Genomic DNA, 230,686 nt, shown 5'->3' with positions numbered 1-230,686 from the left:
ACGGCGAAGTAAGTTGTTGATCCGCGCAACTAACAGAGCAGGATCGACGGGCTTGACCACGTAGTCATCGGCACCGAGTTCTAGTCCTTTGATTTGATCTTCACTTGAGCCAAGTGCACTCATCAATAGGATTGGACCTGCGAAATAATCGGGCAGTTTCTCACACAGAGTGAGGCCATCCATGCCCGGTAGCATAATGTCTAACAGTATGATATCTGGCTTGTAATTGATTAATCGTGTTAGCACTGTATCGCCACGGCGTTCAACTTCAACATGCATACCATGGGATTTTAGGTAATCTACAATCAAGTTTGCTAGGCGAACGTCGTCTTCAACCAATAATACTCTGTGGTTCGATTGTGGGCTTGTCATTAAAATAAACTCCAAGGGTTGCGGTAACGTCTGCGAACCTGAGGTTGTGATGCAGAAGTGATTTTAAGTTTGGCACCAGCCAAAGTTTGGTTACTGTCTTTACTCACCATGACAAATTGAATATCCGTCATAGTGTGGATTTTCATGCTTAACGTATGGGTTGAAACTGAATCACTGCACCATTTGGGATAGGCGGCGTTGTCGGACAAGATACAGATAAGCTCATCTTTAGCGAGTTCCCACTGTAGTTCTATATAGACGTCACAGGCCTCAGTTTCTGAACTAGTGATGCAAATTTCGGGTGTGAGTTTGAGTGCCGAGTCGCGAGTTTTGGCTTGTGCTGAACTCTGGCCCATCAAGCCGAGGCTTAGACCTATAAAGCAAAGCAAGCTTAACTGAGGCAGTGTCACTAACGTTAGAACCTATAGGCTGCGCCGATAAAGTAGGTGCTGCTATAGTCTTGGTCTAACAAGGGACTGGCGGCAATCTCATCGGCAATTAGAGTGTAACGAACTGCCAACAGTAGATCCCAATTGTCAGTTAATATGTAACGGGCCGTCATTTCCGCACCTTTATCCCAACCTGATTTTGCTTGATATCTTTCGCTCCAATAGGCGTTTTCACTGGGTCTAACGCTGTAATAATAATCCACTACGTCTTGGCTTTTCCAATCAAATACCAACGCAAACTCAAAAATGAAACGGTCGTAATCCCAGCCATAGGTCCATTTTATTTGTGCTTCCGAACCTTGATGCACATTAAACATATCATGGGTGTACGCCAATCTAATAATACCGAGCCGCGTATAGATGAATGCTTCGGCACCGCCAAGTAAGGTGAAGTTCCGAGTCTCTAAGGAATTAAACTCAGGCTCGGGCTCAGTCGATAAAACCATACTATTTATGGCTTTGGCTTCAACTTGAGTGCCACGATTCAAAAAGATATTTGATGGGTCCCATTGATAGAAGTAGGCTCTATCTAAGCTATAACTTGTTACTAAGTTAATTGTAAAGCTTTCTTGCTCGGCTAAGGTATAACCTAAATTACCATTGTCGAAGAACCAGTGTTCGCCGTAATAGGCCACTGTTGGAATAAAGAACAATGAAATATCGTCAAAATCCCTGAGTGGATTGCTTTTTTGTCCCCAGCCTATGGCGATGCCTAGATCCCAGTTGTTCATCTCAATACATTGATTTTCTGGTGCACAGGCTTCTTTCGCCATTCCGATTGCAGGCAAAATACTTAAACTTGTAATTAGGACAAAAAGAATACGATACATGATTTAACGATTAAGGGCTGAGGTTAACAATACAGGAAAACAGATTAGCATTTTATGCTCAATTCAACAGTGGTTTCATTCACGCAGATGCAAAATGATACAGCTATCAATTAAATAGTAAATTTGTAGATCGCACAATACCTTGATAGTCATGCTAAAAGCTTATCTTGGCAGCTTTCGTACGGTTAATTGTGGATGTTAAATTTTGTCTTTTATAAGTTTCGAGTGTAACTGAAATGATGTCAATTATGGTGTAAAAGCTGTGTTGCTTGGAAATAATAATGCCATTCGCAAGTGTGAATGGCACTGACTGAAGCCGAATAACCTACTTTGTGGTAATAACACAGAGATTAGAATGAAGATTAATTGACCTCAGTAACTGACTTGTAGCCCATTTCTGTCAATTGATCGTTTACACAATCAAGCACATATTGTTTTAGCTCAGCATTTTCGACTTGATCTTCAGAGGCCATCTGCTGGCACACTTCTTTCAGCTGAGCGAGATCGGCTGCTGGTGCAGGCGGTAAAGAGGAGTCGTCAGCAAAGGAAGTGAAACTTACTAATGCCAATAGAGTAAAAACAGCTGATAACTTATTCATTTTATTTCCTTTAGTTATGTATTGCCAACCACAGATTAAGAAGTATTCTCTTAACACCACTGTGCCAACATCAGCAATTTATCACTGCTATTCTGTTTTAGATATAAATAATTTTCACCTTTCTTGATTAAGGTTTTTTACCTTGTTTTCCCTTGATTCGCTTCGAGTAAATGGGCTGGCTGAGTGTACTTTATTTGCTCTAGTTTGATTCATTCTCAGCATCTTTTGCTGCTTGAGTTAGGTTCACAACCCCCCCCTCTGAACTCATGCGTGCTAAGTTGGCTCTTCTGAACTTGTGCTTGAAATTAATTGATGAAACTCTGCACATAAACTTATGTGCTTAACTTATTGCGCTTAATTGTGTGTACAGTAGAACTTGGATTTCTTTCAAAAATGCTGCTTACATCACTTTAAGGGCTTATTTGCGATAAAGTGCATTATTATCACTGTTTATGGTCGATTTTTAATGAAGGTTTAATCGCCGCTGTTAACTGAATTATGCGGTAGTTATAAGAAGTCATATAAAATGAGATATGACGCATGTTGTAGGCCGTTTTTTTCTAGAATATTGAATTAAAAAGAATTAATTTTTATGTGTTTTTTAGTTTAAATTTTATTTTACAGTTTATTATTTTAACTTTATGTTTTTATTGTTTATTTTTATGTGTTCGTTTGTTTTTGATGATTACATTGCTAAGATTATAGCTATCCTCTAGAATGCGCCGCTCTCGCAGGTGCGCGTGCATAAGATTAATGGCAAATGCTATTGATTTTTATTGAATTGTTGATTTTTCTCTAGGGGAACTCTGTGTCTACAAAACTGGCTAATCCAGCGCCATTAGGTTTAATGGGCTTTGGTATGACAACAATTTTGTTAAACATTCATAATGCGGGATATTTCCCTATTGATTCTATGATCTTAGCCATGGGGATTTTTTACGGTGGCATTGGTCAAGTGATTGTGGGGATTATGTGTTTCATGCGCGGCGATACTTTTGGTACGACGGCATTTACCTCATACGGTTTGTTTTGGTTAACGCTAGTGGGCCTCATTTTAATGCCTAATGCTGGCATTGCGGCGAGTCCAACGTATTTTATGGGCTGGTATTTAACGCTTTGGGGCATATTCACGGCATTTATGTTTGTGGGTTCTTTGCGTTATCCAAGAGCCAAACAGTTTGTGTTTGCTTCTTTAACTATCTTATTTTTTCTGCTGGCGGCGCGTGATTTTACGGGTAGCGCCTTGATTGGCACTATTGCGGGCTTTGAAGGGATACTTTGCGGTGCGAGTGCGATTTATTTTGCGATGGCGCAGGTGCTTAATAATGAGTATGGCCGTACGATTTTACCGGTGGGTGAATTGAAAAAGTAACGATTCAGCAATGCAGAGTTGTAAAAAAGGCTGATGAAGATCAGCCTTTTTTATGGGTGTTAGCTGTACTAGATTTTAGTTTTAATATAGGCCACAGCTGCTTCATCTAAGCTACGGAGAGAAACATAACTCGTGCCTGCTTTGTGGGTGATCAAGAAGCCTTTTTCAGTTTCTTTAATCCGGTAAATGTCGGTCCATAAAATTTGGCTGGTCACAGACATGGATTGAGTATGAATCCCTTGCCCATCAATAGTGAGTGTGACCTCATTGCTGGCCGCTTTACTCATCATCTGACGCATCAACCACCATGCTTTGTGATACTTCACATTGAGCGCTTCGATAACACCTAACCCAACAAAAAAGTAAGCTAAATAAAGGCTAATATCGGTGAAAATAAGCGCGATACCTATCAGTGTTAATCCAATGGCTTTGTAGTAAGGTTTGAGCGTGGGATCTGGTACCACTGATTGTGTATAGCATTCATCGAAATGGGCTTTATCTAAAATATAAGTTGTTGAGTATGAATAGGGCGTTGGCATCATGTCATCTAATTGAGGTGGCACTTAATGCGGGCTAGTGTAGCGATTACAGTGATGAAAGTAACTAACCTTGCTATTGCAAGCATGAATGAGCACTTTGGTGTTTTCAAATTCGACGTTTAAACCCGCTCGTTAATACAGGTCAAGATATGAGTTGGACAGAAATACGGCAACGGCTATATTAGTCTTGCCGTAAGCATTGTTCGATTTTCGTGATTTGACGCAAGGAGTGCAAAACATCATGGCCCTAGTCCCCAAAGATTTTGTCAATTACAAATCAACGCCGGTTTTCAACCATGACAACGTCCCTAAAATGTTGCTGCACATGCACAATACTAAGGCTGGCGTATATGGGCAAATCCAAGTGTTAACGGGCAGCTTAAAGTTTTATGGCTATACGGGTAGCAGGGGCGAGTTAGATAAAGAAATTATTATTCGCGCAGGTGAAACCGCCATTTCACATCCTGAATATTGGCATAAAGTGGAGCTACTGACCGAAGATACTCAGTTTAGACTCCACTTTTATGCCCATAAGGATTCGGCCATAGTGGCGCAGCAACAATCCGAGCGAAGCGAATAGTACCTGGCTCCTGCACCCTATTCACTACATGCGGTTCTTGGCTACTTCTTTTTAATAACGATTTACGCTAATAGCGATTTCGTTCCGTTGGAATATCAGTTAAATACTCCACAAATTCCACTTCAAAGCCATGGGCATCGAAGAAGTAAATATTGCGTCGATAGGGATCTTCCATGCCATCTTTGGCAATAGGGAAACCTGCTTGGGTCAGTCTTGCTATCACAGCATCTAAGTTGTCGGTCACAAAGGCAAAATGCGCCAGTCCAATTTGATGACCAGCCAAATCGCGGTTTTCACCTTCACCATTGTCACTAAAAGCAATGTATTGATAATCATCGCCAAAATGAATCCAATTACGGGGTTTGCCGTACCAAGTGCCTTTATCACCACCGCGAACACGCCAATGGGGGAAAGCCGCTTGATAAAAGCGCAGTGCTGCGGGGATGTCGTCTACCACTAAATTGATATGCTCTAAATGAATCATAATGCGTTCCTTGTAATGATTTTAGTCTGTTGCTGGTGGTTAAAATCTCAAGCCGCTTACATACCGTAACAGTATTCCTGCTGTTTGGGGTACGCTTGATTGGCATGTTGTTCACGAATAGGGGCTAATGCTTGGGCGTATTGATGCAGCATATATAAGCTGTATTGCACTCTTTCCCTAAGCGCGATATCGCGGGCACTTTCAGGGATTGCATTGAGTACATGGCTGACATTGCGGATGATTAAGTGATCGGGTATGGGCACTAATTTATTGTTTTTAAGGGCATTCATCTTCACTTCAACAATAGGATAGGTACCGCTAATACCGTCCGATGTTGAGACTAATAAGGCGGGTTTATGGGCGGTTTCTTCGCGAGTACACATTAACAAAAAGTTCTTCAGTAATGGTGATGCCATGCCGCCCCATTCCGGGGTGATCAGCACTAGCGCATCGGCTTCATCGACTCTGTGCTCTATTTCGGGCCAGTGTTCACCTTTGTTGTCTTCTTCTCCGTCCCAAAAGGGCAGATTAAACAGGCATAGTTCTAAGTGATGTATCGTGTCGTAACCCATGGTGTGGGGAGATGAGAAACTGCTTTCCGCGATATAACGACCGACTTTAGCACTTTGTGAATTGGGTCTTTGGCTGGTGCTGATGATGAGTAATTTCATTAAGTAAACCTATTTGTTTATAAATTATTTGTAAGGTAATTGCTTTATTTAATATTGTAAAGGATAAAGTAAATAAAAAAGTTTATTTAATCTGTTAAAACTGCGGAGATTGGGAGATAATGCTTCGGCTGAAATCGGGGAGACTCAATGAAAACTACTGATAAGATTATTCAATTACTCAAGTTGCATGGCCCGCTTACCGCTAAAACCTTAGCGGAGGAATTGGCGTTAACGACTATGGGGGTGCGTCAACATCTTCAGGCTTTGGAAGATATGGGTGATGTGGATATTGAGGATCGAGTTGAAGGTCGCGGTCGCCCAACACGTTACTGGGGATTGACTGAACAAAGCCGTACTCACTTTGCCGATCGCCATGAGGAATTGACGGTACAGCTAATTGACTCGGTAAAAATGATCTTTGGCGACCAAGGCTTGGATAAGCTTATCGGTCACAGGGAGCAAAGTGCGTTAGTCCAATATCGTGCGGCAATGGAAGGGGCTACTGATATTCCGACACGTCTGGCCATACTTGCGAAATTACGCTCGAACGAAGGTTATATGGCGACCATGGAACACATCGATGGCGTGTATTTTTTACTCGAAAATCATTGTCCAATCTGCGCCGCAGCGACTAAGTGTTTGAACTTTTGCCGCTCTGAGTTGCAACTTTTCCAGCAGTTATTCGCTGATATTGGCGTGGTGAGCCGCGAAGAGCATATCATCGAAGGTGCTCGCCGCTGTGCATATAAAATTGCGGTAATTAAAGTTGCGGCGATAGCCTAGTAGTGCACTTAAGTTGTTTGCTTGAGGCGTTTTATCTGTGGGATAAAACGTCACTGAAAGCTAACGCTATATATTAAGCATTCGTTCTGGGCTTAAACCTCGGAGCTTAGGGCTTATCAGGTTCGTGATAGGCCAATAAGGTTTCGAAACGAGGATGCCCTTTAAGTTGTGAGAAATCAGCTTCATCCAACGCTAGCTCTTTGAAGGATGCGCTGTTATGGATGGCGCGTTCCAAATCAGAAATTGCCCTATCTTCAACACCTAAACACGCAAAGGCGCAGGCTCTTTGATAAAAAGCATGGGCGTTAGTTGGGTCAACTTCCAAAACACGATTACATAGGCTTTGTGCCCAATTAAATTCGCGCATTTCCATTGCGGCATCGGCCTTGTAGGTCAGCGCTTCCAAGTCTCCAGGTCGAATCGTGAGGATTTCATCGTAGACTTCAATTTTTTGTTCGGGTGTCTGGGCACTTTGGGCGCGTAGCCACAGATTATGAATTTCATTAATCACTTCTATTTCACGATTATTATCTGTGATAGTACGGCTCTTATGCTTGAGTTCTTGCTCGAGTAATTTGAACTTTTCTTCGTATTGTTCGGCAATACTCTGCAGCTGATTCGCGGCCAGTTTGGCGGTATGTGTCTTGATTTCCCGCAGGGATTGCCAGCCGATAAAGGCGACTAAAGAGGCGACGCCGGCGATCATATAAAAGAAGTAAGTGACAGTGACATTGGCGTAATTCATCGACTTGTCGGCAACGGCCAGTTCGCGATCTGTGATATCTATGGTGAGGCGCCGCTCAAGATCCTGTTGATCGTATCTGAGGGATTTGAGTTCATCGAAGACGTAGCGCTCTATCAGCGGTTTATCATGGATTGCGAAAGGTTGAGGCGCTTCAGGGGGATTTTCTGCATCGCTCGCTTGAGTGAAGAATGAGCTCGCGAGTATCACTAAAAACAAGACTAAAAATAGCAGGTTCGAACGTATCATAACGGGACTTGCAGATAAGTTTTTGATGCGGTAACCACTCACAATAAGATGAATTGAACGCCTAGCTTAACAAATTTTGCCTAGTTTGATCTAATTTTGCTCTAAATAAGCTCTGTGATGCTTACTGTATTGGCTCGCTATGACCTGAACTCGCATCCTGCTAGAATGGCTATCCCATTCATATTTCGTCATTTGTGGTGTTATGCAGTCTAAGCGCGGCCGACTCGATCGTTATCTCTGTACCCAGTTACACACTCACCGTAAAGCGGTACGTGAACTGTTACTCTTGGGCCGAGTACGCGTTGATGGATTGATAGTGAAGGACATGGATAGGCAAGTGGATGAGTTTTCTCACATCCAACTCGATGGGCAAATATTACAGGCCAACACGCCAGTTTATTTGATGTTGCATAAGCCGATTGGCGTGGTGAGCGCGACTAAAGATACTCAGCATAAAACCGTGATGGATTTGCTCGATTGCGAAGCCCGTGATGAGTTACATATCGCGGGTAGACTAGATTTAAATTCTTCGGGTTTGTTATTACTGACCAATGACAGCCGCTGGTCTGATGCACTAATGTCACCGACGTATAAGGTCGATAAAGTGTATCGCGTCACCTTAGCTAATCCATTAACTGAAGAATATATCGCCGCATTTGCCGAAGGTATGTATTTCAGCTTTGAAGATATAATGACTCAGCCTGCTAAATTGGTGATCCTTGCTGATCATGTTGCTGAAGTGACTTTAAAGGAAGGTAAGTACCATCAAATTAAGCGGATGTTTGGTCGCTTTCGAAACCCAGTTGTTGGTCTACATAGATTATCAATAGGTGATATTGTGTTGGATGAAGCTCTGGCGTCGGGCGAAAGTCGTATGCTGACTGCCGCAGAAGTGGCTTCTATCCGCTGTAAACCGGTAGCTTAGAGACATAGGGCACTTCAATTTATCAGCCATTATTCTGCGTATTCTAAATATAAAAATGGACTTGAGAGTCAGGTTCCCAAGCCCGTGACATGGGATTAGAGATCGGCGTGGGGGCCGAATACTTCATAGTGCATGTTTTCAGCTGAGACACCCAGAGCGAGTAATTGTTGCTTGATGGCTGACATGAATCCAATAGGTCCGCAGAAATAGTAATGTGCATGGGGAAGCAGTTGATCTGCGACTTTGCTTAATTCCATTTGTCCTTCGAAATCATAATCTGTACCTACCACATCGGTTGAACTCGGCTTGCGATACCAAACATGGCTCTTCAGATTATGATGTTGCTGGCGCTTGGTGTGAATAGCCTGTTTGAAACCATGTACATCACCTTGCTCACAGGCATGTAGCCAAGTAATAGCACTTGGATGTTGCAACTTGATCAATTGATTCAACATGCTTTTCATCGGTGTTTGACCCACTCCTGCCGAAATGAGCACTACGGGGATGTCCGCCCCAACTTCTAAGATAAAATCTCCCGCCGGCGGCATAACTGCAATTTTGTCACCGATATGCATGGTATCGTGTAGCAGATTAGACACTTGGCCACCTAATTCACGTTTCACACTGATGCGGTAGCTGTTGCCATTCGGTGCATCGGATAGGGAATATTGGCGGATTTCTTCATATGCTAAATTGGGATGTTTTAGCTTCAAACTTAAGTACTGACCGGGAATGAAATCTTTAACTGGTTTACCATCTTCGGGCGTCAATATGAAGGAGGTAATGACTGTGGACTCTGTCTTTTTCGCGCTAATGATAAACTGACGCTCACCCAACCAACCGCCATCTTGTTCTGCATTTGACTGATAAATTTGAGCTTCTCGTTGAATAAACATATCTGCTAAAAATCCATAGGCCTGCGCCCAAGCTTCTAATACTTCTTCTGTTACTGCATCACCGCCTAACTCTTTAAGGGTGGCCAATAAGTGGCTGCCGACGATCGCATATTGCTCAGGCTTGATCAGAAAGCCTGTATGTTTTTGGGCAATGCGCTCGACAGTCGAACTTAGCACCGCTAAGTTTTCAATATTTTTAGCATAAGCCGCGACGGCGTTGAATAGGGCAACAGGCTGGCCACCAGAATGCTGGTGTGCCAAGTTAAATACATCTTTTAGTTCAGGATTATGTTTGAACATACGTTCATAAAAATGGATCGTCAGCGCAGGGCCTGCGGATTCGAGTAAGGGGATAGTGCTCTTGATAACTTGGATTGTACGGCTGTCCAACATATAAAATCCTTAACGTGCAAATATTATGAATGTTAAATAAGTTTAAAGATCTATTTGATTTGGATCAATAGTGATTATCGCAATTCGTGCTACCGATAAGCGTGATTAAGGTCATTTGAAGTGCTTTATCAAAGCGGGTATGAGATCGGGGAATGATAAATAAATGTATTATTTCAATATATTATAGATGGTTTAAGGGAGGTTAACTGCAACAGCAAAGCTTATTGCAGTCATAGTGTGGTTTTTTGACTTAGAGTTTAAATGCACTCACTTGATTGCGCATGCTGTTGGCGAGTTTAGTTAAATTAACCACAGATTCACTTAATTCAGCCGCCGATGCGGTGGAATGTTCGGCAATATCGCTGATGGCAATAATACTGCGATTAATGCTTTCGGCAACGCTACTTTGTTCTTCGGCAGCGGTCGCAATATGAGTATTAAGTTCTGTGATGCTATCTACTGAGGAGACGATTTCTTTCAATGCTTGGCCTGCTTGATTAGCTTTATCATTAGCATCATCTACTTGATTTATACCTATTTCCATAGCGTTAACTGCTTCTTTAACGCCTTGTTGTAGTGTGGCAATCATGGCCTCAATTTCTTGGGTAGACTTTTGGGTGCGCTGCGCAAGGGTCCGCACTTCATCTGCAACGACTGCAAAGCCGCGGCCTTGTTCCCCCGCACGGGCCGCTTCAATGGCGGCATTTAATGCCAATAGATTGGTTTGCTCGGCAATGCTTTTTATCACATCGAGTACGCGGCCGATATTTTGGCTTTCATTAGACAGAAATCCAATGACTTGTGCCGTTTTTTGAATTTGATCAGATAATTGCGACATACTGCTAATCGATTGCATCACAATATTATTGCCATTGGCGGCATAGGTATCGGCATCTTTGGCTGAATCTGCCGCTGCAGATGCGCTTTGGGCGACTTCTGCGACCGTTGCCGTCATCTCATTCATGGCCGTTGCAGTTTGCTCCGTTTCAGCTTGCTGCTGTTGCATACGTTTATTGGTTGCCTGCGTGAAGCTGCTTAACTCATTTGCTGAACTATTAACGGTATTTGCCGCTTCGGCAATCGAATGAAGAATGCCCCGCAAGTGTTCAATAACTTGGGTGAGGCTAGTGGATATTTGTCCTAGCTCATCGTGATTAAAAGTAGTGAATTTGACGGTAAGATCTGAGTCTTGATGGATCAGCTTCAGTTTACTGAGAATGTCATTAATAGGATTCATCACGCTACGATTGACCCAGAGCCCAATCATAATACTGATAATCATGGCGGCACAGGCTAATGCTACAAAAATAGTGATTGAAGATTGGTAAATGGCATTCACACGATCTTTTTCTTCGCCTGCCACGCGAATTTGCAGTGCAATCAGTTCAGATATTTGGTTACTGATGGGGTCTATTACTTGGTAAAGCGGCAGGATATTGGCCGCTAATTGGCTTGATACATCACCATTTAATCCTCTTAAGCGTGAGACCAGAGTGTCAATCTGTTGATTCGCGGGTGAGAACAGTACTTCGGCTTGTTTTACGAGTCGGGATTCTTCTGAGGTAAGTTCAGTGGCTAGGTATTTTTGCCAATGCTGGGTAATGGTAGATTTGGCACTGTCTAGCGCTTCAGCTGCTTGAGAGGCGGTGAAACCACCCGCGTTCGCCTTATTGACCGCATCGATAACATCGACCGCGTATTTATCAGCAATCACTTTTAAATCGTCTAGTGGCACAACTCTATCGCCATAGATACGTTCAACACCCGATTCAATTTTACCCATCATATTAATGGCGAGAAAGCCAATCGTCATTAGCATTACAAGGGGAACCAGAATGCCGATAAACATTTTTTGTTTTATTTGTAGACCGTTCATATGGATAGCCTCAGTGAACTAAAGAGTCCTTTAGGCAGAACTCTATCTATCCCTATGATGAGTCTGTAACAATAGGTATAGCAAATCTGAGGAAAGAGGGGAGAGTTACAGAAAATTTATTTTGCTTCAGATACAAAAAAGCCTCGCTTGGCGAGGTTTAAATGTTGGTACAGATGAGAGGACTTGAACCTCCACGCCCTTGCGAGCACCAGCACCTGAAGCTGGCGTGTCTACCAATTCCACCACATCTGCATGGCTATTCGATATTTCATCGAATTGACAATCTTAACACTGTGAATCTTAACTTTTGAACTGCAATTTGGTACAGGTGAGAGGACTTGAACCTCCACGCCCTTGCGAGCACCAGCACCTGAAGCTGGCGTGTCTACCAATTCCACCACACCTGCACTGTACCTATCGCAGTTCTCTAACATAAGTCGCTATCGCAACCCATTTAAAGATGGTGCCCGAACCCGGAATCGAACCAGGGACACGAGGATTTTCAATCCTCTGCTCTACCGACTGAGCTATTCGGGCGACGGGCGCAATTTAAAGGCTTTTCGGGTTTTGAGTCAATAGATTTTTACTAAATAACGGAAAAAGTGACTCAGTTGGATAAGATTTACACGAAAGTGTCATTTGTGTTGGTATTGAGGATGTAAAAATAGCCAAACCACTATCCACACTGAGAACTTAGCGTTATCTATTTATGGCTTATCTAGGGTCACCAAGCAAAAAATGCCCCTATTAAAGGGGCATTCTCGGTTAGTTTGATAAGATTTCATTGTTTGGGAAGTTAGCTTGCATTACCATGAGCACGTTTTGCTTCAGCTTGCTCTGACCTAATTCGCCATAAGCTTCTATCATTATCTCTAATGCCCGTTCATTTGAAGGGGTGCCAGGGTATGTTTCCATTACAGATTGTGCTCGGATTGCTGCTGCGCTCCATGCATTCATCTTGAGATAATACTCGGCAACTTGAATTGAATATTTTGCTAAGCGATTCTTCAACGCTAACATGCGTTTTTGCGCATCGGCGGCATATTTGCTGTTAGGGTAGGTTTTGATAAGACGATCAAAATCTTTGAAAGCATCTTGAGCATTTTTAGGGTCACGATCGGTTCGGTCGATATTAAGCATGTCGTGGAACATGTAATTGTCGGCTTGCATGTTCACTAAACCGCGCATATAGAACACATAGTCTACATCTGGATGAGTTGGATTAAGACGGATAAATCTGTCTATGTTCGCAATACCAGAAGCGACATCGTCCATTTTATAGTAAGCATATATCAGGTCTAACTGGACTTGAGTTTTGTGAGGTCCGAAGGGGAAGCGTGAGTCTAGCGCTTCCAAAGAACGGACAGCTTTAGAGTAATTGCCAAGCTCCATAGAGGTTCTTGCCTGAGTATAAAGTACATCAGGTGACGTTTTGGCGGCAATATCGTTATCATCAGGGCTGCTGCTACAGGCTGATAACGCTAGTGAAAATAGGACTAAGGTAACGCCTTTGGAAAATTTATACATACTTGAATTCAATTCTTTTTAAGTTGTAGTTAAGAATTTTTCCATTTCACTATAAAATAGAAAACATCCGATTGTAACAGATAGCACACATTTTTTGACCCCTAAATGGGGATACGGTTCCTATGACACAAGAGATTAATCTAAAAAGCGAGATTTCGGCAACACAAACTGGACTGAGATTAGATCAGGCCCTAGCAGAGTTGTTCCCAGATTACTCGCGCACGCGCATCAAGGAATGGATCCTATCTGATGCAGTTTATGTTGACGGCGTTGTCGTTAATAAGCCCCGAGAGAAAGTTTATGAGCTGCAACAGATACTCATAGATGCCACTCTTGAAGAAGAAGTTCACGCAGCGGCACAGGCCATTGATCTGGATATCGTCTATGAAGATGACGACATTATTGTGATCAACAAGCAAGCGGGACTCGTGGTTCACCCTGGTGCTGGCAATGCCGATGGCACTTTGATGAATGCTCTGTTGCACCATTGTCCTGATATTGAGCATGTACCACGTGCTGGTATTGTGCACCGTCTGGACAAGGATACTACAGGTTTAATGGTTGTAGCCAAAACCGTTGAAGCGCAAACCCATTTAGTGGCCGCCTTGCAGGCCCGTGAAATCACTCGTGAATACGAAGCGATTGTGATGGGGACTATGACAGGTGGCGGGACTGTTGATGAGCCGATTGGTCGTCATCCAACGAAACGTACTCATATGGCGGTGCATCACTCAGGTAAACCTGCAGTGACGCATTATCGTGTGGCGGAAAAATTTCGTAACCACACTCGTCTAAGATTGCGCCTTGAATCTGGTCGTACTCACCAAATTCGTGTGCACATGGAATACATAGGCCACGTATTAGTGGGCGATCCTGTGTATGGTGGTCGTCCAAAACCGCCGAAATGGGCCAGCCCAGAGTTTTTTGATATTCTGAAAAACTTCAAGCGCCAAGCGCTGCACGCAGTGCGTCTTGAATTAGCGCATCCTGTGAGTTGTGAAATCATGAGCTGGCACGCGCCAATTCCTGAAGACATGGTGATTTTGACGAAAGCACTGCGTCAAGACACGGTCGAGCATCCGATCGAGTATTTGTAAGTGTTTAATCATGATTGGCCTGTTCCCGCTAATGTTGGCATCGCTATGACAAATCGTCATGGCGGTGTGAGCGTGCATCCCTATGACAGTTTGAATCTTGGACTGCACGTCGGTGATGCGCCTGAGCTGGTGATGGCTAATCGTGAATTACTCTGCAAACAATTAGCGTTAACCGCCGAGCCTGTCTGGCTCGAGCAAGTGCATGGTACTCATGTGCTTAATTTAGATGCGCTGAGCTTAGCTCCTGCTGTGGATACACCGATTGCCGATGCCTGTTACAGCCGAACCGCGAGCCTAGTTTGCGCTATAATGACTGCCGATTGTTTACCTGTGTTGTTGTGTAATCAAGCAGGAACCGAAGTGGCTGCAGCCCATGCCGGTTGGCGTGGTTTATGTGATGGCGTGATTGAGGCCACCGCGGCGCAGTTTAGTTCACCTATGGATGAGTTGATTGCCTACCTCGGCCCGGCTATTGGTCCACAAAAATTTGAAGTCGGTGTTGAAGTACAGCAAGCCTTTTGTACTTTACATCCGCAGTCGGCAGCGTGTTTTATTCCAAGTGGTAACAAGTATCTTGCCGATATTATTGGCTTGGCTAAATTACGCTTGAGTTTACTCGGTATAAACCATATTTATAGCGCAGATATCTGCACAGTCAGCGACACGGATTACTTCTCTTATCGTCGCGATAAGGTGACGGGACGCATGGCTTCATTGATCTGGCTTAAGTCTTAAGCCAATTCCCCTACAGTTTGTATTTATTTGCGCGTTATTCTCTTGAATTTGGCTAAATAGCCCCCATCTTTTAACTAACGAAATGTAATACCAATCCTATTTAGATCTCTCCATTAGCGGTACTGATTTTAAAGCCACTAAATTGGCAAGATGTCTTATGGATTGGCATATCTCTACTATATGAGTGTTAGGAGGCTGTATGCGACTCGATCGTATGACCAATAAATTTCAGCTTGCCATCTCTGATGCCCAGTCACTCGCACTTGGGCGTGATCATCAGTTTATTGAACCGCTGCATTTGATGATGGCATTGTTGAACCAAGATTCAGGTTCAATCCATCCCTTATTGACCCAAGCTGGCATTCGAGTGAGTGCGCTGCGATCGCTCTTGAGTCAAGAGCTGGAACGCTTACCTCAAGTTGAAGGGACTGGCGGCGATGTACAATTATCCCAAGGTTTAATCCGTTTATTAAATCTGTGCGATAAATTGGCGCAAAAGCGTAAAGATAAATATATCTCTAGCGAATTATTTGTATTAGCTGCGTTAGAAGGTGCCGATGCTCTTGCACAAGCGTTGAAAAAAGCCGGCGCGACCAAAGAGTTGATGGAACAAACCATTGAACAAATGCGCGGCGGCCAAAAAGTGGATGATCCGAACGCTGAAGATCAACGCCAAGCGTTGAAGAAGTTTACTATCGATCTCACCGAGCGAGCCGAACAAGGCAAGTTAGATCCTGTGATCGGCCGTGACGATGAAATTCGCCGCACGATCCAAGTATTACAACGTCGCAGTAAAAACAACCCCGTCCTTATCGGTGAACCGGGTGTGGGTAAAACAGCGATTGTTGAAGGACTCGCCCAGCGTATCGTTAATGGTGAAGTCCCCGAGGGCATTAAAAATAAGCGTGTCTTATCACTCGATATGGGCTCATTGATTGCGGGCGCTAAATATCGCGGTGAGTTCGAAGAACGTTTAAAAGCGGTATTGAATGAGTTAGCGCAGGAAGAAGGTCAAGTGATCCTCTTCATCGACGAGCTGCATACTATGGTCGGCGCCGGTAAAGGTGAAGGCGCAATGGATGCGGGTAACATGCTCAAACCTGCGTTAGCGCGTGGTGACTTGCACTGTGTGGGTGCGACAACGCTTGATGAGTATCGACAGTATATTGAAAAAGATGCGGCGCTTGAACGACGTTTCCAAAAAGTGTTGGTGGATGAGCCAAGCGTTGAAGACACCATTGCTATTTTGCGTGGACTGAAAGAACGTTACGAGCTGCATCACCATGTGGAAATTACCGATCCGGCGATTGTGGCGGCGGCGACCATGTCGCACCGTTATGTGTCGGACCGTAAGTTACCCGATAAAGCGATCGATTTGATCGATGAAGCGGCATCGAGCATCCGCATGCAAATGGACTCAAAACCTGAGTCACTCGACAGGCTCGAACGTCGTGCTATCCAGCTCAAACTGGAGGAGCAAGCGTTAGCCAAAGAAAATGATGAGGCGAGTCGTCGCAGGCTTGACCATCTGCAAGAGGAATTACGTGACGTTGAAGCGAAAGCTTCAGAGTTGAACGAAATCTGGCGTACTGAAAAAGCCGCATTAGCGGGCACTCAGCACATAAAAGCCGATCTCGAACAGGCTCGAATGGACTTAGAAGTGGCGCGTCGTGCGGGTGATTTAACTCGGATGTCTGAGCTGCAATACGGTCGTATTCCTGAGCTTGAAAAACAGCTCGATTTGGCATCGCAAGCCGAAATGCAGGACATGACGTTATTGCGTAACAAGGTTACTGAGTTCGAAATCGCCGAAGTACTGTCGAAAGCGACGGGAATACCCGTATCGAAAATGCTGGAAGGCGAGCGCGAAAAATTACTGCAAATGGAAGTGGCGCTGCACGAGCGTGTGATCGGCCAAAACGAAGCCGTCGATGCGGTCGCGAATGCGATTCGTCGTAGCCGCGCGGGTCTGGCGGATCCAAATCGCCCGATTGGCTCGTTCCTGTTCTTAGGCCCAACAGGTGTAGGTAAAACTGAGCTGTGTAAATCACTGGCGAGGTTCTTATTTGATACCGAATCGGCTTTAGTGCGCATTGATATGTCTGAGTTTATGGAAAAACACTCAGTATCGCGTTTAGTGGGTGCGCCTCCAGGATACGTAGGTTATGAAGAGGGCGGTTACTTAACGGAAGCCGTTCGTCGCAAACCTTATTCAGTGATATTGCTCGACGAAGTCGAGAAAGCGCATCCCGATGTGTTTAACATTTTACTGCAAGTGCTTGATGATGGACGCTTAACCGATGGTCAAGGTCGTACTGTCGATTTTAGAAATACAGTGATCATCATGACCTCGAACTTAGGCTCCGACATTATCCAAGAAGGATTTGGTCAAGTGACCTATGCAGAGATGAAAGCGGCGGTAATGAATGTGGTCACTCACAGTTTCAGACCCGAGTTCTTAAACCGTATCGATGAATCTGTGGTGTTCCATCCATTGGATGCTGCCAATATCAAACGTATTGCTTCGATACAAATTGCTTCCTTACGCCAACGTTTGGCTGAAAAGGACTATACATTGGAGATCACCGACGACGCATTATCACTGATTGCGGAAATTGGTTTCGATCCTGTGTATGGTGCAAGACCGTTGAAACGGGCATTGCAGCAAGAAGTCGAAAACCCGCTGGCGCAGAAATTACTGCGTGGTGACTTGTTGCCGGGTAAACCGATCAAGGTCAGCTGTGCGGGTGGCGAGTTAGTGTTCGAGCAATAACCTGTGACCAGTAGCTAGTCACTTAGTGTGTTGTTTGAATGCGATACGTTAACAGCAAGCTTGAAGTTGGATACGTTGACATAGGCGAACTGAAATAAGCGTTCTTGAATGAACGAGCTTGAAATAAACTATCTTGCAATAAGAGATAGCGCTGTTTTAGTCGTATCGCTCTCGCTTCAAGCACTAAAACGAAAGGAGCCGAGTTTTTAACTCGGCTCCTTTTTTATTGCATCAGCTTAATCGTTGTTCATTAATGTAGTGGCATAGTGAATTTTGCTACTTCTTATCACAGAAGAGTTTGATTCTTTCCTGCTGTTGGGCAATCGAGGCTTGGCGATCTTCTTCAGTCATAGCGACAGATTCACCCGATTCGGAAGTTTGGCGGATAAGCTTAGTATGCGTAGTGAGTATTTCTAAATTGTGTTTTGCACTCTCACAAATGGATTTAGCCTGCTTAGCATCTTTCTCTTTGATCAGCGCTGCTGACTTTTCTAATTCATTGGCTTCAGAAGTTGGCTCAGCTTTCTTTATCGGCGCGATAAAACCGACTTTCGCCTGCTCTAAATCTTCACTGTAGAGTTTTGATGTTTTGATGCTTTCTTGTTGTGGGGCTTGTTGACTGTAATGCGTCACCCCATTTTCATCGACCCAAGTATAAATAACACCCGCAGAAACGGGGCCAATGAAAAGGCCGAGCCAGAGCCATCGATACAGTATTGTTCTGAGCATGTTCACTTTTAACATCGAAATTATCCCTAACAGGCCTCTCATCGACATGATAATAAAATATGTTATCTTGAAAGCTAACTTCTTTTCACTGAACTAGCGTAATAAGTGTATGCAAAATTCTTCAAATCAAACAGTAAAGAATAAAGGTATCTATTTACTGCCTAATCTTTTTACGACAGCCGGATTGTTTTCTGGCTTTTATGCTGTGATTGCTTCCATGAATGCTAACTTTGAAGCTGCTGCAATAGCCATTTTTATAGCCATGATCTGTGATGGTCTCGATGGTCGAGTGGCAAGACTGACTAATACCCAAAGTGATTTTGGTGCCGAATACGACAGTATGGCGGATATGGTGTCCTTCGGAATGGCACCAGCACTACTCGCCTACAATTGGGCATTAGCCGACTTAGGTAAAATTGGTTGGTTGGCGGCATTTATTTATTGTGCAGGTGCGGCACTCAGGCTCGCTCGATTTAATACGCAAGTTGGCGTTGCCGATAAGCGTTATTTTCAAGGTCTCGCCAGCCCGGCTGCCGCCGCTGTTATTGCTGGCAGTATTTGGCTTGGTAATCAATATAGTCTCGATGGAAGAAACATCAGTTGGATTGCGGCCCTTGTTACTGCAGCAACCGGTTTACTGATGGTCAGCAATTTCCGCTATCACTCCTTTAAAGAAATTGACTGGCGTGGCAAGGTTAACTTTATCGTGATCTTACTGGTCGTCGGTGTATTTGTGGTGGTGTCAGTTCAACCTGCATTGATCTTATGTGTCGGCTTCTACTTATATGCGATTTCAGGCCCAATCATTACGATTCGAACCGTGAGAAAACTCAAAGTCGCACATGTTGTAGGAGATGATGTCGTGGCGAATGTCGAGATCAATCACTCAACCCAAGCTGCAGCACAAACACAAAGCGCTACAAATATCGAGAAAGAGAAATAAGAAGAGCATAAATCTTAGGGCTCGTGCTTTTGATCAGTGCTTATCATTAGCTAGGTGCAAACAAGAGTAAGACATCACACTGGGCATAACGCTTTTAGAGGTTTACTGATAGATATAGCGAAAAATCGCTATCAACTTCTGTTTATGCCCATTCAATCTATTAAAATCCCAGCAATAGGCGATTTCTTTTGCCAAACTTATCAACCCAAACAGCGATATTGCTCAGTATTGCAGTATATTTCTGCAGTTTGGTGGTTATTCATTCGCTTGGCGCTGATTGTTAAAAAAGCCCTTGCACAAAATCTCCTGCTGCCTATAATGCGCATCCACTGACACGGCAGACAGCGTTAAGCAGCCGGTGTGACAGTTCATCGATGAGTTTACTGATTGATGAGTGTTGAGAAAGTTTGCAAAAACTCCTTGACGCGAAACGGGAAATGCGTAAAATACGCAGCCCTAGCCAACTGGAAGCGTTCGGCGCTCAGTGTGGTACTCACATTCTCTTATGAGGTTGAGTTGCTCTTTAACAAGATAAAACAAGAAATCTGTGTGGACACTCACAGGTGTTGAGTTAATCGAAACTGCTTAGCCTTCGGGTTGGCAGTCAAAAATTTAAATCAATGTAACAATGAGTGTTCATAGCAATATGTACAGTTTGTTTCTTTAGCGAGAAACAAAAAATCAGAATTCATTGAGCCGCTAAAGTCGCAAGACGGAAGCAACAAAACTTTAATTGAAGAGTTTGATCATGGCTCAGATTGAACGCTGGCGGCAGGCCTAACACATGCAAGTCGAGCGGCAGCGCAAAGGAGTTTACTTCTGAGGCGGCGAGCGGCGGACGGGTGAGTAATGCCTAGGGATCTGCCCAGTCGAGGGGGATAACAGTTGGAAACGACTGCTAATACCGCATACGCCCTACGGGGGAAAGGAGGGGACCTTCGGGCCTTCCGCGATTGGATGAACCTAGGTGGGATTAGCTAGTTGGTGAGGTAATGGCTCACCAAGGCGACGATCCCTAGCTGTTCTGAGAGGATGATCAGCCACACTGGGACTGAGACACGGCCCAGACTCCTACGGGAGGCAGCAGTGGGGAATATTGCACAATGGGGGAAACCCTGATGCAGCCATGCCGCGTGTGTGAAGAAGGCCTTCGGGTTGTAAAGCACTTTCAGTAGGGAGGAAAGGGTGTAGTTTAATACGCTATATCTGTGACGTTACCTACAGAAGAAGGACCGGCTAACTCCGTGCCAGCAGCCGCGGTAATACGGAGGGTCCGAGCGTTAATCGGAATTACTGGGCGTAAAGCGTGCGCAGGCGGTTTGTTAAGCGAGATGTGAAAGCCCTGGGCTCAACCTAGGAATAGCATTTCGAACTGGCGAACTAGAGTCTTGTAGAGGGGGTAGAATTCCAGGTGTAGCGGTGAAATGCGTAGAGATCTGGAGGAATACCGGTGGCGAAGGCGGCCCCCTGGACAAAGACTGACGCTCATGCACGAAAGCGTGGGGAGCAAACAGGATTAGATACCCTGGTAGTCCACGCCGTAAACGATGTCTACTCGGAGTTTGGTGTCTTGAACACTGGGCTCTCAAGCTAACGCATTAAGTAGACCGCCTGGGGAGTACGGCCGCAAGGTTAAAACTCAAATGAATTGACGGGGGCCCGCACAAGCGGTGGAGCATGTGGTTTAATTCGATGCAACGCGAAGAACCTTACCTACTCTTGACATCCACGGAATTCGCTAGAGATAGCTTAGTGCCTTCGGGAACCGTGAGACAGGTGCTGCATGGCTGTCGTCAGCTCGTGTTGTGAAATGTTGGGTTAAGTCCCGCAACGAGCGCAACCCCTATCCTTATTTGCCAGCACGTAATGGTGGGAACTCTAGGGAGACTGCCGGTGATAAACCGGAGGAAGGTGGGGACGACGTCAAGTCATCATGGCCCTTACGAGTAGGGCTACACACGTGCTACAATGGCGAGTACAGAGGGTTGCAAAGCCGCGAGGTGGAGCTAATCTCACAAAGCTCGTCGTAGTCCGGATTGGAGTCTGCAACTCGACTCCATGAAGTCGGAATCGCTAGTAATCGTGGATCAGAATGCCACGGTGAATACGTTCCCGGGCCTTGTACACACCGCCCGTCACACCATGGGAGTGGGCTGCAAAAGAAGTGGGTAGCTTAACCTTCGGGGGGGCGCTCACCACTTTGTGGTTCATGACTGGGGTGAAGTCGTAACAAGGTAGCCCTAGGGGAACCTGGGGCTGGATCACCTCCTTACCTATACGACTAACTTAATGTTTGTTGAGTGTTCACACAGATTGCTTGTTTATCTTCTCTTAGGAGAAGTCAGAGCTAAATGCGCCGCTAGCCGGTACGCATTGTTCTTTAACAATTTGGAAAGCTGATAGTATTTAATTGCATGAGTCTGTCATGTGATTAATTACAAAACGTTTAATGCGCAAGCATTGAACATGAGTTCTCAAACACTTTATTAAGTGTCTTGAATATTCAAAAGTAAATTATTCTTTATTGAATAGTTTACGTCTAAGGCGCGTCCACTTCTTTGGTCAGAAGTGAGACAAGTAAAACCAAGCTGGTCGCAATGCGGCGCAGATGAGTGAAACTCATTTGGGTTGTATGGTTAAGCGACTAAGCGTATACGGTGGATGCCTTGGCAGTCAGAGGCGATGAAGGACGTAGTAACTTGCGAAAAGCGTTGGCGAGCTAGTAACAAGCATTTGAGCTAACGATGTCCGAATGGGGGAACCCAGCAGCATAAGCTGTTATCGCAACATGAATACATAGTGTTGCGAGGCGAACGAGGGGAACTGAAACATCTAAGTACCCTTAGGAAAAGAAATCAACCGAGATTCCCCTAGTAGCGGCGAGCGAACGGGGATTAGCCCTTAAGTCAGTGGGGTGTTAGTGGAATGCGTTGGAAAGCGCAGCGGCACAGGGTGATAGCCCCGTACATGAAAACTAACCATTGATGAAAACGAGTAAGGCGGGACACGTGACATCCTGTTTGAATATGGGGGGACCATCCTCCAAGGCTAAATACTCCTGACTGACCGATAGTGAACCAGTACCGTGAGGGAAAGGCGAAAAGAACCCCTGTGAGGGGAGTGAAATAGAACCTGAAACCGTATACGTACAAGCAGTGGGAGCGGTTCTTGAGACCGTGACTGCGTACCTTTTGTATAATGGGTCAGCGACTTACATTTTGTAGCGAGGTTAAGCGAATAGCGGAGCCGTAGGGAAACCGAGTGTTAACTGCGCGTTTAGTTGCAAGGTGTAGACCCGAAACCCGGTGATCTAGCCATGGGCAGGTTGAAGGTTGAGTAACATCAACTGGAGGACCGAACCGACTAATGTTGAAAAATTAGCGGATGACTTGTGGCTGGGGGTGAAAGGCCAATCAAACCGGGAGATATCTGGTTCTCCTCGAAAGCTATTTAGGTAGCGCCTCGAGCGAATACCATTGGGGGTAGAGCACTGTTAAGGCTAGGGGGTCATCCCGACTTACCAACCCTTTGCAAACTCCGAATACCAATGAGTACTACTCGGGAGACAGACGGCGGGTGCTAACGTCCGTCGTCAAAAGGGAAACAACCCAGACCGTCAGCTAAGGTCCCAAAGTACTAGCTAAGTGGGAAACGATGTGGGAAGGCTTAGACAGCTAGGATGTTGGCTTAGAAGCAGCCATCATTTAAAGAAAGCGTAATAGCTCACTAGTCGAGTCGGCCTGCGCGGAAGATGTAACGGGGCTAAGCTAGTCACCGAAGCTACGGGTGCACAGTTTACTGTGCGCGGTAGAGGAGCGTTCTGTAAGCCGTTGAAGGTGAAGGGGTAACCCACGCTGGAGGTATCAGAAGTGCGAATGCTGACATGAGTAACGATAAAGGGGGTGAAAAACCCCCTCGCCGAAAGACCAAGGGTTCCTGTCCAACGTTAATCGGGGCAGGGTGAGTCGACCCCTAAGGTGAGGCCGAAAGGCGTAATCGATGGGAAACAGATTAATATTTCTGTACTTCCGCTAACTGCGATGGAGAGACGGAGAAGGCTAGGCTAGCGCGGCGTTGGTAGTCCGCGTTTAAGGTGGTAGGTGGTGTTCTTAGGCAAATCCGGGGACACGTACTTTAATGTACACACTGAGAGCTGATGACGAGGTCCTAAGGGACTGAAGTAGTTGATGCCATGCTTCCAGGAAAATCTTCTAAGCTTCAGGTTAGCGGGAATCGTACCCCAAACCGACACAGGTGGTCGGGTAGAGAATACCAAGGCGCTTGAGAGAACTCGGCTGAAGGAACTAGGCAAAATGGTACCGTAACTTCGGGAGAAGGTACGCTCCTGTTGGTGATGAGACTTGCTCTCTAAGCTGACGGGAGTCGCAGATACCAGGTGGCTGCAACTGTTTATCAAAAACACAGCACTGTGCAAACTCGCAAGAGGAAGTATACGGTGTGACGCCTGCCCGGTGCCGGAAGGTTAATTGATTGGGTTATCGCAAGAGAAGCTCATGATCGAAGCCCCGGTAAACGGCGGCCGTAACTATAACGGTCCTAAGGTAGCGAAATTCCTTGTCGGGTAAGTTCCGACCTGCACGAATGGCGTAATGATGGCCACGCTGTCTCCAGCCGAGACTCAGTGAAGTTGAAATTGCGGTGAAGATGCCGTATACCCGCGGCTAGACGGAAAGACCCCGTGAACCTTTACTATAGCTTGGCACTGAACATTGAACCTACATGTGTAGGATAGGTGGGAGACTATGAAGTTGTGACGCTAGTCATGATGGAGTCGTCCTTGAAATACCACCCTTGTAGTTTTGATGTTCTAACCTAGGTCCCTTATCGGGATTAGGGACAGTGCCTGGTGGGTAGTTTGACTGGGGCGGTCTCCTCCCAAAGAGTAACGGAGGAGCACGAAGGTTGGCTAAGTACGGTCGGACATCGTACGGTTAGTGCAATGGCATAAGCCAGCTTAACTGCGAGACATACACGTCGAGCAGGTACGAAAGTAGGTCATAGTGATCCGGTGGTTCTGAATGGAAGGGCCATCGCTCAACGGATAAAAGGTACTCCGGGGATAACAGGCTGATACCGCCCAAGAGTTCATATCGACGGCGGTGTTTGGCACCTCGATGTCGGCTCATCACATCCTGGGGCTGAAGTCGGTCCCAAGGGTATGGCTGTTCGCCATTTAAAGTGGTACGCGAGCTGGGTTCAGAACGTCGTGAGACAGTTCGGTCCCTATCTGCCGTGGGCGTTGGATGATTGAAGGGAGCTGCTCCTAGTACGAGAGGACCGGAGTGGACGAACCGCTGGTGTTCGGGTTGTCATGCCAATGGCATTGCCCGGTAGCTACGTTCGGAATCGATAACCGCTGAAAGCATCTAAGCGGGAAGCGAGCCCTAAGATGAGTCATCCCTAGGAATTTAATTCCTCTAAAGAGCCGTTCGAGACTAGGACGTTGATAGGCATGGTGTGTAAGCGTTGTGAGGCGTTGAGCTAACATGTACTAATGACTCGAGAGGCTTAACCATACAACCCAGATGGGTTTTGCTAAGCGAACTTAGACAGAATATCGACACTTGATAAAGTTTGAACTCAAACAAAGCAAATCAGCTTTCCGAATTATTATTAACGTGAGCCAGAGATGGACACGGTAATAAACAGAATTTGCTTGGTGACAATAGCCTTGTGGAACCACCTGATCCCATCCCGAACTCAGAAGTGAAACGCAAACGCGCCGATGGTAGTGTGGGGTCTCCCCATGTGAGAGTAGGTCATCGCCAAGCGCCTAATTATCTCATTGAGATGTAAAGAAGCCAGCTGAATAAGCTGGCTTTTTTGCATCTGTAATTTGTAGAAATTAGTCCGTTTTTCTTTCAACTTGCATGTTTCTCCGCTATTTTTACTCACCAACTCACCAACTCACCAACTCACCAACTCACCAACTCACCAACTCACCAACTCACCAACTCACTAGCCATTTCAATTACTGAGCTCTAGCTCAGGTAGCACTGTTGCTTATCTTTTAAGATAGCCGTTCCACACCAACCGTATTGCTAGGTACTGCTCTGTGTTGGTATCTAGGGGGCATTTAAGTTGATTTAATTTGCTGAATTGAACCCATTCCTCTTCTTCAATCAATGCCTTCAGAACGACATTCTTTTTTATCTTCTCTCAGAATCAAATAGCAGTGACTTGGATTGTTAAATTTGCATATTTTTTCACTTGATTTATTCCTATGCTCGTTGTTTTCAATTTAGGAATCATTTTTTAGCCTAAGACATCACTTCAGCTTAAATCCAACATTATGCTTGTTTCATTATGGAATATTGAATTAATCGCTCGATTTATGAGGATTAATAACTTGCCGCCTGTGGATCTACTTAATATTGGTAAGACCAATTTACATTGATATGGTTTTTTTGTTATCAATTGGTTATGTTCGTAGCAGGTTGAGTTCAGCTGGTTTTCTTGTTGTGTGATTAGTTAGCTTTGAAATGTGATTTTTTATTCGATTTTTTCTGATTGGTGGTCGCTATGTGTCTGTTTACGGAAGAACCATAGTTTGGAGCTGTTCATTTGATGAATTTTGAACTTGTAATGCGATAGCGATGATTTTGGGGCAATCGCGCTGTTGATAGGGATCTAGAGAGTAAGGGGTAGGGGAGCTATGGAGGATGTAACGCAATCTTTATTGGATGCCGTTGGCATTATGTTTTTGGGGATGGGCTTAGTTTATTTATTTTTAAGTGTACTAATCCTTGGGATTCATTTGGTTGCGCGTTGGTGTGCAGTCGATGCTGCATCTGCACGTTTTGCTAAAAATCATGCTAAGAGTCAGCAGAGGGTAGCGCAATCTGATGCTAAACCGTTAGAGCCAAGTTTGGTCGCTGCGATTTCACTAGCGGTAAAGCAGTATCGTTCACAGATTAAGTAATGGGGAGCAGTATGACTTTTGTATCTAATTCTACGACAGCAGTGGCTAAGCCATTATTTTTAACTGATGTCGTATTGCGGGACGCACATCAATCCATTTTAGCGACGCGCTTACGCATTGATGACATGTTACCTATAGCGCCGTTACTCGATAAGATTGGTTTCTGGTCGTTGGAATCTTGGGGCGGGGCGACTTTTGATGCCTGTATTCGTTATCTTGGTGAAGATCCCTGGGACAGAATTCGTGAGTTGAAAAAGGCAATGCCTGATACGCCGCAGCAAATGCTGCTGCGTGGCCAAAACTTATTAGGTTATCGCCATTATGCCGATGATTTAGTCACGCGTTTTGTTGAGCGTGCCCATACTAATGGCGTCGATGTATTTCGTATTTTCGATGCAATGAATGATGTTCGTAATCTCGAAACTGCGGTGAAAGCGGTGCGCCAAGTTGGCGGCCATGCGCAGGGGACGATCTCATACACCACAAGTCCAGTGCATACCATAGAGACTTGGGTTGATATGGCAAAACGTCTCGAAGATATGGGATGTGATTCTTTGTGTATCAAAGATATGGCGGGATTACTTAAGCCTATGGAAGCGTTTGAGCTTATCAGTCGACTAAAATCCCAAACGCAACTCGTGTTATCTATGCATTGTCATGCGACGACAGGATTAAGTACCGCCACTTATCAGAAAGCCATTGAAGCGGGTATCGATGTGCTCGATACGGCAATTTCGTCAATGAGCCAAACCTATGGACATACTGCTACTGAAACCGTTATCGCTATGGTGGAAGATACTGAGCGTGCGACTGGTTACGATATGGTATTGCTTGAGGAGATTGCCGCTTATTTCCGTGAAGTACGCAAGAAGTACGCTAAGTTTGAAGGCGCGCTGAAAGGCATTGATTCGCGGATCTTACGTGCACAAGTGCCTGGTGGCATGCTGACCAATATGGAGAGCCAGCTTAAGGAACAAGGCGCGGCCGATAAGATGGACTTGGTCTTGGAAGAAATTCCCCGCGTGCGTGCTGACTTAGGTTTTTTGCCCTTAGTGACACCTACATCGCAGATTGTCGGCTCGCAGGCGGTCATTAATGTGTTGATGGGTGAGCGTTATAAGTCACTGACTAAAGAGACTGAAGGCGTGCTTAAGGGTGAATATGGCGCGACGCCTGCGCCAGTCAATGCCGCATTGCAAGCGAGAGTCTTACAAGGAGCCGAAGCCATTACATGTCGCCCTGCTGATTTATTAACGCCAGAGCTGGCTAAATTACGGCTTGAGTTAGCTGATAAAGCACAGGAACAAGGCATTCGCCTATCTTCAGAGCATGACGATGATGTGCTGACCTATGCACTCTTCCCACAAATAGGATTGCAGTTCTTAAAGAATCGTGACGATCCAAGCGCCTTTGAGCCTAAGCCTGAATTGACTTCGGTACTTGCTGCTTCTAATGCTACAGATCGCGGCCCTGAAACCTACACGGTAACTGTCGAAGGGCAAGAGTACGTAGTTGAAGTCGCCACAGGCGGGGAGATCTCGCAAATCCAGTCACAGGGCCAAAGTGTTCATGCCGTACAAGCTGCTATTGCGAGTTCAACGCCAACTGCGAGCCATGGAGAGATCAGGCTTGAAATGAGCGCGCCTCTGTCGGGCAACATCTTCAAAGTGCATGTTTCTCCAGGCGATAGAGTGTGTGAAGGCGATGTCGTGATCATCCTTGAGGCGATGAAGATGGAAACTGAAATTCGTGCTCAGGGCGATGGCATTATCGCTAAGCTCTGGGTGAAAGAAGGTGACTCAGTGTCTGTGGGTTCTCAATTACTGGCCTTGGCGTAGGAGGCATTATGGAAGGTTTAATGGCTTTTTGGGCCGAGACGGGAATCGCTCACTTTACTGGCGGGCAAGTGTTGATGATGGCAGTGGGCGCTTTGCTCTTGTATCTCGCCATCGTACGTGGTTTTGAGCCTTTGCTATTGTTGCCCATTGGTTTTGGTGCAGTGCTGGCGAACATTCCCCATGCGGGATTTACCGAAGAAGGTGGCATGTTGTATTACGCCTATTATGTGGGGATTGAGACTGGGGTGTTTCCACTGTTGATCTTTATGGGTGTTGGTGCGCTGACCGACTTTAGCGCCTTGATTGCGAATCCTAAAACTCTGTTATTAGGGGCTGCTGCGCAGTTTGGGATTTTTGCGACACTGATTGGCGCAATCGCGCTGAACTTAGTGCCGGGATTTGAGTTCACCATGAAGGATGCGGCGGCCATTGCGATTATTGGCGGTGCCGATGGACCAACGGCGATTTTCCTTGCCTCAAAACTGGCGCCTGAGTTATTAGGTGCGATTGCGGTCGCGGCCTATTCCTACATGGCGTTAGTCCCTATTATTCAACCGCCGATCATGCGTTTACTGACAACTCAAGCCGAGCGCGAAATTAAAATGGAGCAGCTGCGCGAAGTCAGTAAGAAGGAAAAGATCGTTTTTCCTTTGATGGTACTGGGATTAACGATTCTCTTTTTACCTGCGGCTACGCCGTTAGTGGGTATGTTTTGTCTTGGTAACTTGATGCGCGAATCTGGCGTAGTGGATAGATTATCGAAAACGGCGCAGAACGAGCTCATCAATATCGTTACGATTTTCTTAGGTCTAGCTGTCGGTTCTAAGTTATCTGCCGACCAATTCCTGCGGCTTGAAACCTTAGGAATTTTGGTATTGGGAGCTTTAGCATTTGGCATTGGTACTGCTGCAGGTGTATTGATGGCAAAACTGATGTGTAAGTTGTCGGGTGGTAAGATTAATCCGTTGATTGGTGCCGCAGGGGTGTCGGCTGTACCTATGGCAGCACGAGTCGTGAATAAAGTTGGATTAGAGGCCAATCAACATAACTTCTTGTTGATGCACGCCATGGGACCCAATGTGGCGGGAGTGCTAGGTTCTGCTGTGGCTGCGGGGATTTTGCTTGCCGTGCTGGGGTGATGACAGATTGGGTTAACTGATTGTGCTTGACTGAGTGGGTAAATTAAGCGGGTTTATCTTCGAATTTATTCTAGTTGTTAACGCTGTTTTATCACTAAGGCCAACTCAGTATTGAGTTGGCTTTTTTATTAAGTCACTCATTTATATTATAAATCCTTGGTATTAACCTAAGCTGTTAACCAGAGTAATGCCATAAGGATTAAAATCAGCCCGCCACCTATACCGATAATGTAGATAAAACCTCGCCGGCCTTGTTTTAGCGTGAGTTTGTTGGCTTTTAAAAATAACGCCCAAAACAAACATAGGATCAGCGGGATAAGGAAGAGTCTCGTCATTGTCTGTTCTGCTAAAGTGTGAGTTAGAGTAGTTTTAGAGTCTAACAGCTTGATCTTATTTGAGTAACCTATTTTGCAGTTAATAGAGACTGTCGAAGTCGATTGTGGTCTCTAAAGCCAATAGATTAAAGACTGTTTGCAGGATAATAAAAGAGACCGCCGAAGCGGTCTCTTACTGTGGTCAATGGTACTGATGATTTAGCTTAATACTGTTTATACAGTATTGTTATTGCTACGAACTCACAGGTGTAATGTCTTGATTGTCATTCGAATAGAACTGTACTTCATCGAGTTCATTTTCGGATTTACCAATCACAACAGCAGTCATCATATCGCCCGTTACGTTCGTTGCTGTGCGGATCATATCGATAATACGGTCAATCGCGGCGATAAAGGCAATGCCTTCAAGTGGCAGACCAATCACACCTAAGGTGACAGTTAACATCACCATCGCACTTCCTGGTACGCCAGCGGTACCAACAGAAGCTACTGTCGCAGTCACGGCGATCATCACATAGTCCAGTGTATCGAGCGGAATATTGTAAATCTGCGCGATGAAGATAGCGGCAATCGCAGGGTAAATACCTCCACAACCGTCCATGTTCATGGTCGCACCTAATGGCATCACAAAGGCACTATAACGCTTTGATACACCCATGGTTTCGACTGCGCGGGTGCTCGCAGGTAAAGTACCGAAACTTGAGGAAGTACTAAAGGCGACTAACTGCGCTGGCATAGCTTTGCGGAAAAATTGCAGTGGGCTTAAACCACCGACAAATTTCACTAAGCCACCGTAAACAAAGATGATGTGGATAAAAGCGGCAATGTAGATAGCCCCGATAAACTTACCTAAAGGCAATAAGGTTGATAAACCATATTCACCCACAACCCATGCCATTAAACCAAACACACCGATAGGAGTGAGTTTTAAGACCATGCGAGTCAGTTGGAACATGACTTCAGCACCTGCTTCAATGGTGCGTTTTAATGGCTCTGCTTTCTCGCCGACTTTATTGATAGCGATACCTACCAAAGCTGCAAACACGATAATTTGCAGTACATTGCCTTCAGCGAGTGAAGCAAAAGGATTGACAGGGATCATGTCGAGCAACACTTGTGCGAAACCGGGAATATTACGCTCGCGCACTTCAGTCGTTGTGAGTTGCATGGTGCCACCCATGTCGATCATTGAGCCCACAGCTAAGCCGATCAGAGAGGCGATTGTGCCTGTCAGCATGAACATACCCAAAGTTTTCAAGCTCAGGCGTTTCAGACTGGTTTGCGAGTTGAGCGATGTGATACTCACGACAATGGCACAAAATACCAAAGGTGCGACCAACATCTTAATGGCCCCAATGAACAGATCACCTAATGGTTTTAGCACTGTGGCGCTTTCACCTAAAATAACGCCAACGAGCGCACCTAAGATAAAGCCTGCTAAGACTTTTTGCCAAAACGGAATGCGGCTAATGGTTTGAAGGATCATGCATATTCCAGAAAAATAAATTAAGAGTGAGCCAATAGGCCTGCGATGATAGGATTCGTATTTAACGAGATGAGCGTGATGTAACGCGCTCTCAGTCATGCGCATGGTTATTGCCTGCCATAGTTAACCATTGTATCGACAGAGCTAGGGTTATAACAAACCGTTTTTCTTATAACTTATTGTGATAAGTGAGTTTGTTGTAAAAAGATTAAGTGAAACATTCAATTAACCCATGACAAACCTTATCGCATTGAATACAAAAAGAGAGATTTATCATTGAGTAAGCCATTATGACTGAGTTAGGCATTATGTTCTCCGGCGCTTTTTTAGCGGCCACTTTGTTACCGGGGGGATCTGAAGTCTTACTCGTGGCGCTATTAAACAAAACTCCAGAGGCTTGGGTTGCGCTGGTCGTGGTGGCTAGCATTGGCAACACCTTGGGCGCGATGACCAGTTTCTATTTAGGCCGCTTAGGCCGTCTAGCAAAATCACCAGAAGCGTTAGCGAAAGGTAAACACGCAAAGGGGCTCGCTTTGATCGAACGCTACGGCGTGTGGGCGTTGTTACACTCATGGGCACCGGTTGTCGGTGATATTCTCTGTTTATTGGCGGGTTGGTTGAGGCTACCGTTAATACCTTCTTTGGTGATGATTTTAATTGGTAAAACAATTCGTTACTTAATTATTGCCGCTGCCGTGCTGCAATGGATGGCATGATGGCGCTAGGATGCATTTAATGGTCAAGGGCGGGAGTGTTTTTCCGTTTAGACTGAATTTACTGTATAGATAGGAACTTAGTGTCAATTTTGCGAGTCATAAATCCCAATGCTTAATCATTTAAGCGCACTATGACTAAACGCAGCACTATGATTATGAAGCTGTATTTTTGGCCCATTGATGTATGAGGGGAATGTTTTGAAGAAATGGATATTAGCGGTCGCAATTTCTGCCGCACTTGCGGGTTGTGCATCTGAAACGACTACGGCGAACTTGCCCGCAGGCGTTAAACTTATCGAAAATGTGCAATTGGCCGATTCGCAAGTAGGGATCCCCTACAAAAAGTACCAATTAGCCAATGGGTTAACGGTTATTTTACATCAAGATGATTCCGATCCCTTAGTGCATGTTGACGTCACTTATCATGTGGGCTCTGCTCGCGAATTAGCTGGGCGTTCGGGATTTGCGCATTTATTTGAACACATGATGTTCCAAGGCTCGCAGCATGTTGCCGATGAACAGCATTTTGAAGTGGTTACCGAAGCCGGTGGTACCCTAAATGGCACGACTAATACCGACAGAACCAATTACTTTGAGACAGTACCCAACAATCAATTAGAAAAAATGTTGTGGCTTGAGTCGGACCGTATGGGCTTTTTGTTGCCCGCACTCACTAGTGAAAAATTCGAAGTGCAGCGCGAAACCGTCAAAAACGAGCGTGCACAACGTATCGATAATCAGCCCTATGGCCGCATGAGTGAGCGTTTTAGCCAAGCTATGTACCCTGTCGGTCATCCTTATTCTTGGCCTGTAATTGGCTGGCCGGACGATCTTAATCGCGCCACGGTTGACGATGTTAAACACTTTTTCCAACGTTGGTATGGCCCTAACAATGCGACCTTGACCATAGGTGGCGATTTCGATGAAATGCAAACCTTAGCCTGGGTAAATAAATATTTTGGTGAAATCCCCCGCGGCCCTGAAGTCTCGTTAGAGCAAAAGGCGCTGGTTAACTTAGATAAGACACGTTACATCTCCATGGAAGATCAAGTGCACTTGCCTTTGATCCGTATTGGTTTTCCAACTGTATACGCTAGACATTCAGATGAGGCCGCGCTCGATCTGTTGGCCAATATTTTAGGTGGTGGTAAAACATCCTTATTATATAAAAACTTGGTTAAGGACGGTTATGCCGTGCAGGCTAATGTGAGTCATCCTTGTCAAGAGCTTGCGTGTCAGATGTCGATTTATGCTTTAGCCAATCCTGAAAAGGGCGGCAAACTGGCGGATCTGGAGCAACGTATTCTCGACTCGATTAAGGAGTTTGAGCAACGTGGCGTTACCGATGACGATCTGCAAAAAGTCAAAGTGCAGTTTGAGGCTGATACCATTTATAGCCTGCAGAGTGTTTCTGGCAAAGTGTCGACTTTAGCGATGAACCAAACGCTGTCGGGCAATCCGAACATGATTGCCTCAGATCTGAATCGTTATGCCAATGTGACCAAAGACGATGTGATGCGCGTGTTTAAGCAATACATTAAAGATAAACCTATGGTGGTTATGAGTGTGGTGCCGCAGGGAATGACGTCACTTATTGCCCATGCGGATAACTTCACGCCTGCAACGTTGCCGATTGCACACTCTGCGGTAGAGGGGGATTTGCCCAAGCCTGAACTTGTTTCAAGTTTTGATCGGACTAAGATGCCTGCATCTGGCGTTGCACCTATGCTCAAAGTACCTAAAATTTGGACAAAAACCTTAGCCAATGGCATCGAAGTCATGGGCACTCAAAGTACTGAAACACCAACAGTTGAGTTAATTGTTTATCTCAATGGTGGCCACAGACTCATACCCGTCGAAAAAGCAGGCTTAGCAACGCTGACTGCGGAAATGCTTAATGAATCGAGTCAGAAGCGCAGCAGTGAAGGACTATCACAAGCCTTAGAAATGCTAGGTAGTAGTGTCGATTTTAGTGCGTCTGAATATCAAAGTTCGATCAAATTATCGGCTCTGACAGCACATTTAGATGAGACGCTGGCGATTATGGAAGAAAAGCTGTTTCAACCAGCGTTCAGCGAAGCTGACTTTGCGCGAGTGAAACAGCAGCAATTACAACAGATCCAGCATATGCAGTCCGATCCTAGCTATCTGGCTGATACGGCGTTGTCGTCTTTGTTATACGGTAAAGACAATGCGTTAGGTGTGAATGATCTCGGCACGCTCGATTCAGTCGCGGCGCTTACGTTAGCCGATGTAAAAGCGTTTTATGCCCAGCAGTATCAAGGCGGCAACGCTAAAATTGTCACTGTTGCTAATTTATCTGAATCTGCATTGCTGCCTAAATTAGCGGGATTAAACCAGTGGAAAGGAGAAGCAGCTGTGGTACCGCCACTTAAGCCACTCCCTGCATTAAAAGGCGGCACAATTTATGTGATTGATAAACCTGGTGCGGCGCAATCGGTAATCAATATTGCCAAGCGCGCATTACCCTACGATGCCACAGGCGATTATTTTAAATCTTATCTGATGAATTATCCGTTAGGCGGCGCATTCAATAGCCGTATCAACCTAAATTTACGTGAGGATAAAGGTTATACCTATGGTGCTCGCACTCGTTTTACAGGCGGTGCTGAAGTGGGCGATTTTGTCGCATCAAGTAACGTTCGCAGTGACGTGACGGCGAAAGCACTCATTGAGTTTGTAAAAGAAATCAGTGCTTATCAGCAGCAGGGCATGACGGATACTGAACTTGCCTTTATGCGTAATTCAGTCTCTCAAGGGCAAGCTCTTGATTATGAAACACCGTATCAAAAAGCGGGCTTTATGCGGATGATCCAACGTTACCAATTGAGTCAAGATTTTACGACTCAACAGGACAAGATCATTAATACTGTAACAAAAGATGAACTCAATGCCCTCGCGGCTTCCGAGCTAGATATCAATAAAATGGTGATTCTGGTGGTGGGAGATAAAGCGACAATTGAAGCGGATTTAGCGGTATTGGGCTATCCAATTGAAACTTTAGTATTGTAAATTAGTATTTCGCCCTTATATAGGTAGGATAGACGGGTGCATTAGTTAACGACTATTTGCCCCATATTTACCGGATTTACATCGAAAGACGGTGACAGCATTAGCTGTCACCGTCTGCTTTTAATCATACAAGGTGTGAATTTGGCTTGCCCCACAGACAGGTTTAGATTTATTTTGAGGCATATTTTGCAAGATAAGCCTCAAAATAAAGGTCTGACTGTTAACCTTGTCGCGATAGCGAATCACCAATTAGAGAAGCGCAAATTGAAGTCATTCAATGAATTAGTACAACATCTCTCGGACGCCAATGGGCGCACAGCACTCTTGGGTATGTTACGTGGCATAGAACGTGAGGCGTTGCGGATTGATGAGTTTGGTTATCTCGCGACAGACTCGCATCCCGAAGCATTAGGCTCGGCGTTAATGCATTCACGTATTACGACGGATTACAGTGAAGCCTTGCTCGAGTTTATTACGCCAGTAAATCACAATGTTGAGCAACTTCTCACTGGGTTAACTGAGACTCATGCCTTCAGCGTGCGCCACTTAAATGGTCAGCGTTTGTGGCCCGTGAGCATGCCTTGCTATGTGAAAGATGAGCAACAGATCCCCGTTGCCCGCTATGGCTCATCGAATACTGGCATGATGAAAACCTTGTATCGTAAGGGGTTAACCTATCGTTATGGCGCCCTGATGCAGATCATCTCTGGGGTGCATTTTAACTTTTCGGTATCGCAAGAATTATGGCAAAGCCTGTATGAGTTAAGTGATAAACAGTTAACTTACGATGATTTTATTTCAGAATCCTATTTCGGCTTGATCCGTAACTATCGCCGTTTAGTGTGGGTACTTCCTTATTTATTTGGTGCCTCGCCAGCGTTATGTAGCTCCTTTATTAAAGATCAAAAAACCGACCTCAAGTTTGAAAAAACGGGCCATGGAACTCTGTATCTGCCCTATGCTACTTCGTTGCGTATGAGTGATTTAGGCTACACCAACAAAGAGCAAGAAGATCTAAATATCAGCTATAACTCTTTGCCTGAGTATCTGGCTGGCGTGAATGCTGCCACTAAAATGCCTTCAGCAAACTTTGCTAATATCGGCGTTAAAGTCGATGGTGAGTATCGTCAACTTAATGCCAATGTATTGCAGATTGAAAACGAGTTCTACTCGCCAATCCGTGCGAAACGGGTCACACGTAGTGGCGAGAAACCGTCTGAAGCTTTGGCCCGTGCTGGGGTGGAATACATTGAAGTGAGAGCGTTGGATGTTAATCCATTTAGCCCGGTTGGCATTGAGGCGACACAAGTGCGTTTCCTCGATTTATTCCTACTCTATTGTTTATTAACGCAGTCGCCTAAGTCTGAGGCGAGCGAAGAGGCGAGATTAAGCGCAAATCTTAAAGCTGTGGTGCTTGAAGGCCGTAAACCTGGGCTTGAGTTATTAACCGCAGACGGTTCACGTTCGCTTAAATCTTGGTTAGAAGAGTTGTTTGATGCTTTGCAACCTTTGGCAGTATTGCTCGATGGTGAGGGGACGGATTATCAAGTGGCTTTGGCCCATTGGCGTAAAGCGGCTGAAGATCCGAATTTAACCCTGTCGGGACAAGTACTGCAAAACGTGATCAACAAGGGCCAAGATCATGGTCAGTGGGTAATGACGTTAGCGCAGCAATACTATCAATACTTTATCGATTATCCCTTGTCGAGTGAGACCATAGCGCAGTATCAAGCTGAAGCATCCAGTTCGCTTAACAAGCAAGCTGAACTAGAGGCGGCGCAGAGTGCAGTTTCATTCGATGATTATCTGGAAGATTACTTTGGAGTGAAGTTGTGAAAGAGGGGTTATTCTCTTTCACTGGCCTACGTGCCCGCGCAGCTTTGATTGGGTTCAGTGCCTTGTTATCTGGCTGCGCCGCGTCACCTGAAGACCCACTGGGCTGTGGTACTGTGTCGGGTTATTTGCAGCCCGATACCAGTACTCACTGGTATCGAGTGGTGGTGACCCATTTAAACGGGCAGGCAGTCGTTTCTAAGCCTAATTATCAGTTAGCGCCTGGCGAATATGAATTTACCGTTGCGGAGCTGATTGATGATCCAAGTTTGTCAGTCACGCTTGCCGCGCGGACACCCAAAGTATTCAAGCTCAATGTCGAAAGTCATCAGCGTTATCATATCGGTGCGTTATTTCACACCGATAAGCGTTATATGGGTAAAGACACTGCGTATTGGGAACCCGGCGTGTGGCAGCAAGAAGATCATGAGTGTCAGTTTGAGTTGAGTCCCGAAACGAAATAGCTAAAGTGTTAAGCTCAAGTGGTAAGCCAGCTACATTCGATTTAAGTCATATTGATTTAGCCCCTAGCGCTGAGATCTTCTAAGCGCAAAAAGGCTTTTTATGCTTGCCTCAGCCTGAGTCTATGACATCATGGCGCGAGCTAACTTTCCAAAGAACATGATATTAATGAATAAGTTCTCCGCTATCTTACTCTGCGCAAGTCTCGGCATCTTGTCAGGTTGTGCGACATCTCCGCCTAAGTCTCCCGAAAATTTGTGTGAGATATTTCAAGAACACCGAGATTGGTACGATGCCGCTAAAGATGTCCGTGATAAATGGGGTGTGCCAGTGCATGTGCCGTTAGCTATGATGTATCAAGAGAGCTCATTCAAGCACAATGCCGCGCCACCGATGGAATACTTTTTAGGTTTTATCCCTATTGGCCGTGCTAGTGATGCCTATGGATATGCGCAGGCTAAGACCATGACGTGGGATGATTATGTGCGTGAGACGGGAAACAGTTGGTCGAGCCGCAGTGATTTCGATGATGCCTTGGATTTTATGGGCTGGTTTATTAGCAAAACCCATAAGATAAATGGCGTATCTAAATGGGATGCGCGGGCGCAGTATCTTAATTATCACGAGGGCTGGGGCGGTTATCGCCGTGGTAGTTACAAATCTAAGGCGTGGTTAGTGAAAGTGGCGAACAAGGTGGATGCGAGGTCGAAACGCTACGCGGCTCAATATAAAACCTGCCAAGAAGATTTAGATTCATCTTGGCTGTGGCGTTTATTTTTTGGTTAAGATTACGTTTCTATATCATTGTCAGCCACTTAAGTGAGAATGGCTGACTGTCGGTGTTCAATTTAGATATTTAATCGAGATAGCTAATCGAGATAGTAAACTCAAATCTTAAACTCAAATCTTAAACTCCGACGCTTACTGATTGTTGATATTAGCCTTTTGACATCGGCTGTAGCACCTGACTTCAATTGATTTATTGCGCTTTCACTGCGAAGGTTTCTAATGCCTGAATGGCTTTTTTCTTCGCACGCTTTTGCTCATACATAGCATGATCTGCAGTCTTAAAGGATTGATACCAATCGGCTTCGAAGGGGGCGATACCAAAACTAAAACCTAGGCTAAGCTCTGAACCTTGATTCAAGGTTTTGCGCATATCATCTAAATCCTGCTCAATTTGAGCTAACGGCCCATGGCATAAAGCGACAAACTCATCGCCACCAAAACGGGAAATAATGCCTTTATTTTGCCAATAGGCGAGCATGGCGGTGGCTGTTCGCTTGATGGCAACATCACCCATCTGGTGCCCATAGGCATCATTAATGGACTTGAGATTGTCCATATCGATAATAATTAAAAAACTGCCTAAGTGAGGTTTGTGCTGCCAGTGGTGCAGTTCATCTTCAAAATTCTTTCGATTATAAAGTCCTGTTAATGGATCAAAATTGGCTAGTTTAGTGATCTGCAGTGACTTCTGATAGAGCGCAATGGCATTGCTAGCTTCGTGAGTTAGGATAGAGACAAGATTGCGGTCGTAATCGCTAAAGGCGCCAAGGCTACTGCTATCGAGATTTAGCATGGCATACAGTTTGCCATCAATACGAATAGGGCTAGACAGGGTTGAGCGTATCGGCTGCTTCGACACTGAGAGTAACACTTTCTGATCATCTTCCGTTAAGGTGCTAGCCGCATTGATATTCTTCATATCATTGATGACCACCACTTGATCGCATCTCCCTTCAGTGAGTCGATATTCAAAAGTTTGCTCTAAGGTAAAATCCAGTTGTCTGAGCTTTGCTAAATCGAGCCCCACGACAGATTCAAAATACAGTTTATTATTCACCTCGTTGATTTTAATGATGCTGCCCATTTCGGCACCATTAATCACGTACACGGCTTTATTGAGTAAGGCGTCCAGAAAGGCATGCTCATTTTTATAATGGCTCGAGAGATGGGCGAGTTCATAGATGGCATCGTTGATGGTGACGACTTGCTCTAAATGCTGCCATAGTCGAGTTAAACGACCCTGATGCAAATAGTAAATTAGGCTGTAGGCAAAAATATAAATGATGCAAACAAACAGTAAGGGCAGGATAGTCCAATTTTCTGTGGGTGCATTAAAGATAAACAGCAGGATGAATAGACATATCGGCACTATAAGCAGTAGCAGATGATAGCGATAATCTAAGCGATCTATGGTCTTACGTTTGAAATTATCCCTTAATTTCACTCGACTATTCCTTTATCTGTGTCATTGCTAGTAATCATTGAATGCTATACATCACTAACGTATTCACACTGAGTTCAGTTAAGTATATAACGAAAATTGAAATATAAACTGATATGAAACTGTGAACAATTTCATATCAGTGATTTTGGTACTAAATACTGAATTAACGCGAATTTTCTGCGTATTCTGCCAATATCCAAGCTAATGGTGCTTGGTATTGGATTGGCATCCAAGTTTGCAGTGCGGCTATGCTCTGGTTGAGCACAGTTTGATTTGGCACTGATAGGTTTAAATGTCCGACTTTACGACCCGGGCGAACTTCTTTGTTGTACCAGTACAACTCTGCATTGGGCAAACTTAACCAGCGAGGGTCATTATCGATACCGATAAGGTTGACCATAACACACTGAAAATTCACTTGTGGCTGTGGGATCGCAATTCCGCAAAGTGCTCTAAGATGCAGCTGGAATTGATCCATATGGGTTCCGGCTTGGGTCCAATGCCCAGAGTTGTGCACTCGCGGCGCCAGCTCATTCACCAGTAGCTCATCGCCAACACGGAAGCATTCCATCGCCATCACGCCGACGTATTCAAGCTCGTGCATAATGGCGCTGAGCATAGTTTCGGCTTGGGTTTGCAAGGGGGTTAAGCGTGCCAGTGGCGAAATCGACGCCATTAAAATGCCGTCCTGATGCAAGTTCAGCGTCAGCGGATAAAACACGCATTCGCCTTCGCGAGTACGCACGCCAACCAATGATACTTCTTCATCAAAATTAATCGCTTGCTCAGCAATCGCAAGGTTACGCCAATCGTTTGGAATATCGCCCACTTCGGCTTGTTTAAGCCAATGTTGACCTTTACCGTCATAACCACCGGTACGGCGTTTCATCAAGACTCTAGGACCATAATGTTGATACAGGGTATCGACTTGGGTGTTATCGTCGACTAAGGTCCAAGGCGCCGTGGGAACGCTGAGCTGGTCGAGTAGACTCTTTTGGCTAAAACGGTCGGCTAAACGGCTAAATACCGGACCATTAACAAAATGGGGGTGTGAGCTGAGTTGTAAACTCAGCGCGGACTCTGGCCACTGTTCGCGCTCGGCGGTAATAATGTCGTGGGGCGCGAGTGGCAGAATGTCATCCGTAGGTGTCATGATATCGACGGCGTTAACTTCAATCGCTAATGGCTCACCAGCGTGGGTCAACATGGCGCCCAGCTGACCATTACCTAATACCCAAACCTTAGGTTTAGTGTTTGTCTGGGTCATTAGACTTCCCTCGGGTCTGGATTGTCCAGTACCGCACGGGTCTGTTCTTCTCTGAAAGCGTCAACACGAGCCGCTAATTCTGCATCGTTATTCGCAAGGATTTGGCAGGCCAATAATCCCGCATTGAATGCGCCCGCTGTACCTATGGCTAAGGTGCCGACGGCGATGCCTTTTGGCATTTGAACGATAGACAATAAGCTATCCATACCTGACAGGGCTTTACTTTGGACTGGTACACCTAATACGGGTAAGCGAGTTTTAGAGGCGATCATACCGGGTAAGTGCGCTGCACCACCGGCGCCACCAATGATGATTTTAAAACCACGTTCGGCGGCAGAGGCTGCAAACTCCATGAGTTTATCTGGCGTTCTATGGGCGGAAACCACTTCAACATGATAAGGCACTTGCAGTTTATCCATTATCTCAGCGGCGGCTTCCATCGTGGGCCAATCACTTTTAGAACCCATAACAACAGCAACAAGGGCTTGCATGATAACTCCTTAACTCACTAATTTTAATTATATTTTGACCTTGTTTCAGGTCTAGGTACAGTTGATGCTTGTCTAGCCGTCATCGGTAGCTAGCATCATGGCGCTGAATAATACCATGATCCTAGCGATTTCTGCCCGTTTTTGCATGTGAAAAAACGTCTGTCGCGGCGATGAATAGGTGAGGTAATTGAGCAATAAAAAAGACCAACACTGAGGTTGGCCTTTGAGATAAGTCAGCAACATTAAGCCCTGAGATCGTGCTACTGGTTTACTCTGTCTGCTTATCCGCAGTGATTTCAGTTTGCTGAGTGATAACTGGCGCTTCTGTCATTGCCTCACGTAGGGTCGAGTAAAACTTCAATACACCTTCAATTGGCTGGATCTTCGCTCTCGCCAGTGTTCGGATGGGCTGGAACTGCAGATCGGCGATAATGAGCTTAGTCTTATTCGCTTTGCATTTTTCAATCAGCTTCGTCAGTGCGGCTAATCCTCCCGCATCCAGAATAGATACTCCATCGAGATAAAGCACTATCACTTGTTTATCTTCAGTGAGACTCGCGATTTCGGAGAAAATGCGGTCAGCAGCAGCGAAAAATAGCGGCCCGTTAATTTTGAGGACAGCCCAATCGGCAGGTAGCTCTTGATCCACATAACGCTTGTTGGTGCTGATATCGTAAAGCTTTGTCATCTCAGCAATTTCTTTCATAAACAGCAATGCAGCAAGGATAATTCCTACACTGATGGCGATCACCATGTCGAAAATAACCGTTAATGAAAAACAACTGACAAAAACCATGATATCGCTGGTGGGCGCAGTTTTAATTAAATGTAGTGCCTTGTGGGCTTCACTCATGTTCCAAGCTACAACAAGTAGCAGGGCAGCCATTGCTGACATGGGCAAATAAGCTAATACGCCCGCTAAGGCGACTAAACCAATTAAGACTACTATGGCGTGGATCATCGCCGCTATCGGGCTCTGAGCGCCCGCTTTGACGTTTGCCGCGCTACGGGCAATTGCTGCAGTGGCCGGAATACCACCAAAAAACGGTGTGATGATATTACCTATACCTTGGCCTAGTAATTCACTGTTGGCACTGTGACGTTTACCTGTCATGCCATCGAGTACCACTGCACAAAGTAGTGATTCAATTGCGCCTAACATGGCAATGGCAAAGGCGGCAGGTAATAAGGCTTGAAAGGTCGCGAGATTAAACTGAAAGGATTGACCATTCGCGCCAGCTTGCAGCCAAGGCCATTCGAAACTGGGTAATACGGCAGGAATTCCCATGCCTGTGGTGCCATCACTCAGTTGATAGTGAAAACGGGTTCCTATGGTTTCTATATCTGCACCCATGGCATTGAGAACCAAGGCGAACATAGTGCCGAGTATGATTGCCGGAAGGTGCGCTGGCACGGGTGTTTTGAGCTTTGGCCAAAGTAGCATAGTCGCTAAGGTCGCGGATGCTACCAGTAGGCTAGGTAAATGCACCGAGGGTAGCGCTTGAGCTAATGTCATCAACTTAGCCAGATATTGCTCTGGCATCTGGGCTATCTCGAGTCCGAAAAAATCTTTGAGCTGCAAGGTAGCGATGACGACACCTATCCCCGCGGTAAAGCCTAAGGTGACGGATTCAGGGATATACAAAATTAATCGGCCAAGTCGCAGCATTGCCATGCCGACGAGTATCATTCCGGACATCACAGTCGCGATTAATAATCCTGCTAAACCAAACTGTTGGGCTATCGGATAGAGCAATACTACGAATGCCGCTGTCGGGCCTGACACGCTATAACGTGAGCCGCCAGATATGGCGATAATAAAACCGCCGACAATCGCAGTGTATAAACCGTATTGAGGTGCTACTCCACTGGCAATGGCTAATGCCATTGCTAACGGAATGGCAATAATGCCGACAGTGAGACCTGCAAGAAGATCTTGCCCAAAACGTTTAAACGAATACTTATCCTTCACGCAAGCTTCTGTGAGTGCGTGGGCGATTCTTAGGGAAAACAAATGAGCTGAGTGTGACACGAGTGGGTCCCATAGCGAGGCGAGTAACAAGCTTCTATTTTAGTGACCTGATACAAGACGCAGTGTGAGCTTGATTGCAAAAACGATTGAAAATACTTTGTTTTGTATAAATAGTGTGCTTGGAGGCTGTTTGATTCTCATTTAAGAGTGGTTTGTAAAATATTTTGATACTTTAACCCTTTTAGTCATTTGCGCCGTTTACAGCCTTAGGTCAACATCAAAGGCATTCAATATGAAAACAATATACTCCCAGAAAACCATTGCACATTCCTTATTACCTTGGGGAAACGCCAGCATATCGGCGAGCAATAGCGCAGCTTTATTCTTAGTCATGCTGAGTTTAACGGCCTGTGGCGGTAAAGGCTCTGAGGCTCAACAACGACAAGCGGAGCTGCAAGCCGAGCAGAGTCATAAAGAAGTGTCACTACGCCGTGCTGAAATGCGTGATGCTACTCAGATTGAGATGGCCAGAGTCGCGGCGCCGATGCAAATGTCTACCCATGGTGCAGTGATGGGAATGAACATTACCCCAACGCCGTCAGACTATGCCGCTATTCCGTTAGCACAAAATAAATTCGAGCCGCTGGTGCAAAATGGCATCATGGTGGCAGGAGAAATCCCAGTATCGACTTTTTCCATCGATGTTGATACTGGCAGTTATGCCACCTTAAGGCGGATGCTGAGGGAAGGGCGCTTGCCCGAGAAAGGTACAGTCAGAGTCGAAGAAATGCTTAATTATTTTGCCTACGATTATCCCTTACCTGCTAAAAATACCGCGCCGTTTAGCGTTACGACAGAGCTTGCGCCATCCCCTTATAACGATGACATGATGCTGTTACGGATTGGTCTTAAAGGGTATGACTTACCTAAATCTCAGTTAGGCGCCAGTAACTTAGTCTTTTTGCTCGATGTGTCAGGTTCTATGGCATCTGCAGATAAATTGCCTTTACTGCAAACAGCACTCAAGTTGCTGACGGCGCAATTAAGCGCGCAGGATAAAGTCTCTATTGTGGTTTATGCAGGGGCTGCTGGTGTAGTGCTCGATGGCGCGTCGGGTAATGACACTCAAACTTTAACCTATGCGTTAGAGCAATTGAGCGCAGGTGGTTCAACCAATGGTGGGCAAGGAATCACACAAGCTTATCAATTGGCGAAAAAGCATTTCATCCCCCATGGTATTAATCGAGTCATCCTCGCGACGGATGGTGATTTCAACGTTGGTATGACAGATTTTGATGATTTGATTGCCTTGATTGAGAAGGAAAAAGATCATGGTATTGGCCTGACAACCTTAGGGTTCGGTTTGGGGAATTACAACGATCAACTCATGGAGCAATTAGCGGATAAGGGCAATGGTAACTATGCCTATATCGATACCCTGAATGAAGCTCGAAAAGTGCTGGTGGACGAGTTAAGTTCAAGCTTGTTCACTATTGCTAAAGACGTCAAAGTGCAAGTGGAATTTAATCCGGCCTTAGTGTCTGAGTATCGTCTAATCGGTTATGAGAATCGTGCTTTAGCACGGGAGGATTTCAACAACGATAAGGTGGATGCGGGCGAAATTGGCGCGGGTCATACAGTGACTGCCTTATATGAATTAAGATATGTTGAAGCAGGGCAGATGGCGAATGATAAACTCAGATATGGCGTTGATGCTCAAACGGGGCAAGAAAAATACAGCCGTGAAGAAATCGCTTTCCTTAAACTGAGATATAAGCTGCCAGAGCAAACACAGAGTCAGTTACTGAGTTATCCCATCAGGTTAGACCAAAATGTTAAGCTGTTAGAACAAGCGAGTGATGATTTTAGATTTGCAGCAGCGGTTGCAGGATTAGGGCTATTACTGAATGGCAGCCATTATCTACATCAATTTGATTATACTAAGTTAAGCCAGTTAGCACGTTCGGCATTAGGGGACGATCCCTTTGGATATCGCCATGAGTTTGTGCAATTAATGGAAACCGCCGCGGCCATAGAGCAATCTAATCATGTGCCGATTAAGAAGGTATTCGATGGTACGGATAAACCTTTTCCTCCCCAAGATAAGCTTCATGGCGAGCCAGTGAGAGACAAGAGCAATACGCGCAATGAGAGATTACAATAGTAAAAGTAAATTCGTGGGGCTAACCCCAATGATGAGGAATTTCCCGTGGCATTAGCAATAGCGCAATTATCAAACCATGAGCACTCAGATGAGCAATTGATGTTGTGCTATGCCAAGGGCGATTCAAAAGCATTTGAACAGTTATACCTGAAGCACAAAGGTGCACTCTATCGCTACTTTGTACGCCAGTTAGGTGATAAGCAGTTAGCTGAAGATTTGTATCAAGAAACCTGGGGGCGGGTGATCCGCGCTGCGGCTAACTACGAAGCCAGTGCTAAGTTTACTACCTGGTTGTATCGTATCGCTCATAACTTATTGATTGATCATGTGCGGGCGGTTAAGCCCGTGGATTTTGTCGCTACTGATGAAGATGATGTAGGGCTCGATACTTTTGTGGCGGGTGAGCAAGATAAACCCGATGTGCAGTGGCAAGAAGCGCAAAAGAGCTTATTGCTAAAGACCTGTATCGCACTGTTACCCCAAGTTCAGAAAGAGGCATTTATCCTGAATATTGAAATGGGTTTTACGGCTGCCATCATTAGCGACATTGCGGGCGTGACCTTAGAAGCGACTAAAAGCCGTATTCGTTATGCTTACCAAAGCCTAAAAGATTGTGTCAGCGCGAAATGGCAGGAGGCGGGTCATGAGTAATTCTTCTTCAAGTGCTGATGAGCGCGCATTACAACAGGAAGTGCTGGCTTGGTATCGCCAACAGGCCTTAGAGGTTCCACCGCAGCAACTTGATCAAGATATCTTACAGCTGGCGCAAACTCACTTAGCTGAAATGCATCAAAGCAAAATAACCGCCGTTGAAGCGCCAAGTTCTGTCTGGCGACGCCATCCTTTGGCGTTATCGAGCGCGGCATCGTTAGTGCTTGTTGTTGGTCTGCTGGTGCTGAATCGACCTCAAGTCGAAGATACACTTGTTCCAAGCCCTATGGTGATGAGTGCCCCCGCGCCACAAACGATGGCAAGAATGGCTGATACTGAAGCGATGCAATCTTTAAACATGCAAACAGAAGCTGTAGCTGAACATAAAAGACAGACGGAAATGCAGCAAGCTAAAGCCGCATTGGGAGCAACTGAGCAGCAGGATGCAATTAGCCCCGCTATCGCTGCAAGGTCTATGAATGCACCAAGATTATCTGAGCCTGCTGAAATCAACCAAGTGTCATTGACTGAGTATTTACATCGGTTACAAGTCCTTATCGAAGCGAAGGAGACTGAGCAAGCATTTGTGCTTGAACAAAAACTGCTCAAGGATTACCCGTATCTTGCAGTTAAGGATGTCGATGAAGCACAGTTCATCGAATCGCAGCAAGTATTAAGAGTTGAGTTTAAAAAGCTACAACAGCAATTACATCAGCTTGCCAAATAACTATGTGGTTGTGGTATTTACGAATAAAAAAGTGATTAGAAATCGCAAAGTGGTGAGATAAACAGCTAAATTTCCCTGAAATATGCCGAGACGTGCTAATGTTTGTGGTCTGTTTACTGTTTGGTATGTGATTTACTTGATCAACGTCATAAAGTGAACAGGTTTTAGCCTGTTATATTGGTGTTAGTTCACGACTTGGCTAGTATCAATAGTCAGACCCATATTCAGGAGGCATTATGCTTAAAAGACTCATGCATGATCATAAACATATAGCTGTATTGCTAAATGTTTTAAAAAACAAGCAGATGAAACTATCCGAAGGTGAGTCAATCAACTTCAGCGTCGTGCGCGATATTGTTGAATATATGCAAGGATATGCTGAACGTTGCCATCATCCCATTGAAGACATTATTTATGCCTACTACCTAGCCCATAAAACGAACGATACTATCGATAAATTGAGTGCCGAACATGAGTCGGTGATCCAATCCTCGGCCACCTTGATGGCGACTTTAAACTTGATCCTCAGTGATATTGTGGTTGCCCGCGAGAAACTGATTGTTGATTTTGCAGAGTATGTCGCATTGCAAGAGCGACATATGCAGATGGAGGAACGGGAAATATTTCCTTTGTTAGCCAAAAGTTTAACTGAGCAAGATTGGCAAGTTATTGAGTTAGAGTGTCAGAAATCGCTGATCGATGATCCTTTGTTTCTTGATCGAGAGCAGAAAGAATTCGAAGATTTACGGGTTTATCTCACAGCATCTGACTAATACTCTTTAGTTTATTGGGTCCATGTTGGTGGGCTTAAGCTGTTGTTTTTATACGGTTGAGGAGTAGATTTTTGATTCCGACTGCGATGTCTCGTGAGCCAAAGTTGGTTGGGATTTGTAAAGTATTATCGGTGTTGATGACGTTGGTTTTTATCGTAACTTACTGGTTTTTTTGATGTGTTTTTAAAGCTCCGGCTCGTAAGGCCATACCCCGCTTATATTCTGTTTTCTCCAATAGTTGTAAATAAAAAAAGCGCCGAAGGGCGCTTTTCTATTCATGTTTGAAATGATAACTAGCTCATATAAACATGTAATTACAACTGGATAGCATCAATGTCGTAGTTAAAGTTATTATCGATTTCTTGGAGTTCTTTGAGCAAACGATGCTTATCTTTTAACGCTTCGATTTCACGCCATTTACGCTTTTTATTGGAGCCTCGCGAACGATCGGGTCTTTCAACGACTTCATCTAGCGCACAACCATAATCTAAACGATCCATGGCAACCTCCTGTTGTTGTATGTTTTGTCAGCGATTAAATAACATATTTTTAAAACAGGGTGCAAGAATTATGTTTCATTTGTGTTAAGTTGAAATGAACTTTGAGTGATATGTCATTGATGTTATATGCAGAAGTAGAGCGGAGTTAAGCAGGAAAACTTAATAAAAAGAACGGGGTAGAATTAAAAAGCCAGCAATTGCTGGCTTTTTGTTCGATTAGATTTTGCCTTGTCGATAAAGGTTAATCAATGCGTTGCTTGAGGCATCTAAAGCATCGGAATCTTGCTCTGCGCCAATGCGTGCTAACACATCGTTACCGAGATTCTTACCGAGTTCTACACCCCATTGATCGAAGGAGTTGATATCCCAAATAGCACCTTGAACGAAGGTTCTATGTTCATACAAGGCAATTAAAGCGCCTAGGGTACTTGGAGTGAGCTTATCCATAAGTAAGGTGTTGCTCGGCTTGTTACCAGGCATGACTTTATGTTGAGCGATCAGCTGCTTCTCTGTGGCGGATAATGCGCTATTAGCAAGTTCGGCTAAAGCTTCATCAAAAGTACGACCTTGCATTAAGGCCTGGGTTTGACCGAAGCAGTTTGACGCTAATTGGTCATGGTGCTCACCGATAGGATTATGGCTTTGCAGCGGCATAATGAAATCGGCAGGGATCAGTGCGGTACCTTGATGTAATAGCTGGTGGTAGGCATGTTGGCCATTAGTGCCTTCGCCCCCCCAAATGACGGGACCTGTGCTGTAGTCAACATCAGTACCATTTAAGGTGACTGACTTACCGTTACTTTCCATATCGAGCTGCTGGAAGTAAGCGGGTAGGCCTCGCAGATAATGATCGTAGGTTAATACGACATGGGACTGAGCATTAAAGAAGTTTCCGTACCATAGGGAGAGTAATCCCATGATAACCGGCATATTCTCAGTCAGTGGGGCTGTGGCGAAGTGCTCATCCATCTGATGCGCACCCGTGAGTAGAGCCCTGAAGTTATCCATACCGATCAAAAGTGCAATCGGCAAGCCAATCGCTGACCAGAGAGAGTAACGGCCACCAACCCAATCCCACATAGGGAAAATATTGTTTGCATCGATACCAAAATCTGTCGCTTTTGCCACGTTTGAAGTGACTGCGACAAAGTGTTTTGCCACATCAGACTGCAAACCGCCTTTCGCTAGGAACCAGTCTCTTGCGGTGAGGGTATTAGTTAAGGTTTCCTGTGTCCCGAAAGATTTGGATGACATGATGAACAAGGTCGTTTCAGGATCCAGTAACTTCAGCTTCTCACTAATAGAAGTCCCGTCGACGTTTGCCACAAAGTGACAATTTAATTCGGGGTTCCAATAAGGGCGCAACGCTTGAGAGACGATTTTGGGGCCTAGGAAAGAGCCGCCAATACCAATACTTACAATATCGGTTATCGCTTTACCTGTGTAACCTTTCCATTGACCTGACGTCACTGAGTTCACAAACCCTTGCATCTTATCTAGAGTTTGTTGAACTTCAGGAACTATGTCTTGACCCTCAGCAATAATCGATTGTTCTGCAGTACTGCGAAGCGCTGTGTGCAGTACGGCGCGCTTCTCTGTGGTGTTAATGATTTCACCTGCAAACATCGCTTTGATTTTTGCTTCAAGTTGGCTATTGCTTGCCAACGCAAATAACAGATCCAGCGTTTCCGCTGTTGCTCTGTTTTTAGAGTAATCCAGTAATAAACCACAGGCTGATAGCGACATTTTATTGAAACGTGCCGCGTCAGTTGCAAACAATTCCCGCATATGCGGAATATTTTTACTGTGTGCTGATAAAGCTTGCCATGTTGAGCTTTGGGTCAAGAGTGTCATTTCACCGTCTCCAGAGTGCTTAGTTCGCGAGCTTAGCCGTGAGCATGACTTCGAGCTTACCTTGGTCTATCGCAAAGTTTCGAATGCCTTCGGCAAGCTTATCAACCGCCATTGGATCTTGGTTAAAGTCCCAACGGAATTGTGCTTCAGTCAATGGGGGTTCTGCAGCGACAGTGGTCGTTGCTGCAACCAGTTTAGGTGTGATGTCAACTTGCGAATTAGCCAGTTCTTCTAATAGAGAAGGGCCAATGGTCAGACGATCGCAACCTGCTAGCTCAATAATTTCACCGATATTACGGAAACTTGCACCCATAACAACAGTGTCAAAACCGTGTTGTTTGTAGTAGTTATAAATTTCAGTCACTGAAATGACACCAGGGTCATTTACGGCAGTGTAATCTTTACCTGTATCTTTTTTGTACCAATCAAGTATGCGGCCTACAAAAGGAGAAATGAGATAAGCACCCGCTTCGGCACACGCACGCGCTTGAGCAAAGCTAAATAGTAGGGTTAAGTTGCAGTTGATGCCTTCTTGCTCTAGTTCTTTAGCGGCACAAATGCCTTCCCAAGTTGAAGCAAGTTTGATCAGAATGCGTGATTTATCTACACCCGCTTCTTTATATAGGCGAACCAATTTATGGGCTTTAGCGATTGATTTTTCTTTATCGAATGATAAACGGGCATCAACTTCAGTTGAAATACGGCCAGGAACGAGTTTCAGTATTTCTACGCCGATATTGACCGCGAGTTTGTCGCTGGCATCATCAAGTTGCTGCACGAGATCGGTACTTTGTGATTTTGCCCAGTCGATAGCGTTATCTATAAGGGATTCATATTCAGGAATTTGAGCCGCTTTCAAGATGAGTGATGGATTAGTGGTCGCATCTTCAGGTTGGTAGCGTTTAATCGCTTCGATGTCGCCTGTGTCAGCGACGATAGTGGTATATAACTTGAGTTGCTCTAATGTATTGGCCATGAAAAACATCCTTCTCAGGTAGCAGTTTTAACTCGGAATTCACTGATGACTATTAGAAGCGATTTTGCCAACTTTTCCAACCTTGAATGTAAAAAAATTACAAAAATGACAATTTTATGTCTATTAAGGTATGGCTCGAGCTATGGGCTATCATCTTGGCTGCAGTAGAGGGCGTCGCTTGTCCTAGTGTATACCCCACAAAAACAAAAAGTCGCTGCAAGCAGCGACTTTTTTACTTCAGTAAGTACTATTACTTCAGAACAGGTTGTTTTGTTGTGGTCGTCACGATAGCTTCGATGCGACGGTTCGCAGCGTGAGCTTCTTTTGAATCACCAGCAACCAATGGCTGAGTAACACCGTAACCGTTAGAAGTTACGCGGCTTCCGCTGATACCATATTTCTCTACAAGAATCTTGGCAACGGCGTCAGCACGTTTGTCAGACAATTCCATGTTGTATTCTGGTTTACCTACATTTGAGGCGTGACCTGCGATTTCAACAGTGAAAGCTGGGTTTTTGTTCAAATAGTTAGCTAATCTTTCGATGTCTTTGTAGTAAACATTTTTAACTACAGCAGAATCGTTAGCAAACTGGATTGAACCTACGTCTTCTTTGTTCTTCACGTTTTCATAGATAGTACAGCCAACAGAGTCAACTTTGTGAGTTGCTGGTGTTGCTGGACATTGATCTTTGTCGTCGTAAACGCCATCGTTGTCAGAATCAACAGGTGCTGCTGCAACGACTGCCGCGGCAACTGGAGCTACAACAGCAGCAGAACCGAAGCGGTAGCTTAATTCTAAGCCCCAATAGTTGCTATCTGCATTGACTGGAACTAAGCCACTTGTATTGTCATCTAAGCCTTCATAACGGCGGTATTTAGCTTGTAACTTCAAGTTATCAGTGAAGTTATAGCCAACGCCTGCACCCAAGTATGGAGCAAAGTCGGAATCACTGTAAGAAGTGGATTGGTTATTGAAGTTTTGGCTGTTTTCAAGGCTATAGTACATCACACCGGCTTCAGCTGATAAGCTCCAACGGTTAGCCAAAGGCCAAATGCCCACTAAGCCTAATGTTGAACCTTTAACGCTGACATCATTACTGATACCTGCTTCAGTCCAATCTGCATTACCTAAATCACGGAAGCCGATTTCAGCACCGAAGTAATCGTTGAACATATAGCCTGCGAAAACATCCCAAGCGTATGGACTGTCTTCACCGTTCTGAGTGGCAACGTGCTCATAGTTATTAACACCCAAACCTGCACCAACATACCAAGGTGTAAGTTCCTGAGATGCGCTGGCTGCGAGTGGAAGCAGAGATGTCAGTAATACTACTTTTAATGTGTTCTTCATCATTTTATTTACGTCCATTGATTATGATTCTCCACCAATATGCTTTGCTGGTTTTGTGCAAAACATTGCTAGCACTTAGTGTGGGGATCCTTTGATATTTTAGCCAGCGGTTAATTATCACTTGGTTTGTTAACTTTTTCCAGTATTAAGATCAACCTTTTAAAGGTTGCCATTCCGTAACTGGTATTTTTAATGCAAAAAAGGCACTCCGAAGAATGCCTTTAAATTACAACCTAATGTTAATTAGATGTTTCTATTAACGTGTCCATACCCAATTTTCGATTTCTACTGGGTCTACACCATTCGCTTTAATATAGTTGCGGTGGTCAACTAATCTTTGCAGCATATCAGTGGTGATAGAAACGTGCATAGTTTCATCAATAACGCCCTGTTGGAACAGCTTGTAAGCCATATCAATTACAAGGTGATAGCGTGATGTACCGTTACGAACACCCATATCAAATGGCGTTGTTGTTGAACCTTCTTCTTCGTAGCCTTTAATTCTGAAGCGACGGCTGCCTTTGTAATCAAAAATTAACTTTTTGATTGTATTTGGGTAACCATGGTAGTTGAATACCACGCCTTTATCTTGAGTAAATATTTCGTCCATTAACCAAGGTTTTTCTTTAAATTTACGGCTACCTAAGCCATCACTGCTTAATTCAGTGACACTAACGAAGCGGATTTTCACTCTTGGAAGGAGTTCTCTGATTAATACTAGAGAAGCCATACATTCTTGAGTGACATAATCACCACAACCTGCCAGCACAATATCGGGATTCTCATCTGAGGCAAAATCCCACACCATTACGCCGTCTTTTGTTTGTTTACGCGCTTCTTCCAAGCTTAGCCATTGTGGTAACTCTTTTTTACCTGCAACCAGAATATTGAGTTTGTCACGGTCTGCGAAGGCTCGCTCTGTATAAACCAATGTGCTGTTGGCATCTGCGGGTAAGTAAGCCGAGATTATTTTTGGATGTTTCTCCAGCATAGCCCCAAGGAAAGATGGGTTTTGATGTGAATAGCCATTATGATCTTGGCGCTCAAGTAATGAAGATAATACGACATTACAGGCTGGCAGTGGCTTACGGAAATGTACGCCTTGGCTGGCGTAGACATATTTACAGTACTGATCGGCCATCGATGAGATAACTTGTGAGAATGCTTCGTAGGTGGGTAGCATGCCGTGGCGGCCTGTTACTGTGTAACCATGTAGCATGCCAAAAAGTAAGTTTTCAGAAAGCAGTTCAATGACTCGACCTTCACGGGACATATCTTCATCCCAACTCTCAATTGGCCACTGCCATGCACGATCGGTTTCTTCAAATACAGCTTGTAGTTGATTTGAATAGGTTTCGTCAGGACTAAAAATACGTAGATTACGTTGGTCGCGGTTTAACTTGAATGCATCGCGCATCCATTCGCCCATTTTTAACATTGAATAGCCACGTTGACCACGTGGTACTTCTGGACCATAGCTGAGTTTTTCAAGATCTGGATTGGTTAATGCTCTAACAACTTCCCCGCCATAGGTTAAATGTTGACGGCCACAGGCAAGTTGCTTGGGTGGGATTAATGAACAAATGTCGGCATCAAAAATCAGTTCGCCTTTTTCATTCATTTGATAGAGTTCTTGGAAGTCGTAACTGGCAAGCCAATTATCCAGTGCATCTAAATGGCCCTTATCAGTGGCACATTTATTGACGATTACTTGATGCGATTCGCAGTTACCTTCTAATTTCTTACCTTTATATTCACTGACACCAGTCCAACCTTTGGCTGTGCGCATTAAAATGACTGGCCATTTTGGTTTAACTACGTCTTCGCCACTGCGTGCTCGACGTTGAATGTCATTGATCATGGTATAAGCGGTATCCATGGCATTTGTCATCTGCACATAGATATCTTCTTCTAATTCGTTATCAACTATGATGGGGAAATAGCCAAGACCACGGAATTCAAGATCCAGTTCTTCATGGCTCATACGGCCCATGCGGGTAGGACCGGAAATCTTATAGCCGTTAATGTGCACAATTGGCAATACTGCACCGCTGGTCGCTGGTGAAACTAAGCGGTTTGCATACCAAGATGCGGCTAATGGTCCCGTTTCTGCTTCGCCGTCACCAATTAAGACGGTTGCGATCAGATCTGGATTATCTAATACTGCTCCCCAGCCTACTGAGAGTGAGTAGCCTAATTCGCCACCTTCAAGAATTTGTCCAGGTGCTTCAGGGTTTGCATGTGAAGGATAACCATAAGCGGCAGAAAACTTCTTACAAATATCTTCGATGCCAGTTTCATTGTAGGGAATAGTTTCTGGGTAGAAATGACTTAAAGAGCCTTCAATGAATAAGTTTGCTTGTACAGCGGGAAAACCATGGCCTGGACCGACTAAATAGATAAAAGAGCGGTTATGCTTCACTATCAAACGGTTAATGTTGGCATAGACAAAGTTAATACCTGGGCAGGTACCCCAATGGCCAAGTAAACGTGGCTTGATATCAGTATGGGCAAGTGGACGTTTATGTAAGACGTTTTGTTTGAGGTAAATTTGCGAGGTCGCAAGAAAGTTTGTCGCTCTGACATACTTTTTCAGAGCATTGATTTCATGTATTTGTGTCATGTTAAGCCTCACTAAAACAAACAAGAGATGATTGAAGTTTCTATGGGGTTACTATATTTGTAGTTTTATTACAAAAATGTGCCCTACATCCAAATTTTAAAAGTTGTTTTTGCTGTTAAAAATAATAGCTCAACTTAGACCTTTTGTTAATCTAGCTTTAACAGTAGCTTAGCTAGTGTTGTAAGACGTGATGTCAATGCCGTTTAACTGTGCAAACGCGAGCTTGATCACATGAGCAATTTCGAATACTGTGCTATTTTGCTGCGTTGAATTCGGTAGCCGTGATGTTGTAAATTCACGGAAGGATAATTTGAAAAAATAAATCTACCGAAATTCTTACCTTTAACTTGGAAGGATTCATTCACCACAGATGTTGTACCTTTAATTGCAATTAGAGGAGCATTTGCTACGGGAAGAAGTAAAATAATATGTTAGAAACCATAGTTAATTTTTTGAATGCGCTACTTTGGGGTAAGTTGTTAGTATATGGACTAGTAGGAGCTGGTCTCTATTTCACCATTAGACTTGCCTTTATTCAGTTAACCCACTTTAAACATTCCATCAAAGTTATGACCATGAGTCGGCAAGGTTGCGATAGCGGTCTTTCTTCATTTCAAGTCTTTTGTACGAGTATGGCAGCCCGTGTCGGTGCTGGTAATATGGCCGGTGTTGCTGTTGCTATTGGTGCAGCGGGTCCAGGTGCAGTATTTTGGATGTGGCTTATCGCTATTTTAGGTATGGCGACTGCTATGGTTGAATCAACCTTAGCGCAGGTTTATAAAGTCCGAGATCATAATGGCCAGTTCCGCGGTGGTCCTTCCTACTACATGGAAAAAGGATTGGGTCAGAAATGGATGGGCATTTTATTTGCTGTCTTTTTGATCATTGCTTTTGGTTTAGTATTCAATGCAGTACAAGCTAACACTATTACCGGTGCCATGGAGCGAGTATTTGGTTTTAATCCAACCTATGTAGGGATTGGGCTAGTGATTGCCAGTGGATTTGTGATTGTCGGTGGTCTACGTAAAGTCGCGCGAGTATCTGAATTTCTTGTCCCCATTATGGCCTTAGCCTACATTCTTGTAGCCTTCATTATCGTTATTTTCAACCTAGAACAATTACCTGCGATTATTAGCTTAATTGTGAAAAGTGCTTTTGGTTGGCAAGAGGCTGCCGCTGGCGGCGTGGCTTATACTGTCGCGCAGGCAATGCAAGCGGGTATTGCTCGCGGACTTTTCTCGAACGAAGCGGGTATGGGCAGTGCGGCGAATGTCGCGGCAAGTGCATCGCCTAACCCTAATCATCCAGCATCCCAAGGTTTTGTGCAGATGATGGGTGTGTTTGCGGATACTATCGTTATCTGTACTGCAACGGCTGCGATAATCCTGCTATCAGGGGATATTGGCTCGAGTGATGATGGGATTCGATTAACCATTAATGCCATGTCTGCACATGTTGGCGACTGGGGTGGCGCATTTATTGCGGTGGCTATTTTCTTATTCTGCTTTACATCCATCATAGCCAATTACTCATACGCTGAAACAAATGTGATGTACTTAATGGGAAATAGTACCAAAGCACTGCCTTTATTCCGTTTGTGCGTGCTTGGCATGGTCATGTTTGGTGCCGTCGCTAAGATAAGTTTAGTGTGGAACTTGGCTGACGTTTCGATGGGGTTGATGGCGACGGTAAACATTGTTGCTCTATTACTATTATCGGGCCTGGCAATTCGCGTTATTAATGATTATCGCGAACAGATCAACGCGGGTAAGACTCCAGAATTCGATCGTAGTAAATTTCCTGAGTTGATGGATCAGCTTGATGATGATATTTGGCAAGATACCAGTCTCGTGCCGGCTAAAAAGCTTTAGTTAGCCTAGCGCATCGAGAATAGGCATTACTGATTGTTGTAATCGAAAAGACCACGCTGTTAAAGCGTGGTTTTTTTATGTTCGTTCAGTATCATAGGCATGTATTTTTGTTTCTGTTGGGAGTTTTTGATGTTGATATTGGCTTCGCCGGCGAAGACCTTAGATTTTGAACAGCCGCCACTGACGCAGGTGTATTCACAACCTGATTTTTTAACTTATAGTCAGGAGTTGATCCAAGTGTGTCGGCAATTGACCCCTACAGACATCGCCACTTTAATGAAGGTGAGCGATAAAATTGCGGGTTTAAATGCGGCACGTTTTGGGGAGTGGCGGCCAGATTTTAGTTTAGATAATGCAAAACAGGCCATTTTTGCTTTTAGAGGCGATGTGTATACTGGCTTTGATGCTGATACATTGTCTGAAGATGAAATTGCTCGAACTCAGTCACAACTACGTATTTTATCTGGACTTTACGGTTTGCTCAGACCGCTGGATTTAATTATGCCTTATCGTTTAGAAATGGGCACGGCACTTTCTAATCCTAAAGGTAAAAACCTATATGAGTTTTGGGGAGAGACGTTAACTCAAGCGGTAAATGAAACGCTTGCTGAAACGAGTAGTGATATTATTGTCAATCTTGCATCTAATGAATATTTCAAAGCAATAAAGCCTAAAAAACTTCAAGGGCAATTAATTTCACCCATATTTAAAGATTGTAAAAATGGTCAATATAAAGTGATCAGTTTTTTTGCTAAGCGTGCTAGAGGCATGATGGCGAGATATCTCATTACTCATCAAATTAACACTTTAGATGAATTAAAAGCATTTAATGTTGCTGGTTATTATTATAGTGAAGAGCAGAGTTCCCCAACAAATCCAACGTTTTTACGTGAAGAGCAATAGCGAAATATCGGTAAGATGTTAATTGATAGAGAACAGCTAATGCTGTTCTCTATATCATTGATGGCCTATTTTTCAGATTGGGTGACTAAAGGCGTTAATGTCACCGTTGAATTTGCCATGATATAAGCAAATTGTGCGTAGGCGGCGACGTTTTGAGCCAATGCGGCAGGGTCGATTTTATCTAAGGTATCATTCGGTGTGTGATGGTAATCGAAATAATCGTGGCCATCTTGCCTCAAGGATGCAACTGGAACACCTAAGGCAGGGAGCATAGACACGTCTGGCCCGCCAGAAGCTTGGTTATTGCCCAGTGCAACGCCATTGAATGACATAGGGCTGAGCGCTTGCTGTACTTCGGTGAATATGTTCTCATTCACTTTAGTATCGATTTGATAAATTCTACCGGCCCCAAAATCAGACTCTGCAGCTATGTAGTGCAGCGGTAATTCAGCTTTATGAGCCTCTGCATACGCTTTACCGCCAACGAGCCCAACTTCTTCAGCGGCATATAGCACGACTCTAACAGTGCGAGCGGGTTTTATGGGGAGATCTTGAATATGCTTGGCTGCAGCCGTCACAATGGCGACACCAGCGCCATCATCAATCGCGCCAGTACCCTCATCCCAGGAATCTAAATGAGCACCAATGAGCACTATTTCATTGGGCTTACTACTGCCCTTTACTTCGGCAATGACATTGTAGGAAGTATTAAAACCTAAGTTTTTTGGCGACATATGCAATTCGAGCAGGGCATTAGGATCGCGTTTTAGTAATGCACCAACCAAATCAGCATCGGGATTTGACATGGCAGCCGCGGGGATTTTAGGCACGCCATCTTGGTAGCGCATGATGCCAGTATGGGCCATGCGGTCATGATCTGTGCCAATAGAGCGGATCACGATAGCAACTGCGCCTTTTTGCGCTGCAGCGACTGCCCCTTTCGAGCGGCCACCAACGCTTTTACCATAACCTTCACCAGTGATATGGCGCTCTGTTTTTTGGTCAATAAAAACAATCTTACCTTGCACCTCTTCAGGCTTGGCTTGTTGTAATGCCTCTAGGCTATCAAAGCGCGCGATTTTAGCTTGTATACCTCCAGCAGGAGTCGCAATACTGCCACCAAGCGCAGTAATGACCAACGGCTGTTCTACAGGGACGGTGATTTTGGCTTTGGCTTCACCGCGCTCCCAAATTGGCACTTGTACGGCTTCTTTATAAACACGGTCAAAACCAAGGCTGGTCAGTTTATTTATCGCCCAGTTAACGGCGAGGATATCCTTTGGACTACCTGCAAGTCTTGGACCCACTTCGACCGTGAGTGATTCGACTAAGTCATAGCTTAATTGCGAAGATAATGCTGCCTGTTGTAATTGAATGATTTTATTAGGGGCAGTTTCTACTTGAGTTTGGCACGCACTTAACCCCCCGATTAAAAGACTCGAGAGAAGTGTAGTTTGATAGGGCTTCATTAGATTTCCTTTATTTTTATTAAGCATGTCCCATTTTTAAAAACAATCTAGCAAAAAGTGTGCTTTATGTCCCGACTATATCCGTAAGGCGACGCTATATTAGCGCAGGGGTTAGTTTTAGGAGAGAAAGTGCGTAATGAATATTGAATTAATGCAGGAGCGAGCCGATCATGCCGTAGTGCTATTAAAGGCACTCGCGAACGAACGCCGTTTATTTATTCTTTGTTATTTATTGAATGAAGGAGAAATGTGCGTTGGCGAAATGAATAAAAAATTAGGCTTAAGTCAATCGGCACTATCACAACATCTTGCTTGGTTACGCAAAGATAATTTAGTAACCACACGCAAAGAAGCGCAAACGGTATTTTATTCACTCAAAAGTGATGAAGTACGGGAGATTATTCACTTATTGAACAACATTTATTGTCATTAATAGTGTTTTTCAGATATAAAAAAACCGGCAATTGCCGGTTTTTTTCATTTGCTATTTTATAGATTAAGCAGCGATTGCTTTGATCTTAGCGTTCAAACGTGCCTTTTGACGAGCGGCTTTATTCTTGTGAATAAGACCTTTAGTCGCCATACGGTCAACGATTGGTTGTGCAACAGCAAAAGCTTCTGTTGCTGTTTTGTGATCGCCTGCTTTAATTGCAGCGATTACTTTTTTAACGTATGTACGTAACATTGAGCGACGGCTGGCGTTATGCTGACGACGCTTTTCAGATTGAAGCGCGCGCTTCTTTGCAGACTTGCTATTAGCCAAGGTGCAACTCCTAAAAACTGGATTTGATACTTTTAAAGGCCGAGGAATATGCCTGCATTTAGTCACTTTGTCAATGACTATGATTGAATATTCATCATAAAGATAAATTAATCCAACCTGCCTTGGCTATCTTCGACCCAACTCGTGTAATATGTGGCGCAATTCTAGCAGCTATTACCGCAGTGTGACAGAGCCTGAATCGATTTTTTGAGATGTATCACCTAATCAATTCGATATGGGTCTGGGGGACGTTTGAGTAGAAAATTATTAAAATCTGGCCTGATTGTTAGTGCTATGACATTGATATCCCGCGTTTTAGGTCTAATTAGGGATGTGGTTGTTGCTAATTTGATGGGCGCAGGGACAAGTGCTGATGTGTTTTTCTTTGCAAATAAAATTCCTAATTTTTTACGCCGTTTGTTTGCTGAAGGGGCTTTTGCACAGGCGTTTGTACCTGTTTTAACTGAGTACCAAGAGAAACATACCGCAGAAGAGACTCGTGATTTATTGAGTAAAGTTGCGGGCACATTAGGTTTACTAGTGACAATAGTGACCCTTTTGGGGGTGGTTGCATCACCTGTGTTGTCAGCTTTATTCGGTGGTGGTTGGTTCATCGCTTGGCTTAACAACGAGCCAGATGGTGCTAAATTTGAACTCGCTACCGTTGTGCTTAAAATTACTTTTCCTTATCTGTGGTTTATCACATTTACGGCATTAGCGGGCTCAATTTTAAATACCCGAGGCCGTTTTGCGGTATCGGCTTTTACCCCCGTATTTCTCAATGTGGCAATTATTGCGGCGGCTATTTTCTATGCGCCTACATCGACCCAGCCTGAGATTACCTTGGCTTGGGGCGTTTTTTGTGGTGGTTTGATTCAGTTCCTATTTCAAATTCCCTTTTTATTGCGTGAAAATGCGCTCGTCAAGCCTTCTTGGGGCTGGCATCACCCAGGCGTGGTGAAAATCAGAACTTTGATGATCCCAGCATTGTTTGGCGTGTCTGTCTCACAGATTAACCTGCTATTTGATACATTTATCGCCAGTTTTTTGATGACGGGTTCAATCAGTTGGCTCTATTATGCCGACCGTTTACTCGAATTCCCCTTAGGATTGTTTGGGATCGCGATTGCTACTGTGATTTTACCTGCGTTGTCACGAAACCATGTGAATGACGAAGGTGCGGGCTTTGGCAAGACGATGGATTGGGGGATTAAAGCGATTCTACTGCTAGGTCTACCGGCTATGATGGGGTTGATCGTGCTCGCAAAGCCCATGCTGATGGTATTATTTATGCGCGGCGCTTTTTCATTGCATGATGTTGAAATGGCTTCCTATAGTTTGATGGCTTATGGCAGTGGTTTGCTTAGCTTTATGTTGATTAAGGTGCTTGCTCCTGGCTATTACTCTCGTCAAGATACCAAAACACCTGTGCGTTATGGCATTATTGCCATGATCACAAACATGGGCTTTAACTTGCTGTTTGCTATTCCTTTTGGGTATGTTGGACTGGCGATTGCGACTTCGATGTCAGCATTGCTTAACGCCACATTACTATACCGAGGCTTGCATTTAGCTGGCGTTTATCGTGTTTCTAGGCCGACTATGGTGTTTTTTGCTAAAGCCGTGGTCTCTACAGCCTTGATGGTGGTAGTCTTGTATTACTTTTTGCCTTCACAACAAATTTGGTTAGATTGGCATTTGTTCGATCGTGCGAAAGCCTTGATAGGCTTAATTTTAGTTGGGGCAGTCAGTTATTTATTGTGTCTGCTTTTGCTCGGAATTCGTCCTTGGTCAATTAAACGAGGAGCTTGATTGCTGATTCTCATCGCTAGCTGTTATATAATCAGCCGATTTGCGCTTGGCAGTTGTCTAACGTTATGGAATTAATCCGCGGTATACATAACATTTTGTCATCCCACCACGGGTGTGTATTGACTATAGGTAATTTTGACGGCGTCCATCGTGGTCATGCACAAGTGATTGCGAATTTAGTGCAGAAGGCGAAGCAGTTATCGCTGCCATCGACATTAATGACGTTTGAGCCTCAGCCGCAAGAATTGTTTAGCGGCGACAACGCGCCGGCTCGTTTAAGTTTATTACGTGATAAAGTCATTTTGCTCGATGAACTTGGGGTTGAGCGGTTAGTGTGTGTTAACTTTAATCGCACTTTTGCTAATCAACCTGCAGAGCATTTTATTGAAGAATTGTTGGTCCGCAAACTGGGTGTCAAATACCTCGTCGTCGGTGATGATTTTTGTTTTGGTCAAGGCCGTAAAGGCAATTTTGAAATGCTAGTGCAGGCGGGTATCCAATATGGCTTTACTGTGGTCAGCACTCAAAGTTTTATGCTGGGCTCGCAAAGAGTGAGCTCGACTGCTGTGCGTGAACAATTGGCGAAGGGCAATCTTGAACAGGCGAGACGCCTATTAGGACATCCTTTTACCTTGAGTGGCCGTGTAGCGCATGGGCAAAAAATTGGCCGCACAATTGGTTTTCCCACCGCGAATATCGCCTTAAAGCGCAATGTTGTGCCGGTACGCGGTGTGTTTGCGGTTAAATGTTATTGGGATAACAGCGATATTTATGAGGGCGTCGCCAATATTGGGTTTCGCCCGACAGTGAACGGTCAAGTGTGTCAGCTTGAGGTGCATCTTTTTGATTTTGAAGGTGACATTTACGGCAAACATGTTGAAGTCGAGTTGGTAGCTAAACTCCGAGATGAGCAACCTTTTGACTCATTGGATGCGCTAAAAAAACAGATTTTAAATGATGCAAATGAAGCCAGAGCTTTATTTGGTAATGATGCAGGCTGAAATTTATCAGTTTAATTAACGGTATAGGATCAATGAGCGACTATAAATTTACTTTGAATTTGCCGGAAACAGAGTTTCCGATGCGTGGTAATTTGGCAAATCGCGAGCCAGAGATGTTAGAGCGCTGGACAAAAGACGGTTTGTATCAACAGATCCGTGATAGCCGAATTGGCCGTACTCCCTTCATTTTGCATGACGGCCCACCGTATGCGAATGGCAGTATTCATATTGGTCACTCAGTTAATAAAATCCTCAAGGACATTATTGTTAAGTCAAAAACCATGTCTGGTTTTGACGCGCCTTATGTACCAGGTTGGGATTGCCATGGTTTGCCTATTGAGCTGAAAGTTGAGCAAAAAGTGGGTAAGCCAGGTCAAAAAATCACTGCAGCAGAATTCCGTGAAGAATGCCGTAAATACGCTGCAGAGCAAGTTAACGGTCAACGTGAAGACTTTATCCGTTTAGGTGTGCTGGGTGATTGGCAAAATCCGTACCTAACGATGGATTTTTCAACTGAAGCTAATATCGTTCGTTCTTTATCGAAAGTGATTGAGAGTGGTCACTTACATAAAGGCGTTAAGCCTGTGCATTGGTGTACTGATTGCGGTTCTGCCTTAGCTGAAGCTGAAGTGGAATACGAAGACAAAACATCACCCGCTATCGATGTGGCGTTTGTGGCTGCCGATAGCAAAGCTGTTGCGGCTAAGTTTGGGGTAAGCGATTACTCACATCCTGTCTCTATGGTAATTTGGACTACCACACCATGGACATTACCAGCGAACCGCGCCTTGTCTTTGAGTCCTGAACTGGATTACAGCTTAGTCGAATTCGAAAAAGACGGTGTGACGCAAGCGCTTATTTTAGCTGAAGTCTTGGTTGAATCTTGCCTGACTCGCTATAACATCGAAAGCCATACAGTGCTTGGTACAACCAAAGGTGCCGCGCTTGAGCTTGTCCGCTTTAATCACCCGTTCTTGGATTTTGATGTGCCTGCAATTTTAGGCGATCACGTCACTACTGATGCGGGTACCGGTATCGTTCATACTGCACCAGGTCATGGTCAAGACGACTTTGTTGTTGGTCAAAAGTACGGTTTAGAAGTCGCAAACCCTGTTGGCGACAACGGTGTATACAAGCCTGATACCGAGTATTTTGCTGGGCAACATGTTTTTAAAGCTAACGATAACGTCGTAGCTTTGCTGAGAGAAAAAGGCGCCTTGCTGAATCACGTGGCTTACCGTCACAGCTACCCACATTGCTGGCGCCACAAAACACCAATTATATTCCGCGCGACACCGCAGTGGTTCATCTCTATGGATAACCACGGTCTACGCACGCAAGCATTGAAAGAAATCGAACAAACCCAATGGATCCCTGATTGGGGTCAAAGTCGTATCGAAAAAATGGTTGAAAACCGTCCTGACTGGTGTATCTCACGCCAACGTACTTGGGGTGTGCCTATCACGCTGTTTGTGAACCGAGAAACCGAAGAGTTGCATCCTGATAGCGTGTCGTTAATGGAACGTGTAGCCAGCCGTATCGAACAGCAGGGTATTCAAGCTTGGTGGGACCTTGATGCCGCAGAATTGCTGGGTGATGAAGCGGAACAATACCGTAAAGTTACCGATACCTTAGACGTTTGGTATGACTCTGGCTCAACCTTCTCATCAGTGGTTGCCGCACGTCCTGAATTCCACGGACACGGTGTTGACTTGTATCTTGAAGGTAGCGATCAACATCGCGGTTGGTTTATGTCATCTTTGATGATTTCAACCGCAATGAATGGCAAAGCACCGTATAAGCAAGTGCTTACCCACGGTTTTACCGTCGATGGTAAAGGCCGTAAGATGTCAAAATCTATTGGTAACGTGATTGCACCACAAACGGTAACCAACAAATTAGGCGCCGATATTCTGCGTTTATGGGTTGCGGCAACAGATTACAGCGGTGAGATGACGGTTTCAGACGAAATCTTAAATCGCAGTGCCGATGCCTATCGTCGTATTCGCAACACTGCGCGTTTCTTATTAGCCAACTTAAACGGTTTCGAGCCCACTAAGGATTTAGTGGCCGTTGAAGATATGGTGGCGTTAGATCGTTGGGTTGTTCGCCGTGCCGCTGCGCTACAACAGGAAATCATCGAAGCCTATGATCAATATAACTTCCATATAGTGACTCAAAAACTGATGCAGTTCTGCTCGGTTGAGTTAGGCAGTTTCTATTTGGATATCATTAAAGACCGCCAATATACGGCTAAGCAAGAAGGCCATGCGCGCCGTAGTTGTCAATCGGCGCTGTATCTGATCTCTGAGGCCATGGTGCGTTGGATTGCGCCAATTCTAAGCTTCACTGCTGACGAAGTATGGCAATTACTGCCTGGCGAGCGTGATGCTTATGTCTTTACCCAAGAATGGTATCAAGGCTTGAAATCAGTCACCTTAGCGACTGATTTGAGCGATGACTATTGGCAGCAACTGCTGACTGTGCGTAACGAAGTCAATAAAGTGATTGAACAAGCTCGCCGTGATAAACGTATTGGTGGCTCATTAGAAGCTGAAGTGACCTTGTTTGCGGATGCTACCTTGACTGAGCAATTAACCCATATCGGCGATGAGCTGAGATTTGTGTTGTTGACCTCTGAAGCCAAAGTATTGCCTTTAGCCGATGCGACATTGGAAGCGGTTGAGACTGAGTTGGCATCACTGAAATTAGTGGTTGCTTCAAGCACTGCCGAGAAGTGTGAGCGTTGTTGGCACCACAGAGAAGAGGTTGGCACTATTGAGGCTCACCCAACACTTTGTACTCGCTGCGTAACCAATATTGAAGGTGACGGCGAAGTTCGTCAGTTTGCGTAAAGGATCAGTATGCCATTAACTTGGAAAGACAGTGGCTTACGTTGGTATTGGGTAGCTGTATTGGTGTTTTTAGCCGATCAGCTATCTAAGCAATGGGTCTTAGCCAATTTTGATTTGTATGAATCAGTGAAATTATTGCCCTTCTTTAATTTCACTTATGTACGTAACTATGGTGCAGCTTTTAGTTTTTTAAGTGAAGCTGGAGGTTGGCAGCGCTGGCTGTTTACGATTGTTGCGATTGGATTCAGTACGTTATTGACGGTGTGGTTGCGTAAGCAATCGTCTTCTTTGTGGAAACTGAATCTAGCTTACACCTTAGTGATTGGTGGTGCTTTAGGTAATTTAGTCGATCGATTGATGCATGGTTTCGTGGTTGATTTTATCGATTTCTTCTGGAATAAGAGCCATTATCCAGCATTCAATATTGCCGACGCTGCTATTTGTGTCGGTGCAGTGCTGATTATTTGGGATGCATTTGTAAGCGATAAGTCTGAAGCTGATAGCGCTGAAGGGGTTAAAAAGTGACTGTGACACGTTCATTATTATGCCACATGAACATTGTGCTTGCTGATGGCTCAACTGCCGATAGCACTAAAGCCTCGGGTAAACCGGCTCGATTAAATGTGGGTGATGGTACTTTAAGTCCTGCATTTGAGGCGCAGCTGGTGACGCTTGCTGAAGGTGATAAGCACAGTTTCACGCTTGAAGCGATTGATGCCTTTGGCGAATCCAATCCTGATGCTATCCATTATCTAGATCGAAGCCGTTTTCCGGCTGACATGAGTTTAGAGGCTGGAGTGATTGTGAGTTTTGCTGGCCCTGGTGGTAGTGAGATCCCAGGTATTGTCCGTGATGTTGCGGGTGATTCCATCACAGTCGATCTTAATCATCCTCTGGCAGGACACAAGATCACTTTTGAACTGGACGTAGTAAAGGTATTTTAAGATGAAACTCGATCCTACTAGCCCAAGTTTAAATATTATGCTCGCTAACCCGCGCGGTTTTTGTGCGGGTGTTGATCGTGCTATCAGTATTGTTGAACGGGCGTTGGAATTATTTTCGCCTCCTATCTATGTTCGCCATGAAGTCGTGCATAACCGCTATGTCGTGCAGAATCTGAAGGATCGCGGTGCGGTTTTTGTCGAAGAGTTAGATCAAGTGCCTGATAACAACATTGTTATTTTCAGTGCCCATGGTGTATCTCAAGCGGTGAGACAAGAAGCAAAGGCGAGAGGGCTGAGAGTCTTTGATGCAACGTGTCCTTTAGTGACTAAAGTACATCTTCAGGTGACACGTGCCAGCCGCAAAGGTATTGAGTGCATCCTGATTGGCCATGAAGGGCACCCTGAAGTCGAGGGTACTATGGGGCAATACGATAATCCTAATGGTGGCGTTTATCTGATTGAATCGCCTGCAGATGTTGAAGCCTTGGAAGTTCGCGATCCTAATAATCTCTGCTTCGTGACACAAACTACTTTGTCTGTAGATGATACTTTGGACATTATTGTTGCGTTACAAAAAAGGTTTCCCTCTATAGAAGGTCCGCGAAAAGACGATATTTGTTATGCAACGCAGAATCGTCAAGATGCGGTACGCAATTTATCTGCAGACGTTGATTTGTTGATTGTTGTTGGCTCAAAAAACAGCTCTAACTCTAATCGTTTACGCGAGCTAGCATTGAAAACAGGAACCCAGTCTTATCTGGTGGATACTGCAGATGATGTTGAGTCTAGTTGGTTTGATAATGTTACACGTGTAGCCGTCACCGCAGGAGCTTCAGCCCCCGAGGTCTTAGTCCAACAAGTGGTTCAAGCAATCGCTAAACTTGCCCCTAGTGTTGTGACTGAAGTTGAAGGGCGTAAAGAAGACACTGTTTTTGCTGTGCCAGCCGAATTACGTTAAATCTGTGTACTGTTTAATCGACAATAAAAAAGAGGCTATAAGCCTCTTTTTTATTGTCTCAAATTCATTCAAAGCATAATGATGTCAATGCTTATGTGCTAATGTTACTGGCTACTTACATTTTACTCATCTATTATTAACTGTTGGTGATTTTTATCGTAATACTAAGATTTTAAAAGGTAAATAGCTGAAAAGCTTGTCAAAAATATGGCTAAAATCGAAAGGTTGACACAAAGGGGATTTCAACGGGGCTTCTCATTAATTGAAGTGCTTGTTGCGTTAGTGATCTTAGTCATTGGCTTAATTGGTATTTTTAATCTGCATATTGTTGCAAAGCGTGGCAGCTTTGAATCCTTTCAGCAAACTCAAGCCTCCTATTATGCAAACGATATTATCAACCGGATGAAGCTTAATAGAACACAACTGGTCAATTACGATGGTGAGTATACAGGCTCTCTGGGTAAACCCGGTAATGTTTGTGACGTTGCTGTTGGCGCAGTGAGTATATGTACTCCAGAAGAGACTGAAGCTTGGGATCTTTACCAGTGGGAACAGAGTTTTATGGGGGCAGCCGAAGTTATGGATAGCCAGAATGTTGGTGGGTTAGACTCTCCAACAGCTTGCATTAATGTAGATGGTTCAACTGTAACGGTCGCAATTGCGTGGAGAGGGATCCGAGAGGGCGCGGGTACAAGTTATTCTGGGAGTGAATGTGGAGAAGATATTGGTACGCGTAGGCGGCTTTTTATTCTTTCGACAATGATTATTTAGGTTAACTATGTATGGATAATTTAAAAAACTGTGAGAAAGGGATGTCGCTGGTTGAGCTAATGGTCTCTATGGTCATTGGCTTATTTCTCACTCTTGGGCTTTTTGGCATGTTTAGTATGTCTTCTTCCAATGTGATCACAACGAGCCAGTTTAACCAATTGCAAGAAAATGGACGAATTGCTTTGTCACTAATGGAAAGAGATATCAGCCAATTGGGTTTTATGGGGGACATAACGGGAACTGATTTTGTACTTGGAACCAATATGACCTTGAGGGATGGTGTTGCAAATGATTGTATTGGTGCAGGCGTAAATAACGGTACTTTACCTAATGCTGAACCTGCACACTTTAGGCGTCTATGGGGATATGAAGAGGGCGAGAGTGGGGATACATTAAGTTGCTTATCAGGTGTGAATCAGAATACGGATGTCATTCAAATTAAAAGATTAGTTGGCCCACCAGTGACTAATCCCAATGGCGAGCGTTTTTATATGGCTGCAACTTCGAGTGAAGCTGTGATGTTTAAAGGCGGTAATCCTCCCAATCCAGTACTCGAAAATGCTCGTTTTTGGGAATATCAGCATCATATTTATTTTATTAAAAATGATGGTTCTATACCTGTTCTACGCCGAAAAACATTAACCAAGAATAATGGCATGAATAACGAAGAGCAGTTAGTTGAAGGCATTGAGAATATGCGTATTCTTTATGGTTTTGATAGTAATGGAGATGATACCGCCGATAGTTTTATGCCAGCAGAAAATGTAACCACATTAATGTGGGACAACGAATTATTTCAAAGACTTGTTGCCTTAAGGGTTTTCTTGTTGGTTCGCGCTATTGATGAAGATAAAAGTTACACCAATGAAACTACTTATACTCTGGGCGATAAGGAAATTAAAAATTTGAATGATCATTATCGACGCAAGATAGTTTCGACGACTATGGTGCTTGCTAATCCAGTGTTAATTAGAAATTAGAAGGTTGGTAAGATGAAAAAGCAAAAAGGAATTGTATTATTTTTTGCACTTATCATATTGTTGCTTATGACTATTATTGGTGTCGCTTTGGCTGTTAATTCGACCCAATCTATGCGTATGTCTGGAGCAGGATCAGAACGTATAGAGGCTAAGTCTGTTGCTGATGGTGGCTTAGAGGCGGCAATCGAAGCCAATAAAGGTGCTAGCTTAGCCAAACTATCTGAGATTTCATCTGTGGTTGAATTTGGTTCTAACCAAACGTTAACGCCAATTCCTTATGAAGTTGATGCTGTAGGTAATGTTGTCATTAGTGCAAAAGATGTTGGATGCCAGCGAAGTACAAGGCCAAATAGTGGTAATTTAATTAGCTGTCGGCGTGTTGAGATTAGTAGTACAGCAGAATTTGGTAGAGATAAACTGGGCCAACTAACTGTTGTCGCAGGTGTGGAGCAAGAAGTTTTAACTGGGAGTTAGATATGATTATTAAAAAGCTGGCTTGTTCTATACTACTTGCGCTGACTTTTGTGTCGGCTTTCTCCTTTGGTGACGATACTGAGTTATATGTAAAAGAATCAACAACTCGAACGGGCGCAAGACCTAAAGTGCTCGTTATATTTGATAACTCAGGAAGTATGTCAACTGAAGAAATTACTCAGGTTGTAGATTATGACCCTAACTATGACTACCCAGCCGTAAGTGGTTCTGGGTATAGTGATACTCTTATTTATTATGCTGTTGGCGGTGGGGGATTACCCACCCCTGATACTAGCTCTGATAAGCGTAATTTTAAAGCTAGTTTAAATGGATGTAGTCAAAGCAAAGCTGCATTAGCAGAGTTTGGTCGTTTTACTGGGTATATAAGAGAGTTCACATCAAGTGGTACTACTGGCGTTTGGAAAGAACTACCTGAAACAAATGGTACTGCAATAAAAGTAATTGATTGTTGGGAAGATATTTCTCAAATAAATCCGAGTAATTCATCATCATATCCTAATGGATTTCCTGCTAACGGGGTAACAACTGGGTCAGGTAGTAAAAAGAAAGCATATCCATATTTTACTTCCTCACTACCAGGAACAACTTGGACCAATGCTTTAGCCGCAGCCAATAATACTGACTTTGGTGTTGGACAACCTATTACCTTGTACACTGATAATTACCTAAGATGGTACGGATTATCTAAAGCGGGAAAATTACCAACGGTAAAAGTTTCAAGACTAGAAATTGCGAAGAAAGCGATTTCTAATATTATTAGTTCAACTCCAACAGTGGATTTTGGACTTGCTGTATTTAATTATAATTATCCAAATGAAGGTAATCGAGACGGTGGTCGAATTGTATCTGGCATTACTCAGATGACGGATAGTACGCGTGCGAGTTTATTAACTACTATTGATAATTTGCTGGCAAAAACAAATACACCACTATGTGAGACTATGTATGAAGCTTACCGTTATTTTGCCGGTAAGGGCGTTAAATATGGTCATAGTGATACAGATTATGGCTCTTATGTTGGAAATAAACCACCGTATGACAGCTTAGTGGAGAAGAGTGGTAACTACGCAAGTCCATTTAAAGTATGTACGGATATTGCTTATGTTATCTATGTCACTGATGGCTCTCCAACAGTTGATAAAAATGCGAATAATGACGTTATTAGTTTAACTGCCACAGGAAGTAAAGAAGGAGATTACTCTTCATTTTCTAAAAATCTAGATACAGCAAGCTATTTGCCCGCATTAGCTAGTTATATGTTTAATAACGACTTAATTAACAAGTTGGACAGTTCAAATACTGAACAAATGCAGAATGTTCGTACTTATACTATTGGTTTTAGTAAAGGTGCAGAAGATGCCGCACCTTTACTTGCTGAGACGGCTAAAAGAGGTGGTGGTTTATATTTTGCTGCTCAAAACAGTCTTGAACTACAGAATGCACTTAATGATGCGTTATCAAATATTTTGAATATTGATTCAAGTTTTACATCTCCAAGTATTGCTAGTAATAATTTTGATAGGACTCAGACATTTGATGCCGCTTATTATGCTATGTTTCTCCCAGGCAAAGGACCTCGTTGGAGCGGTAATTTAAAAAAATTAAAAGTAACCGCAGATGGAACATTGGTTGATAGTAAAGGGAATGCAGCTATAGCAGATAACGGCAATATTAAAGATGGTGCCTGTACTATATGGTCGGATTGTGTTGCGCAAAAGGATGGAAATAAAGTTGAAGTCGGCGGAGTCGCGGCACAAATCAGAAAGCAAGAAGTTAGGAATATTGTAAGTAACTTAAATGGGTCCTCCAGTTTAACGCCTTTAACACTTGCTAATGCACAAACTGCAGCAGGCGGTGATGCTGCGCTAGCTAGCTATATGAGAACTAGCGTAGATGAGCTTGCTAATACGTTAAATTGGCTTAATGGGATAGATGTCGACGACGATAATAAAGATGGTAGTACGACAGATAAACGTAATGATGTTATGGGTGATCCTCTTCATTCTAAGCCACTTGCACTCAATTTCGGCACAAAAAGCGCGACTGATATTCGTATCATGCTTGGCACTAATCAAGGTGTTGTGCATATGTTTAAAGATGCGGGCGAATCTGTATCAGAGACTTGGGGCTTTATTCCCTATGAGTTATTGCCTAATTTAACAGAACTGAGAAGTAATGATCCTTCAGGTGTACACACAGTATACGGAATGGATTCATCTCCAGTTGCTTACACAGAAACTGATGCTGAGGGTAAAGTGATTAAAGCATGGGTCTATATGGGGATGCGTCGAGGTGGCTCGTCTTATTATGCCCTCAATGTGACAAACCCTGATAGCCCTTCTCTAATGTGGACTATTAATCCATCAACGGATGGTTTTTCTGATCTTGGACAAACATGGTCTGAGCCTATAGTGACGAAAATCGTTGGTTATGAAAAGCCTGTACTCATTTTTGGTGGTGGCTACGATGTTAGTTTTGATGCAACTCCTTCATCTTCTCCGGTAGGTCGTGCGGTTTATATTGTCGATGCAGAGAAGGGAACTTTGATTCATTCATTTGGTGGCTCTGCATCGGGTGCAACAGCACTTTCGGGAATTCAGGATAGCATTCCAAACTCAGTCGCCGTACTTGATAGTAATAATGATGGGTATACAGATAGGATTTATGCCTCCGATGTCGGTGCAAATGTCTGGCGTATTGATCTTCCAAGTGCAAGTAAGTCGAGTTGGAGTGCATTTAAATTTGCTTCTTTAGGTGGTACTGATAGTAATAATCGCCGTTTTTATGCAGAACCTGTTGTAGCACAAACGATGTTTACTAATTTATCCGAAGTTAAGGTGACAACAGAGAGTGGTACTACTACGACTAAAACTTATCAAAATGTTCCCTATGATGCGGTGGTGATTGGAAGTGGAACGCGACCCCACCCATCATCTACTGATATCAATGATATGTTTTTTACATTGCAAGATCGTAATGTGGTGACTAAGAGTTTTACTGGCGGTGATGTTCCCGAGGCGATCACAATCAATGATCTCTATGATGTGACTTCTACTGCACCTGCGTCTGAAGCCGACAACATAAGTTTCGGTAAAAAACTCGGCTGGTTCTATGATTTTAGTGGTCTAGGTGAAAAGAGTTTAACTGCTGCCTTGATTGTCCAAGGCAAAGTTTATTTCACTTCTTATTCTCCCCCTGCAGACTCGGTTGCCGATAACGTGTGTTTGGTGTCTGGTTCTGGCAAATTATATCCGTTCGATTTGCACAAAGGAACGAGATCCTTTTCTCAATTATATTATGAACTGGGTGAACGTGTACCGGATACACCACAGATTGTTATTCCTGCACCTGAATCCGGTAAAGATCCCTATATCTATATTATTGGAGTTGGTAAAGGTGATAAAAATGAAAATGGGGATTATACAGGTACAATCAACGTTGCTTCTGGGTTAGGTGTTAATAAAATTTATTATCATATAAATGAATGAGTTATTAATTTATGAAGGTTCAACTTAAAGGTTTTACCCTGATAGAGGTGATGATTGCCGTCGTGATCATTGGTATTTTGGCATCGATTGCATACCCTTCTTATACGCAGTACATTGCTCAGAGTGCAAGATCAGAAGGGTTAGCTGCTTTGATGCGTATAGCAAACTTGCAGGAACAGTATTATCTCGATAATAAAAAATATGCTACAGATTTAACAAAACTTGTAGGGGCCAACCCTTATATCACTGAACACAAACATTACTCTGTATCATCAAGTGGTGCATCAAGCTTTACGATTAAGGCAGTTGCTCAAGGGGTTCAGGCTAGCCGTGATGCCTCGTGCTCTCCTTTAACAATATCAGATACTGGGGCAAAAGGTCCGAGTGCGGAGTGTTGGAAATGAAATTAATAAACCTCTTTATAACGGTGGCTTTCTTACCAAGCTTAGTTTGGGCTGACTCTGGAGCGACAGTCAGCGAACAAGACTTCAAATGCTACATTACATCAAAGAAAAGTGCTGAGATTGCCTTCTATCATTGGAAGAGTAGTGAAATGAATGTGAGAATGGCTAGCCTTGTTGGTACTACTCGCCAATCAAATGATGGATCGAAATATTACATCTATAGTGTTGAGGAGTGTGTCGCATTAAACGCTGAATTTACTAATACTAAGGCGCAAGTTTTGGATAAGTTAACACCTAGATAAACATCAGCATGTATTTTTAAATGTTAACAACGAACGATTTAAGGATAATATTATTTTAGGGTAGTGAACGGTAGATTTAGTCTCCCATAGTTTATGTGCAGCTTTTCCCATCTGCGCCCTCTTTTATTAAACCTGAAGTGCTAATGTTGATGCTTTTAGAATTGTCACTTTGCCCATTTGAACAATAGATAATTGATGTTTCAACTGAGACTAAACCATCGGGTGTAAAATCAATTTTTTTATCGGCGGGCCCTGATAGGGAAATTACATCGTGTGTATTGAAACTATCGATCACTTTCAATACATTCTTGGCACCTCCATTGTCAATATATACACTGAATCCTTTATTCCAGTCTGTGCCGCATGGTGATGCCGCGTATGGGCAGACTGTTACTGTTGCGCCATAGTTGACAGCTTGGTTTCTTGCAAAAGCAAACACATCACTAATTTTTCGTATTTCATTAGCGCTGCGTGTCCCTTCGTATAGCGACGTAAGTGATGGAACCCCTATGGCTAGTAGGATTGCTGCTACGGCAATTGTGACCATCAGTTCGACTAAGGTAAATCCTCTTGAAATAATTAACATGTAGCTATCCTCGTTAAAACTTAGCTAAGTATATGCGAGGAGACTCTAATGGTCAGTATCTATTCTATATTTTCAATATACCCAATAAATTGATTTTCTTGCTTTTATATAATTAAATTTAAATAGGGAGTATATATTTAAATTTAATCGCAATTGATATTCTTTGCGGTAGAAAGGCGAACTCTACCCGCCTGATTAACAACGATTGCACGGGAATTTTTGCTATCAATTGTTCGTGGGCAATACTTGAAAGTACCATTACTTCCAGAAGCTAACCCATCAGGTTGAAATTTTATCGAACTTTTATTGTATGTTAAAAAATCTTTCGAATCGAATTCATCAATGACCCTAATAATTTTATCGTTAGCATCGAAGCTTTCGACTACACCTGTATCAATGAAAATTGTTAATCCCTTTTGCCAATCTTGAGTACATTTCCCATTTACGAGTGGGCATACTGTGACCCTATAACCATAACTAACAGCTGTATTTCGCGCAAATTGAAGTGTCTGCTGGATAGTTTTAATATTGGTATCAGCTCTTATCTGATCGCTGAGCTCGGTCAAGGAAGGAGCTCCAACTGTTAACAAGATTGTTGAAATTGATATCGTAGTGATAAGTTCTATCAGGCTAAAGCCTTTTCGATGGGAGTTCATAACAGATCCTTGTTATTTTTCGCTTGCATCCCGCGAGCGAGTTAGTGCTGGCTAGAATGTAAGTATAAAATCTGAGGCAATATTCATAGTACTTTTTTTAGACTTTTATGTGCTAAAAGCGATTTTATAGAAACTGTGTTTTATGAGTAAAGCACTACATTCACTTCAATATTGACGTAACCCCGTGTAAGCTAGTGTTATTCTGTTTGTTTATGTTATTGCAAGGGATGAGGAATTTTTAATGAAAAAAGTTGAAGCCATTATTAAGCCATTTAAGTTAGATGATGTGCGCGAATCACTTGCAGAAATTGGTATCACTGGGATGACGGTACTGGAGGTTAAGGGTTTTGGTCGTCAGAAAGGGCATACAGAGCTGTATCGTGGTGCCGAATATATGGTGGATTTTTTGCCAAAAGTAAAAATTGAGTTAGTGATCCAAGACGATCTGCTCGACCAAGCAATTGATGTCATTGTTGAAACGGCCCGTACTGGCAAAATTGGTGATGGCAAAATTTTTGTCACAGATGTTGAACGTGTTATTCGTATTCGAACGGGTGAAGAAAACGAAGAAGCGGTATAAACTGCTTACGAACGATTCTAAAGGGCCTAGTGGCCCTTTTTTGTTGCCTAAGCATATGGAAAAACTAAATAGTACTGCTGGGTTTCTGAAATATCTTTAATGGAAAATCGCCTGTTTTACTCAACTAATGTAGTTATCTCTTATCTGTAACATGGTATAACTTAGCCTCGCAAATGAGTTTTATGAGGTTGTCATTTTGGCTACAAAAAGAATAGTGATCGTGGGTGGTGGTGCTGCTGGTTTAGCGCTTGCATCGAAGTTGGGCCGTAAATGGGGCGGTAGTGATGTCGTCGATGTGTGCTTAATTGATAAAAGTCCTATTCATATATGGAAGCCTAAATTACACGAAGTCGCTGTTGGTGTGATAGATCAATCTATTGAAGGTTTACTCTATCGCGATCATGGACTTAAAAACGGTTATCGCTATATTCGTGGGGAGATAGAGCAGTGTGAGCCAGATGCTAAATCGATTCAGTTAGCCGCAGTCTATAATGATGAAGGTGAGTTGCTCCTAGAGCAGCGACAAATCAATTATGATTTTTTAGTGCTTGCATTGGGTGGAGTTTCTAATAGTTTCAATACATTAGGTGCTGATGAGCATTGTATTTTCTTAGACAGCCTTGAAAATGCCAATTTATTTCATCATAAATTACTCGACGCTTTACTCCAATTAAATGAAACGCAAGAAAGAGTCAGCATTGGTATTGTCGGTGCGGGTGCGACAGGTGTTGAATTGGCAGCAGAGCTTCATCATGTCATTGAGTCTGTTAAAGAGTACGGCTATCTGAATATCGCTAAGCATCATCTTGATGTGCATTTGATTGAAGCGTCACCCAAAATCCTTCCTCAATTACCAGAGCGTGTAAGCGCTAGGGCTCAGGCTGTTCTTGATCAGATTGGTATACGTTTGCATATCGGTGTTCAAGTTAAAGAAGTGACTCGTGATGGTTTCATTACCCAAGATGGCGATGTGATTAAAGCAGGCTTAAAAGTATGGGCTGCCGGTGTCAAAGGGCCAAAAGCATTTCAGCATTTTGCAAAACTGCCCATTACTCCGCGAAATCAGGTAGAAGTTGATGATTGTATGCGAGTGAAAGGTCATCAAGATATCTACGCCCTTGGCGATTGCGCTCTATTGATCCAAAGTTCTGGCCAGCCTGTTCCACCAAGGGCGCAAGCAGCAGCTCAGATGGCTGATACCTTGTTTGATAATATCGTTAATCGATTACAAGGTAAGCCTGAAAAGGCCTTTATTTATAAAGATTACGGCTCATTAGTGTCTTTAAGCCGCTTCTCTGCGGTAGGCAATTTAATGGGGAACCTACGTTCTGGCACTTTCTTTGTTGAAGGTCATATAGCAAGATTGATGTATATCTCTTTGTATCAGAGGCATTTAGCCAGCCTTTATGGTTGGTTTTCGGCAATTGTGTATCGAGTGGCACAAAAGTTATTGAAGTGGCAGCGTCCGAAGCTCAAATTACATTGATTTCTATGTGATTTAGGAGATAGAAAGAGAGCATATATGCTCTCTTTTTTTATTGTCATCCCAAAACCACCGCCTCTGGCGGTGGTGATTGTTCCTTGAGGCTATAGCCTGAATTACGCCCATGCTAAAAGAGACTTCTTATTCACCACAAGTAAGAGGAAACGAAAAGCATGGGCGATTATAGAAGTTCATCACATGTTTATTGGCGTTGCAAATATCATATTGTTTGGACTCCGAAGTACCGTTTTAAAATATTAAAAGGAAACCTTGGTAAGGAGTTATACAGGTCAATTTATATCCTTTGCAATATGAAGGGTTGTGAGGTTTTAGAATTAAACGTTCAGATAGATCACGTTCACTTGGTAGTCATAATCCCGCCGAAGCTGTCAGTATCAACGCTGATGGGAGTATTGAAAGGAAGAAGTGCGATAAGGCTATTCAATAAATTCCCTCATGTACGTAAAAAGCTATGGGGCAATAGCTTTTGGGCCAGAGGTTATTTTGTAGATACAGTAGGTGTTAATGAAGAAATCATTAGACGATATGTGCGCCATCAAGATAAACAAGATCAGGAAGATGAGGCTCAATTGTCGTTGCAGATGATGTAGGTTCTTGGAATAGCCCCTTCCAGGGGCAAGTCAAAGCCGCCTTCTAAGAAGGCGGATTCTTTACTGTTTAGGAATTGCCGACGAGTCACGAATGATAGGTTCAGGAGTAAAGGTTCTAGAATATATGGCATCTTGCTCGCGACGTTTTGCTATTAATAATTCAGTAGCAACCTGAGCTATTTCAGCGTTTGGTTGATGTACAGTGGTGAGTTTAGGCCAGGTTTGACGTGAGAATGGGCTATCTTCGAAACCGACAATTGATAAATCAACGGGTATGTCTAAACCCGCTAAACGAGCCGCAAAAAGTGCACCAGCGGCAATTTCATCGTTACAAGCAACAATCGCCGTCGGGCGATTTTTTAGTTTGATGAGCTTGTTAGCACCATCAACACCGGACTCAAATGAGTACTTCCCTTCAATTATGTAGTTTTCATTCAGCTTTAGGTTATTTATTGTTAATGCCTGTTTAAAACCAAGTAATCGCTCTTTGGTGGATTCATGGTGTAAATCTCCGCTTAAAAAAGCGATATGCTTGTGGCCTAAATCAATCAGATGCTGGGTGATTTGAACTGCACCGAATTTATCGTTGACTAAAATAGTCAACCCATTCTGATCGTTGTCCTTTTCTCCCGCAATAATGCGCACATAGTTAGCATCAATTTCAGTGAGTGCTTTGAGTACTTTAGGATCTTCTGACAAGGGAGGTGTTAGTACTAATCCTGCGAGCCTAGAATATTTGACTAGTGCTGTAAGCTCATCACATATGGTCTCTGATTTGGCATTGCAAGGGTGGATGACAAGTTCATAGCCCTTGTCTTTACAGGCTGACAAGATCCCATTTTGCATATCAATAATATAGTAAGCGTTTGGGTTATCGTAAATAAAACCAATAGCATAGGATTTAGTTCCTGCAAGATTTCTTGCCGCTAAATTAGGTTGGTAGTTAAGTGCTTTTATCGCCTCGTTCACTTTGTCAACGGTGGCCTGCTTCACTGAAGGTTCGTTATTGGTTACACGGGATACTGTCTTGATAGACACTCCAGCATATTTAGCTACGTCGTTGATAGTGACTTTCATTGGTGTAAAAACTCTTTGTCTAAGGTCGCGAGGGGTTTAACTGTTCTATGAACGTAAATTCTTTACCAGCAATTTACAAGCTTACATTTTTTATCAGTTTTTTCTGACTTATACATCTTATAGTGCGAGCTTTTGATGTGCTTAGCAATCCTGAATTGTTACAAATTGGCGTTAATTTATCATTGTTACAATTATGCTGGGAGTTGTAAGTTTACGTCATAATATTAAAGCTCATGTTTTATAATGATTTTTAATAAAAATACTGATTTAACATTCTGCTTTATGACATTTTTTTGCTTCCATCGTTATTTTGTTGTGGCAAGTCTGTTAATTATTGTGTAATGTTTGCACTAGACATGACAGCGTTGTCATTCCGCGGGGAATGGTTATGAATACTAAAACGATAATAAAGTTATGGAAGGGAAACGAGATGCGACCATCAACCTTTAAGAAAACCGTACTAGCTACAAATATTGCTATCCTACTTGGTAGTGCTGTATCCATCAGCGCTGTTGCTGCAGACGCCGTGGCAACCACCGCAGCACCTGAAAATATTGAAAAAATTGAAGTTCGCGGTATGAGAGCATCAATGAAGGCATCAGTTAACGACAAACGTTTTTCTGATGCTGTAGTGGATGCGGTCACAGCAGAAGATATTGGTAAATTTCCAGATGGAGATGTGGGTGAGTCTTTAGGGCGCATTCCTGGTGTTGCGGTTAATCGTCAATTTGGTCAAGGCCAACAAGTATCAATTCGTGGTGCTTCAAGCCAGTTAACCAGTACTCTATTAAATGGTCATTCAGTGGCTTCAACGGGTTGGTTTGATCAACAAGCTATTGACCGTAGCTTCAATTACAGTCTATTACCACCAGAAATGGTGGGTGGTATTCAGGTTTTCAAATCATCTCAGGCAGATATTGCCGAAGGTGGTATTGGTGGTACTGTAATTGTTAAAACCCGTAAACCATTAGATTTAGATGCAAATTCTGTATTCTTAAGTACAAAGGGGGATTACGGCACTGTATCCGAAGAGATAGATCCACAAACCTCAGGACTTTATAGCTGGAAAACGGAAGATGAAAAATTCGGTTTCTTAGTTGCAGGTTCTTTAGATAAAACTCAATATCAACGCAATGGTATAGAATCTTTACTTGGTTGGGGGGAGATAGTTCCGACCACATTCCAGCAAGACCGAGAGCGTACCGCTGTTAATGCTGCATTCCAATACAGACCAACTGATAATCTTGAGTTTGGTTTGAATTTGATGAGCCTTCAACTTGATGCAAACAATGCTAATACTTCAATTTTCTTATTTCCTACTCAGCAGGGTGAAAATACTTGCCTTAAGAAAAATGCTGCAGGCGTGTGTACATTAGTTGAGCACACAGGTAAAGGTGGATTTGCTTGGGCTCAAACTTGGGCACGTAAAGCGAGTATGTCTTCTGACACAATTGATTTGGATTTTGCATATCAGGCAGATGCTTATAAGTTAGAAGGTCGTATTGGTAAGACCAAAGCTGAAGGTGGTACCGATTTAACTTCAAACTATGGTCAGTCTATTGGTAAACCTGAAGATTTCGCGGGTATCTATGATGCTACTGGCGATGTCATTGATATTAACATTGCAAACAACGCTTTTGATGCTTCTGATTTTAATGGAGAATTAGAAACAGCGGGTTGGGCTCTTAAAAAACAACCTAATACTGATGAAGAGTCCTTTGCGACATTTGACATTACTATTCCTGTTGAGCTAGGTGCTATTACATCATTTAAATCAGGCATTAGTTATGCCGATCATGATGTTACTCAAACTACCGAGGCTGCTCAATCCTCTAATATAGTAGCAAAAGATGCATCAGCTTATTATTCTGGTACTATGTCATCTGGCGCAGGCTTCACCTTACCTAAGCCCATTTTTGATAACATGATTAATGATGCCTATGCTGCTATCGATGGTTTTACTCTCGATAAATCAGGATATGGCACACTGCAAGAAAAGAATTTAGCGCTCTACACTATGGCTACATTCGCTGGTGAAGGCGTTCGTGGTAACTTCGGTTTAAGATATGTGTCTACTGATGTTGAATCTGATTATTATGCGTTCAGCAAAACAGGTACATATGCTGATGGTTTAAGTACTGATAAAGCCAGCTATAACGATGTTTTACCAAGTGTAAATATTGCATTCGACCTTGCAAGTGATTTAATTTTAAGAGCCTCAGCAGCTCAAGTTATTTCACGTCCAAATTATGCCGATTTATTCGCAACCTCTAAGTTACCTGGCTTCAACGATGGTACTCCTGGTAACGAGAAGAAAGTCACCGGTAGCGTAAATTTACAGCCTTTTAAAGCTTCACAAGCAGATGTAAGTTTAGAATGGTACTTCAGTGGAGAAGGTTTATTTGCAGCAACTTACTTTATCAAAGATGTAAGTTCATTTATCTCTACAAGAGAAAAACTGAATCAACAAATAGGAATTGAAGATCCCAACTTAATCACTGCTGGTGGTAGTACATGTGGTGCGGGTATTTACGATTGTTGGACTGTAAGTGAAAATTATAACGCTAATGGTGGCTCAATTGATGGTATCGAACTTCAGTTACAAGATTCATTCGATAGTGGTTTAGGTTACTCAGTTAACTACACCTTTGCAGACGCTTCATCACCAGCTGAAAACTATGCAGACCGTGTTGGAGTATTCTCTGACTCATCCAAACATACTGTAAACTTAGTTGGTTACTACGAAATGGATGATTTCTCAGCTCGGGTAGCTTATAACTGGCGTTCTGAATATATGATGCGTGAATTACCAGGGTTCTATGGTAACCGTGAACATCAAGCGTATGGCACCTTAGATTTAAGTGCTAGCTATAATCTAACAGATTATCTGTCGTTAACTTTTGAAGTGGTTAACTTGCTTGAAGAAGATAGCGTACAAAAAGGTGTATCTCCAGTGGATGCAGAGGGGGTTATTAGTGAATTTAAAGATAATTACCCTGTATGGAGTTTTGATGGTGAAGCCCGTTATAAACTCGGTGTTGCGTTGCGCTTCTAATTTAATTAGTTAGATTAATAAGAGCCTAGCAATTGCTAGGCTTTTTATTAAGCACTAAACTGCGTTAAATTAAAAGTGATAATATTAAAGGGCTAATGGTTATCCAATATATGACTCAATGTGTTCATGCTTAATTGTAGGATCATGCTATGACTATAAGAAAAGTAGCGATAGTTGGTGGTGGGACATCAGGTTGGTTAGCTGCTAATCATTTAGGACTGGTTTTAAAGAACAATCCAGAACTCTCCATTACGCTCATCGAATCTCTAGATATCCCCATTATTGGTGTTGGTGAGGGGACTGTTCCCTCAATACGTAAATCATTATCAAGCTTTGGTATAAGTGAGTCAGACTTTATTAAATCTTGTGACGTCACTTTTAAACAGTCAATAAAGTTTGTAAATTGGCTCGATCGAGCAAAGCACGGAAACAATAATTTTTATCATCACCTTTTTGATATGCCGAGTCCATTGGGTGAGGATTTGACACCATATTGGTTAACTCATCCAAGAGAGCACTTTGCCGATTTAGTCTCGCCACAGCATGCCGTTTGTGAGGAAAATAAAGGACCTAAGTTTATAACAACTCCGGAGTATGGTGGCGTTATGGGTTATGCTTACCATCTTAATGCCGCAAAGTTTGCTAAGTTATTAGCTAAAAATGCCATTGAACGATTTAATGTTGAACATATTTATGCAACGGTAAATGATATTTCTTTAGAGAAAGATGGTTCTATTTGTTCATTGTTGACAGATAAAGTGGAGTTATTTTTTGATTTCTATATTGATTGCAGTGGTTTTGAATCTATTTTGTTAGCAAAAAGATTTGATGTACCATTTATTGATAAATCACACCAACTCTTCATTAATACAGCATTAGTTGCTCAAGTGCCCACACAGGCTTTAGATCAAATTCCGCCATTTACGATTGCAACGGCTCATCAGGCAGGGTGGATTTGGGATATTGCCCTCACGCAAAGACGTGGAACTGGTTTTGTCTACTCGACTGATTATATGAGTAATGCTGAAGCTGAAGATACATTTGATCAGTACTTAGGTGGTCAACTTGCCGATCTTTCACATAGAAAAATTGCTATGAAAGTTGGTTATCGTCAGCAGTTTTGGGTAAAAAATTGTGTTGCATTAGGCTTAGCACAGGGATTTTTAGAACCGATTGAAGCGACATCTATTCTACTGACGGACTTTTCTGCACGCTTTCTTGCGGAGCGATTTCCTTCCGATAAAGATGATATTGATTATCTTGCTAAGCGCTTTAATGAAACAGTTTCTCAAGCGTGGGAGAGAGTCGTTGAATTTGCTAAGTTACATTATTGTTTATCCGACAGGTCAGACTCTGCTTTCTGGCGTGATAATCGCACCGATGAAACTATTCCTGAAGGCTTAAAACAACGTCTTAAAATGTGGCAAGATTTTATTCCAATCGCAGAGGATTTCCCTTCAAAGTTTGAAGTGTTCAACAGAGAAAATTATTTATATGTGCTTTACGGTATGAAGTATTCTACTCGACCAACTTATAGCAATGCAGAAGTTGATCAACGCGTTGTTCAACATCTGGCTAAGATGACGTTGTTAAAAAGTAAAATGATAAGTGAGTTGCCAGATCATAGAGAACTACTTGATAAAATCCGTCTCTACGGATTGCAATCTATATAGAATTGTACGAGTTATATAGAAAATAGTAACAAGGAAAATAAAGATGACAACACATTATGTCCCTTTGAATGATTCTATTCATAGACACTTAAAAGTGAAAAACATTGTTGACTATAAATTTTTTGAAAACATGCACATGTTGCCTCTTCAGGTTCAAGAGTTCATGTCAGCAGCGACGAGCTTTCCTATTATATTTACCAAAAATTCTCAAACAGGTGAATTCTTACCTGTAGCAGTTACATCTTTAAAAGAAAACTCGAACAAATTGATGATAAATGGTAGATGGATTGCTCGTTATTTACCTATTCAAGTTCAATTGTATCCTTTTGGTGCGAGTTATATTGATAATGAAATCATTATTGGAATTGATCTAAATAACTCGTCTGTGTGTGAAAGCGGTGAAAATTCTTTGTTTACAGCTGATGGCGATAATACTGCTTATCTCAATACGCAGCTAGAGTTGGCCAGTCTTCAGGCTGACTATCTGGAAATGACAAAACATTTTATTAATACTTTAATACAGCATGAGCTATTACAGCCTAGAACATTAACAGTAAATGCTCTGGACGGTACTAAGACCAACATTAATGGTATTTATACCGTTGATGAACAAAAAATTCATGAACTAGACGAAAGCGTTATGCTGGATTTTGCAAAACGTGGATTTTATTCTGTGATTTATGCACACCTTTGTTCTCTTAGTTTAATTGATTTAGTTATGGATAAATAACATTTAAAGAATGGTGTCATGCTGTATTGGTGGCATCAAATTATACGATTTATTTATGCTAGCTTTAAATTTAAGTAATGAATATGAATCACTTATAAATTTCTAACTCGCCAACATGACGCTACCCGTCAAAATGATCCAAATGGAGAAAAAGAGTTTTAATACTTTTACTGGGAGAAAGAGTGCTAATTTACGAGCAAGTAATCCTCCGATAATGGCGCCAGGACCTGCGAATAACACTAGCTCAAAGAGGGCATGGCTATTTGTTGAAAAAATATGGATAGGGCTTGCCGACCAGACTGTAATCGCAGAAACAACAACGCCAGTGGCGACCGCCATTTTGGCGCATAGTCCCCTTATCATGAGATAAATGACGACTAATTCACCGACGCCTACCGATAACCAAGCTGTGATAATACCGCCGAAATAGCCAATGAGAGCGAGCCAAAGAAAATCGACCAGCATTATAGAGCGAGTGATTTGTGTGCTACTTTTGCTACTGATAATGATGGCGATACCAAGCACTATCGAGAAAATGCTAAAGCTGGTGTGTAGCGAAGAGAGCGAATTGAGTTGTAGTAATTGGCTACTCCAGAAACCTAAGACAGAAAAGAAGGCTGCAAGTAATGATGCTTTTACAAAACCAGACCATGCATCATCTTCTCGGTGGTGCTTTTTATAATGAAGTGACCATGAAATCGCGCCTGCTGTCATGCCAAAGCATTGGATCATAAATGAAGTCGAGACACTTTGAGACTCACTAAAGTTGAGGCTCGAAAATACCGGAATAAAGATGACGCCACCGCCAGCTCCTGTCGAGTTTGCAAATATCGCTCCTGTGATTCCTAGAAAAACGAAGCGTCCATATTCTTGGATAAGATCAAATAGCGAATAAAAATGGTTCGCCCAAAATAACCAAGCTCCACAGAGTAGTAATACCAAACTGAGGTTTAGGTAATACCGATTTAAGCGCGGAGCAGGCTGGGTATTATTGGGCACAAGTGTGTTAATGGGATTCATCAATAGCTACCGTGATCTTTGTCATGTTATCGCTATGTTATCAATGAAAGACAGCGTTGTCACATAAGCTTGAATAAATAAAATAAACATTTTAAGCATTTGAATAATTTGCATTAATTATGTCTATTCATAAAAAATAACAATAATTGTCAAAAAAATGTAGAAATCCTGTTCTTTCTTGTGTACTTTAATAATGACAACGCTGTCATCTGCTTGTGTGACGCGTTGTTTGTAAGGTCTGCATGAGAGGATGAGGTCTCCTTATCATGTGTTTGGCAGGAGTATTGCTGTCGGGCGGCGATACGTTTGTCTTTGATATTTTGATAGTCTCTCCCCAGAAACTAGCGTGGGCTGGGTACTGTAAGCAGTGCCCAGCCATTTTTTTATGATGTTTTTACGGTATTACTCAACTGCCTACCTCAGCACTTGAACGTTAGCGGCATAGATAAATAAAACTCACTGGTATAAACCAGATAATAAAAGAGGTTGCAATTTATGGCGATTCATTTAACGGCTGCGATGCGTGTCATTGGCCATGTCGCACTCATCATGACAAGAAGAACGGCTTGCATACCCCTGTTTATAATGGCATTAGTGTTTTTTTCGGCATTTTCCTCTTTTGCTGTATTTGCTACCGACACAGCTATAAACCATTTAGCTTCAAATTCTGATGTGTCTAAATCGTCTGCACAGGTTTCAAAAAAAATCACCACCGCGATACAGCAGGAATGGTTACTAAAGTTACTTGATGAAGCACTGCGGCGCTCGGATTCGGGTTATCAAGCGCAAGAAATGTCGACTCAAATGAATCAAAAGCGCAAGGTCGAAGAAGCACTCGCTGGGACAGTCGACGTGTTTTGGAGCATGACCTCAAAAGAATTGGAAGAAACTGTGCTTCCCGTGCGCATTCCATTGTTTAAAGGGTTACTCGGTAATCGGCTGCTGATTATCCGGAAATCGGATGAGGCACGATTTGCTAATGTGAAAACCATGGCGGATTTTAGGCAGTTAAAGGCGGGGCAAAATCGTTATTGGCCCGATGCCACGATTTTAGAAGCCAATGGATTACCCGTCGTCACTAGCTATCAGTACACCAATTTATACTCCATGTTAGAAGGCGGGCGTTTCGATTATCTTGCCCTCGGCGCTCAGGAAATTGGCGAAGAACTCGCAAATCACCCCGATCCCGCACTTAAGGTCGATAGCCATATCCTGCTGCAATATCGCTCGCCAGCTTATTTCTTTGTTTCCCCTAAGCGCCCCGAACTTGCTGCTGCCATTTTAGCCGGGCTTGAAAGTATGGTAAGCGACGGCTCTTTTGATGAGATGTTTAATCGCGAGCTTAAAATTGAGCAACTGTACCGTGAGGCTAAGTTTGAACAACGGGTGATTATCCGTCTTGATACACCTGATTTAAGTCCATTAACACCAATAGAACGCACAGAATTATGGTTAGATCTTTTTAGTATGCAAGGTGCAAAATAATGAAAACATTAGCCTTAAAAGTACAGATTGGATTAGCGGCAGCAATTTTTATGATTGTTAGCGTTCTGTTCGGTGCATCTTACTGGTTGGCGAGCGATAAATTGGCTGCCAGTGAAACTGAGTTTGAAGAAAATACCGTCGCCAATTTACAAGTGACCATGGCGCAGCCCATCTTCACCTACGACTATGAACAAATCCAAGCCGTGCTATCTGTGATGCTTAAATCTGCGCAGATTTATCATATTGTCGTGAGTGACCATCGCGGTAAAGTGTTAGCCGAGAGTCAACAGGCTCAAACAGTGGCCGATGAGTATCTAGTGAAACGTGAAATTCAATTTGCTGATCAAGGTAACCCAACGGGCCAATTGGCTATTCAGTTTTCTATGTTGCCTATTCGCGCTCAGTTGTCAGATTTACTCTTAGGTTATTTCTTGCAGGCGTTGTTAATTCTCGGTGGCAGTTTATTTGTTATCTTCATTATTCTTAAACGTTTAGTGATTAATCCACTTGGGAATGTGGTCCGTGCTATGGAAGAAATTGCCAGCGGTGACGGCGATTTATGCCACAGATTACCCGTTGAGAGTCAGGATGAGATTGGTCAGCTTGCCAAGGCATTTAATGGTTTTGTTGAGCAAATTCACGGCACGATTTCCAGAGTGCACGAAACCTCAGGGCAATTACTGGGTGATGCCAAAGCGCTGGGGTCACTGTCGCAAACCAATAATGATCGCGTGCAAACCCAATTAAAAGAAACCGAGGCGGCAGTGACGGCTGTAACTCAGCTGAGCGCCAGTGCCAATGAAGTCGCCATTAATGCGAAACGCACCGCGGACGCGGCGAGTCAGGCCGATAAAGCGGTCGATGACAGTCAGCGTCAGTTCGATTCGGGATTAGACATTACTCGTAAACTGGCATCTGAATTAGCTCGCTCGGCATTGTTCGTTTCACAGTTACAGCAAGAAACGCAAAAGATTGATGAAGTCGTTGTAGTCATCAACAGTATTGCTGAACAGACCAACTTACTGGCGCTTAATGCTGCGATTGAAGCGGCGAGGGCGGGTGAACAAGGGCGCGGTTTTGCTGTGGTTGCCGACGAAGTGCGTACGCTGGCGAGCCGAACCCAACAGGCAACTGGTGAGATCCAGAAGATGATCCAGCAGGTCCAGAGCCGAGTGGCCGAAACGGTCACTGTGATGAAAGCGAGCCAAGCCCTCTCAACTCAGGGCGTTAACCGCTCAGAAGAAATTAAGTTAGTGCTTACTAAAGTGACTGATTTAGTCTCAAATATCAGTAATATGAACATCGAAGTTTCCCATGCGGCACAGGAGCAAACCTGCGTCACCGAAGCGATTTCTCGTACGTTAAATGATCTTGCCAATGTCTCAGGTTCAGCCTCACTCGATAGCGAGCACTTAGCGCACTCGAGCGAGCGACTGTTTCACCAAGGGGAAAGACTGCGGACGTTAGTAACTTCCTTCAGATTGTAGCCATTTCTGGAGCTAGATAAGGATAATCATGAAAAAAACACTTTCAGCAAGCGCCATTTTACTGGCTTTAGGATTAGCGGCCTGTTCCGAGGCGCCTGTGACGCCTTCCGCGGCGTCAGCCGATAAGGCTGTGGCTCAAACACAGCAAGCTCAGGACGCATTAACTCAAGCGCAGTTACAACAACTCGGGGATTCGTTAGTCGTAACTTACCGTGTTGTGACCAATGTGCCAGACGATAAGTGCCTAAAAGATAAAGCCGATGGTCGCTGTTTTGTCGCTCAAATTGATTTCGTGTCCGGTATGGATTTAGCCAGCCAAGATTGGGAAATCTATTTAAGCCAAATGCGCCCAGTGCAATCGGTTGAAAGCGGTGAGTTGACGATAACGCACGTTAAAGGCGATTTGCATCGTATTACGCCAACGGCTGCTTTTAAGGGATTTGTTAAGGGCGAGAAAAAGCAATTGACGTTCCGTGGTGAGCCGTGGCAATTGGCTGAAACCGACGCTATGCCAAACTATTACCTCGCAGCAAAAGGATTAGAACCCGTCATTATCGCCAGCACTCAAGTGGGTAAAGATGCCGAAACGGGTTTAGAGACGCGTCCGTATGTTGAAGGGTTTACGAATTTTAAAACCCAATATCAACGCACTGAAACGGATAAACTCGCGCCAGCCGATGCCGCGCAATTATTTAAAGACAATCAAAGCGTGAGTGAAGATGCCGCCTTGGCTGTGGATACCATTATCCCAACGCCACAAAAGGTGAAGATCCATTCAACAGATACACCAGTATCCCTTGCTGGTGGTATTAAGCTAGAATATCAGCAAGATAACCCAGAGCAAAAGAGTCAAGTTGCGGCAGCGGTGGCACGTTTAGCTCGCCTGGGTGTGGCTGAATCTGCGAGTGGCATTATCGTGAAATTTGCCAGCCAAAAAGGGGATGAGGGCAGTTATCGCTTAGATATTCAGCCAACTGAAATTGTGATCGCTGCCAATGATGCGACGGGCTTCTCTTACGGTTTGTCATCATTAGCAAGCCTTGTGGATGTGAATTCGCTGAAAGTGAATGCCATGACCATTGAAGACAGCCCACGTTATCCGTTTCGTGGTATGCACATTGATGTGGCACGTAATTTCCACAGCAAACAATTGTTGCTGGATTTGCTCGACCAAATGGCGGCTTATAAGCTCAATAAACTGCATTTACACATGGCTGACGATGAAGGTTGGCGACTCGAAATCGACGGGCTACCTGAGCTGACCGACATCGGTAGTAAACGTTGTCATGATCTTGCTGAAAATACCTGTCTGTTACCGCAACTGGGCAGTGGTCCTTTTGCGGAGTCGAGCGTTAATGGTTTCTATACTAAACAAGACTATATCGACATAGTGAAATATGCCGAGGCGCGTCAAATTCAAGTGATCCCATCAATGGATATGCCGGGTCATAGCCGCGCCGCGATTAAAGCGATGGATGCGCGTTTTCGTCGATTACAGGCTGAAGACGTAGAGCTTCAAAACACGGGCAAAGTGCAGGTTGTCCCTGTGCAGGAAACGGCAAATCAAGCTAACACAGCGGTAAAAGCGTTAGATGCGGGCGCTCGTCAATTGCAAGCTGAAGGAAAAACCACTGCAGCTGAGCAATATTTGTTATCCGATGCAAACGACAACACTGTTTATTCTTCAGTGCAATATTACGACGACAACACGCTTAACGTCTGCATGGAATCGACTTATCACTTTGTCGATAAAGTGATTGATGAAATTGCCAAGTTACACCAAGCCGCGGGTCAACCATTGACGCGTTACCACATTGGTGCCGATGAAACGGCGGGAGCTTGGAAACAATCTCCTCAGTGTTTAGCATTTGTCGCCAATAACGATAAAGGCGTTAAGTCGATAGATGACTTAGGCGCTTATTTTATTGAACGAATTTCGACTATGTTAGCGGCAAAAGGCATTGAAGCAGCAGGATGGAGCGATGGTATGAGCCATGTTCGCCCTGAGAATATGCCCGCTAAGGTGCAGTCTAATATTTGGGATGTGATTGCCCACAAAGGTCATTCGCGCGCCAATCAGCAGGCGAATCTCGGCTGGGAAACGGTGCTCTCTAATCCTGAGGTATTGTACTTTGACTTCCCCTATGAGGCCGATCCTAAAGAGCATGGCTATTACTGGGCTAGCCGCGCGACCAATAGCCATAAAGTTTTTAGCTTTATGCCTGATAATTTAGCCGCTAACGCCGAGCAATGGACCGATATTGAAAATCAGCCATTCGAAGCGGATGACAGAATAAAGCTTGTTGAGGCGGGTAAAAAAGTCTCGGGTCCAAGGGAGAAAGGCAAACCCTTTACTGGCTTGCAAGGGCAGGTTTGGAGTGAGTCGATTCGCAGTGACGATACGATTGAATACATGGTGTTTCCGCGTTTGTTGATGCTGGCCGAGCGTGCTTGGCATCAAGCTGCGTGGGAAGTGCCTTATCAGTATCAAGGCGCTGTGTATAACCAAAGCTCTGGGGCTTTTACCTTAGCCATGCGTGATGCACAGGCAAAGGAGTGGCAACAACTTGCGAATACCTTGGGCCACAAAGAGTTTATCAAGCTAGATAAAGCGGGGATTGATTATCGCGTACCGACGGTCGGCGCCGAGATCCGTGACGGTAAACTGTTTGCCAATATTGCCTATCCCGGCCTTAAACTCGAATACCGTAGCCTCAATGGCCAATGGCAAGCTTATCAAGCGGGATTGGCGGTCACTGCACCGATTGAGATCCGTGCCATTGCGGCCGATGGTATTCGTAAAGGCCGAAGTTTAATCGTTAACTAAATCGTTTTTATATCTGGCTGTATTTTAAAGATAAAATACAGCCTTTTTGTTTTTCTGTGTCAGTGATTGCCTAAATTTGATTTTAGATCATAAATCACTTAAAAAAGTAAATGACAACGCTGTCATTTTTGCTGTAACATTGAGTTAACTAAAGTTGAGCGCTGTATTAACGGCAAATAATAAGCAACGGTAGCGCTGCATTGATAGGTGAAGAGGGGTGTCATGGGGTTAGTCCAGACAAAAGATCAACCACTGTTTATAGGTGTAGATGGAGGCGGTAGTAAATGCCGAGCCACCATCTACTGCGCAGACGGTACCGTTTTAGGGACAGGTGTTGCAGGACGTGCAAATCCACTGCATGGTCTCACACAAACATTTGAATCCATTGAAGCATCGACTCGCCTGGCGTTGCTGGATGCGGGCATGAACGAGAGCGATAGTCACTTGCTGGTGGCGGGTCTTGGTCTTGCTGGCGTAAATGTCCCTAGGTTATATCAAGATGTTATCAACTGGCAGCATCCTTTTGCAGCCATGTATGTCACTACCGATTTGCATACGGCTTGTATTGGTGCCCACCGCGGTGCCGATGGCGCGGTGATCATCACGGGTACTGGCTCTTGCGGTTATGCCCATGTTGGTGATACCAGCTTGAGTATTGGTGGTTATGGTTTTGCATTGGGCGATAAGGGCAGCGGTGCTTGGCTTGGATTAAAAGCTGCGGAACACGTGCTGTTAGCACTCGATGGCTTTGCCGTACCAACTCGATTAACCGATATGCTGTTGAATGAGTTTGGTGTCACCGATGCGCTAGGCATTGTCGAAAATCTAGCGGGTAAATCATCAAGTTGCTACGCCGCATTAGCCAGAAGCGTACTCGATTGTGCCAATGAAGGTGACGCAGTCGCGACTGCCATAGTGCAAGAAGGTGCTGATTATATTAGCGAAATGGCGCGTAAGTTATTTAGCTTAAATCCGGTGCGTTTTTCTATGATCGGTGGTCTTGCTGAGCCTTTACAAGCTTGGCTCGGTGCCGATGTGGTCGCTAAGATTTCAGAAACCTTAGCACCACCCGAACTCGGTGCTATGTATTTCGCCCAGCAAGAATTTAATAAGTCGTTGTCAGTGCACATAGGCACTGAAGCCAAATCCTGTATTTGAACGTGAAGGTAAAAGACATGACAAACACTATTATGGAACAAGAAGCACGCACTGCACCGCAAAAAATTGCGGGTCAATTAGAAGCTAACGCTGACATCATGCAGCAGTTAGGTGAGAAACTGCGCGCCTTCGCCCCTCGTTTTGTGATGATAGTAGGTCGCGGCTCATCGGATCATGCGGGAGTGTTCGCTAAATACTTATTTGAAATTGAAGCGGGTGTACCGACCTTCGCCGCCGCACCTTCAGTGGCGAGTGTGTATGGTAAAACCTTGAAACTCGAAGGCGCGTTAGTGATTGTGATTTCACAATCTGGCCGTAGCCCTGACATTTTAGCGCAGGCGCGTATGGCAAAAAATGCTGGTGCTTTCTGTGTTGCCTTAGTGAATGATGAAAGTGCACCGATTAAAGATATCGTCGATGTCGTTGTGCCTTTACGTGCAGGTGAAGAAAAAGCCGTTGCTGCGACTAAGAGTTACCTCGCGACCTTGTCGGCGATTTTACAACTCGCCGCCGCTTGGACTCAAAGCGAATCGCTCGCTAGCGCCGTAGCGTCTTTACCCCAAGCGCTGCAAACGGCGGTGGATGCTGAGCCACAACTCACGCCAGAATCCGTTGCTGACGTGAAGAACTTAGTCGTACTCGGCCGTGGTTTAGGTTATGCGGTATCTAAGGAAATCGCGCTTAAGCTAAAAGAAGTGTGTTCAATTCATGCTGAAGCATTCAGTAGCGCCGAGTTCCTCCACGGTCCTGTGACCTTAGTTGAGAAAAAACTCACTATTGTTGATGTGTGCATTGGCGATGAATCCTACGCTAGCCATATTGAACAAATTGAAAACGTGAGCCAACGCGGCGCCGATTTAGTGCATCTGAATCAAACCTCGACCGACATTCACCCTCGTGTTGCTCCGTTAGCGTTATTACAACGATTCTATATCGATGTGGCAGTGGTTGCGATTGCCCGCGGTATCGATCCCGATCAACCGGCTGGCCTTAAAAAAGTGACCCAAACGCTTTAAGCTGCCTAGCTTTAAGTGGCAAAGTCTAAGAGGTCTAGGTAGGCTGCACGATTAAGCATCTGCAGCTAAACCCACGCGGTTAACCTAATTTTAGCCTTAAGCTAACCACGTTATTTATTGAAAGAGGTTTGCGATGAAAATCACCTTGATCGCCGAGCGTATTTTTGATGGTGAATATTTCCATCAAGATGTTCCTGTAACTGTTGAAGACGGGCACATTCTGGCGTTTGATACGGTTGTTGGCGCGAAGGAAATCCGCCAAGCTGGAACGCTGGTGCCTGGTTTTATCGATGTGCAAGTGAACGGCGGCGGCGGGGCGTTATTCAATGCCGATCCGAGTGTTGATTGCATTGAGACTATCGGCCGTGCCCATGCGCGTTTTGGTACGACGGGATTTTTACCCACGCTTATCACCGATGATGTCAGCGTGATGGCAAATGCGGCCGATGCTGTGGCCGAGGCTTTAGTCAAAGGTAGCGCTGGCGTTTTAGGGGTGCATTTTGAAGGACCACATTTATCTGTGCCTAAAAAAGGTGTACATCCGCAGGGTTTTATTCGCGAAATCACCGATGCTGAACTCGCGGTATTTTGTCGTCAAGATCTGGGGATTAAAGTGGTCACGCTTGCGCCTGAGAATGTGTCACCAGAGGTGATCCGCACGCTTGTCGCCTCGGGCGTTAAGGTGTGTTTGGGTCATTCTAATGCCGACTACGATACTGTGGTTGCGGCATTAGCGGCAGGCGCGACGGGCTTTACCCATCTTTATAATGCGATGTCACCACTGGGTTCCCGTGAGCCGGGCATGGTTGGCGCGGCGATTGAGAGTGAAACCGCTTGGTGTGGTTTGATTGTCGATGGTCACCATGTGCATCCCGCTGCGGCAAAGGTTGCACTAAGGGCAAAACCGAGAGGTAAAATGATGTTAGTCACTGATGCTATGCCGCCTGTCGGTATGGACGATGAGACTAGCTTCGAGCTTTTTGGTACTCGAGTGCTGAGAGTCGGCGACAGATTAAATGCCGTGACAGGTGAGCTGGCGGGTTGTGTGCTCGATATGGCGACTGCGGTCAATAATACGGTCAACTTGTTGGGTTTACCTTTGGCGGAAGCCTTGAGAATGGCGGCGTTATATCCCGCGCAGTTCCTCGGGATTGAGCATAAAGCTGGCCGTTTAGCACTGGGACATAGGGCTGATTTTGTTTTGCTCGATGCGCAGAACAAAGTGCAGGCAAACTACATTGCGGGACGGGCAGTCTATTCAGGGCCGATTTATGCGGGCCAGGCAATAGGGGCACACCCTTAAATCGCTTTCGCAGTTTAGGTGATGTGTAACAATTGGCCCTTGTCGTATTTTGGTGACAGGGGCTAAGTTTTTTTATTGTACAGCACTCATTTTAAACAGTATTAGTTTTGTACAGTATTAGTTTTGCTCAACTTTTATAAAAGCTTTTAATAACAATAATAAAGGATGATGGCATGGGGACGACACAGACAAACGCAATTGCGCCAGTAAAGGTGAATAAACCCAGGTTGATGTCGCTGGATGTACTGCGCGGCTTTGATATGTTTTGGATTTTGGGTGGTGAGGCCCTGTTTGGTGGCTTGCTTATTTTAACGGGCTGGGCAGGTTGGCAATGGGGCGATGAACAAATGCACCATAGCCAATGGCATGGGTTTCGGTTTTACGATTTAATCTTTCCGCTGTTTATTTTCCTCTCTGGTGTGGCCTTAGGTTTATCTCCCAAACGTTTAGATAAATTACCGATGAAGGAGCGATTACCTGTGTATCGTCATGGGATTAAACGACTCTTTTTATTGCTGTTACTGGGCATTTTATACAATCACGGTTGGGGAACGGGCGCGCCTGCCGATCCTGAAAAAATTCGCTATGCCAGTGTGTTAGGCCGAATCGCTTTTGCATGGTTCTTTGCCGCATTACTGGTGTGGCATACGAGTCTACGAACGCAAGTTATTGTCGCCTTGGGCATTTTGCTCGGTTATGGCGCAATGCAACTTTGGTTGCCTTTCCCCGGTGGACTGGCGGGCGTGCTCTTGCCAACGGAATCCATCAATGCCTATGTCGATTCGATGTTATTACCCGGCATAAGCTATCAGGGACGCACGCCCGATCCTGAAGGTTTACTGTCGACCATCCCTGCCATAGTCAATGCGTTAGCGGGTGTGTTTGTCGGCCACTTTATTGTTAAATCCCATCCTAAAGGTGAGTGGGTCAAAGTGGGATTACTCGCCGCAGCGGGTGGTGCTTGCTTAGCCTTAGGTTGGCTGTTGGATCTTATTATTCCGGTCAATAAAGATCTGTGGACCAGTTCATTTGTGCTGGTGACGTCGGGCTGGAGCATGATCCTGCTGGCGGCATTCTATGCATTAGTCGATGTGCTTAAGTGGCAAAAAACCGCATTTTTCTTTGTGGTGATTGGCACCAACGCCATCATTATTTACCTAGCGTCGAGTTTAGTGGATTGGAAATATATCGCCCAAAGCGTGTTTGGCGGCTTAGTGATGGCCTTGCCTGAAAGCGCTCAAGCGTTAGCTGCAGTTATCAGCTTACTTGCGGTGCAGTGGCTGGTGTTATATTGGATGTATCACCGCAATATTTTTGTCAGAATTTAGTCTGTTTGCTTAATAGCTTGAGCCGCACGCACTCAGTGTCTGCGGCTTTTTTTACATTATTTTCTGGATGTGAGTCATCACTTACTTATAACTTAGCTGTCGGCCTATTAATGATTACGAGGGAATATTCGCGAGAATTTATTAAATGACAGCGTTGTCTTTTTGTGTTATTTGTTTTAACATCACTGAAACAATGGTGCGTTTGGATGATAACATTAGCCATTGCGGACGAGTCGCGATACGGATATTCGGGAACTTAGGCATTAATTTAAACCCCGTTATCACCTAAATAAATAATTAATTACTATAAGAAGCAGGTTTATGGAAATGACACTCGATAAAAGCCAGCAGAAAAGCAGCTTTCTCCCCATGGCCATAGTGGCCGCTCTCTTTTTCATCCTCGGATTCGCCACTTGGTTGAATGGTTCTTTGATGCCTTATTTGAAACAAATATTGCAACTCAATCCCTTTCAAGCGTCGTTGATCCTGTTTTCTTTTTACATTGCAGTGACCTTTACTGCCTTGCCATCCGCTTGGCTTATTCGCAAAGTCGGCTATAAGAATGGTATGGCGATAGGCATGGGCGTGATGATGTTGGCGGGCTTACTGTTTATCCCTGCTGCGGAAACACAAATATTTGCCTTATTCCTTTTCGCCCAATTAGTGATGGGCGCAGGCCAAACCCTATTACAAACTGCGGTTAACCCTTATGTGGTGCGTTTGGGGCCTGAAGAATCTGCGGCCGCCCGTGTCAGTGTGATGGGTATTTTGAATAAAGGTGCGGGTGTGATTGCGCCTTTGGTGTTTTCGGCGTTGATTTTAGACAGCTTTAAAGACCGTATTGGTACTGAGCTAACTCAAGTGCAAATTGAAGAAATGGCTGACGGTTTAGTATTCCCCTATTTAGGCATGGCCATTTTTATCGGTATCTTAGCGCTCGCGGTAAAAAAATCACCTTTGCCAGAGTTGTTGAATGAAGATGAAGCTGCTGAAAATACTGATAAAGGGCAACTTAAAGCGGCATTATCTCACCCTAACTTAGCCTTTGGCGTGTTAGCGCTGTTTGTTTATGTTGCTGTAGAGGTTATTGCTGGCGATACCATTGGTACATTTGCTTTGTCTTTAGGCATAGAGTCATACGGTGTTATGACTTCCTATACTATGGTGTGTATGGTGTTGGGTTATTCTTTAGGTATCCTGTTAATTCCTCGTTTTATTTCACAGCCTAAGGCTTTGATGGTGTCGGCTATTCTGGGTTTGTTACTGACGTGCGGTATTTTGTTTGGCGACAATAATTCCTACGCTATTGCTAATGTTTTGTTAGTGCCTTTTGGCGGTGTGGCGCTGCCCGATACTTTGTTGATGATTGCTTTTCTTGGTTTAGCTAATGCGATTGTTTGGCCTGCTGTGTGGCCGCTAGCTTTGTCTGGTATGGGTAAATTGACTAGTACAGGTTCTGCGCTTCTCATCATGGGGATTGCAGGTGGCGCCTTTGGTCCAGTGTCTTGGGGGTTAATGAGTTCGGCGACAGATATGGGTATGCAGGGCGGTTATATTGTGATGTTGCCATGCTACCTGTTCATCCTGTTCTACGCGGTGAAAGGCCATAAAATGCGCAGTTGGTAGTCAAATCTGTTTGAACAGCTAAAAAGAAGCCCTCGATGATGAGGGCTTTTTTGTGTCTTAGTTCATCTAACCTAAGGCGAAATTAGAACGCGTAACTTACGCTCGCAAGCACGGTATCTGAGTTTTTGAATGCACCGTCAGAGACCTTTTGGTCACCGCTGAGATCTGTGCCCAACCAAGCTAATGAAAGTCCAAAGCCTGCCAATTCGGTCGATACGCCAACAGAGTAATCTGAGTAGCTATCAAAACCTTCACCATCATCTAAGGCATCACCCACGTTATAGCCGTAGTGCAGATCGAGACTCCAGTTTTCAACAAATTCGTAGGAGTAGTTTAGCTCTCCATAGTGATAATCTAAGTCAGTACCACCGTAATCATTGGTAAACCAATAGGCTAGGCGAAAGCCCTTAAATTCCATACCCGTAATCACTTCGAAATAACCTATATCACTCTCGCCTGAGTAGTTATAACGGTTAAGGGTGATGTCGTAGGTCAGATCTTCGTTGATCTCACCACCATAGGCGACATAGAAATCGTATTCGATCGCTGGGCCGTTATAACCTGGCTCATCAAAGTCCACGTTACTTGCCCAAGCCCCGACAGAGAAACCCGAATCAAAGCTCCAATCGATACCACCTTGCAGGGCAGGATCGCCAGCGGTTTGTGATACGCCGCGAAAACGATAGTCGTTAGTAAGACTAATTTCCCCAGTCACTTCGGCGGCGACCATGCCGGAGAATAGGGTCGTGGTTAGCGCGAGTCCGACAAGCTGTACCAGCCGTTTTTTTTTCAGATTATTATGCACGGTATTTCTCCCATTTTCTTTGTTGACTCGGACGTGTTACTGGCGACCATGGTTATTCAATCGCGCCAGTGCATCCGTTGGTTTGCCAAACAACAGCCTAGGAAAACCCGTTGCTGTGACCTCATGGCGAGTTATTGCTAAGATAACTTAGCTTTTTTGAGGCTAACATCAGCCTCGTTGATCTCACTTTTGTTCGAAAATGACGTAAACCTTGCGGCAGGGCTCCACGACTTCCCAAGTGCCTTGAAAACCCGCGGGTATGATAAACCTGTCACCCACAGTGAACGTCTGCGATTGACCTTGAAGATCTGTGATAACACTCATCCCTTCGAGGATTTCGCAGTACTCGTATTCAGTGTAGTTTATTTTCCAAGCGCCTGATTCACTTTGCCAAATTCCACTGTGAAATTGATCACAAGGGCTAGAATAATGATTCTCTAGCCCTTGAGTTGGATTGCCTGCTAACAACTTTTCCGCCGGTAACAGATAGGTTTCGACGGGTGTTTGCGCCGTAGCAAAGCGAATAATGGCGTTGATACTCACAGTCATTTGCGATTTCCTTGTTGAGCTGACATTCGGCTATTTCATCGTTGGCATCACAAACTCGGCTTGAGTCTGTTTACCCACGGGCCAGCGGGCAGTTATTGCCTTACGCTTGGTATAAAAACGCACGCCATCGGGGCCATGCATATGCAGCGGCCCAAACAGTGAGCGCTTCCAACCGCCAAAACTGTGGAACGCCATCGGCACCGGGATCGGCACGTTCACTCCAACCATACCGACTTGTACGTGGTGACAGAAATGTCGCGCCGCTTCACCACTTTGGGTGAAAATCGCCGTGCCATTGCCAAATTCGTGTTGGTTAATCAGCTCAAGCGCCGCCTGATAATCTTTCACGCGCACAATCGCCAGCACTGGCCCAAAGATTTCTTCGCGGTAGATGCTCATATCTGGCGTGACATGGTCGAACAAACAGGCGCCGAGGAAATAACCCTGCTGATGATCATCCACACTCAGTTTACGGCCATCGACCAGCAGCACTGCGCCTTCTTGCACACCGGCTTCAACATATTGGGTGACCTTAGCAAGGTGTTGTTTTGAGATCAGTGGCCCCATTTCCATCTCTGGCACCAGGCCGTTGCCGACTTTTAAGGTTTGGATTTGCGGTAGCAGTTTTTCCACTAACGCGTCGCCCACATCGCCTACCGCCAGCACGACTGAAATCGCCATACAACGCTCACCAGCACTGCCGTAAGCGGCACCCATTAAGGCGCTAACGGCTTGATCTAAATCCGCATCTGGCATGAGTAACATATGGTTTTTCGCGCCGCCTAAGGCTTGCACGCGTTTGCCATGTTTAGAGGCTGTGCTGTAGATGTATTCAGCAATCGGCGTTGAGCCTACAAAGCTCACCGCTTGCACATCTTTATGGGTGAGTAAGGTATCGACGGCTTCTTTGTCGCCGTTAATCACGTTAAACACGCCATCGGGAAGACCCGCTTCTTTAAGCAGCTCGGCAATCCGCATCACCGAGCTTGGGTCTTTTTCCGAGGGTTTCATAATAAAGGTGTTACCGCAGGCAATCGCGATTGGGAACATCCACATGGGAACCATCACGGGGAAGTTAAAGGGCGCTATGCCTGCGACAACACCTAAAGCTTGATTAACTGACCAAGAATCGACGCCGCCACCCACTTGCTGGGTGTGTTCACCTTTAAGCAAGTGCGGAATACCACAGGCAAATTCGACCACTTCGAGACCTCGGATCAACTCGCCCTTAGCATCGTCTATCACTTTTCCGTGCTCGCGGGTGATAAGTTGCGCCATTTCATCTAGGTGCTGCTCAACTAAGGCTTTGAATTTAAACAGTACTCGAGCACGGTTGAGCGGCGTGACTTGCGACCAGGTTTCAAAGGCGTTTTTTGCGATCGCGATGGCTTCACCCACTTCAGTTTCGCTTGCGAGTGAGACTTGGCCACGTAGTTCACCCGTGGCGGGTTCAAAAATATCTTGGGTTCTGGTACTGGCAGGGGTGTGCTGACCATTAACAAAGTGAGTGATCTTGAGCATAGTTAACCTTTGAAGTTCCCCGCCGCAGCGGGGTGTTAAATGTGAGAGTAGAACGAACCGCTGGTGCTATCATCCAACGGCGTTAATGGCATCGCTTAGGCTATTAACCATTTGGTCAATCTCGCGTTTATCGACAATCAGTGGTGGTGACATGGCAATAATGTCGCCCGTGGCTCGCACTAAAGTGCCGTGGCGGAAGCAGTGTTCAAACACGCCGTAACCCCGTTTACCCGCGCCTTGAGCGTTAGGGGAGAATTGAATCCCCGCCACTAATCCTGTGTTGCGGATATCAATCACATTCGGCAACCCTTTGAGGCTGTGCACTGCGTCTTCAAAGTAGCGTTCAAGCTCAAAACTGCGCTCGAATAATTGCTCATGCTCATAAATTGATAGTGTGGCAAGTGCGGCTGCTGCTGCGACTGGATGACCGGAATAGGTGTAACCGTGGAAAAACTCAATCAGCTCAGTAGGGCCTTGCATGCAAGTGTCGTGGATAAAATCTTGCACAAACACTGCACCCATAGGGATGGCGCCGTTATTGATGGCTTTAGCCGTGGTGATTATATCTGGGATAACGCCCCAACGCTGACTCGCAAAGGCGGCGCCAACGCGGCCAAAAGCGGTAATGACTTCGTCAAAAATCAGTAGGATGCCATGCTTTTTAGTGATTTCACGTAGACGTTTTAAGTAACCTTGTGGCGGTAATATTACCCCTGCCGAACCCGACATAGGTTCAACGATTACGGCGGCAATATTCTCGGCGCCATGCAGGGTCACTAGTTGTTCTAAAACCTCGGCTTTTTCAGCGCCAAAGTGTGAGAGTCCACGGGTAAATGCCGCATTTTGGATATCTAAGGTATGAGGTAAGTGATCGACGCCTTGCAGTAATTGGCCGCTAAATGCTTTGCGGTTATTGCTTAATCCACCTACAGAGATGCCACCAAAGCCGACACCGTGGTAACCCATTTCTCGGCCGATAAAGCGGGTGCGTGAGGCTTGACCGTTGGCTCTGTGATAGCAAAGTGCCATCTTAAGCGCAGTATCGACGGACTCAGAACCTGAGTTAGTAAAGAAGATTTTGTTCAATCCCTCAGGACTGAGCTCGACTAACCGCTCGGCAAGTTCAAAGGCAATAGGATGACCCATTTGGAAGGAGGGCGCGTAGTCCATCTCTTTAATTTGTTTGCTGACCGCTTCGCTGATTTCTTTGCGACCATGGCCTGCGTTACAACACCATAAACCTGCGGTAGCATCTAACACTTTATTACCATCAATATCCGTGTAATACATGCCTTCGGCCTTGGCGAGTAACCGCGGACTGGCTTTGAATTGGCGGTTAGCGGTAAAAGGCATCCAGAAATGTTCAAGTGAGGGTGCGCTTGAGGAATTGAGCGGCAAATCGGCCATAGTGTCTACCTTGTCCTGTATTTTCAGGTCTTGTTTTAGGGTGGCTAATATTTGCTATGCTATGTTAGAAATAATGAACATGGAAGAGCCGTGTGCAGTTATTTGTGGCAAAAAAGCTATTTTTGTAAAAAATATTGAATTTTATTGCTTAAACAGCGTAACCTGAAGCTCGGATTATGACTGTGATGATGTTTAGCATTTGCGTTAAAGTCGTCACAGACCACTATTTTCTTGTCGATGAACGATAAACCACACCTATACGAATTATTAAGAGGTCATCATGAGCACACCGAAGAAACGCAGCGAATGGGAAAGTCTGGCTGCCAGCCTGTCTATTAATGGTAAGGCGTTTATCAATGGCGAATACCAAGATGCCGTTTCGGGTAACACCTTTGATTGTATTAGTCCTATTGATGGTCGCTTGTTGGTAAAAGTGGCGAGTTGCGATCTTGCAGATGCTAATCTTGCGGTTGCTAATGGCCGCAGCGTATTCGAGTCTGGTGTTTGGTCGCAGCAGTCTCCGGTAAAGCGCAAACAAGTGATGATACGTTTCGCCGAGTTACTGGAGGAAAATGCCAATGAACTCGCGCTGTTAGAAACCCTCGACATGGGTAAACCAATTCGTTTCTCCAAAGCGGTGGATGTGGCGGGTGCTGCCCGTGCGATTCGCTGGTCTGGCGAAGCGATTGATAAAATTTACGATGAACTCGCGCCAACGGCTCACAATGAAATTGGCATGATCACCCGTGAGCCTGTGGGGGTTGTCGCCGCGATTGTTCCGTGGAACTTCCCAATGCTGATGGCGTGTTGGAAGCTCGGGCCCGCGCTGGCCACGGGTAATAGTGTAGTATTAAAACCCTCTGAAAAGTCACCCTTAACGGCTATCCGTATGGCGCAACTGGCTATTGAAGCTGGGATCCCAAAAGGCGTACTCAACGTGTTGCCAGGATTTGGTCATACTGTGGGTAAAGCCTTAGCGTTGCATATGGATGTGGATACGCTGGTTTTCACAGGTTCCACCAAAATTGCCAAGCAATTAATGATTTACGCTGGTGAGTCGAACATGAAACGCGTGTGGCTAGAGGCGGGAGGCAAGAGCCCTAATATCGTCTTTAATGACGCGCCAGATCTCAAAGCCGCTGCTGTTGCTGCTGCCGAAGCCATTGCTTTTAACCAAGGTGAAGTTTGCACCGCAGGTTCGCGTTTGCTGGTGGAGTCCGGGGTTAAAGATGAGCTTATCGCGCTTATCGCAGAGGAGCTAGCCTCATGGCATCCAGGGCATCCACTCGATCCCGCCACTGTGAGCGGCGCCGTTGTTGATAAACAACAGTTAGACACAGTACTCAGTTATATCAAAGCGGGTAAAGACGAAGGTGCAACCTTAGTCCACGGTGGCTGCCAAGTTATGGCCGACACGGGTGGTGTGTATGTGCAGCCAACGGTATTTTCTAACGTAAACAATCAGATGAAAATTGCCAGCGAAGAGATCTTCGGTCCTGTGTTATCTGTCATTGAATTTAATGGCATGGAAGAGGCGATATCGATAGCCAACGATACCATCTACGGCTTAGCTGCTGGCGTGTGGACTTCGGATATTAGCAAGGCCCATAAAACAGCCAAAGCCCTTCGCTCTGGCATGGTGTGGATCAACCATTACGATGGCGGCGACATGACAGCGCCATTTGGTGGCTATAAACAATCAGGTAATGGCCGAGATAAATCTCTGCACTCCTTCGACAAATACACAGAACTGAAAGCGACCTGGATCGTGTTATAAGCGGACTATTTTTATAACCGCTCTTTTTTGTCTATATTTGTCTATATAAGAGAAGGAGCCGCTTTCGCCCAATACTAAAACCTCTTTTCATATTACATGGAAAGAGGTTTTTTATTTTTTGTAGCTCAAGGCGTCCCCATTTTTCTAAGCCATATTTCACTTGTAAAATCTGCATCTGTTACCGTGAATAAAATGTTACCGTCTTGATTCGTAATGTTGTTGCTCATTTATACCCGATAGAATATTGACTTTAAACACTCCCATTAATATCTAAATTTACTTCCATTCTTATCTGCGTCATAAATATCGTAAGTTATCGCTTATAAATTTGTGGCTTTCAAACATTACCATTAATGAATTTAGTCATAGAGTGAAAAGTGTTGTAAGTTATTTGTGATATTATAGGGTGCTTAGAGCATTGAATAAGAAGGCAAGTATGCACAATGTAGAAGAGTTTGGGGCAATCGTCAGTAAAGCTCTAGATAGTTACAAATCCGATTTTATGGAACTTGTTAGGGAATATGCGACTTTTTGTAAAAATCAAGGTGAGGCATATTGCGATTTTTTTGTCGATATAGCCTCTATGATGAATGGCGCATGGCTTTTAACCGCAGTATGTGAGTTTGAGGATGTTTCAGAATTTAAAGCCTTTAATTGGTATCAATTATTGAATGTTGATATAGACAATATGCCAGAAGATGATTTGTTCTCCCTACAAAAAAAGCTATATGAAATCGGTTATATTTGGTTGGTGGAGCAATTGATTTCCTCTAAAAAAGAAATAAAAAGTATCGAAATTAGGTTGTTTCATAATGGCAGCAATGAATACCAATCTTTGGCATAATTAGCTTCTAACAGAGCTAAACGACATCAGTCACTGGGCTCATTGGATAGAATTTTTTGTGTGTGGTTATGTCATACCGTTGGTAGTATTTACCTCTAGGGCAAGTATGAAGAACTTTATTAGCAAAGATCTAGATATTGAAGAGTTTAAAAAAAGATTCGATAACACCAGAGAAAGTTTTATAAATTCTCTAAAAACAGCAAGTAAAGGTTATCGAAATGTAAGGTTCTTCGCTTGTGATGAAAGTGGAGTCCCCATTAAATGGGTATGAGATGATGAAACGTTCACACATAACTGGGAAGAGGGCACTCTTGAAGATGCTATTCAGTTTGCCCGTCACATGATAAATAGTGGAATGTATTTTGCGTTTATGGGTTGTTTGTCTGGTTCCAGTGATCTTGATATTTGGCTGACCACCTTTGAAAACCCCATAAAGAAACCTACATGGCCAAGTGGTAAAGAACCCAAATTTGAGATTATCCATGAAGTGTTAACTCGTTAGGGCTTTGTTTACCGATCTAAATTAGGAAACAAAGCCTCGTTATGACTGCATATTTTATCTCAACGTAAGAGCATTCACCTGTAAATACGTGATTTTAGCGTGCAACTGCTGTAGCCTCGTGGAAATTTATTGTTTCTTATTTTGATCTTTTAGAATGCAAGCTTAGAGCTTTGCCATCTAAGGTTGTTGGTTATTTTCCCCGAGACTTTTGTTGAGCCTTTCGCTCGTCAGCAAAGCGTTCACTCATTAGAGAGGGTGTCATGTGAATACACTTCAAAACCCAATTAGGCAGTTCAATGTCGTCAAACTATTTGTACTGGCATTGCTAAGCTTTTTGGCCGGCTGTTCTTCAATGCAGACGGGTGAGAATGGAAACTGGGTGGGATTCACGGAAGCTGGTCAGGCTTCATTTTATGGGGATAAACATCAGAATAAGCAGACGGCCAGCGGTGAACTTTACAAACATAAATTAAAGACAGCAGCGCATAAAAAGTTACCCTTTGGCTCGAGTGTTAAGGTCACCAATGTCGATAATGGCAAAAGTGTGATTGTAAAAATCAATGATAGAGGGCCTTTCGTGCGTGGCCGCATTATTGATCTGTCTAAATCGGCGTTCAGTAGCATAGGCAACACTTCTTCTGGCTTGATTGACGTGAAAATTGAAGTCATTAAATAGCGGCTATTTTGAAAACAGTTGTCTCGAAACGGACTTTTGCGAAAACGGCTATCTCGAACACGGCCATATCGACAGGATCGTTTTGAAAGCAGCATCATTAAAATGAGCAGTTTGAAAGCACTCTCTTCAAAACGCGGCTTCGCCGCAATCTAATGATTGAATGCACTAATAATTGAGCGCATAAAACCGAGTCCACGCTTTTAAAGAAATATCAAAACAGGCAATTTGTTAAGCCGATATTTGGGCTTTACGGTATTTGGTGAGAGACTAGCGGCAGACTTGGATAACAGTAAAAGGACCCGCTATGGAATACCCACTTGTTAGTACGCAGTGGCTCGAAGCACATCTCACCGATCCTCATTTAGTCTTGCTCGATGCCAGTATGGAAACCGTTATTGGTAAAGAACCCCTAGTTTACGATGAGCCTATTTGCATTCCGCGCTCACGTCGATTCGACTTGGAAAATGTGTTTTGCGATAAAACTTCAACTCAAATCCATGCCTTGCCGACGTTTGAGCAATTTAGCCAAGGGATAGCCCAACTTGGAATTGAAGCCGACAGTGTTATCGTTATCTATGATAACCAAGGCATTTATTCATCTCCACGGGCGTGGTGGACCTTTAAAGTTATGGGCTTTAGTCGAGTCTATGTGCTTGATGGTGGCTTGCCTCAATGGATAGAAGAAGACCGCATTACCTCATCGCGTTATCAAGCCGAAGGCGTCGATTATGGCCCGACGGATATCGATACTTTGGCGGATGTGCTGCAATACCACCCTGAGCTTGTGATGGATGCGCAAGCTGTCCTATCAAGAATTGAAGATGCCGAAACGGCGATTGTCGATGCCCGTGGTGCGCCACGCTTTTTAGGGCAAGTGAGTGAGCCGCGCCCCGGTGTGCGCTCAGGGCATATTCCTCGTTCTGTTAACTTACCCTTCGCTCAAGTGCTCGATGGCAATAAAATCAAAACGACCAGTGAGCTACAGGCTATTTATCAAGGGCTAGCAGCGGATAAATCCGCAAGGATATTCAGCTGTGGTTCTGGGATTACGGCGTGTATTTTGATCTTAGCTTCGGTCGCCGCGGGGCATAAAAATCCTATCCTCTATGACGGTTCATGGGCGGATTGGGGCAGCCGTAACGATCTGCCGATAGAGTGTTAATTGAGTATCACCATTGAAATTAGTGCTGTAGATTAATTAAGTTAGCGTGGTTTTTGTTGAACATCATGTGACTTTTACGTCGTTTGGCGAAATGCCAAGGAGAAACCTTTGATAGCGAGATTGATCGATAAGTTGGTATTTGGATTTATTTTAGTGATTGCCTTACAGTTACCACAACTGGCTGATCATTATCAGCAATTTTTATCAGGCCTTTATGAATCGACTCGATGGCAGGTGGAAGGTTACGAGGCAACGGCTAAGGAATATCATTACGCCGATGTTGATGCCATGATTGCCCGCCATCAGCAAAATGAGGAGCCAAGTGTGCGTGCCGACGCTGAGCAAAAGGTACAGACACTGGCGCTTTATAAAGCGTTAACACAGGGCGTGGCGATCTTTAATACGGGCAATTTGTTTGAGAAAACTGCCTATATGTTTAACCCTGTTCGCTTTGATTATCTTGAGAAAACCATCAGTAACTTTAAGCCAGGGATACCTTTAACTTCTAGTGGTATTGGCTTTGGCGTCTTGGTGGCTTTAGTCGTGCATTATCTTGGGTCTATCCCTTTTATCCTGTGGGCAAGGCGTAACAAGCGACTTAAAACAAGTCCTTAAATCTGTGATACAGCATGCCTGCAGCGAGTATAGGTGAGCGGAATGTTGGGCCGCCGGGGAAGGTGATGTGTTTGATTTTAGCGAACACATCGAAATGTCCCGCCTGTTGGCAAATAGCCTCGGCAAGCAGTTTTGCCGCCATGTGAGTGGCATTCACGCCGTGTCCCGCATAGGCTTGGGCGTAAAAAATATTATTTGCATCGGGAAGGCGACCAATTTGTGGCATACGGTTAGCACCGATACCTATCATACCGCCCCATTCATAATCGATACGCACGCCTTTTAACTGCGGGAACACCTTCTCAAGATTCGGTCTCAGTGCCGCTTCAATATCCTTGGGATCTTTACCCGAATAGGTACAAAGGCCACCAAACAGCAAACGACGATCTGCGGATAAGTGAAAGTAATCTAAGGCAATTCGCATATCCGCGAAGGCCATGTTTTGCGGGATAATACTCGCGCATTGGGCCTCAGTTAAGGGCTCTGTTGCCAATAAATAACTGCCTGCAGGTAATACTTTCCCCCCTACAAAGCTATTAAGTTTGTGGCCGATATAGGCATTGCCCGCCAGCACTAAGTATTGGCATGTGACTTCGCCCTTAGCGGTAATGACCTTAGGTTTGGCGCCTTGAATGATTTTTTCAGCAGCGCTGTACTCAAACAACCTAGCACCGAGATTGCGGGCGACGCGTGCCTCACCCAGGGCAAGATTAAGTGGGTGTAGATGACCGCTACCCATATCAACTAGCGCGCCTTGATAAAAATCTGAGCCTATGACTTCACCTAATTGTGGCTTAGTTAACAGCTTGATTTCTTGCTGATAACCCATGGCCTTGAGTGCGCTAAATTCTTCTTCAAGCTCATCCATGTGACGAGGTTTAACCGCTAAGTCGCAGTAACCCATTTGCAGATCACAGTCGATACTGTGTTCTTGTATGCGATTTCGCACAATTTCGACGGCTTCAAAGCCCATCTGTTGAATTGCTTGAACACCTTCAGTGCCGATTTCACTTTGAAATTGCGAAGGGTCATGGCCTATGCCGCGAATGAGTTCTCCGCCATTACGCCCCGATGCGCCCCAGCCAATTCGCCTCGCTTCTAACAGCACAACACTCATACCGCGCTGCGTGAGTTCTATGGCGGTATTGATACCGCTAAAACCGCCGCCCACTATGCAGACATCGACACTGATATTGCCTTCGAGTTGTGGGTGAGCGTAAATTTCTTTTGCAGTATCAACATAATAAGAGTGTGGATACTGTTCACTGTGCACTGGAGGTTTGCTTGCCATTATGGCTCCCAAAAATTGTTTTTATTGTAAATTGGACTTGTCTCAGTATACTCATCACACTTTTAACATGACGCAAAAAAGTGTTCGTTTTATTTAACACGCTTTTTATGTAGAATACAATGAAAGCAGTAAAACACGCGCTTTTTGGGCGAAAATGCGTTCTGGATGGTGTTTATCCTGAACAACCTGTTCGTCATCTATCGGGATTGACCCGAGCCTTTAGGGGGATGTGAAATTTGGATATTGGAGCCAGCCTCAAAACTGTTCGAAAAATGAAAGGCTTATCTCAACGAGAATTAGCCAAACGTGCTGGTGTGACTAACAGTACGATTTCAATGATCGAGAAAAACAGTGTTAGCCCGTCAGTCAGCTCTTTAAAAAAAGTGCTGTCGGGTATCCCGATGTCTTTAGTGGACTTTTTCTCCATTGAAGCCTCAACGGATAGTGAGCAAAAGGTCGTCTATCGATCCAATGAATTACTGAATATCGGTACTGGGCCACTTGAATTCAAACTGATTGGCCGTGATTACCCGAACCGCGCAATGTCAGTGATGAATGAGATTTATCCACCCGGTTCAGATACGGGTGAAGAGATGCTAAAGCACGAAGGTGAAGAGGCCGCTATGGTGATAGAAGGTAAATTCGAACTCACTGTTGGGGATGAAGTGTATATTTTGGAAGCGGGTGACAGTTATTATTTTAACAGTGAATTGCCCCATAGATTCCGCAATCCCTTCGATGAACCTTGTCGCCTAGTGAGTGCGACTACGCCTGCAAACTTCTAATTAAGTCATTAACTTACCATATTATTCAACATATTAGGCCACTTATTCGCTAAAAGTGAGTGGCGTAATACTGTTATTCAACATTCCTGCGGATTTATACCAATCACATTAAATATCTAATCAGTTCAGAGCCTCACAGGCATTTCAATCCAAGGCGCATTGACGCAGAAATGGTCATTCCCTTTTAAGTCAATGCAACACCGGAGTGGTATGCCTGTGAGGCTCCCGAAGGGCGGCTGATGTTCACTACATGGCAACGCGCTTTATACTACGTTCAAGGTTTTCGACAGAGCACCACTATGCCTTCAAGCCTTCGCCTTGTCTAAAGCGCGTTGAACTCCCGCTGAATGAACAGATATTTAATACGATTGGTATTACCTACTTTTTAACCCTGTCATATTGGTTATGTATCCTCTTCTTTGTGTAAATAATATTGGTTCAAATTTGCTTCGAATACGGTTTAATTTACTCGGTACAAGTGAGTTTTATGCTGGTGTAACTGCCGGTTTATATACATGAATTAGCGATAAATGGGGTAAATATACATTTAACTACATGTTATTTATGCTTATTAAGAATAAGTGGATTAAATAACCTTTAACAAGTGTTTAACCTCTTGCCTAGTGCTAAATTTCGGTGTACTGTGTGAAAAAATGAACATTTAAAGGCAAAGTGTTCGTTATGCTAGTAAAATCAATTCTAAAGGTGAGATATGTCAGCCGATTTACCCCTCATAGGTGTTATTGCATGCAATCAACAATTGGGATCACACTCCTTTAATATTGTTGGTGAAAAATACCTTTTAGGCGTAGTTAATGGCGCTAAAGGCTGGCCGTTAGTGATCCCATCTTTAGGTGGCGATTTACCGATAGACGCTATTTTAGAGCGTCTTGACGGTATTTTGTTTACTGGCTCTCCTTCTAATGTAGAACCCCATCTTTATGCAGGCCAGCCGAGTGAGCTTGGTACACACCATGATCCTAAACGTGACGCGACAACTTTGCCGCTGATCCACGCTGCTATTGCTGCTGGGGTACCTGTATTAGGTATTTGTCGCGGTTTTCAAGAAATGAATGTGGCTTTTGGTGGCAGTTTGCATCAGAAGCTCCATGAGGTGGGTGGCTTTATTGAACATCGAGAAGATAAAACCGCATCCTTAGATGTGCAGTATGGGGCTTCTCACAGTATTACTGTTGAGCCCGGGGGGCTTATTTACGAGGCCTGGGGCCGTAACTCTGCAGAGATTAACTCTGTACATACTCAAGGCGTGGAGCGCCTGGGTGTTGGGTTGCGGCCAGAAGCTTATGCTCCAGATGGGTTAGTGGAGGCTTTCTCCGTAATTGGTACTAAAGAATTTGCCCTCGGTGTGCAATGGCATCCAGAGTGGAAGGTGAGCGAGAATCCGTTTTACCTCTCCATTTTCAATGCCTTCGGTGATGCATGCCGACGTAGGGCTACAACTCGAGTGAAATAATAATGAATAAGCTAATCGCTTTTTTAAAAGAACGAAAAATCACAGAAGTCGAATGTGTTATCAGTGACATGACTGGCATCGCCCGCGGCAAGATTGCTCCAGTCGATAAGTTTCTCGATGAAAAAGGCATGCGTTTGCCCGAAAGTGTGTTGTTGCAAACTGTGACCGGTGATTTTGTCGACGAAGAGATTTACTACAGTTTGCTCGATGCAGCCGACATCGATTTTGTTTGTGTACCCGATGAAAATGCCGTTTTTATGTTGCCTTGGACCATCGAAGCCACGGCACAGGTTATCCACGATTGCTACGACAGAATGGGTAATCCTATTGAGCTGTCACCACGTAACGTATTGAAAAAAGTCTTGTCTCTCTATGACGAACAGGGCTGGGAACCTGTTATCGCTCCCGAAATGGAGTTCTATTTGACTCGTCGTAGTGACGACCACGATTTACCCCTAAAGCCTCCAATTGGTCGTTCAGGCCGCCCCGAAGCGGGTCGCCAGTCATTCTCTATTGATGCTGCCAACGAATACGATCCTATGTTTGAAGACATGTATGATTGGTGTGAGCTTCAAGGTTTAGATATCGATACTTTAATCCATGAAGATGGTCCCGCACAGATGGAGATTAACTTCAGCCATGGCAATGCATTATCTTTAGCTGATCAAGTGTTTATCTTTAAACGCACTTTACGGGAAGCCGCGCTGAAGCACGATGTGTGTGCCACTTTTATGGCAAAACCTGTGACGGATGAACCTGGCAGTGCGATGCATATTCATCAAAGCGTGATCAATAAAGAGACGGGCAAGAATATTTTCACCAATGAAGATGGGACTAAGAGCAAGCTATTCTTGGGATATATTGCAGGTCTACAAAAATTCATTCCTGAGTTGCTGCCACTGATGGCGCCAAATGCGAACTCATTTCGTCGTTTCCTCCCCGGCACTTCGGCACCTGTAAACTTAGAATGGGGCGATGAAAACCGTACCTGTGGTTTACGCATTCCAGAATCTTCACCACAAAACCGTCGCATTGAGAACCGCATTCCCGGCGCCGATGCTAACTGTTATTTGGCGATTGCCGCGAGCTTGTTGTGTGGCTATATCGGCATGGTTGAGTCGCTAAAACCTTCGACTCCTGTGCAAGGTAAAGCCAATGAAAGCCGTAGCAATAATACCCATTGTTTACCGCTTACATTAGAGGAAGCATTAGCGGCGATGGAAGAAAGTGATGCCTGTAAGCAATATTTAGGCGAATCCTTCACCACTGGATTTGTTGCGGTAAAACAGGCTGAACTTGAAAACTTCCGCCGTGTTGTCAGCTCATGGGAACGTGAATTCCTATTACTCACTGTGTAATGTTTTGGATTGATTGCACTGACCGTGTTGCCGCGTTAACCCAAGGAATAAGGGGTTAACGTTGGCCATAACGATACTGATGTGTGCACTGTTTTAGTGAGGTTGCACTTAACTGGTGCAACTCGCTTGTTAAATAATATGATGGTTTTTAATGGCTTGTCCGTTAAAGTGAATATTCAATTCCATCGCTTGTCTGCTAGGGAAGTAAAATAGGATTAACAATTTTAAGTTGTTCGCTTACTAGCGTTACTAACTAATTGTTAGTCATATTTAAAATGTGTTTATCTAAGTGTTTTTTGCGATTGCTTAGGGACTTGAGGCATTTGCCTTAATGTTGCAAAATGTACAAGCAGTGTCATATCTAGTCTATTTTTTTGAGTGTTAATGCAATACCGATGCCTCGAAAATTTGGCACGAAACCTGATACTTAACAAATTGCAGCAAGATATAAAGTAGGCATGGTTATCATGTCGTAGAGACTGCCGATGCGGTTTTTAAGGTGTAGCATTGGTCGAAAATAACAACAATATCCGGGCAGCCCGGTGACACAATGTCAGAATTTGCTTAAGCAGTTCTGCTACCCGAGAAAGGAGAAAGCATGAAGCTATTTAATAAGATGACCACATTAGCGCTGGTGACTGCGAGCGTATTTGCGAGCGCAGTGGCCCAAGCGGAAGAAGTGGTTCGCGTGTATAACTGGTCAGATTATATCGCGGAAGATACCTTAGAAAACTTCAAGAAAGAAACGAGCATTAGGGTAATTTACGATGTATTTGATAGTAACGAAGTGCTTGAGGCTAAATTACTGTCTGGTCGTAGTGGCTACGATATCGTTGTACCTTCTAACCACTTTCTCGCTAAGCAAATCAAAGCGGGTGCTTTCAAACCTTTAGACCGTGCTAAGTTACCTAATTTTAAAAATTTAAATCCAGCCCTGATGAAGTTGCTTGAAAAAGCCGATCCGGGTAACCAATATGCCGTGCCTTATTTATGGGGAACCAATGGCATTGGTTACAACATAGATAAAGTGAAAGCCGCTGTGGGGGAGGATGCGCCATTTAACTCAATGGAACTGATCTTCAATCCTAAATACGCTGAAAAAATTTCTAAGTGTGGCTTTGCTATGTTGGACTCTGCCGACGATATGGTGCCACAGGCGATGATTTATTTAGGCTTAGATCCTAACAGCACTAAGGCTGAAGACTATGAAAAAGCGGGTGAGTTACTGGAAAAAATTCGTCCTTATGTGACGTATTTCCATTCTTCACGTTATATTTCTGACTTAGCGAACGGTGACATCTGTGTCGCTTACGGTTTCTCCGGTGACGTATTCCAGGCGAAGGCCCGTGCTGAAGAAGCAAAAAATGGCAATAAGATTGGCTACTCCATTCCAAAAGAAGGTGCCAATCTGTGGTTCGATATGTTAGCTATCCCTGCTGATTCAACGAACGTCGATAATGCACTCACGCTGATTAACTATTTTCTACGTCCAGAAGTCATAGCGCCTATCTCTAACTATGTGGCCTATGCTAACCCGAACGATCCCGCTCAACCTCTGGTTGATGAGGCTATCCGTACCGATCCTGCGATCTATCCACCACAAGAAGTGTTAGACAAACTTTATATCGGTGAAATTCGTCCTTTGAAAATTCAGCGCGTATTAACCCGTGTTTGGACCAAAGTGAAGTCAGGACAATAGTCGATAGGGGGCAAGCCTAGCTTGCCCCCAGCTTGGCAAACTTCTATGTCCAATCCTATGCATAGTTAATCCACGTATAGGATTTGACACAGTTTGTTTAACCACTTTTCATTCATTAATCGTGTTGAACCTAGAGTTTGAGCGTATCTACGCCTCATTTTCGGGTGGAGAAGTACTATGGCAATCACCTCGAGCGTCACCAATAAACCGACAACAAAGACGCAAGAAAAAGTACTGCTCAAGATTGAGCGGGTAAGCAAATTATTCGATGACGTGCGGGCTGTCGACGATGTGTCATTAACTATCAATAAAGGCGAAATTTTTGCCTTACTTGGCGGCTCTGGCTCGGGTAAGTCAACACTATTACGTATGTTGGCGGGTTTTGAAAAGCCCACCTCTGGCCGTATTTTCCTTGATGGGGAAGATATCACCGATTTACCGCCATACGAACGTCCCATCAATATGATGTTTCAATCCTATGCTTTGTTTCCCCACATGACAGTGGCACAAAACATTGCATTTGGTTTGAAGCAAGACAAGCTGCCTAAAGCCGAAATTGAACAGCGTGTGCAAGATATGCTGAAACTCGTGCATATGGAGCAATACGGTAAGCGTAAACCGCATCAGTTATCCGGTGGTCAGCGCCAGCGTGTTGCACTGGCCCGTTCACTGGCGAAACGGCCTAAATTATTACTGCTCGATGAGCCTATGGGCGCATTGGATAAAAAACTACGTACCCAAATGCAGCTAGAAGTGGTTGAAATCCTTGAGCGTGTCGGCGTGACCTGCGTGATGGTGACCCACGATCAGGAAGAAGCCATGACAATGGCAGGTCGAATTTCGATCATGAGTGATGGCTGGATTGCTCAAACTGGCTCGCCAATGGATATTTACGAAAGCCCTAACAGCCGCATGATTGCCGAGTTTATCGGTACTGTGAATTTGTTTGGTGGCGCGATTGAAGTAGATGAAGTCGACCATCTGATCATTAAATCTAATGATTTGGCTCAACCTTTCTATGTCGGTTATGGCGTCACGACTAACGTTGAAGATAAGAATGTTTGGTTAGCAGTGCGTCCTGAAAAGACCATTATTAGCCGTGAGCAGCCTGAAGGTCAGTACAACTGGGCGAAAGGAATCGTGCATGATATCGCGTATTTAGGCGGTATTTCAGTCTATTACATTCGTTTAGAGAATGGTCAAATCGTACAGTGCAGTATGACTAATCGTGAACGCCGAGCTGATCATGCCACATGGGATGACGAAGTGTTCATTAGTTGGGAGGACACCAGTGGCGTGGTGTTGAGATCATGAAGAAACCCATTAAATTAAAGTGGCTTAAGGGCCGCTTCTGGACCATAGGTATTCCCTACGCTTGGCTGCTGCTGTTTTTTGCCCTACCGTTTGCGATTGTCCTTAAACTGAGTTTTTCGACGGCGGCGATTGCTATTCCGCCCTATGAAGCAACATTCCAATATGCTGACGATGTATTAAATATCTTCCTGCATTTGGGTAACTATTTGATGTTGCTCGATGATTCGCTATATTACATGGCTTATCTCAGCTCATTGAAAATGGCGTTAATTTCGACCTTGGGCTGCTTGATTATTGGCTACCCAATGGCCTATGCCATTGCCCGTGCCCCTGCGCGGTTGCAAACCGTGCTGCTGCTGTTAGTTATGTTGCCTTCTTGGACCTCATTTTTAATCCGTGTTTACGCTTGGATGGGGATCTTAAGTAACACAGGGATCATCAACAATTCACTGATGTGGTTGGGGATTATTTCTGAGCCGTTACAGATCCTCAATACCAATATTGCCGTGTATATCGGCATTATCTATGCGTATTTACCCTTTATGATTCTGCCCTTGTACGCCACCTTAGTGAAACTTGATATGAGTTTGATTGAAGCTGCGTCTGACTTAGGTTCGAGCCGTTTGAATACCTTCTGGAAAATCACCTTCCCGCTGTCAAAAAGTGGTGTGATTGCTGGTTCTATGTTGGTGTTTATTCCTGCCGTGGGTGAGTTTGTGATCCCTGAGCTACTCGGTGGTCCCGATTCCTTGATGATAGGTCGAGTGTTATGGCAAGAGTTTTTCAATAACCGCGACTGGCCTGTGGCTTCGTCACTGGCGATTGTGATGTTGGGTCTATTGATTATTCCGATTACTTTATTCCATCGCTATCAGGCGCGTAGTTTGGAGAAAGACCTATGAAAAAATTAAGCTTTTCTTCAGTGATGCTCTGGTTTGGCTTGTTTTTCTTGTATGCACCTATGTTAGTGCTGGTGATTTATTCCTTTAACGACTCTAAATTAGTGACGGTATGGGGCGGATTTTCACCTAAATGGTATGGCGAGTTATTTCAAGACCAACAGATTTTAGATGCTGTATGGACCAGCCTGCGGATAGCGTTTTATAGCTCAACTATGGCGGTCATTATCGGTACTATGGCAGCCTTTGTGATGACACGCTTTAAGCGTTCATGGGCAAAACTGACCCTGTCGAACATGATTACTGCACCGCTGGTAATGCCTGAAGTGATCACTGGTCTGTCTTTGCTTTTACTGTTTGTGCACATGGCAGATTTGTTGGGCTGGCCCAGAGAGCGTGGCATGATGACAGTGTGGATTGCACACTCAACATTTTGTGCTGCCTATGTGGCTGTGGTGGTGTCTTCAAGATTGCGCGAGCTTGATATGTCAATCGAAGAGGCGGCAATGGACTTAGGGGCAACACCGCTCAAGACTTTCTTCTTGATCACTGTGCCTATGATTTCGCCGGCGCTGGTGGCGGGTTGGTTGTTGTCATTCAGTTTGTCCTTAGACGATTTAGTGATCGCAAGCTTTGCCTCAGGCCCTGGTGCAACGACCTTGCCTATGGTGGTGTTCTCTTCGGTACGTTTAGGGGTTTCCCCTAAGATCAATGCCTTAGCGACGCTGATCATACTGTGTGTTTCACTCATCGCTTTCCTTTCTTGGTATATGGCAAGACGGGCAGAGAAACGCGACCGTACACCAATGAACTAGTTAGCTTAATTTTGGGATGGCTTTGGTATTGCCAAAGCCATCCTTGATATTTGTCACCGCTCCCATCACCCGCTTTGCTTTGCAGGCTAGTCCTGTTACTCAAGATCACCAGAATTGAATCACTGAGCTAAAAATAATCTCGTGTTTGATATATCAAACAAAATGTAAATTATTGCGCTTTTCTGGCTAGTGTTTCGTTTTATGAAGGTGTAGGATGTGATGGCTGTTTAAAATAATGAACATTAGAATTCAAGGGAACAACATGTCTGCCATAGCTCACGCTGGATCATATTATGCGGCATCGGCCAACGATAAGGTTGAACGTCCGCGTCTACAGGAATCGATTGAAGCCGATGTTTGTGTGATTGGCGCAGGTTATACAGGCCTTTCTGCCGCGCTGCATTTATTAGAATCTGGCATGAGTGTGGTGGTGTTAGAAGCCGCTCGCATTGGCTGGGGCGCCTCGGGCCGTAATGGCGGACAAATCGTTAATAGTTATAGCCGTGATATTGATACTATTGAAAAAACAGTCGGTAAAGAACAAGGTAAACTCTTTGGTCAAATGGCCTTTGAGGGCGGGCAAATCATCCGTGATCGTATTGCTAAGTATAATATTCAATGCGATCTAAAAGAGGGTGGCGTGTTTGCCGCGATGAACGAAAAGCAAATGGGCCATCTACGCCATCAAAAACAACTGTGGGAAAGCCACGGCCATGTTAATCAGCTCGAACTTCTCGATGCTAAAGGTATTCGCGGTGTGGTAAATACTGAGCGTTATGTCGGTGGTCTACTCGATAAAAGCGGTGGCCATATTCACCCGCTTAATTTAGCCCTAGGCGAAGCGCGCGCGGTTGAATCCCTCGGCGGTAAAATTTTTGAAGACTCAGCAGTGCTGAGTGTCGATGAAGGCGATAGCCCAGTTGTGCATACGGCGCAGGGCAGTGTAAAAACCAAGTTTGTGGTCGTGGCGGGTAACGCCTATCTGGGTAAATTAATGCCAGAGCTGCAGGCAAAATCTATGCCCTGCGGCACGCAAGTGATTACCACAGAGCCTTTGAGTGCCGATCTGGCTGCGAGCTTATTACCACAGGATTACTGCGTCGAAGATTGTAACTATCTGCTCGATTATTTCCGTCTGTCTGGCGACAAGCGAATGATTTACGGTGGAGGCGTAGTGTATGGCGCCCGCGATCCGGCGGATATCAAATCGATCATTATTCCGAATATGCTCAAAACCTTCCCGCAATTAAAAGATGTGAAGATCGATTATGCGTGGACAGGTAACTTCCTCCTGACGCTATCGCGCCTGCCACAGGTCGGTCGTATCGGTAAGAACATCTATTATTCACAGGGTTGCAGTGGCCACGGTGTCACTTATACCCATCTGGCGGGCAAGTTACTGGCCGAGATGCTCAACGGCCAAGCCACGCGCTTCGATGCCTTTGCTGCATTGCCACATTATCCTTTCCCCGGCGGTCACGCACTTCGCGTCCCTTTTAGTGCTATCGGAGCTTGGTATTACACGTTAAGAGACAAACTAGGTCTTTAACATCATCACTTTTAAGAAGCTAAGTAGCTTCATAATACGAGGAAATCCTTGTGCAATTAAATGATCCGAGTTTGCTACGTCAACAGTCTTTTATTAATGGTCAATGGTGTGATGCCGTTTCTGGTGACACGCTAAAGGTGGTTAATCCCGCAACGAATGCCGTGATTGGCTACGTTCCTAATATGGGACAAGTTGAAACTGAAATGGCGATTAAGGCGGCAGAAGCGGCTTTACCTGCATGGCGAGCGCTCACAGCCAAAGAGCGCGGCGCTAAGTTAAGGCGTTGGTTTGAATTACTCAATGAAAACAGTGATGACTTAGCATTGCTCATGACGACTGAGCAGGGTAAACCGCTGGCAGAAGCGAAAGGTGAAGTAACCTATGCCGCTTCGTTTATCGAGTGGTTTGCCGAAGAAGCGAAACGTATTTATGGCGATACCATTCCTGGGCATCAAGGGGATAAGCGCTTGATAGTAATTAAGCAGCCTGTCGGTGTAACCGCCGCGATTACGCCGTGGAACTTTCCTGCGGCTATGATCACCCGCAAAGCCGCTCCAGCGTTAGCTGCGGGTTGCACTATGGTGGTAAAACCTGCGCACCAAACACCCTTTACCGCATTAGCGATGGCTGAACTTGCTAAGCGTGCCGGTATTCCTGCGGGCGTATTTAGTGTGTTAACGGGTGATGCGGTGCAGATTGGTAATGAAATGTGCAGCAACCCGATAGTGCGTAAGCTGTCTTTCACTGGCTCAACCAATATCGGTATTAAATTAATGGCGCAATGTGCGCCTACCTTAAAAAAACTGTCGCTAGAGCTTGGCGGCAATGCACCATTTATCGTATTTAACGATGCCAATATCGATGCCGCTGTCGAAGGCGCCATGATAGCTAAATATCGTAATGCCGGCCAAACCTGCGTCTGCGCTAACCGCATTTATGTGCAAGACGGTGTATACGACGAGTTTGCCTTAAAACTTAGCACTGCTGTTGGCAAGCTTAAGGTCGGAGAGGGCATCAACGAGGGCATCACTACGGGTCCGTTGATCAATGCTGCCGCGGTCGAGAAAGTACAAAGTCACCTTATCGATGCTATCGCTAAAGGCGCCTCTGTGATCGCGGGCGGCAAAGTTCATGATCTTGGCGGTAATTTCTTCGAGCCAACCGTGCTCACCAATGTCGATAAAAGCATGCTTGTTGCCCGCGAAGAAACCTTTGGTCCACTCGCGCCGCTGTTTAAATTCAGCGATGTCGACGATGTGATTAAACAAGCTAATGATACTGAATTTGGCCTCGCCGCCTATTTCTATGGTCGCGATATTTCATTGGTGTGGAAAGTCGCCGAAGCCTTGGAATATGGCATGGTTGGGGTCAACACTGGCTTGATTTCGACGGAAGTCGCACCTTTTGGCGGGATGAAATCTTCAGGGCTTGGCCGCGAAGGCTCTAAGTTCGGTATCGAAGAATATCTAGAAATCAAATACATCTGCATGTCCGTTTAATACGGCCCGATTTGGCGAGTGAGGAAGACTAAATGACAACAACCAATGATTCATTGATGGCACGTCGCCAAGCCGCAGTTGCGGGTGGTGTCGGGCAAATTCACCCTATTTTTACCGCCCGCGCCGAAAATGCGACTGTGTGGGATGTTGAAGGTCGCGAGTTTATCGATTTTGCGGGCGGCATTGCCGTGCTCAATACGGGTCACCTTCATCCTAAAGTGAAGGCGGCGGTTGCGGCTCAGCTGGATAATTTTTCCCATACCTGTTTTATGGTGCTCGGCTACGAGAGCTATATCCAAGTATGTGAAAAGCTCAATCAACTGGTTCCTGGGGATTTTGCCAAGAAGACGGCACTATTCACTAGTGGTTCAGAAGCGGTTGAAAACGCAGTTAAAGTGGCGCGTGCCTATACCAAACGTGCTGGTGTGATTGCGTTTACCTCGGGCTACCATGGTCGCACTATTGCGGCTTTGGCATTGACCGGAAAAGTCGCGCCTTACAGTAAAGGTATGGGGCTGATGTCGGCGAATGTGTTCCGCGCTGAGTTCCCGTGCGAAATGCATGGCGTGTCCGATGACGATGCTATGGCCTCGATTGAACGTATCTTTAAAAATGATGCCGAGCCGAGTGATATCGCCGCCATTATTTTAGAGCCAGTGCAGGGCGAGGGCGGTTTCTACGCTGCATCGCCCGCCTTTATGCAACGTTTACGCGCATTATGCGACCGTGAAGGCATTATGCTGATCGCCGATGAAGTGCAAACAGGCGCGGGCCGTACAGGCACTTTCTTCGCTATGGAGCAAATGGGGGTTGCTGCAGATATCACGACCTTTGCCAAATCTATTGCGGGTGGTTTTCCACTCTCGGGCATTACTGGCCGCGCCCAAGTCATGGACGCAGTGGGTCCTGGTGGTCTTGGCGGTACTTATGGTGGTAATCCGTTAGCGTGCGCTGCTGCGCTTGCTGTCATTGAAGTGTTTGAAGAAGAAAAGTTGCTAGAAAGGGCCAATGCCATTGGTGAGCGAATTAAGTCTGCCCTGAATGTAATGCAGGTCGAACATGCGCAAATCGCCGATGTGCGTGGTTTAGGCGCTATGATCGCCATCGAATTGATGGAAGAGGGTAAACCTGCACCGCACTATTGCGCGCAAGTGTTGGCTGAAGCTCGTAACCGTGGATTGATTTTATTATCTTGCGGTACTTACGGTAATGTGCTGCGTATTTTGGTGCCATTAACGGCGCCGGATGCACAAATTGATGCAGGCCTTGGTATTCTTAACGCCAGCTTTAATGCCGTACTGAAAAGCTAATATCACTTTGATATAAAAACGGTTTTAGATAAAAGCTTTGCCCAATAAAAATCCCGCTTCGGCGGGATTTTTATTGGGGGCGATTGTTTTGGAATTGGCTGTTTTTACTGCCAGTGACTTTCAGCACTCATTAGTTAAATGAATCACCACTTTTTAATATCCATTAGGATCTGTAATGCTTTTTTGCGTTTATCAAGATCATACAAGTCATTGGTGAAGATAAACTCATTCACGCCGAGTTCTTTGACGATCATTTCCAAACGATGCTTAATCGTCGCTGGGCCACCAGTAACTGATAAACCTAAGAAGTTATCGACATAGGTTTCTTCTTGCGCACTCCATAAGCCATCCATAGTATCAACTGGTGGCTTTAGCCATAACTCGTGACCACGGATAAGTGCCAGCACGCGCTGTTTTGAGGTCGTGCCCAAATATTGCGCCTCTTCATCTGTATCGGCGGCAACTAACGGTAAGCCAAGCATCACATAGGGTTTATCAAGCACTTGAGAAGGTTTAAAGTCGCGGCGATAGATTTCAATCGCATCGTAGAGAAAGCGTGGTGCAAAGTGGCCCGCAAACACATAGGGCAAGCCGCGCTGCGCCGCTAACTGTGCGCTAAAAAGACTCGAGCCCAATAACCAAATTGGCACATTAGTACCTTCTCCGGGAATCGCTCGCACCGCATGACGACCATTGTAAGGGCCAAGTAGAGTTTGTAATTCACTGACTTCTTCAGGGAATTGTTCGGCGCGACTGGTATCACGGTTCAGTGCTCGGCTGGTAATTTGATCGCTGCCGGGCGCGCGGCCCAGTCCTAAATCGATTCGACCAGGATATAAGCTTTCAAGGGTACCGAACTGTTCGGCGACCACTAAAGGCGCATGGTTTGGCAGCATAATCCCACCCGCGCCGACGCGAATACGCTGAGTATTGCCAGCAATATAGCCAATTAATACCGAGGTCGCCGCGCTAGCGATACCGGGCATATTATGGTGTTCGGCAAACCAAAAACGATTAAAGCCGAGTCTGTCGGCTTCCTTGGCATACTGCAAACTGCTGTGCAGTGTTTCACCCACGGTTGAGCCTTGGCGCATGGGCGCGAGTTCCAATAGCGAGAAGGGAATATCGGCCAATATTGATGTCTGTTCTGACATAGTGTCTCCAAGTGACTGCCGTTTTTGCTAGCGACAACAAGAGGCGCTAACTGTGTTAGTCGCATAGTGAAGAACAAGCGTTAATGGCTCAGTCTTGATGAATAAAAGATATTCAGTGTTATTGATATGGGGCTAAGTTCCATGCTTCTCAAGCTTGAACGACTGACTCTTTTCCCTTCGTTATTTCATTAGTCATGTCAATTTGAGTTTGCACTTGAGCAGCGCTATTAAACCGAGTGCGTCCGAGTCCATACTTGCTTTGTAACAAATCGAGGGACTGAAGTCATCTGCGTGTGAGGGCCGATAATGTGGAACTGAAGTTCTTATTCTCAGCAACTCAGCGCTAAGCCAGTCACAGTAGAATTGCATGACTTTCGCTAAAGCTCATTTGGTTATGAGTAGCAATATAAGGGTATAAACGATGTTGAATGAAGTGATAAAAAAACTGCCGATAGCAGGGCTATCGGCAGTTAATGTTATGCAATAGAAAAATCGCTATTGTCAGTCGAGCATTACTGCTCGGCTTTCACATCCCGTAGCGATGCCGCAGCACTTTCATTAATATCATGATCAGCAGCATTGTTATGTGAATGGTGAGTCTCAGTCAGGCGACGCATCAGAGGTAATACCGCAAGTGCGATAAAGGTACAGACCACAGCGGCTATACCCAATTTATTAAACAGACTTGTGTATACGGGCAAGGTTTGCAGTGGGTCGACTAAATCTTTTGGCACACTGGCGAAGTTAGCGACCACACCGCCCAGATACTGTGAAATACCTGAGGCGACGAAATAGGCGCCCATCATAAAGCCGCCCATACGCGCAGGTACGTAGCGGGCAATCATGGCTAGACCAAGACCACTTACTAGTAATTCACCTAAAGAGTAAGAGGCATAGCCCCAGATCATGATCCATGAAGAGGTTTTACCGTTGACGGCAAATTGGCCCGCAAAGCCATAGATAAAGAAGCCAATCGCCACAACGGCAAAACCAAGAGCAAACTTCGCCGCGATAGAAAAGTCTTTATCATTGCGTCCAGCCCACGAATAGCTCCATGCGAGTACTGGACTTAATACCATAATCCATAATGGATTTAATGCTTGGAACTGGGCAGGTGACCAAGTCCACAAGTGGGTACCAAAAACTTGAAAATCCCAATCCACGTTACGCAGGGCAAACAGCGCGAGTGACGTTGACATTTGTTGATAGAAAATAAAGAAGAACACGGTTTGCACGGTAAGGATCAGTGCTGCAATCAGTCCAGCTCTTTCACTGGTTTCGCTGGTGCGGATCAAGTGGAAGAAGATTGCCAATACGGCTACGCCTGCTGCATAAACGAAGACGCGCGCAACAGCTTCGTATTCAAGAATAATGGCTGAAGCGACAACTGACAATGCGGATAGACCCAATACAATCGCGAGGTTTTTCTTGTTCACTGGGCGAGTGTCTGGCTCAGAACCGTAATGGACTAGACTCTTACGCATGAGTGCATAGTTACCTAACCCCACCAATATACCGACACAGCACACGGCAAATGCTGCGTGCCAGCCAAATTCGTTACCATACTGGGCGTTAACGTAATCTTTAATCCAAGGCGTGAGCAACATAGAGAAGGTCGAACCCACGTTTACCGCCATGTAATAGATGGTAAAAGCACTGTCGATTTTAGAATCGTCACCTTCATAGATTTTACGGACTAAGTTACCCGCATTCGGCTTGAATAGGCCGTTACCGACCACAATCACGCCGAGCGCTGAAAACATAAACCACGTATTTTCAGTGGGTACGGCCATTAGCGCATAACCCAGAGAGAGGATCCCCGCACCGAGCAGCATAGTGCGTTTGGTGCCGAGGATTTTATCCCCAACCCAGCCACCAATTGCCGGTGATACATAAATAAGTGCCGCACAGGCACTCCATACTAAGTTTGCACGTGAGTCATCAAAGCCAAGGCGCTGCACCATAAAGTACACAATCAGCGCTTGCATGCCGTAATAACCAAAGCGTTCCCATAATTCGATAAGAGACACAGTCATAAATGAATGTGTTTTACTTACCGGAGCAGTCCCAATAGTCATATCGCTTGCTTCCAACATTGTTGTTTTAATATTTGAGCTCAAAAGTATAAGGCGATAACCAATTCAAACCAATGGCAGACATAGGCAAAAACAGACTTTGTTACAAATGACCTTATCCATTTTAAGGTGGATTTAAGCGGGGACAGTTCTATCCAAGTTTTTCTGCTGCGGATAAATCAAGGAACATTCGCAGTACTATCGGATAAGCAGATAATGGCATGTGCAGGTATGCGCTATGGTGTATTTAAATACATTGAGGTTGATTGCTGTTTGTCCAGCAGGCATAGTGCGCTTGGAAATTCTAATGTAGATAACTTTAAAACGAAAAGTTCTACTTAGCAGCGTCTCTACAGTTGCAGATATGCATCAGGTTGTTAATGCACCGCTTTGCGTTAAATATATTTAAACGGAGTATATGAATGTTACGAATTGGTATCGATCTTGGTGGCACAAAAATCGAGGTAGTCGCATTAGATAGCGATGGTAACGAAGTCTTTCGTAAACGCATCCCGACACCGAGAGAATATGTTGCGACAGTCAATGCTTTGGTTGCATTGGTAACTGAAGTTGAAGACAGCCTGCAGCAAACCGCCACTATTGGAATTGGTATTCCTGGGGTTGTTTCTCCTTTTACTGGCCTAGTAAAAAATGCTAATTCAACTTGGATCAATGGTCATCCACTCGATGTAGATCTGGGGACTCGATTAAATCGTAAAGTAAAAATTGCTAATGATGCGAACTGTTTTGCCGTATCAGAAGCGGTAGATGGCGCTGCCGCAGGAAAGTCCGTTGTATTTGGTGCCATTATTGGAACGGGATGTGGTGCTGGTATCGCCATCAAAGGCCAAGTACATGATGGTGGCAATGGTATTGGTGGTGAGTGGGGCCATAATCCTTTACCGTGGATGAAAGCCGATGAATTTAATACCACGACGTGTTTTTGTGGTAATAGAGACTGTATCGAAACGTTTATATCTGGAACAGGCTTTGTTCGCGACTTTCGCGCTGCAGGCGGTGTTGCTGACAGCGGTATTGAAATTGCCCAAATGATGCAAGCGGGAGATCCGCTGGCAACTCAAGCATTTAACCGCTTTATTGATCGTTTAGCCCGTTCATTGGCCCATGTGATCAATATGATGGATCCTGATGTTATCGTCCTTGGCGGCGGTGTGTCTAACATTGATGCTATTTATACCGAATTACCAAAAATTTTGCCGCTCTATGTGGTTGGCCGAGAGTGCCACACACCTGTTGTTAAAAATTATTATGGTGCTTCATCGGGGGTGCGTGGCGCCGCTTGGTTGTGGGGACGCTAATCCTAGACTCAATCAAGAATAGTGTTTGATATTAAAGGCTGAATTCATTTATTTGAATTTGGCCTTTTTTTTATTTAGTCATTCAAAAGTTTTACATTCCATTGACAACTCTTTATCTTAAGTACTGGTAATTCTTACCCTAAGTGCTATTTTTAATGCTGTATAGAAAGTATAAAAATAAAGTAGATCAAAATAATTACGCTATTGTCGTTCTCTTGGGAGTTTACTAGATGAAGCATTTGTCCATCAGTACTAAGTTGTTGTGGATTACATCAGCATTATTTTTATCGATAGTGGCTATTTTATCTATCAGTTTATGGTGGACACTGTCGGCTCAAAACGCGCAATTATCGGATCAAGTTCAAAATACCCTACAAACTGAAACGCGGGATAAACTCGAAGCCCGCGCCGGTGAATATGGTGAAATGGTCGCTGGATTTATTAACGAAGCCTATCGTATTCCTTACTCTTTTGCCGGTATGGTGGAGAGTACAGCAGAAGAACTTCCCTTAAAGCGTGATCGTTTAGAACTCACTGTGGCGGCTGTGCTTAAGAAAAATGCGCAAGTTTCCTCCATGTATGCCCAGTTTGAACCTAATGGTTATGATGGGCTCGATACTGAGTTTCTGAATATTAATTCCAGCCACAGTGTCACGACATCGGGTGTGCTAGAGGTTTACTATACCCGTGATGACAATGGCACTGTTGCACATCAACAGGTTGAAGATTCAGCAGAAAAATACCTTACTAGCCTAAATGAATTTGGGATCCGTGATGCAGAATGGTATTTATGCGGTAAAGAAACCCTAAAGCCCTGTCTAATGGAGCCGTATTTATACGAAATCACTCCCGGTAACAAAGCATTAATGACCTCGCTAACTGTGCCTGTGCTTAAGCGTAAACAGTTTATCGGTGTGGTCGGTGTTGATTTAAACTTACCAGTCTTTCAAACTCTTATCGATAAGTTATCTAAGAGCCTCTACGATGGGCAAGCGAAAGTAACTTTATTGAGTACCCGAGGTTTAGTGGTTGCAGCAAGTCATTACAGCAAAAAGGCTCGTCCTTTAGCTGAGTCAATAAATCCAGCTATAGCCTCACAAATCATCTCGTTACACAAGAACTCGGGTTACATGGTTAACGATGATGAAATTATTGTTGCCTACCCAATTAAGATCCCTTTAGCGAATGCCGAGTGGTCCTTAGTGATCCAAGTGCCGACTGCACAGGCGTACAAGAGTTCGATTGTGTTGAATAATGATATGGATGAAATGGCAAATTCCTTGGGAAGTTTATTGCTCATGGTCGGTGTTGTCGTGTCGATTGCTGCTGTGATTACGATTAGCCTAGTGATCCGTAGCATTATTTCACCCTTAAAGATGATCCAAGGCCGTGTAGAACACTTGGCAAGCGCTGATGGCGATTTAACGCAATCGATAGAAGTGGACTCCCATGCAGAGTTGATTGCGTTAGCAAAAGGTTTCAACTCCTTTATTTATAAACTGAAAAACTTGATTGCCGAGCTTAAAACCCTCGCGAGTCGTTCTCAGGAAGAAAGCCAAGCTTCAGCGAAAATTGCCCAGCTCACGCGTGATAGTGTCAATCGTCAATATGGTGAAATTGAGAGTGTGGTAACGGCCGTAAACCAAATGAGTGCCACCGCACTTGAGGTTGCTAAGGCGTCTGAGCAAACCGCTGCAGAAACAGAAGCTATGTCACGCAACATTCGTCACAGTGAAGAAAGTCTGACTAAGGCGATGGGCTTTGTGGCGACTATGTCTAAAGAGTCAATGGAAGCTAAGCTGGCCGTGAGTAAAGTCGCAGACAGCAGTATGAATATTAGTCGTATTCTTGAGGTGATCAGCTCTATTGCCGCACAAACAAACCTGCTGGCACTAAATGCGGCGATTGAGGCGGCGAGAGCGGGTGAACAAGGACGGGGTTTTGCTGTGGTGGCGGACGAAGTCCGTGCGCTGGCATCTAAGACTCAAAGCTCGACGAATGATATTAGTACTCTTATTGATGCACTGCAAAAAGAAGTTCAAAGTGCTTCTGGCATCATAGATAAAGGCGCTGAACGGGCACAAATGGCCGTATCTCAAACTGAGCAAGCGCTGAACTCATTGAACTCTATGGTGAGTCAGATTGAAGAAATTTCGGGCCAAGTGACCCATATCGCGGCAGCGGCAGAAGAGCAGAGCGCGGTGACTGAAGAGGTTAATCGCAATATTACAGGCATTTCTGATTCGGCTTCTGAACTTGCGCGTCTTGCGGGTGAAGCACAGCAAAGCAGTGTAGTTTTAGCAAACTTAGTGAAGCAGCAACATGAGCAGTTAGGCAAGTTAAAAACCTAGCACTCAGATATTTGTGGAATTAGCTCATTGATTTTAAATAGGCTCTTTGATTGTGTTGCTGCTTAACACTTATCAAAGAGCCTATTTTTATCGATATTTAAATAACATCGAATAGGCTAAAAATTTAAAACAGTTCAGCGAGGGGGAATGTGTAAATACACGGATATTGTGTGATAACTAGCGGAGAACAGTTTTTAGATACAAAAAAGCCCATTGAATCAATGGGCTTTTTTGTTGAATCGGGTGGTGGCCCCTCACGGACTTGAACCGTGGACCTAACGATTATGAGTCGTGTGCTCTAACCAACTGAGCTAAGGGGCCGACTTAAGGTAATCGTCATTACCTGAAGCGGGAGGAAGTATACTAAGCTTACTTACGCTTGTCACCCGTGTTTTGGCTGGAAATTCACGCAACTGATTCAATTGGTTATCTGTTAATCAACTTAAATGCAATCGTCGCCTGAATTTAAGGCTTCGATGCTGTGCTTGTGCATAAATTGAGGTGATAAAGACAATAAAAAGCCCTGCATGGGCAGGGCTTTAATCCATCTTAGATGACTTTAGGCTTGTAACAGCCTATTCATCTAGGAACGATTTTAAGATTTCTGAGCGTGAAGGGTGACGCAGTTTGCGCAGTGCCTTAGCTTCAATTTGACGAATACGTTCACGGGTCACGTCGAACTGTTTACCCACTTCTTCAAGAGTGTGGTCAGTGTTCATATCGATACCAAAACGCATACGCAGCACTTTCGCTTCACGGGCGGTTAGACCTGCTAACACTTCGTGGGTGGCGTTTTTCAAGCTTTCGCTGGTCGCTGAATCCAGTGGTAATTCGAGGGTAGTATCCTCGATAAAATCACCTAAATGCGAATCTTCATCGTCACCGATTGGGGTTTCCATGGAGATAGGTTCTTTAGCTATTTTCAGTACCTTACGGATCTTATCTTCCGGCATCATCATACGCTCAGCCAGTTCTTCAGGTGAAGGCTCGCGGCCCATTTCCTGTAGCATTTGGCGAGAGATACGGTTCAGCTTGTTGATCGTTTCGATCATATGTACTGGAATACGAATCGTGCGCGCTTGGTCGGCAATAGAGCGAGTAATCGCCTGACGGATCCACCAAGTAGCATAGGTCGAAAATTTGTAACCACGACGGTATTCGAATTTATCTACGGCTTTCATTAAGCCAATGTTACCTTCTTGGATTAAGTCCAAGAATTGCAGACCACGGTTGGTGTATTTCTTCGCGATAGAAATTACTAGACGTAAGTTCGCTTCAACCATTTCTTTCTTCGCACGGCGTGCTTTGGCTTCACCGATTGACATACGACGGTTGATGTCTTTTATGGCAGAAATTGCTAAGCCGGTTTCTTCTTCAACTGCTGCAAGCTTGGTACGACAACGAATGACGTCATCTTCAACCATTCTTAGGCCTTCGGCATAAGGTTTCGTCGAGGCTTTCTCAGTATTGAACCAATCGAGGTTGGTTTCGTTGCCGGTAAAGAATTTGACGAAGTTTTTCTTCGGCATTTTGGCTTGTTCAACGCACAGTTTTAATACTAAACGTTCTTGAACACGCACGCGGTCCATCATAGTGCGCATGCTTTTGACTAAACGGTCAAACTGCTTAGGCACTAAGCGGAATTCTTTGAAGATTTCGCCGATTTCGAAGAGGGCTTTTACCGATTCAGGGTGTTCACGGCCCTTAGCTTCGATAATTTTCAGTGCGCTTTCGTAAGCGGCTCTGAGTTGACCGAATCTTTCACGAGCTTCTTCAGGATCAGGCCCTTTGTTGCCTTCTTCTTCATCTTCGCTGTCATCGTCATCTTCTTCGTCATCTTCATCGTCCAGCTCTTCTTCAGATAATTCTGAGCCGATGTGAGTGGCGGTTGGGGCGACGTCATCTTCGTCCGGGTTTACAAATCCAGAGATAATATCAGATAAGCGCAGTTCGTCGGCTTCAAATTGGTCGAATTGCTCAAGGATCATAGCGATCGCTTGTGGGTATTCGGCGACTGAACTTTGAACTGTGTTGATGCCTTCTTCGATGCGTTTGGCGATAACAATTTCGCCTTCGCGAGTCAGAAGCTCAACGGTACCCATTTCACGCATGTACATGCGCACGGGATCGGTTGTGCGGCCAAGTTCGCTTTCCACTGTTGCCAGTGCTGCGGCGGCTTCTTCTGCTGCATCTTCGTCTGTGTTGTCTTCCGACATCATCATGTCATCGGCATCTGGGGCTTCTTCGAACACCCGGATACCCATGTCATTTATCATCTGGATAATATCTTCGATCTGGTCAGAATCGACCATGTCTGCAGGTAAGTGATCGTTCACTTCTGCATAGGTTAAGTAACCTTGCTCTTTACCTTTGGCAAGCAACAGCTTAAGTTGCGACTGCGGAGTATGATCCATAGATATCATCCAAGTTGGGAAACTGTTACAACGACGGACACTTAGCATAAGCCAAGTGCCGCGCAAATCGTCAATTATAGCCGTGTGCACATATCTGTGCTAGTCACTGGGGTAGCGAATGAGGACATTTTTGCCTCAGTTTAACCCTTTCATGACTGAGATCAGCTTCGAGAGCTGCATCTTCTCTTCTTTTGTATGAGTCTGTTTTAGACTCAATTCCTGATATCGTTGTTCAATATATTGATTGTTCAACCAAATCAGGGTTTGTTTAAACTTTTCGAGCAAGTTTTCATCCGCCACTTGATGGTCCCATTGGGCCAATTTATGGAGAGTGCCGCTGTAGGGGTGCTCTCGGAATTGTTCAAGTAGTTGTGCGCTGTTTAACGTTTGCTCTCGAGTCATCTCCAATAACAGTGGCAGCAATTCTATGCCTGGCATCTGCAAGTGGGCGAGTGCGGGTTGTGGGGGTAAACCCATACCCAGTTTAGGATGTTGTACTAACAGTGCGATGGCGAGTCGCAATGGTGTACCGCGTCCTTTTAATCCTTTACTTGCCATTGGTTTAGCTTGTTTCACGCTAAAGCCTAGCTTCTTTTTCATATCTTCTGAGCTGTTCATTCCTAACTTGTGAGCTAAGTTCTCAAGCAGTAAATTTTGCAGCACAGTGTCTTGAATTTTTTCAATTAAGATAAAAGCTTGTTTCGCTAAGTTGCCTTTATCTGTACCGTATTTTGTCGCTAACGTGTCAAATAGAAACTCGGGTAGTGCAATGGCAGAGTCCATTAAGGTTTCAAATGCATCTTTACCAATTTTACGAACCATAGAATCAGGATCTTCGGCCTGAGGCAGGAACATAAATCGCACTTGATCGCCCGGCTTTAATAATGGCAATGCCGTTTCTAAGGCGCGCCATGCCGCTTCAGTACCTGCTCTGTCGCCGTCGTAACAGCAAATCACTTCTTTAGCGCTGCGCAGCAAAAGCTGAAATTGCTCTGCTGTGGTCGAGGTGCCTAATGATGCGACAGCATAGTCGACGCCAAATTGCGCCAATGCCACCACATCCATATAGCCTTCAACGATCAGTACTTTGTCTGGATCGCGATAGCGCTGCTTTAGTTCATAGAGACCATAAAGCTCATTGCCCTTATGAAATATGGGCGTTTCTGGAGAATTCAAGTATTTGGGTGTGCCATCACCTAAAACTCTGCCACCAAAACCAATGACTCGTCCGCGCCTGTCGCGGATAGGAAACATGAGGCGGTCACGAAATCTGTCGTAACGTTTCCCACTGTCGTTGCTAATTAACATACCCGCAGTCAGTAACTTATCCTGCGCATCTTGATTCTGACGATAGCGGCCCAATAAGCCATCCCAACCGTCTGGCGCAAAGCCAATACCAAAATGTTCTACTACATCATCGGATAAACCGCGATAGGCAAGATAATCGATAACTTTTTGTTTATCTTGGTGTTGTCTAAGTTGGTTTTGAAAGTAAAGGCTCGCTTCTTCCATGAGTTGATATAAGTCACGACTTAAACCGTCATCATGTCGCTTGCCTGTGCCTTGTTCTCTGGGAACCTCTAATCCAAGCTGGCCCGCCAAATCTTCAATGGCATCAATAAAATCGAGTCGGTCATACTCCATCACAAAATCGATGGCGTTGCCGTGAGCACCGCAGCCAAAGCAATGATAGAACTGTTTATCACGGCTGACGGTAAACGAAGGTGATTTTTCGCTATGAAAAGGACAACAGGCCGAGTAGTTCTTACCCGCCTTTTTCAAGGGCACTTTACGATCGATAAGTTCGACTATGTCAGTGCGAGCGATTAGCTCATTGATAAAATCACGAGGTATTGCCATTGAGTGCTTAAAATCCCGCCTTGCGCGAATTTAAACAAACAAGCCGCGCATAGGCACGGCTTGTTCATACAGTGAAACGCTAATTATTGCAATTTAGCACGGATCATAGCGCCAATAGCGCCCATGTCTGCACGTCCTTGCACTTTAGATTTCAATGCTCCCATTACTTTGCCCATATCCGCCATGGCGGATGCACCTACTTCTACAATAGTTGCATCGATGAGCGCCGCGATTTCCGCCTCTGTAAGAGGGGTAGGCAGGAAAGCTTCAATAACTTGAATCTCTGCTGCTTCCACGTCGGCCAACTCGTTACGACCCGCTGCTTCAAATTGAGCAATCGAGTCACGACGTTGTTTCACCATTTTGGTTAAGACCGCTATAACCTGTTCATCAGTCAGAGATTCGCGGGTATCCACTTCAATCTGTTTGATGGCGGCTAATGCCATACGAATAGTGCTCAAGCGCGCCTTCTCTTTGGCGATCATGGCCTGTTTCATATGGTCTTTTAGCTGATCAATTAGGCTCATATGAGATTAATATAAACGTACGCGACGTGCGTTTTCGCGAGAAAGCTTCTTAGCTAAACGTTTAACTGCAGCTGCTTTTGCGCGCTTACGTGCAGTAGTTGGCTTCTCGTAGAATTCACGAGCACGCACGTCGGCTAAAATACCAGCTTTTTCACAAGAGCGCTTGAAACGACGCAGAGCTACGTCGAATGGTTCGTTTTCACGTACTTTAATAATTGGCATACGCCATCACCCCTTAGGTGTAGGTTGTTCTGGTTCAATTGCTCGAACCAAGTCTATTTAAAATGGTGCGGAATTTTATACCGAGACACCTAGGCTTGTAAAGCCCTAAAACTGAGCTCAGTCCTATAGTGGACTCAATATGGCCTGCGCGACTGGAGTAATCGAGCGCTTGCAGGTAGAATTGGCGCCCTTTAGTTAGCAATTGATGAGACACCATGCGGGTTTTAGGTATTGAAACATCCTGTGACGAGACAGGTATCGCCGTCTATGACGATGAACTGGGCTTATTATCTCATACTTTATACAGTCAGGTTAAGCTGCATGCTGACTATGGTGGTGTGGTGCCTGAGTTGGCGTCACGTGACCATGTGCGCAAAATTGTGCCGCTTATTCGTCAAGCGCTGAAAGATGCAAATACTGAAATTGCTGATCTCGATGGGATTGCCTATACCAAGGGGCCTGGTTTGATTGGTGCTTTGCTTGTTGGCGCCTGCGTGGGGCGGTCACTGGCGTTTGCTTGGGACAAGCCTGCAATCGGTGTTCACCATATGGAAGGGCACCTGCTGGCGCCTATGCTTGAAGATGACGCGCCCGAGTTCCCATTTGTGGCCTTATTGGTCTCTGGTGGCCATTCTATGTTGGTTAAAGTCGATGGAATTGGCCGCTATGAAGTATTAGGCGAGTCTGTTGATGATGCTGCGGGTGAAGCGTTTGATAAAACAGCTAAGTTAATGGGGCTGGATTATCCCGGCGGTCCGCGTTTAGCAAAGCTTGCTGCTAAAGGCTTACCCGCAGGCTATAAGTTCCCGCGGCCTATGACCGACAGACCTGGACTCGATTTTAGCTTTTCGGGTTTAAAAACTTTTACCGCCAATACTATTGCCGCTGAACCTGACGATGAGCAAACGCGTGCCAATATTGCCCGTGCTTTTGAGGAAGCTGTGGTTGATACGCTAGCGATTAAATGTCGCCGTGCACTGAAGCAAACTGGCTATAACCGCTTAGTGATCGCCGGTGGCGTGAGTGCGAATACGCGTTTGAGGGAAACCTTGGCTGAAATGATGAACTCGCTAGGTGGACAAGTGTTTTATCCCCGCGGTGAGTTTTGTACCGATAACGGCGCTATGATTGCCTTTGCAGGATTGCAGCGTTTAAAGGCGGGGCAGCACGAAGATTTGGCGGTAAAAGGTCAGCCAAGATGGCCGTTAGATACCTTGCCACCTGTGGCATAAAACGCCTTTGATGTTGATAGGTTATGTTGAAACAAAAAAACTGCGCTTATAGCGCAGTTTTTTATTGGGATAATGTTGTCACATTAAGATTTTTTAGGCGTTTTTTTACGTGAAACTTTGGACTCCTCACCTTTAAGTAGCCGTTGGATATTGTCTTTATGACGAATAATGATAAGCGTCGATAGCATGGCAACGGGAATGGTAAATCTGTCGTCTAACCACCAAGTATAAAGTGGTGCAAGTAAGGCCGTCAGAATGGCTGCAAGGGACGAGTAGCGGCTAATTAAGAGGAGGACAATCCAAGATGCCATTAAGCAAATGGCTAAATCATCGCCAATGGGAGCCATAGCACCAAAAGCTGTTGCGACACCTTTCCCCCCCTTAAATCCAAAAAATACGGGATAAATATGCCCAAGGCAGGCGGCGATAGCGATAAGCCCGAGTGATACTGCATCTATGCCCATCAGATAGGCTAAATAAGATGGCAGGGCGCCTTTGAGCATGTCAAAAAACAACACCATGGCAGCCGAACTCGCGCCGCCAATTCGCAGTACATTGGTAGCTCCCGGATTACCTGAACCCTGTAATCTTGGATCGGGTAAACCCCTCATTCTACAAACCAGCACAGCACTCGAGATTGAACCTGCCAAATAGGCGGCCAAAATCATCAAAAGTGTCAGTGTTAATGGACTCACATTGGTTTCCTTACGCGTCTTAAGGTATTATCGCGCAACAATTTAAAAAGCTGACTCAGTTGTCAATCCCGCTATAGGTTTGTGGAATAACTCGCCCATTTGAGGTTGAGATATTTTCTGAATGAGCAAATCCTTTTAGGGCGTTATCCTACTGTGGATTGGCTCGAGTAGAAAGCAAATTAGTTATCTGTCAGAAGATTGCGGATTATACAGCTAGGATCGCTTTTAGCTTATCAGACCTCATAGTAGTAAGTTAGTTGGAGAAAGCATGGATAAAGTACTTATACGGCAATTACGCGTCGATACTGTGATTGGTGTCTATGAGTGGGAAAAGACAATCCATCAGAGCCTTTTGCTAGATTTAGATATGGCGTGGGATAACAAACCAGCCGCCGCGACAGACGATTATCAATATGCGCTTTGCTATGAGACAGTTTCCAATCGATTAACAGAACTTATTACTGAGTATCCAATCGAGTTAATCGAAACGGTTGCCGAGCGCGTAGCGGATTGCTTACTTCAAGAATTTAACGTGACTTGGGTGAAAGTTGTCGTGATGAAGCCGGGGGCAGTCGCTACTGCCGCATCGGTTGGCGTTGAGATAGAGCGTTCACGTTAGATAAGAGTTTGATCAACTCTACTGTTGATTAAGAAATCATGTTTATCTTCAGATAAATCGGACATTGCATGGCACGTATTTATATCAGTCTAGGTAGCAATATCGAGCCTGAACAGCATCTGCAAGCGGGATTAATATCGCTGCGAGCGTGTTTTGGGCCGCTGCGCCTCTCTTCTATGTATGAAAGTGAAGCGGTAGGTTTTAGTGGCACTAACTTTTTGAATATGGTTGCTAGTGCTGAAACTGACCTTAATATTGCTGCGGTAGTTGCGCAGTTTAAGCAAATCGAGCAGAATCACGGCCGGCTTGTCGGGGCGAAGAAATTTAGCCCAAGAACTTTAGATTTAGACCTGCTGCTTTATGACCATGTGGTATGTGAAACGCCCGTTACGCTCCCCCGTGCAGAGATAGTTAATAATGCCTTTGTGTTATGGCCATTAGCCGAGTTAGCGCCGGAATTGATTCATCCGTTGGTTGATAAAAGCTATGCCAGTTTGTGGCAAGAGTATGATAAAGAGTCACAGCGACTTTGGCCTGTGATGTTTGAATGGCCCCAAGGGCTGACGTTTTAATTTATTGATAGGATTGTCATGGATACGTTTCAGGTCATTATTTTAGCGCTTATTCAAGGGCTAACTGAGTTTTTGCCTATTTCTAGTTCAGCCCACTTAATTCTGCCTGCTCAGCTTTTAGGCTGGGAAGATCAAGGTTTGTCATTCGACGTGGCGGTGAATACGGGGTCGTTATTTGCTGTGGTGATTTATTTTAGACACGAGTTATGGACTATGTTTAATGCTTGGGTTGCAAGCATTTTTAAAGGTCAGCAATCCGAAGACAGCAAGCTGGCATGGTGGATTATTCTGGCGACGTTACCCGCTGTATTTTTTGGTTTTATGGCTAAGGATTTTATTGCAACTCACCTACGTAATACAGAGGTTATCGCGGTCACGACAGTCGTTTTTGGTTTATTATTGTGGTGGGCTGATAAGATGTCGCGCCGCGATTTAACAATCTATCAGACTGGATGGCGCAAAGCCTTGTTAATTGGTTTCGCCCAGGCGCTTGCTTTAATCCCTGGAACTTCACGTTCTGGTGCCACTATGACCGCGGCGCTAATGCTAGGTTTGAGTCGAGATGCTGCGGCTCGCTTTTCATTCTTAATGTCAGTGCCTGTGAGCTTAGGCGCGGCAATTTTAGTGGGTAAAGATTTGGCGGAAAGCGCGCTGCCAATTGATTATCAAGCATTGATCTTAGGCACTTTGATTTCCTTTGTTGCAGCTTATGCATGTATTCATTATTTCTTGAAAATCATCAGCCGCATGGGAATGACCCCGTTTGTTATTTACCGTTTAGCACTGGGTGCTGTGCTGTGTGGATTTATTTTTTTGTAGTCATTCCAGTTTAGTCATCATAGTGAAATTATGAATAATAGAATCGGGTCAAGTACCCGATTTTTGTTTTTGGAGCTTCCTCATTTTTCTGAAGCTTAACTTATTTTTGGAGCTTTATATGGGTCTCGAATATCAGTGTCCAACCTGCGGACTTGCGTTAAAACAACACAAAGCCTCCCAAGGTTTTTATTGTGCAAATAAGCATCATTTTGATCGAAATGAGCAAGGTTATTGGGTTTTCACTAAACCACAACGCCAAAAGCCGACAGGGGATTCGCGCGAGCAAGTTAGGGCTAAGCGTTTTCTTCTCGAATCAGGCATCTTTTCGCCTTTAATCGATAAACTGGCTGAGTTAATCACGGGCTTTATCAAGCCTGACGCTTGTTTATTGGATTATGAATGCGCAGAGGGCTTCTATTTGCGTGCTTTAGCTTCCAAGTTGGCAGAGGTCGAAAATCCGCGAAACGTCCAGTACGTGGGTGTAGCGGACGCAGAAAATGCTATTTTTGCTGCAGCAAAAGCGCAGACTCCTGGGATCTTGTGTTTAAGCTCTTCTAAAAAATTACCCTTTGCCGATAATTGTGTGGATTTTATTACTGTTATTGATAGGCCGTTAAAGGGAAAAGAGTCTGTCAGGGTATTGAAAGACGATGGGACCATGTTACTGGTTATGCCTGGGCCACGACATCTATGGCAACTCAGAGAATATATTTATTCCGACTTGGCTGAAAAACCTTTCCAAGTGAATTTACCTTCAGCATTATTGGTAAAAGAAACTCAGTCACTGCGCTTCACCTTATCTGTTACCGGTGAGCAGGCATTAACGTTATTGGATATGGCACCCTATGCGTGGCGTGCAACTGACAAGATGAAACACGATATTCAAGCTAATCATTTTGAGTCGCTAGAAATTGACTATGTATTAGTCTTAGCACATAAACGCGTGAGTGAATCGCTATAGGTTAAAACTTGCAGTCGATGCGGTTAATTTTAAGACAATTCATAGGCTTAGTTAGATGGTTTTTTGATGTTTTAAACGGCTATATTACTCAAGTCTATGATTCTGTTTGACGTTTTTATGTTATTTTTATGTTGGATAGGCTGAAGGTGTTATTGTTTTTAACTTTAGGCCTATTTGTTCAGTTACAAATACAACCTTCTTATTGCCTTTGTTTCCCCATATAGCCTCGATTTTTTATCTATAGCTGTGATTTAAATTAATGGCTTTCATTTCCCATAAATACATTTTTTATGATAAATGAGGCTGATTGTTAGGGATGCTTAAAAACGTAAACGAGAAGTTTAGATTAATAACGCGACTTTATTTAAAAGAGGGATAGCACTCGTTTATAAAGAAGTATGCCAAGGCTAACTTTTAGGGAGGAGGTCGGCGAATCGCCTTTAACATGCCTTTGGAAGTTTAAAATTTGTATTGCCACATTCGCTATTCTTTGCATGGCCATCTTGAATTGCAGGCATAAAAAAAGGCTTAGATTGATGTGCTTATCGCTTTCATCTTTCTTAAGCCTTTTGTCTTAACTTACTAAATAGTAAGCTAAATTACCTTTCATTACTTCTTGTAACGAGAAGCAACGTTGTCTAAACGGTCGTTTGCGCGTTTAGCTTCTGCTTGTGCGTCCATAGATGCTGCTTTTGCATCTTTAACGTCTGCAGACAGTTTGCTTTGCTCTGATTTCAGAGAACCAACATCAGCTGACAATTGATCAACTTTGTTGCCCAGAGTTGCAACGCTTTCTTCCAGAGCAGTAGTGTTCGCGCAACCACCTAGTAGGGCAGTCATTGCTAAACCAGCAATCATCAGTACTTTTTTGTTCATTGTAAAAAATCCCTTAAAATAGGTTGGATTTGAATGTTTCGTTACTTTGTAAGCGAAACTGCCTAATTATGACATAGCTATTTTAATTTGCTACGAATATTAATGTGTTTAACCACTATAGGCATATAAATTTTTTTTAAAAGCTTTTTTTCTATGTGATATCGACATTTCTAATCGTAAAAAGGGGCATTATTCACCATGCAGTGATGCACGACTTACAAATCCTTTACAATTTACTGGTTATCCATCGGCAGTTTTGTTTGCATTTTTTGTTTAAACTGACTGACCGCTTCAATCCGATGTAAATTTAAGGCTTGTTTTATCTCTGCGCCTTGGAAACCAGTGGCAATGATGGCGGCAATATCGACATTATTGGCGACAGTGAAGCACTGAGTTAAATACTCTCCCTGAGGATATGGGATGTTTTCAAATCCTGTGCGGCCACGCATATCTGCGGTGCAAGCTAATATAAGTTGCGTTAAGCGCTCTGGTTTACGCCAAAAGTCAGCTTTATCGAATATTTTAACGATAGTTTCGGCTCTGAGCTCGAATGCCTGATGGACGTTCTGATGTTGGTCGCTGACGAGCAACGCCAGATCGCGGGCCTCATTCGGTACTCGTAAACGTGTACAGAGGGCTTTTATGAGTGGCAAGCCTTTTTGGCCGTGGCCGTGATGCTTTGGTAAATGCTCTTTTGGACTCAGTGCCTTACCTAAATCATGCACTAGGGCGGCAAACCGAACGCTTTTATCCTCAGTCAGCAGTGCGGCTTGAGCAAGCACCATTAAGGTATGCACGCCAGTATCTATTTCAGGATGCCATTTTTCAGGTTGAGGTATGCCAAATAAGGCGTGAATTTCAGGGAACAGGACTTCGAGTGCTCCACATTGGTGCAGTACCTCAAAAAAGACCTCTGGGTGAGGTCCGCCTAAACTTTTATCAACTTCTTGCCAAACTCGCTCCGCCGTTAAAGCGCTAAGCTCATCGCTTGCGCTAATTTGACGCATCAGGGCCAGGGTTTCTGCGGCAATTTGGAATCCTAAGGGATAAAACCTTGCGGCAAAGCGGGCGACGCGTAACACTCGCAGTGGATCTTCAACGAAAGCATCCGACACATGGCGCAATAGGCGCGCGTTAATATCCTCAATGCCATTAAAAGGATCGTATAAGTTGCCCTTTTCATCTTGGGCGATCGCATTGATGGTCAGATCTCGGCGCAACAAGTCTTGCTCTAAAGTCACATCGGGACTGGCATGGCAGCTAAAACCACCATAACCCAGTCCAATTTTTCGTTCTGTTCGGGCTAACGCATATTCTTGTTGGTTTTTAGGATGCAGAAATACTGGGAAATCTTTACCGACTTGGCGGTATCCCAGTTGCAACATTTGTTCTGGAGTCGCACCAACGACGAGGTAATCTTTGTCCTTGATAGGGAGATTGAGCAGGCTGTCACGCACAGCACCGCCGACGAGATATATTTTCACAGGCAAGATTCGGCTAATGTGTCATAAACATAGCTTATCATGCCCATTAAGGTGATAGATAAAGTCGTCGCGAGATATTTGCGCACTTATGTGTCACATTGATGTTGCGGATATTTTGACAATAACATTGGGACGCTTTAACGTGGGGCGTTATTTTTAAATTAGGATGATTGGTGGTATGTACAAGGCCTTTTACGGACTCAGCGATAACCCTTTTTCGATTGCACCCAATCCCCATTATTTGTTTTTGAGTGATAGGCACAGAGAGGCGTTGGCCCATTTAACCTACGGGTTAGGGGAAACGGGCGGCTTTGTGTTGCTAACAGGGGAAGTTGGCACGGGTAAAACGACAGTATCTCGATGTTTACTTGGGCAATTGCCCGATAATACCGACACCGCATTTATCCTTAATCCGTCGCTAACAGAGCTCGAGTTACTCGCCACGCTTTGCGATGAACTTAAGATTTCCTACGGCGACAATCCCACACTCAAGCAGTTGACCGACCACTTGAGTCGTTTTTTATTGGACAATCACAGCAAAGGTCGTAATACCGTGCTCATCATTGATGAAGCGCAGCATTTACGCCCTGAAGTGCTGGAGCAACTGCGCCTTTTGACCAATCTTGAGACGGACACTAAGAAGTTACTGCAGGTCATTTTAATCGGTCAGCCAGAATTACAGCTGTTATTGAAGCGCCAAGAGCTGCGCCAGTTAGCCCAGCGGATCACCGCTCGTTACCATTTACTACCATTAAATGAAGATGAAATCGCGCTTTATGTATTGCATCGCTTGCAAGTCGCGGGACGATTTGAACCTTTGTTTACCCGCAAAGCCGTTAAGGTGTTGCAAAAGTACAGTGGCGGCATCCCTCGATTAATTAACCTCTTATGTGAACGCTCGCTGATGGCGGGCTATGCGCAATCGCGGGTGCCCATCGATCATCATATGGTGAGACAAGCTGCGGCTGAAGTATTAGGTGAAGAGGAGCCGACTCAGAATAGGTATCTTTGGCCGACAGCGACCGCTGCGACGTTATTTGTAGCTTTTGGTGTTTCCTATTGGCTATTTACCGACAAGCCTGTCAATGCCGTGTCAGCGTCTAGTATGGTCCTTGAGTCTGCGTCAGCAAATGTTGCTGCATCAAACACTCAAGCTTTGAGCGCGACCGAAGGAATGAGCAAGTTAGTACAACCCGTTGATCAGCAAAGCAGTAAGGGGTCAATTCCAGATCCCAATCAGCGCTTACTTAATGATGCGATTAATCAGAGTCGCGATATCGATACTGCCTTTGCGGGGTTGTTTAGCGTGTGGGGCAAAGTACCGTATAAAGGTTTAACCGCCTGCCAATCTGCGGTTGAGCAAGGATTGTCTTGTTATCAGCAGCAGGGTAACTGGATGTCACTGACTCGGCTTAATTATCCCGCTGTAGTGTATTTGGTTGATGACAACCAACAGGATTTTTATGGCTCTGTGATTGCGGTGGATGGCGAGCAGTTGCTGATGCAGTTAGGTGAACAACAACTTTGGGTTGATAGAGCTTGGTTCAATCAACATTTCAGTGGCACCTTCGAAATCCTATGGCAAGCACCTAATTTGCCTATGATGGATATCAGTCAAAAATCGAGTCCAGGTCAACTGCAATGGTTAGAGAATGCCTTAGCCCATGTGAATAATCGCAATGCTCGCAGGGTCAATCAATTCGATGTGCAACTGGAAAATGATCTTAAAAGCTTCCAAAGTCAGCATGAATTAAAAGCCGATGGTATTGCAGGGAATCAAACATTAGTGAGATTAAATTTGTATTTAAGTCAGCAAGGCCCACGGTTAACTGATGATGGGGCGCGCAGCTGATGTCCATTTTACTCGATGCCGTAACCCGCAATAAACAACAGCAACAATCACCGTTACCTGATGCTGTGATGACGCCAAGGGCGAATTATCCACAGCCACGTAAATCGGGTGTGCCGATAGGAAAACTGTCTATATTAGTCGTTGCAGTTGCCGCAGGAATTGGTGTGGCTTGGGGATTAAGCGTTTGGGATAAAACTCGACCTCCCCAAAGTGATACTGTGGCAGTGGCTAACGTACTGCCATCAATTTCATCATTGCCCGCTTCGACTGCGATTAAAAATGAGCTTCAGTCTACGGTAGGAGCTGCCTCTGAGCTCCAAGTTGAGCCCAGTGCTGCTTCAGGTGTTCGGCTTGCTGGGAAAGTGGCGCTTCCTCGGACGCAGACTTTACCCGAGCTAACGGTATCGCCGCAATTTCAGGCTGAGACTGTAGTATCAAATGCGCCTCAAGTGAATGCTAGCGCGAATATAACGACCAATTCTGTTGGCATGCCGGCTCAAAGTGATAGCAATTCGGGTTTTAGTGATTCAAGCTACGCAGATTATATGTCGACGTCAGCCCAAGTCGATGCGGCAAGTCAGGAAGCGGTTGTGCCAGCAGAGACGCAAGCACAGCAGCCTATGATGTTAGGTGCTAATGCCAATGAGTCGGGTCTAGCGAGTCTTGAAGCCCTGCGTCAACAAGTCAGTGCCGCGGCGGAAGATGTCGGTTTAGAGACCAATAAAAGTCGCGATGAAGATAAGTTAGTGGCTTCCTTTCAAAATGCATTAAAGGATGTGGAATATGTTAATGCTGCAGAGACGAATGTCACTGAAGCTAAATTAGATCCTATCCCTAAAACTGCTATGGATGAAATTCCGAAATATGGCCAATTACCTGCAGGTCTGCAATTGCAAGTGCCTGAATTTAATATCGTTGCTCATGTTTATTCCAGCGACCCTGCCCAGAGATGGCTGAATGTAGACGGTGCCGAGTTACAAGAAGGGGATATGATTGCTGGTAAGCTGAAAATCATCTCTATCCGTCCAAGGGACATAGTGTTAGATATTCAAGGAACCCAGTTTAAGGTGCCCGCAATCTAATCAGGTATTACGATAAGTCATGCTAGCGGTTATTTGTGGTAACAATGAATAAGTAGTTGATAAAAAAGGCGCACTAGGCGCCTTTTTTGATCTTAGCCAATCTCAACTTAATCAAACAGTCTGTTGGCTAAGAATAGGGTCAGTGCGTAACCGACGCTGTAGCAGAGGAAAAGTGCAGGAACATATTTCAAGTAACTCACAAAAGTCAGTTCTTTCACTTTACTCATGGCTACAATACCTGATGCTGAACCGATAATCAGCAGTGAACCACCGACTCCGACGCTGTAAGTCAAGCCAAGCCATTCAGGAGTACTCAGTACTGGATTGGCTTTTAACAATGCCGCCGTTAGCGGTACGTTATCAATTAAGGCTGAGCCCATACCCGTGACGAAGTTAGAGATGTTTGGATTAAACTGAGTATAAGCTTCAGTCAACATGTCTAAGGTGCCAATTTCTTTAAGCATACCAACGAGCAGTAAAATACCTAAGAAGAACAACAGGGTGTCGTATTCAACTTGGCGAATATACTCTAGGATCTTGATTTCTTCTTTATCACTGCGCGTGGTATGGCCAATCAGGAACATAATTGATAGACCCGTTAAGAAGGTTAACACTGGCGGGATACCAAACAATATGTTGAGTAGCATGGTCATTAAAATGGTGCAGAAGAAGACGAGGGCAATCAATACATCAACGGTTTGATAAGTATGTTTGATTGGCGTCGTGCTCACAACACCTTCGGCTTTGAGTGAGAATAGGGTTGCCAGTAAAATCACGCTCACGGCCGATGGAATAAATAACATCAGCAGTTCAGACATATGCACATGTCCAGCTAAGAAGATCATCAGTGTCGTCACATCGCCAGTGATCAGGGCCACACCGCCTGAGTTCACCGCGAAGATAATCAATACTGCCATTCTACGGCGCATTTGCTTATCGAGTTTAAAGGTGGTTAATAAACCTAAAGACACTAAAGTCGCGGTGACGTTATCACAAAATGCTGAGAGCACGAGTGCAAACAGGGCGACTTGGATCATTAACATACGCACTGATACTTTCTGCGGAAACAGCTTTTGCACCATGATTTGGATCATACCCTTAGCATTCAAATATGCTACGAAGGTCATGGTCGACATCAGAAAGAGCCAAAGTGTGGCAATCTCGAGCAAATTTTCATTGAGCTGATGGGCAACGATTTTCTCATTAGCCGGTTCCCCTGCAGCCATAAACAGCGCTACCCAAGAGATACAACCAAAGAATAAGGTGGTTTTTGCTTTATTAAGGTGGGTCACTTCTTCGAAAATAATACTGAGCAATGCGAGCACGGCCAGTAAGATGAGAAAGGTATTTAACATAACTGCAATTCCAACTGCTGTTTTGATGTCGTAGGGCGACTTGAGTCAACCTAAAGATTGGGCATATCAAGGCTAAATTAAGCTAGCCGTGTTAGCGCGTGCGGATCAGAACATAATGGGCTAGAGAACGCAACTGTTAGCTGTAACTCAATTTAATGCTTCTTTGTGATGTCTATCTCATGCTTTTGGGTTGCTAATTAGTTTTATATATTGGTTATTGTGATTATTGTAGCGTTATTAACTGTATTGTTTGATTTGATTACCGCGTTAAAAGTGAGATCTACGATTAAAGTCTAAGCAGTTAGTTTGCATATTCTTCAATTAATTTTTATTCAGGTCGTTATTCCTGAATTGTCATGCCTATGTAGGCAGGCATTTTTAATGCTTGCCTTTTGAATGAGTGCCACTCGGAAGTAGAGTGCTCTTAGCACTCAGTCCTGCAGAATTCTGCGTCTTGAGCTTGTTTGGGTATCAATACTGGATATTGTGTTTTTGGAGTAGAGGAAAATGACATTTGTTATCTGGAGTCTTTTGCTTTTAGGCTCACTCGTTTGGTTAACGTATTGTGGTAAGCAACTTATTGCGCTGGGCGTGATGGGTTGGCCTTAGCACGTTATTGAGCATATCCACTTGACCTTACAATTCATGGTGGCTGGGATAATATTTAAATCGGCTTTAGGTTCTAAAAAGTCTGATCGTTATTAAAGCGACACAAAGCTAACTAAATCGAATAAAAGCAAAGGGACGCATTGGCGTCCCTTTGTTATGTTTAAACGGCTTAAATACTAAAGTTTAGGCTTAGCTTGCCGCTTTCATGCTAGCCAATACGCGATCTGCTGCTTCTAAGGTTAAGCGCATCTCTTCTTCGCCATGGGCCATTGACAGGAAGCCAGCTTCATAGGCACTTGGCGCTAAGTAAACACCTTCATCTAGCATGCCGTGGTAGAAAATACGGAACTGTTCGATATTGCATTGGGTCACTTGATCGAAACGAGTGATCTCGGGTTGTTCCGTGAAGAAGAAACCGAACATACCACCAACATAGTTGATCGCCATTGGAATACCGTGCTTATCCGCAGCCGCTTTAAAGCCTTCTGCAATACGTTTGGTTTTCGCGCTCAGTGCTTCGTACAGACCTTCTTCACACAGGGCTTCCATTTGTGCCAGACCCGCTGACATCGCAATGGGGTTACCCGATAACGTACCCGCTTGGTAAACCGGACCCGTAGGGGCGATAAATTGCATCACATCTTTACGGCCACCGAAAGCCCCCACTGGCATACCGCCACCAATCACTTTACCAAGTGTGGTTAAGTCTGGTGTGACGCCGTAGTAACCTTGAGCGCCACTTAGTGATACGCGAAAACCTGTCATCACTTCATCGATAATCAACAGCGCGCCAAACTCATCACACATATCACGCAGGCCTTGAAGGAAACCTGGGACAGGTGGAATACAGTTCATGTTGCCAGCAACAGGCTCTATGATGATGCAAGAAATCTCAGTTGGATACTGCTCGAACAGGGTTCTAACTGAATCTAAATCGTTATACACAGCGGTTAAGGTGTGCTTGGCAAAATCTTCAGGAATACCGGGTGAGCTAGGTTGACCTAAAGTTAGAGCACCAGAACCTGCTTTCACTAACAGGCAATCGGCGTGGCCGTGGTAACAACCTTCAAATTTTAAGATCTTGTCACGACTGGTAAAACCGCGCGCTAAACGAATGGCGCTCATAGTGGCTTCAGTACCTGAGCTCACCATACGAACTTGCTCGATAGAAGGCACCATAGAGATGACTTTTTCGGCCATTTGCACTTCAAGCTCAGTTGGCGCACCAAAAGATAAGCCATTTTCCACCGCCGCTAATACTGCAGCACGGATTTTAGGGTGGTTGTGGCCGAGGATCATCGGGCCCCAAGAACCGACATAGTCGATATAAGCTTTGCCATCGGCATCGTAAATATAAGCGCCGTTAGCTTTTTCAATAAACAGGGGCGAACCGCCTACACCATTAAATGCACGAACCGGAGAGTTAACGCCGCCGGGGATGGTTTTTTTAGCCTGTTCAAATAGCGCTTCGGAACGGGTCATGTTTAGTCCTTAAAGTCTGTAGCCAATTAGCGATCGGCTTTACGTGAATACCAATTAACCGGACACTCATATTTTTCGAGTTGATTATCAACGCCGAGTGTCAATGCAAACAAAGCCATGCGAATTAACAGCCCATTATCCGCCTGTCTGAAGATAGCAAGATTGGGATGGCTATTTAAATCATTATCTAACTCATTGGCTTGCGCACGTGAATCCCTTGGAAGCGGATGCATAATGACAGTGTTAGATTTGCAATGCTGAGTGTAAATACTGCGATTTAAGCGGAACTTGCCGCGATACTTATTTGCTTCTTCCTGTGAAGGGAAGCGTTCTTCTTGAATGCGAGTGAGATACAAAATATCTGCTTGATCTAAATGGCCTTCAAGTTGGTCGGTTATTTTGATGCTATGGCCAGCATTTTCAATGTCGGAGATCACATAATCAGGCATAGCTAATTCAGCAGGTGAAATCAGTGTGAAACTGATGTTCTTATACATGCAGAGTAAGCGCGACAGTGAATGCACAGTACGGCCAAATTTTAAGTCGCCGACCATAGCGATGTGCATGCCATCGATACCGCGGCCAGCACACTTGAGTTCTTTTTGGATAGTGTATAAATCGAGTAGAGCTTGGGTCGGATGTTCGTTCGAACCATCGCCGCCGTTGATCACTGGGACGCGGCTGCCTTCAGCAAACTCTTTGACCGAGTAAGAGTCTGGATGGCGCATGGCAATGACATCAGAATAGGTGGATAACACCCGCGCCGTATCGTACAGGGATTCACCTTTAGATAAAGACGATGAAGCCATGCCTGTGGTTTCACGTACATGGCCGCCGAGCAAGTTAAAGGCACAACCAAAACTCACGCGGGTACGGGTACTCGGTTCGAAAAACAGGTTACCTAAAATGGCGCCATCGAGCACATTATTGCGCTTCTCTCGAAGTGCATAGGGCATCATGCGGCTAGCGACATTAAAAATAGTTTGGATTGAGTCAAGATCTAACTGGTTTACGGAGAGGATATGGGATCCTTCGAACTGATTCATCAGCCTGTTTTCCAATTTGCTAGGGGGCATTTTAAGCTGCGGTATCGCGCTTATCTGCCCTGATGTTATGTAGGGTGGCTGAGGCGCGATTGTAGCAGAAGCACTGGGGCAACGAAATAGCCACATTACCACTGTGTTAGATTTTTGCGATGAAGCCCAAAGCTTTTAATCTGCCGCCTCAGGTTTTGAAGCGATATTAGGCTTGGCCTGAACGAATCTCCTGTTGTAGGTTCGACCAACTGATCACTCCAACCACATTGTCTGGTGTATCTTGATAGATAAACACCTCACCGCAGCGTTTGGGTGACAATAGTGAATAGACTTCATTGAGGGTGGTGCTGTCGCTTAGCCCTTGCATGGGATGGCGTGATAGCGTGGTACTGTCATCATAGGATTGCATTTCAAGACTAAGCATTTCGATAATGCCATCGGCATTGCGGACTAGCACAGGGCGACCTTCGGCGCGTTTTAGCACTTCGAGTAACAATTCATCGTTGTTATTGACGATAACAAAGCGTTTATCCATTAAGGCTCGTACGCCTTTTTTCTGCAGTGCTAAATTCACGGGGGCGACCTTATAACCTAGTCCCATAATTTCTAATTGCTTAAAGAAAATGGAGTCAGTCTTAAAACCCTGATAAGCAATTAAAAAAGCCGGAATTGTTACAAACATTGCCGGTAAAATAATGCTGGCGTCATTGGTCATTTCTAACAGGGCGACTAAGGCGGCCAGCGGCGCGCTTAAACACACGCCCATCATGGCTGTCATGCCTATTACAGTGTAAAGCCCTACATAAGGGGCGATCGATGGGAATAAGATAGCACTGATCAGCGCCAAAATCGCCCCGAGCAGCGCGCCTATACCATAAAGTGGACCAATTAAACCGCCGGGAATACCTAAGCCAATCGCCGCAATAGTGGCGATGGTTTTGGCAAATAACAGGGCGATTAACAGCAACAGGCTTGGATGTTGGCTAATGGCTTCGCTAATGGCGAGATCGCCCGTGCCAAGGGCTTGCGGCAACACGAGACCGATTAGTGTGGTGACACTGCCCGCCAGTAATAGTCGGTAAATCAGTGGCCAGTTTTGCCCCGTCGCGGTAACTTTTAAGAGTGAGTAATTAAACAGCGCCGCAGCGCAGCCTAATACTACGCCGCCGATGGCGAGAATAGGGTAGTGATCTAAGGGAATGTGGATCACTTGAATACGGTCAAATTCGTGCACATTACCAAACACTAATTGGCTTGAAACTGCGCCACAAATTGCTGATAGCATAATCGGGAAAAAGTAATGGATTTTATATTCACGTACTATCACTTCAAGTACAAAAATCACCGCCGCTAAGGGCGCGTTAAAAGTGGCGGCAATCCCTGCGGCAATCCCACTGGCACACATGATGCGTACGCTATTATCGGGAAGATTGAATTTTTCAGCGAGAAAACTGGCGCTGACAGCACCCAGATGAATGGCAGGACCTTCACGGCCGACTGAGAAATTTGTGCCTAGGGCAAAGAGTGCTTGAAAAAATTGCCCAGCGGCGGATTGTAGGGGGATTTTACCATAATGCAGTTTAACTCTATGTAACACATAGGCTATTCCCATACGTTTGTAGCGTTTGGAGCCCAACTTCGCCACTATCCAAATTAATATTGCGCCTAAAAGGGGTAACAGGGCTCGCCAGTCGGCGACGTTCCCCGTAAAATCCAGCGCCTGTATTTGGGTGTAATGATTAGCCCAAACGAGCAAGAGTCGAAACAGTAAGATCACACAGGATGCAAAAATAGCAAATAACAGTGCCAGTATGCACAGCTGTGCACTGATGCGGGCTTGAGATAAATGGTCACGTAGCTCATTGGTTAAATACTTTTTGGCTGTGACTATGGCATGTTGGATAGCGACTTTATTTATCGTTAATTGCACTACATTGGCCTGAGTTGTATTGTATCGAACTCGTTCTTGAGTTGATTGTATTTTATATAAGGGGCTGTTACCTAATGCCAAATTATCATCGTTGGCTAGATCGGCTGCAAGTGATGGATCTCAAGTATCGTCCATCTTCAGTGTATTTATCGCTTTTAGTGTTAGTTTCTATTCTTTTTGGGGCTTGGATAAGTTTTCTGCTATTAAGCAGCGATGAGCCTGTTGTTAAGCATATCAGCAGCAAGACTCAACGCTTGACCGCTGAGTTAGAGGCACAGACCCAACTACTTGCGACCCGAAATTTAGAGCTGTCCGTCGAGCGCGAAGCTAATACCCAAATGCAAGAAATGTTTGGCCAGCAAATGAAAAAGCAAAAAGAATTGGAGCATGAGTTGGCATTTTACCGCAGCATTATGACACCGGATGATAATGCTGAAGGTGTTGCTATTCACGGACTTGAAATGACGCCGGGCGCTTTGGCCGATGAATATCATCTCAAGTTGGTGTTGACTCAGTTGCAAAAGCGTAAGCAAGCTATTCAAGGCCGAACAGAATTGACGCTCATTGGTGTGCAAGATGGCAAATCTGTTAGCTTGAGTGTGAACAAACTCACGGGTTCTAAGTTGGAATTTGATTTTCGCTATTTTCAAGTCATAGATACCAAGGTCACTGTTCCTGCTGGCTTTAATTTACAACAAGTGAAAGTCAAAGTGCTGGTGCCTTCGAGCCGCTGGACTAAGAATTCGCAGACCGAACATGTCTATAGTGCCCCTGAGTTATTACAGGGTGAAAAAGAACCACGGGTAATACTTGAACAAAACAGTCAGGTAAAGGATAATTTGCCCCAGAAAACTGATGTAAGAGGTAGTAATGACTGATCAAGCTGATACAGCAATGCCAATCCAATTTACCGATGCGGCAGCCGCCAAGGTGAAAGGTTTGCTGGAAGAAGAGCAAAATCCTGCACTTAAGCTACGAGTCTATGTGACTGGTGGTGGTTGTTCTGGATTTCAGTACGGCTTTACCTTTGATGAAAAGGTCAATGACGGCGATTTTACGATAGAAAAACAAGGCGTTCTCTTGGTTGTCGATCCTATGAGCCTACAATATTTAGTCGGTGGTGAAGTGGATTACACTTCAGGACTGGAAGGTTCTCGCTTCTTCGTGAAAAACCCTAACGCAACCACAACCTGTGGCTGTGGTGCCAGTTTCTCTGTGTAAAAAGTTTTTCTGTTTAATGATGACTAACTTTGCATCTTTTTAGGTGTGGAGTGAGATCAAAAAAGCCGTCGCAATGACGGCTTTTTGTTGGGCTAAATTTATTTTCTACAAGAGCTTAGCTCATGATGTTCAGGTTAAGCTTAGGTTTAAACCATGCCTTTACCTTTTTATCAAAGGCTATCCAAACTTGCAGTAATGACAAGACGATCAAAGCGATAAAAATCACATAGTCTGGCAGTTTTCCCTGCCATTCACCTAAGTACACTGTCGTTGGACCTACCACTAAGTTGCCCGGATCGTACATGATCACTGGCAGCATGCTAATCAATCCAAGCTGCACGACTGTGTAGCCGCGCAGCATGATAAGCCCTGCTTTTTGCCGACCGATAATGGCAATCACCATCAGGAGGGTTAGCAGACAAAATAACACCCCTTGTTTAGCGATTAAGCCACTCACTGACGCAACAACATACACTAGCAATAGGGCAATGAGTCGTTTCGGAAAGTGCTGACTCAGGGCTGTACTTGCCTCTGGTGTCTGTATCGCCGATTTTTGCTCGCTCATAGGCATTCTCGTTTAGCTATAGTGATTAGTGGCTTTGCTTAGGCGCTAATCTTTGATCTAACTCATAAGGCGGGATTACCACACCTAAATCATCTAATACTGGGAATACGGCGACAAAGAGGTCGTCATCTTCCATGCCTGGCACCCATCTTTCGTGAAATTCGTCGAGTGGAATCGCTAATGTTTGGCAATCACTCCATTCATCCACAGCCCAAGAATCAGCGGCTTCTTCGGTTGGCCACATTGGGATGCAATCTTCTTCTTCAGTGGTTAACATCACGCAACCGTCTTGATCTTGTAATGTCCAAAGTATTTTGTGTTCTTTAACTTGTTCAACGAGGTAATCGTAACGGGCTTCTGGCGTCATTGCTGCTGTCTCAGCGAGGTTTTTAACAGTCTTGCTCATGAAAAATATCTCTTTTGCTTGGATAGGGCGAAGCCTGTTGTGTCTCTAATGTAAAAACCTAGGGCACAGCAAAATTCGCCAGTTGGCTAAATGGTAACATTAGAGCGGGATTAGAAAAAGAACAACAGCGCCAAGAGAGCGCTGTTGTGTTAGATCTTCGGCTTTTATTCTGCCGCGCGGAAGTAGCGATAGATAAAGCCCGCCAAAATAGCGCCGACAATCGGTGCTACCCAGAACAACCAGAGTTGTGATACCGCCCAGTCACCGACAAACAGTGCAGGGCCTGTGCTACGCGCTGGGTTTACCGAAGTATTGGACACAGGAATACTAATAAGGTGAATTAAGGTTAAACCTAACCCTATGGCAATTGGGGCAAATCCCTTAGGCGCTCGCTCATCGGTGGCACCTAAAATAATAATCAAGAAGAACAGTGTCATAACGATTTCACAAATCATCACCGACAGCATGCTATAGCCACCTGGTGAGTGCTCACCAAAACCGTTAGAGGCAAATCCGCCAGCGAGTGAAAATCCCTCTTGTCCTGAAGCGATGAGATACAAGATGCCTGCGCCAACAATTCCACCCGCGACTTGGGCTATGATATAGGGCAATAATTCTGCTGCCGGAAAACGTCCCCCAGCCCAAAGGCCGAATGACACTGCAGGGTTGAGATGACAACCTGAAATATGGCCAATCGCAAAGGCCATAGTCAGAACCGTTAAGCCAAATGCGAGCGCGACACCGAGTAAGCCTATGCCCACCCCGGGAAATGCAGCGGCAAGTACCGCACTGCCACAACCTCCAAGGACTAACCATAAGGTGCCAAGAAATTCTGCCGCCATTTTTTGTGACATGTTCATTGTTTGATTTCCTATTCTTTTAAAGACGCTTGCTTGTTAATCAGTGCGTCTTTATTCCTAATTTACCTGCCTATTAACGGATCTTGTCTGAGTGAGCAAAATCGCGCTGTAGACATGAGTTCCCTTAAAACCAGTTTCTTATTGGACGCCTATGAGGCTATTCCTAAGTGTTTGAGCTGTTTAGAGCAATATCCTATATCCGTTTTTACTATAGTGAGACTTGATTAAGCTTCAGTGACGAAACTTTTTTTACTCATGCTTCTGTCACTAAATGCTTCAGTAATTAAGAATAGATGGCTTTAAAATAGCTGCTGATTTTCTTGATAAATTTAGGCAGGAAGAGGGGAAAAGATTAGTTTGTCTTTTAAAGACAACAAGAGCTTCATGTAGAAGCTCTTGTTTAAGTTATCGCTTTAGTATTTTGCGAAGGCCAATTACTTAGCGCTAAATCGTCCGCCGAGTACGGCTTCGCGGGAGGCGCCTGTTACTGCAGGGAGATTAGCGGGTAAACATAAGTGATTGCGCATGGCGAGCCAGGCAAAGGCGATGCCTTCTGCCCACTTAGGATCTACGCCAAGGGCCGAGGTAGTATCCAGCTTATAACCTGGTAATAAGGCTGCAAGACGTTGCATCAGTTGGCCGTTGAACGCGCCACCACCACAGACGAATAATTCCCCTTCATTGGATAGTTTAATAATGTCTTGGGCTATGCTGTGGCAGGTTAAATCCAATAAAGTTGATTGAATATCTTCTTCATCTAAATGATTAAAGGGTGATAATTGCTGCTCTAACCAAGCTTGGTTAAACAGTTCGCGACCAGTGCTTTTAGGGTAAGCAAGGGAAAAATACGGATGCGAAAGCAACTGAGTTAATAAGCTTTGATCAGTTTTTCCGGATGCAGCCCATTCGCCATTTTTATCGAAGGGTTCACTTTTAACCTGTTGCATCCAGGCATCAATTAAGGTGTTGCCTGGCCCTGTATCAAAGCCTAAGACTTCTTCGCTATTGCCCGGCAGATAGGTGATATTGGCAATACCACCAATATTGAGGATGACACGTTTTTTACCGACTTGGGCAAAGGTTTGCTGGTGGAATGCGGGTACTAAGGGCGCGCCTTGGCCACCAAGGGCAATATCTTTGCGACGAAAATCGGCAATGACATCTATGCCTGTTTCGGTCGCAATAGTATTAGGATCGCCTATTTGTAAGGTAAAACCCACTTCGAGGTTTGGCATATGGCGCACAGTTTGACCATGGCTACCAATGGCGATGACATCTTCTTTCGCAATAGCACATTTAGCCATCAGATTATTGACTGCTAAGGCAAACAGCTGACCCACATTTCGATCTAAACGGCCGAGGCGGTTAATTTCATCTGAGCTGGGTAAGCACAGGCGCTGTAGACCTTTGAGTAAATGGCTCGGAATAGCTTCGGTATGGCTGGCGATAAGCTGCGGCTGCGCGCCTGAAAAGTCGACCAATACTGCATCGACACCGTCCATGCTGGTGCCTGACATAAGTCCAATATAATAAGCGTTTTTCATTGGGAGGAATCCATCCGTCGTTATTGCATTGCCAATTGCGTTTGCTTGTTTTGCGAAAGTGTAGTCATCAATTGCTTGCTAAGTGCATCGAATTGATTTTTTTCTTTTCTCGCAATTGATTCGGATTTCGGTAGCGTAATCGTTCTCGGGTTGCGGTGTACGCCATTGACGATAAATTCGTAATGTAAATGAGCCCCAGTGACACGGCCTGTTTTACCTAAAGTACCAATAATTTGTCCTTGCTTAACGTTGGCGCCTTTGCTGACATTACGTTTTGTGAGGTGTAGATATTTGGTGGTATAGGTATCGTTATGTTTGATAAACACATAGTTACCGTTGAATTGATTATAACCAGACTCAATAACGCGTCCACTACCCGCAGCTTTAATGGGCGTGCCAATGGCTGCGACATAGTCTACACCGCGATGGGCTTTGACTTGGCCTGTCACTGGGTGCAAACGTCTTGGGTTAAAGTTGGAGCTGACATACTTAAAATCGACTGGTGAGCGCAGGAAGGCTTTACGCATGCTAGTGCCATTTTCGGAATAATAGTTACCGTCGGTATAGCGAATGGCAGTATAGCGCTCATCTTGGTTAACAAATTCTGCAGCTAAGATATTGCCATTACGCAAAAATTCACCATCGGCATATTCTTGCTCGTAAATAATGGCGAAGCTGTCGCCTTCGCGTAAGTCTAAGGCGAAGTCGATATCCCAGCCGAATACGGTCGATAGCTGTAATATCTGGTTGGCAGACATGCCTGCATCCACGGCGGCATTCCAGAAATTGCTCTTAATTTTGGCACTGGTGAAATGGTTGCGGATTTCCACATCCTTTTCGGAGATTTTTTCGTTGTATTGCTCTTGGCTTTTAGTGATGACTAGCGTGGAAATAGCATCGACCCGATAACGTACTTCAGTCAAATTACCGTTTGCATCCTTTGAAATCACAATTTCTTCGCCCGGCATTATCTTAAGTAAATTTTGCTTGGCTAAAGGCAACTGGGTGATTTCATAAACGTCTTTGCTGGTTAAGCCAGCGCGGTCAAATACCGCGGCTAAAGTATCACCATTTTTGACGTTAAAATGTTCGACATCTCTGTGTAGAGCGTTTTCGTGGGATCCTGCTGCTTGATTATTAGCTCCAGCTGCAGCGAGCGCATCGGGTGAGGATAACGGTTCAGCCGTTGTCGGAGCATTATCTGTTTGACCTTCTGGCAACTCAGGGCGTTCAGGCGAGCGAAAAGCTAAGGGCACATCATAACGGGTGTTGATTTGAGCTTGGTCATCAATGCTAGTGGTTTGTCTTGAAGCTTGCGCTTCTTCAGAAGGTAGAAGCATGGTTATCATTGTGATAACTGAAAGAATGCTAAGGAGAATTTGATGCTTTTTAGGCAACAATTTAAATAACGTTATAACCTTTCCCATTGACGCCGATACCAATAACCAGAGACTTAAATAATCCCGTTAGTGTACACACTTTCAATTGTGGTGGCTAACAAGTAACATAAGTCTCTTCATTTTATGATCATGGCCTTAGGAGTCCCTGCCGAGATGGCTGATTTAGACCAAGTATTAGCAGAAATTAGACGTGGTACCGATGAGATTTTACTCGAAGCGGATCTGCTGGAAAAACTCAAAGAAGGACGTCCACTCCGTATTAAGTTAGGCGCTGACCCTACCGCTCCGGATATCCATCTTGGACATACAGTAATCTTAAATAAATTAAGATTATTCCAAGAGTTAGGTCATGAAGTCATTTTTTTGATTGGTGACTTTACTGGTATGGTGGGGGACCCAAGTGGTAAAAATAGCACTCGTCCACCGCTCACCCGTGAACAAGTTTTAGCGAACGCAGAAACCTATAAAGAACAGGTTTACAAGATCCTCGATCCTGCTAAGACTCGTATCGAATTCAACTCAAGCTGGTTAGAGCCATTGGGCGCCGCTGGTATGATCCGTCTCGCGTCTAAGCAAACTGTGGCTCGTATGATGGAGCGCGATGACTTTAAGAAGCGTTATGCCTCGGGTCAGTCGATTGCGATTCATGAGTTTATGTATCCTTTACTGCAAGGTTATGACTCAGTTGCGCTGCAGGCCGATGTTGAGTTGGGGGGGACAGATCAAAAGTTCAACCTGTTAATGGGCCGTGAACTGCAAAAAGCCGAAGGCCAAAAGCCACAAGCTGTGATCATGATGCCGCTGCTTGAAGGTTTAGACGGCGTGAAGAAAATGTCTAAATCGGCGCATAACTATATTGGCGTGAGCGAACCTGCCAACGAAATGTTTGGCAAGCTGATGTCAATTTCGGATGACTTGATGTGGCGCTACTTTGAACTACTGTCATTCCGCCCACTGGCTGAAATTGAACAGTTTAAGCAAGATGTGGCGAATGGGTCTAACCCACGTGACATTAAAATCGCCTTAGCTAAGGAAATTATCACACGTTTCCACGATGCAGCGTCTGCCGAAAGTGCGCATCAAGCCTTTGTCGATCGTTCTAAGGGCATGATCCCCGATGATATCGAAGAAATTGAGTTAGCTGCGGGTGAAGGTATTGCGATTGCCAATCTGTTGAAAGACGCTGACTTAGTGTCATCGACTTCAGAAGCGATGCGGATGATCAAGCAAGGCGCGGTGAAGATGGACGGCGAAAAGCTAGAAGATAGCCGTATGACTTTGTTCGCGGGTACTGTTGCTGTATTCCAAGTCGGTAAACGTAAGTTTGCCAAAGTGACTTTGGTATAGTGACGTTGGTTTAGTTAGGTTTACGCTACAGTAAGTTTAAACGAACAAAAAGAGCGCCTTAGGGCGCTCTTTGTTTTTGAATCTTTTGACAATACAAGATTAAGGCGCTGTATTGGCCTCATGCTCGGCGATATTACATCTGTCGGTGCCAAAGTGTTGCCCACCACTGCATTTCCATGCCAATTGGGCCGAACTTACCTGCCAAAGTTTAGCGTTTTGTTTCAGTGAGATAATCAATAGCATCTGTGGATGCTGCTTGGAAAGTTCGCTCACTTGATAGGTCAAAATGCCATCTTTATTGGTTTGAGTTCGCACTAAAGTAAATTTGTTGCCTGCATATTGGCTGCTGATTTTATTGGGATCTTCCGACCAAGGCTGATGTTGCGCCTGAGCGGTACGTAGTTGTTGATTAAAATGGCTTACTGGCTGAACGGCGTAGGAAACGATAATGGGCTGTAAAGCCTGTGCTTTGGGGGCCAGTATTAAGCCATTAAGGGCGAGTAGGGCTATCAATCCAAAAAACTTCATACAAACCTCATTGAAACGAAACGGCTCAGTCAATTTTTCAAAGGTGAAATACGCAGTGGTATTGACTCATTGTTAGTTTCGACTCGTTTTTAGGGATCAAGTTTCAAAGACGGATAAATTTTGTGACTACTGCATCGCTAATTGGTCTGACATGGTCTGGTAATCGATTAGGTCGACATGTTCCGTTACTCTGCGATTGAGCATGTCGATCTTAAGGCTTGTCACACCTGGTATCGCAACATCGATGATTTTCCCCGGTTTGCCAAATTGTTCACCTGGACCCTTGAAATGGTAGTTACCTATCATTACCACTAAAGAGCCTGCGTTATACATATGTTCTATGTTGAAGTTGTACTCGAGCACGCCCTCGTGGGCACGCTCAAGGAAGTCGATAATGAAGCGGCCGCCAGTGTATTTACGGTTGGCGGTTTTGTCGAAGAAGACGCTTTCGCGGTTATAGAATTTTCGTAGTGTCTTATAGTCGTGTTCAGTTAGCGCATTCATATATTTTACGGCTAACTGCTGTTCTTGTGGCATTTCACCTGAGTTGGCTTGCGCCGCTGCAGGATTGAGGGCTGGAACAAAAATGAGGCATAAAATAAAACACAATATTCGCAAACTATTCCCTCTTGGTCTTGAGATCAAAGGCCGGTAATGAAAGATGCCACTTGATGGCACTTAAGCGGATTAACAGGGCACTGGCCATCGCCAGAAACAGCGCCATTTTTTCGCCCATACCGTAGGCTAAGCTCACGGTATAGCCGATACCACCTATGATCGAAGCTGTGGCATAGACTTCTGTGCGTAAGACCATAGGAACTTGTCTACACAGTAAGTCTCGAATAATGCCTCCTCCCACGCCTGTGATCAAGCCCATTACGACGGCAATCATCCCACTCAAGCCCATATTGAGGGCCTTTTCAGCACCTATCACGGTAAAGAGGGCCAATCCAAAGGCATCTGCGACGGGTAAAATATACTCTGGTACCTTACGAGGGCGACGGACTAATAGCAAACAGACGAGCACGGTCGCGAGGATCACTATGATGTAATTCGGGTCGCGGATCCAGAACACCGGTGTTGCACCAATTAAGGCATCACGAATACTGCCTCCACCGACAGCGGTAACCGAGGCGAGCACGATTACGCCAAAGGGGTCCATTCTATGGCGTCCAGCGGCAAGTGCGCCGGATAATGCAAATACAGCGGTACCCCATAAATCAAAAAAGTAGATCCACTGGCTCATTTACTCATCTCTTTGATATGGATATTTAATGCGTCCACAGAGATGCGGATTTCAATCACAGATAAAATCAGTGAATAGAGTAAGAGCAGTAGGCTAGCGCCAAAAATCACTGAGCCGGTTTTATTAAAGCCTATATAGATAAAAATCATACACAGTACGCATAGGGCAAAGCTTGACACGCCTGCTTCCTGCATTCGACGAATGATGGTAATACGCTGGCTCAGGTTCTTAATTTGATCTTTATGTACGGGTTTTTCACCATTACTTAAATTTCGGATTAATGCGGCTAAGGCAAAAAAACGATTGGTATAAGCTAATAGTAACAATGAGATAGCAGGAAATAACAACGCAGGTGTTGTTAATGAAACATGCATGTTTTCGAGCAAGATGGTCAGCCTTTAACTTCACGTTGAGATAATGCGGCATCATATCACAGGCTTTGTAACCAACGTAAACTTGCCCATAACAAGGGCAGTATAATGATAAAGCTAAACCAGATAGCACAGGCACGTGAGGTCAGCTTAATTGCAGGCGTGATGTCATCACTGGTTGGCTGCGGACCGTAGCACAATTTATCCACATTGATACGCACGCCAGCAAACTTCTGTGGTCCACCGAGCTCGATTCTCAAAATACTGGCCACGAGATTCACACTGAGAACATAACCTCGAATAGCGTGATGATTTTTAGGGGCTCTAAAAAGTTTTGCAAACGCCTTAGGCCCGCCTTGAATAGCGAGCGACAGGCTCCACAACCAAGCCGGAATCGCCAGCAAGATAATGGATACACCATTCACAGTACTGCAGAAATGTTGATACTTTGGTTGAATGGGCGGCCAGCTCAATTCGAGTTGTTTGAGCATGCGCACAGCTAGCACTAGCGGTGCTCCAGCAATAGCGAAAAAGAAAATGGTCGATGCTGTGCCGTAAATAGGCGCTGTGGCGAGTTTTTCTATGGTGGCTTTGGCTAGGCCGATTTCCGACAAACTATCGGTATCGCGCACTACCCAAGGCTGTAAAAGCTTTTTTGCGCTGGCATTGTCTCCACGTTTTAAGGCCTTAGCGATTTCATCGGCGACTTGGCTAAACCCTGCATCGGTTAAGCATAGATAAAGCACCAAAAATTCGAAAAACCATGGAAAGGCAGCTAGTTCGAGCAAAAAGGTGATAATGGCCCAAAAGGGAAACAGCAACAGCAACATAGCTAAAAAGCCTGCTGTGGTTTGTTGGCTTGGAGATCGTTCAGGGCGATTCACCTTGGCTGCGAGTTGCTTAGCTAAATGGCTAAACCAAATAAGCGGCTGCATTTCCCGTGGCAATGGCGCTAACCGCGCCAATAACAAAGCAAAAAAAAGTACCAAAAAGCCTTCAAACAAAGCGCCATCTATCTCGACAAGTTGTTGATAAAAAGAGGTGTGCATTCGGTACTTTCCACTTAAGTGATTATTTTATTACGCTAGGATTCAGTTGCTCAAGCAGCAACATCACCATCAGAGCCGAGTGATAACCCGCTTTGACAATATAAGAGTCGAAATCCACTGGCGAGTCATTGTTGGCGTTATCCGATAAAGAGCGGATCACCACAAATGGCACTCCAAACTGATGACAAACTTGAGCGATTGCCGCACCTTCCATCTCACAGGCGGCCATAGTCGGGAAGTTTTTGAGCATGGCTTGGGTGCGAACAGGATCGCAAATAAAGCTGTCGCCAGTACAAATTAAACCTTCAATCGCTTTGACTTCACCCAGTTGAGCAATCGCTTTGTTGGCTGCTTTAACTAAATGTGCGGCAGGAATAAACGCAGCTGGTTGCTGCGCCATTTGGCCAATTTCATAACCAAAGGCGGTGACATCCACATCATGGTGACGCACTTCAGAAGAAATCACGATATCGCCAATGGCCAGCGAATCCACAAAACCACCGGCAGAACCAGTATTGATCACCGCATCCGGCGCATATTTTTCGATGAGTAGCGTGGTCGCAATACTTGCGGCGACTTTACCTATGCCTGAGCGAGTCACGACTACGTCTTTACCAGCGAGAGTACCAGCAATAAATTCAATACCAGCAATGGTTTGCGATGTCGCATTTGTCATGGCGGTGATCAGGTGAGCGACTTCTGGCTCCATTGCGCCAATAATTCCAATTTTCATGGGAGACCTTTTTGATTCAACACTTAAAGAGTGGGACACGGGAATGCTGGCTAATATACCACACAGTTTTATGCAGTCGTTATGGCGAGATTGGGATTGCTTGATAATCGCGGGGTAAAACGCGGGAGGGTTAACGGAAAAGTGCGCTCCTAAGATGCGCGCTTTATCTATCTATTTTATCCATCAACCGATTGCGATAAGCCAATGGCTGAACTCGTTTGCACGAGTCCAGCCATTGGAGTGCTTGTTAAAATGACAAGGGTAAAATGTTTTTTTACCAATAAAACAAACACGTGGCGCTGAATCTATAACGCTTAGTCTAAGTAGTTAAGAATACCTTGGGCGGCATCGCGACCTTCGGCAATGGCTGTCACGACTAAGTCAGAACCGCGCACCATATCACCACCGGCAAACACTTTCGGGTTGGTGGTTTGGAATGGGTTTTCGTCTAATTTGCTCGCTTTGACTCGGCCCCATTGATCGAGCTCGATACCGTGTTCGGCAAACCAAGGTGCTGGGCTAGGTTGGAAACCAAAGGCGATAATAATCGCATCGGCTTCGAGCAACTGTTCGCTACCAGTAATCGCTTCGGCGCGTTGACGACCGCTTGCATCGGCCTTGCCCATGGCGGTTTCGACGCATTCAATGCCGATCACTTTGCCATCTTGGGTTTTAATCGCCACAGGTTGACGGTTAAACAAGAAGTTAACTCCTTCCTCCCGCGCATTTTGCACTTCACGACGTGAGCCTGGCATGTTGGCCTCGTCCCGGCGGTAAGCACAGACTACGCTGCTGGCACCTTGTCTGACGGCTGTGCGCACACAATCCATCGCAGTATCACCACCGCCTAATACCACCACACGTTTACCTTCAAGGTTCAGGTAGGGCGTTTCAGTATTCTGGGTGCCCATTAAATGATGGGTGTTACCAATCAAATAGGGCAGGGCTTGGTATACGCCTTGGGCATCTTCACCCTCAAGGCCTGCTTTCATCGCGGTATATGTGCCCATGCCGAGGAAGACGGCATCGTATTCTTCGAGCAGTTTAGTAAATGGGATGTCCTTACCGACAGTGACACCGAGTTTGAACTCAATGCCCATGCCTTCTAATACACTGCGACGGGTCGCCATAACGGCTTTGTCGAGTTTAAAAGACGGAATACCGTAGGTGAGTAGACCACCAATTTGTGGATATTTATCAAAGACCACAGCTTTAACACCGTTGCGAGACAGAATATCCGCGCAGCCTAAACCTGCAGGACCCGCACCGACAATCGCCACTCGTTCAGGACGTGGCGTGACCTTGCTCATATCGGGACACCAGCCTTGGGCGATAGCTGTGTCGGTAATGTATTTTTCGACATTACCGATAGTGACAGCGCCAAAGTCGTCGTTCAGAGTACAAGCACCTTCACAGAGTCTGTCCTGTGGACAAACACGGCCGCAGATTTCGGGCAGAGTGTTGGTCTCATGCACTAAATCTGCCGCTTCCATGATGCGACCTTGTTCCGCTAGCTTGAGCCAGTTAGGAATATAATTGTGTAGTGGGCACTTCCACTCACAATAAGGATTGCCGCAATCTAAACAGCGGTCCGCTTGCTCAGCCACTTGAGGCTGAGCAAAAGGCTGATAAATCTCAATAAACTGAGTTGCACGTTTAGCCGCAGGGTGTTTAGCGGGGTCTTTACGACCCACTTCAATAAATTGAAAATCGTTACTCATGCGCCATTACCCCGCTTTTACAACTAATTCTGGGCTCGATTTCTCTAATTTGAGCAGATCGGCCACGGCAATATTTTTAGGTTTTACTAATACGAAGCAATCTAACCAGTTACCAAAATCACTTAAGATCATCTTGGCATGTTCACTGCCCGTTTCGGCCACGTGGGCTTCAATCAGACCTTTTAAATGTTGTTGATGGATCGGTGATTCAAGTTTTTGTGTATCGACAAGCTCAGTATTCACACGGCGATTGAAGCGGCCGAATTGATCGAACACATAGGCAAAACCGCCTGTCATCCCAGCGCCGAAGTTCACCCCTGTTTTACCAAGGACAACCACAATGCCGCTGGTCATGTATTCGCAGCCGTTATCGCCAAGCCCTTCAACCACAGCAATCGCCCCAGAGTTACGGACTGCAAAACGCTCGCCCGCTTGACCTGCGGCGAAGAACTTGCCGCCCGTCGCGCCGTAAAGACACGTGTTACCGACAATGGCGCTGCGCTCACTTTGGAACGGGCTGCCAATAGGCGGGTATATGACAATCTGGCCGCCAGACATGCCTTTACCCACATAGTCGTTGGCATCGCCGCAGAGTTTTAACTCAAGGCCTGGGCTGTTCCACACGCCAAAGCTTTGGCCGGCACTGCCGTTAAAGCTCAGTTTGACCGGCGCTTTGGTGCCTTTGACGCCGAGTGTGCTCGCGATATAGCCTGACAACGTCGCGCCAACGGAACGGTCGGTGTTGTTGATGCTGTAAGCAGCATCGAAACTCTCGCCCTTATCGACGGCGCTTTGGCATTCGTTTAATAAATGCTGGTTAAGCAGCCCTAAATCCGCCGGTGGATTGGTTTCTTGCCAAGTGCGTGACGAGGTTGCTGGCACTTTGGGTTGATACAAAATCGGTGACAGATCTAAGCCTTGTTGCTTCGCGGTTTGGCCTTCGAGGGCATATAACCATTCGCTGCGACCGACGAGGTCTTCAAACTTGCTCACCCCTAAGGTCGCCATCCATTCACGAACTTCCTGTGCAACAAACTCAAAGTAAGTCATCACTCGCTCTGGCAGACCATGGTAATGGTTGTCGCGCAGGTTTTTATCTTGCGTTGCTACGCCAGTCGCACAGTTGTTCAAGTGGCAAATACGCAGGTATTTACAACCTAGGGCGATCATAGGCACAGTACCAAAACCAAAGCTTTCGGCGCCCAATAACGCGGCTTTAATCACATCGGTACCGGTTTTTAAGCCGCCATCGACTTGCAGGCGAATTTTATGGCGTAGACCATTTTCTACTAGCGATTGATGCACCTCGGCTAACCCTAGCTCCCATGGACTGCCCGCATATTTCACTGAGGTAATTGGGCTAGCACCTGTGCCGCCGTCATACCCTGAAATCGTGATCATGTCCGCATAGGCTTTGGCCACGCCGGTGGCGATCGTGCCCACACCGGGTTCTGACACAAGTTTCACTGAAATCAGCGCTTTAGTATTGATTTGCTTCAAGTCGAAAATCAGCTGGGCTAAATCTTCGATAGAGTAAATATCGTGGTGCGGCGGCGGTGAAATCAAGGTCACACCAGGACGTGCATGACGCAGTCCGGCGATTTCAACGCTGACTTTATGGCCGGGTAACTGACCACCTTCACCGGGTTTTGCCCCTTGGGCGACTTTAATCTGCAACACATCGGCATTAACTAGATAATGCGCCGTGACACCAAAGCGTGCCGAGGCAATCTGTTTAATTGCAGAGTTGCGTTCAGTATTAAAGCGGCGTGCATCCTCACCACCTTCACCTGAGTTCGAGCGGCCACCTAAGCGGTTCATCGCAATAGCAAGAGCTTCATGGGCTTCAGGGCTCAAGGCGCCGATGCTCATGGCGGCACTGTCAAAACGTGAATATAGATTTGATGCCGCTTCTACATCGGCGACATTAATCGATGTTTGCGCGCCCTTAATACCGATTAAGTCACGCAGTGTGGCCACGGGACGATTGTCGACGAGTTCGGCGAATTTTTTATAGCTCGCGAAGTCTTTGTCAATCAATGATGCTTGCAAGGTGTTGACCACATCAGGGTTGAAGCAGTGATACTCGCCGCCCTCAACGTATTTTAGTAGGCCACCTTGTGGTAATGGCACATGGGCACGGTAGGCCGCTTTGTGCAAAATCGCTTGGTCTTGGGCGATTTCTGCAAAGCCTGCACCCTCGATGCGGCTAATTACGCCTTTAAAACACAGTTCGATCACTTCGCTGGCAATGCCTATGGCTTCAAATTGCTGACTGCAACGATAGGAGCCGACAGTGCTGATGCCCATTTTGGACATGATCTTACGCAAGCCTTTTTCGATGCCGTAGCGGAAGTTCAACATCAATGCCGTGGTATCGGTTAAGTCATGGCGTTTTGCCAGTTCGGAAATTGACTCATACACTAAATACGGATAAATCGCCGTGGCACCAAAGCCAAGCAATACAGCAAAGTGATGCGGATCTCGCGCCGATGCGGTTTCAACAATAATGTTGGTGTCGCAGCGCAGGCTCTTATTCACCAGCATTTGTTGCACAGAACCGACCGCCATGGCCGCGGGGATCACTTGCGCCGTTTTACCTATGGCTCTATCCGAAAGGATCAACAAAGTCGTGCCGCTGCGGGCTAAACGCTCGGCTTCGGCTGTGATGCGGCGAATGGCGCTTTCTAAGCCTTCCTGTGGTTCGTAATTTAAATCGACAATATTGGCGCGATAGTAAGTGCTATCTAATCCCAGTAACTGGTTAAAATCACTGAATAATAAAATAGGTGAATTGAACATCACCCGGTAAGCATGCCCAGTCGTTTCATTGAAGAGGTTCTGTTCACGGCCAATACAAGTGGTCAACGACATGACGTGCTTTTCACGTAAGGGGTCGATAGGTGGATTCGTTACTTGAGCAAATTTCTGCCTAAAATAGTCATACAGTGAACGTGACTTTTTCGACAATACCGCCATAGGTGTGTCGTCGCCCATGGAGCCTGTGGCTTCTTCACCTTGCTTCGCCAATACCCAAATGACTTGTTCTAATTCCTCACGGGTATAGCCAAATTGTTTTTGGTATTGCAGCAATAGTTCAGGGCTTAATTCGCTGGCACCGTGCTGCTCAGAGGCTAAATCTTCCGCTGGCGTTAAAGTACGGCTGTTTTTCGCCATCCACTCTTTGTAAGGGTGGCGGCGTTTAAGATCGTTATCAATTTCAAAGGATTGGTACAGGCGGCCGTTCAAGGTATCTAATACCAGCAATTCACCAGGCCCAACACGGCCTTTTTCAATCACTTCATCGGCGGCGTAATCCCAAATTCCGACTTCGGAAGCTAAGGTCAAAATACGATCTTTTGTGATCACATAACGTGATGGACGTAGACCATTACGGTCAACAGCGCAGGCGGCATGGCGACCGTTGGTCATCACAATACCTGCCGGACCATCCCAAGGCTCCATGTGCATAGAGTTAAAGTCATAGAAGGCTTTTAATTCGTCATCCATTTCCGGATTACTTTGCCAAGCAGGCGGGATCAATAGACGCATTGCACGGTATAAGTCCATGCCACCGGATAACAGCATTTCCAGCATGTTATCTAAAGATGAAGAGTCTGAGCCTGTTTCATTCACAAAGGGAGCGGCCTGCTGCAAATCTGGCAGTAGCGGTGAATTAAACTTATAGGCACGGGCACGAGCCCATTGACGGTTACCAGTAATCGTATTGATTTCGCCGTTATGGGCTAAATATCTAAACGGCTGAGCTAATGGCCATTTAGGAGAAGTATTCGTTGAGAAACGTTGATGGAATAGGCAGATAGAGCTTTTTAAGCGAATGTCCGCGAGATCGGGATAAAACGCGGGCAAGTCTACAGGCATCATCAGACCTTTATAGACGATAACTTGGCCAGACAAACTCGCGACATAGAAGTCTTTGTCGTCGGTGATCTGCTGCTCTAGGCGGCGACGCGCCATATAAAGGCGACGTTCCAAGTCTTTTTCACGCCAGCCAATGGGGGCGTTGATCAGCACTTGATAGATTTGTGGCAGGCTAGCCTTGCCAATTTCACCTAACACATCGGGATTGACAGGCACCTTGCGCCAGCCTGCAATACTTAAGGTTTCACGCTCGAGTTCGCGCTCAAGAATAAACTTGGCTTGGTCAGCCAGTTCATCGTCTTGACTTAAAAACAGCATACCTACGGCAAATTTTCGGCTCAAATGCCAATCATTTTCCGCGGCAATCGCTTCAAAAAATTGCACGGGTAATTGCATTAATAAACCACAGCCGTCGCCAGTGCGGCCGTCGGAGGCAATGCCCCCGCGGTGCTTCATGCGATCTAGACCATGGATTGCCGTGCGCACTATACGGTGGCTGGCTTCGCCATCCATCTGTGCTATCAACCCAAAACCACAATTGTCCCGCTCAAAACTGGGATGATATAAGCTCATACAAAAACCTCCCTAGACCTCAACTGATTACTACTCGGGGAGAAAATGTAAAGACTTTCTATAGATATGCACCCGAACCACCCAAATTAGCCTGAGATTCAATAAAGGTCAAACCAAAAATTTGCATAAAACATGGGTATTAATTCATGTTTCATACACAAATCACAATTGCCTTACGTTAACGTCAACAGTAAAATGTGCCGTATAACATTATGAATAAAAAGAATTTTAAAAACTATCAAACTCAAAATTTACCAAGGTGTAACATGCTGATGGGATTGTTTTTGATTTAGAAATAGTGATTTTTATTGCAAACACAGTAAATAGATAAAAAATTAAAATTGTTGAATTGTTATTCATTTTTGATGTGAGCAAGATCTCAGCGGTAAGCTGGCTAATTTGAGGATGCGCACATTTATGATAATAACGGTATGAGTCAGGCGGGAATTTGATGTAGCGCCAAGAAAACTCTCGCTACCTTATTTACACTAAGCTTTTTCTTCTATTTGTTCACGTATTTTCTTTTCTATTTGTGATTTTATCTTGGTTATTCTCAATGAAGCGATATGAAATTTGGTGGGTGCTCTGATGGGGCTTGATGCATATGTGAACACCTTTGGTGCCGTTTGTAAGGCGCGATATGGCACCCGACTGCGAAAACTCACTATAGATGCCAAGTTTACTTGCCCTAACCGTGACGGCACTTTGGGGCGTGGAGGTTGCACTTTCTGTAATGTGGCGTCATTTAGCCATCAAACCGCCGATGTATTGAGTATTACTGAGCAACTTGAACAGGGTAAGAGCCGCTATCGTGAGGCGAAGCCTCAGGCACAAGCCGATAAATTTATTGCTTATTTTCAAGCTTACACTAGCACTTACGATGAATATCAAGTGTTAATGGCTAAGTACGATGAAGCGGTTAAAGATGGCGAGATAGTCGGTTTATGTGTAGGAACTCGCCCCGATTGTGTGCCGGATAATGTACTGGATTTACTGGCGCGCTATCAGGAAAATGGTGTCGATGTGTGGTTAGAGCTCGGGTTGCAAACAGCCAAAGATGAAACACTGCGTAGAATTAACCGTGGCCATGATTTCGCTTGTTATTGTGACACTGTGTCGAGGGCGAGAGCTCGTGGTCTTAAGGTGTGCACTCATCTCATTCTTGGCTTACCCGATGAAACCCATAGCGATTATATGGCGACTTTAGCTGCTGTATTGCAGCATGGCGTTGATGGCTTGAAGCTACATCCTTTGCATATCGTCGAAGGTAGTACTATGGCTAAGTCGTGGCGAAGTGGGTGCTTACCTTTATTGAGTATTGAGGATTATGCCCACAGTGTCGGCGAGATGATCCGCCATACCCCCCTAGAAGTTATTTTTCACCGTGTCACCGCTTATGCGAAAAAACCTATGCTATTAGCACCCGATTGGTGTGCCTATCGTTGGGATGGATTGGTGGCGATTGTGGATAATTTGCAGTTTTATGGTGGACAAGGGCACGCATTAGCGCAACGATAGAGGCAAGTTAGTGGAATAAATTTACTCCCCAAATGTTATGTCGTCGCTATTATTTCGTAAGCGTTTATTTACGACTATTAGTTTGTTTTTTGTTAATTTTAATCTGAATTAGACCATGAATATCGCTATAAGTTGCACTGACAATTTTAGTGGGTATCATGTGATAAATTCGTTTTAAGCATTGAACCACTTAAGGGAGGCCTTATGGCCACAGTTGAATTAGAAGCAATCCTAGATCTCAATACTCTCGAACAGTACTGCAGCGCCATTGGTGCCGGTACCTTACTCAAGAGTGTGGTGTTATTTGAGCAGTTAATGCCTGAATATGTTGGAAATCTAGTGAAAGCTAACGACGCAGCAGACAAGGATACCTTATGTTCAGAAGCACATAAATTTAAAGGTGCTGCAGGTTCCGTGGGGTTAAAACGTATTCAGCAAATCGCCCAATTATTACAGCATGGCGAAGAAGCAAGATGGGATGCTGAACATGGCTCTTGGGTTGCTGACATCGTTGAACACGCGAGTGCAGATTTACAACAGTTAAAGTTATTCCTCCAAGCCAAAGCATAAAATATTACTTGCTAAGGTACGTTAAGGCGCAGCAATAATGTCTATTGTTGCGCTCAATTGAGTGAATCTTGCATTGGTTTTACGATTAAGTTTGTTGTTTTCGACATTTTCTTGTTAGCGCTTTTCCCATCTTATTTTGATACTCCTACTTAAGTTTTACGGCGAACCGATTGAATATCGATTCGGGTCACAATCCTGATATCTTATGCCGCGTTATTGCTCATCACTTATGCTAAAGTAGATTTAATTTCTTAATTCATAACCTTAATGGCAATCGAGAAAATGAAAAGTTTACCTAGCTTAAAAAACTTATTCTATTTGGTGAATCTCCATCAAGAGCAGAATTTTAACCGCGCCGCTAAGGTGTGTTTTGTCAGTCAATCAACGCTTTCAAGTGGGATCCAAAACCTAGAAGAGCAGTTAGGGCATCAGTTGATTGAGCGAGACCATAAGTCATTTATGTTTACTGCCATTGGTGAAGAAGTGGTGCAGCGCGCCCGTAAAATTCTCACTGATGTGGATGATTTGGTGGAATTAGTGAAAAACCAAGGCGAGCCGATGACGGGGGATATTCGCTTAGGCTGTATTCCCACTATTGCGCCCTTTCTATTGAGTCGTGTGATCCGCCAGTGTCAGCAATCTTATCCGGCGATGAGTTTATTATTGAAGGAAGATACCACTGAGCGTTTGTTAGATGCTTTGGGTAAAGGAGAGCTGGACTTATTGATCCTAGCGCTACCCGTTGATACTAGCGGTTACCACAGCATGAAAGTGGGCATAGATCCTTTCAAAATGGTGGCCCACAAAGATTTAGCGGGTGGCATACATCAACCTATTGATTATCAAACTCTGCCGGACGAGAGTATTTTTCTTCTGCAAAGTGAGCATTGCATCACAGGCCATGCTATTACTGCATGTCAGCTAGGTGATAGTGCGAAAGTCAATCCGTTTGCCGCCACCAGTTTGCATACTTTAGTGCAGATGGTGAACAGTAAACTGGGCACCACGTTTCTTCCGCAAATGGCCATTGACGCGGGTATTTTGAATGACACAGATTTAGTGGTGATGACGCCACCGGGTGAAGCACCTTACCGTGATATCGGCCTTGTCTGGCGTCAAACCACCAGCCGGATCTTAACTTTCCGCACTTTAGGGTTAATGATCCAAAAATTATTAGCTAAGGACGAGGAATAAACTGACTGTAACTGCAAAGCATTAATTCAAGCTAAAGCTTAAAGTCGATTACAAATCAGAGCGGGGAAACGCCAAACACTTCAATTGAGTGTTGTTTCCCTTTGAGTTTGACTGGGCCTAGATTTGATAGGTGATACTGAGTGTTGGGGTTATCTAAACGTCCCGCGAGTGCACCCGAAATCAACATGCGCTGTCCTAGTGGATTACATTGATCTTGCAGTCTTGCTAAGGTATTGAGCACGTCACTAAAGAAACTAATTTCTTGTTTCTGTACACCAACAACTGCAGCGACGACTTGGCCACAATGGGCCGCCGCTTTAAATTTCGGCACAAAGCCATAATGCTCTTCAAAGTAGCGGCGTTGCCAGTTCAGTTGTTGGCTAAATTCAAAATAGATATTCATGCAGCGGTCGTGAACAATCCCTTCTTCTAATGGCCAGTGAAGCAGCACTGCATCTCCCATATAGCGGTAGATTTCAGCTTCGTTATTGGACACAGTATCTGAAAGTAAACTAAAGCTGTCTTGGATCAATCGACTAAAGCGGTAGTCGCCAAGTGATTCGGCATGTGTGGTTGAGGCGACCATGTCTAAATAGAGGAATAAGCGCTGCTCATATCTTGGCTTATGGTATTTACCAAGGCCTATGTTGAGTAAAATACGCGGCCCGACTAATAATGCCATTTGCTCGACAAAAGCTAAGCTGACTCGTACGACGACCAAATATACGATCAATGCTTGGAATGACGGACTATAGAGAATGTGCGCCGTCAGCATCTGCCTGAGGGTCGACATGTGATTTTCGATGGCCCACATATTTAAAAACTGAGTCATGTAAGCTAACGTCGTAGCACCCAGTAATAAAAACAAGCCCTTAAAGATGACTGAAAACACATAGGGGAGGCGATTGATTGCACTGAAATCTGCAATGACGTTCGACATCCAATGTAAGCTGCCGAAAATAATCCCCATGTAGATAGCAAGTGTTGCGAGATCAGCCGAACTTACCGCCCATTGGGGCAGCTCTGGTGATTGGGCATATCGAAAAAACACGAATGCAGCCATGGCAATCGCCCAAGCTAAAATCGCAAAAAGGAGTTTTTTCGCTTGTCTACGTGCTCTCACTGCTTGATTGGTATCCGAATACGGCTGTGATTTCAGGATGCCGTAGTTTATAGAAAAGAGTCACCTTAGTGCCAGTGAAATTTGTGATCTGGATCAATCCAAGTCCATATCGTTACTAAAAATTAACCAAATACCTTATTAAGTATCATAGCAGTGAAACTGGTCTTTAAATAAAAGCCCCTAGGGTTGGTCATTTTGAGGCTACCATCTTCGGCAATGCTTTGTGTTAACGCCTTACTATTCGCGGCCTTAGGTCGCAATTGCAGCACTTCGCCGTGGCGCGCTGTAAGCCTCTCTACTTTTCCGAGGGCGATAAGCTCCATGATCTCTTCCCAATCCTGTTGCAGTAATTGCAACTCGTGCGGATCTGGTTCCCACAATATTGGTGTACCTATACGGCGCTCACCCACAGGAATATGCCTCTCTCCTTCAACAGGTACCCAAAGTACTCGCTGTAACTTATGGCAGACTAAGCTGTTTTGCCAGGTTAATCCTTGGATATTTGATAGCGGCGCCACGCAGACATAAGTGGTCTCCAGCGGTCGCCCTTGTGTATCAATGGGGATAGTTTTTAGCTCGACTCCTAAATGTAGAAAATCTTGCTCAGGTTTAGAACCCGCCGTTGCGCCTAATTCCATTTCGATTAGTTGACCGACCCAACCTTTATCGCGTTTAAGATCCTTGGGGACACGAATGCTTCTTTGGCTGGCTATCTGCGCCAAACTCACGCCCGCCATCATGTTGGCACGTTCGAGTAGTTCAGATAGATTTTCGGGGGGGATAATTCGATTCATGGCTGGATTTTACTTAAAAATAACCGCTTAGCAATGGTGGTTAAAAAACGAGCTCTACAGGGTGGGTTAACTTGTACCGAATGTTTTTATTCTAAGTGACTGATTTTCAATTTTATATCCGTGTTAACCCCCGTTTTGCAAAAAAGTGTTCAAAGTTACTCTCTGCTTTCCCTTGCGTTCCCCACATACTTATCCACAGATATTATGGATAACTCAGTAAAGTGAGCCTCTTAACCTAATAAAAACCCTAAGTCAATGCGAATAAAGTGCATTTATTCTAGCTTTTGTGGACAGTTGTGGACACTATTTGTGTATAAAGTTGAGTAATATCGCGAGAATGATATAAATACTTCTTGCTGGTCAAATAATGAGCTTTATTGGTTTTTTAGTCTAAAATAAATCGTGATTAACGTGCAAGTTTATGAATTTGTTTGCTATTAAGTTTTAACGCTAAATTTTAAAAACGATGGTAAATAGATGTTTTTTGAACGTTATAACAAGTTCACCTGAGTTTCAAACAGAGATATCCACAGAAAATGTGGATATCCCCGGATTCCATCCCCTAGCATTGTTGATAAATGTCTTTTAAGTCAGATGTTATCCAAAGCTTAGGATAAAATAGAGGTTTGCTGAGAGACTAGCTTTATGAAACAATCAGTTTATTAAAATTTAATGTGATTTGGAGTCCATGTGATTGATAGCGACGGCTTTCGCGCAAATGTGGGCATTATAATTTGTAACAGATATGGCCAAGTCATGTGGGCTAGACGTTTCGGTCAACACTCATGGCAATTTCCTCAAGGTGGCGTCGATGATGGCGAGACAGCAGAAGAGGCTATGTACCGTGAGTTGTATGAAGAAGTGGGCCTAAGACCTGAACACGTGCATATATTAACCTCGACCCGTTCTTGGTTGCGCTATCGTTTGCCAAAGCGTTTAGTGAGGCAAGACAGTAAACCTGTGTGTATCGGGCAAAAACAAAAGTGGTTTCTGTTACAACTGAAAAGCCAAGATAGTGCGATTAATTTGAGTTCTTCTGGGCATCCTGAATTTGACGATTGGCGCTGGGTAAGTTATTGGTATCCTGTGCGGCAAGTTGTGTCATTTAAGCGTGATGTTTATCGTAAGGTGATGAAAGAGTTTGCGGTAACGGCATTGTCATTCCAAACCCTAGAAATACCTAGGAAACGGGGAAGACAAAAAACAACGGGCTGATTTTCAAAAGAGGATTGAAAACAGTGTTAAATACGCTTAGGGATATTACTCAGGCTGTGGCATCTGCCCACAGTTTGGAAACCGCATTAGAAATCTTAGTTTCATCGACTAAAGCGGCGATGGAAACCCAATGTTGCTCCATCTATATCCTAGAAGAGCAAGAACTCGTGTTATCTGCAACCGATGGCCTTGAAAAAAGCGCCGTTGGTCGAGTACGTATGCCGCTGACTGAAGGTTTAGTTGGACTCGCTGCCCAGCGAGAAGAGGCTGTTAATTTAGCCGATGCTCGGCTTCATCCAAGGTTTAAGCTTTTTCCTGAAGTCGCCGAAGAAGAATACCGCGCTTTTTTAGCTGTACCTATTATCTACCAGAAGGCTGTGGTTGGGGTGATAGTGGTACAGCAGGCGAGTGCTCGTCAATTCAGTGAGGGCGAAGAAGCCTTCCTGATGACCCTCGCCGCCCAATTAGCGATGGCAGTGCGTGGGTTAAAACAAAAAGCACAAGTCAGCTCCCATCATCAACAAATTCTGTTTCAAGGTACTTCAGCGTCAAACGGTATCGCCATTGCGTATGCCTTCGTACTTGGTGGGGAAATCCCCCTTGAACAGCCTGAGGTGCGCTCTGACGATATTGCCTATGAATCGAGTCGCTTAACCACGGCTATGGTGCGTTGTAAAGAAGCAATAGGTGCCTTATCTCAACGGTTTGATCGCGAGCAAGATGACGAAGTTGTCTCCATTTTCAATGCATTACAGTTACTGCTCGATGATGCTAGTTTAGGCGGCGAATATACCCGTGAAGTGCAATTAGGCTGGGCTGCTGAGTCGGCGGTGAGCCGAGTGTCTCTACGTTATATTCAACAGTTTTTAGCAATGGAAGACCCTTACCTTAAGGAGCGGGCTAGCGATATTCGCGACTTAGGTCAAAAAGTATTGCGACAACTTATTGAGCCAGAACGTCTAGAGCTTGAGCCCGATAAACCTGTAATCCTCATTACCCGTGAAGCCGATGCGACTATGTTGGCTGAGTTCCCAAGGCAAAAGCTTGCGGGTATTGTCACTGAGCTTGGTGGCGTAAACTCCCATGCCGCTATTTTAGCCCGCGCCTTAGGTGTTCCTGCAATCACAGGTGTAGAGCAACTGTTATCTGCCAATATTGACCAAAAACTTCTAGTCGTAAACGCAAGCCGTGGTCAGTTATTGGTGTCGCCATCACCTGCTATTGTCGGTGAGTATCGTAGCCTGATTTCGGCACAAAAAGCCTTGCAACGCCAGTATGCCCAAGAATTAGCGCTGCCTTCTGTAACCTTAGATGGTTCACGTATTCGCTTGTATCTCAATGCGGGATTACTCAGTGGTGTGGCCTCTGAAATTGCAGAGGGCGCCGACGGTATTGGGCTTTATCGCACTGAAATTCCTTTTATGTTGCAACAGCGCTTCCCGAGTGAATCTGAGCAAGTCAAAGTCTATCAACAGGTCTTATCGGCCGCGTCCGGTCGACCTGTGGTGATGCGTACTTTAGATGTGGGAGGCGATAAACCTTTACCGTATTTCCCGATTAAAGAAGACAATCCTTTCCTTGGATGGCGCGGGATTCGCTTGTCTCTGGATCATCCTGAGCTGTTTTTGGTGCAGTTACGGGCCATGCTACAGGCTGGGGGAGACGGTAAACAGTTAAGTATTTTGCTGCCTATGGTCAGCAACTTAGATGAAATCGATCAATCCTTAGAATATTTGCAACAAGCCTATGTCGAATTAAAAAACGATGTTAACAGCGACATAGTGATGCCACGAATAGGCATTATGCTCGAAGTGCCTGCCATGTTATATCAGTTGGATGATGTGGCAAAACGAGTGGATTTTGTCTCTGTTGGTAGTAACGATTTAACCCAATATTTACTGGCTGTTGACCGTAATAACCCGCGGGTGAGCTCGTTATTTGACAGTTATCATCCTGGAATATTGCGGGCTTTGCATCAGGCGCACCTAGATTGTCGATACCATAAACTCGATATTAGTATCTGTGGAGAGTTAGCGGGCGAACCTATGGGGGCCATTTTGCTGGTGGCTATGGGATACGATCAGTTGAGTATGAATCAGGGCAGTTTAGCGCGGATCAATTATCTATTGCGTCGTGTTGCGCGGGCCGATTTAGATCAATTACTTGCTAAAGCGCTGAGCCTATCAAACGGCTTTCAAGTGCGTGAGCTGGTTAAAGAATATTTGACCCAGCAGGGTCTTGCAACAATTCTTAATTAACTAATGCTGTGTTTTGCTTTAAGCTAAGGCCCTCAATTTATCACGCTGTAGGTACTCGTGTGGATAGTTTGTTGTTGGTGTTCTTTATTTGCTTGGCTTTAGGCGCATTTGTCGGCTTTATGGCAGGATTATTAGGTATCGGTGGCGGCTTGATTGTAGTGCCGGCACTGCTTTATATTTTGCCATCGGTCGGTATTAGCTCTACTCAGCTCCCCCATATTGCAATTGCCACTTCGCTAGCAGCCATTATTCTCACCTCTATTTCGTCGGCACGTGCCCACCATAAGCGTGGCAATGTGCCTTGGAATTTATTCAAATCAATGTTACCGGGCCTGATTATAGGCGCGCTGGCTTCAGGTTTTATTGCTGAGCGTATTCCCGCTGATAAGTTACAACAAGGTTTTGCCATCTTTGTGATTTTAATGACAATTCAAATGGCTTACCCCGTTAAGGCCGAATCAAATCGTCAATTACCTAATTCAGTAGTGCTTTTTGTTGTATCGGCTTTTGTTGCGGTTTTGGCAGGTTTGACCGGGATAGGTGGCGGTATACTGATAGTGCCATTTTTGACTTTTTATGGTTTACAGATGCGTCAAGCCGTGGGGTTTTCTGCTGCGATGGGTTTCTTAATCTCTCTTTCTGGCAGTTTCGGCTATATTATTGCAGGTATGAATGCCCCTGAGTTGCCCTATGGTACCTTAGGCTATATCTATTTACCTGCATTGTTTGGTTTAGTAATCACTTCTGTCTTGATGGCGCCTGTGGGGGTAAAAGCGGCGAGCACTTGGCCAACACCTGTACTTAAAAAGATATTTGCATTGTTACTTCTATGTGTCGGCCTTAAGTTAATTCTGACCTAGTTTTTATGTTTATCTCAGTTTGAGGCTGCTAATGGATGTGTTATGGCGTTGAGTTTCCCCAATATCGATCCCGTGATCGTTTCATTTGGACCGTTTAATCTTTTTGGACAAACCTTTGAACCGGCACTACGTTGGTATGGTTTTACCTATTTAGTCGGATTTGTTGCGGCTATGTGGTTGTTGAACCGCCAAGCCGACCGTTCAAAGGGGATATGGACGCGGGAGCAAGTTTCAGATTTACTCTTTTATGGTTTTCTTGGGGTGATTTTAGGTGGCCGTATCGGTTACGTGCTTTTTTATCATTTCGATTATTTCCTCGCCAGTCCCCTCTATTTATTTAAAATCTCTGAAGGTGGCATGTCCTTCCACGGCGGTTTGATGGGCGTGATTACGGCGATGCTTTATATCGCGTGGAAACAAAAACGTACTTTTTTTACTGTCGCCGATATGGTGGCACCTGTTGTGCCTATTGGTTTAGGCGCTGGTCGTATTGGTAACTTTATCAACGGCGAGCTTTGGGGACGAACCACTGATCTGCCTTGGGCTATGGTGTTTCCAACTGGTGGGCCTGACCCACGTCATCCATCCCAGTTGTATCAGTTCGCCCTTGAAGGCGTAGCATTATTCCTATTACTTTACTGGTTTAGCAAACGTACCGATAAAGTCGGTGCAGTCTCTGGTATGTTCTTAGTCGGTTACGGTATGTTCCGTATTATGGTTGAAACTGTGAGGCAACCCGACACACAGTTGGGACTTTACTGGGGATTTATGACTATGGGGCAGATACTCTCTGTGCCTATGGTGTTAATCGGTTTGTACTTGATTTTTCGTAAGCAAGGTAAGCAGCAATGAAACAGTATTTAGACTTAATGAAGCACATATTAGCCGAAGGCGTGGATAAATCGGATCGCACAGGTACTGGGACTCGCTCGGTATTTGGCTATCAAATGCGCTTCGATTTGAGCAAAGGTTTTCCTTTGGTGAGCACCAAAAAATGCCATATGCGCTCTATCATCCATGAATTGCTGTGGTTTCTGAAGGGGGAAACTAACGTTGCCTATTTACGCGAAAACAAGGTCAGCATTTGGGATGAATGGGCCGATGATAATGGCGATTTGGGCCCAGTTTATGGTGCCCAGTGGCGCAGTTGGCCAACCCAGAGTGGTGATGCTATCGATCAGATTTCGCAAGTTATCGCCCAGATAAAATCTCAACCAGATTCTCGCCGTCTTATCGTTTCTGCTTGGAACGTGGGCGAACTGGATAAAATGGCTTTGGCACCGTGCCACGCGTTTTTTCAGTTCTATGTAGCCGATGGTAAATTATCTTGTCAGCTGTATCAGCGTAGTTGTGATGTGTTTCTTGGTTTGCCATTTAATATTGCCAGTTATGCTTTGTTAACTATGATGGTCGCCCAGCAATGTGACTTGGCCTTAGGTGATTTTGTGTGGACGGGTGGTGATACCCATTTATATTCTAATCATATGGAACAGACGGCACTGCAGTTAAGTCGTGATCCAAAACCGTTGCCGACCATGACTATTGTACGCAGACCTGAGTCGATTTTTGACTATCAATTTGATGATTTTGAATTAACAAACTACGCTCCACACCCTCATATCAAAGCCCCTGTTGCTGTGTGATGTATGTTTTTTAGCCTAACACTTCGGAATAACCGAGGTGTTAGGGAGAAACTTACGATTATATTTGTTATTACAATTCGTCTACACTCAATTCATTATGATTTTTAGGAGTGCAAGATGGAAAAAGCAATTAGAAATTTTCTGAGCCAAGAGTCGGCTGGCGGTATCCTGTTATTGGTTGCTGTTGCCTTAGCCATGCTGATGGCCAATTCCCCTTTATCTGGACTTTATCAAGGCTTTTTAGGCACTGACGTTCAAGTCAAAATTGGCGAGCTCAACATACACAAGCCACTCATCCTGTGGATAAACGATGGCTTGATGGCCATATTCTTTTTGCTGATTGGTTTAGAAGTGAAACGTGAGTTACTTGAAGGCGCCTTATCGAGTGTCGCTCAAGCTTCCCTGCCTACCTTTGCCGCCATTGGCGGCATGCTAGTCCCTGCTGGCGTGTACTTACTGTTTAACTATGGTGATCCTGTCACACAAGCGGGCTGGGCGATTCCTGCCGCGACCGATATTGCCTTTGCTTTAGGTATTATGGCGCTGCTCGGAAGCCGCGTTCCTGTTTCACTGAAAGTCTTCTTACTTGCTTTAGCTATCATCGATGATTTAGGCGTCATAGTGATTATCGCGCTGTTTTACAGTACTGACTTATCAACCATCAGTTTAGTGATTGCCAGTTTAGCGATTGCGGGCTTGGTTGGGTTAAACCGCAAAGGGGTTACCTCACTTTTACCCTATGGCATCTTAGGGTTAATCCTTTGGGTTGCCGTACTTAAGTCTGGAGTGCATGCGACTCTGGCTGGCGTCATCATTGCTTTTTGTATTCCATTGCGGGCAAAGGATGGCAGTTCACCCTCAGAAGGCTTAGAGCATAGTTTGCATCCTTGGAGTACTTTCCTCATTTTGCCAGTGTTTGCTTTTGCCAATGCGGGCGTTTATGTCGGCAATATGAATTTGGAGACGTTAATTTCTCCTGTTCCTGTTGGTATTGCATTGGGCCTGATGTTAGGTAAGCCAATCGGTGTAATGTTATTTAGCTTTATTGCGGTGAAACTAAAATTAGCTCAATTGCCCGATGGCGTAGGTTGGAAGCAAATTGCCCCCGTCGCGGCCATGTGCGGTATTGGTTTTACTATGTCTATGTTTATTGCGTCGTTAGCCTTTGAACATGCAGACCCTATGTACGGTGACTTAGCACGCCTAGGGACCTTAATCGGTTCGATTATGGCAGCGTTAGTCGGGTATTTCTGGTTATCAAAAGTGTTACCTAATAAAGGAGTATAACTATGATAAAGTTGAAATTAATGGGAATAGCAACGCTCTTATGTTTATCGACAACCGCGACTGCATCGCAAATTTCGGCCTGTAATCAGGATGCAAACTCGCAGACTTGCCAAAGCTATCTTGAAGGAATAGTGGATGGCGCTTTGATGTTTAAATCTGATTCCTTAGGGGCGAGATTAGAAACTAATGGTTATGAATCGAGGGCACTTAAGTATCGCGGTGGTAAACGTTTCCAAGAAGCGAATCGAACCTATTGCGCCGAACGTATTCCTGAACGTAACGTTTTAGTTTCAGGAGTCACTGAAGCGGTAAGTCTGGGGAATGCTGCCGATTTGGAGCAGTTACAAGGCATAGTTACTAACTTACTCGACTGCCAGCGTTTAAAGTAACTTGACTGGGAATCATCAGGTTTTTAATCATCTGATTTTAAACTATCGAGTTTGAAATGACACAGTAACCCCTCAGCGCCTTGGCGTTTGAGGGAGCATTAACAGCGGGTTAGCATGCTGCACTTGAATTATAACCACTTGTATTATTTTTGGATGATTAAGAAAAAGGGCTCAGTCGCGAAGGCGGCCGAAGCCCTATGTTTAACGCCGCAAACGATAACAGGGCAAATTCGTGCCTTAGAAGATAGGTTAAACGGCAGTCTGTTCAAGCGAGTCGGGCGGACATTGGAGGCGACAGAGTTAGGTGAATTGGTGTTTCGCTACGCCGATAAGATGTTTAGCCTTAGCTATGAAATGCTCGATTTACTTAATTATCAAAAAGCGGATGCCATGTTATTCGAGGTGGGTATTGCCGATGCCTTATCTAAAGCTTTAGTCAGCCGAGTTTTATTATCTGTAGTGCCTAATGACAATTCTATGCACTTAGCCTGCTATGAGGCGACTCACGAGAGCCTAATGGCGCGTTTACGTGAGCATAAACTGGATATGATCCTTTCGGATTGTGCAGGTGAGTCACTCAAATACCCTGAAATTTTATCTAAAAAATTAGGCGAGTGTGGCGTGAGTTTTTTCTCCGCTGAGACTTATAGCGCTGATTTTCCTGCCTGTTTAGAACAAGGCCAGCTATTAATTCCCGGCCGTAGAACTTCACTCGGACAACAGCTATATCGCTGGTTTGACGAGCAAAATCTTAAAGTCAGTATTTTGGGCGAGTTCGATGATGCGGCCATGATGAAAGCCTTTGGTTACCTTAAACGAGGTATTTTTGTCACTCCGTCGATTTATCGCCAAGAAGTGATTTCCCATGGTATGAATTTGCTCGGTGAAACCACCGATGTGAAAGAGGAATACCATGTGATGTTTGCCGAACGTATGATCCAACATCCTGCAGTAAAGCGATTATTGGATACAGATTTTAGCGATCTCTTTGAGGGGCTCGATACGCAAGTACAACAATGCTAATTTTGTAAGTCAATATGAAGGGTTAATCGACACTTTAGTCAGTGAACTGATAGACTAATGCCAAATCTGTGTTGGGAGAAATACCTTGGAATTAATGAACATCGCAAGGGTTCGCTGGGCATGTCGCCGTGGGATGCTGGAATTAGACGTCTTGCTTCAACCTTTTGTTGAAAATTTCTATCAAGAAATGTCCGATGAAGATAAAACCGTGTTTATCCGTTTGTTGGAATGTGAAGATCCAGAATTGTTTGCTTGGTTTATGGGCCATGAAGTGTGCCCTGATACTGAACTGGCTCGTATGATAGTAAAAGTCCGTGGAAGACCGGCACCATAGTTTCAGCGTAAAAGCCTCTTTCGACCAACGACTCTCGTTGGTCGTTTTTATTGGCGTTTGTTCTAGCTCATTTCTGCTTTGGCCCCAAAGCGACATTATCGCCTTATCTCTGCTTAAATATTTGTTTATCGTACTTGTCAGTATTTTCTTGCTGTTGCAGTTGTGGCGACTGCAGCATTGGCGTTTAGATTTTGTGCTGAGTGATAAAGGCGAGGGACGTTTGTCAACGGGGGAGCACTTTCAGGTACTAAAACGCACTTGGGTCACGCCCTTTGTTTGCGTGATTTATATCGAAGTAGATACTCAGTTGCGGCTCTTGCTGGTTTGGGCTGATATGTTAGACGATACTGACTATCGACATTTATGTCGTCTGTTGCTGCGGGCTAAAATGCAACAGACTAAACCTCATTCTGAGATTTAGTCTGTTTATGATGAAGTAATCTATGCGTATGCGGTTACTTTTCTGGTAGTAAAATAGTCGGGCGAGGCGCGTCTAATTTCTCTGGATGATCGATATTAAAATGCAGCCCACGGCTTTCTTTACGCTCCATGGCACAGCGAATAATTAATTCGGCCACTTGCACTAAGTTACGTAATTCGAGCAAGTTATTGCTAACCCTGAAGTTACTGTAATATTCCTGAATTTCTTGCTGTAACATCAGGCAGCGGCGCAGTGCACGCTCGAGACGTTTATCTGAGCGTACAATTCCAACGTAGTCCCACATGAATAACCGCAGTTCGTGCCAGTTATGGGCGATGACCACTTCCTCATCCGAGTTCGACACTTTACTTTCATCCCATGCTGGAATTTGTCCCGGGATTTGAATTTTATGCAGTTGGCTTTCTATGTCCTGTGACGCCGCACGGGCAAACACTAAACATTCGAGTAACGAGTTACTCGCCAGACGATTGGCACCATGTAAGCCCGTATAGGCGACTTCACCAATAGCATAGAGACCATTGAGATCCGTCTGACCGTGCATATCTGTCATTACACCACCGCAGGTATAGTGTGCGGCGGGTACCACAGGAATCGCATCTTTAGTGATATCGATTCCCAGCTCTAAGCAACGGCTATAGATGGTCGGAAAATGCTTCATCACAAAGTCAGCATCTTTATGGCTGATATCCAGATACACACAATCGGCACCCAGACGTTTCATCTCATAATCGATGGCGCGGGCAACGATGTCACGGGGAGCTAACTCGGCGCGTTCATCAAAGTCCGGCATAAAGCGGCTGCCATCTGGACGACGCAGATAAGCCCCTTCACCACGCAGGGCTTCGGTGAGTAAGAAGTTGCGCGCATCTGCGTGGTACAAACACGTCGGATGGAATTGGTTGAACTCCATATTCGCCACGCGGCAACCTGCACGCCATGCCATGGCAATACCATCACCACTAGCGACATCGGGGTTTGAGGTATATTGATAAACCTTAGAGCTACCGCCTGTTGCTAACGCAACAAACTTGGCCTTAACGGTTTCGACGTGTTCTTCATTACGATTCCACACATAAGCGCCTAACACACGATTACCTGGGCGATTTAACTTACGGGTGGTGATGAGGTCGATGGCGTTATAGCGTTCTAAAACGTGAATATTGGGGTGGGCGAGTGCGCGCTCTTGCAGTGTGGTTTGCACTTCTTTGCCTGTGGCATCGGCAGCGTGCAGAATACGTCTGTGGCTATGGCCGCCTTCACGGGTTAAATGGTAAGGTGCATCTTTTGCGTTGCCGTCTGTGGTTTCTTCTTTATCGAAGGCGACGCCACATTCGATAAGCCATTGCATCGCACTCTTGGCATTTTCAGCCGTGAAAGTGACAACGTCTTTGTCACATAAACCCGCCCCTGCGATTAAGGTGTCTGCAACATGGGATTCGATAGTGTCACTTTCGTCGAAGACGGAGGCGATACCGCCTTGGGCGTAGTAAGTCGACCCTTCCGAGAGTGGGCCTTTTGAAAGCAGAATTACTTTTGCTTTTTCAGCAAGATGCAAAGCTAGTGTCAGACCTGCGGCACCGCTACCTATGACTAATATGTCAGATTGGTGTTCAACTACTTGTTTCATCGGGTATCATGATGTGACTGAAGAGTGCCAACTATGGTAAACCAACTCACCGATTATGGGTACTTTCCTTTTTACCTTACTTTTTTTGTATAATTTTTAGAACTTTTTCAAAGCCCGCGAGTCTACATAAGTGAATATGATTCGAGCGACTGAGAAATCAGCATTTTAGATTTAGGAGAAGTCGGCTCGGATGAGTGGACAATTAAGTGATCAACAATTAGTTGAGCGCGTACAACAAGGTGATAAAAACGCTTTTAACCTGTTAGTGCTTAAATATCAAAGTAAAGTCATTAGCTTGATATCCCGTTATGTACGGAACCAAGCGGACGTTGCTGATGTGGCACAGGAAGCGTTTATCAAAGCTTACAGAGCTTTGCCAAACTTTCGCGGTGAAAGTGCATTTTATACTTGGTTGTACCGCATCGCAGTAAACACTGCGAAGAATTATCTCGTATCACAGGGGCGTAGAACGCCTGCGAATGATGTTGATGCAGAAGATGCCGAATATTACGAAGGTAGTGACGCGCTGAAGGAGTTTGCCTCCCCAGAACGGCTAATGTTATCGGATGAAATTAAAAAAGTGATTTTCGATACATTAGAGACCTTACCTGAAGAATTACGAATGGCCATCTCATTGCGTGAACTCGATGGTATGAGTTACGAAGATATTGCCATAGTCATGGATTGTCCTGTCGGGACCGTAAGATCGCGTATCTTCCGAGCTCGAGAGGCAATCGATAAAAAGCTCCAGCCGTTGCTGGAAGCCTAAATTCTTATTTTAAGAAACCCTTATATTTAGACAGGTGAAAAATGGATAAATTAGGTCAAGAATGGGTATCTGCCGCAGTCGATGGAGAGACTGATGCGCAGACCATGGCAGAGTTATCTGCTGATACACATTCACATGATAAATGGCATAACTATCATATGATAGGCGATGCCATGCGTGGCGAATTGCCGCAGACTATTGTGTTAGATCTCTCTGCTAGCATTGCTGCCGCCATTGAACTTGAGCCAGCGATAGTTGCGCCTAAGCATCATGCGTCTAAAGTTACTGCACCTGTAACGCCACAAATTGCCGCCAATTCGGAGCAAAGCCGCGTCGTACCTTTATTTAAGCAATTTGGTCAATATGCCATTGCTGCGACGGTTGCTATGTTTGCGATTGTGGGTGTGCAGAATTACAATCAAACCGCCGATGATGCCGCGTCACCATCGCCCGTGTTAATTACAAGGCCGCTTATTGGTAGCGCATCACCTGTGAGCCTACAAACCGGTCCTGTACAACAGAATCAAGGCTATACCAATGATCAGGTGAATGAGCAACGTCGCCGAATTAATACTTATATCCAAGATCATATGTTGCAACAACGATTGAATACTGGTGCGGTTGTAGAGGACAATACCGAGGTCGTACCCGTTCCGGTCAATCAATAACGAGGAGTTAGCTTGCGTCTAATCCTGTTGGCTTTATTAGCCTTGGTCTTTCCTGCAACCGCGCAGGAAGACATGCCTGCCAAAGCTTGGCTCGAGAAAATGAGTCAGGCTTTACGAGAGAAAGAGTTTAAAGCATCGATTATTCAACTTCAGGCCGATCATATTCGGCCTTTGGTTTACCTGCATGGTAAGGTGAATAATCAAGAAGTTGCCTTTCTAGAATACCTTAACGGTCCACCTAAAAATGCAGTGCGTGTCGGTAATCGTGTCACCTTTATTGAGCACGATGAGCCTGCGTATAGTATCATTTCTAATCATATTCAAGGTGTCTGGCCCGCTGCTTTCTCTGCCAATATGGCGGACTTAGAAGTGGGTTATCAGTTTGTACTCGGTGGCCGTACCCGTATCGCTGGGCGTCCAGGGCAGATGATCCGTCTGTTGCCCAATGATGAATTCCGTTATGGCTTTCAAATTTGGCTTGATATGGAAACCTATCTGCCGCTGAGATACGACATGCTGACTCAAGATAAGCAATTACTTGAGCAGATCATGGTGATTGAACTCATTGAATTCAGCGAGCCGCCAGCCATTTTGCAAGAGGCTTATAAGCAAGAGTGGCCGGCAGTTATCGATCAAGCCGAGCGCCAAGACGGTCAAAACTGGCAATTTGCTTGGTTACCCGCAGGTTTTACTGTGGTAGTGCGCGACCACCATAGATTAATTGGCAGTCACGAAGCGGTGGAATACATAGCACTGACCGATGGACTAGCAAATATTTCTGTTTATGTGGCGCGTGCGGGCACGAGTCCATTGCCTGAAGAATTAATTACCCGTAATGGCTTGTCGTTAGTCTCAGAAAAAGTCGGTAATGCCGAAGTGGTTGCTGTGGGTAAAGTGCCGACAGAAACCCTAACGCGCATTGCTAAAAGTCTGACGCTAGAATAGGACGCCGATTATGATGGAAGAAATTGCCAGAGTCGTCTCCAGTGATAGTCAAGGCTGGTTGACGGTTGAAGTGGAACTTAAGAGTACTTGCAAGAGCTGCAGTAACAGTGAGTCTTGCGGGACCTCTGCTGTCGCTCAGGCTTTTTCCTCGAAAACCCAGCAATTTTCTATTCAGAGTGACCGCCGCTGTGAGGCTGGTGAATTACTCAAATTAGGCCTTCCCGAGAGCGTGATCCTCAAAGCCGCGGCATTAATCTATTTAATGCCGCTGTTTGGCCTGTTTGTCGGCGCAGCGTTAGGACAATTTTTAGGCCAGTTGCTTGAGTTTAATCCTAACCTAGGTGCCATGGGCTTTGCTGCCGTTTGTGCCTTGATTGCGTGGTCTTTTGGTAAGCAACAGGCTAAACGTTTAGAAGTTGATGCTCAGCCTGTGATTTTGGCCTATTTAGGTAGGAGCATCAATTTAAACGAATTAGCCCAATAATTTCAATGTGTTATTTTTTATCAAATAGCAGCTAACTGCGGTTTTGGGCGTTGTTTTATCGGCCTGTCTTAAGTAGGAGTGAATGTGATTGGTATTGAAACCGCAATCAGGTACAATTTCGCTCCTTTGAACCGTATCCATTTTCAGTATTAGTCATTGCAGCATAATGAAACAAATTAGAAACTTCTCAATTATTGCCCATATCGACCATGGTAAATCGACGCTATCAGATCGTCTTATTCAGGTTTGTGGCGGTTTAACCGACCGTGAAATGGATTCTCAAGTTTTAGATTCTATGGATCTAGAACGTGAGCGTGGTATTACGATTAAGGCACAAAGTGTCACTTTGGATTATAAAGCCAAAGATGGCCTTGTCTATCAACTCAACTTTATTGATACCCCAGGTCACGTTGACTTCTCCTACGAGGTCTCGCGCTCATTAGCTGCCTGTGAAGGTGCTTTGCTGGTGGTTGATGCGGGTCAGGGCGTTGAAGCTCAGACACTGGCAAACTGTTATACCGCGCTGGATATGAATCTAGATGTGGTACCCATTTTAAACAAGATTGACTTACCACAAGCCGATCCAGAACGTGTTGCTGCCGAGATTGAAGATATCGTCGGTATTGATGCGATGGATGCTGTGCGTTGTTCGGCTAAAACCGGTGTCGGTGTCGATGAGGTTTTAGAAGTCATTGTTGCCAAAATTCCACCGCCAGAAGGCGATCCTGACGCACCATTGCAAGCCTTGATCATCGATTCTTGGTTTGATAACTACCTAGGCGTAGTGTCTTTAGTGCGAATTAAACACGGTAGCCTGAAAAAAGGTGACAAGTTTAAGGTCATGTCTACTGGACAAAACCACACTGCGGATCGCGTCGGTATTTTCACCCCAAAACAAACTGATAAAACCGAGCTTAAAACCGGTGAAGTCGGCTTTGTGATTGCGGGTCTGAAAGAAATTCACGGCGCGCCCGTAGGTGATACGTTAACTTTAGCCAAAAATGGTGCTGAAAAGCCGTTACCTGGTTTTAAGAAAGTGAAGCCACAGGTATACGCTGGCGTATTCCCAATTTCGACCGACGAATATGAAAACTTCCGTGATGCGCTGAACAAACTCAGCCTGAACGATGCGTCATTATTCTTTGAACCTGAAAGTTCTTCGGCACTCGGTTTTGGTTTCCGCATTGGCTATTTAGGCCTGCTCCACATGGAAATCGTACAAGAGCGTTTAGAGCGTGAATACAACCTAGAGTTGATCACCACTGCGCCAACCGTAGTGTACGAAGTTGTCATGACCAGCGGTGAAACGATTTACGTTGATAACCCGTCTGATCTGCCTGCGATTAACAACATTGAAGAAATGCGTGAGCCGATTGTTGAGGCCAACATTTTAGTGCCAAAAGAATACTTAGGTAACGTGATTACCCTGTGTATTGAAAAACGTGGCACCCAAGTGAACATGGTTTACCACGGTAACCAAGTGGCTGTAACTTACCATCTGCCAATGGCGGAAGTGGTCATGGATTTCTTCGACCGTTTGAAGTCCACTAGCCGTGGCTATGCATCCCTCGAATATAACTTTATTCGTTTCGATCCTGCAGACATGGTGCGTTTAGATATTCTCATCAACGGCGACCGAGTCGACGCCTTGGCTATGGTTATCCATAGATCAAACATTCGTCACCGTGGTTTAGCCTTAGTGGATAAGATGAAAGAACTTATTCCACGTCAGATGTTTGATATTGCGATTCAAGCGGCGGTGGGCAGTCAAATTATTGCACGTTCAACCGTGAAAGCCCTGCGTAAAGACGTAACGGCTAAGTGTTATGGCGGCGACGTTTCTCGTAAGAAAAAACTCTTAAATAAACAAAAAGAGGGTAAGAAACGGATGAAGCAAGTAGGTAACGTTGAGGTGCCACAAGAAGCATTCTTAGCGGTACTTAAGCTAAACGAGTAATCGTTAGTATAAGAAGTGACAATTTAGTTGACTATTGCGCCGCTGTTTGCGGCGCTTTAGTTAGGTTATCGCATTGGTTTATCACTTTGGTTTACCAAGGTCGAATACGGTAAGTTAACTAAAGTATAATATTCGCTGAGTTAGGCACCTTTAATTATTTTTAAGGCAGGAGTTCAATAAGCAATGGCAGCGTATTTTTCCATTATTCTAGTGCTAATCACCCTGATCTCAGGACTTATTTGGTTAGTCGATGTGCTCGTTTTCGCCCCAAAGCGTCGTGAGAGTTTAGCGTTAGCAAAGGCATCACAAGCGAATTTAACTGAAGAAGCTGAGTACCAAATCATTCGTGAGTCGACCATAGTCGAAACCGCGCATTCTATCTTCCCTGTGATTGCCTTTGTGTTGATCCTACGTTCATTCATTTATGAACCATTTCAAATCCCATCGGGTTCTATGATGCCAACCCTCTTAGTGGGCGACTTCATTCTGGTGGAAAAATTTAGTTATGGGCTTAAAGATCCCGTATGGCGCACTAAACTGGTTGAAACTGGCGAGCCCAAACGCGGTGATGTGGTGGTATTTAAATATCCTGAAAATCCGCAAATTGACTACATTAAGCGTGTTGTCGGTTTACCGGGTGATAGAATTATTTACCGTAACAAGCAGTTGATGATCCAGAAGGCCTGTGGCGTTGAGCAAACAGCTTGCCCAGAACCACAAGTTATCGCCCGTACTGAAATCAGTCGTGGTGATTACAGCCAAGATGGCGTGCCATTACTGCGTTACACGGAGCAACTGGGCGAGGTCGCCCACGATATTTTGATCAACCCAAGTCGTCCCGACATGCTGGGATATTTTAAGCGCGAAGGTAATTTACCCGCGGGTGAGTTTTTAGTGCCAGAAGGCCATTACTTTGCCATGGGCGATAACCGCGATAACAGTACCGACAGTCGTTTCTGGGGCTTTGTGCCAGAAGAGAACCTTGTTGGTAAAGCGGTAGCGATTTGGATTAGTTTTGAATTTGACCGTTCAAAAGCCGACTTCCTCCCAACTTGGGTGCCAAGCGGTGTACGTTTTGAGCGTGTAGGTGGAATTAAATAGCATGGAACCGATTAAAAATTTGCCACGTTTGTGTCGTACTTTAGGTTATGAGTTCAAGAATATTGAGCTTTTGACTCAAGCGCTGACCCACAGAAGTGCGGCAAATAAACACAATGAACGCTTAGAGTTTTTAGGTGATTCAATTTTATCTATTGTGATTTCTGATGCTTTATATCATCAGTTTCCGAAGGCAACCGAAGGCGATTTAAGCCGGATGCGTGCCACCTTAGTTCGCGGTGATACCTTAACTATCATCGCCCAAGAGTTTAAGCTCGGCGATTATTTATATCTCGGTCCTGGCGAGTTGAAAAGTGGCGGATTTAGACGCGAGTCGATTCTTGCCGATGCGGTTGAAGCCATTATTGGCGCCGTTTACCTTGATTCCGATCTCGAAGTTTGCCGTGCATTACTGTTGAAATGGTATGCCGAGCGTTTGGCCGAAATCCAACCTGGGATCAGTCAGAAAGACGCTAAGACATTACTGCAAGAACATTTACAAGGGTTTAAAAAGCCGCTGCCTGATTACCAAGTAATCAACATAGAAGGCGATGCCCACGATCAGACATTTACCGTTGAATGTCGTATTGAAGACTTGAGTCAAAGCGTCATTGGTGTGGCGAGTTCACGCCGTAAAGCCGAGCAAATCGCGGCCGCTCAAGTATTGGAGTTACTAAAGAAATGACCAAAAAAACAGACTTGTCAGGTATCGATGCTGCAAAAGCGGCAACTGAGCCGAGTTTAGATGAATTACTGGCAAGGATGAATGCGGCCGCGCCAACGCCGTCGGCCCAATACGATGTCACTTATTGCGGCATGGTGGCGATCATTGGTCGCCCTAACGTCGGTAAATCAACGTTAATCAACCGTTTGCTTGGTCAGAAGGTGAGTATTACTTCTAAAAAGCCACAAACAACGCGCCACCGTATCATGGGTATTCATACCGATGGTCCGAAGCAAATCGTGTTCATCGATACACCTGGTTTACACATAGAAGAGCAGCGGGCGATTAACCGCCTGATGAACCGCGCAGCAGCCAGTTCGCTTGCCGATGTGGCTATGGTGATTTTTGTGGTCGATGGCATGACGTGGACCGCCGATGATGAGATGGTGTTGAGTAAATTACGCCGTGGCGGTGAAGAGCGTCAGACAATTCTGGCGATCAATAAAGTCGACAATATCAAAGACAAAGAATCGCTGTTCCCGTATTTGGAAGAAGTCGCCAAAAAATATCCTTTCGATGAAATTTTGCCGATTTCAGCCAGTAAAGGTACCAACGTTAAGCGCATTTTAGAGCTGGCGGCGGCGTCTATTCCTGAAGGACCTTTCTTCTTCCCTGAAGACTATGTTACCGACCGTTCGCAACGTTTTATGGCGTCGGAAATTGTGCGCGAAAAACTGATGCGTTTCCTAGGTGATGAATTACCCTATGATGCGACAGTTGAGATTGAACAGTTTAAGATGATGGAAAATGGCGTTTATCAAATCAATGCCCTGATCCTTGTTGAGCGTGAAGGTCAAAAACGTATGGTGATTGGTAGCAAGGGCGAACGTATTCGTACTATCGCAACTCAAGCTCGCTTAGACATGGAGACCTTGTTTGATAATAAAGTCTTCCTCGAAGTGTGGGTGAAAGTGAAATCCGGTTGGGCCGATGATGAACGCGCCCTACGTAGCTTAGGTTACGGCGACGATTAAGCATTAATTCCAGCGAGCGCGCTTACCGATGAAACGTGGTTACGTTTTACATCATCGCCCATATCGAGAGTCCAGTGTCTTAGTTAACCTCTTAGTTGACGGTATTGGACGGGTCGATGTGGTTGCCCGAACCGGCAGCGGTAAGCGCTCTATCAAGAGTATTCTCCAGCCCTTTCAACCGCTGATCTTCGAATTTAGTGGTAAGTCTGAATTAAAAACCTTAACTCAAGTCGAAGCTGCTGCGCCTGCTGTGCCTCTTTCCGGCCAAAGCTTGTTTGCTGGCATGTATATTAATGAGTTATTGGTTCGCACTTTGTCTGTACAGCACAATGCCGAAGAGTTGTTCCTCATTTATCATCAAGCCTTAGTCGGCCTTGCCGCGAAGTTTTGCCAATCCCAACTGCGTTATATTGAGCTTGCCTTGCTGCGGGAATTAGGTTTTATGCCTTCTCTTAGCCGCGATACTCAAGGTGAACCACTCGTACCTGACGATTATTATCAGCTCGTGCCTGAGTTAGGTTTTCAATTTGTGCTCAACTCCCGTGCTCGCAACGCCTATCAAGGGGCAATGTTGACGGCGCTTAACGATAACCAGCTCACCGATGCACATTTTTTGAGCGCTAAGTTGTTGATGCGCTCCCTGTTAACGCCATTACTCGGGACTAAACCTTTGTTGAGTCGACAATTGTTCGTCAGCACTGCCGTACCAACTAAGATTGATGGGAATAATTCGCCCTAGCTCCTGTTTTTTAGCGTGAGCCTAAGTACAATAGGCCGCAATATCAGCGTTAAACATTAAGGAGTTCCCGATGAGCCGTATCTTATTGGGCGTGAATATCGACCATATTGCTACTCTGCGCCAAGCCCGTGGCACCAGTTATCCTGATCCTGTGCATGCTGCTGCCGTTGCTGAACATGCTGGCGCCGATGGCATCACTATCCATTTGCGTGAAGACAGACGCCACATCATAGACCGCGATGTATATTTGTTGGCAAAAACCTTGAAAACCCGCATGAATTTTGAATGTGCTGTGACCGAAGAAATGCTTAACATCGCCTGTGAAATTAAGCCTACCTATGTCTGTTTAGTGCCAGAAAAACGTCAAGAAGTCACCACTGAAGGTGGCTTAGATGTGGCGGGGCAATTAGATAAAATCACTGCTGCAGTGACTCGTTTAGCCGCTGAGGGTATTCAAGTCTCCTTATTTATCGATGCCGATAAAACCCAAATTGATGCTGCCGTTGCCTCTGGCGCACCGCTTATTGAAATTCATACGGGCTGTTATGCCGATGCTAAAACGGAAGCAGAAGAAGCCACTGAGTTAGCGCGTATTAGCGAAATGGCAAAATATGCCCATGGCAAAGGTTTAGTGGTTAACGCGGGTCATGGTTTGCATTATCACAACGTGAAACCCATCGCGGCGATTCCTGAGTTATATGAACTCAATATCGGTCATGCGATTGTCGCACGTGCCGCCATTGACGGTTTGGCGACAGCAGTGAAAGACATGAAAGTGTTAATGCTTGAAGGTCGTCGAGGCGAATAATGGCGATTGTCGGCCTAGGCACAGATATCGTTGAGATTGAGCGTATTCAGGTCCATGTGGCACGCGCAGGCGATAAGCTCGCTAGACGTGTGCTGACCGAGGCTGAGTTAGCCATTTATAATGACCATAGTCAGCCAAGTCGTTATCTTGCCAAGCGTTTTGCTGCAAAAGAAGCCGCAGCCAAAGCCCTCGGTACCGGTATTGGCCGCGGCGTGTCGTTTCAGCATATTCACATTGGCAACAATGAGGATGGTGCACCGACGATTCACTTTACCGAGGGGGCGCTTACGCGCTTACAGCAGCTTAAAGCGACGGTTGGGCATATCTCTATTGCCGATGAAAAATCCTATGCAATTGCGACGGTAATCATAGAGTCTCAATAAACCCGAGTTTGTGTCTGTTGGCGGTAAAAAAGGAACTTTAGGGTTCCTTTTTTCATTTCTGGATGGGTATCCAAATCAGTGCCAAATCAGCGAATGCAACAATTTATTTACTTTTACTGTTCAGTTTAATTGTTTTACGTTAGTTTATGGCTTGCGCGTCTCTCAATTTGGCGCAGGTAAAATCAGGGGCAAATGAAGAGGAACCCGACATGAAATCCGCCGCAGAGCAGTTATCGACCTACAAAAGTGTGCATTTAAATCAGCGTAATATTCAGACCCATTTTATTGGCATCCCACTGATTATTTGGTCTGCTTTCCTGTTGTTGGCCACAGTGCGTATTCCGCTGGGCAGTATGGGGGAAGCAAGTTTAGCAGTGATAGTCGGTATATTCGTGTTGGCCTATTATGTCCGTTTACACTTAAGGCTTTCAATGGGGCTCATCTTATTTATGGTACCTGTGCTGCTCACAACTGAGTGGGCGGCGCATATCGCTGGTGCCACTTGGCTTGCCTTAGGGGTATTTTTGGTGGGCTGGGTGTTCCAGCTAATCGGCCATCAATATGAAAAAGCCAAGCCTGCCTTTGTGGATGACTTAAATCAGCTATTAATTGGGCCATTTTTCTTAATGGCGGAAGTGTATTTTATGTTGGGCTTAGAAAAGGCGCTGAATGCCCAGATAACGCCAATGGCGCTTGAGAAGCGTCGTATACTTGAGACGAAAAAGTCTGCATAGCTTGGCTAGATAGTGAATTAGAGTCGATAGATTAGCACTAAAGGTATAGCTCGGGGGAGCATCATCGCTTGGAGGAAATCGTCGGCCGGACCACATCTTAACTTGTGTGGTTCGGCCAATTTTTATGCTCAAAATTGAGGATTAAACTCTGGGGGGATGATAATACAGCGGGATAATTCTCACTGTATTAATCATATTCTCTGACACATCAATTATCTCTAATGGATAACCTGCTAAACGTAAACTGGTATTCGCAGAAGGAATGTCCTCCAGATACTCCAGAATCAGACCATTGAGGGTTTTAGGGCCATCGGTGGGAAAGTTCCACTTCATTTCTTTATTCAAATCGCGGATCGTAATGCCCGCATCGACTAAGTAGCTGCCATCTTGCTGCACCTTAATGTCTTCACTCGGGGTGGTCAACATAGAAGTGGTAAAGTCGCCGACAATCTCTTCGAGAATATCTTCGAGTGTTACTAGACCTTGAATATCACCATATTCATCAACGACTAAGCCGATGCGCTCTTTATTTTGTTGGAAGTTAGCTAGCTGCACATTGAGTGGCGTACCTTCTGGCACAAAGTAGAGTTCTTTCACCGCACGTAGCAAAGATGACTTGCTAAATTGCTCTTTAGATTGGAGGCGCAGGGCATCACGTAGATGAATAAAGCCCACTGCATCGTCTATGGTGTCGCGATACACTAACACTCGAGTATGTGGACTTTGGATCACCTGACGATTGATAACCTTAAATTCGTCATTGACGTTAATTCCGTAGATATCTGAGCGTGGCACCATAATATCTTCAACGGTGACTTTCTCTAAATCCAAGATAGATAACAGCATTTCTTGGTGGCGTCGGGGGATGAGTGCCCCTGCCTCATGTACCACAGTGCGCAACTCTTCTTGGCTTAGCGCATCGCTACTATTAACGGTTTTTATCCCCATCAAACGTAAGATGCCTGTGGTTATTAAATTAACGCTTGAGACAACATAGGCAAAGGTCGAGGAAAGTATAAGTAGCAGTATGCTAGAGGGAAAAGCAATACGCTCAGGATTTAGCGCGGCGATGGTTTTTGGCGTGACTTCAGCAAAAACGAGCACGACTAACGTAAGTACGCCAGTTGCAACAGCGACCCCTAAGTCGCCCCAAAGACGCATACCAATGATAGTCGCAATAGCAGATGCGGAAATATTGACTAAGTTATTGCCAATTAAGATCAATCCAATCAAACGGTCTGGACGCTCAAGTAACTTCAAGGCTCTAATCGCCCCTTTATGGCCATTGTTGGCTAAGTGGCGTAGACGGTAACGGTTGAGAGTCATCATTGCGGTTTCTGAGCCTGAAAAATAGGCAGAGAATAGGATAAGCACTAGTAAAACGATCAGGAGTGCGCTTGTCGATATAGCGTCCAAAAAAGGCTCCAATGTGGCCAGTAAACTTAAGTAAATACCGACATTTAAAAAAAGTGTCAAGTCGGCCGCAGCAATAACTGCCCCAGCCGACTTAAATGTTTAGTTGAGGATTAACTCTTTGACAATGCGCGCACCAAAATATGCGAGCGAAAGTAAGGATGCGCCAGTCAGAGTATAAATGACTGCGGTACGAATTTTACAACCGACCCAATACTGTTGCCACAGCATAGTAATGTATACAAACCAAGCCATTATCGACAGAATTGCCTTATGACCTTTACCATCGGCGAACATATCTTCAAGGAAGATAAAACCAGTCGCGAGCGACAAACTGAGCAAGATAACGCCGATAATCACTAGGTGATACAGTTGTTTTTCAACTGTCATCAGCGGCGGAATGCCAGGGCTCAGCATAAATTGTTTTTTCTTCAGTTTATTTTGGATCATCGCCAGTTGTATCGCATACAGGGCGGCAATCATCAGGGCGCTGTAGGCCATGAGTGACAATACGACGTGGGCTAATACTTCAGGATAAAGCTCAAAATGCGTGATGAATTTAGGCGGCAATAACCAGAGTAGGGCAACCGAAAGTACTGAGCAGGCGTAAACCACGGGCACGACGACGATGACCTTCAGCCTGAACATCAATATCGTAAAAGTAAAAGCGATAATCCAGTTCACTAAGGAAATCACATTCGTCAGGCTAAAGTTTTGGCCATCTGTGGTGAAAATCACTTGTGATAATGCTGCGGCATGTAAAATCACCGCAATAGCGGCAAAACCTGCGACAGCACGGCGATTCGGACCGTCTGGGTGAAACAATCGACTCGTCACTAGTACCAATGCAATGCAATAAAAAAACATGGCTGAGGCAGAAAAGATGACCATGGGTAATTAACCTATTTGTGTAGTTAAAGGTGCCTTAAAAACGGGGCATACAGATCAATATTTTCCCTAGAATAACATGAGCTGTCGGCAAATGGGCAGTGACATGAGTTGCAAAATTTAGCAGATTCTTATTGTTAGGGTTAAATAGTGTGTCGACGACAATAAAACATGACTCAGCGCAAGTAAAACACTTAACCACAATCAAGATGGGTGCAGCAGTAGCATAATGCGCATGCATCGTTATAATACAGTCCATCAATCGAGATTCTTAAAGGTATAGAACAGGACGATGTTTGAGAACCTAACCGACAGACTGTCACGCACACTGAAAAATATCAGTGGCCGTGGTCGCTTAACTGAAGAAAACGTTAAGGAAACCCTGCGCGAAGTGCGTATGGCACTGCTGGAGGCCGATGTTGCCCTGCCTGTGGTGCGCGAATTTGTTAATAACGTAAAAGAACGTGCCGTTGGACAAGAAGTCTCTAAAAGCTTAAGCCCAGGTCAAGCCTTTATTAAGATAGTTCAAAGTGAACTTGAAAAATCCATGGGCGAGGCGAATGAAGCCCTAGATTTAGCCACTCAGCCGCCAGCTGTGATTATGATGGCAGGTCTGCAAGGTGCGGGTAAAACCACCAGTGTGGCCAAACTGGGTAAATTTTTACGCGAACGCCATAAAAAATCGGTATTAGTCGTTAGTGCTGACGTTTATCGCCCCGCGGCGATTAAACAGCTTGAGACGTTAGCGCAAGAAGTGGCGGTGGAGTTTTTCCCATCGGACGTTAGCCAAAAGCCAATCGACATTGCGAAAGCGGCGATTGCCCACGCTAAATTAAAGTTTATCGATGTGGTGATCCTCGATACCGCGGGTCGTCTGCATGTCGACGAAGCCATGATGGACGAGATCAAAGGCTTACACGCAGCGGTTAAGCCTATCGAAACCTTGTTCGTTGTTGATGCTATGACAGGTCAAGATGCGGCAAACACCGCTAAGGCGTTCAATGAAGCTTTGCCACTGACAGGGGTTATCTTAACTAAAGTCGATGGTGATGCGCGCGGTGGTGCGGCGTTATCGATTCGCCACATTACGGGCAAGCCGATCAAATTCCTCGGTGTGGGTGAAAAGACCGACGCGTTAGAGCCATTCCATCCAGACCGTATTGCCTCACGCATTTTGGGCATGGGCGATGTGTTATCGCTTATCGAAGAAGTTGAGCGTGGCGTCGATAAAGAAAAGGCCATGAAGCTGGCTTCGAAAGTGAAGCAAGGTGGCAGTTTCGATTTAGAAGATTTCCGTGAGCAGTTACAGCAAATGAAAAATATGGGCGGCATGATGAATATGCTGGAAAAACTGCCCGGTGTTGGTCAATTGCCCCCAGAAGCCTTAGCGCAAATCCAAGACGGCAAGATGACAGGTCAAATGGAAGCCATCATTAATTCGATGACTTCCAAGGAGCGTAAGAACCCTGATTTAATCAAGGGCTCACGCAAACGTCGCATCGCAGCTGGTTCTGGCACGCAAATTCAAGATGTAAACCGTTTATTGAAACAGTTTACTCAAATGCAAAAGATGATGAAAAAAATGTCTGCTAAGGGCGGCATGCAAAAAATGATGCGCGGAATGCGCGGCATGATGCCGCCAGGAATGAAGTTTCCGGGACGTTAATCGGGCATTTTTAGTTAAACTTAGCACTTTATCAGTCGGTTGACTCTGGCAACAATGAACCGCTTACTGAGGGCACAGGCGTAATAATCGCCATCTTTGGTTGCATTCGTTGGAAAGTCAGGTAAAATCTTCCGGCTTTCTATCTGGGACTCTTCGCGAACACGGGGTTCCAGTTTTTATTTTTGCTTCAAGCAAATCATTAGAGGATTGAAAACGCATGGTTACCATTCGTTTAGCTCGTGGCGGCGCAAAAAAGCGTCCATTTTACAACATCGTTGTTGCTGATAGCCGTAACGCTCGTGACGGTCGTTTCATCGAGCGTGTTGGTTTCTTCAACCCATTGGCCCGTGGCCAAGAAGAAACTTTACGTTTAGACCTAGCTCGCGTTGAGCACTGGGTTTCTAACGGTGCAGCTGCTACAGAACGTGTAGCAAAACTGATCAAAGACGCTCGTAAAGCAACAGCTTAATAGCGTTAAGGTATAGATTGATGAGCAGTAACCAACAGCCAGTCGTACTGGGGAAATTAGGCTCCTGTCATGGCATTAAAGGTTGGCTGAAAATCACCGCCTATACCGATTCTGTTGAAGGTATCTTTGACTATTCACCTTGGCTTATTAAAGAAAATGGTGAGTGGCGCGAAATAAAGGTCACCCAGTGGCGTTATCAAGGCAAGGCCGTTGTTGCCTTACTTGATGGCGTAGAAACACGGGAGCAAGCGCAAATGCTCACAAATTGTGAGATTGCGATTTTGCCGGAACAGATGAACGATTTGCCAGCAGATGAATTCTACTGGCGTGATCTCATCGGTTGCGAAGTGGTCAATACAACAGGCTATAACATGGGGATTGTCGATCAGATCGTGGAAACAGGATCGAACGATGTATTACTTGTTAAAGCCAACGCTAAAGATAGTTTCGGCAAAGTGGAGCGTATGATCCCCTTTGTCCCTGAGCAGTTCATCAAAACGGTGGATCTGCAAGGTAAACAGATTTTAGTGGATTGGGATCCTGACTTCTAAGTCGAGGTACAACAGATGTGGTTAGGGGTAATAACCCTGTTCCCAGAGATGTTCCGTGCCGTGACAGACTTTGGTGTTACGGGTCGAGCCGTGAAAAACGGCCTGCTCGAGTTGCACACGTGGAATCCCCGTGATTTCACCCATGATAGACATAATACGGTAGATGACAGGCCTTACGGCGGTGGTCCCGGAATGTTGATGATGGTGCAACCCTTGCGCGATGCCATCCATGCAGCGAAAGCCGCAGCGGGTGAAGGTGCGAAGGTGATTTACTTGTCACCTCAAGGACGCAAGCTGGATCAGCAAGGCGTCACTGAGTTGGCTCAATCATCACGTTTGATTTTGGTCTGTGGTCGATACGAAGGTATTGATGAACGCATCATTCAAACGGAAGTGGATGAAGAGTGGTCGATAGGGGATTACGTGCTTTCGGGCGGCGAATTACCGGCGATGACTCTAATAGATTCAGTATCGAGATTGGTTCCTGGCGTGCTAGGAAAACAAGCTTCGGCGGAGCAAGATTCTTTCTCCGACGGTTTACTGGATTGTCCACATTACACTCGCCCTGAAAGCTTGGATGGTCTTGACGTACCGGCAGTGCTGCTAAGTGGCAACCACGAACAAATTAGACTCTGGCGTTTACAGCAAAGCCTTGGTAGGACTTTACTTAGACGGCCAGAATTATTGCAAAATCTAGCTCTGACTGACGAACAAACGACTCTATTAGCGCAGTTCGTTGAAGCAATGAACAAGCATGCTTAGTCGTAGCTCAGTTAATTCTAGAACGGAGTAAGTTATGAACAACATCATTAAAATGCTCAACGATGAGCAAATGAAACAAGACGTACCTGCGTTTGGTGCTGGTGATACAGTAGTCGTTCAGGTTCGTGTTAAAGAAGGCGATAAAGAGCGTTTACAGGCTTTTGAAGGCGTTGTAATTGCTAAGCGTAACCGTGGTCTGCACTCTGCATTCACAGTTCGTAAAATCTCTAATGGCGAAGGTGTTGAGCGTGCTTTCCAAACGCACAGCCCACTGATCGCTAGCATTGAAGTTAAGCGTCGTGGTCGCGTTCGTCGCGCCAAACTGTACTATCTGCGTGATCGTTCAGGTAAATCTGCACGTATCCGTGAGAAGCTGGCAACTAAGTAATAGTTACCGCTACAGAAAACAAGACGTAGTGTTCGCACAGAAAACCGCCCTAGTGGCGGTTTTTTGTTGCTGTTTTTTGAGTATTTATACTTGATCTAAAGAGAATGAACAGGCATAGTGGTCGCCTGTTTGTAATGGTGTAGCATTACATGATTACATTGCGATGGATTTACGCTATTTTTTATCCGAAATGAATACCCAAGCTGACTTGAAGTCCTGCTTCGACAACTGGGTTAAACACTAAGTCTTAGGTGGTAAGCATGCAACAAGATACGATTAACAACGTACACATCAGTTCAGAGAAAGTCTTAATCACGCCGCAAGAGCTTAAAAATGCCTTGCCACTCTCTGAGCATGCTTATCGTTATATCCTCAATGCCCGCAAAACCGTGGCTGATATTGTCCATAAGCGCGACAATCGAGTATTGATTGTCACTGGCCCTTGCTCCATCCATGATATCGCCGCCGCTAAGGAATACGCTTTAAGGCTTAAAACTCTGCACGATGAACTCAGTGATGAGTTTTATATCTTAATGCGAGTCTACTTTGAAAAGCCGCGTACCACGGTAGGTTGGAAGGGCATGATCAACGACCCCGATATGGATGAATCCTTCGATGTCGAAAAAGGCCTGAAAATGGCCCGTGAGCTGATGATTTGGTTGGCCGAGTTAGGACTGCCTGTTGCCACCGAAGCGCTTGATCCTATCAGTCCTCAGTACATTTCTGAGCTAGTGACTTGGTCTGCCATTGGCGCTCGCACCACTGAATCGCAAACCCATAGGGAAATGGCATCGGGTCTTTCTATGCCGGTGGGCTTTAAAAATGGCACCGATGGTAAGCTCGATGTAGCGATTAATGCGCTAAAATCGGCGGCCAGTAGCCACAGATTTATGGGCATAAACCAACAGGGCCAAGTCGCATTATTGCAAACTGCAGGTAATCCCGATGGCCATGTGATTTTACGCGGTGGTGCAACGCCCAACTATGATGCGGCGAGTGTGGCAGAGTGTGAAACGCAGCTTCATAAAGCCAAACTCAATGCACGTTTGATTATCGATTGCAGCCACGGCAATTCATCCAAAGACTACAGCCGCCAAAAGCCTGTGTGTGAAGATGTGTTTGAGCAGATTTATAACGGCAATAAATCGATCATCGGCGTCATGCTTGAAAGCCATTTAAATGAAGGCAATCAAAGCTGTGATAAGCCATTAAGCGAGTTAGCTTACGGTGTATCTGTGACAGATTCCTGTATTAACTGGGAAAAAACAGAAACCATTTTACGGGAAGGCGCAGCGAAGTTATCTTCAATACTTCCAACGCGTTTCAATATGCTGAAAGTAGCTAACGCTTAAATTAGTTACAGCTTAATGGACTTAGGTATGAATGAAAAAACAACGGCCGAATTAGAACACCTTCGCGGCCTGATTGATGGTGTTGATCAGCAATTACTGCACTTACTGCGTAAGCGCTTGGATCTCGTTGCGCAAGTGGGCACGGTGAAACACGGCGCCGGTTTACCTATTTATGCACCTCAGCGTGAAGCAGCCATGCTGGCTAAACGCCGTGAAGAAGCAAAAACTATGGGGATTGCGCCGCAATTAATTGAGGATATTTTACGTCGTTTGATGCGCGAGTCTTATCTCAATGAAAAAGATGTAGGCTTTAAGCAAGTTAAAAGAGATCTCGGCTCAGTGGTGATTGTCGGCGGTAAAGGGCAACTCGGTGGATTGTTTTCACAAATGCTGACCTTATCTGGCTACCAAGTGAATCTGCTCGATAAAGATGATTGGCAGCAAGCGGATAACCTATTTGCCGATGCGGGCATGGTGTTAGTGACAGTGCCTATTGCGATTACCTGTGAGCTTATTCGTGAAAAACTGACCCAGTTACCAGCAGATTGCATTTTGGCAGATTTGACCTCCATCAAGACTGAGCCAGTTAAAGCCATGCTTGAGGCGCATTCTGGTCCCGTCGTTGGTTTTCATCCTATGTTTGGTCCTGATGTGGGCAGTCTGGCAAAGCAAGTCGTGGTGGTGTGTCATGGTCGCTCGCCGGAAAAATACCAGTGGTTACTTGAGCAGATCGCCATTTGGGGAGCTCGGATTGTCGAAGCAGAACCAGAGCGTCACGACAATGCGATGCAGCTAGTGCAGGCAATGCGTCACTTCTCGACCTTTGTGTATGGTTTGAATCTGTGTAAGGAAGAGGCCGATATTGATACTTTACTGCAATTTAGCTCGCCGATTTACCGATTAGAATTAGCTATGGTAGGGCGCTTATTCGCCCAAAGCCCAGAGCTTTACGCCGATATTATTTTTGCCCAGCAAGATAGCCAGCATGCTATTGGTGATTATTTAGATAACTACCGTGAAGCGTTAGAACTGCTAAAACGGGGTGACAGGAACGAGTTTATTAAGCAGTTCCAAAGTGTCGCCAAATGGTTTGGGGATTTTGCCCCTCAATTCCAGCGCGAGAGTCGTATTATGCTGCAATCGGTAAATGATATGAAAACCAATTAATAAATAAACAGTTACTCTTTAAAACGCCCATCATTGATGGGCATTTTTTTATGGATTTTTAACAGGTCACATTGTATTAATTAGCAATTGCTTAAGGTGATCTTTCTCTAACATTTAGCATCTCACTTTAGAAATGACTGTCGCTTATGGCACGTTTAGGTAGACTAGTTTTAAACATGCAAAAATAAAGCATGAATTTAAATTAGGAGTCTATCCATGTTCTGTATTCAGTGTGAGCAAACCATTCGTACACCCGCTGGCAATGGTTGTAGTTATTCCCAAGGTATGTGTGGCAAGTTGGCGGCAACGTCCGATCTGCAAGACTTGCTGATTTACATGCTACAAGGCGTGTCTGTATATGCGGTTAAAGCTCGCGAGCTGGGCATTATCGATGCTGAAATTGATAGTTTTGTGCCTAAAGCCTTTTTCGCGACCCTCACCAACGTCAACTTCGATGATGAGCGTATTATGGCCTATACCCAGCAGGCGGCTAAGTATCGTGCTCAGTTAAAAGCTTCTTACGAAGCGGCTTGTGAACAAGCCGGTATTGCTGCTGAGCAAGTGCCGCAAGTCGCTCAGTTAGTGCTGGGGACAAGTAAGGTTGAAATGCTAGCGCAGGCACCGATTGCACTGCTGAATAAAGATAAGCATGAAGTTCATGAAGACATCATGGGATTGAGGTTATTGTGTTTATATGGCCTTAAGGGGGCGGCTGCTTATATGGAGCATGCTCGCGTGTTGGGTCAGACTGATGCTGATGTGGCAGGGCGCTTCCATGAAATCATGTCTTTCTTAGGTGAGCCGAGTGTAGATGGCGATAAGCTGTTTACTACGGCTATGGACATAGGTCAGTTGAACTACCGCATAATGGCAATGCTGGATGCGGGTGAAACTCAGGCCTTTGGTCATCCTGAGCCAACTGTGGTCAACACTAAGTCAGTTAAGGGCAAAGCCATACTAGTTTCTGGCCATGACATGAAGGATTTAGAGCTTATTCTCGAGCAGACTGTAGGCAAGGGTATCAATGTATTTACCCACGGTGAAATGCTTCCTGCACTGGCGTATCCAGCCTTTAAAAAATATGCACATCTTGTCGGAAATTACGGCAGTGCTTGGCAGAATCAACAGCAAGAATTTGCCAATTTCCCTGGCGCTGTGGTGATGACATCTAACTGTATTATCGATCCAAATGTGGGTAGTTATAGTGATCGTATCTTTACTCGCAGCATAGTGGGCTGGCCTGGTGTGGTGCATATCGAAGGAGATGATTTATCGGCTGTCATTGATAAAGCGTTAGCCTTAGAAGGCTTTATCTATGATGAAATCCCACACACTATCACTATTGGTTTTGCCCGCAATGCCTTGATGGCCGCAGCGCCAGCCGTGGTTGAAAATGTAAAGAGTGGTGCGATTAAGCATTTCTTCCTTGTTGGCGGTTGCGATGGCGACAAAGCCGACAGAAGCTACTTCACTGAACTTGCTAAATCCACACCTAAGGATTCAATAATCCTGACGCTAGGCTGTGGTAAGTACAAATTCAATAAGCTCGAATTTGGTGATATTAACGGTATTCCACGTTTGCTCGATGTGGGCCAATGTAACGATGCCTATTCAGCGATTCAGTTAGCGATTGCATTAGCTGAAGTGTTTGAATGTGATATCAATGAATTACCTCTGAGCTTAGTGCTTTCTTGGTTTGAGCAAAAAGCCATTGTAGTACTGCTGACGCTGTTGTCACTTGGCGTTAAAAATATTCGAACAGGCCCGACGCCACCTGCGTTCCTGACGGCCAATTTAGCCAAAATTTTGGAAGATAAGTTTGGCTTGCGTAATACCACGACAGTCGAAGCCGATTTAAAAAATATGTTAAACGTGGCTTAAATCAACCAAGAATTGTTGCTGAACTGCGGTTTTGGCTTGTTTACTGAGGCCGCAGTGTTTTGTGGGTAAATGCTATGAACATGAGTGTGATAGCGGGAGCGCGGGCATTATCGGTTTCGCCCCATAAACCCGGAAGTGTTAATCAATTAGTGTGCGTCGAACGCTGGAATGAAACCTCGGATGTCGTGAGTTTTCGTTTTCAAGCGGGCGAGCCGATGAAGTTTGACTATAAACCCGGTCAGTTTATGACCTTTGTGCTTGAGATTAATGGCGAGCAAGTGTGCCGCAGTTATACCTTGTCATCATCGCCATCTAGGCCCTATTCCTTGATGGTGACGATTAAGCGCGTTGCGGGTGGACTCGTATCTAATTATCTTATCGACAATCTATTACTCGGCCAGAGTGTACGAGTGCTGCCGCCCGCGGGGCAATTTAATCTGTTTGATATTGCTCGGCTAAGCCATAAACAGCCAGAGACTGAAAAGTTAGATGCTAATCTGTTAGCTATAACGGCGCAGAAATACCTTTTTTTGAGTGCTGGTTGCGGTATTACCCCCATGTACTCTATGTTGCGTTATCTGACTGATACGCAAATTGATGCCGATATTGCCTTTGTGCACAGTGCGCGATCAGAGAATGATATTATTTTTAAGTCATCATTGGCGACTATGGCCAACCGTTTTAATGCATTTAAGCTCAGATACGTACTTGAGACTGTCACTGAAACACTGGGGTGTTCACCAAAGATAGCATTCGATTTCGGGCGGTTAAGTGCACAGATGCTACAAACCTTAGTACCTGATTTTGCAGAGCGTACTATCTACCTTTGTGGGCCAGAACCTTATATGCAAGCGGTAAAAACCTTATTAGTCGAACTCAATTTTGATATGAGTCGGTTATACCATGAGAGTTTTGCCACGGCCGAGAAAGTTGCTCGCAGTCACCTTATGCAAGCAAACTCGTCAGATGGAACGAGTGAAAACCCACCAGAAGTGGCTTTCGCCTTGTCTATTGGCGATCGAAGCACGACGCTAAATCAAGGGCAAAGTCTGCTGGAGGGAATTGAGGCCGAAGGTTTGCCGATTATTGCGGCCTGTCGTTCGGGCGTTTGCGGCGCGTGTAAGTGTCAAGTCTTGGAGGGAGAAACGGTATCGACAAGCGTGATGACACTGACTGCTGCAGAAATTGAGGCCGGTTTTGTACTCGCTTGCTCCACAACATTAGCATCCGACGTGACGCTTAAACTTTAACGCGCTGCTAATTAGCGTCATTTACTTGTGACTTATTTTTAAATGGATGGAAATATTTCTAATCCTTAGTTGCGCTTATCTCAGTGAGAACGTAAGGTTAATGACAAGGGCGTATGATGTTTGCGCCCAGTCTATTAGTCTGGCTGGAGTCTCTCAATGACAATGACAACCACTTATGCCGCAAAAATTGAAGACCGTACTCTGGGACATTTGTTGTACGCCTTGATGTCGGGTTTTCCCTTATTATTACTTCCCGTGCTGCTAAGTTTGTTCATTAATGTTTCCCAACGCCAATTCCATGGTAATCCATTATTGGCGTCGCATTTACGTTGGCAACGGCATTCTAATCTCGCCTTTCTTGGCTTGCTAGTGCTCGGCTATTGCGTTCCACTGACTTGGCTCAGTCTTTCGATTTATCTCTTTGGGATCATTTGGTTTTGCCACAGGATCATTAAAGGGTGGTTAAGTCTATTGGATGGTTTAGAAATCTAAACTTGTGCTAGAGTCTCTAAATCGATGATTTTTAGAGGCTCTTATGTCCAGCTACCAAATTCTGTGTGTCCTCTGCGCGTTGGCGCTAGTGACTTCGGTTATCTCCTCTCGCGTCCATAAACTGCAGGAAACTGTGGCCATTACTGCTATTGCCCTAGGAATGAGTTTGTTGTTGCTCCTCGGGGGAAAGGCTTTAGGTGGGGACTTTTATGTGTATTTTGTCTCTGGCTTAGAGAAACTCGATTTTCAAGCTTTACTGCTCAATGGCATGCTCGGTTTTTTACTCTTTGCCGGCGCATTACAAATCCGCTTAAAAATATTGAGGCATCAAAAGTGGGAGATCCTAATCCTTGCTTTTATAAGCACCTTATTGTCGACATTTATTATAGGTGGGCTGTTATTTTGGTTCGCGCCTATGCTGGGTCTCCCGCTACAATTCAGCCACTGCTTACTGTTCGGCGCCTTGATTTCGCCCACCGATCCTATCGCTGTTTTGGCTATTTTAAAGAAAATGGGTGCGCCGGAAGATATTGCGATTCAAGTAGAAGGAGAATCTTTATTTAACGATGGCATAGGGTTAGTGATTTTTGTGGCAATATCGCAATTGGCTTTCTCCACCGAGCCACTGACGTTTATCCATATCTCTGAGTTATTTATTCGTGAGGCAGTAGGTGGGGTTATTTACGGTGGCGTGCTTGGTTTTCTGCTGCATCATTTTTTCCGCTACTGTGAGGAAGAAACGCAATTAATGCTGGTTACCCTGCTGATCCCAACCGCGGGATATGTCATGGCGGATGTGCTTGGTGTTTCTGGTCCTTTAGCTATGGTGAGTGCGGGGATCATCATAGGAAATTTCAGTGTGCCTAAGTTTTTTGCTCGCAACGAGCGAGTGAAACTATTTACTTTTTGGTCGCTGATTGAATCCTTCTTTAATGCCTTACTCTTCCTATTGCTTGGTTTATTACTTTTGTTAGTCACTTTCAAAGCGCCATTATGGTGGTTTATGTTTGTGGCTATACCAATAGTCTTGTTGGCGCGTGCAATGAGTGTGTTATTACCTTATTTAGGCTTTCGATTGTTTAAGTCATACAACCCCTATGCAGAGACGATTTTGATTTGGGGTGGCTTAAGGGGAGGATTAGCCCTCGCTATGGCGATGAGTTTGCCTGAGGGTATCGTCATAGATGCTATTGGTGGTGTGGAGCTGCGGGAATTGTTGTTAGTGATGACCTATGCCGTCGTCGTATTTTCGATTTTAGTGCAGGGCTCTACTATGACAGGGCTTATCCGTAGGAGTAATGCCGTTACTGAACCATCGAGTGCTGTTGGCTCTTCTTAAAATGCATAAAAGCTCACTGCGCTGCAATACTAAACAATATTAAGCCTGCTAGTCATCACACTGGCTAGCAGGCTTGTCTGAGTCAATTAGGGATAAAAGATGTCTTATTTATCCCTTAACACACTTCGAACTAACCACATTTCACTTTAAATTAAATCAATCAAGATCAAAGCTTTAGTTCGCCAGATATAATTCCCGTACCACAGCGCTTATTAAGTTAAGCGACTCATGGTCATCACTGCTAGCTAGTGGACAATTGAGTATCAATCCATCCACTTTAAGCTGTTTAATACCTTGTGTTTGAATCAATAGGGCATCATCTGATACGGCATAACTTGGGTTGATCAAAATCGGCAAATGGCTCGTGGCTTTAATCTGGATCAGACTCGCTAAATCGAGTGAAGGTAGATTGGCGTTATTTAAGGTTCTAATGCCTGAGTCACACAGAACCAGTTGCTGATTGCCTTGGCTTAAAATGACTTCTGTTGCCGTGAGTAATTCTTCAAAACTTGCCATATCGTTACGCTCAAGTATTAAAGGTACCGGTAGGGTTCCTACTTGAGTCAGTAAAGTTTGGTTAAACATCTGCTTGCCTGCGAGGAATAACATATCGGCGTGCTGGACTGCTAATGGCATATCAGCTTCTTGCGCTATGGCAATAATGCACACTAGGCCATATTGATGCAGGATTTGGCGTAGTTTAGCGAGAGTAACTTCTGCCATAGTCAGTTGATTAACAGCGCTGAGCAAAACGGCTTGGAATCCCGCTTCTTTAAGCTGCTTCACTTGCTGCTCGAAAGCCGATAATGCTAAATGTGAAATGTCATTATTCAGTGTGATTTGGGCTATGGCACCGACATGCCCTGCACCGATTGTCATTGCGCCGCAGTTGATTTCACTGGCTTGCTCTTTATAGGCTTTGCTATATCGAACTGGACTGGCATTAGTACCATTTTCGCTGATGACTTGATCCTTAGAGGTGCTGGGCTCAATCAGTAGCTGGCTGTTACTCAGCTGTGTGGGCTTGACTGTTTCACAAGGATAACAGCCTAATACTTTGATAAAACGGGTGATCCGCTCTAGTTGCTTTAAACCTGCCTGCATAGATTCACTGGAGATATTCGCGTCGATATCCAAATAGAACATTTCTTCCCAAGGTGTTCCTGGAATCGGGCGTGATTCTAATTTACTCATGTTTAACTGATGCGCTTTTAGAATCAGTAAGGCTTCCACTAAAGCACCGGCTTTTTGGCCTGTTGCCATGATCAATGTAGTCTTAGCGGGTAACTGCTCTGGTACGGCAACGGCTTTGCGAGCAACAACGATAAAGCGACTTTGGTTGATTTTTTGATTTGCTAAACCTGCTTCTATGGACTCAAGTTGATAGAGTGCACCACCTTCGGCGCTGCCAATCGCTGCTGCACTGTTATCTGGACTTTGGTTTACCTTTTCCATTGCTTCTGCGCTGCTTGAGCAGTATTCCAGTCTCAAGTCTTTGTGTTGAGTTAAATATCTGCTGCATTGGCTAATAGGCTGAGGGTGGGCATAGACAGTTTTGATCTCAGCTAATTTACTGCCAGCTTTTCCTAGTAGGCAATGGCTGACTTCAATCGTCGTTTCGCCAACAATCGACAGACTGGTGTGCTGTAGCACGTCGTAGACTTCGTTGATTGAACCTGAAGATGTGTTCTCAATCGGCAGGAAACCATAATCAGCATGTCCAGACTCAACGGCTTGCACTATTTCATCGAAACTTTGGCAACCTAAGTCCAGCATTTCAACTTGGCGACGTTGGCAATAGCGTGTAGCTGCGAGATAAGAGTATGAACCTCTAGCACCGAGGTAAGCGATACAATACTGTTGTTTTTGTGTCTCTGGATTGGCGCGGCCGTGAAGGTAAGCTTGTTGATTCAATACTGAATCTTCAATGATGCTCTGGTAAAGGGAGATAACATAGTGGGCATCTAATCCTTTCTCTCTGCCTTCTTTCACGAGGCGAGCGAGCAGTTCTTTTTCCCTTTGAGTATCTCTGATGGGTCTGACATCCACTTCTTTGCTACGGGCTACTTCTAAACTTAAGCGACGGCGCTCAGCGAGTAATGCCAGCAGTTCATTATCCAGATGGGTGATCTGCTCTCGGGTTTGATTTAAAGGCTGTGGTGTATGCATTCTGACCTCAATTGCCGCCATGTATTTTATCAATCGTTTAAGACAAAAAAGCCTCCCAGTTGGGAGGCTTTGGATTTTTACTTTCGTTTTTACACAGTAAATCCGCCTCCTAGAGTGGGGGTGTAAAAAAGAAAGTAAAAAAAGCTGCTGTTATCATTTTCATAGTCTTAAAACTAAAGGGCTAGGGCTTAGCTGTCAATCAAAACTTTCTTAAAGGTAATCTAAAAAGAAAGCGCACCCGAGGGTGCGCTGGTTTGGTTCAAGTATGTATATATGGTCAAGCGAGTTTATCCTCCTTATGGTCAGTGTGGGACAAGGTAACACATTCGTTTATCTTACATTTACGTGTAACAGTAAAACGTTGACAACTCACTAGATAACGACTTGCATTTACAATGAACATTAACAAGTACTTTATGCAGCATAGCGTATAACCTTGAAACTATGCAGTTTGCAGTACCAGCGAACTTACGTTGACATGTCTTGCACTTATATTTTAACAATTAACACTTGCATGGAGCTATAACATTAAAAACTAACACTAACAAAACGAACATTTAAAAATAAACGATTTACGGCTCATTGGTTGTACTAGGTACATTTTGCTGTAAGAACAGCTTAGCCTTGTCACGCGTTTAGGTCTTGCTACTTACATTATTACCATTATTATTTTTTACTTTAAAACCTAACATGTTAATACATTGAGCGTATAAAAAGCTCTCATTTACTGTTATTACAATTTTCGTCAAGTCTAGATTTCCTCCTTTTTAGTTGATAAGTAAACATTATTTAAGGTGCCTATAAATATCAGAACTCAACTAATGGTAAACGTTAACACATTACATAAATAAAAATTTATACGATTTACAGTTTTTACTATACAAATAACACTAAGTAAACTAATGACTTTTAATCAAACCAACGTATTGCACTTACATTAAACACTTACATTAAATCACACGCTAAAAACGCTAACTAACATATCAGTGTAAATATGACTCTCTTCATATAACTAATCTACATCTAACTAAACGTGACAGTTGTTACATCATTTATCTCAGTGTTTAGCACGCATTGGTGCTGACCCGTTTTACAATAAACGCTTTTATTCATGTAGCTTTTGTAAATGTGATTTTTGTTTATGTTTACCTGAACCTCCATTGTGGATATAAAAAATTTGATAGTTAAAGGTTTTGCTAATGTACTCGTTGTACTGTACTCGGCTCCTTATGTTAACTCTGGTATTCAGCAATGCCGCCTGTTTCTGGTGGTCATCCTGATATTGGGTCAAAATTGAGTACTGCTTTTAGTGAATGCCAACATACTTGATTGTTTCTAAAATCAAATTGTTCGCTCTTGTGTTGCCTCCTTTCCAAACTTGCTATTGGCTATTGAAAGTGGAACCTAGTTGAAAATAAAAATTGAACTTTTAAACGTAGAAATTATAAGTAAAATTAATCATTAACAGTAAACCTTAGTACTTAAAACTATATAGCTTAGATTAGTAGTGCTCCTTAGTTATATCCAGTAACGTTACTTAGAACTTAAGATCTGTTAATCAATATTTGTAAATCAAAATTTAAAGTAAATCAACATTTGAAACGATTTAAATCCGCACCACTTCGATTCTTGCTGTCACTTTGTAAAGTGTAGTAGGTATTTAGTCAAAAGAACTGTTTTTTTCATCATTAAAATGATTGCACTAAGCTTTTTTAAAAACTGTGATCTGATTAAATATTTCTACTTTATTGCTCTCAAAGTGATGCGTTTCTCGCACTCACCAGATTTAAATTATGCCGCATCTTCCTCCTCGTACTCGTCGTCAATTTCAACAACATTATTAGTCGGTGTTAGTGATGTGGAGCGTTGAGCTTCAGGTTTGTGTGTTATGCGATTGAGCTGCTTCTCTAATTTTTGGCCCATAGCGTTAATCGCAGTATATAAATTTTCATGTTTTGCTTGAGCGAAGAGTTCTCCATTTGGGATGCCAACCGATGCTTCAATTTTGAAACCAGGTTTCTCCTCCGTAATGATTACATGGGGATTTATCATTTGCACATCATGCCTTGAAAGTTTTTCAAAACGGCTTTCAATGCGTTCGCGAATAGGAGATGTGACTTCAAGTTGCTTGCTAGTAATCTTTAGCATATTTCGAACCTTCTGTTGTTTCCTTGGATTTCAGATTACCAAGGTTCGCACTATAAAACGAGATGTAGATCACGTTTTTGTGCCCATTAGATACTGTTCGTTGGATATTTGATCACTTAGACAAATATCAATAATTCTTGGCCCAAAAGCCTTGTATTGCTAGCTAAATGGGGTCATATTCGATGGGATAACTCCGCAGTCTTTGCCCTTATTTACTTATATTTACTTTAAGTTTCATCCCGAATCCCGATAAAATACCTCTACTTATTCCATTCGGTCACTTTGAGTTTGCCCATTTTATGAATACTGAACACGTTAAAATTAAGGTCTGGGATTTACCCACGCGAATTTTCCATTGGGGCATGGTGTGTCTGTTGGCACTTTTATGGTGGAGTGCCGATGCGGGCGAAATGCAGTGGCATCAAATTTTTGCTTATAGTTTGCTGATCCTTATTGGATTTAGGATCCTCTGGGGGCTCATTGGTAGCGATACGGCAAGGTTTAGCCACTTTGTTCATCAACCCAAAGTTGTACTCGACTACTTGAGATCGATTCGAACTAAAGGGATGTCTGTGGTACTTGGACACAATCCTATCGGTGGCTATATGGTCATCGCGTTGATTGGGATCATTAGCCTTCAATTAGTTACAGGCCTTTTTGCGACTGATGATATTTTTACCGAAGGTCCGCTATATAGCTACGTCAGTTCAGATACCAGTGGATTTTTGACTTGGTTACACAAAACGAACTTTAACCTTATTCTCTTGCTGAGTGCCATTCATGTACTGGCTGTGATTATTCATGCCATGAAAGGGGATAAGTTAGTTGGTGCTATGATCAGTGGTTACAAGAAAGTCTCGAAGGTTGCTTTTTCATCAAGTGCGAAGAGCGAGCTTCGATTCAAGTCTGAGTGGCTTGCTTTAGTGCTGTTCACAGTATGCGCTGCTGTGGTCTTTGGCTATTTAATGTGGCCAATAGTGCAAGTTCTGTAGATTTATACTTAGTTTGGGAACATCAAAAAGCCTGCTATTTAGCAGGCTTTTTGATGGGAAAAACAACGTCAAACTAATCTTTCTTATAAATGTCGTGACAACTTTTACAGCTTTTTCCAGTGTCCATAAAGGCTTGTTTGATTTCAGCTTGATTACCTTTTTGAGCTACAGTAGCCAGAATGGCAGCATTCTCTTGGAAGGTTTTCATTTTTGCATCAAAATCAGCTCTGTCTTGCCAAACTTTGGCTAGGGCTTCGGTATCACCTTTGTCTGAGCCATCAATAAAACCTTCGAAAGGAATTTTGGATAATGCAGCAACATTCGTTGCGCGCATTGCGAAGGTTTCTGCTTCGAAAGGTTTTTTGCCTTTCATCATGGCAGCCATATCACCGAAGTTATAAGCAATAAGACCAAATGCAGATTGGCGGTATTCAATTGCATCTTTAGAGTCTTCGAAATTGTGTGCTTGAGCAGTTGAAGCCAATAAGGTACTGGCAACGAGAGTAAGTAGTAATTTTTTCATCGTATTCTCACAAATTAGCGTCGAAGTGTGACATTGCACGCCTATTGTACACAAATTAACTTGATGTACTAGAAGCAATTTTGTCAGTTTTTGTCTGGATAAGACGGCTAAACGTAACAATTTATTTGTAAGTAGGCTAAATCTGTTAGACTGCTAATGTAATGCTTGAACAGTACTTATGAGGGTGATTATGCGAGCTAACTGGGATCTAGTATTAGAAAAAATTTTGAGCCACAGCAATTATGAAGATCTTTCTGTGTTGTTTCATTTACTGTTAACCGAAGAAGAACGTAGTGCCGTTGCCGGACGTTTGAAGGTCTTTCAATTGCTATTAGACGGGGAAATGAGTCAAAGGCATATCGCTGCTGAATATGAAGTCAGTATTGCAACGATTACACGTTGTTCTAATTATTTGAAGAATATGTCTTCTGAGCATAGGGCGAAAGTTCAAAAATTAATTGGTTAGTGTTCACGTGGATACAACTCTTGTGAATATCATCTGCTCCTATTGTGGTGAATAGAACTAAGTCTTAAGGCGTGATGGGAAGCTTATGACGACGATAGAGGGAACGACAAACCAGAATGTATAAGCCGTAGCTGAGTAAACAGATAGCCAAAATTGGGTAAAGATCCTTGGGAAGGAATTTAAAGATTGCCAGCGCCGCTAAGAGATAGATAAAAGGTAGAAAGTTATAAATTATCTCGGGAAGATAACCCGATTTACGTCGTTTGGCCGAGTCTGTTCGACGGTTTTGAGAACGCATAACGTAGATCCTCGCACCTAATACAAATACCACAGTTGCCGCTATCAAGGCATAGTTGATGTCGAGTGCAATAAAACTCGAACTACCGAGCGCCATGTAGCCAAAAGGCAAAATTTCGTAAAGTGGTTTGGTTAACATAAGCACTCCGTCGCTTAACTTAGGTTGATATCAATATCTAATTGAAAATATTCATATAAAATTTGAATACTTCAATTTACCAGTCAGTTATTTATCTATTACGAATATTATAAACGCTTGTGTATAAAAAATGCACGACCTTAAATTAAGGGCGTGCATTTTAAAAGGTTAAACCATGGCAGTTTAATCACTTACGGATAAACAACTTCTCGTTTAACTTCTGGTATCAGGCTTTGTTTAGCCGCGGCAACCACAGCCGCCATTACCGTCACAACCTGTTTTAGGTGTGTCACAGGCTTCGTGCTCTTCATGGTGGTGTCCATGATCGTGGTCTGAACCACCACAACAGCCGCCCGCTTCTTGTTTGCCTGAACCGCCACAGCATCCACCGCCGTGGTCGTGATCATGTCCATGGCTTCCACAACCACCTTGGGCATGAATGTGGCCATGAGCGATTTCTTCGGCTGAGGCTTCACGAACGTCAACGATTTCGACGCTGAAATTGAGCGATTGGCCCGCTAAAGGATGGTTGCCATCGACGATAACCACATCGTCTTTCACTTCCATGACTTGAACAGGGCGTTGACCCATTTCAGTTTCAGCGATGAAGCGCATACCTGGGACGATATCTTCGATATCACCAAAGGCTTCTAATGGCACTGCTTGACGTAGGCCATCGTGATAAGGCCCATAGGCTTCTTCGGCACTAATAGTGACATCGAGTTTTTCGCCTTTGCTTTTACCATCTAATGCGGCTTCTAAACCTGGGATCAGGTTTTCAGTGCCGTGTAGATATAGCATAGGTTCAGAGTCGAAAGAGTCTTCTAATAGTCTGCCTTCTTGATCTGATAAACGGTAATGAATGGTTACCGCGCTGTGTTGAGTGATCTTCATATCGCCTCCAATTCGTAATGTGCGCGCATAATAACGTGCTTTTTTAGTGCTGGCGATAATTTGAAGTGGCTTATGTTAGATATCGCACAGGTTTTTTTTAGGCAAATTTGTCGGTGCTTTACGGTAGAAAGGATGAGTAATGTGATTTTTGCTCGTTAGCCTGTCAATTTAGCCTGAGTGATGAGGTAGAACAAATAACTCATTATTTGAAAGTGTATTATAAATAATCAGATTGAAAACAAGTGATTATCTAATGTTTTTTCGTACCGTGTTACGTTGACGTCAACAGTTATCTGTTGCGTAAATCGCATTTTTACCCCTAGAAAACTTCATATTAACGAATCTTGATGCAGTATTTTATCGAGCGTTAATATTTGCCTATAAATAATCCATTTTAGGGGTTGACAAGCGCGGGTAAAAAAAGCAATTCTGTTTATCAAGAAATTAACATGGATTAGCCCAAACACATGCATAGCCTAGGTTTCGTAGTAACTACCATTATTACAACCACCACTACAACAACAGTGGGGGCGGGCTGATACACCTTAAAGAATTTTAACGATGAGCCCGCTTCCCACAAAGAAGCGGGCTTTTTTGTTTCTAGCTCTTATTTCTAAGTCGGGCGCGGTACAGGAGAACAAGATGAAAGTAATGAAATTTGGTGGTACCTCGCTTGCAAATTGGCAGCGATTCTCGATGGCGGCGGATATCGTTGCTAAGTCATCTAAGCTTGAACCCATAGCCACTGTGCTATCGGCCCCGGCGACTGTGACAAATGCGTTACTAGAAATGGTTGATGTAGCAGTCAAAGGTGAAGATTATTCGCCTGTGCTGCAGCATGTTGAGCGGGTATTTACCTCGCTATACCAAGATGCTGTTACTTCAATGTTGTCGAGTGAGCAGAGTGAACAGCTCTTTTCTGGACTTAATGCGCAGCTGGTAATTTGGCAGGATAGATTACGTGGCATTAGCTTACTGCAAGAGTGTCCTGATGGCATACGTGCTGAAATCGTGGTGGCAGGTGAGCGTTTATCTGCAGCCTTGATGGAACAAGTGATGCTATCTAAGGGGATCACGTCTGCTCAACTCGATCCTCGCGTCTTGTTTCTGGGTCGTGGTCGGCCGTTAGAATCCGTGGTCGATATCGCTGTGAGTAAGCCAAGGTTTCGTGCGTTGGCATTAGGTGAAAAGCGCGTATGGGTAATGCCGGGATTCACCGCCGCCGATGAACAGGGCAAAGTGGTGACGTTAGGCCGTAATGGTTCTGACTATTCTGCTGCCGTGCTCGCCGCCTGTTTAGATGCTTCGAGCTGTGAAATCTGGACCGATGTTGACGGTGTTTATAATACCGATCCCCGTGTGGTTGCAGATGCTAAGCTGTTATCACAACTCAGCTATCAAGAGGCGATGGAACTCTCCTATTTTGGCGCTAAGGTGCTGCATCCTAAGACGATTGCGCCTATCGCCCAGTTCCATATTCCCTGTTATATCAAAAACAGTTTTAACCCCGATGCGCCCGGCACTCTGGTATCAAACCAAGCCGATGAAACCGGCTTGCAGGTTAAAGCTATCTCCAACTTAGATAACCAGACCATGTTCGATATTTCAGGCCCTGGCATGAAAGGCATGGTTGGCATGGCGAGCCGTACTCTCGCGGCGATTTCCCGCAGCGGCGTGTCAGTGTCTTTAATCACCCAAAGCTCCTCTGAATACAGTATTAGTTTCTGTGTGGCGACGTCTGACTCGGCCAAAGTGAAATGGGCCTTAGAGCAAGAGTTTGAATTAGAAATAAAAAGCGACTTGCTTGAACCTATCGCTATGCGTCATGAGCTGGCAATTGTGTCATTGATTGGTGATGGTATGCGCACCCACAAAGGCGTGGCAGCGCGTTTCTTCCAAGCGTTAGCGCAGGCGAGCGTGAACATTATCGCCATTGCCCAAGGATCATCCGAGCGGTCGATTTCGACTGTGATCGAGCAGCGTAAGACTAAGCATGCGGTGGCGGCTTGTCATCAAGGCTTTTTCGATGTGCAGCAGTATTTAGATGTGTTTTTAGTGGGTTGCGGCAATGTAGGGGCAGGCCTGCTCGAGCAGATAAAACAACAGTCTGCCATGCTCAAAGAGCAGCACATCAGTATCCGTGTTTGCGGCATAGTGAATTCGAACAAGATGTTACTCGACAGCGCAGGCATCGATTTAAGCAACTGGTCTAGCTTGCTTGCCGATAGCCAGCAAGCTTGTGATATCCCAGCATTACTCGCATGGGCAAAAGAGCAACAATTGCTTAATCCAGTGCTGGTGGATTGCACCTCGAGCGAGCAAGTATCGGATCTGTATTTGGATGTGATGAACTCAGGTTTGCATGTTGTCACGCCGAACAAAAAGTCGAACACTCGCGATTATGCTTATTATCAAGCACTGCGCCAAACGGCATTAAAACAGCGTCGCCAATTCTTATACGAAACCACAGTAGGTGCGGGTTTACCTGTGATCGATAACCTGAAAAAACTGTTATTTGCGGGTGACAAACTGCATAAGTTTAACGGTATTTTATCGGGCTCTTTATCCTTTATCTTCGGCATGCTCGATGAAGGCATGACACTTTCTGAAGCAACTGGTCTTGCGCGGGAAAAATGTTTTACTGAGCCTGATCCCCGTGATGATTTGAGCGGTATGGATGTGGCGCGTAAAGTGCTCATTCTTGCCCGTGAAGTGGGACTAAAGTTAGAGCTCAGTGATGTGCAGGTTGAATCTGTATTGCCAGCCGAGTTTGATGATTCAGGTGATGTTGAAAGCTTTATGGCACGATTACCGCAAGTTGATGCTGCAATTGCCGCAAAAGTGGCGCAGGCCAAAGCCCAAGGTAAAGTGCTGCGTTATGTTGGGCAAATTGAGGATGGTGTGTGCCGTGTGCGTATCGCCGAAGTCGATGCAAATGATCCGCTTTATAGCGTTAAAGGTGGCGAAAATGCCTTGGCGTTCTATAGCCGTTATTATCAGCCCATTCCCTTTGTGCTACGCGGCTATGGCGCAGGGACTGAAGTGACCGCCGCCGGTGCCTTTGCCGATGTATTAAGAACTTTGAATTGGACTCGTGAGGTGAGTGTATGAGTTTGACCGTTTACGCTCCAGCCTCTATGGGTAACGTGGGAGTCGGATTTGATTTACTGGGCGCCGCTTTGGCGCCGATTGATGGCAGTTTACTCGGCGACAGAGTGACTATCGCGGCGGCAGAGTCGGGTGTGAGTCTGGCGCAGACTGGTGCTTGGGCCCATAAACTGCCTGAAAATCCGCAAGATAATATAGTGTACCAATGTGCCGAATTCTTCTTAACCGCCCTGAGTAAGGAGTATTTAGAAGCGCTTGGTAAAGCAGATGAAGGCGTAGCGCTGACACTGGAAAAGAACCTACCCGTTGGCAGTGGTTTAGGTTCGAGTGCAAGTTCAGTCGTGGCGGCGTTATATGCCTTAAATGAACATTTTGATAGACCCTATAACGAGCAAGCCCTGCTGGAACTGATGGGCGAGTTTGAAGGTAAGATCAGCGGCAGTGTGCACTATGACAACGTCGCCCCTTGTTATTTGGGCGGCATGCAATTGATGCTCAATGTGCCAGGCACTGTATGCGAAGCGATACCCAGCTTTAAAGAATGGTATTGGGTTGTGGCCTATCCAGGAATTTCACTTTCAACGGCAATGATGCGCAAACTCATGCCAGATCAATATGATAAAAGTGTCACTATCGATTTTGGCCGTTATTTAAGCGCCTTTGTTCATGCGTCTTACCAGCAGAATGCCAAGCTTGCGATCAGCGTATTAAAGGATGTGTTAGCCGAGCCCTATCGCGCCGCCGCGATCCCGGGTTACGACAAGGCCAGAGCCGCTTTAGCCGATTTAGGCATGTTGACGACGGGGATTTCGGGCAGCGGCCCAACGCTGTTTTCGATTACCGATGATTTAGCCACGGCAAATACCGCTAAAGCCTGGTTAGAGGCGCATTATCTCACCGAGGTGGGTGGCTTTGCCCACGTGTGTCGCCTCGATGAGCAAGGTACGCGTAGAGTCGATTAATAGTTAATTTAGCTAAGACTAAGTACCCCAAATTAGCATTTAAGGTTTAGCATCAAAAGGTTGAGTGAGCATGGAACTATATAATTTAAAACACCCTTCGCAGAAAGTGAGCTTTAAAGAGGCGGTACAGCTGGGGTTAGGTAAAGACAGAGGTTTGTTCTTTCCTAGTCAAATACCCGTATTAGACGATATAGAAGGGCTGCTGGCGTTACCATTCGTTGAGCGCAGTAAAAAAGTACTCGGCGCATGGCTTGCCTCTGAGTTAGGCCAAGATGCGGTCGATGAATTAGTTGAGCGTGCCTTTAACTTCGATTTACCTTTGGTTGCCGTCGATGAGCAGCGTGCCTGCCTCGAATTGTTCCACGGTCCAACACTGGCGTTTAAAGATTTTGGGGCGCGTTTTATGGCGCAATGTGTCAATGCCTTTGTGGGTGACACGCGTTTAACCATTTTGACTGCGACCTCGGGCGACACTGGCGCAGCGGTTGCCGATGCCTTCTATGGGCTTGAGAAAGTCAATGTGGTGGTGCTCTATCCCAAGGGTAAGATCAGTGATCTGCAGGAAAAGATGTTCACTACGTTGGGCAAAAATATCCATACAGTTGCCGTCTCGTCCGATTTCGATGCCTGCCAAGATCTGGTTAAGCGCGCCTTTGATGATCCCGAAGTCCGCGATGGGCTGAGCTTAAACTCGGCAAATTCTATCAACATCAGCCGGTTACTCGCGCAAATTTGCTATTACTTTGAAGCGGTTGCCCAGTCTAAACAACGGCATGAAGCCGATCCTGTGATTTCAGTGCCAAGTGGTAACTTTGGCAACCTCACCGCAGGTTTATTCGCTAAAGCGATGGGATTACCGGTTAAACGCTTTATTGCCGCGACCAATGCCAACGATACTGTGCCGCGTTATTTAGACAATGGCCAATGGCAGCCCAATCCGACTCAAGCGACTATGTCCAATGCCATGGATGTGAGTGAGCCCAGCAACTGGCCGCGTGTGGAAGCCATTTGTGAGAAATTAGGCTGGCCACTGAGTAGCTTAGTGGGTATTCGCTTATCGGAGGAACAAACGTCAAAGGCGCTGGCCGAGTTACACGCTCAAGGTTATGTGTCTGAGCCCCACGCGGCGATTGCGGCTAAGGCCTTATCTTTAACTTTAGTGCCCGATGAAGTGGGCATATTCTTGGGGACGGCGCATCCCGCTAAATTTAAGGATGTTGTGGATAGAGAATTAACGCTTAACTTACCCTTGCCGCCTGAGCTTGAAGCTGTTGCGAGTAAGCCCATCTTATCCGCGGAATTAGCGGCAGATTTTGCTGCATTAAAAGTGCATTTATTCAAAATATTAGCTTAAGGGCTTTAGCCCTACTGATGTCTGCCTAGCAGTGGAATAACATGGCGTAAAAGCAGGAAGGGAGCTTGGCTCCCTTTTTTTACAAGTGTGAGTTTTATGGTGGGGAATCGATGAGCTTGTGTTACCAGTGAACATAAAACAACCCTTAGTTAACTACATGATATTTAATTAATATTTGTAACTTTCTGTATTATCCTTGGTTTCTTATATGTGACATTGTTCACAATTTTATCGGTTGCAATTAGTTATGTTCACCCGCGTGTTTAATCTGTGGGTTAATTGATTTGTCTAAATTTTTTCTGTTAAGTACATGTTTTTGCGTTTTAATATCTGGATGTGCGACCAAGCAGCATGAACTATATCGTCGCATTAACGTGGCCTACGATTTTGAAGTCACCCACTGCGATAGTTTTGCTTTAGTCACTGGGGTGAGCCGCCATGAAAACCGGCTTGATGAAGCTAAAGAGTCCGCCACGGCTCAGGGTGAGGAATTGGGGGGGACACACATAGTTTGGTTACAAGTCGATATGGGGGATCCCACTAAAGTTGTTGCTATTATTTATAAGTGTCTGATTTAAATGTATAAAACTTTATTTTATCTCCTGCGTTCAGGCTTAGCCTTTATCGCAGCATAGTGAGTCGTTTAGATCTCACTCTTGGCTGTTGTGCTTTTTTGTTATAATTCCTCGCCCTTTTTTAGGCTAATTACTGTGATCTCGCCGGTGTTTATGGCGCACTATCTAAGTGACAACTACGCTTACTGAGGTAGAACCCCCTCGCGGAAGTCTGACGCTGAATCGTTATACTTCATCTTAATCAAGAGAGGATCGTCAACTTAAGAGGCAAGTAACTTAGCCTATGCCATGGTTTAAATACGTTCCTGTCTTATTGCTGCTTTTTTTAGTCTTGCCCGCTGTAAGTGCGTCGCAGGTCAATAGTCCTTTACCTTGTAAGAACACGATTAAAGTCGGTTACAACGATTGGCCTCCCTATGCTTGGCAAGATCCTCAAGGAGAAGCACAAGGCTTAGATGTGGATCTGATGCGGGCATTTGCCGTGTATCTTGGTTGTGAAGTTCATTTTATTAATGTGCCCGCTAAGCGCTCGCATCAGATGTTGCGAGCAGGGCAGTTAGATGTGTTGATGGGAGCGACTACGACGGATGAACGTCAAAACTATGCTCTTTTTTCAACCTATTACCGGGATGAAGAGCTGCGCTTATTTGTACTCGATGAGCAAAAAGATCAGATTAATATCGATAAATGGGAGGACATTTTTACCCAAAAATTGCGTCTACTTGTCCCTTCTAGCGGTTGGTATGGTGCAGATTATCAAGAATCTCAATATCGATTAGAGCAGGAGCACTTGTTAGTATTAAGTCCAGACTCAGATAAGTCTGTGCAAATGCTTATCTACGGTAGAGGAGATATGATAGTCGGAGATACCTTAGCTATGCCCTATATCGCCAGCCAGCATCAACGCATCAAGCTAGTGCCACTTAAGTTAGTGTTAGATCAAAACCATATTCATTTAATGTTCAGCAAAGCGAGTATGACGCCAAGCCAGTTAGAGCAGTTTAATCATGCTATTAAGGCCTTGATGGATAACGGTGAAATTGCACGAGTGATCAATAAATGGCAACAAATGACACTGGCGAAACAGTCTAATATGAGCCGCCTAAACAGTCCGCTAAAGACGCTGTATGTCAGCCCTTAACATTAGCCCTTCACGTTAGCCACTCATGTCCGACTCTGGTATATTTTTATCCTAGTGCAATATGGTAACGCTATGATCTTTGATGTTTTCCTCTAATGAATCCTGTCTTTTATTCAGTTGTTCCTCCGCGATTTAAGATGTGACACATTTGCTAAAACTTCTCTGACTCGAAGTTACTGAACTCTCTATCAAATTCTGCTAGCTTGTTGGGCTCAATTGTCATGCTTTGGACTTGATTGTGGTTTTTTACAAAAGCCCATGGCAAGAATTTCTTCGCTAAATCTGCTAGCAAAATCTCGTAGTAAAGAGTCTATTGCTAAAAATAACAATAGGATAGAGGTCATACATGAAACTTCGCCATTCTGTCGCCTGCTGCATGCTTGCCCTTGGCACATTAACAGCGTTCCAAACCATCGCTGCCGATGCGGTGAGCAATCAAGGGTATTACCGTGCGCCAGCGTTGCACGATCAAACCTTAGTCTTTACTGCAGAAGGGGATTTATGGACTCAGACCTTAGGTCAAAAAGCGGCGACTCGCTTAACGAGTTTACCTGCGGAAGAGCTAGGGGCGACTATTTCGGCCGACGGTAAGTGGGTTGCTTATGTTGCCAACTATGAAGGCGCGAGCGAAGTGTATGTGATCCCCATTACGGGCGGTGTGGCTAAACGGGTGAGTTTTGAGAATAGCCGTGTACGAGTTCAGGGCTGGACTGCCAAAGGCGAGATTTTATATTCTACCGACACGGGCTTTGGTCCTGCTAATAATTGGATGCTGCGCAGCGTCGATCCTCAAACCCTCACCACCACAGATTTACCCTTAGCCGATGCAGTTGAAGGTGTGATTGATGATCGCAACGAATACGTGTACTTCACCCGCTTTGGTCTGCAAGTGACTGGCGATAATGCCAAAGTGTACCGTGGCGGCGCAAAAGGTGAATTATGGCGCTTTAAACTCGGCAGCAAAACCGAAGCACAGTTGCTCAGCGGCCAACACGACGGCTCAGTGCGCCAACCTATGCTATGGCAGGACAGACTCTATTTTATTAGCGACAGCGATGGCAACGACAACCTCTGGTCGAGTGCGTTCGATGGTTCAGATGCAAAACAGTTAACTCAATTTAAAGATTGGCAGGTCCGCGGTGCGCGGATGGACCAAGGCAAAGTGGTATTCCAGTTGGGTGCGGATATCCATGTGTTTGATATTGCGGCCGCTAAAGACTCGTTACTCAATATTGAACTCATTTCCGATTTTGCCGAGCGCCGCGAGCATTGGGTAAAAGATCCTATGGATTACGCTTCTTCAACTAATTTGGCCCCCGCTGGCGATAAAGTAGTGATCACCGCCCGCAGCCACGTGGCGATCGCGGGTATTGATGGCTCGCGTTTAGTTCAAGTTGCACTGCCGGGAACTTATCGCGTAAGGGAAGCTGTGTTGAGCCAAGATGGCAAGTCGGTTTATGCGATTAGCGACATGACAGGTCAGCAGGAAATTTGGCAATTCCCTGCTGATGGCAGCAGTGGCGCTAAACAGTTAACCAAAGACAGTCATACTTTAAGAATGAGTCTTAATTTGTCCAGTGACGGTCGATTTATCGCCCATGACGATAACGATGGTAACGTTTGGCTGCTCGACTTAAAGAAAAATACCAATCAAAAAATCATCACTAACGGCGAGGGACTTGGGCCTTACGCCGATATCCGCTGGTCCGGTGACAGCCGTTTTATTGCATTAACTAAGTCGGAAATCGGTAAACAACGTCCGCAAATCGTTCTGTATTCTGTGGATGAAAATAAGGCCGAGACGCTCACCAGCGACAAATACGAGTCCTATTCGCCAACCTTTAGCAGTGACGGCCAGTGGCTATATTTCCTGTCAAACCGCCAATTCAGCGCAACACCAAGTTCACCTTGGGGCGATAGAAACATGGGCCCTGTGTTTGATAAACGCAGCCAAATTTTTGCCATCGCACTGGTCAAAAATGCCAAATTCCCCTTTAGTAAACCCAATGAACTCGAATCTAATCAAGTTGAAAAAACCGATGCTAAGGATAAACCGAATCCAGTAAAAATCGATTGGGCAGGGATCTCTCAGCGTTTATGGCAAGTGCCTGTCGATTCAGGAAATTACAGTAAGCTGCGCGTCGTCGATGATAGACTTTATTTGTTAGATCAAGCTATTGGCGACGATGTCGCACCTAATTTAATGACCATCAAATTTGACCGATTAAGCCCCAAAGCCGAGGTTTTTGCCGAGGACATTGGCCAATATGAGGTTTCTGCCGATGGTAAAAAGCTGATGCTACGTAAGCACAGTAATGAAAAATCACTCCTGATTGTTGATGGCGGTGATAAATTAGGCGATACGGATAATGCCAAAGTGCAAACGGAACAATGGCAGCTAGCGATTTCTCCGCAGCTTGAATGGCAGCAAATGTTTGAAGATGCGTGGTTGATGCACCGAGAATCTTTCTTCGACAAGAAGATGCGCGGCCTCGATTGGCAAGCCACTAAGGCTAAGTATCAGCCTTTGCTCGACCGCCTGACCGATCGTAACGAACTGAATGACATCTTCATGCAAATGATGGGCGAGTTAGATTCTTTGCACTCACAGGTGCGCGGTGGTGATTTACCTCAAGATCCCGATGCGGCTAAAGCGGCAAGCCTTGGCGCGCGCCTACAACAAACTGCAGATGGCGTTAAAATCGCGCACATTTACAGTAACGATCCTGAGTTACCGGCTAATGCTTCACCGTTAAATCGTATCGAAGTCGATGCTAAAGAAGGCGATATGCTGTTGGCTATTAATGGCACGCCAGTGGTGAATGTGGCCGACGTCACGCGTCTTCTGCGCAATCAACAGGATAAGCAAGTATTACTACAGCTTAAGCGTGGTAGCCAAACCCATAAAACCATCGTCATGCCCGTTAGCGCTGTGGTGGACAGTCAATTACGTTACTTAGATTGGGTGAGCCATAACGCGGCTGTGGTCGAGGATGCAAGTCAGGGCAAGATGGGTTATTTGCACTTATATGCCATGGGCGGTGGTGATATTGAAAGTTTCGCCCGTGAGTTTTATGCCAACTACGATAAAGAGGGTTTGATTATCGATGTTCGCCGTAACCGCGGTGGCAATATTGACAGTTGGATTATCGAGAAGTTACTACGCCGCGCTTGGGCGTTTTGGCAACCGACCCACGGCACGCCAAACACCAATATGCAACAAACCTTCCGCGGTCATTTAGTGGTGTTAACCGATGAACTGACCTATTCCGACGGCGAAACCTTCTCCGCAGGGATTAAAGCACTCGGTATTGCGCCCTTAATTGGTAAGCAAACGGCAGGTGCGGGTGTGTGGTTATCTGGGCGAAATGCGTTGACCGATAAAGGGATGGCGCGGGTGGCCGAGTATCCACAGTATGCAATGGATGGCCGCTGGGTGCTTGAAGGCCATGGCGTAACGCCGGATATTGAAGTCGATAACTTACCTTTTGCTACCTTTAATGGAAAAGATGCGCAGCTTGAAACTGCAATAAGTTATTTAAAGGATGAGTTGGTTAAACAGCCAATCCCAGCCTTAAAAGTGCAACCTTTGCCTGTAAAAGGTATGGCACAGGATATTAAAGCTAAGTAATTGATATTTAAATTCAGTATTTAACCGAAATTTAAGGTATCTCGGCTAGCATGTCCGCGTACAAAGTTAGGGTGTTGTCTCTTGGTTCCCGAGACAACACCCATTTTTATGCCCATTCATTAATACTTCTATTCCCATTTTTACTTGTTTCTGCATAGGTCTGCATAGTGTTCACTTGCTGTTGTTGGGCAAGGTGATTAACTGTCATTGCTCTCGCATCTTCGTTATGGCTTAGATAATAGGCCGTTGGCGCTGAAATCCCTTGGCTCGTTCCTGTCGCTAAATTGGTCATGTCGGCGATCACTTGATACTTCATCTTCGCGTGTTTCAATTCGACTAAGGTTTCTATGTTATCCCTCAGTGCTGGCATTTCTGCTGGTTTTTGCGCATTTGCCGGCAATTGTTTTGCATCGCTAGAAAGCGTTACTGTATCAGTTGATGCTGGTGCGCTGGTTTGAACTGGATTTTTAACCTGTGCAAATTCAGCAGTAGAGACATTTTTTTGTGGGCTGACAGACGGGGAATTTCGCAGTGGTTGAATGTGCATCTTTTAACTCCAACAGATGATACCAAGCTAAGATTGGCTTATATCGTACTGTTTAAAAGCTGGACCTGAGCTGAATAATGGTGAAAAGTTGGACTCTGTGGATGATTAGGTGGCGCGGATAATTCGGTGATAGCAATGATTCAGACTGGTATTGAGTTACGGTGCGGCAATAAAAAAGCCCGCTTAGGAAAACCATCAGCGGGCCATAAAGATCTGCTCAAATCCTAAAACTTGATTTGAATATCTGTTGCTAAACTATTAGCGATAAAGCAATTTGCATGTGCTTTCTCGTGAATTTTCTCAAGAGTTTCTTGGCTGACTTCGACCCCTTCAGCGAAAATGACCTTAGGATTGAGCACCATCTTTGTCACTGCCAATTTGCCCGCCTCGTTTTTACCCAGCTCTGCAGTGGCATTATCCACATAGGAGGTTACAGGTAAGCGCTTAAGATGCGCAATTGCTAGAAAGGTCAACATATGGCATGAGGATAATGCAGCCAACAGGCTTTCCTCTGGATTGACATTTTGCCCATTGCCTTTGTATTCCGGTGCCGACGAGGCTTGAATCGTCTGGCCGCTGCCAAAGGTAATACTGTGGTCTCGACAAAATTCGCCTTCTTCGGCGGGCGAGGTTTGCCAGTTAACCGTTAAGTTAAAGCCCATTATTTTCTCCTATCTGAAGGACATCAGGGCACTATAGCCTAGCGGTGCTCACTTAGCCATGATCGCCATGCTAGTGTTAGCTGGACATTAGATCCCTGCACTCAGTAATAGAGTGCCAGTGAGCACGCTGCCAGTGACGATTCCTATCGGTAAATGGCGTGGGCTGTAGCTTAACGTTAGGATGACCAGCATTGCCGCGAGGGAAATTATTCCCATAAACAAAATGCTCCCGTAGGCCCAGCCCTGATCGCTCGCGCAGGCACTTAAGCTAAATGCTAGTAGTAACCAAGCAAACAAGGTTAGCAAACGACTTTGCCATTGTGCTGGTGGACGATTGAACACATCCTTGAAGTGACCAAATTTAGCTAAGGCAAACAGGGCGAGGGAAAGATAACTCAAACCTAAGATCCCAAGTAGGGGAATAAATTCTGGCATCATGATTTGGCTTCCTCCAATGAAGATGACGAACTAAGGTCGCTGGCAAGGGATGTTTGGGATTCGCTTCTACGTGCATTTTTTGCTTTTGCTGGGCGTTTAGCGGGGGCCTTAGCAATCAAAGTCACTCTTTTACTGGCAAATAGCATAGCGCCACCAAGTAGCACTGCGAGCACGTCAAATCCGACTAAAGCCCATTGATGGGATTGGATATTGTCGATGATATTGCTTGGTGATGTGAAGGCATTGAGCACAGGCAGCGCACAGCACAAAATCCCTGTGAGTCGTAATGCGGTTTGCCACTGGCGACGTGAACGACCCAAGAAAGCCCAAACTCCCATTGCCGCTAACGCGATAAAGAAACTGTGAACTTCCCATTCAGAGCGGCTTGCAAAACTTGTCGATAAGAGACGATTGGCGTAAAAGAAGGCTACAGTGCCTAAGGGTAATCCTAAGATAAACATGAAGTTTAACCCTTCAACTAAACGTAATCCAAAGCTTGGTTTCTCGCCTTTATCGATCAATTTTTGCTGTTTTTGACGTAGACGAATGGCCCACATCAAAGTGCCTGTCGCGATCATAGCGCAGCCTAATAAACCGCAGAAAAAGAATAAAAATCTTAGCAGCGGTGCGGCAAAACGTGCCGTGTGCAGCGACATCATAGTATCGTAAGTCGCGGATGCTCCAGAGGCTTCGTGCGGGCTGGCATATTTAAGCTCACCATTTACCCCGTTGAATATCAAAATATTGGCTTCATCGGTCACATCTTTACCTGTGTTTTGGTAAAAGGTCACTTGGCTATTTTGATCTTTAGGGTATGACACTATCACTTGCTTAATTGGCGCATCGCCCCATGCGGCTTTCACTTGAGGTAGTAATTGGCTCAGTTGCACCTGTGGCGCACTAATTCCCGCGGCTTTCTCGGTTTGTCTGGCGGGATTAAGTTCTTTTAAAAAAGCTTGGTTATCACCCGAATAGGCGGTATTAACCGTCCATGGGATATAGATAAGCATTAGGGTAATAAGCCCTGTATAAGTGATCATCAAATGGTAGGGCAGGGCGATGACAGAGCTCACATTGTGCGCGTCTAGCCAAGAGCGAGCGCCTTTATCCCGTCTAAAACTGAACAAATCTTTGAAGATCCGTTTGTGGATCACTATGCCACTGATAAGGGCGATCAGCATAAACATAGTGCAAACGCCGACGATATAGCGGGCTGTAATAGCGGACATATAGTGCAAGTCAAAGTGCAGACGATAGAAGAAATCACCGCCGCGACTCTCACGCACTTCAGAGATCATGCCGCTGCCATCTGCTAAGGCTACATGTTCTTCAGTCTTGCCACGACGCTGACCTTTTTCTGGTGGCAGTTGCCAGCTAACGCTTTGAAAGGGGGTTCGTTCAGTTGGAAAACCTATCATCCAGCGCTGCGCTGTTGCCGGCGAATGCGCTTCTATGTAACTTTGCCCTTTATCTAATTGGTTTTCGAGGGTATCGGCTCGGTAGTCTTGATAAACCCCTTTGTGTAATTCGGGTTCATTCCAAAGGCTGATCTCATGGCGAAAATAGCTCAAGCTACCCGCAAAAAAGATCAACAATAATACCCAACATACCAGCAAGCCTGCCCAGGTATGTAGCCAAGATAAAGTTCTAAAAAATGTCTCTTTCATCTTATTGCCCACATACCTTGATTAATCCAAAACATAACAAACTCACTAAGCCTAAATCTCGCCACGCATGCCAGGTTTTACGCACACAAAAGGCATAAATAATCGCGATGGCATAAAACAGGAAAGCTAACATATTGGCCGTTATCGTGCTTTCAAAGCGCGGCATAGGTAGCACTAATGTCAGCAGGCAAGCCAAGGTTGCTGCCGCAACATAACCCGCCAGTAGAGCGGCACTCGCACGGGCAAAGACTTTGAAGGCAAACTGCGATTGCTCTTGCTTAAACCATTGCACAATTCCCCGCGAAATCAGCGAGAACGAGCGCATTTGAGTTGTAGAAGATTGCGTTGAGGTTTCAAACGCGGGTGTATTAGACATAAGTGCCACTTCTCATTTCGAGCCAATATGGGTCTGTTATGGCTATCCGCTACTGTTGATTCTGCAAAGTGTGCTTGAGCTTTTTGGCTTAACGACGAATGCATTTCTATAGCAGTAGATAGCTAACCGCGAGAAGTATAACTTAGTTAATTCAAATGATAAACGATATCATTTAGATTCGAATGTGAATCTGTGATCTTAAGCTGATCTGCTTTAGCGAGTGTAGGGTGACGAGTTTAACGTATGTAGCGTAACGAGCGCCCTGTCACAATTGTTTGTTTTTATTTGTTGATATGTGTTTAGTGGTTACTGCTTGTTTAGCATTAGGTTAATTTTTATGCTGCCAATGTGAGCTTTATCAATTTTGATAGACGACGGTTTTGGCAGAATGCGTTATCTTTTTTACCGAGACCTAGCCTGATAACCCTATGCATAAAAATTCTACAAATGGTGAAACACACCTGTCAGATAATGCGATTTTACTATCAACGACGGATCTGAAGGGAAACATTAAATATGTGAATCAGACTTTTTCGCAGATCAGTGGGTTTAGTGTTGCTGAGTTGCAAGGGAATCCACATAACATAGTGCGCCATCAAGATATGCCTGCGGCTGCATTTAAGATCCTCTGGGAGCGAATTAAGCAGGGCAAGCCTTGGATGGGGATAGTTAAAAATCGCACCAAAACGGGCGGCTATTATTGGGTGAATGCCTACGTCGCGCCAGTGTATGAAGATGGTAAAGTTCATGAGTATCAATCTGTTCGTCGCCAAGCTACCCCTGAGCAGATTAAAGCCGCTGAGAGTATTTACAGTGATATTAATCAGGGCAAGCAACCTAAAGTGTTGCGTAAAGATAGGTTAGGTTTCAGTGGCAAAATACTGCTGGCCATGTTGGTTTCGATTACGGCTACGGCGATAATTGCCAGTTATTCCCCCATAGTTGCC

Annotated in this window: 196 protein-coding genes, 4 tRNA genes, 3 rRNA genes and 1 other annotated feature (2 of these 204 only partly in view); of the genes, 124 read left to right on the top strand and 79 right to left on the bottom strand. The window is 44.8% G+C overall.

Going from position 1 to position 230,686, the window contains the following annotated elements:
- From RA178_RS16975 to RA178_RS16960, 4 genes are all read right to left on the bottom strand, one after another.
- A protein-coding gene (locus RA178_RS16975; RefSeq protein ID WP_006080570.1) for a response regulator crosses the window boundary here: on the bottom strand, positions 1 to 372 show its 5' portion. The gene continues 342 nt to the left of window position 1, outside the view; only the first 372 of its 714 coding nucleotides appear in the window; the start codon lies at positions 370 to 372; its stop codon lies off the left edge, out of view.
- Complete coding sequence (locus RA178_RS16970) at positions 372 to 782, bottom strand: DUF3019 domain-containing protein (RefSeq protein ID WP_028759258.1); 411 nt, start codon at positions 780 to 782, stop codon at positions 372 to 374. Before RA178_RS16970 ends, RA178_RS16975 begins: the two co-directional genes overlap by 1 nt.
- Positions 783 to 787: 5 nt before the next feature.
- On the bottom strand, positions 788 to 1,651 hold the full coding sequence (locus RA178_RS16965; protein WP_306682939.1) for a MipA/OmpV family protein: 864 nt from the start codon (positions 1,649 to 1,651) through the stop codon (positions 788 to 790).
- 362 nt (positions 1,652 to 2,013) lie between these two features.
- The gene (locus RA178_RS16960; RefSeq protein WP_028759260.1) at positions 2,014 to 2,250 is read right to left on the bottom strand and encodes a hypothetical protein; all 237 of its coding nucleotides are present in this window, start codon (positions 2,248 to 2,250) and stop codon (positions 2,014 to 2,016) included.
- An 808-nt stretch (positions 2,251 to 3,058) separates the two neighbouring features.
- Between RA178_RS16960 and RA178_RS16955 the strand changes: the two genes are divergently transcribed.
- The gene (locus tag RA178_RS16955) at positions 3,059 to 3,622 is read left to right on the top strand and encodes an acetate uptake transporter (RefSeq protein WP_113939919.1); all 564 of its coding nucleotides are present in this window, start codon (positions 3,059 to 3,061) and stop codon (positions 3,620 to 3,622) included.
- 68 nt (positions 3,623 to 3,690) lie between these two features.
- On the opposite strand, the gene RA178_RS16950 is transcribed toward RA178_RS16955, so the two are convergent.
- Positions 3,691 to 4,161, bottom strand: a complete 471-nt coding sequence (locus tag RA178_RS16950; RefSeq protein WP_219255296.1) for a YcxB family protein — start codon at positions 4,159 to 4,161, stop codon at positions 3,691 to 3,693.
- Positions 4,162 to 4,402: 241 nt separating this feature from the next.
- On the opposite strand from RA178_RS16950, the gene RA178_RS16945 reads away from it, so the two are divergent.
- Positions 4,403 to 4,741, top strand: a complete 339-nt coding sequence (locus RA178_RS16945; protein ID WP_168825047.1) for a TehB family protein — start codon at positions 4,403 to 4,405, stop codon at positions 4,739 to 4,741.
- 67 nt (positions 4,742 to 4,808) lie between these two features.
- Here RA178_RS16945 and RA178_RS16940 read toward each other — a convergent pair whose 3' ends face one another.
- Positions 4,809 to 5,225 (bottom strand): VOC family protein, encoded by a 417-nt coding sequence (locus tag RA178_RS16940; RefSeq protein WP_028759264.1) that lies wholly within the window; start codon positions 5,223 to 5,225, stop codon positions 4,809 to 4,811.
- A gap of 56 nt (positions 5,226 to 5,281) precedes the next feature.
- Positions 5,282 to 5,896, bottom strand: a complete 615-nt coding sequence (locus tag RA178_RS16935; protein WP_263148992.1) for an NADPH-dependent FMN reductase — start codon at positions 5,894 to 5,896, stop codon at positions 5,282 to 5,284.
- Between the two features lie 147 nt (positions 5,897 to 6,043).
- On the opposite strand from RA178_RS16935, the gene RA178_RS16930 reads away from it, so the two are divergent.
- Positions 6,044 to 6,679 carry a helix-turn-helix transcriptional regulator gene (locus tag RA178_RS16930; RefSeq protein WP_219250273.1) on the top strand — a complete coding sequence of 212 codons (636 nt, stop codon included), beginning with the start codon at positions 6,044 to 6,046 and terminating at the stop codon, positions 6,677 to 6,679.
- A gap of 106 nt (positions 6,680 to 6,785) precedes the next feature.
- Here RA178_RS16930 and RA178_RS16925 read toward each other — a convergent pair whose 3' ends face one another.
- Positions 6,786 to 7,712: a TPR end-of-group domain-containing protein gene (locus RA178_RS16925; RefSeq protein ID WP_105249971.1), complete on the bottom strand. Its 927-nt coding sequence runs from the start codon at positions 7,710 to 7,712 to the stop codon at positions 6,786 to 6,788.
- Positions 7,713 to 7,872: 160 nt separating this feature from the next.
- Here RA178_RS16925 and RA178_RS16920 point away from each other — a divergent pair, with 160 nt between their 5' ends.
- The gene (locus tag RA178_RS16920; RefSeq protein ID WP_173496963.1) at positions 7,873 to 8,595 is read left to right on the top strand and encodes a pseudouridine synthase; all 723 of its coding nucleotides are present in this window, start codon (positions 7,873 to 7,875) and stop codon (positions 8,593 to 8,595) included.
- 95 nt (positions 8,596 to 8,690) lie between these two features.
- Here RA178_RS16920 and hmpA read toward each other — a convergent pair whose 3' ends face one another.
- From hmpA to RA178_RS16890, 6 genes are all read right to left on the bottom strand, one after another.
- Positions 8,691 to 9,884: an NO-inducible flavohemoprotein gene (gene hmpA, locus RA178_RS16915; RefSeq protein ID WP_306682937.1), complete on the bottom strand. Its 1,194-nt coding sequence runs from the start codon at positions 9,882 to 9,884 to the stop codon at positions 8,691 to 8,693.
- A 250-nt stretch (positions 9,885 to 10,134) separates the two neighbouring features.
- Complete coding sequence (locus tag RA178_RS16910; RefSeq protein WP_306682936.1) at positions 10,135 to 11,760, bottom strand: methyl-accepting chemotaxis protein; 1,626 nt, start codon at positions 11,758 to 11,760, stop codon at positions 10,135 to 10,137.
- Positions 11,761 to 11,925: 165 nt separating this feature from the next.
- A tRNA-Leu gene (locus RA178_RS16905) sits at positions 11,926 to 12,012 on the bottom strand.
- A gap of 68 nt (positions 12,013 to 12,080) precedes the next feature.
- Positions 12,081 to 12,167, bottom strand: a tRNA-Leu gene (locus RA178_RS16900).
- 54 nt (positions 12,168 to 12,221) lie between these two features.
- Positions 12,222 to 12,297, bottom strand: a tRNA-Phe gene (locus RA178_RS16895).
- A 228-nt stretch (positions 12,298 to 12,525) separates the two neighbouring features.
- The gene (locus tag RA178_RS16890) at positions 12,526 to 13,287 is read right to left on the bottom strand and encodes an outer membrane protein assembly factor BamD (RefSeq protein ID WP_105249967.1); all 762 of its coding nucleotides are present in this window, start codon (positions 13,285 to 13,287) and stop codon (positions 12,526 to 12,528) included.
- Positions 13,288 to 13,409: 122 nt separating this feature from the next.
- On the opposite strand from RA178_RS16890, the gene rluD reads away from it, so the two are divergent.
- The 3 genes from rluD (at position 13,410) to clpB (ending at position 17,892) form a co-directional block, all read left to right on the top strand.
- Entirely contained in the window at positions 13,410 to 14,384 is a 975-nt protein-coding gene (rluD, locus tag RA178_RS16885; RefSeq protein WP_105249966.1) for a 23S rRNA pseudouridine(1911/1915/1917) synthase RluD, read from the top strand.
- Complete coding sequence (gene pgeF, locus RA178_RS16880) at positions 14,385 to 15,119, top strand: peptidoglycan editing factor PgeF (RefSeq protein ID WP_306682934.1); 735 nt, start codon at positions 14,385 to 14,387, stop codon at positions 15,117 to 15,119.
- Positions 15,120 to 15,318: 199 nt separating this feature from the next.
- Positions 15,319 to 17,892: an ATP-dependent chaperone ClpB gene (clpB, locus tag RA178_RS16875; protein ID WP_198573010.1), complete on the top strand. Its 2,574-nt coding sequence runs from the start codon at positions 15,319 to 15,321 to the stop codon at positions 17,890 to 17,892.
- Between the two features lie 276 nt (positions 17,893 to 18,168).
- On the opposite strand, the gene RA178_RS16870 is transcribed toward clpB, so the two are convergent.
- Positions 18,169 to 18,636 (bottom strand): DUF4124 domain-containing protein, encoded by a 468-nt coding sequence (locus RA178_RS16870; protein WP_306682932.1) that lies wholly within the window; start codon positions 18,634 to 18,636, stop codon positions 18,169 to 18,171.
- A gap of 94 nt (positions 18,637 to 18,730) precedes the next feature.
- Here RA178_RS16870 and pssA point away from each other — a divergent pair, with 94 nt between their 5' ends.
- From pssA to RA178_RS16835, 7 genes are all read left to right on the top strand, one after another.
- The gene (gene pssA, locus RA178_RS16865) at positions 18,731 to 19,564 is read left to right on the top strand and encodes a CDP-diacylglycerol--serine O-phosphatidyltransferase (protein ID WP_306682930.1); all 834 of its coding nucleotides are present in this window, start codon (positions 18,731 to 18,733) and stop codon (positions 19,562 to 19,564) included.
- 730 nt (positions 19,565 to 20,294) lie between these two features.
- A 16S ribosomal RNA gene (locus tag RA178_RS16860) occupies positions 20,295 to 21,836 on the top strand.
- A 362-nt stretch (positions 21,837 to 22,198) separates the two neighbouring features.
- Positions 22,199 to 25,101: ribosomal RNA gene (locus RA178_RS16855) — 23S ribosomal RNA — on the top strand.
- Between the two features lie 139 nt (positions 25,102 to 25,240).
- Positions 25,241 to 25,356 (top strand): 5S ribosomal RNA (gene rrf, locus RA178_RS16850).
- Together the 16S, 23S and 5S rRNA genes form the textbook arrangement of a ribosomal RNA operon.
- Before the next feature lie 884 nt (positions 25,357 to 26,240).
- A complete protein-coding gene (locus RA178_RS16845) occupies positions 26,241 to 26,507 on the top strand; it encodes an OadG family transporter subunit (protein WP_113941635.1) in 267 nt (88 codons plus the stop codon).
- A gap of 11 nt (positions 26,508 to 26,518) precedes the next feature.
- On the top strand, positions 26,519 to 28,345 hold the full coding sequence (gene oadA, locus RA178_RS16840; RefSeq protein ID WP_306682929.1) for a sodium-extruding oxaloacetate decarboxylase subunit alpha: 1,827 nt from the start codon (positions 26,519 to 26,521) through the stop codon (positions 28,343 to 28,345).
- A gap of 8 nt (positions 28,346 to 28,353) precedes the next feature.
- Complete coding sequence (locus RA178_RS16835; protein WP_219252008.1) at positions 28,354 to 29,484, top strand: sodium ion-translocating decarboxylase subunit beta; 1,131 nt, start codon at positions 28,354 to 28,356, stop codon at positions 29,482 to 29,484.
- A gap of 167 nt (positions 29,485 to 29,651) precedes the next feature.
- On the opposite strand, the gene RA178_RS16830 is transcribed toward RA178_RS16835, so the two are convergent.
- Together RA178_RS16830 and RA178_RS16825 are read right to left on the bottom strand one after the other, a co-directional pair.
- Complete coding sequence (locus RA178_RS16830) at positions 29,652 to 29,819, bottom strand: hypothetical protein (RefSeq protein ID WP_168823570.1); 168 nt, start codon at positions 29,817 to 29,819, stop codon at positions 29,652 to 29,654.
- 232 nt (positions 29,820 to 30,051) lie between these two features.
- Positions 30,052 to 31,305, bottom strand: a complete 1,254-nt coding sequence (locus RA178_RS16825) for a dicarboxylate/amino acid:cation symporter (protein ID WP_113941634.1) — start codon at positions 31,303 to 31,305, stop codon at positions 30,052 to 30,054.
- 290 nt (positions 31,306 to 31,595) lie between these two features.
- Between RA178_RS16825 and RA178_RS16820 the strand changes: the two genes are divergently transcribed.
- The 5 genes from RA178_RS16820 to RA178_RS16800 all read left to right on the top strand — a co-directional run bounded on the left by RA178_RS16820 (position 31,596) and on the right by RA178_RS16800 (position 38,135).
- Complete coding sequence (locus RA178_RS16820; RefSeq protein WP_306682926.1) at positions 31,596 to 32,021, top strand: YqaA family protein; 426 nt, start codon at positions 31,596 to 31,598, stop codon at positions 32,019 to 32,021.
- A 180-nt stretch (positions 32,022 to 32,201) separates the two neighbouring features.
- Positions 32,202 to 35,054 (top strand): M16 family metallopeptidase, encoded by a 2,853-nt coding sequence (locus RA178_RS16815; protein WP_263185984.1) that lies wholly within the window; start codon positions 32,202 to 32,204, stop codon positions 35,052 to 35,054.
- Positions 35,055 to 35,240: 186 nt separating this feature from the next.
- The gene (gene gshA / locus RA178_RS16810; RefSeq protein ID WP_263185986.1) at positions 35,241 to 36,890 is read left to right on the top strand and encodes a glutamate--cysteine ligase; all 1,650 of its coding nucleotides are present in this window, start codon (positions 35,241 to 35,243) and stop codon (positions 36,888 to 36,890) included.
- Positions 36,887 to 37,351 carry a hypothetical protein gene (locus tag RA178_RS16805; protein ID WP_263185987.1) on the top strand — a complete coding sequence of 155 codons (465 nt, stop codon included), beginning with the start codon at positions 36,887 to 36,889 and terminating at the stop codon, positions 37,349 to 37,351. The genes gshA and RA178_RS16805 overlap by 4 nt, the downstream gene beginning before the upstream one ends.
- Before the next feature lie 166 nt (positions 37,352 to 37,517).
- On the top strand, positions 37,518 to 38,135 hold the full coding sequence (locus RA178_RS16800) for a transglycosylase SLT domain-containing protein (protein WP_306682922.1): 618 nt from the start codon (positions 37,518 to 37,520) through the stop codon (positions 38,133 to 38,135).
- 193 nt (positions 38,136 to 38,328) lie between these two features.
- Here RA178_RS16800 and RA178_RS16795 read toward each other — a convergent pair whose 3' ends face one another.
- The 4 genes from RA178_RS16795 to dauA form a co-directional block, all read right to left on the bottom strand.
- A complete protein-coding gene (locus RA178_RS16795) occupies positions 38,329 to 39,582 on the bottom strand; it encodes a GGDEF domain-containing protein (RefSeq protein WP_306682920.1) in 1,254 nt (417 codons plus the stop codon).
- Positions 39,583 to 39,745: 163 nt separating this feature from the next.
- A complete protein-coding gene (purK, locus tag RA178_RS16790; protein WP_306682918.1) occupies positions 39,746 to 40,849 on the bottom strand; it encodes a 5-(carboxyamino)imidazole ribonucleotide synthase in 1,104 nt (367 codons plus the stop codon).
- Positions 40,849 to 41,340, bottom strand: coding sequence for a 5-(carboxyamino)imidazole ribonucleotide mutase (gene purE / locus RA178_RS16785; RefSeq protein WP_028760937.1), 492 nt, complete (start codon positions 41,338 to 41,340; stop codon positions 40,849 to 40,851). The genes purK and purE overlap by 1 nt, the downstream gene beginning before the upstream one ends.
- A 268-nt stretch (positions 41,341 to 41,608) precedes the next feature.
- Positions 41,609 to 43,372, bottom strand: a complete 1,764-nt coding sequence (gene dauA / locus RA178_RS16780; protein ID WP_306682916.1) for a C4-dicarboxylic acid transporter DauA — start codon at positions 43,370 to 43,372, stop codon at positions 41,609 to 41,611.
- Positions 43,373 to 43,604: 232 nt separating this feature from the next.
- Between dauA and RA178_RS16775 the strand changes: the two genes are divergently transcribed.
- The 4 genes from RA178_RS16775 to RA178_RS16760 all read left to right on the top strand — a co-directional run bounded on the left by RA178_RS16775 (position 43,605) and on the right by RA178_RS16760 (position 47,627).
- On the top strand, positions 43,605 to 45,476 hold the full coding sequence (locus RA178_RS16775; RefSeq protein WP_306682914.1) for a vWA domain-containing protein: 1,872 nt from the start codon (positions 43,605 to 43,607) through the stop codon (positions 45,474 to 45,476).
- A 45-nt stretch (positions 45,477 to 45,521) separates the two neighbouring features.
- Entirely contained in the window at positions 45,522 to 46,127 is a 606-nt protein-coding gene (locus RA178_RS16770) for a sigma-70 family RNA polymerase sigma factor (RefSeq protein ID WP_212601281.1), read from the top strand.
- On the top strand, positions 46,120 to 46,854 hold the full coding sequence (locus RA178_RS16765; protein ID WP_306682912.1) for a hypothetical protein: 735 nt from the start codon (positions 46,120 to 46,122) through the stop codon (positions 46,852 to 46,854). The genes RA178_RS16770 and RA178_RS16765 overlap by 8 nt, the downstream gene beginning before the upstream one ends.
- 236 nt (positions 46,855 to 47,090) lie before the next feature.
- Complete coding sequence (locus RA178_RS16760; protein ID WP_105249947.1) at positions 47,091 to 47,627, top strand: hemerythrin domain-containing protein; 537 nt, start codon at positions 47,091 to 47,093, stop codon at positions 47,625 to 47,627.
- 314 nt (positions 47,628 to 47,941) lie between these two features.
- On the opposite strand, the gene RA178_RS16755 is transcribed toward RA178_RS16760, so the two are convergent.
- The 5 genes from RA178_RS16755 to RA178_RS16735 all read right to left on the bottom strand — a co-directional run bounded on the left by RA178_RS16755 (position 47,942) and on the right by RA178_RS16735 (position 54,931).
- Positions 47,942 to 48,127, bottom strand: coding sequence for a DUF3545 family protein (locus tag RA178_RS16755; RefSeq protein ID WP_006080618.1), 186 nt, complete (start codon positions 48,125 to 48,127; stop codon positions 47,942 to 47,944).
- 216 nt (positions 48,128 to 48,343) lie between these two features.
- Positions 48,344 to 49,981, bottom strand: a complete 1,638-nt coding sequence (gene pgi / locus RA178_RS16750; protein WP_306682910.1) for a glucose-6-phosphate isomerase — start codon at positions 49,979 to 49,981, stop codon at positions 48,344 to 48,346.
- A 19-nt stretch (positions 49,982 to 50,000) separates the two neighbouring features.
- On the bottom strand, positions 50,001 to 50,957 hold the full coding sequence (gene tal / locus RA178_RS16745; RefSeq protein WP_219252018.1) for a transaldolase: 957 nt from the start codon (positions 50,955 to 50,957) through the stop codon (positions 50,001 to 50,003).
- A gap of 250 nt (positions 50,958 to 51,207) precedes the next feature.
- Positions 51,208 to 52,311 carry an OmpA family protein gene (locus tag RA178_RS16740; protein WP_371134937.1) on the bottom strand — a complete coding sequence of 368 codons (1,104 nt, stop codon included), beginning with the start codon at positions 52,309 to 52,311 and terminating at the stop codon, positions 51,208 to 51,210.
- A gap of 253 nt (positions 52,312 to 52,564) precedes the next feature.
- Positions 52,565 to 54,931, bottom strand: coding sequence for a phosphoketolase family protein (locus RA178_RS16735; RefSeq protein WP_105249944.1), 2,367 nt, complete (start codon positions 54,929 to 54,931; stop codon positions 52,565 to 52,567).
- Between the two features lie 428 nt (positions 54,932 to 55,359).
- Between RA178_RS16735 and RA178_RS16730 the strand changes: the two genes are divergently transcribed.
- Positions 55,360 to 56,802, top strand: coding sequence for an alanine/glycine:cation symporter family protein (locus tag RA178_RS16730; protein WP_113941318.1), 1,443 nt, complete (start codon positions 55,360 to 55,362; stop codon positions 56,800 to 56,802).
- 129 nt (positions 56,803 to 56,931) lie between these two features.
- A complete protein-coding gene (gene yaaA / locus RA178_RS16725; RefSeq protein ID WP_306682907.1) occupies positions 56,932 to 57,705 on the top strand; it encodes a peroxide stress protein YaaA in 774 nt (257 codons plus the stop codon).
- 65 nt (positions 57,706 to 57,770) lie between these two features.
- Here yaaA and RA178_RS16720 read toward each other — a convergent pair whose 3' ends face one another.
- Positions 57,771 to 59,174 (bottom strand): M28 family metallopeptidase, encoded by a 1,404-nt coding sequence (locus RA178_RS16720; protein ID WP_263209563.1) that lies wholly within the window; start codon positions 59,172 to 59,174, stop codon positions 57,771 to 57,773.
- A gap of 136 nt (positions 59,175 to 59,310) precedes the next feature.
- Here RA178_RS16720 and RA178_RS16715 point away from each other — a divergent pair, with 136 nt between their 5' ends.
- Positions 59,311 to 59,607, top strand: coding sequence for an ArsR/SmtB family transcription factor (locus RA178_RS16715; protein WP_006080631.1), 297 nt, complete (start codon positions 59,311 to 59,313; stop codon positions 59,605 to 59,607).
- Positions 59,608 to 59,670: 63 nt separating this feature from the next.
- Here the strand turns inward: RA178_RS16715 and rpsT are convergent, their stop codons facing one another.
- Positions 59,671 to 59,937, bottom strand: a complete 267-nt coding sequence (gene rpsT, locus RA178_RS16710) for a 30S ribosomal protein S20 (RefSeq protein WP_011790375.1) — start codon at positions 59,935 to 59,937, stop codon at positions 59,671 to 59,673.
- Positions 59,938 to 60,189: 252 nt separating this feature from the next.
- On the opposite strand from rpsT, the gene murJ reads away from it, so the two are divergent.
- From murJ to RA178_RS16650, 12 genes are all read left to right on the top strand, one after another.
- Positions 60,190 to 61,749, top strand: coding sequence for a murein biosynthesis integral membrane protein MurJ (gene murJ / locus RA178_RS16705; RefSeq protein ID WP_306682903.1), 1,560 nt, complete (start codon positions 60,190 to 60,192; stop codon positions 61,747 to 61,749).
- A 65-nt stretch (positions 61,750 to 61,814) separates the two neighbouring features.
- The gene (ribF, locus tag RA178_RS16700) at positions 61,815 to 62,750 is read left to right on the top strand and encodes a bifunctional riboflavin kinase/FAD synthetase (RefSeq protein ID WP_105249940.1); all 936 of its coding nucleotides are present in this window, start codon (positions 61,815 to 61,817) and stop codon (positions 62,748 to 62,750) included.
- 32 nt (positions 62,751 to 62,782) lie between these two features.
- The gene (ileS, locus tag RA178_RS16695) at positions 62,783 to 65,605 is read left to right on the top strand and encodes an isoleucine--tRNA ligase (RefSeq protein WP_306682902.1); all 2,823 of its coding nucleotides are present in this window, start codon (positions 62,783 to 62,785) and stop codon (positions 65,603 to 65,605) included.
- Between the two features lie 9 nt (positions 65,606 to 65,614).
- On the top strand, positions 65,615 to 66,130 hold the full coding sequence (lspA, locus tag RA178_RS16690; protein WP_028760922.1) for a signal peptidase II: 516 nt from the start codon (positions 65,615 to 65,617) through the stop codon (positions 66,128 to 66,130).
- Positions 66,127 to 66,549: an FKBP-type peptidyl-prolyl cis-trans isomerase gene (gene fkpB, locus RA178_RS16685; protein ID WP_028760921.1), complete on the top strand. Its 423-nt coding sequence runs from the start codon at positions 66,127 to 66,129 to the stop codon at positions 66,547 to 66,549. Before lspA ends, fkpB begins: the two co-directional genes overlap by 4 nt.
- Before the next feature lies 1 nt (position 66,550).
- Positions 66,551 to 67,507 (top strand): 4-hydroxy-3-methylbut-2-enyl diphosphate reductase, encoded by a 957-nt coding sequence (gene ispH, locus RA178_RS16680; protein WP_028760920.1) that lies wholly within the window; start codon positions 66,551 to 66,553, stop codon positions 67,505 to 67,507.
- Positions 67,508 to 67,690: 183 nt separating this feature from the next.
- Entirely contained in the window at positions 67,691 to 68,278 is a 588-nt protein-coding gene (pilV, locus tag RA178_RS16675) for a type IV pilus modification protein PilV (RefSeq protein ID WP_212601294.1), read from the top strand.
- 11 nt (positions 68,279 to 68,289) lie between these two features.
- Positions 68,290 to 69,258 (top strand): PilW family protein, encoded by a 969-nt coding sequence (locus tag RA178_RS16670; protein WP_212601290.1) that lies wholly within the window; start codon positions 68,290 to 68,292, stop codon positions 69,256 to 69,258.
- A 12-nt stretch (positions 69,259 to 69,270) separates the two neighbouring features.
- Complete coding sequence (locus tag RA178_RS16665; RefSeq protein ID WP_212601291.1) at positions 69,271 to 69,732, top strand: PilX N-terminal domain-containing pilus assembly protein; 462 nt, start codon at positions 69,271 to 69,273, stop codon at positions 69,730 to 69,732.
- 2 nt (positions 69,733 to 69,734) lie between these two features.
- A complete protein-coding gene (locus RA178_RS16660) occupies positions 69,735 to 73,241 on the top strand; it encodes a pilus assembly protein (RefSeq protein ID WP_306682898.1) in 3,507 nt (1,168 codons plus the stop codon).
- Positions 73,242 to 73,252: 11 nt separating this feature from the next.
- Entirely contained in the window at positions 73,253 to 73,645 is a 393-nt protein-coding gene (locus tag RA178_RS16655) for a type IV pilin protein (RefSeq protein ID WP_131525276.1), read from the top strand.
- The gene (locus RA178_RS16650; RefSeq protein WP_113941310.1) at positions 73,642 to 73,947 is read left to right on the top strand and encodes a TapY2 family type IVa secretion system protein; all 306 of its coding nucleotides are present in this window, start codon (positions 73,642 to 73,644) and stop codon (positions 73,945 to 73,947) included. Before RA178_RS16655 ends, RA178_RS16650 begins: the two co-directional genes overlap by 4 nt.
- Before the next feature lie 91 nt (positions 73,948 to 74,038).
- Here RA178_RS16650 and RA178_RS16645 read toward each other — a convergent pair whose 3' ends face one another.
- Positions 74,039 to 74,533, bottom strand: a complete 495-nt coding sequence (locus RA178_RS16645) for a GspH/FimT family pseudopilin (RefSeq protein WP_028760913.1) — start codon at positions 74,531 to 74,533, stop codon at positions 74,039 to 74,041.
- Between the two features lie 143 nt (positions 74,534 to 74,676).
- The gene (locus tag RA178_RS16640; protein WP_113941308.1) at positions 74,677 to 75,189 is read right to left on the bottom strand and encodes a GspH/FimT family pseudopilin; all 513 of its coding nucleotides are present in this window, start codon (positions 75,187 to 75,189) and stop codon (positions 74,677 to 74,679) included.
- Positions 75,190 to 75,430: 241 nt separating this feature from the next.
- Between RA178_RS16640 and glnB the strand changes: the two genes are divergently transcribed.
- The 3 genes from glnB (at position 75,431) to tnpA (ending at position 77,863) form a co-directional block, all read left to right on the top strand.
- The gene (glnB, locus tag RA178_RS16635) at positions 75,431 to 75,769 is read left to right on the top strand and encodes a nitrogen regulatory protein P-II (RefSeq protein WP_028760911.1); all 339 of its coding nucleotides are present in this window, start codon (positions 75,431 to 75,433) and stop codon (positions 75,767 to 75,769) included.
- Between the two features lie 196 nt (positions 75,770 to 75,965).
- On the top strand, positions 75,966 to 77,255 hold the full coding sequence (locus RA178_RS16630) for an NAD(P)/FAD-dependent oxidoreductase (protein WP_105249931.1): 1,290 nt from the start codon (positions 75,966 to 75,968) through the stop codon (positions 77,253 to 77,255).
- 170 nt (positions 77,256 to 77,425) lie between these two features.
- Positions 77,426 to 77,863: an IS200/IS605 family transposase gene (gene tnpA, locus RA178_RS16625; RefSeq protein ID WP_306682077.1), complete on the top strand. Its 438-nt coding sequence runs from the start codon at positions 77,426 to 77,428 to the stop codon at positions 77,861 to 77,863.
- A 60-nt stretch (positions 77,864 to 77,923) separates the two neighbouring features.
- On the opposite strand, the gene RA178_RS16620 is transcribed toward tnpA, so the two are convergent.
- Positions 77,924 to 78,940, bottom strand: a complete 1,017-nt coding sequence (locus RA178_RS16620; RefSeq protein WP_131525952.1) for a LacI family DNA-binding transcriptional regulator — start codon at positions 78,938 to 78,940, stop codon at positions 77,924 to 77,926.
- Positions 78,941 to 79,370: 430 nt separating this feature from the next.
- On the opposite strand from RA178_RS16620, the gene RA178_RS16615 reads away from it, so the two are divergent.
- The 3 genes from RA178_RS16615 (at position 79,371) to RA178_RS16605 (ending at position 84,398) form a co-directional block, all read left to right on the top strand.
- Positions 79,371 to 81,995 (top strand): TonB-dependent receptor, encoded by a 2,625-nt coding sequence (locus RA178_RS16615; RefSeq protein ID WP_306685419.1) that lies wholly within the window; start codon positions 79,371 to 79,373, stop codon positions 81,993 to 81,995.
- A 149-nt stretch (positions 81,996 to 82,144) separates the two neighbouring features.
- Positions 82,145 to 83,668: a tryptophan halogenase family protein gene (locus tag RA178_RS16610; protein WP_306682894.1), complete on the top strand. Its 1,524-nt coding sequence runs from the start codon at positions 82,145 to 82,147 to the stop codon at positions 83,666 to 83,668.
- Between the two features lie 43 nt (positions 83,669 to 83,711).
- Positions 83,712 to 84,398 (top strand): SapC family protein, encoded by a 687-nt coding sequence (locus RA178_RS16605; RefSeq protein ID WP_306682893.1) that lies wholly within the window; start codon positions 83,712 to 83,714, stop codon positions 84,396 to 84,398.
- A 102-nt stretch (positions 84,399 to 84,500) separates the two neighbouring features.
- On the opposite strand, the gene RA178_RS16600 is transcribed toward RA178_RS16605, so the two are convergent.
- Positions 84,501 to 85,418 carry a sulfite exporter TauE/SafE family protein gene (locus RA178_RS16600; RefSeq protein WP_306682892.1) on the bottom strand — a complete coding sequence of 306 codons (918 nt, stop codon included), beginning with the start codon at positions 85,416 to 85,418 and terminating at the stop codon, positions 84,501 to 84,503.
- Between the two features lie 495 nt (positions 85,419 to 85,913).
- Here RA178_RS16600 and RA178_RS16595 point away from each other — a divergent pair, with 495 nt between their 5' ends.
- The 8 genes from RA178_RS16595 (at position 85,914) to nagP (ending at position 97,648) form a co-directional block, all read left to right on the top strand.
- Entirely contained in the window at positions 85,914 to 86,903 is a 990-nt protein-coding gene (locus RA178_RS16595; protein WP_306682890.1) for a substrate-binding periplasmic protein, read from the top strand.
- The gene (locus tag RA178_RS16590) at positions 86,903 to 88,390 is read left to right on the top strand and encodes a methyl-accepting chemotaxis protein (protein WP_306682888.1); all 1,488 of its coding nucleotides are present in this window, start codon (positions 86,903 to 86,905) and stop codon (positions 88,388 to 88,390) included. Before RA178_RS16595 ends, RA178_RS16590 begins: the two co-directional genes overlap by 1 nt.
- A gap of 28 nt (positions 88,391 to 88,418) precedes the next feature.
- A complete protein-coding gene (locus RA178_RS16585; protein WP_306682886.1) occupies positions 88,419 to 91,217 on the top strand; it encodes a beta-N-acetylhexosaminidase in 2,799 nt (932 codons plus the stop codon).
- Between the two features lie 222 nt (positions 91,218 to 91,439).
- Entirely contained in the window at positions 91,440 to 92,375 is a 936-nt protein-coding gene (gene nagK, locus RA178_RS16580; RefSeq protein ID WP_028760901.1) for an N-acetylglucosamine kinase, read from the top strand.
- Positions 92,376 to 92,392: 17 nt separating this feature from the next.
- Entirely contained in the window at positions 92,393 to 93,391 is a 999-nt protein-coding gene (gene nagB-II, locus RA178_RS16575; protein WP_263200159.1) for a glucosamine-6-phosphate deaminase NagB-II, read from the top strand.
- A 133-nt stretch (positions 93,392 to 93,524) separates the two neighbouring features.
- Positions 93,525 to 94,694, top strand: coding sequence for an N-acetylglucosamine-6-phosphate deacetylase (nagA, locus tag RA178_RS16570; RefSeq protein WP_306682885.1), 1,170 nt, complete (start codon positions 93,525 to 93,527; stop codon positions 94,692 to 94,694).
- 173 nt (positions 94,695 to 94,867) lie between these two features.
- Positions 94,868 to 96,022 (top strand): transmembrane glucosamine N-acetyltransferase NagX, encoded by a 1,155-nt coding sequence (gene nagX, locus RA178_RS16565; protein WP_306682883.1) that lies wholly within the window; start codon positions 94,868 to 94,870, stop codon positions 96,020 to 96,022.
- 327 nt (positions 96,023 to 96,349) lie between these two features.
- Positions 96,350 to 97,648, top strand: a complete 1,299-nt coding sequence (nagP, locus tag RA178_RS16560; protein WP_105252977.1) for an N-acetylglucosamine MFS transporter NagP — start codon at positions 96,350 to 96,352, stop codon at positions 97,646 to 97,648.
- An 82-nt stretch (positions 97,649 to 97,730) separates the two neighbouring features.
- Here the strand turns inward: nagP and RA178_RS16555 are convergent, their stop codons facing one another.
- The 4 genes from RA178_RS16555 to aptA all read right to left on the bottom strand — a co-directional run bounded on the left by RA178_RS16555 (position 97,731) and on the right by aptA (position 101,930).
- Positions 97,731 to 98,453: a TorF family putative porin gene (locus RA178_RS16555; RefSeq protein WP_131525457.1), complete on the bottom strand. Its 723-nt coding sequence runs from the start codon at positions 98,451 to 98,453 to the stop codon at positions 97,731 to 97,733.
- A gap of 183 nt (positions 98,454 to 98,636) precedes the next feature.
- Positions 98,637 to 99,002 (bottom strand): cupin domain-containing protein, encoded by a 366-nt coding sequence (locus tag RA178_RS16550; RefSeq protein ID WP_306682880.1) that lies wholly within the window; start codon positions 99,000 to 99,002, stop codon positions 98,637 to 98,639.
- Between the two features lie 30 nt (positions 99,003 to 99,032).
- Positions 99,033 to 100,523, bottom strand: coding sequence for a CoA-acylating methylmalonate-semialdehyde dehydrogenase (locus RA178_RS16545; RefSeq protein ID WP_306682878.1), 1,491 nt, complete (start codon positions 100,521 to 100,523; stop codon positions 99,033 to 99,035).
- Between the two features lie 69 nt (positions 100,524 to 100,592).
- Positions 100,593 to 101,930, bottom strand: coding sequence for an omega-aminotransferase AptA (gene aptA, locus RA178_RS16540; protein WP_306682876.1), 1,338 nt, complete (start codon positions 101,928 to 101,930; stop codon positions 100,593 to 100,595).
- Positions 101,931 to 102,210: 280 nt separating this feature from the next.
- Here aptA and RA178_RS16535 point away from each other — a divergent pair, with 280 nt between their 5' ends.
- The 5 genes from RA178_RS16535 (at position 102,211) to RA178_RS16515 (ending at position 107,506) form a co-directional block, all read left to right on the top strand.
- Positions 102,211 to 103,707 carry an aldehyde dehydrogenase gene (locus RA178_RS16535; RefSeq protein ID WP_263160875.1) on the top strand — a complete coding sequence of 499 codons (1,497 nt, stop codon included), beginning with the start codon at positions 102,211 to 102,213 and terminating at the stop codon, positions 103,705 to 103,707.
- Between the two features lie 436 nt (positions 103,708 to 104,143).
- Entirely contained in the window at positions 104,144 to 104,551 is a 408-nt protein-coding gene (locus RA178_RS16530) for a hypothetical protein (protein ID WP_306682875.1), read from the top strand.
- Positions 104,552 to 105,315: 764 nt separating this feature from the next.
- The gene (locus RA178_RS16525) at positions 105,316 to 105,729 is read left to right on the top strand and encodes a septal ring lytic transglycosylase RlpA family protein (RefSeq protein ID WP_263200170.1); all 414 of its coding nucleotides are present in this window, start codon (positions 105,316 to 105,318) and stop codon (positions 105,727 to 105,729) included.
- Between the two features lie 304 nt (positions 105,730 to 106,033).
- Positions 106,034 to 106,891 carry a sulfurtransferase gene (locus RA178_RS16520; RefSeq protein ID WP_306682874.1) on the top strand — a complete coding sequence of 286 codons (858 nt, stop codon included), beginning with the start codon at positions 106,034 to 106,036 and terminating at the stop codon, positions 106,889 to 106,891.
- A 108-nt stretch (positions 106,892 to 106,999) separates the two neighbouring features.
- Entirely contained in the window at positions 107,000 to 107,506 is a 507-nt protein-coding gene (locus tag RA178_RS16515) for a DUF2937 family protein (protein ID WP_028760887.1), read from the top strand.
- Here RA178_RS16515 and RA178_RS16510 read toward each other — a convergent pair.
- Entirely contained in the window at positions 107,490 to 108,797 is a 1,308-nt protein-coding gene (locus tag RA178_RS16510) for an NAD(P)/FAD-dependent oxidoreductase (RefSeq protein WP_306682873.1), read from the bottom strand. The genes RA178_RS16515 and RA178_RS16510 overlap by 17 nt on opposite strands.
- 236 nt (positions 108,798 to 109,033) lie before the next feature.
- Between RA178_RS16510 and RA178_RS16505 the strand changes: the two genes are divergently transcribed.
- The 10 genes from RA178_RS16505 (at position 109,034) to gabT (ending at position 121,499) form a co-directional block, all read left to right on the top strand.
- A complete protein-coding gene (locus RA178_RS16505; RefSeq protein WP_028760885.1) occupies positions 109,034 to 109,582 on the top strand; it encodes a cupin domain-containing protein in 549 nt (182 codons plus the stop codon).
- 712 nt (positions 109,583 to 110,294) lie between these two features.
- Positions 110,295 to 111,056 (top strand): gamma-glutamyl-gamma-aminobutyrate hydrolase family protein, encoded by a 762-nt coding sequence (locus tag RA178_RS16500; RefSeq protein WP_306682870.1) that lies wholly within the window; start codon positions 110,295 to 110,297, stop codon positions 111,054 to 111,056.
- A 2-nt stretch (positions 111,057 to 111,058) separates the two neighbouring features.
- Positions 111,059 to 112,414 carry a glutamine synthetase family protein gene (locus RA178_RS16495; RefSeq protein WP_028760883.1) on the top strand — a complete coding sequence of 452 codons (1,356 nt, stop codon included), beginning with the start codon at positions 111,059 to 111,061 and terminating at the stop codon, positions 112,412 to 112,414.
- Positions 112,415 to 113,012: 598 nt separating this feature from the next.
- Positions 113,013 to 114,113: a polyamine ABC transporter substrate-binding protein gene (locus RA178_RS16490; protein ID WP_028760882.1), complete on the top strand. Its 1,101-nt coding sequence runs from the start codon at positions 113,013 to 113,015 to the stop codon at positions 114,111 to 114,113.
- 177 nt (positions 114,114 to 114,290) lie between these two features.
- Positions 114,291 to 115,427, top strand: coding sequence for a polyamine ABC transporter ATP-binding protein (gene potA, locus RA178_RS16485; RefSeq protein WP_028760881.1), 1,137 nt, complete (start codon positions 114,291 to 114,293; stop codon positions 115,425 to 115,427).
- Positions 115,424 to 116,329 carry an ABC transporter permease subunit gene (locus RA178_RS16480; RefSeq protein WP_028760880.1) on the top strand — a complete coding sequence of 302 codons (906 nt, stop codon included), beginning with the start codon at positions 115,424 to 115,426 and terminating at the stop codon, positions 116,327 to 116,329. The genes potA and RA178_RS16480 overlap by 4 nt, the downstream gene beginning before the upstream one ends.
- Entirely contained in the window at positions 116,326 to 117,141 is an 816-nt protein-coding gene (locus RA178_RS16475) for an ABC transporter permease subunit (protein ID WP_105249905.1), read from the top strand. The genes RA178_RS16480 and RA178_RS16475 overlap by 4 nt, the downstream gene beginning before the upstream one ends.
- 262 nt (positions 117,142 to 117,403) lie before the next feature.
- Positions 117,404 to 118,690 carry an NAD(P)/FAD-dependent oxidoreductase gene (locus tag RA178_RS16470; protein WP_306682867.1) on the top strand — a complete coding sequence of 429 codons (1,287 nt, stop codon included), beginning with the start codon at positions 117,404 to 117,406 and terminating at the stop codon, positions 118,688 to 118,690.
- 50 nt (positions 118,691 to 118,740) lie between these two features.
- Positions 118,741 to 120,189 carry an NADP-dependent succinate-semialdehyde dehydrogenase gene (gabD, locus tag RA178_RS16465; RefSeq protein WP_263165588.1) on the top strand — a complete coding sequence of 483 codons (1,449 nt, stop codon included), beginning with the start codon at positions 118,741 to 118,743 and terminating at the stop codon, positions 120,187 to 120,189.
- A gap of 32 nt (positions 120,190 to 120,221) precedes the next feature.
- Entirely contained in the window at positions 120,222 to 121,499 is a 1,278-nt protein-coding gene (gabT, locus tag RA178_RS16460) for a 4-aminobutyrate--2-oxoglutarate transaminase (RefSeq protein WP_306682865.1), read from the top strand.
- A 143-nt stretch (positions 121,500 to 121,642) separates the two neighbouring features.
- Here gabT and RA178_RS16455 read toward each other — a convergent pair whose 3' ends face one another.
- Together RA178_RS16455 and RA178_RS16450 are read right to left on the bottom strand one after the other, a co-directional pair.
- Entirely contained in the window at positions 121,643 to 122,653 is a 1,011-nt protein-coding gene (locus tag RA178_RS16455; protein WP_306682863.1) for an LLM class flavin-dependent oxidoreductase, read from the bottom strand.
- Between the two features lie 512 nt (positions 122,654 to 123,165).
- Complete coding sequence (locus tag RA178_RS16450) at positions 123,166 to 124,731, bottom strand: peptide MFS transporter (RefSeq protein WP_028760874.1); 1,566 nt, start codon at positions 124,729 to 124,731, stop codon at positions 123,166 to 123,168.
- Positions 124,732 to 125,150: 419 nt separating this feature from the next.
- Here RA178_RS16450 and mak point away from each other — a divergent pair, with 419 nt between their 5' ends.
- Positions 125,151 to 126,047, top strand: a complete 897-nt coding sequence (mak, locus tag RA178_RS16445; protein WP_028760873.1) for a fructokinase — start codon at positions 125,151 to 125,153, stop codon at positions 126,045 to 126,047.
- A gap of 230 nt (positions 126,048 to 126,277) precedes the next feature.
- Positions 126,278 to 128,398 carry a methyl-accepting chemotaxis protein gene (locus RA178_RS16440; RefSeq protein WP_306682860.1) on the top strand — a complete coding sequence of 707 codons (2,121 nt, stop codon included), beginning with the start codon at positions 126,278 to 126,280 and terminating at the stop codon, positions 128,396 to 128,398.
- Positions 128,399 to 128,642: 244 nt separating this feature from the next.
- Here the strand turns inward: RA178_RS16440 and RA178_RS16435 are convergent.
- From RA178_RS16435 to rpsU, 5 genes are all read right to left on the bottom strand, one after another.
- Positions 128,643 to 128,719: transfer RNA gene (locus RA178_RS16435), tRNA-Ile, on the bottom strand.
- 254 nt (positions 128,720 to 128,973) lie between these two features.
- Positions 128,974 to 130,812, bottom strand: a complete 1,839-nt coding sequence (gene rpoD / locus RA178_RS16430; protein WP_105249892.1) for an RNA polymerase sigma factor RpoD — start codon at positions 130,810 to 130,812, stop codon at positions 128,974 to 128,976.
- Positions 130,813 to 130,947: 135 nt separating this feature from the next.
- Positions 130,948 to 132,672: a DNA primase gene (gene dnaG, locus RA178_RS16425; protein WP_306682857.1), complete on the bottom strand. Its 1,725-nt coding sequence runs from the start codon at positions 132,670 to 132,672 to the stop codon at positions 130,948 to 130,950.
- An 83-nt stretch (positions 132,673 to 132,755) separates the two neighbouring features.
- Positions 132,756 to 133,199: a GatB/YqeY domain-containing protein gene (locus RA178_RS16420; protein ID WP_028760869.1), complete on the bottom strand. Its 444-nt coding sequence runs from the start codon at positions 133,197 to 133,199 to the stop codon at positions 132,756 to 132,758.
- A 6-nt stretch (positions 133,200 to 133,205) separates the two neighbouring features.
- The gene (gene rpsU / locus RA178_RS16415; protein ID WP_006080725.1) at positions 133,206 to 133,421 is read right to left on the bottom strand and encodes a 30S ribosomal protein S21; all 216 of its coding nucleotides are present in this window, start codon (positions 133,419 to 133,421) and stop codon (positions 133,206 to 133,208) included.
- Positions 133,422 to 133,636: 215 nt separating this feature from the next.
- Between rpsU and tsaD the strand changes: the two genes are divergently transcribed.
- A complete protein-coding gene (gene tsaD / locus RA178_RS16410; protein WP_306682818.1) occupies positions 133,637 to 134,653 on the top strand; it encodes a tRNA (adenosine(37)-N6)-threonylcarbamoyltransferase complex transferase subunit TsaD in 1,017 nt (338 codons plus the stop codon).
- A gap of 83 nt (positions 134,654 to 134,736) precedes the next feature.
- On the opposite strand, the gene plsY is transcribed toward tsaD, so the two are convergent.
- Entirely contained in the window at positions 134,737 to 135,348 is a 612-nt protein-coding gene (gene plsY, locus RA178_RS16405; protein ID WP_028760867.1) for a glycerol-3-phosphate 1-O-acyltransferase PlsY, read from the bottom strand.
- A gap of 268 nt (positions 135,349 to 135,616) precedes the next feature.
- On the opposite strand from plsY, the gene folB reads away from it, so the two are divergent.
- The 4 genes from folB to RA178_RS16385 all read left to right on the top strand — a co-directional run bounded on the left by folB (position 135,617) and on the right by RA178_RS16385 (position 138,319).
- On the top strand, positions 135,617 to 135,967 hold the full coding sequence (gene folB / locus RA178_RS16400) for a dihydroneopterin aldolase (protein ID WP_173246184.1): 351 nt from the start codon (positions 135,617 to 135,619) through the stop codon (positions 135,965 to 135,967).
- A gap of 68 nt (positions 135,968 to 136,035) precedes the next feature.
- Positions 136,036 to 136,539: a 2-amino-4-hydroxy-6-hydroxymethyldihydropteridine diphosphokinase gene (gene folK, locus RA178_RS16395; protein ID WP_263178094.1), complete on the top strand. Its 504-nt coding sequence runs from the start codon at positions 136,036 to 136,038 to the stop codon at positions 136,537 to 136,539.
- A gap of 18 nt (positions 136,540 to 136,557) precedes the next feature.
- The gene (locus tag RA178_RS16390) at positions 136,558 to 137,358 is read left to right on the top strand and encodes an undecaprenyl-diphosphate phosphatase (protein WP_173246178.1); all 801 of its coding nucleotides are present in this window, start codon (positions 136,558 to 136,560) and stop codon (positions 137,356 to 137,358) included.
- A 118-nt stretch (positions 137,359 to 137,476) separates the two neighbouring features.
- Entirely contained in the window at positions 137,477 to 138,319 is an 843-nt protein-coding gene (locus RA178_RS16385) for a putative RNA methyltransferase (RefSeq protein WP_212599964.1), read from the top strand.
- Between the two features lie 609 nt (positions 138,320 to 138,928).
- On the opposite strand, the gene RA178_RS16380 is transcribed toward RA178_RS16385, so the two are convergent.
- Both RA178_RS16380 and RA178_RS16375 read right to left on the bottom strand, forming a co-directional pair.
- Positions 138,929 to 139,195: an Lpp/OprI family alanine-zipper lipoprotein gene (locus RA178_RS16380; RefSeq protein ID WP_006080732.1), complete on the bottom strand. Its 267-nt coding sequence runs from the start codon at positions 139,193 to 139,195 to the stop codon at positions 138,929 to 138,931.
- 233 nt (positions 139,196 to 139,428) lie between these two features.
- Positions 139,429 to 140,679 (bottom strand): multifunctional CCA addition/repair protein, encoded by a 1,251-nt coding sequence (locus tag RA178_RS16375; protein ID WP_263178095.1) that lies wholly within the window; start codon positions 140,677 to 140,679, stop codon positions 139,429 to 139,431.
- A gap of 178 nt (positions 140,680 to 140,857) precedes the next feature.
- On the opposite strand from RA178_RS16375, the gene RA178_RS16370 reads away from it, so the two are divergent.
- Positions 140,858 to 142,531, top strand: a complete 1,674-nt coding sequence (locus tag RA178_RS16370; RefSeq protein ID WP_306682815.1) for an ExeA family protein — start codon at positions 140,858 to 140,860, stop codon at positions 142,529 to 142,531.
- Positions 142,531 to 143,613 (top strand): general secretion pathway protein GspB, encoded by a 1,083-nt coding sequence (locus RA178_RS16365; RefSeq protein WP_306682814.1) that lies wholly within the window; start codon positions 142,531 to 142,533, stop codon positions 143,611 to 143,613. Before RA178_RS16370 ends, RA178_RS16365 begins: the two co-directional genes overlap by 1 nt.
- Positions 143,614 to 143,720: 107 nt before the next feature.
- Here the strand turns inward: RA178_RS16365 and nhaD are convergent, their stop codons facing one another.
- From nhaD to RA178_RS16345, 4 genes are all read right to left on the bottom strand, one after another.
- Positions 143,721 to 144,968 (bottom strand): sodium:proton antiporter NhaD, encoded by a 1,248-nt coding sequence (nhaD, locus tag RA178_RS16360; RefSeq protein WP_028760859.1) that lies wholly within the window; start codon positions 144,966 to 144,968, stop codon positions 143,721 to 143,723.
- 798 nt (positions 144,969 to 145,766) lie between these two features.
- A complete protein-coding gene (gene hemL, locus RA178_RS16355; protein WP_263165603.1) occupies positions 145,767 to 147,059 on the bottom strand; it encodes a glutamate-1-semialdehyde 2,1-aminomutase in 1,293 nt (430 codons plus the stop codon).
- A 26-nt stretch (positions 147,060 to 147,085) separates the two neighbouring features.
- Positions 147,086 to 148,105: an aspartate carbamoyltransferase gene (locus RA178_RS16350; protein ID WP_105249881.1), complete on the bottom strand. Its 1,020-nt coding sequence runs from the start codon at positions 148,103 to 148,105 to the stop codon at positions 147,086 to 147,088.
- A 196-nt stretch (positions 148,106 to 148,301) separates the two neighbouring features.
- Entirely contained in the window at positions 148,302 to 150,026 is a 1,725-nt protein-coding gene (locus RA178_RS16345; protein WP_168823460.1) for a chloride channel protein, read from the bottom strand.
- Between the two features lie 74 nt (positions 150,027 to 150,100).
- On the opposite strand from RA178_RS16345, the gene RA178_RS16340 reads away from it, so the two are divergent.
- Positions 150,101 to 150,904 carry a DUF6776 family protein gene (locus RA178_RS16340; RefSeq protein ID WP_105249880.1) on the top strand — a complete coding sequence of 268 codons (804 nt, stop codon included), beginning with the start codon at positions 150,101 to 150,103 and terminating at the stop codon, positions 150,902 to 150,904.
- Positions 150,897 to 151,247 (top strand): iron-sulfur cluster insertion protein ErpA, encoded by a 351-nt coding sequence (gene erpA, locus RA178_RS16335; protein ID WP_006080742.1) that lies wholly within the window; start codon positions 150,897 to 150,899, stop codon positions 151,245 to 151,247. Before RA178_RS16340 ends, erpA begins: the two co-directional genes overlap by 8 nt.
- A gap of 115 nt (positions 151,248 to 151,362) precedes the next feature.
- On the opposite strand, the gene RA178_RS16330 is transcribed toward erpA, so the two are convergent.
- The 5 genes from RA178_RS16330 to RA178_RS16310 all read right to left on the bottom strand — a co-directional run bounded on the left by RA178_RS16330 (position 151,363) and on the right by RA178_RS16310 (position 156,049).
- The gene (locus RA178_RS16330; RefSeq protein WP_028760854.1) at positions 151,363 to 151,812 is read right to left on the bottom strand and encodes a hypothetical protein; all 450 of its coding nucleotides are present in this window, start codon (positions 151,810 to 151,812) and stop codon (positions 151,363 to 151,365) included.
- Between the two features lie 25 nt (positions 151,813 to 151,837).
- On the bottom strand, positions 151,838 to 152,218 hold the full coding sequence (locus tag RA178_RS16325) for a DUF2750 domain-containing protein (RefSeq protein ID WP_028760853.1): 381 nt from the start codon (positions 152,216 to 152,218) through the stop codon (positions 151,838 to 151,840).
- Between the two features lie 164 nt (positions 152,219 to 152,382).
- Positions 152,383 to 153,078, bottom strand: a complete 696-nt coding sequence (aqpZ, locus tag RA178_RS16320; RefSeq protein WP_306682811.1) for an aquaporin Z — start codon at positions 153,076 to 153,078, stop codon at positions 152,383 to 152,385.
- A gap of 434 nt (positions 153,079 to 153,512) precedes the next feature.
- Positions 153,513 to 154,622 carry an anhydro-N-acetylmuramic acid kinase gene (locus tag RA178_RS16315; RefSeq protein WP_306682809.1) on the bottom strand — a complete coding sequence of 370 codons (1,110 nt, stop codon included), beginning with the start codon at positions 154,620 to 154,622 and terminating at the stop codon, positions 153,513 to 153,515.
- Between the two features lie 20 nt (positions 154,623 to 154,642).
- Complete coding sequence (locus RA178_RS16310; RefSeq protein ID WP_306682807.1) at positions 154,643 to 156,049, bottom strand: peptidoglycan DD-metalloendopeptidase family protein; 1,407 nt, start codon at positions 156,047 to 156,049, stop codon at positions 154,643 to 154,645.
- A 126-nt stretch (positions 156,050 to 156,175) separates the two neighbouring features.
- Here RA178_RS16310 and tyrS point away from each other — a divergent pair, with 126 nt between their 5' ends.
- On the top strand, positions 156,176 to 157,369 hold the full coding sequence (gene tyrS, locus RA178_RS16305) for a tyrosine--tRNA ligase (RefSeq protein WP_263200188.1): 1,194 nt from the start codon (positions 156,176 to 156,178) through the stop codon (positions 157,367 to 157,369).
- A 99-nt stretch (positions 157,370 to 157,468) separates the two neighbouring features.
- Here the strand turns inward: tyrS and RA178_RS16300 are convergent, their stop codons facing one another.
- From RA178_RS16300 to gltB, 8 genes are all read right to left on the bottom strand, one after another.
- Positions 157,469 to 157,897 carry a hypothetical protein gene (locus RA178_RS16300; protein ID WP_028760848.1) on the bottom strand — a complete coding sequence of 143 codons (429 nt, stop codon included), beginning with the start codon at positions 157,895 to 157,897 and terminating at the stop codon, positions 157,469 to 157,471.
- A 126-nt stretch (positions 157,898 to 158,023) separates the two neighbouring features.
- Positions 158,024 to 158,515, bottom strand: a complete 492-nt coding sequence (locus tag RA178_RS16295) for a nuclear transport factor 2 family protein (RefSeq protein ID WP_028760847.1) — start codon at positions 158,513 to 158,515, stop codon at positions 158,024 to 158,026.
- Position 158,516: 1 nt separating this feature from the next.
- Positions 158,517 to 159,143: a trimeric intracellular cation channel family protein gene (locus RA178_RS16290; protein WP_105249873.1), complete on the bottom strand. Its 627-nt coding sequence runs from the start codon at positions 159,141 to 159,143 to the stop codon at positions 158,517 to 158,519.
- On the bottom strand, positions 159,140 to 159,517 hold the full coding sequence (locus tag RA178_RS16285) for a DUF2721 domain-containing protein (protein WP_012088590.1): 378 nt from the start codon (positions 159,515 to 159,517) through the stop codon (positions 159,140 to 159,142). The genes RA178_RS16290 and RA178_RS16285 overlap by 4 nt, the downstream gene beginning before the upstream one ends.
- A gap of 56 nt (positions 159,518 to 159,573) precedes the next feature.
- Positions 159,574 to 160,563, bottom strand: coding sequence for a cobalamin biosynthesis protein CobD/CbiB (locus RA178_RS16280; protein WP_306682805.1), 990 nt, complete (start codon positions 160,561 to 160,563; stop codon positions 159,574 to 159,576).
- A gap of 22 nt (positions 160,564 to 160,585) precedes the next feature.
- Positions 160,586 to 161,296 carry a 5'-methylthioadenosine/adenosylhomocysteine nucleosidase gene (locus RA178_RS16275; RefSeq protein WP_306682803.1) on the bottom strand — a complete coding sequence of 237 codons (711 nt, stop codon included), beginning with the start codon at positions 161,294 to 161,296 and terminating at the stop codon, positions 160,586 to 160,588.
- A gap of 314 nt (positions 161,297 to 161,610) precedes the next feature.
- A complete protein-coding gene (locus RA178_RS16270; RefSeq protein ID WP_306682801.1) occupies positions 161,611 to 163,017 on the bottom strand; it encodes a glutamate synthase small subunit GltD family protein in 1,407 nt (468 codons plus the stop codon).
- Positions 163,018 to 163,023: 6 nt separating this feature from the next.
- A complete protein-coding gene (gene gltB / locus RA178_RS16265) occupies positions 163,024 to 167,472 on the bottom strand; it encodes a glutamate synthase large subunit (protein WP_168823441.1) in 4,449 nt (1,482 codons plus the stop codon).
- A 588-nt stretch (positions 167,473 to 168,060) separates the two neighbouring features.
- Here gltB and mnmL point away from each other — a divergent pair.
- The 3 genes from mnmL to oxyR all read left to right on the top strand — a co-directional run bounded on the left by mnmL (position 168,061) and on the right by oxyR (position 170,754).
- Positions 168,061 to 168,990, top strand: coding sequence for a tRNA modification radical SAM protein MnmL/YtqA (mnmL, locus tag RA178_RS16260; protein ID WP_306682800.1), 930 nt, complete (start codon positions 168,061 to 168,063; stop codon positions 168,988 to 168,990).
- 204 nt (positions 168,991 to 169,194) lie between these two features.
- Entirely contained in the window at positions 169,195 to 169,560 is a 366-nt protein-coding gene (locus RA178_RS16255) for an Hpt domain-containing protein (protein WP_028760840.1), read from the top strand.
- Between the two features lie 282 nt (positions 169,561 to 169,842).
- Complete coding sequence (oxyR, locus tag RA178_RS16250) at positions 169,843 to 170,754, top strand: hydrogen peroxide-inducible genes transcriptional activator OxyR (protein WP_028760839.1); 912 nt, start codon at positions 169,843 to 169,845, stop codon at positions 170,752 to 170,754.
- 55 nt (positions 170,755 to 170,809) lie between these two features.
- On the opposite strand, the gene RA178_RS16245 is transcribed toward oxyR, so the two are convergent.
- Together RA178_RS16245 and mutH are read right to left on the bottom strand one after the other, a co-directional pair.
- A complete protein-coding gene (locus RA178_RS16245; protein ID WP_105249866.1) occupies positions 170,810 to 171,877 on the bottom strand; it encodes an adenylate/guanylate cyclase domain-containing protein in 1,068 nt (355 codons plus the stop codon).
- A 122-nt stretch (positions 171,878 to 171,999) separates the two neighbouring features.
- Positions 172,000 to 172,671 (bottom strand): DNA mismatch repair endonuclease MutH, encoded by a 672-nt coding sequence (mutH, locus tag RA178_RS16240; protein ID WP_131523041.1) that lies wholly within the window; start codon positions 172,669 to 172,671, stop codon positions 172,000 to 172,002.
- 690 nt (positions 172,672 to 173,361) lie between these two features.
- Between mutH and rppH the strand changes: the two genes are divergently transcribed.
- The 10 genes from rppH (at position 173,362) to RA178_RS16190 (ending at position 182,101) form a co-directional block, all read left to right on the top strand.
- A complete protein-coding gene (gene rppH, locus RA178_RS16235; protein WP_006080762.1) occupies positions 173,362 to 173,886 on the top strand; it encodes an RNA pyrophosphohydrolase in 525 nt (174 codons plus the stop codon).
- A gap of 23 nt (positions 173,887 to 173,909) precedes the next feature.
- Positions 173,910 to 176,144: a phosphoenolpyruvate--protein phosphotransferase gene (gene ptsP / locus RA178_RS16230; RefSeq protein ID WP_105249864.1), complete on the top strand. Its 2,235-nt coding sequence runs from the start codon at positions 173,910 to 173,912 to the stop codon at positions 176,142 to 176,144.
- 59 nt (positions 176,145 to 176,203) lie between these two features.
- Positions 176,204 to 177,004, top strand: coding sequence for a sulfite exporter TauE/SafE family protein (locus RA178_RS16225; protein WP_113940671.1), 801 nt, complete (start codon positions 176,204 to 176,206; stop codon positions 177,002 to 177,004).
- Between the two features lie 42 nt (positions 177,005 to 177,046).
- Complete coding sequence (gene lgt / locus RA178_RS16220; RefSeq protein WP_263146056.1) at positions 177,047 to 177,856, top strand: prolipoprotein diacylglyceryl transferase; 810 nt, start codon at positions 177,047 to 177,049, stop codon at positions 177,854 to 177,856.
- Complete coding sequence (gene thyA, locus RA178_RS16215) at positions 177,853 to 178,647, top strand: thymidylate synthase (RefSeq protein ID WP_105249861.1); 795 nt, start codon at positions 177,853 to 177,855, stop codon at positions 178,645 to 178,647. Before lgt ends, thyA begins: the two co-directional genes overlap by 4 nt.
- 117 nt (positions 178,648 to 178,764) lie before the next feature.
- Positions 178,765 to 179,934 (top strand): Na+/H+ antiporter NhaA, encoded by a 1,170-nt coding sequence (nhaA, locus tag RA178_RS16210; RefSeq protein WP_028760832.1) that lies wholly within the window; start codon positions 178,765 to 178,767, stop codon positions 179,932 to 179,934.
- Positions 179,935 to 179,936: 2 nt separating this feature from the next.
- A complete protein-coding gene (locus tag RA178_RS16205) occupies positions 179,937 to 180,323 on the top strand; it encodes a hypothetical protein (RefSeq protein WP_105249860.1) in 387 nt (128 codons plus the stop codon).
- 114 nt (positions 180,324 to 180,437) lie between these two features.
- On the top strand, positions 180,438 to 181,346 hold the full coding sequence (nhaR, locus tag RA178_RS16200; RefSeq protein ID WP_028760830.1) for a transcriptional activator NhaR: 909 nt from the start codon (positions 180,438 to 180,440) through the stop codon (positions 181,344 to 181,346).
- 85 nt (positions 181,347 to 181,431) lie between these two features.
- Positions 181,432 to 181,680 (top strand): FAD assembly factor SdhE, encoded by a 249-nt coding sequence (locus RA178_RS16195; RefSeq protein ID WP_028760829.1) that lies wholly within the window; start codon positions 181,432 to 181,434, stop codon positions 181,678 to 181,680.
- The gene (locus RA178_RS16190; RefSeq protein ID WP_306682790.1) at positions 181,661 to 182,101 is read left to right on the top strand and encodes a protein YgfX; all 441 of its coding nucleotides are present in this window, start codon (positions 181,661 to 181,663) and stop codon (positions 182,099 to 182,101) included. Before RA178_RS16195 ends, RA178_RS16190 begins: the two co-directional genes overlap by 20 nt.
- Before the next feature lie 34 nt (positions 182,102 to 182,135).
- Here the strand turns inward: RA178_RS16190 and nadB are convergent, their stop codons facing one another.
- Positions 182,136 to 183,749 carry an L-aspartate oxidase gene (gene nadB, locus RA178_RS16185; protein ID WP_219253001.1) on the bottom strand — a complete coding sequence of 538 codons (1,614 nt, stop codon included), beginning with the start codon at positions 183,747 to 183,749 and terminating at the stop codon, positions 182,136 to 182,138.
- A 190-nt stretch (positions 183,750 to 183,939) separates the two neighbouring features.
- Here nadB and rpoE point away from each other — a divergent pair, with 190 nt between their 5' ends.
- From rpoE to RA178_RS16125, 12 genes are all read left to right on the top strand, one after another.
- On the top strand, positions 183,940 to 184,518 hold the full coding sequence (rpoE, locus tag RA178_RS16180) for an RNA polymerase sigma factor RpoE (protein ID WP_028760826.1): 579 nt from the start codon (positions 183,940 to 183,942) through the stop codon (positions 184,516 to 184,518).
- 41 nt (positions 184,519 to 184,559) lie between these two features.
- Positions 184,560 to 185,186, top strand: a complete 627-nt coding sequence (locus RA178_RS16175) for a sigma-E factor negative regulatory protein (RefSeq protein WP_028760825.1) — start codon at positions 184,560 to 184,562, stop codon at positions 185,184 to 185,186.
- Between the two features lie 12 nt (positions 185,187 to 185,198).
- Entirely contained in the window at positions 185,199 to 186,131 is a 933-nt protein-coding gene (locus RA178_RS16170; RefSeq protein ID WP_306682788.1) for a MucB/RseB C-terminal domain-containing protein, read from the top strand.
- Positions 186,132 to 186,141: 10 nt separating this feature from the next.
- The gene (locus RA178_RS16165) at positions 186,142 to 186,615 is read left to right on the top strand and encodes a SoxR reducing system RseC family protein (RefSeq protein ID WP_306682787.1); all 474 of its coding nucleotides are present in this window, start codon (positions 186,142 to 186,144) and stop codon (positions 186,613 to 186,615) included.
- A 166-nt stretch (positions 186,616 to 186,781) separates the two neighbouring features.
- Complete coding sequence (lepA, locus tag RA178_RS16160; protein WP_028760822.1) at positions 186,782 to 188,572, top strand: translation elongation factor 4; 1,791 nt, start codon at positions 186,782 to 186,784, stop codon at positions 188,570 to 188,572.
- Positions 188,573 to 188,755: 183 nt separating this feature from the next.
- Complete coding sequence (gene lepB, locus RA178_RS16155; RefSeq protein WP_113940664.1) at positions 188,756 to 189,673, top strand: signal peptidase I; 918 nt, start codon at positions 188,756 to 188,758, stop codon at positions 189,671 to 189,673.
- A gap of 1 nt (position 189,674) precedes the next feature.
- Positions 189,675 to 190,355: a ribonuclease III gene (rnc, locus tag RA178_RS16150; protein WP_012088603.1), complete on the top strand. Its 681-nt coding sequence runs from the start codon at positions 189,675 to 189,677 to the stop codon at positions 190,353 to 190,355.
- The gene (gene era / locus RA178_RS16145; RefSeq protein WP_028760819.1) at positions 190,352 to 191,368 is read left to right on the top strand and encodes a GTPase Era; all 1,017 of its coding nucleotides are present in this window, start codon (positions 190,352 to 190,354) and stop codon (positions 191,366 to 191,368) included. The genes rnc and era overlap by 4 nt, the downstream gene beginning before the upstream one ends.
- 28 nt (positions 191,369 to 191,396) lie before the next feature.
- Positions 191,397 to 192,107, top strand: a complete 711-nt coding sequence (recO, locus tag RA178_RS16140) for a DNA repair protein RecO (RefSeq protein ID WP_028760818.1) — start codon at positions 191,397 to 191,399, stop codon at positions 192,105 to 192,107.
- A 70-nt stretch (positions 192,108 to 192,177) separates the two neighbouring features.
- Entirely contained in the window at positions 192,178 to 192,915 is a 738-nt protein-coding gene (gene pdxJ, locus RA178_RS16135) for a pyridoxine 5'-phosphate synthase (protein ID WP_006080782.1), read from the top strand.
- The gene (gene acpS / locus RA178_RS16130) at positions 192,915 to 193,298 is read left to right on the top strand and encodes a holo-ACP synthase (RefSeq protein WP_306682782.1); all 384 of its coding nucleotides are present in this window, start codon (positions 192,915 to 192,917) and stop codon (positions 193,296 to 193,298) included. The genes pdxJ and acpS overlap by 1 nt, the downstream gene beginning before the upstream one ends.
- 209 nt (positions 193,299 to 193,507) lie before the next feature.
- Positions 193,508 to 194,032: an Mpo1 family 2-hydroxy fatty acid dioxygenase gene (locus RA178_RS16125; protein ID WP_306682780.1), complete on the top strand. Its 525-nt coding sequence runs from the start codon at positions 193,508 to 193,510 to the stop codon at positions 194,030 to 194,032.
- 141 nt (positions 194,033 to 194,173) lie between these two features.
- Here RA178_RS16125 and RA178_RS16120 read toward each other — a convergent pair whose 3' ends face one another.
- The gene (locus RA178_RS16120; protein ID WP_028760814.1) at positions 194,174 to 195,448 is read right to left on the bottom strand and encodes an HlyC/CorC family transporter; all 1,275 of its coding nucleotides are present in this window, start codon (positions 195,446 to 195,448) and stop codon (positions 194,174 to 194,176) included.
- Positions 195,449 to 195,547: 99 nt separating this feature from the next.
- Entirely contained in the window at positions 195,548 to 196,336 is a 789-nt protein-coding gene (locus RA178_RS16115) for a cytochrome C assembly family protein (protein ID WP_028760813.1), read from the bottom strand.
- Between the two features lie 289 nt (positions 196,337 to 196,625).
- Here RA178_RS16115 and ffh point away from each other — a divergent pair, with 289 nt between their 5' ends.
- The 11 genes from ffh to RA178_RS16060 all read left to right on the top strand — a co-directional run bounded on the left by ffh (position 196,626) and on the right by RA178_RS16060 (position 207,650).
- Positions 196,626 to 197,999 carry a signal recognition particle protein gene (ffh, locus tag RA178_RS16110; RefSeq protein ID WP_006080787.1) on the top strand — a complete coding sequence of 458 codons (1,374 nt, stop codon included), beginning with the start codon at positions 196,626 to 196,628 and terminating at the stop codon, positions 197,997 to 197,999.
- A 217-nt stretch (positions 198,000 to 198,216) separates the two neighbouring features.
- Entirely contained in the window at positions 198,217 to 198,468 is a 252-nt protein-coding gene (gene rpsP, locus RA178_RS16105) for a 30S ribosomal protein S16 (protein ID WP_006080788.1), read from the top strand.
- A 20-nt stretch (positions 198,469 to 198,488) separates the two neighbouring features.
- Positions 198,489 to 199,019 (top strand): ribosome maturation factor RimM, encoded by a 531-nt coding sequence (rimM, locus tag RA178_RS16100; protein WP_006080789.1) that lies wholly within the window; start codon positions 198,489 to 198,491, stop codon positions 199,017 to 199,019.
- 15 nt (positions 199,020 to 199,034) lie between these two features.
- A complete protein-coding gene (trmD, locus tag RA178_RS16095; protein ID WP_028760810.1) occupies positions 199,035 to 199,781 on the top strand; it encodes a tRNA (guanosine(37)-N1)-methyltransferase TrmD in 747 nt (248 codons plus the stop codon).
- A gap of 34 nt (positions 199,782 to 199,815) precedes the next feature.
- Positions 199,816 to 200,169, top strand: coding sequence for a 50S ribosomal protein L19 (gene rplS / locus RA178_RS16090; protein ID WP_006080791.1), 354 nt, complete (start codon positions 199,816 to 199,818; stop codon positions 200,167 to 200,169).
- 260 nt (positions 200,170 to 200,429) lie between these two features.
- Positions 200,430 to 201,521 carry a 3-deoxy-7-phosphoheptulonate synthase gene (locus RA178_RS16085; protein WP_306682769.1) on the top strand — a complete coding sequence of 364 codons (1,092 nt, stop codon included), beginning with the start codon at positions 200,430 to 200,432 and terminating at the stop codon, positions 201,519 to 201,521.
- A 27-nt stretch (positions 201,522 to 201,548) separates the two neighbouring features.
- A complete protein-coding gene (gene tyrA, locus RA178_RS16080; protein ID WP_306682768.1) occupies positions 201,549 to 202,688 on the top strand; it encodes a bifunctional chorismate mutase/prephenate dehydrogenase in 1,140 nt (379 codons plus the stop codon).
- A 216-nt stretch (positions 202,689 to 202,904) separates the two neighbouring features.
- Positions 202,905 to 204,569 (top strand): hydroxylamine reductase, encoded by a 1,665-nt coding sequence (hcp, locus tag RA178_RS16075; RefSeq protein ID WP_306682766.1) that lies wholly within the window; start codon positions 202,905 to 202,907, stop codon positions 204,567 to 204,569.
- A 74-nt stretch (positions 204,570 to 204,643) separates the two neighbouring features.
- The gene (locus RA178_RS16070; RefSeq protein ID WP_306682764.1) at positions 204,644 to 205,819 is read left to right on the top strand and encodes an FAD-binding oxidoreductase; all 1,176 of its coding nucleotides are present in this window, start codon (positions 204,644 to 204,646) and stop codon (positions 205,817 to 205,819) included.
- Positions 205,820 to 205,975: 156 nt separating this feature from the next.
- On the top strand, positions 205,976 to 206,311 hold the full coding sequence (locus RA178_RS16065; RefSeq protein WP_105249849.1) for a hypothetical protein: 336 nt from the start codon (positions 205,976 to 205,978) through the stop codon (positions 206,309 to 206,311).
- Between the two features lie 43 nt (positions 206,312 to 206,354).
- Positions 206,355 to 207,650: a cation:proton antiporter gene (locus RA178_RS16060; RefSeq protein WP_306682762.1), complete on the top strand. Its 1,296-nt coding sequence runs from the start codon at positions 206,355 to 206,357 to the stop codon at positions 207,648 to 207,650.
- Positions 207,651 to 207,824: 174 nt separating this feature from the next.
- On the opposite strand, the gene RA178_RS16055 is transcribed toward RA178_RS16060, so the two are convergent.
- Together RA178_RS16055 and hpf are read right to left on the bottom strand one after the other, a co-directional pair.
- On the bottom strand, positions 207,825 to 209,819 hold the full coding sequence (locus tag RA178_RS16055; protein ID WP_306682760.1) for a chorismate mutase: 1,995 nt from the start codon (positions 209,817 to 209,819) through the stop codon (positions 207,825 to 207,827).
- Positions 209,820 to 209,860: 41 nt separating this feature from the next.
- Positions 209,861 to 209,977 (bottom strand) — a sequence feature (Phe leader region).
- 1,633 nt (positions 209,978 to 211,610) lie between these two features.
- The gene (gene hpf / locus RA178_RS16050; RefSeq protein WP_105249847.1) at positions 211,611 to 211,967 is read right to left on the bottom strand and encodes a ribosome hibernation-promoting factor, HPF/YfiA family; all 357 of its coding nucleotides are present in this window, start codon (positions 211,965 to 211,967) and stop codon (positions 211,611 to 211,613) included.
- Between the two features lie 299 nt (positions 211,968 to 212,266).
- Between hpf and RA178_RS16045 the strand changes: the two genes are divergently transcribed.
- Positions 212,267 to 212,959: a cytochrome b/b6 domain-containing protein gene (locus RA178_RS16045; RefSeq protein WP_131523025.1), complete on the top strand. Its 693-nt coding sequence runs from the start codon at positions 212,267 to 212,269 to the stop codon at positions 212,957 to 212,959.
- A gap of 73 nt (positions 212,960 to 213,032) precedes the next feature.
- On the opposite strand, the gene RA178_RS16040 is transcribed toward RA178_RS16045, so the two are convergent.
- Positions 213,033 to 213,482: a c-type cytochrome gene (locus RA178_RS16040; protein WP_028760800.1), complete on the bottom strand. Its 450-nt coding sequence runs from the start codon at positions 213,480 to 213,482 to the stop codon at positions 213,033 to 213,035.
- A gap of 190 nt (positions 213,483 to 213,672) precedes the next feature.
- On the opposite strand from RA178_RS16040, the gene trpR reads away from it, so the two are divergent.
- Positions 213,673 to 213,948: a trp operon repressor gene (gene trpR / locus RA178_RS16035; protein ID WP_028760799.1), complete on the top strand. Its 276-nt coding sequence runs from the start codon at positions 213,673 to 213,675 to the stop codon at positions 213,946 to 213,948.
- A gap of 64 nt (positions 213,949 to 214,012) precedes the next feature.
- On the opposite strand, the gene RA178_RS16030 is transcribed toward trpR, so the two are convergent.
- Positions 214,013 to 214,384 carry a hypothetical protein gene (locus RA178_RS16030; protein WP_306682756.1) on the bottom strand — a complete coding sequence of 124 codons (372 nt, stop codon included), beginning with the start codon at positions 214,382 to 214,384 and terminating at the stop codon, positions 214,013 to 214,015.
- Between the two features lie 237 nt (positions 214,385 to 214,621).
- Positions 214,622 to 215,278 (bottom strand): peptidylprolyl isomerase, encoded by a 657-nt coding sequence (gene slyD / locus RA178_RS16025; protein WP_028760797.1) that lies wholly within the window; start codon positions 215,276 to 215,278, stop codon positions 214,622 to 214,624.
- Between the two features lie 642 nt (positions 215,279 to 215,920).
- On the opposite strand from slyD, the gene thrA reads away from it, so the two are divergent.
- From thrA to RA178_RS15995, 6 genes are all read left to right on the top strand, one after another.
- Positions 215,921 to 218,389 carry a bifunctional aspartate kinase/homoserine dehydrogenase I gene (gene thrA, locus RA178_RS16020; RefSeq protein ID WP_306682755.1) on the top strand — a complete coding sequence of 823 codons (2,469 nt, stop codon included), beginning with the start codon at positions 215,921 to 215,923 and terminating at the stop codon, positions 218,387 to 218,389.
- Complete coding sequence (gene thrB, locus RA178_RS16015; protein ID WP_306682754.1) at positions 218,386 to 219,348, top strand: homoserine kinase; 963 nt, start codon at positions 218,386 to 218,388, stop codon at positions 219,346 to 219,348. Before thrA ends, thrB begins: the two co-directional genes overlap by 4 nt.
- Positions 219,349 to 219,418: 70 nt before the next feature.
- Positions 219,419 to 220,702 (top strand): threonine synthase, encoded by a 1,284-nt coding sequence (thrC, locus tag RA178_RS16010; RefSeq protein WP_306682753.1) that lies wholly within the window; start codon positions 219,419 to 219,421, stop codon positions 220,700 to 220,702.
- A 284-nt stretch (positions 220,703 to 220,986) separates the two neighbouring features.
- On the top strand, positions 220,987 to 221,280 hold the full coding sequence (locus tag RA178_RS16005; protein ID WP_028760793.1) for a discoidin/SUN/FTP domain-containing protein: 294 nt from the start codon (positions 220,987 to 220,989) through the stop codon (positions 221,278 to 221,280).
- Positions 221,281 to 221,560: 280 nt separating this feature from the next.
- Entirely contained in the window at positions 221,561 to 222,418 is an 858-nt protein-coding gene (locus RA178_RS16000; RefSeq protein WP_263200231.1) for a substrate-binding periplasmic protein, read from the top strand.
- A gap of 346 nt (positions 222,419 to 222,764) precedes the next feature.
- Entirely contained in the window at positions 222,765 to 226,049 is a 3,285-nt protein-coding gene (locus RA178_RS15995; RefSeq protein ID WP_306682752.1) for a S41 family peptidase, read from the top strand.
- 106 nt (positions 226,050 to 226,155) lie between these two features.
- Here RA178_RS15995 and RA178_RS15990 read toward each other — a convergent pair whose 3' ends face one another.
- The 5 genes from RA178_RS15990 to RA178_RS15970 all read right to left on the bottom strand — a co-directional run bounded on the left by RA178_RS15990 (position 226,156) and on the right by RA178_RS15970 (position 229,739).
- Positions 226,156 to 226,596 carry a flagellar biosynthesis anti-sigma factor FlgM gene (locus RA178_RS15990; protein WP_306682751.1) on the bottom strand — a complete coding sequence of 147 codons (441 nt, stop codon included), beginning with the start codon at positions 226,594 to 226,596 and terminating at the stop codon, positions 226,156 to 226,158.
- A gap of 224 nt (positions 226,597 to 226,820) precedes the next feature.
- A complete protein-coding gene (locus RA178_RS15985; protein WP_028760789.1) occupies positions 226,821 to 227,258 on the bottom strand; it encodes an OsmC family protein in 438 nt (145 codons plus the stop codon).
- An 87-nt stretch (positions 227,259 to 227,345) separates the two neighbouring features.
- Positions 227,346 to 227,696 (bottom strand): DUF3325 domain-containing protein, encoded by a 351-nt coding sequence (locus RA178_RS15980; protein WP_113940646.1) that lies wholly within the window; start codon positions 227,694 to 227,696, stop codon positions 227,346 to 227,348.
- Entirely contained in the window at positions 227,693 to 229,363 is a 1,671-nt protein-coding gene (locus RA178_RS15975; protein ID WP_263203328.1) for a PepSY-associated TM helix domain-containing protein, read from the bottom strand. Before RA178_RS15975 ends, RA178_RS15980 begins: the two co-directional genes overlap by 4 nt.
- Before the next feature lies 1 nt (position 229,364).
- Positions 229,365 to 229,739, bottom strand: a complete 375-nt coding sequence (locus RA178_RS15970) for a DUF3649 domain-containing protein (protein ID WP_131523016.1) — start codon at positions 229,737 to 229,739, stop codon at positions 229,365 to 229,367.
- A 428-nt stretch (positions 229,740 to 230,167) separates the two neighbouring features.
- Between RA178_RS15970 and RA178_RS15965 the strand changes: the two genes are divergently transcribed.
- Positions 230,168 to 230,686: the start of a methyl-accepting chemotaxis protein gene (locus RA178_RS15965; RefSeq protein WP_306682749.1), read on the top strand. The gene runs 1,050 nt beyond the window's last position; 519 of the gene's 1,569 nt are visible here — the first part of the coding sequence; its start codon is at positions 230,168 to 230,170; its stop codon lies beyond the right edge, outside the window.

This window comes from Shewanella oncorhynchi, from assembly GCF_030848765.1.
Classification (GTDB): Bacteria; Pseudomonadota; Gammaproteobacteria; order Enterobacterales; family Shewanellaceae; genus Shewanella; species Shewanella oncorhynchi.
The sequence above is the reverse complement of the archived record's forward strand: the minus strand, read 5'-3'. Positions and strand labels throughout refer to the sequence as shown.

Coding starts and splice junctions, on each gene's coding strand:
- RA178_RS16965 (WP_306682939.1), bottom strand. CDS start 1,651: ATGTATCGTATTCTTTTTGTCCTAATTACAAGTTTAAGTATTTTGCCT.
- RA178_RS16960 (WP_028759260.1), bottom strand. CDS start 2,250: ATGAATAAGTTATCAGCTGTTTTTACTCTATTGGCATTAGTAAGTTTC.
- RA178_RS16950 (WP_219255296.1), bottom strand. CDS start 4,161: ATGCCAACGCCCTATTCATACTCAACAACTTATATTTTAGATAAAGCC.
- RA178_RS16945 (WP_168825047.1), top strand. CDS start 4,403: ATGGCCCTAGTCCCCAAAGATTTTGTCAATTACAAATCAACGCCGGTT.
- RA178_RS16940 (WP_028759264.1), bottom strand. CDS start 5,225: ATGATTCATTTAGAGCATATCAATTTAGTGGTAGACGACATCCCCGCA.
- RA178_RS16935 (WP_263148992.1), bottom strand. CDS start 5,896: ATGAAATTACTCATCATCAGCACCAGCCAAAGACCCAATTCACAAAGT.
- RA178_RS16930 (WP_219250273.1), top strand. CDS start 6,044: ATGAAAACTACTGATAAGATTATTCAATTACTCAAGTTGCATGGCCCG.
- RA178_RS16920 (WP_173496963.1), top strand. CDS start 7,873: ATGCAGTCTAAGCGCGGCCGACTCGATCGTTATCTCTGTACCCAGTTA.
- hmpA (WP_306682937.1), bottom strand. CDS start 9,884: ATGTTGGACAGCCGTACAATCCAAGTTATCAAGAGCACTATCCCCTTA.
- RA178_RS16910 (WP_306682936.1), bottom strand. CDS start 11,760: ATGAACGGTCTACAAATAAAACAAAAAATGTTTATCGGCATTCTGGTT.
- RA178_RS16890 (WP_105249967.1), bottom strand. CDS start 13,287: ATGTATAAATTTTCCAAAGGCGTTACCTTAGTCCTATTTTCACTAGCG.
- rluD (WP_105249966.1), top strand. CDS start 13,410: ATGACACAAGAGATTAATCTAAAAAGCGAGATTTCGGCAACACAAACT.
- clpB (WP_198573010.1), top strand. CDS start 15,319: ATGCGACTCGATCGTATGACCAATAAATTTCAGCTTGCCATCTCTGAT.
- RA178_RS16870 (WP_306682932.1), bottom strand. CDS start 18,636: ATGTTAAAAGTGAACATGCTCAGAACAATACTGTATCGATGGCTCTGG.
- pssA (WP_306682930.1), top strand. CDS start 18,731: ATGCAAAATTCTTCAAATCAAACAGTAAAGAATAAAGGTATCTATTTA.
- RA178_RS16845 (WP_113941635.1), top strand. CDS start 26,241: ATGGAGGATGTAACGCAATCTTTATTGGATGCCGTTGGCATTATGTTT.
- oadA (WP_306682929.1), top strand. CDS start 26,519: ATGACTTTTGTATCTAATTCTACGACAGCAGTGGCTAAGCCATTATTT.
- RA178_RS16835 (WP_219252008.1), top strand. CDS start 28,354: ATGGAAGGTTTAATGGCTTTTTGGGCCGAGACGGGAATCGCTCACTTT.
- RA178_RS16830 (WP_168823570.1), bottom strand. CDS start 29,819: ATGACGAGACTCTTCCTTATCCCGCTGATCCTATGTTTGTTTTGGGCG.
- RA178_RS16825 (WP_113941634.1), bottom strand. CDS start 31,305: ATGATCCTTCAAACCATTAGCCGCATTCCGTTTTGGCAAAAAGTCTTA.
- RA178_RS16820 (WP_306682926.1), top strand. CDS start 31,596: ATGACTGAGTTAGGCATTATGTTCTCCGGCGCTTTTTTAGCGGCCACT.
- RA178_RS16815 (WP_263185984.1), top strand. CDS start 32,202: ATGTATGAGGGGAATGTTTTGAAGAAATGGATATTAGCGGTCGCAATT.
- RA178_RS16800 (WP_306682922.1), top strand. CDS start 37,518: ATGAATAAGTTCTCCGCTATCTTACTCTGCGCAAGTCTCGGCATCTTG.
- purK (WP_306682918.1), bottom strand. CDS start 40,849: ATGACCCAGACAAACACTAAACCTAAGGTTTGGGTATTAGGTAATGGT.
- purE (WP_028760937.1), bottom strand. CDS start 41,340: ATGCAAGCCCTTGTTGCTGTTGTTATGGGTTCTAAAAGTGATTGGCCC.
- RA178_RS16775 (WP_306682914.1), top strand. CDS start 43,605: ATGAAAACAATATACTCCCAGAAAACCATTGCACATTCCTTATTACCT.
- RA178_RS16765 (WP_306682912.1), top strand. CDS start 46,120: ATGAGTAATTCTTCTTCAAGTGCTGATGAGCGCGCATTACAACAGGAA.
- RA178_RS16760 (WP_105249947.1), top strand. CDS start 47,091: ATGCTTAAAAGACTCATGCATGATCATAAACATATAGCTGTATTGCTA.
- RA178_RS16755 (WP_006080618.1), bottom strand. CDS start 48,127: ATGGATCGTTTAGATTATGGTTGTGCGCTAGATGAAGTCGTTGAAAGA.
- pgi (WP_306682910.1), bottom strand. CDS start 49,981: ATGACACTCTTGACCCAAAGCTCAACATGGCAAGCTTTATCAGCACAC.
- tal (WP_219252018.1), bottom strand. CDS start 50,957: ATGGCCAATACATTAGAGCAACTCAAGTTATATACCACTATCGTCGCT.
- RA178_RS16740 (WP_371134937.1), bottom strand. CDS start 52,311: ATGATGAAGAACACATTAAAAGTAGTATTACTGACATCTCTGCTTCCA.
- RA178_RS16735 (WP_105249944.1), bottom strand. CDS start 54,931: ATGACACAAATACATGAAATCAATGCTCTGAAAAAGTATGTCAGAGCG.
- RA178_RS16730 (WP_113941318.1), top strand. CDS start 55,360: ATGTTAGAAACCATAGTTAATTTTTTGAATGCGCTACTTTGGGGTAAG.
- yaaA (WP_306682907.1), top strand. CDS start 56,932: ATGTTGATATTGGCTTCGCCGGCGAAGACCTTAGATTTTGAACAGCCG.
- RA178_RS16720 (WP_263209563.1), bottom strand. CDS start 59,174: ATGAAGCCCTATCAAACTACACTTCTCTCGAGTCTTTTAATCGGGGGG.
- RA178_RS16715 (WP_006080631.1), top strand. CDS start 59,311: ATGAATATTGAATTAATGCAGGAGCGAGCCGATCATGCCGTAGTGCTA.
- ribF (WP_105249940.1), top strand. CDS start 61,815: ATGGAATTAATCCGCGGTATACATAACATTTTGTCATCCCACCACGGG.
- ileS (WP_306682902.1), top strand. CDS start 62,783: ATGAGCGACTATAAATTTACTTTGAATTTGCCGGAAACAGAGTTTCCG.
- lspA (WP_028760922.1), top strand. CDS start 65,615: ATGCCATTAACTTGGAAAGACAGTGGCTTACGTTGGTATTGGGTAGCT.
- ispH (WP_028760920.1), top strand. CDS start 66,551: ATGAAACTCGATCCTACTAGCCCAAGTTTAAATATTATGCTCGCTAAC.
- RA178_RS16670 (WP_212601290.1), top strand. CDS start 68,290: ATGGATAATTTAAAAAACTGTGAGAAAGGGATGTCGCTGGTTGAGCTA.
- RA178_RS16665 (WP_212601291.1), top strand. CDS start 69,271: ATGAAAAAGCAAAAAGGAATTGTATTATTTTTTGCACTTATCATATTG.
- RA178_RS16660 (WP_306682898.1), top strand. CDS start 69,735: ATGATTATTAAAAAGCTGGCTTGTTCTATACTACTTGCGCTGACTTTT.
- RA178_RS16655 (WP_131525276.1), top strand. CDS start 73,253: ATGAAGGTTCAACTTAAAGGTTTTACCCTGATAGAGGTGATGATTGCC.
- RA178_RS16650 (WP_113941310.1), top strand. CDS start 73,642: ATGAAATTAATAAACCTCTTTATAACGGTGGCTTTCTTACCAAGCTTA.
- RA178_RS16645 (WP_028760913.1), bottom strand. CDS start 74,533: ATGTTAATTATTTCAAGAGGATTTACCTTAGTCGAACTGATGGTCACA.
- RA178_RS16640 (WP_113941308.1), bottom strand. CDS start 75,189: ATGAACTCCCATCGAAAAGGCTTTAGCCTGATAGAACTTATCACTACG.
- glnB (WP_028760911.1), top strand. CDS start 75,431: ATGAAAAAAGTTGAAGCCATTATTAAGCCATTTAAGTTAGATGATGTG.
- tnpA (WP_306682077.1), top strand. CDS start 77,426: ATGGGCGATTATAGAAGTTCATCACATGTTTATTGGCGTTGCAAATAT.
- RA178_RS16620 (WP_131525952.1), bottom strand. CDS start 78,940: ATGAAAGTCACTATCAACGACGTAGCTAAATATGCTGGAGTGTCTATC.
- RA178_RS16615 (WP_306685419.1), top strand. CDS start 79,371: ATGCGACCATCAACCTTTAAGAAAACCGTACTAGCTACAAATATTGCT.
- RA178_RS16610 (WP_306682894.1), top strand. CDS start 82,145: ATGACTATAAGAAAAGTAGCGATAGTTGGTGGTGGGACATCAGGTTGG.
- RA178_RS16605 (WP_306682893.1), top strand. CDS start 83,712: ATGACAACACATTATGTCCCTTTGAATGATTCTATTCATAGACACTTA.
- RA178_RS16600 (WP_306682892.1), bottom strand. CDS start 85,418: ATGAATCCCATTAACACACTTGTGCCCAATAATACCCAGCCTGCTCCG.
- RA178_RS16595 (WP_306682890.1), top strand. CDS start 85,914: ATGGCGATTCATTTAACGGCTGCGATGCGTGTCATTGGCCATGTCGCA.
- RA178_RS16590 (WP_306682888.1), top strand. CDS start 86,903: ATGAAAACATTAGCCTTAAAAGTACAGATTGGATTAGCGGCAGCAATT.
- RA178_RS16585 (WP_306682886.1), top strand. CDS start 88,419: ATGAAAAAAACACTTTCAGCAAGCGCCATTTTACTGGCTTTAGGATTA.
- nagK (WP_028760901.1), top strand. CDS start 91,440: ATGGGGTTAGTCCAGACAAAAGATCAACCACTGTTTATAGGTGTAGAT.
- nagB-II (WP_263200159.1), top strand. CDS start 92,393: ATGACAAACACTATTATGGAACAAGAAGCACGCACTGCACCGCAAAAA.
- nagA (WP_306682885.1), top strand. CDS start 93,525: ATGAAAATCACCTTGATCGCCGAGCGTATTTTTGATGGTGAATATTTC.
- nagX (WP_306682883.1), top strand. CDS start 94,868: ATGGGGACGACACAGACAAACGCAATTGCGCCAGTAAAGGTGAATAAA.
- nagP (WP_105252977.1), top strand. CDS start 96,350: ATGACACTCGATAAAAGCCAGCAGAAAAGCAGCTTTCTCCCCATGGCC.
- RA178_RS16550 (WP_306682880.1), bottom strand. CDS start 99,002: ATGACTGTGAGTATCAACGCCATTATTCGCTTTGCTACGGCGCAAACA.
- RA178_RS16545 (WP_306682878.1), bottom strand. CDS start 100,523: ATGCTCAAGATCACTCACTTTGTTAATGGTCAGCACACCCCTGCCAGT.
- aptA (WP_306682876.1), bottom strand. CDS start 101,930: ATGGCCGATTTGCCGCTCAATTCCTCAAGCGCACCCTCACTTGAACAT.
- RA178_RS16535 (WP_263160875.1), top strand. CDS start 102,211: ATGAGCACACCGAAGAAACGCAGCGAATGGGAAAGTCTGGCTGCCAGC.
- RA178_RS16530 (WP_306682875.1), top strand. CDS start 104,144: ATGCACAATGTAGAAGAGTTTGGGGCAATCGTCAGTAAAGCTCTAGAT.
- RA178_RS16520 (WP_306682874.1), top strand. CDS start 106,034: ATGGAATACCCACTTGTTAGTACGCAGTGGCTCGAAGCACATCTCACC.
- RA178_RS16510 (WP_306682873.1), bottom strand. CDS start 108,797: ATGGCAAGCAAACCTCCAGTGCACAGTGAACAGTATCCACACTCTTAT.
- RA178_RS16500 (WP_306682870.1), top strand. CDS start 110,295: ATGTCAGCCGATTTACCCCTCATAGGTGTTATTGCATGCAATCAACAA.
- RA178_RS16495 (WP_028760883.1), top strand. CDS start 111,059: ATGAATAAGCTAATCGCTTTTTTAAAAGAACGAAAAATCACAGAAGTC.
- RA178_RS16490 (WP_028760882.1), top strand. CDS start 113,013: ATGAAGCTATTTAATAAGATGACCACATTAGCGCTGGTGACTGCGAGC.
- potA (WP_028760881.1), top strand. CDS start 114,291: ATGGCAATCACCTCGAGCGTCACCAATAAACCGACAACAAAGACGCAA.
- RA178_RS16480 (WP_028760880.1), top strand. CDS start 115,424: ATGAAGAAACCCATTAAATTAAAGTGGCTTAAGGGCCGCTTCTGGACC.
- RA178_RS16475 (WP_105249905.1), top strand. CDS start 116,326: ATGAAAAAATTAAGCTTTTCTTCAGTGATGCTCTGGTTTGGCTTGTTT.
- RA178_RS16470 (WP_306682867.1), top strand. CDS start 117,404: ATGTCTGCCATAGCTCACGCTGGATCATATTATGCGGCATCGGCCAAC.
- gabT (WP_306682865.1), top strand. CDS start 120,222: ATGACAACAACCAATGATTCATTGATGGCACGTCGCCAAGCCGCAGTT.
- RA178_RS16455 (WP_306682863.1), bottom strand. CDS start 122,653: ATGTCAGAACAGACATCAATATTGGCCGATATTCCCTTCTCGCTATTG.
- RA178_RS16450 (WP_028760874.1), bottom strand. CDS start 124,731: ATGACTATTGGGACTGCTCCGGTAAGTAAAACACATTCATTTATGACT.
- mak (WP_028760873.1), top strand. CDS start 125,151: ATGTTACGAATTGGTATCGATCTTGGTGGCACAAAAATCGAGGTAGTC.
- RA178_RS16440 (WP_306682860.1), top strand. CDS start 126,278: ATGAAGCATTTGTCCATCAGTACTAAGTTGTTGTGGATTACATCAGCA.
- rpoD (WP_105249892.1), bottom strand. CDS start 130,812: ATGGATCATACTCCGCAGTCGCAACTTAAGCTGTTGCTTGCCAAAGGT.
- dnaG (WP_306682857.1), bottom strand. CDS start 132,672: ATGGCAATACCTCGTGATTTTATCAATGAGCTAATCGCTCGCACTGAC.
- RA178_RS16420 (WP_028760869.1), bottom strand. CDS start 133,199: ATGAGCCTAATTGATCAGCTAAAAGACCATATGAAACAGGCCATGATC.
- rpsU (WP_006080725.1), bottom strand. CDS start 133,421: ATGCCAATTATTAAAGTACGTGAAAACGAACCATTCGACGTAGCTCTG.
- tsaD (WP_306682818.1), top strand. CDS start 133,637: ATGCGGGTTTTAGGTATTGAAACATCCTGTGACGAGACAGGTATCGCC.
- folB (WP_173246184.1), top strand. CDS start 135,617: ATGGATAAAGTACTTATACGGCAATTACGCGTCGATACTGTGATTGGT.
- folK (WP_263178094.1), top strand. CDS start 136,036: ATGGCACGTATTTATATCAGTCTAGGTAGCAATATCGAGCCTGAACAG.
- RA178_RS16390 (WP_173246178.1), top strand. CDS start 136,558: ATGGATACGTTTCAGGTCATTATTTTAGCGCTTATTCAAGGGCTAACT.
- RA178_RS16385 (WP_212599964.1), top strand. CDS start 137,477: ATGGGTCTCGAATATCAGTGTCCAACCTGCGGACTTGCGTTAAAACAA.
- RA178_RS16380 (WP_006080732.1), bottom strand. CDS start 139,195: ATGAACAAAAAAGTACTGATGATTGCTGGTTTAGCAATGACTGCCCTA.
- RA178_RS16370 (WP_306682815.1), top strand. CDS start 140,858: ATGTACAAGGCCTTTTACGGACTCAGCGATAACCCTTTTTCGATTGCA.
- RA178_RS16365 (WP_306682814.1), top strand. CDS start 142,531: ATGTCCATTTTACTCGATGCCGTAACCCGCAATAAACAACAGCAACAA.
- nhaD (WP_028760859.1), bottom strand. CDS start 144,968: ATGTTAAATACCTTTCTCATCTTACTGGCCGTGCTCGCATTGCTCAGT.
- hemL (WP_263165603.1), bottom strand. CDS start 147,059: ATGACCCGTTCCGAAGCGCTATTTGAACAGGCTAAAAAAACCATCCCC.
- RA178_RS16350 (WP_105249881.1), bottom strand. CDS start 148,105: ATGAATCAGTTCGAAGGATCCCATATCCTCTCCGTAAACCAGTTAGAT.
- RA178_RS16340 (WP_105249880.1), top strand. CDS start 150,101: ATGCCAAATTATCATCGTTGGCTAGATCGGCTGCAAGTGATGGATCTC.
- erpA (WP_006080742.1), top strand. CDS start 150,897: ATGACTGATCAAGCTGATACAGCAATGCCAATCCAATTTACCGATGCG.
- RA178_RS16330 (WP_028760854.1), bottom strand. CDS start 151,812: ATGAGCGAGCAAAAATCGGCGATACAGACACCAGAGGCAAGTACAGCC.
- RA178_RS16325 (WP_028760853.1), bottom strand. CDS start 152,218: ATGAGCAAGACTGTTAAAAACCTCGCTGAGACAGCAGCAATGACGCCA.
- aqpZ (WP_306682811.1), bottom strand. CDS start 153,078: ATGAACATGTCACAAAAAATGGCGGCAGAATTTCTTGGCACCTTATGG.
- RA178_RS16315 (WP_306682809.1), bottom strand. CDS start 154,622: ATGAAAAACGCTTATTATATTGGACTTATGTCAGGCACCAGCATGGAC.
- RA178_RS16310 (WP_306682807.1), bottom strand. CDS start 156,049: ATGGGAAAGGTTATAACGTTATTTAAATTGTTGCCTAAAAAGCATCAA.
- tyrS (WP_263200188.1), top strand. CDS start 156,176: ATGGCTGATTTAGACCAAGTATTAGCAGAAATTAGACGTGGTACCGAT.
- RA178_RS16300 (WP_028760848.1), bottom strand. CDS start 157,897: ATGAAGTTTTTTGGATTGATAGCCCTACTCGCCCTTAATGGCTTAATA.
- RA178_RS16290 (WP_105249873.1), bottom strand. CDS start 159,143: ATGAGCCAGTGGATCTACTTTTTTGATTTATGGGGTACCGCTGTATTT.
- RA178_RS16285 (WP_012088590.1), bottom strand. CDS start 159,517: ATGCATGTTTCATTAACAACACCTGCGTTGTTATTTCCTGCTATCTCA.
- RA178_RS16280 (WP_306682805.1), bottom strand. CDS start 160,563: ATGCACACCTCTTTTTATCAACAACTTGTCGAGATAGATGGCGCTTTG.
- RA178_RS16275 (WP_306682803.1), bottom strand. CDS start 161,296: ATGAAAATTGGAATTATTGGCGCAATGGAGCCAGAAGTCGCTCACCTG.
- RA178_RS16270 (WP_306682801.1), bottom strand. CDS start 163,017: ATGAGTAACGATTTTCAATTTATTGAAGTGGGTCGTAAAGACCCCGCT.
- gltB (WP_168823441.1), bottom strand. CDS start 167,472: ATGAGCTTATATCATCCCAGTTTTGAGCGGGACAATTGTGGTTTTGGG.
- mnmL (WP_306682800.1), top strand. CDS start 168,061: ATGGGGCTTGATGCATATGTGAACACCTTTGGTGCCGTTTGTAAGGCG.
- RA178_RS16255 (WP_028760840.1), top strand. CDS start 169,195: ATGGCCACAGTTGAATTAGAAGCAATCCTAGATCTCAATACTCTCGAA.
- oxyR (WP_028760839.1), top strand. CDS start 169,843: ATGAAAAGTTTACCTAGCTTAAAAAACTTATTCTATTTGGTGAATCTC.
- mutH (WP_131523041.1), bottom strand. CDS start 172,671: ATGAATCGAATTATCCCCCCCGAAAATCTATCTGAACTACTCGAACGT.
- lgt (WP_263146056.1), top strand. CDS start 177,047: ATGGCGTTGAGTTTCCCCAATATCGATCCCGTGATCGTTTCATTTGGA.
- thyA (WP_105249861.1), top strand. CDS start 177,853: ATGAAACAGTATTTAGACTTAATGAAGCACATATTAGCCGAAGGCGTG.
- nhaA (WP_028760832.1), top strand. CDS start 178,765: ATGGAAAAAGCAATTAGAAATTTTCTGAGCCAAGAGTCGGCTGGCGGT.
- RA178_RS16205 (WP_105249860.1), top strand. CDS start 179,937: ATGATAAAGTTGAAATTAATGGGAATAGCAACGCTCTTATGTTTATCG.
- nhaR (WP_028760830.1), top strand. CDS start 180,438: ATGCTGCACTTGAATTATAACCACTTGTATTATTTTTGGATGATTAAG.
- nadB (WP_219253001.1), bottom strand. CDS start 183,749: ATGAAACAAGTAGTTGAACACCAATCTGACATATTAGTCATAGGTAGC.
- rpoE (WP_028760826.1), top strand. CDS start 183,940: ATGAGTGGACAATTAAGTGATCAACAATTAGTTGAGCGCGTACAACAA.
- RA178_RS16175 (WP_028760825.1), top strand. CDS start 184,560: ATGGATAAATTAGGTCAAGAATGGGTATCTGCCGCAGTCGATGGAGAG.
- RA178_RS16165 (WP_306682787.1), top strand. CDS start 186,142: ATGATGGAAGAAATTGCCAGAGTCGTCTCCAGTGATAGTCAAGGCTGG.
- lepA (WP_028760822.1), top strand. CDS start 186,782: ATGAAACAAATTAGAAACTTCTCAATTATTGCCCATATCGACCATGGT.
- lepB (WP_113940664.1), top strand. CDS start 188,756: ATGGCAGCGTATTTTTCCATTATTCTAGTGCTAATCACCCTGATCTCA.
- rnc (WP_012088603.1), top strand. CDS start 189,675: ATGGAACCGATTAAAAATTTGCCACGTTTGTGTCGTACTTTAGGTTAT.
- era (WP_028760819.1), top strand. CDS start 190,352: ATGACCAAAAAAACAGACTTGTCAGGTATCGATGCTGCAAAAGCGGCA.
- recO (WP_028760818.1), top strand. CDS start 191,397: ATGAAACGTGGTTACGTTTTACATCATCGCCCATATCGAGAGTCCAGT.
- pdxJ (WP_006080782.1), top strand. CDS start 192,178: ATGAGCCGTATCTTATTGGGCGTGAATATCGACCATATTGCTACTCTG.
- acpS (WP_306682782.1), top strand. CDS start 192,915: ATGGCGATTGTCGGCCTAGGCACAGATATCGTTGAGATTGAGCGTATT.
- RA178_RS16125 (WP_306682780.1), top strand. CDS start 193,508: ATGAAATCCGCCGCAGAGCAGTTATCGACCTACAAAAGTGTGCATTTA.
- RA178_RS16115 (WP_028760813.1), bottom strand. CDS start 196,336: ATGGTCATCTTTTCTGCCTCAGCCATGTTTTTTTATTGCATTGCATTG.
- ffh (WP_006080787.1), top strand. CDS start 196,626: ATGTTTGAGAACCTAACCGACAGACTGTCACGCACACTGAAAAATATC.
- rpsP (WP_006080788.1), top strand. CDS start 198,217: ATGGTTACCATTCGTTTAGCTCGTGGCGGCGCAAAAAAGCGTCCATTT.
- rimM (WP_006080789.1), top strand. CDS start 198,489: ATGAGCAGTAACCAACAGCCAGTCGTACTGGGGAAATTAGGCTCCTGT.
- trmD (WP_028760810.1), top strand. CDS start 199,035: ATGTGGTTAGGGGTAATAACCCTGTTCCCAGAGATGTTCCGTGCCGTG.
- rplS (WP_006080791.1), top strand. CDS start 199,816: ATGAACAACATCATTAAAATGCTCAACGATGAGCAAATGAAACAAGAC.
- RA178_RS16085 (WP_306682769.1), top strand. CDS start 200,430: ATGCAACAAGATACGATTAACAACGTACACATCAGTTCAGAGAAAGTC.
- tyrA (WP_306682768.1), top strand. CDS start 201,549: ATGAATGAAAAAACAACGGCCGAATTAGAACACCTTCGCGGCCTGATT.
- hcp (WP_306682766.1), top strand. CDS start 202,905: ATGTTCTGTATTCAGTGTGAGCAAACCATTCGTACACCCGCTGGCAAT.
- RA178_RS16070 (WP_306682764.1), top strand. CDS start 204,644: ATGAACATGAGTGTGATAGCGGGAGCGCGGGCATTATCGGTTTCGCCC.
- RA178_RS16065 (WP_105249849.1), top strand. CDS start 205,976: ATGACAATGACAACCACTTATGCCGCAAAAATTGAAGACCGTACTCTG.
- RA178_RS16060 (WP_306682762.1), top strand. CDS start 206,355: ATGTCCAGCTACCAAATTCTGTGTGTCCTCTGCGCGTTGGCGCTAGTG.
- RA178_RS16055 (WP_306682760.1), bottom strand. CDS start 209,819: ATGCATACACCACAGCCTTTAAATCAAACCCGAGAGCAGATCACCCAT.
- hpf (WP_105249847.1), bottom strand. CDS start 211,967: ATGCTAAAGATTACTAGCAAGCAACTTGAAGTCACATCTCCTATTCGC.
- RA178_RS16045 (WP_131523025.1), top strand. CDS start 212,267: ATGAATACTGAACACGTTAAAATTAAGGTCTGGGATTTACCCACGCGA.
- RA178_RS16040 (WP_028760800.1), bottom strand. CDS start 213,482: ATGAAAAAATTACTACTTACTCTCGTTGCCAGTACCTTATTGGCTTCA.
- trpR (WP_028760799.1), top strand. CDS start 213,673: ATGCGAGCTAACTGGGATCTAGTATTAGAAAAAATTTTGAGCCACAGC.
- RA178_RS16030 (WP_306682756.1), bottom strand. CDS start 214,384: ATGTTAACCAAACCACTTTACGAAATTTTGCCTTTTGGCTACATGGCG.
- slyD (WP_028760797.1), bottom strand. CDS start 215,278: ATGAAGATCACTCAACACAGCGCGGTAACCATTCATTACCGTTTATCA.
- thrA (WP_306682755.1), top strand. CDS start 215,921: ATGAAAGTAATGAAATTTGGTGGTACCTCGCTTGCAAATTGGCAGCGA.
- thrB (WP_306682754.1), top strand. CDS start 218,386: ATGAGTTTGACCGTTTACGCTCCAGCCTCTATGGGTAACGTGGGAGTC.
- thrC (WP_306682753.1), top strand. CDS start 219,419: ATGGAACTATATAATTTAAAACACCCTTCGCAGAAAGTGAGCTTTAAA.
- RA178_RS16000 (WP_263200231.1), top strand. CDS start 221,561: ATGCCATGGTTTAAATACGTTCCTGTCTTATTGCTGCTTTTTTTAGTC.
- RA178_RS15995 (WP_306682752.1), top strand. CDS start 222,765: ATGAAACTTCGCCATTCTGTCGCCTGCTGCATGCTTGCCCTTGGCACA.
- RA178_RS15990 (WP_306682751.1), bottom strand. CDS start 226,596: ATGCACATTCAACCACTGCGAAATTCCCCGTCTGTCAGCCCACAAAAA.
- RA178_RS15985 (WP_028760789.1), bottom strand. CDS start 227,258: ATGGGCTTTAACTTAACGGTTAACTGGCAAACCTCGCCCGCCGAAGAA.
- RA178_RS15980 (WP_113940646.1), bottom strand. CDS start 227,696: ATGATGCCAGAATTTATTCCCCTACTTGGGATCTTAGGTTTGAGTTAT.
- RA178_RS15975 (WP_263203328.1), bottom strand. CDS start 229,363: ATGAAAGAGACATTTTTTAGAACTTTATCTTGGCTACATACCTGGGCA.
- RA178_RS15970 (WP_131523016.1), bottom strand. CDS start 229,739: ATGTCTAATACACCCGCGTTTGAAACCTCAACGCAATCTTCTACAACT.